We start from the raw sequence: 230,686 nt of genomic DNA on the forward strand, positions 1-230,686 counted from the left end.
CTTCTCTTTCCGGGCTGTAACCGCCCGCCAACACGACTATTTTCATTCTTGTCTTCCTTCTGTTCATGCACATTTGTTTTATATATACCATTATATACAGCACTATTTATCATTTCCATCAATATAATGCTTTTTTTATTGCAAATTATGTTGTATTATAAAAGGCAGCATACAGGAGGAATAAGATTGACATGGACAACTACGAAAAGCGGGGATATTTAAACAGTGATTTCCGGCTGTTTCATCTGACTGATACAAAAAAGCAGGATTTTGAATACCATTATCATGATTTTGATAAAATCATCATATTCATCCGGGGATCCGTGACTTACCGGATAGAAGGATGTGCCTATAAGCTGAAGCCTTATGACATCATATTGGTCCGCCATAATGATATTCATAAGCCTGACATCGACCCCTCGGTGCCTTATGAAAGGATCATCGTCTATCTTTCCCCCGGCTTCTTACTTGCTTACCGGTCAGACAGCTATGATTTGAGTACCTGCTTCCAGAAATCGAAAGAGCTTCGTTCCCACGTCCTGCGGATTCATTCCATGGAAAAGAGCGACTTATACCGCATATTGGCGAATCTGGAGTATGCCTGTACCCATGACGGATATGCAAGGGATTTGTACTGTCAGGTGGTTTTTCTGGAATTCATGATCCAGTTAAACAGGGCATCTCTGGCCAACCGGGTACAATACCTGCCCCCTTCCACCGGTGACCGGCGGATTTTAAGCATTATGGACTACATCAACAATCACTTAACGGAGGAGATAACCGTAGATACAATTGCAGAGGCCTGTTATATCAGCCGCTATCACCTGATGCATGTATTTAAAGGAGAAACCGGCTACACTCTGTTTGATTATATCACGGAAAAACGTCTGACTTTGGCAAGGGACCTTTTAAGAGCAGGAATGCCGGTTACCGAAGCATGTTTTGCCAGCGGTTTTAAAAACTACTCAACGTTTTTCAGAGCCTATAAAAAACACTATCACGTTTCTCCATCAGAAGCTGTAAAAGAACGTGTAAATATATAAGTTTTTCTTAAGCTTCCTCTGCCTTTGTTGAAATGGTCAGGGCGTCATGCTATTCTAAGGATATCACATCATTCTTAGAAATATGCTGATAAAAGGAGGGGTTCCATGAGAATAAGAAAATGGGGATTTATTCCGTCTCTTCTGTTCGTTCTCTGCTTAAGTGCATGCTCAAGCAAGTCCGCAGCAACGGCCCAGAACGCCGCATCAGATTATGGAGTTGCTATGCCTGCAGAGATAAATGACTCGGTTAGCGCAGACAGCCGGTATGAAAATGAGACGGGGGAAAAGCCAGAGACATCACTGGCAAGCGAAACCGGAGGCAGCCAGATGCTTCCGGCCGGAAGAAAGCTTATACGGAACATATCCATGAACGTGGAAACAAATGAGTTTGAAACACTTCTTTCAAACCTTCAGACCAAAATCACACAGCTTGGCGGGTATGTGGAACAGTCCGACATGTCAGGCAGCAGCCAGGATCGCATGGGAAATCCGGATCCAAGATTTGCCAATATGACCGTCCGGGTTCCTGTAAACCAAATCGACAGCTTTATTGAATCAGTAGAAACAAACGGAAATGTCACGAATAAATCTGAATCAACCCAGGATGTCACGCTACAGTACAGCGATCTGGAAAGCAGAAAGAAATCTCTGGAAATAGAGCAGGAAAAGCTATGGGAATTCCTTGAAAAAGCAGAATCAATTGATACTGTCATCACCCTTCAGCAGAGGCTTTCCGAGATACGCTATCAGCTGGAATCCATGGAATCCCAGCTCAGACTTTATGACAATCAGGTGGATTACAGTACGGTTTCCTTAAGTATCAGGGAGGTCACCACATTTACTCCCATTGCCCCGGAATCAGCCGGAACCCGCATAAGCAATGGATTTACAAGCAATCTTAAGCTTTTTAAGAACGTCGTGTTAAACCTTACGATCGGTATCATTACTACTATCCCATTCTGGTTCCCCATTGCAGCCGTTGCCTCTGCCATTATCTTCTTCCGCCGGCGCAAAAAGAAAAAACTCCCTGCCATCGCTCTTACCAAGGAGGAAAAAGAACCTTCCGGCACACCAAAAGTTTGACTTTATATCTTACCAAATAAAAAAGCTCCCGGATTTTTCCAGGAGCTTTTTTCAATTGTCATTCATGTCATCCATGTCTTCCATTGTTCTTCCACGAACAGAAAGCGAATAAAATCCCTGTCATTCCAAAATAAAACCAGGTGGAGGGATTGCTGAACCAGGTCGTGAAAAAGGAAAGGATCATATACATGGCAAATTGGGCATAGAACAGATAGCCGATGGGATTGCGGATACGCTTTACCATCCTCATCAGGAAAAATGCAACTCCGCCAAGAATACATCCAAAAAGCAGAACACCCACAATGCCGAAATCATAAAAGGAATCATAAAACAAGGTAACCGTAGTCAATTCCTCTTTTGTCACATAGATGGGAAAATCCACAAGAGCCGGGACAAGGAATTTAAGCCCTGTAAGCGCCCATAAGGGAAAGAGCATCCGAAGACCAAAGGTATGGGACGGAAGCCACTCCACCAGACAGTTAAAATTGTCGTAGTTGTTTGCAATGTACATATAAGGCTGGGTGATAAATATGGGCATCTGACTGTTTTTCATCTGGAATATGTCATTTAAGTAGGAGACATCATGGCCTCTTGCAATGGTCAGGATCACATAAATGGGGATCATGCCGATCGCCAGGCCCGCCCCATAAACGATCTTCAGCCTGTGCTCCATCGCAATATAGGTGAGAACTGCCAATCCCACAGAAAGGATCAGCTGGAACCTGGACACGCATAAAATCGGAATCAAACATGCGATGACATCCATAAGTATAGCCAGAATTAGCCTTAAGCCGTTCCTCCCTTGTTCTATGCAAAAATAAAGGACCGACAGCGCAGGCACCAGCACGCAGGATACAGTGAAATAGTGAATTCCTGTTATGTGGAACGTAGAGTAAGCATGAGGCACTCCTTTCACAAAGAAGGGTATGAACCCCAGCACCGCCGCCTCAACGATAAAACCGGCAAGGGATACAAAGGTGACAAAAACCATAGATAGAAACAGAGGCCTTTCATAGCCTTTAAAGCTGAACCAGCTGGAACGCTGCCCTCCTGATTCTCCCTGAAGCTTTGCAAAAAACTCAAAGGTGACCCAAAAACCCAGGAATGCTACCAGAAAGCAGAGCCACGTAATAATATTCCAGTCAAAAGAAAGCTCTGAGAGCTTTAAACAGGCGATGCCTTCTCCTCCTACCCAGAACAGAGAAAACAACCCCCTTAAATGAATGATATTCTCGGTTCGGCGGTAATCCCGCCAATACAGGAAAAGAGCTGCCAGTATTAAAATAATACCAGACAGCCAGTAGAAACCTGCTCTTGCAAACAAAAAAGACGCTCCATAGCTGATCAGATAAACACTCATCACAAAATATCCCCTTTTGCAAATAATAGAAACGCCGTCTTATATGGAAAAAAGGCAGCCGCCGCCAGGCGACAGCCGCACTTCCCCTTTGGTCGTCCATTATATATGGCTAATGAACTCTCTCATATAATCTTCTACCTCTTTTACAGTGGAATAGGACATTGCCTTATCTGCCACTGCCTGCAGATCCTTTATGCTGTAGCCGGTGATCAGCTTTCTGGCGTTTAAGATAGCCGACGCACTCATACTGAACTCATTTAAGCCAAATGCCAGAAGCAGGGGGATGATCATGGGATCGCTGGCGGCCTCCCCGCACATCCCGACCATAATCCCTTCTCTGCGTCCGCATTCAATAACATGGCGGATGCTTCTTAAAACTGCAGGATTTAACGGAGAATACAGATAGGATACCTTATCATTTCCCCTGTCCACAGACATGGTGTACTGGGTCAGGTCATTGGTTCCGATGCTGAAGAAATCAACTTCCTTGGCAAACGCATCCGCCATCAAAGAAGCGGCAGCCGTCTCCACCATGATTCCCACCTGAATATCCTGTTTATAGACAATTCCCTTTTCGTCAAATTCTTTCTTAAGCTCTTCAACAAGTGCCTTTGCTTCTCTGAACTCTTCCAGACAGGTCACCATGGGAACCATGATGCGGATGTTGCCATATGCGCTGGCTCTTAAAAGGGCCCGCAGCTGAGGCTTGTACACATCTTCCTTACGGTCCAGGCAGAAGCGGATCGCCCTGTAACCCAAAAATGGATTTTCGTCCTTTTCAAGGCCCATATATGGGATTTCCTTATCTCCACCGATATCCAGCGTCCGGATAATCACAGGCTTGCCGTTCATAGCAACCGCAACCTTCCGGTAAGCTTCAAACTGCTCATCCTCTGTTGGCATTGAGGTACGGTCCATAAACAAAAATTCCGTACGGAACAGTCCGATTCCTTCCCCATCATAATGAAGAACCTTTTCCACATCCTCAGGCTTACCGATATTGGCTACCAATTCTATGGTCGTTCCATCCTTTGTCACGGTAGGCTTCCCGATGTATTGCTCCAGTTCCTTCTTTTCCTTTAAAAAGGCTTCTCTTTTTACGGCATACTCCGTTTTTAACGAATCTTCCGGATTTACGATGACAATTCCCTGAGAACCATCCAGTATCATATCATCTCCATCAGATACCTGGCTTAAAAATCCATCAATGGCAACCACTGCAGGTATTTCCAGGGCTCTGGCGAGAATCGCGCTGTGGGATGTCTTTCCTCCCAGTTCTGTGACAATACCTACTACCTTTTCCGGATTGATCCCGGCTGTCATGGAAGGGGTTAAATCTCTTGCAACGATTACGCTTCCTTCCGGCAGGGCGGAAATATCCACAGAGCTTACTCCCATAAGTATCTTCTGCACACGGGTTTTGATATCATGCATGTCTGTTGCTCTCTGCTGCATGAGTTCATCTCCCATAGCTGCAAACATATCGGCATAGGTATTGCATACCGTTTCAACCGCATATTCGCTGTTAACACTCTCCCCTGTTATGGAATTTTCGATCTCACCTGTCAGCATCGGATCAGAAAGGAGCAATAAATGACCATTTAAAATCTCCGCTTCCTTTTCTCCCACTTTTGTTGCCAGATCCTGTGCCAGAAGACCGGTCTCTTCCATAGCCTGTTTAACTGCCGCCTGAAAGCGGGCCTTTTCAGCCTCCGGATCTGTTATTGCCACTTTCCTGATCTTAAGTTCTGCTTCTTCCACGTTAACGGCCTTCCCAATACCGATTCCCGCAGATGCACTTGTTCCTTTAAACATAATTAGCCTCCTTATTAATTACTAGATCTTTTATCTATTCGCCAAGACCTTCTTCAACAGCCTTGACCATGGTTGCCAGAGCTTCCTCCTCATCTGCTCCCTCACAGACAAAAGTAATCTCATCCCCGCTTTTTACGCAGGCACCCAATACGCTAAGCACGCTTTTCGCATTGGCGGTGGTGTTCTTAAATCGAAAACTCACCGAAGAATTAAAGTTCATGGCTTCCTTACAAAGAATCCCTGCCGGCCTTAGGTGCAGACCCGTAGGATTCTTTATAACAACTTTAGCACTAACCATACTGAAATCCCTCCCTCCATTCCTTCATCAAACATTATCATTGTGACTCAGGCACTTCCGCAGAAGTGGCTGTTGTACTTTCATCCGTTCCGGGGCCAGGATTCTTATGGGCTACCGTCACATTGAAAGGTGTATAACCAACCACTTCAAATCCTCCTGAAACCTCAAATGTCACCATTCCGGGATGAGGGCCAGCCTCCTGGTCCGTTACGTCAAGAACTGCATTCAAGCTCTCTTCCGTCAAGGCATCCAAATCTGCTTTGAGCCCTTTTACCGTAACATCAGAAGTTTCTTTATCAAAACTGTAATCGTAATCAGCTTCTGCACCCTTCTTATCCAGATTCTTCAGTTTTAAAGTGAATACCCTGGTAGTCAAAGGTTCTACCTTCAGTTTCACGGTTACATTCTTATATTCCTCCCCTGCAATAGAGGTATTCGGCGGCAGATACTGGCTTAAATCCAGCTGAACCACCTTATCAGAGGTGGCACCGTCAATATTCAGCTTATCCGAAGAAACAGATATGCTGGTCAAAGAGGCAAGAAGGGAATTCGTACCTACCACCGGCACAGATTTAATGTTGGATTCCAATCCCGTATACCGGTATCCTTTTGCCACATCCCCTGAAACCTCAAAGTTGATCGTAAGATTTTTTGCCTTTAGCACGGATACCGTATATTCGATTTCATGCCTGTTGACAGTTACCTTATCTTCCAGTTCCTGCATCTTGTTGCCGTTGGCATCATAAAAGACAGGATTAGCCACTCCCTTTACATCTGCATTGGCATTATCCACATCGATTTCGATTCCCATATGGTTGATCTGTCCGATCTGGGATTCAGGACCTTCCACTGTCACATAATCCGGTGAAAGGGTGATCATTCCCAGTTCATACCCGTCCTCCTGAATTCCTTTGGTCTGAACCTGAAGATCAAACTTCTTGCGCTGAAGCTCTTCCGTTCTGATTCGGATCACCATCGGCTTAGCCGTGATGGTGTCGCTCTTTACAAGGTTTTCTTTATCTTTATTAATTTCCACAGTGATTGGAATGGCTCCAGTCACGTTATAGTCCTTTAAATCAACATAGGCATGAAAGTCCGAAGCCCTCACCAGGGAACGGTCTCTTGTTCTCACCTGATAACTGACTGTTACCGCATCCTTTCCCACAATTTCATAGGTCAAATTGGCAGACTCCAGCACGTCCTCATTGCGCACCTCGACCGTAACCATCTGGGAATCGTCAATGATGGGATTGGAAATGTTGACAACAGCCATCCATACTGCAAAGGCAAGCACCAGAGACGAGAGCTTCAGCCCAAGATTATTTAACAGCTTTTCCTTCATTCTTACGCCTTCCCTTCAAAATCCTGAATCTGCTTCCTTCCTCTTCCGCCTGTTTTACACCTGCTAGGACAGACCGGAGCATATCCGCATCCGCAATCTTCCTAAGGCCGCCTTCTAAAGCCACCGTCACACGCCCGGTTTCTTCCGATACCACAATGGTAATGCTGTCGCTAACTTCGCTGACACCTACTGCGGCCCTGTGTCTTGTACCTAAATCCTTGCTGATGCTCATATTATCGGACAGAGGAAGGTAACAGGTAGCCGCTGCAACACGGTTTCCGCGGATTACCACCGCCCCGTCGTGAAGAGGTGTATTATGCTCAAAGATGTTAATAATAAGCTGGCTGCTTACAACTCCTCCCACTTCTATTCCAGTTCGTTCGATCTCCTTTAAAGAGTCCCCTCTTTCGATTACCATGAGTGCCCCGGTCTTGACCCTCGCCATTTCAAAAGTAGCTTTTACCACCTCGTTTATGGTTTTATCCGTAAAACCGGAATTATCCCTGCCGTCATCAAAGGTGAGAATCCCTGTAAAGGGATTCTTACTTCCTAACTGCTCCAGAGCCTTCCGAAGCTCTGGCTGAAAGATCACAATCGCCATGGTAACAGCCGGCGTAGCAATTTTATTGAGAATCCAAAAAATATTATCCAGCCGGAATACATATGCAAAGAGATAAAAAAGAAGGATCACAATAATTCCTTTTAATAATGTCCATGCTCTTGTATTCATGATCCAGGTCAGCAGTTCATACAGCAGAACGGCTATGATAATAATTTCAACTAAGTTTGTTTTTGATATTCTGGGCAGGAACGATACCCAGGAGTACATTCCGTCTAAAAAATCTGCTATTTTCTCCACCTCCCTTTCTTTTCCTTATCACTGCCCATGCTTTTTGGGCAGAACCCACCACGCGTTACCGGGTGTAAAGGTATGCCCGTAGGGCGCTTCCTACCTCTGCGGCCTTTGGAGCTTTCTGGCATTGATTTTCTGAACTTTCACGTCAGGTGCGCTGACTGTCAGCTTTGGAACTGCCTTGACGTAATAATAATAATCATCATCTTCAAATTGTACGTATTCTGTCCTGGAGTAATCCACTGCAAAGACAAAAAATGTATAAATTCCTGCAATTACAATGGAAAACAAGATTCCCACCAGGAGCCCGATAACCGATACCGATACATCTGCAACGATATCTCCGACAAAAATCACGCCGAGCTGTGCAATGGTACCTGCCACAATGGCAATGATCCAGGAATAATCCATGGATAAATTGCGGGTAACCGCCACCACCACAAGAGAAAGGGCAAACGCTATAACCATCACAAGCATCAGCTTATTAGACAGCAGGACCTTCATGAGCTGCATGAATTTAACGATTTCATCCACCGACATATCGTTGGTCAGCACTCCTGCGTTCTGTTTCACATATAAAAGCGTATAATAAATAAATACACCGCAGCTTACCGGTATCACAGATATGGCACTCCCTGAAAGTCCTACGATCAAAGGGATCGCATAAGGGATCTTTAACAGGAAAAATACCGGGGTCAGCACCAGCAGATAACTGTCACCCGGCTGGAATCCGTAATAAAGAAGTCCTGCCACCACAATAAAAACAGCCATGACCAGAGTGATCTCAAGGGAAATTCCCGACAGATGGGCAAGCATAAAGCATGCCGCCAGAAAGGAGATGGCTCCATAGGGCAAAAAAGAGCATACCAGTGCCAATACTAATGGAATGTATGGCTCCGTTAGCTTTGTCATAAAGCCAATATTCTTATTCATCAGAGAAAACGCCAGGAGGCTGAACAGAAACTTGATTACAGGCGTTATATAAATCTCAAACCTGGCATAAAACTCTTTCAATCGTTCTTTAAATACAAGAAGGCTCATCATGATGTCCGTCCTCCCTTAGTTCGTTTTAAAGGTCTGGTGTTTCCCTCATACCGCTTGTCCAGCCTTTTTAATTTTGCCAGATATACCTTTGTACCACGGCTGGCATATTCGTATCGCTTCATATATACAGCAGCACTGATTCCAAGGTAAATGATCAGTCCAACGAGATAAACCAGTCCAATTCGCATTCCGGCTGCCGTCAGGCCCTTCAGTTCCATGGTATTCATCAACTGTTCCATATCATATAATTCCCATAAAACCAGACATAAAACAAAGCTCAGGGTATAGCTGAAAAAAGAACGGAACAGCTTACTGCTGATGTAATCACTTTTAAAGTACCGGTTGATGGGAAATATCCTTTTTCCTTCGTGTTTTTCAAACATTGCAAGGCTGGTCATGATCTTTATTTTTTCTTCACTAAGCATATAGTTCCCTCACTAAACCATAAGATATCACCCTATTATATCATAGAACCGTTTACTTTGCGAGCCGTTTAAGGAATTTTTATTATTTTATATCATTCCTGGTTTTTCATGAATGATTCCGGCGGAGTCAGAAACCTGCGGGTCACATCTGTTATGAATGAAAGAGCGCAGCGGATGTGCTGCGCTCTTTTATTCATACCTCAGGGCGTCAATAGGATCTGCCTTTGCCGCCTTGGAAGCAGGATAAATACCAAAAAATAAGCCTACCAAAGCCGAAAATCCCACAGCTACCAGGATGACCGTCGGCTTTATGACCACCTTCATGCCAAACAGCGCTCCTCCAGCCAGCACAAGCCCCCCGCCAACCGCTACTCCCAGGATTCCGCCCAGAGCGGAAAGTATTGCGGATTCCGTCAAAAACTGGATCAAAACATCCCTTGTTTTTGCACCTAAGGCCTTACGAATCCCTATTTCCCGGGTCCGTTCCGTAACGGATACCAGCATGATGTTCATGATTCCGATCCCTCCAACTAACAGGGAGATGGCTGCGATTCCACCTACAGCAGCAGATAAGCCCCCCATTATAGTGTCCGCACTTCCCATTTCACTGGACACAGAATAGAAGGTGACATCCTCCTTGTTCCGGTTCTTGGTCTTTGCCAGATAGGAAGTAATCATTTCAGAAAACACATTCATATCAGTTCCTTCTTTTGCATAGAGACGCAGACCGTAAATGTTATCATTGGGCCAGGTCAATAAGGAATCCGGTACATATCCGGCCCTGGTAGCGTTGGTTCCCGCCATCATCGCCTCAAAGGGATTTAAGTCCTCTCTGTAGACTCCGACTACATTATAATCGTCCGTATTGCCATAAATGGTGGTGCGGAAAGTCTTTCCCACTGCATTTTCCGTGCCAAAAAGCTCTTTTGCTCCCTTTGCCTCCAGTACAACATTGTTCTTTCTTCCTTTAACATCGGCTTCGTTTAGATTACGGCCATAGATAATATTGATCTTCTGGACCTGAGGGTAATTGGAAAAAATACCTTCAAACTGGTACTTGACTTTATTGCGGCCAACAACGGCTTCTGCATTTGTTCTGGCATTGCTGTCAATGTAACTGATTTCATCTCCGAACACTTCTTCCAGCCGGTCCATTTCATCAAGAGTAAAGTAATCGCTATCCCTCATATCCCCGCCGTCCTTTGGCCAGACGTAGACATAGGCAAGGGTTACTCCCGCATTCTTATAGAGATCAGATACCATAAACCGCATGGTATCACCAATGGACACAATGGCAATGACAGACCCAATGCCTATAATGATTCCAAGCATGGTCAGAAAGGACCGCATCTTGTTGGCCTTAATGGCATGAATTGCCATACTCATATTTTCCAGCAGCATGATGTTCTCCCCTCCTATTCATATCTTAACGCTTCAATGGGATCCTTTTTCGCTGCCTTGGAAGCCGGATAAAGACCAAAGAAAATACCCACAAGGGCCGAGAAACCAACAGCCATAACCACCACAGAGGGCCTGACGACCACCGCCATCTGAAAGGCGGCTCCTCCTGCTTTAACGAGTCCTACTCCAAGAAAGATGCCGATAATCCCTCCACAGGCCGACATAAAAGCAGATTCCGTTAAAAACTGGATCATAATGTCTCTTGTCTTTGCGCCCAGGGCCTTTCGGATCCCGATCTCCCTCGTCCGCTCTGTGACAGAAACCATCATAATATTCATAATTCCGATTCCGCCTACCAGCAAAGAGATGGCAGCAATTCCACCTACCGCTGCCGCCATGGCGGAAAGACCGGTATCCACGCTCCCCATTTGCTCTACCACTGACATGGTCCGGATCTCTGATTCCGGACGGCCCTTTAATTTTGCCACGTACCGGGTGAGTTCTGCAAGGAATGCTTTCACATCCACTCCATCCCGGACATAAAAATTTAAGTCCTGAAAGTAATCATTGGATTTTGTGAGAATCGTATATGGCAGAAATCCTGACTGCGTCTGCCCGTTTCCCATAAGCATGGCCATCATGGGAGAAATATCCTTATGATAGACCCCCACAACCATGTATTCCTGAGTGTCCTTATTTATGGTCATGCGGAAGGTTCTTCCCACACAATCGGCCGTACCGAACAGCTGCACTGCCCCCTTATCCTCCAGAACCACGTGATTTGCCGCTCCTTTTATGTCAGCCGTATTGAGGGCTCTGCCGTAAATAATATCCAGCGGCTGAACATCGGAATAATTGGAGTCAATTCCCTGGAACTGATACTTTACCTTCCTGCGCCCATTGACGGCCTCAGCCTCGGTGCTGGCATCGCTGTCAATATACTGAATTTTATCCTGGTAAACGTCCCTGACCCGGTCCATCTCATCCCTGGTAAAATAATCCGACATGCGGAAATCTGTTACATCCCAGGATACCATGATAACGGCCCGGTTAAAGCCCACATCCTTATAGGCATCGGAAAATAAGTTTCTCATACTGTCACCCACAGATACAATTGCAATTACTGCTCCAATACCAATGATGATACCCAGCATGGTCAAAAAGGACCTCATCTTATTGGATCGTATGGCGTGAAGCGCCATACTCATATTTTCTATCAGCATGGCGCCCCCTCTTTCTCTGTTTTAGCAGCCTCCTTCTGTCCCTGGCCTTGAGGGACATTTGGTAAATCGCTGACCAGCTTCCCATCCCGAAACCGTATGATACGCCCTGCAAATGCAGCAATATTCTCTTCATGGGTTACCAGAACCACAGTTGCGCCTTCCCGGTGAAGCTGGGAGAACAGCTCCATGATCTCCACGGAGGAAGCGGTATCCAGGTTGCCCGTAGGCTCATCAGCCATAATGAGAGGCGGCTCATTGGCCAAAGCCCTGGCAATGGCTACCCTCTGCCGCTGTCCGCCGGATAGCTCATTGGGCATATGCTCGTATCTTTTTCCAAGGCCCACCCGTTCCAAAAGCATTAAGGCACGTTCTTCCCTTGTCTTTTTGGAAATATGGGCATAAGTCATGGGAAGCTCCACATTCTTTAACGCAGAAGTCCTTGCAATTAAGTTAAAGGACTGGAATACAAATCCTATCTTGCGGTTTCTGATCGCCGATAAGTCATCAGCAGAAAGTTCTGCCGTATCAATGCCGTCAAGATAATAATGTCCCATGGTGGGCCGGTCCAGGCATCCTAAAATATTCATAAGCGTTGATTTTCCCGAGCCTGACTGCCCCATGATGGCAACAAATTCTCCTCGCTTAATGGTTAAGTTCACCCGCTTTAAACCAAGTACTTTAATGGATCCGGTATCATAAACCTTCACCACATCCACCAGCTTTATCAGATCTTCCCGAACATTTTCTGTTACGCAGGCGGGAAGCTTATCTTTCTTTTTCCACATACTGCCTCCCCCTTACTGAACCGGCGGAATTACGGTTACTGTCATTCCTTCTGTAATCATGGAGGACGGTGCATCGATTATCTGCAACCCTTCTGTTAAGGCCCCTTCTTCCTCTGGAATGACTTCCGCCTGGATGTCACTCTCCACCCCGGTTTTCACCGGAATGAATGATACGATGTTATCCTTCACACAAGCGATCGCTATGCTGCCATCCGGCTGCTGGACAACAGCGGAAATCGGGACAACCCATACATTTTCTGCCTTTCGAAGCTCTATCTTTGCCTTGGCAGTAATGCCTGCGATCAACCGGGTATTTTGATCAATGATCCGTATGGTGGTCGGGATGACTCTCTCCGTGGAACCATTCCCCTTCTCCTCGCCGGTTGGTGAAATGGCGGTTACCTCACCTCTTGCGGTTTCACCGCTTAAAATATCGGCGCTGATTTCCACCGGCTGCCCGATGGCTACCTTTCCGATGGAATACTCGCTGACATTGATCTTCATCTCCAGTACATCCAGGTTGTTGATAATGAACATGGGTTTGTCATCGTCGGTTTTATCCGCAAAACGGCCTACCTTGCAGTTTACTCTTACTACGGTTCCTGCAATAGGGCTGGTAACTTTGGTATTGGTAAGCGCTTCCTTCTTCTGTCCCAGTTCAAAGGCCTCTTTCTCGATCTGCAGGGCGTAGGACTCGTTTGCCACAGGTTTTCCGTTCTTTAACGTGTATGTACTTATTTCCCTCTGCGCATCATTCATAGTATTAGAAGCAGTTTCAAGCTCCACCTGGGAAGCGCTTCCTCCCTGGTATAGAGCCAGTGTCCGGTTATAATTGGCCTTGGCTGTCTCTAAATCCTGTTTTGCTTTTGCATATCCGTTCTCTGCTTCCAGCTGCTTATCCTGATAGGTGCTGACAGCCAGATCATAGGCGTTCTGGGCAATGTCCACTTCCTTTTTTGCATCCTTGTCATCGAGCAATGCCAGAACCTGCCCTTTTTCTACCCTGTCCCCTTCCTTTACCGGAAGCTCCAGGATCTCCGCATGAAGATTGGATACTACTTCCACGCTGTCCGTTCCCTGGACGGGGCCGCTGACTGACAGCATATCAACCACCTCTCCCTTGGCCAGAGGTGAAACAGTTACCGGTAATGCTCCGCCGCCGCTCCCTGCAAGAACTTTAAAGGCAATAAAAAAAGCCCCAATGGCCGCTGCTCCAATGGTTATGATCTTTCTCTTTTTGCTCCATTTTTTTCTTGAGCCCTTCTTTTTCTTCTTTTTGCCGTTATTTTCCTCTTCCATAAGGTTTTCTAACTCTTTATCAAAGACTTCATCAGACATTTGCTCCATTTCTGCTGCTTCGTCTGTTTCTTCCACTTTGCTCTTAAATCTGTCCATGCCCGTTTCCCTCCTGTGCTTGACACTTCTTTTTTCTTTATTATAGCGGGCTGATATAACTTTTTTAAGTATAAAATTCTTATTATTTTCTAAACTTTTCCATTTTCCGGAACTTCTTCCGGGATAGAAGTGAGAAGCAAAGAGGAAACAAGGATAGTTATCCACCAATTTTCAGACAAACAGTGAAATAAAAAAATAACAAATTGGTTTTTACCCTCACATGCTAATATTTTCTGAATATATTTATACAAATGACAGAAATGGAACCTATCGAATGAACGAGCATTATCCATTTGTAAATCCTCCCCTTCCATATGCTTACGATGCGCTGGAGCCGTGCATCGACGCACTGACCATGTGTCTCCATCATGACAGGCACTTACAAACCTATGTGAACAACCTTAACAAAGCCCTTAAAGACTGTCCGGACCTGCATAGCTGGTCACTGGAAAGGCTGCTCTGCAATGTAGACTGTCTGAAAAAAGATATTCGGCAATCCATACGGAATAACGGAGGCGGCGTTTTCAATCATATCTTTTATTTTAACGGCATGTCAAACTCTGAAACACGCTGTCAGGCCGGAAAGCTCTATGATGCAATTGTGGCTGAATTCGGGTGTGTAGAGGCCTTTTTTTATGAGTTTAAGGAAAAGGCACTGTCTGTTTTTGGTTCCGGATATGCATGGCTGACTGTAGACCAAAACTGCAAACTTCAAATCATAACCACAGCAAATCAGGATACTCCTATTGTCCAAAACCTTTGTCCGGTACTTACCATAGACGTTTGGGAACATGCCTATTATTTAATGCATTACAATGACAGGGAAGCATACATTCAAAACTGGTTCCATGTGGTGGACTGGGAGTGTGCCAATATGCATTACATGGAATGCCTGGATTGCTTTGGCTGCAAGAAATGCTGGAACTAAAGTTCCATACCTCTCTCTTCTCAGCGGAGGACGGAACCTGTTTCCAATAAAAAACACCGCCTTGTGTATGCTTGGTAAAATAATAGCCAGGCATGCACAAGGCGGTATCCACGTATGCTGATCTAACGGTGATTCACAATCCGCTTCGCTCCCTTGTAGTTAAAATTTAATTATCTCGGGCTTATCCGTAACCGATGCGATCGTTGCAGTGGCTTCTTTTAAATAAAAGACCTCGGTATTGCCATCATCTGCTGCGTACATCCTTTTTAACATAGGATAGGTGTCTAACATATGCTGCCTCGCTTCATTCCGGTCATCCTCAACAGCCACAGCTTCGATACGAATCCACTTATCACCGGCTATTCCGCAGATTTCAATTTTCGGATTCGTATGTATCTGTTTTGAAACATTTTTGATCTTGCCGGTTTGAATATAGAGTCTGTCTTCAAAAATGTCCACTGTTCCAAATGGACGGACCCTTGGCTGGTCGCCATCCATGGTTGCAATATAATATGTTTCACACTTTTTTAAAAATTCATAAACTTCTTTCACTCGATTATCCTCCATGTTCGTAGGGATTGACTGCTGTTTTTCTTTGCTATATAATAGTACGACAGTAAGATATGCTTTACAAGTAGGCATATGATTATGACATAGTCATAAAAATATGACTATTAGAAAAGGAGCGGATGTTTGATGTCTGATAAATTTGATGCAAACAAATTGTGTCCCGTAAATGTAACGCAGAATTTATTGATGGGCAAATGGAAATTAACAATTTTATGGATTGTCAGCCGCAAAACCAGGCGGTTTGGTGAGCTGCAAAGGCTTATCCCCGATGTGTCCCGCGGGGTCCTGGTACAACAGCTGAAAGAATTGGAACGGGATAATCTCATTCATAGAGAAGTATATAAAGAAGTGCCACCAAAAGTAGAGTATTCCATAACGAGCATTGGAGAAAGCTTTATTCCCATAATGACTCAGATTATGGAGTGGGGTGCATCATACATAAATAAAACGACCACTTGTAATGTTGATATCTGCATCGCCAATAACTTTCCCTGTTCTAAATGTCATGAAATGTTAAATCTTGAGAAGGAAGCCATTGAGGATTTATAATATATTTGTCTGTAAACTGGCACCGCCTTATACATGTCTGCTTAACTGGCCAGACATATACAAGGCGGTGTTTTTCTTATATTCTTACCTGATTCAAGCTTACTTTACAGTCAGCACATGAACCTTCTTGCCGTCTTCCAGGGGACTGCTGCTCTGCATTACCACTTCATCCCCCTCGGACAATCCCTGGGATACCTCATAATAAGCGTTCTTTTTCTTTCCCTCTGTGACCGCCGTCTTTACCACGGTTCCACTTGAAACCTTATAAACGAAAGACCCGGAATCATCAGACTGGATGCACTTCGCCGGAATGTATACAGAAGTGTTTTCCTTATTATCGGATACCCTTAGATCCGCCGTCATGCCAATATAGCTGACCTTGCTTGCCTCTTCCAACTGTACGGTCACCGTAAACATCCCTGTGGAAGCATTGCTGACTGCGGAAATCTCGGAGATAGTTCCCTGGCAGCTCTCACCCAAAGACTGAAGGCTGACATTCATGGGCATTCCTGTTTTCAGCTGGTCAATGTCCATATCGGCCACCTGGATCTTCACCTTCTTGCCGCTGTCATCAATAACCGCCATGGCCTTAACCTGCGGGGAAACCATTTGACCAACTTCCACAAAAACATCTGTTATCATACCGGATATAGGTGATGTAACCATGCAGTCATCGTATTTTTTCTGCACGATATCCAGCGAAGCCCTGGCGCTGTCCATCTGGGCCTTTGTGACCTCATAATTGCCTGTCTGCCCATTTCTTGCCGCCTGAAGCTGTACGGATGCCGAATCCATCTGGGCCTTGGCACCTTCATATTCTGCCTGGGAAATAGCTCCGCCGGAATACAAGGCTTCCATCCGGCTAAAATTATCTCTGGCTGTTTGAAAGGCAATTTCCGCCGGCCTTACGCTTGTATTTTGCTGGCTTGCCTTCTCTGCATTTTTAAAAGCGGCTTCTGCTGCCTGATAGCCTGCCTTTGCCTGTTCCAGCTGAAGCCCTGCATCCTGATTATCTACCTGGAACAAAACGTCTCCTGCATTTATATGATCCCCTTGCTTTACCGGGATCTCTAAAATTTTTCCGTTGCTGTTTGGCATTACATCAACACTGCTGAGCGCTTCCACGGTTCCCTGCCAGACCATGGAGGACAAATCTTTACCTGATTTCGCTACCGCTACTGTTACCTCAGTCTGTTTACTCTCTCCCGCACATCCGGTAAGAAGGCCCACCAGCATTGCCGTTGCCATAAAACCTGTGATCAATTTTCTCATCTTTTCCGACCTCCTGTAAGCCCTTTTCATTTCAGATGTATTTTAACAGATGCATTCATCCCAAAAACAAGGGGAAGATCTTCTTCGTTTTCAATCGTCACCTTAATTGGTATCAGCTGCGTCACTTTTGTATATTCCCCGCTGGTATTAAAGCTCATATTACCGGAAAAATAGGTTTGCGTGGCAGGGTCGATCTCCGTCACCTGTCCCTTAAAGGTTTTTCCGGGATATGCATCGATTTTCACATCCACCCGCTGACCTAAGTGGACCTTCATAATATCTGTTTCTTCTACATTTACCCCTATGTAAAGATTCGAGGTATCGGCTACCTGCGCCAGTTCTGAACCCAGGGCCACCGTCTGATTCACGGCTCCGTCATTTTTTACTACAGTTCCTGTAATGGGGGAACTAATGTAAGGAAGGACCTCCTGCCGTCCCATCACCTGATCCTGCTCTACCAGGTCCCCATTTTCCACATCCCAAGATAAAAGCTTTCCACTTGCTACCGCTTTTATGGAATACAGCTTTGCCGTTACTTTTGCATTATCGGTTTTAAAGTAAGAGACACTGGAATCATAGATATAATATCCGACCCCGCATCCGGCAAGCACCAGTATGATCAGCAGGGGAGCTATGATCTTTTTTAGTTTTCCTGTTCCTGTCTTTATTTCCTGATCCTCAATATTAATATGTTTATTTTCCTGCATATTTTTACTCTCCATTCTATTATTGATCTGCAAACTGACTGTGGTACAGATCTGCATAAAATCCTTTCTTTTCCAACAACGATTCATGATTACCCTGTTCTATGATATCGCCATCCTTCATTACCAGAATTAAGTCTGCATCCCGAATGGTGGAAAGGCGGTGGGCGATTACAAAGCTGGTTCTGCCATGCATCAGTTTGCCCATGGCCTTTTGGATCAAGACTTCTGTTCTTGTATCTATGGAACTGGTTGCTTCATCCAGTATCAAGATCTTTGGATCCGCTAAAATCGTCCTGGCAATCGTCAAAAGCTGCTTTTGACCCTGGGACAGGTTGCTGGATTCCTCGTTGATCACCATGTGATAGCCTCCCGGCAATGACCGGATGAATTCGTCACAGTGAGCCGCTTTTGCCGCCTCTATGACCTCTTCATCTGTCTTATCAAAATTTCCATACCGGATATTATCCATAACGGTTGCATTGTACAGCCATGTTTCCTGGAGCACCATACCGAACATGGAACGTAAATCCCCTCTTGTAAAATCCAAGGTGTCATGACCGTCGATCAAAATATGACCGGAATTTAATTCATAAAATCTCATCAGCAATTTCACTACTGTTGTTTTACCCGCTCCTGTGGGACCTACGATGGCAACCATCTGGCCGGCTTCTATGGCGGAAGAGAAATCGTGGATAATCATTGTATTGGGCGAATAGCCAAAACAAACATTTTTAAATTCCACATTTCCCTGGATCTCCTGCAGCTGGATCGGCGCCTCGTTTTCCGGCACCTCATCCTGCTCATCTAAAAACTCAAATACACGCTCGGCTGCTGCTGCTGTGGATTGCAGTGTGTTGGATACGTTTGCAATCTGGGAAATGGGCTGCATAAAGGACCTCATGTATTGGATAAATGCCTGAACGTCTCCAATCTCGATCACCTTTTCTACCGTTAAATAACCGCCTAATAAACAGACACCGACATAGCCTAAGTTGCTGACAAAGGTCATTATGGGCATCATCATGCCTGATAAAAACTGGGATTTCCAGGCTGACCCATATAATTTGTTGTTAATGGTCCGGAATTTTTCTATTGCTTCCTGCTCTCCGTTAAATATCTGAACCACATTATGGCCGCTGTAGATTTCTTCAATATGGCCGTTTAAGTATCCAAGGCTCTCCTGCTGCTTCTGGAAATATTTCTGGGATTTCTTAACCACACCCATAATCAGGCCCATGGAAACGAATAAGACCAAAACAGCCACCAGGGTCATCCGGATGCTGATGGATATCATCATGATCACGATCCCCACCAGTGTGGTCACTGAGGTGATGATCTGGGTCAAACTCTGATTCAATGTCTGGCTCACCGTATCCACATCATTGGTGATCCTTGACAAAATCTCACCATGAGTTCTTGTATCATAATAATTAAGGGGTAGGCGGTTCATTTTCTCAGAAATATTTTTCCTGAGCTCATAAGTGACCTTCATGCTGATGCCGGACATGATATAGCTCTGCAAGTAAGAAAATGCAGCTGATACCAGATAAAGCACCACCAAAAGCAGCAGACGGTTTCGGATATACCGGAAATCCGTCAATAATCCGGTCCCCATTGCCCAGGCAATCAGGCCTTCAAACAGCTTTGTCGTAGCCTTTCCTAAAATCTTTGGTCCTGCAATGGAAAATACGGAGGAACAGCTGGCAAACAGAATCACAACATATACGGAGGTTTTATATGGTTTCAGATAATCGACCAGGTGCAGCATGGTTCCTTTAAAGTCCTTTGCACTCTCTGGTTTGCCATGCATACCGCCTCCTGGACCCATGGGGGAACTGGATGGTTTTTTCTCTGTCATTTCAATTCCTCCTCGCTAAGCTGTGACAATGCAATCTCCCGGTAAACCTCACAGGTTTTCATCAATTCCCGGTGAGTTCCTTTTCCGGCAACCCTGCCATGCTCCAAAACAATGATCTGGTCTGCATTCATGATCGTGCTGATGCGCTGTGCCACCAGGAAGATCGTGCTGTCACCGGTTTTTTCACGAAGTGCCGCCCGAAGCTTTGCATCTGTTTTAAAATCCAGAGCGGAAAAGCTGTCATCAAACACATTAACAGGCGCTCTTTTTACAAGGGCACGGGCAATGGAAAGACGCTGCTTTTGTCCGCCTGATACATTTCCTCCTCCCTGGGCAATGGTTGACTCTAAGCCCTCCGACTTGGAATGGATAAATTCTGTTGCCTGAGCTGTATCCGCCGCCTCTTCTATCTGTTCCCTGGTGGCCTTCCGGTCTCCATACATCAGGTTGCTTTCAATTGTCCCTGAAAATAAGATCCCTTTTTGGGGAACAAATCCGATTGTTTCCCGTAATTCATGAATGGGCCAATCCTTGATATTTATTCCATCAATCAGGATTTCCCCTGACGTCACATCGTAAAATCTGGGAAGTAAGTTCACCAGAGTGCTTTTTCCGCTTCCCGTAGCCCCGATAAATGCCGTGGTACGTCCCGGCATCGCCGTAAACGTAATGTTATGTAACACATCCTCATCTGCATCCGGATACCGGAACGAAACATCCCGGTAATCCACAACCCCCTTGGGAGCCTTTGGAATTTCAGCTGCATCCTTAGGATCTGCTATGGAGGGCTCCGTCCGGAGCACTTCAACAACACGCCTGATGGAAACGATCGCTCTTGGTATCATAATGAACATCATGGTCATCATCAAGAATGCCATGATGATCTGCATAACGTACTGCATATAGGCCATCATATCTCCCACCTCCATACGGAAGGAGGATACTGCCTTTGACCCTACCCATATGATCAGAAGATTGGTCAGATTCATAATCAGCATCATGGCCGGCATCATACCAGAGGTAACTCTATTGACAAACAAATTTGTCTCAGTCAGCCTTGCATTCACCTTCTCAAACCGTTTTTCTTCAAATCGCTGGGTGTTAAATGCCCTGATTACCAGCGTTCCTTCCAGGCTTTCTCTTACTACCAGGTTTAATCGGTCAATGAGCTTCTGAACAAATTGAAAACTTGGCATAACAACTGCAAGCATACTGAAAACCACTACTAACAATAACGCCACGGAAAGTGCAATAATCCATGACATTGACTTATTCTTGTCCAGTGCATGGATCACGCCTCCAACTCCCATGATCGGAGCGTAAAATACAATCCGGATCACCATAACGATCAACTGCTGGATCTGGGTGATATCGTTTGTTGTTCTTGTGATCAGGGAAGAGGTGGAGTACTTCTCCAGCTCTGTATTGGAAAAGCTCTCTATCTTCGTGAAAATGTCCTGGCGCATATCCCGGCTGACACCAGCCGCTATTCTGGCGGCGATGAAACCCACTAAAATCGTACAGCAGGCACTAATAAGGGCAATGCCTAACATTTGAAATCCCACTTTCAGAATGTAAGAGGTGTTGCCCGTTGTTATTCCTTTATTTACAATATCAGACATGAAATCAGGAAGCGATAAGTCACAAGTCGCCTGACTATATAACAGTGCTACAGACACTGCTAAAAATAAAACATATGGCTTAAAATACCGAAAAAATATTTTCATATTTATTCCCTCCTTTCCTTTCATCTCTAATACTTTTTTTCAAACATTTTGTAGATCTGTCTATTTTTTCTAAATCTGTCTTTAACCTCTGCAATCTACCTAATTCCTCACATATCTTTTTCTTTCATCATTAAATCCACTTCTTTCTCCATTAGTTCTGTAAACTTTTTCCATAATTCAATTAATTTACAGGCGTCCTCTTCCCCCATACCAATAATTACCCGCTCCAGGAGGTCACTCATACCTCCCGAACACTTCTTCCATAGTTTTTCTCCATCTTCCGTTAAGGAAACACAGATGTTCCTGCGGCTTTTGGAATCTATTTCCCTGTATATCAAGCCCCTTTCCTCCAGTGAATTCAGCATCCGGGATGTTGCCGATAATGCAATATTCATCCTCTTGGCCAAATCAGATACATGAATCCCCTTCTTTTCCGGATGTTCATTCATACCGGTCCATATTTGATGAAGTGCAAAGAATTCGCTGCGTGTGACGCCTTCCGGAATACAGTTTCTATGGAGGCTTTGCTTTCTTCCCATCATCACAGCCAATTCTGTTTTAAATTTCTTTATGTAATCTTCCTGTCCATCCTTCACGATAAAACCCCCTATTTTTTTCACTTAACAATGTTAATAATTTTCAATGTTTATCATTCTACATCCGTTTAAACGACGTGTCAATTATTTTTTCGTTAAAATTCGATACAGGAATTGTATAATAGGTGCACGGAAAAATCATTTCATAAAGGTATCCAAACAGAAAAACCATGGAGCAACCTGATCTGGATAAGGTTGCTCCATGGTTCTTAACGTCCGTTTAAATTACCTGTTATTTCCATGGCGTACTATCTAATTTTACAGGCGATGCTGTATTCGCCATCTCCTTCATTAGGGATTCCACTGTGCGTGCATGGAAAGTTCCCGGTATCTTTCTTGTAATCAAATGCTGTGTCTTTCCCTTATTTTTCTGACTTAATTAGGCAGGTTATTTAATAAAAAATTCCTCAGATTTTTATATGCCAGTTCTTCGTCTGCGCCGGTCATCTCCACCTTTATGATATCACCGAATTTAATATTCATCTCCATAATTGCCATCACATCAGAAGCATCGGCAATTTTTCCATCAAGAAAAATCATAATCTTACTTTTATATTTTTGGCTCTCCATTGCAAGCTTTACCGCCGGCCTGGCATGAATACCAGATTGCCCCTTTACCGTATAATCAAATGTTTTCATGTTATCACCCTGCACCCCAATGCATATTCAGCAAACTACCTACCCCTGTTTCTTCTGCACCGCCAGCTTAGCCAAAGCTTCCACGATATATACTGCCGGCAGCTGGGAGGTTATATCCACCTTCATCTTCTTATAGACCGTCCGTTCCCTCTGGATATAATAAGAGATGTTGTAATCAGAAATTTTGGCCAATGTACTGTTTTTACTGTTGGTAATCGATACTACCGTACTGTTGCACTGCTTAATGATCTCTGAATTTTCAATGAGTATGTCCGTTTCCCCCTCCACGGAAAGAATGATAATAATGCTTTCCTTAGGAAACTCCAGATTAATAGGAAACATGGGATTATTTATCCCCGTGGCAAATATTCCGATATTGCAGAAATACCGGCTGGCATACTCTGCAATAATTCCTGAATTGCCTATTCCAAGAAAAATGATCTGCTTCTTTTCTGCGATAATATTGGCGATAGACTTAAGCTGTTCATGAAAAGATTCCGTCTCGATCCTTTGGAAAAAATCTAAAATAGAGCTGGAATCAAATCCCTGCCGAATTGTCTTTGTACTCTCCTTCTCCATCTTATATCTGATCTTAAACTCGGAAAATCCATTGCAGTTTACTTTCCTGCAGAACCGGGTAATGGTCGTGGTGGAAACATGGGCTTCGTTGGCAAATTCCCGAATGGTCATATATGGAATCTTCTCACTGTTTTTCAATATGAAATTATAAACCTCATAATCAAGTTCGCTAAACTGGTTCAGTACCTGATTGGAAAACATCATCATATTACGCTACCGCCTTTTATATTTATTAAGTCAAGCAGATATTCGCAATCCGCGCCCTTACTTGATCCGGTTAAAATCTGATATTCCAATGACTGCTGTAAGTTGTCTTTTTTATATTATCATAAAAGGGTTGTATTTTCAATGAACAGGATATCTTTAACCACCAAAAGAAGTCATTGCAGCTAATTTAGCATGCAATGACTCCTTACACAGCAGGAAGTAATAAAAATTATGGAAAACTTAACTGTTCCTGGCTTCCAAACGATCAATCGTTTCTTTGAACTGAGGTAAATGCTCCTTATGAGCGACTAATAATTCATCTAATACCGTCTTAGCAATTTTGCCGCTTGGAACCAGAGGATTTATGGTAAATGCCTGCTGGGCAGTTCCGTAGTCACCGGTTACGGCTGCTTTAATGGTAGTTAACTCCATGTCTTTCATTAACTGCAGCAGTCCTCTGCAGGAAGGTTCAAAGGAACCCCAGGAGATCGGAACCGGGCCGCCTGATGTTATGATGCTGCTTACTTCCACTACCACGTCATCGGGCAGATCTGAAATAGCTCCATTATTTCTTGTGCTGACTACCATATGGGTACGCTTATCATTAAAGATGGAATTAATTAATTCGCAGGCAGCATCAGAATAGAACGCTCCGCCCCTCTTTTCTAACTGAGGCGGTTTAATGCTCAGATTCGGATCCTTATATAGTTCAAACAATTCGGCCTCCGTACGTTTTACCAGTTCGGCGCGGGTCTCACCCTTTGCAAAGGCGTCCAATTCTTCCTTCAGCATATCGTCGGTAATATAATAATACCTGTGGTACATACAGGGAATAATTCCAAGATTTAAAATCTGTTCCTGTAAAAACGAGATATTGGGGATATTTTGCACTCCCGAATTTGCGCTTGTAAAGCTTTTCAGCGCATTTTTCATATTCTCAACACTGGTATAAGCCGTTTCAAGAACCTCATTGGTCCTTTCCCCGCCGGCTTTGTCCCATACCCTATGCCAGTGAAAATGATTCAGGCCTCCAAAACGAAAGAACAGATCCTCCTCGTTCTCTTTTAAAGCTCCTGCTGCGATCTTTCTGCAAAGAATGGGAACATTACATAGACCTACCACCTTATTCCAGCTGCCATACCGCATAACAGCTTCTGTAACCATGCCGGATGGATTTGTAAAATTAACAAGCCATGCATCGGGACACAACTCTTTCATGTCCTCTACAATATCTAAAATAACCGGAATGGTACGGAACGCTTTGAACATGCCTCCGGCGCCATTGGTTTCCTGGCCCAGAATTCCGTGGGATAATGGGATTCTTTCATCTTTAATACGTGCATCCAACAAGCCTACACGAAACTGAGTCGTGACAAAATCAGCATCCTTAAGAGCTTCCCGACGGTCTAATGTCAGGTGAATCTCCCAGTCAAGCCCCGCTGCCTTCACCATACGCTTTGCCAAATTTCCGACAATCTCAAGCTTTTCTTTTCCTGCTTCAATATCAACCAGCCAGATTTCTTTTATGGGAAGATCGTCTTTTCTCTTTATAAACCCTTCCATTAATTCAGGAGTGTAACTGGAACCGCCTCCAATGGTTACAATTTTAATTTTCTTGTTCATATAAAGCCCTCCTTTTTATATAAAAATTATAATACAAAAAAGAGGGGAAGAAAACAGAGGCAGCCAATCCAGTAACATAACAAACCGTTTAGGTACATGTTTCCTGTAAAAGACACCTTGTATTTTTTCTGCAGGAATTACATCATATGGGGGAAAATCATATGATTAATTTCCATTTGCTTCCGCGGCCATCTTATCCACAAAAGCCTTGATTTCTTCATCCTTGCATCCCTCATAAAAGCAATCCAGGAATCTTGGAATCATGCATTCCTTTACCATCTGGGGATCCAGGGATTTAAGAGCCTCCAGAAGTGGTTTTGCCACCTGTTTTTTCACTTCAAAAAGAAGATTGGCATTCCTGTTTTGCGCCTCTTTCCTGGCTTCCGGGTATCCCATTCCCTTTGGGGAACCAAATGCCCTGGTGAAAATATTATTTAAGTTAAGCTCCGCTCCCCAGCCAAAGCCCTTGGCAAAAGGAAGGGACAGGGCATTTCCGTTATTGATCTGCAAAAACAGATAGGCATCCGTTGGCTCTATGCAGTAGCCGCATACAACTCCCGGATACATATTTAAGGACATCAATGCCCCCTGTCCTGTGCCGCATCCGGTGACTACAAAATCAACCGCTCCTGAGTTTAAAAGAAGGGCCGCCTGGATGCCTAAATGCAAATACGTAAGCCTGGGATTTTCCTTGGTGTATGCCTCAGGCACGTCCTGGTCTGAGAGGGGTTTTTCCATAGCTGCATTATATACCTGATTCCCCATTGGTTCTGCGACTGCTTTTAACTCCTTTAATATAATCCCGTTCTTTGGCGACTGACTGAATTCATTTAATAATGCAATTTTCATTTGTTTCCATTCCTCTCCGTCTGTTTATTTTTCTAAACCTGTTTTCCAATGGCCCTGTCCGCATCTCTTCTCATCCTTAAATAATCTTCTTTAGACATGGGAATGTCCATGGATTTTGCGGTATCCTCGATCTGGGACAGCTTCCTGGCTCCGCAAAGCACGTTGATCTTAGGGGAAACCATGGAATTCCACTTGATGCACAGATTCGCAAGGCTGCACCTGTACTTATCCGTTAAGTCCTTCCAGCCTGCCAGCATCTCATTTGCTGTCCTGATATTCTCCTGCTTCCACCAGGTTTTTCCTTCCCGGACTTCCCCCTTTCCTGGTACATAATCATCCGGGGCTTTCCCGGCGAGAAGTCCCTGTTCAATGGGGGAATAGGTCTGAAGGGTGATCCCATTCGCTTCGCAGAAAGGCAGGAGGTCTGTTTCCGCTTTCCTGTCCAGGATGCTTAATTTTTCCTGGATCACATCCAGCTCCCCTGCAGCAACATAGTCCTTAAGTACCTTCAAATCTACGTTGGAAGCACCGATGGCCCGGATCTTTCCCTCTTCCTTCATTCTCAAAAGTTCTCCCATGGTCTCTGCCACAGGTACCTTCCCATAGGTTTTGCATTGCCAGTGCGTGTAATATACATCAATATAATCCGTTCCCAGGGCTTTTAAGCTCAGTTCCAAATCCCTCCGTATGGCTTTGGGGGATAGATCCCTGCTCACGGTATTGCCTTCTTTTGTAAAATGCACCTCTCCACCATGGTCATACCATTGGAGTCCGCATTTGGTAGAAAGGATGACACGGCTGCGGTCCGTCTGTTTTAACGCCTGCCCAATGACTTCCTCACTGTGTCCAAAGCCGTAAACCCTGGCAGTATCAATCCAGTGGATCCCCAGATCCAGTCCTCTTAAGATGGTTTTCACCGACATTTCATCGTCATTGGTCCCCCACCATTCTCCACCTCCGATTGCCCAGCAGCCCAGGGCAAGGGCATTGGCCCTGATTCCTGATTTTCCTATCTCTCTCATTTCCATAACCAAACCTCCATGTTTTACCTTTATGAAAATGCGTCCAATAAATCTTCATAAGTAGACGCAGCCTGCAGTTTTCCCATGATGGTCTCATTACCAAGCTTACCCGCCAGTTCCGCAATCAGGCGAAGATGGTCTTTGGCTCCTTCGCTGTCGGAGGGCACTGCAAACAGGAAGAAAAGATCCGCAGGCTCCTCGTCGTAAGACTCCCATTCCACCATCTGCTCCGTTCTGCCCACTGCAATCCCTACCTTATCCACAAAATCGGATTTACCGTGGGGAATGGCCACATGTCCTCCGATCCCTGTGATTCCTTCCTCTTCCCTTAAATATACATCCTTAATGTAGCCTTCCAGATCCTCCACGTATCCCGCCTTCTTTAAGAGGCCTGCCAGATGGCGGATCACCTCATCCTTATTACCTGCTTTCATCTTTAAATCAATGACTCTCTTATCCAGAATCTCTTTTACTGCCATCTTGTTTCTCCCCTTACTTGATAAAATACTGATAGACTTCCAGAGATGACTCCAGCCGTTTCATTGCCTCCATGTTGTCGTCATTCTCTGTAAGCAGCAGAAAATCTTTATAAAACTGCTTTGTCCTTTTTATCTCAAATTTTGACGTCATTTTTGTTGCAAGAAGGAATATGGTATCAACCATATCCTCATGCCATTTGACCGGTTTATCTAATATAGCCACCACGATGCGGGCTTCATTCACCTCTGCTATGTTTCCATGGGGAATGGCGATGCCTCTGCCAATACTAGTCGTTGTAGCCCTTTCCCTGTCAAAGACACTTTCCAGATAATTCTGAGTCACATCTCCTTTTTCTTCCAGCCTCTTCACCATCATGGTGATCAGCTGGTCCTTATCCCTGACCTCGGGCCTTACCAGGATTAAATCGACCTCAAACAACTGGTGGCATAAGCTGTTAAACTGGAAATCCGGTTTATTCCTTAGCCTGGAAACCTGGGCGGCCTTGCGCCGTATGATCTCAATTTCCGTTTCGCTTATGCGGTCTTCCACGGTAACCACCCTGGAATCATCCAAAACCAGGCCGGATCCATTGATAATGATATCCGTTTCCGGATGAAGAGACAATTTAAAATCATGGCGGCTGACCGCCTGTACGTCCGTGATCTCCGGAATGCTGTATTTAATCATCTCAATGGAAAGCTGGCAGGCAGCCATGCCCCTCTGGCTCACCAGCAGAGCGGTCAGGGGTCTCCCCTTTTTTCTGCGGATTATGGCAGCCTGGATATAAAGTGCAATTCCTGCCAGTTCATCCTCTGTCACCTGTACATCGTAATACTCCTCAAACAAGCTGCTGGTTGACCAGGCAGCCAGAAAGGTCTGCTTGTATTCGTTCTTAACATACTTGCTTATGCTGTCTCCCGCAACCGTGGAATACTTCATCCGGAATATGGCCGACCTCATATGGATCAACAGGCCTTCATACAGCATCTGGTCCCCGGAAAGGTCTGCTTCCAGCAGGTCACCAATGGTTTCGATCACCAGTTTTACAAAGTGCTCCAGATTCTTATCATACTGCATGGCATAATCTTCGTCACTGACATCGGTAAAAGTTTTCAGTTTTTTAGCCGAAAGCAGCAGCACCGCCAGAAGAACGGTATCATCCTCTGTTAAATCAACCTGATATTCTCTTCCGATCCTCTGGTAAATGGATTCAGCAAAGGAATATTCATTGTAACGCTGGATATTTTCTTCCTGCATATTGCTGGAGAGAAGTCCATCGTCAAGACCTTTTCGGGAAACGGAGAGGCAGGTCATGATCCATACCATTTTAAAGGAATGGTCGGCCAGCTCGATTCGCCATGCGTTTTCCGCTTCCACGATCATACGCCGAATGCGGGCCGCATCCACTCCCGGTGCATAAGTTCCAAAGAGCGCCTCCATGATTTCCGGCAGCAAATCCAGCATATAGTCCTTGATTGCAATCCGGAAGCTATACTCCTTTCCGGTCAGACATATACCCTTATTCCGTACGGCCGTTATTTTTATATTCCGTTCCTCAAACCATGACCTTATATCTTTCAGCAGATTGCTGACGGTAGGAGGGCTTAAATAGAGGCTGTCTGCCAGCTGCTGAAGAGTCACGACTTCTCCAGGCTTCATTTTGAGAAGCTTGCCCATAAGCTGTATATTCCGGTTATCCAAATCCCCGGCAGGGTCTTCTCCCTGCTCCAGGCGGCTTTCCAGGATCTTCCTCTGCCTGCCGTCAAGTTCCAGCCATATCCCGGTTCCCTGCCTTTTTTCTATTTTCCCAAGCCCTTCCGCCTCCAGCCATTCATCAAGCTGCTTCATACGGGTCCTCACCGTTTTTTCAGATAATCCCACATTATCGGCAAGCTGCAGTATGGTGTAAGTTTCTCCGCCTATCAGGCACTGCAATATTTTATTGTTATATAATGCGATCTTATCTTCCTTCAAGTAAACACCCCTATCCTTTAGGAATTACTCATTTCCTGCCTGTTTTGCTGCTCCATATATATATCTTCCGCTGGAACCGATCACCTTCATATAATCCTTTACAAACTGTTTGATCCCTGCTTCCGCCGCCATGCAAAGATGCATATAATCGATCTCCGGATTCTGCCCGATCTCCTTAAGCATGGCCTTCTTTCCTGCTTCAAAGGCATCGGTGCATACATTGATCTTATTAATGCCTCCGGCTACTGCCTTTCTTAAATTTTCTTCTCCGGAACCGGAGCCTCCGTGAAGTACCAATGGCATGTTTAACGTCTCTTTTAACAGATGAAGCCGTTCAAAATCCAGCTTCGGTATCTTTCCCTTGGGATAAGCCCCATGAGCTGTGCCAATTGCCACAGCCAGAGCATCGATGCCTGTCTTTTCCACAAAATCCATTGCAAGGTCAGGATCGGTATACAAATCCGTATCCGCATCGTCCTCATGGTCCGCCTGGCCCACATGTCCCAGCTCTCCTTCTACGGAACAGCCCATGCCATGAGCAAGAGCAGTGATGATTGCCGTGCGCTTAACATTCTCCTCATAAGGCAGGGAGGAACCATCGTACATAACATTGGTAAATCCACGGTTGATGCAGTCCGCAATGGTGTAAAAATCAGAACCATGGTCAAGGTTTAAGGCAACCGGTACATGGACCCTTGCCGCCAGCTCCTTTATCACCGGAAGCATTTCTTCCGCATGGGCATGATTTTTCATCTGCCCAGGTCCAAACTGCATGATAATGGGAGAATGCTCCTCTTCCGCTGCCATAATTCCCGCCCTGGCCATCTCTATGTTAATGCTGTTCATCGCCATAACACCGTAGTAATTTTTATTTGCATCATCAAGGATGGCTTTCATTGATACTAACATGCTTTCCTCTTCCTTTCCATATTATCCTCAGTCTTACTGGATATTAATATCCAGATCAAAGTCAAGTTCTTCCTCTTCCTTTTCCACCTGTTCGTCCAAAGGTCGCTTAAGAACTGCATAGATTACTCCCGTCACCAAAGACCCGATAACCAGGGCAATCAAAAACCACATGGGATTCTTCATCATGGGAACTACGAAAATACCTCCATGACCCGCTACTGACTCACAGCCCATGCCTACTGCAATGGCACCGGCCACAGCAGAACCGATCATGCTGCTTGGGATTACTCTTGCAGGATCTGCTGCCGCAAAGGGAAGAACACCTTCCGTAATAAAGCAAAGGCCCATGGGAAGCGCCGTTTTAGCAGTTTCCAGTTCCACTTTTGAGAATCTGTTTTTCCTTAATAAGGTTGCAATAAATATTCCGATAGGAGGGGTCATACCTCCGATGATCTTGGCAGCCATAGGTCCGTTAATCCCATCTGTTCCCAGAGCGTTAGCAGCCATGGAAGCGGTCTTGTTAATGGGGCCGCCCATATCAAATCCCATACAGGCACCGATTACCCCGCCGATCACAGCCTTTGCTCCTCCGTTTAAGGAGATGATCCACTGCTGGAATACATTCATTATAAAGGAAAGTGGAATTGAGAACACGCAGAGGAAAATCATGCCGCATACCACGGTCGATATCACCGGTATGAACATAACCGGCATCAGCCCTACGCACCATTTTGGTAGCTTCCAGGTCTTCATCCAGTTTACAAAGTAACCGATGATAAAGGCCATGAGCAGTCCCCCCAGGAACCCTGCCTTGGATTGGGACGAACAGTAGCCGATTACAATACCAGGTACGATTCCAGGCCGCCCCGCTATCGAATAGGCCACACCGGCCGTCATCACAGCTACCGCAAAATCCATTGCTACGGAACCCAACTTATTTACTCCCCACCAAAAGCCTAACCAGGAAAAGGGATTTAAATTTGTAAACGGTGTTGCCCCTGCCTCTACGGCATTGCCGATGTCATATCCGCCAAACCCCTTTGCCAGTGCACAGAGGATTCCCCCGCATACAACAATAGGGATCATATAAGAAATTCCAGTCATAACATGTTTCTTAATATCAAGTTTTTGCCTTGCCATTGTATTCCCCTCTTTCTCCATATTCTTTTCTTTTCTGCGTTTCAGCTACTTCCCCATTTTTTCGTGAATCTTTGATATTACCCCTTTGGGAGATTTCATTACCATACTGATTGGAATCTCCACGACCGGTTTTCCTGCAAAACGGTCTTTGTTTACCCGGATATCCGCAGAAATCAAAATCACATCCGCTTCCCGGATATCGTCTGGGGTAAGCTCATCTTCCACGCCAATGGAGCCCTGAGTCTCTACCTTGATATAGTCTCCCAGTTCCCTTGCTGCATTTTCCAGCTTTTCCTTGGCAATGTACGTATGGGCGATTCCCGCCGTACATGCCGTAATGGCTAAAATCTTCATACACTTCCTCCTCGCTTTCTTTAGGTTATATTTACTTTAACACTTAAATGGCATCAATGGTAAATGAAAAGCGGCATAATGTTACGGTAAATTTTTGTTTGTTTCAAATGGGTATGATACAAAAACACCCTGCAGGCTTTGAACTATCTGCAGGGCGTTTCCCTTTTTATCCGTTATGCGTTCATTCAGAAAACCATGCCTCCAACCAGCATGACAGCAGGTATGGTAACCAATGATAAAACCGTGGTAACAGCCAGTAATTTTGAGGCATACTGGCTGTTTTTGTTATACTGCAAAGCAAACATGGTCCCCGTGGCTCCGCTGGGACAGGCTGAGGCTACTAAAATCGTGACAGCAATGGCAGAATCCACCCTGACTGCCATGAGCAGCACCAAGGTAATGAGAGGAATTGCAAGAAGCTTTGCTGCGCTGATCACATAAGTCCTGGGACTTTTTAAACAGGAAAGCAGCCCGCTTTCCGCCAGATTCATACCGGAGATCAACATTGCAACCGGCGTGTTCATGGCTCCGATCATTGATAAGGGATTTCCCACTACTTCCGGCAGATGAAGCCCTGTTACAAAAAAAAGAATCCCTATTACAATTGCCACGGTAGAAGAATTGATAAAACTTTTTAAGGTAGTCATCAAACTTCCGGTTTTTCCCTTCATCAGCAGGATTCCATGGGACCAGATCATGATATTAAATGCGGTAATATAAGCGGTCATAAAGAATACGCCTTTTGCTCCCAGCAATCCATTGATAATGGGAATGCCGATAAAACCACAGTTGGAATAGATCATAGAAAATTTTTCCACTGCCATATCCGGGTTTTCTTTGGAACGGATTAGAAGTCTGGAAAGAAGGATCGATAAAAAAATGCTGGCAACGGATAATCCCAAGGTAAGTATCAGTCCAATTAACAGATCTCCGTCAAACTCCATCTGATAGGAAACAATGATCATGCAGGGGGTAATCACATTAAGCAGGATGGAAGACATCCGTTTACTTGTTCCGTTGTCGGCAATTCCTGTTTTAAATGTGACTGCTCCGATCACCATGATAAGGAACATTTCCATGATTTTATTAATTGTAATATGTGCCAAATTCATTTATTTATGTTTGCACGGTATCCGGCAATTCTCCTTTTATTTTATCTGGATGCTGCAGGTTCTCATTCATTCTGTTCTAACAGCACCAGGCTTAACTGCAATTGAAAGCAGTAATTAGCATCAACAATTTCCCTGCCGAGAATTTCTTCGCATTTTTTGATCCGGTATTTAATGGTATTCCTGTGAAGGAACATATGATTGGCAGTCTCTGTAACGCTGCATCTGCAGTCCAGATACGTCTTAAGTGTCCTCCTGAGCTCCAATGTCATCTCATCTTCAGGATTCGTCAGGCCCTTTAAATGGTATAGGCAGTATCCTTTGATCTGTTCACTGGACACCATTTTAAACAGTTCATTGGCATCGGTTGACTTGAAATATTTTATATAAGGAATATTCTCCTTCTCTTCCCCGTACTGGTAGCTTTCCAAAGCCGTAATATAGGAATTTCCGATGGTTTCCAGCTCCATCACACCATTTCCAAAGGAGAACGTGACAGAGACCTGCAAAAAATGCTGCAAAGATTCGTGGTATTCCTCAAGAACCTTCTCCAGCTCCCTGTAATTTCCCTGTATCAGCAAGATATACTGGTAAGTCAGGGTCTCCGGAAAAATGATGATATCCCCATGGAATTTCTCCTGCAGCTTTCTGCTAAGCCAGTCATAGATTAAGATGTACCGTTCCTCCCTATAAGATAAGTTAAGGAAATCAAACTCTCTTCCTCCAAACGGCTCCAGGGTCGCCAGGATTATCTTATAGCCGGCTGCCGGCTTTAGCCCATATTTTTCCCCTACCGTGTATAGCTGGGCAGAGGACCACCGTTCTTTCTTATATTTATTTACAAGAATATGTAAAATCGCTTCTTTTTGCTTTAATGGATTGCATCTAACATACAGGTTTTTATATAGAAAGATACCAAACACCAGTACCAACTGCTCGATCACCATGCCGGATAAGGTATCTTCCTTTTCCGCGCCGCCATAGATGTAAAGATAATAAGGATTTTTCCCCACCGTTTGAATCGGGTAGATAAAGACCTTTTCCTTTATCTTTGGCACATAAACGAAATTCTCAAAAATGTCCGTTCTTCTTTCATAAAGTGACAGGTCATAGAACAGATTTTGTGCCGCCTTTAAGTATTCCTTTTGACACGTATGGGTCGTAGCCTCTACTTCACCAAAGGGATTTAATAATGCGGCCGGCCTCTTAATGACAAGCCCCAGGTTGTTCATCATAACATTCATGGAAGCACCCTGAAGAAGCAAAGCAGAGAATTTCTTCTGCGTGTTTAAGACAAAGGTCAATTCTGCGTTCTGATTATCCCAGATATAAGCTAATAACTGCTGAAAGACCTCACCCAATGTCATGTGATAAGGAATCTGAATCAGCGGAAATTCCAGCTGGTCTGCAAGGTCTGTGACCTCCGGCTCCAGATGATCGATAAAACGTCCCAGCTTAATAGCAAGTCCGGCACAGGGCAGGCGGTCCAGACTGAGAATAAACTCACACAATCCAGACTGGTTTTCCTTAAACGCCATCCCGGTAGTGATCAATAACGTATTCTCCGGTAAATAAGACGCAACATCCGGCGTTTCCGTGGACTCAACCGTGAAAATCTCTCTGCTTAAATCCGCCTTTTTATTCAGCACCTTTAGATTTTGAAATATTGGTTCTTCCAGTAATTTCCCAATGGTCATATTATGCCCCTCTTTTTACATTCGGAATCGTTTATCAACACTCACCGTTCGCCGAATGTGCTAGCACATTCTTCTCACCTGCGCTCATTATACTATGTCCCTGCCAGCCTGGCAATCCGGCATTTATGAATAAATCCTCTGATCATTGATTTCCGTTTAAAATCCCGTAATCCAGCTCCTTTTCATCCTTTGCTATCATCATGGCAACCAAGGCGTCAATATCCACATTCAATATGGTGCGGAACATCCCGGAAAACCAGTCGATGCTGGATAAGAAAGCAATGCTTTCCAGCGGAAGCCCAAGTGCGGGAACTACCGTAGCCAATGCTACAAGACCGCCTCCTGGTACCGCCACCGTTCCTAAGCAGGCTAAAGTAGATAAAACAATCACGCGGACCAACTGGGGCATAGGGAGAGGAATTCCATAAATCTGGGAAACAGTTATGCATGCCAGAGCGAGAAACATGGATAAACCATTGCTGTTCAAGGTCATACCCAGGGGATTAACAATCCCTGATACCTTTTTGCTGACTCCCAGCTTCCTCTCACTGTCCTCCATTTTTATGGGAAGGGTAACGGCGGAAGAGGTTGTGGTAAATGCTACAATGGTCATATTGTAAAGCTTTCTACCAACATTCAAAGGATTGGTCTTACAGTAAAAGGATACAAATGCGATCATAACCCCCAGATACAGTAGAGAACCGCACCCGAATATGAAGAGAAACCTAATCAATGGCAGAATGACCTTAATACCAGTTGTTCCTGCAGTATATGCTAACAGGGCACCGATCCCCAAAGGAGCCAGATTTATGACTTTATGTACAATTCCCAATATCACTTCATTAAATTCCTTTATGACACCCATAAGCAGGCCCCTCTCCTTATTTATACGGAAAGCCCCCAGTGACGCACCGAATAATACGGAGAATATGATCACCTGGATCATATTGGAGTTTGACATGGATTGAACGATATTGCTGGGTAAAAAATCCAGAATAATGTTGTAAAGTCCCTTGTCTGATGCCTGAACAATCTGGTCGGAGACTGGGAGGAAAAGCCCTTTTCCAGGCAAAAAAAGCTGGCCCAAAACAGCTCCTGCCGCTGCCGCCACCACAGTGGTCAGCAGAAACCAGAACAGCATCTTTGCCCCAAATCTCCCTAATTCTTTTGGATCCAGTTTAGCCACCGATTCTATGACCGCCCCCATGATCATTACCACGACAGACATTTGAATGAGCCGCAGAAAGATATCTCCTATCAGCTTAATATCTTTCACCTTGTCTCCAAAACAGATTCCAAGCAGCAGCCCCACAGTCATCCCGATCATAATCTGCACTGTCATTGATAATTTCACTTTTTTCATTTATGGACCTCCCATTCTATTTTTTACCCTGCCTTTGATAAAATAAGCCCCTGCTGCCATGCCTAACATCATATCGCAGCCAGAGGTAGAACCTATCAGCCTTATCCTGCCTATGCTCATCTTCATATGAGTAGAATCCTTCTGAATCATGGCGTCCAACAACTCCGTCATAACGATATTAAAATACCCGTTCAATGCACAATGTAAATAATGCCCGCTGATATCCGTTGTATATTGACGGTCTATGAGTGACTTTAAGCCCTGTAGAAAGGGCATTTCCAATATTGGGTAAATTCTGTCCATATAAAGAAGCCCCATAAGATAGTCATCACCTGACGGTGTCAACCCCCTCCCTCTTCCGATCCATCTTTTTATCGTTTTCTCAGCCTCTTCTTTTGGTTTGGAAAATGCCTGATATAATTCCTCCACTTCTTTTTTCTCTGCCGTTAAAAAGGAGCCCATGGATTCCCCGAATCCAGTAGGAAGATTCCAATCAATGAGCCTCTCAAACATGGAAAGCCCTTCAAGTTCTATGGAATAATCCCTTTTCTGAATATAGCTGCAGTATATCCGGGTATTTTTTAAGCAAAGACGGATGGAATCTGAATATAGGGTCCTTTCCTTCTCATTCCACCGGAAACAGCTGGAGGAGGCTGCCTGTTCCAGGAATACAGGCAGATCCTCCTTATCTAATAAAATACCATATGGGACCAGGGCTTCGTTTTTATTTCCAATAAAGCAGAGGAACGGAGGAAGCGCCAGATTGCATCCGCTCTCAAATTGGCTGTGGATTCTATAAACTTTGTCTTCTTTTAATGCTGCAAGCAGCTCTGATGCTGCCAGCTTTCCTGATAAGCTTCTCATAACCTTACCCTTTATATCCCAGTTTTTTTGCATAAGCCCTCACCGCTTTTTGAAAGCATTCAATAGGCGGATGAACTGTTCCCGCTCCTATCTGCCCCACTCCTGCTTCCTTATGGGCGATTCCCGTATTGATTACAGGAGTGATCCCTGTTTCTACTACCTTTCTCGCATCAATGCCTAAGCAGGTTCCCTGAAAATTCCATGTGGGGATGGAAAAATTAGGATTCTGGCCGATGACGATTTCCAGCATTTCATTGCTGATGCGAAGGGCATCCTGAAAGCCGCCTGTTCCTACGAACCTGGTAACAGCAGGTGCTGCAATCATGGCCATTCCGCCTACGCCAAAGGTTTCCGTGATAGCGCTGTCTCCAATATCCGGACTGGCATCCTCTCCGGAATATCCTGTAAAATATAGACCCTGGGGAGTATTTACAGGAGCCGTAAACCACTCATCCTTCATGCCGCTGATCCTGATCCCAAAGTTTTCTCCATTTCTGCACATTGCTGTCACAATGGTACCTTCTGTGATCCTGCGTGCCCCATCCATTACCGCCTTAGCCGCTGCCATCATGATATTCAGGAAGAACTGGTCCGTATCAGCCAGAAACTGAATAACTTCTTTCTTCTTCTCCTCTTCTATGGAAAGACCTGATATGACTGGGGACATCTCTTTTAAGAATAGAAGGGAAGCTGCAATGTTCCTTTGATGGAATTCATCTCCCATGGCTATGGCCTTTGCGATCATGGGATTCATAGCAAGCCCTTTCTCAAACCCCTTAAGCGCCATAGAAAGCACCGGCCCCAGTACATCTCTCATCCAGCCTAATCTTAGAATCACTTCTCTGGAATATGCTCCAAACCTGAGAACCTTGCCAATTCCTTCATTCATGGAACAATAGGCCCTGTTCCCATCCGTGGTATTTTCTACTACAAATACTGGCATGTTAGCAGAAGTAATGCCTCCCATAGGTCCTACTGCATCCACATGGTGACAGGGAATAAAACCCACCTCTCCCTGGCTTAAAAGCTTCACTGCTTCCTCCTTGGTAGCCGCCCATTTTTCAAACAGGGCGGCACCTATACAGGAGCCTTTCATAGGGCTGGTCATATTTTCCCACCGGATAGGCGGTCCTGCATGGAGAAGTACCTTTCCCTGATTTAATTCTTTCATTACTGTTTTAGCCGGTACCACATCCAATAAAACCGGTGAAGCAAGGATTATTTTCTGGATGACCGCCTGATTTGCATCGTCGATTGTATTGTACAACATAAGAACCTCCTTATATCCACATAAGTCTTTTTGCCGATTCCTACAGCCCGGAAAACTTGTAACCTCTTAAATACTGCAGGGCTTTGATCATCTCTAAATCCCCTCCTGCAGGCGGCGTCCATTGATACTGCACGACCTTACATGAGAATTCTTCCAGTACATCGGCAAAACCTTTCAGTCCGATATTGATGACTCTGGGTTTTTGCCCAAGCAATTCCATAACCTTTTCGGATACGGTATGATCCTTATCTGCCTTCATCTTCTCCCTGGGAAGAATCGTTTTTTCCTTCTCCACGTATGGTTGGCCGATCAGAGAGAGAGCCGTTTCCACCGTTCTTTTATTGCTGGTACAAAGTATGACACCGATATCTTCCAGTTTTTTTCTCTGCAGATCATAATTCTGCATATCCCCTCTGGTTCCACAAATCGTAGCTACAAAATAAACCTTTCGCCCCTGCTTTTTCACCTGCTCCATCATATCCAGGATCCCCGGAACAAGAGCTCCGGCCATGTCCTCATGAGAACCATATCCCAGTACCAGATCGAACAGAATGACACCTGTCTGCTCTTCCTCCAGGGCCTGCTTCATGCATGAGATCCTGTTTGTGGGATCGATCATGGGATGCGGTTTTCCCATGGTATAGATGTCATCTCCCAGATCTATGATGGTATAGCCCTGTGTATTAAGCAGATAACCTTCCTGTTTTCCTCCTGCTCCGGTAATGCCAATGGTATCCTTTATAAGCATTACAGCCTCTGCTGCCAAAGTTCCTCCGGAATAATAACCTTTTATGGTTTTATTGTCTTCCTTTTTAAATCCTTTCTGTACCTCCGGTTTCCATGTATCCTTTGTGATTTCTACGTTTCTTACTAAGGAAACTGCGATCCTGGCTGCTTCATCCAGGGTGCAGGCATGGTAGAAATTCTCCTCATGGATCTCCGGCTTCTCCCCAAGGAACAGGGTCACCACAGGCTTTTCATAATCCCAAAGCCTGTTTACAATCACATCTCTTACTTCCTTTGCCGGAGGTTTTGACAGGATGACCACCACCTCTACCTGGGGATCCTTTTCCATGGCGTCAATGGCATCAAGCATGGTGATTCCGCCTACTTCCCCCGATAAATCCCGGCCGCCTGTGCCGATGGCATTTGCCACTCCTTCTCCAAGATGATCAATGATGGTGGTAACTTCCTGGATTCCTGTACCGGATGCGCCGATGACTCCGATCTTCCCCATCCTGACATGGTTGGTAAAGGCGATTGGTACCCCCTTAATAATACCGGTTCCGCAATCCGGTCCCATGACCAGAAGGCCTTTTTCATGAGCCTTTTGTTTCAGATATATTTCATCCTTTTTTGATACATTGTCGCTGAAAATAAATACATTTAAATTCTCATCAAGTGCCCTGTCGGCCTCAGCCGCCGCATACATGCCTGGTATGGACAGGACTGCCAGATTGGCATCCGGCATTCTTTTAATCGCCTGTTCCCAGGAGGATACGATGTGTTTATCTTCATTTCCGGAGGAACTTTCGGACTGGTCGTTTAGAAATTTCTCCACTTCTTTTAAAACCTGCCCGATGAGCTCCTCTGATTCCACATCTGCCACAATCGCCATATCATTGGACTGGGCTTCCATCAAATCTGGAGTCTCCAGACCGCTTGCCTTAAATAAGTCCTTGTTAGCGGGGGTTGCCATCATAATCGATACTTTATGTATTCCCGGCATGGAGGAAATTTTATTTGTCAGTAACATAAGAACCACGGAATCCTGATAACTTCCTTTACGAATTATCGTTTTAATCATGTTACGATTCTCCTTTTAACTATAATCATTGCGTGTTCTTACTCAGCAAATTTGTTCTTGTGGTCGTAGCGGTTGTAATGGATATCTTCACTGATCAGGTATTGATAGATATCATCTACGATTTCTATCCCAGCCTTATCATAACCGGCCTTTCTCAAAAGTCCCCGTTCTCCCGGATAACAAACCTTATCAAAACCTTCTGCCGGTTTGATAGCGGCCAGTTCCTCCATGGTAGTGGTTATGTTTTCTTTAAATCTATCCAGCCCTACAAATTTATCTGGATCCAGTACGATATGCAGCTGACCCAGATCTCTGCCCTTTGATAAGTCTTCGTACATGCTGCTTACGTGTTTTCCAAAAGGCAGGCCCAAAAGGATGCCTGACAGTACATCCACCATCATCATAAGTCCGTATCCTTTCGCTCCTGCAATAGGGACAAGGGCATTTACTAACGTGGAATCGGTTGTGGGGTTGCCGCTTATATCCACTGCCCAGGTGCTTGGAATGGGTTCCTTCTTAGACCTGGCATACAGTACCTTTCCCCAGGCCTGAACCGTAGTCGCCATATCAAATATTATATTTCTGCCATCAGCTCCCGGAGCTCCAAAGGCAATGGGGTTGGTTCCATAGTAAGGCTCTGACCCTCCGTAAGGAACAGCCATTGGGTCTGACTGGCACATGGAGATGGAAACCAGATTTTCTTCAGCGGCCATTTCCACATAATATCCCAGGCTGCCGCTGTGGGAAATATGCTTGGCACCAACCACTGCAACCCCTGTTTCCTTCGCCATTTTAATGGCTTCTTTCATGGAAAGCACTGCCGCTGCATAGCCTGAGCCATTGTCTCCATGGAATATTCCGCTTGCCGGGCCTGTTTTCTCGAATTTAAATTCCGGCTGGATGGTGATACCGCCTTTTGCTATCCGCTCCGAATAATACTCTACTCTGACAGCTCCATGGGAATGGATCCCCCTTGCATCAGACCATGTAAGAATATCTGCGGTAATATCCGAATGTTCCTTGGTAAGCCCTGCCTTTTGAAGCTTATTACTGATTAATTCATGTAATTGTCCTTCCGTTAATCTCATAAGATATGCAACCTTTCTTCGGTTATATTTTTTTTATAGTTCTGCATCCCTGTTACAGTCTTTTGAATACACATAGGCAAATTCTTCATTTCGCCCTACTCCATAAGCAGCCTGCAGGCTATAAGCACCCATAAACAGATAGTCACCCTTTTTCACGGGAATCCAGTGATTATCCAGGTTGTACATTCCGTCCCCTGAATAGATATAAGCGCCATGCTCCTGGATATGGGTTTCAATATAGCCATGGCAGGCCCCCGGCTTAAAGCTTAAGATATGAAAATTCATATCAAATCCAATGTCAGCTGCTGACGGCAGAAAGTCCTTAACTCCTACATCTTCCATTCCCTCATAAGGAGTAAACGGCACATCTTCAATATTTCCGCAGACCGTATAGGCCTGGTGTCCCTCGATCCTATGATAGCGCCTCTTATATAAAAATGCCCTTGCCTGGGTATCTCCCACATTTTCAAAGCTTACCTTATTTCCCTCAGGAGAATAAATGTAACCGCCTTCTGTCAATTCTTCTTCCTTATCTTCATTTTTCACCTTTACCCTGCCTTCCAGAATATAGAAGAATACTTCGATCCCTTCTCCACCAAATCCCTTTGGATGGCCCCCGCCCTGTTCCATGGTTACCAGATAATCTACGAAGGAAGCTCCCAGTTTGGGGGATGATAAAATGGTAACTGCGCATTGTTCAAATCCCGGTATCACATTCTTTACCAGGCCATCCGGTTCTATTAATGCGAAATTCCCCCTTTTTACGATGGAACGGCTGGATAAAATGCCTTCCCGGTACCCTGTTATGTGATTTAGATAGCTCATGATAATTTCTCCTTTATTTTGTGATTATTTTGCTTTACTGAAAAATGTCCTTGCGTTAAATATTAGGAATAGTATGGTTCCCAAAATCAGCAGCAATGCTCCGATATAAAAGCCAGCAGTACCTGATCCGGTTTTATCTATAATAAATCCTGTTACCGCCGGTGCGATAATGGATGAGGACATTCCGAAAAAATTGAACAGTCCCAAAGTGGTTGCCATATTCTTTTTATTGGCTCTGTCTGACACATAGGATATGAGGACAGGGTCAACGGCCATCTTACCCAGGAACCCATACAGCAGTAAAATGATGGTCAGGGATAACGCATTAGGCATTGACATGGATAATGCCACTAACACGAAAGCAGAAAGCTCTAAGCTAACGATGATCAGTGCTTTTTTTCCTCTGAGCTTATCAGACAGTCCTGCAAAAAACAGCGCTCCTGGTACGGCCGTAACCGATATCATGGAAACCACAAGGCCGATCATTCCGCCGGTGATCCCCCGCTCTGACTCCAGGAACTTGGGGAGCCAGGTTACAATCAGATAATAGGCATAGCAGGTGGAAAAATACAGTATGTAGCAGGAAATCATGTTAAGTGAAAGTAAAGAAGCTTTTTCCTCTGATCCTGATTCTGAACCTGAATCTTCAGTCTTTCCTATCCTTTCTTTTTGTATGTCTAGGTGCCTTCCCCTGTCCTTGATCGCAATGGCAAACCAGATAACTAAAAGTACGATAAGGCTGCCTGAGATCGTCACCATTGTCTGCCAGGGCAGATGCAGGGTCTTAACAATAAAACTGGAACCTGTCATTCCAAGGATCAGTCCCAGGGCAGAACCGCTGTTGACAATTGCTGTAGCAATCCCCTTTTTCTCAGGCGGCACGTGTTCTGCTGTTAAGGAAAATGCAGCACCATAATATGTTCCGCAGCCTATGCCCGCGCAAACGCTGCCAATGTAAATCGTATTAAGGGATCTTGACATGGCAATGCTGAAGGCTCCTATAGCAAAGAGGAGAAAGCCTGGTATGAGAACCTTTTTCTGTCCGAATCTGTCTACTAAGAACCCGGATGGTATCTGTAACGACGTATATCCAAAGAAATAACAGCTTGCTATGAGTCCCAAAGCTGTGTTAGAGTGCTGCCCCACTGTCCCCTGAATTTCCGAATAGATGGGTGACAGCATGGATCGGTAGATCCAGATGACTACCCAGCCTAAACAAAAGGTAAATACGATTGTCTTCCAATAATCCTTTGGCAATTGTTTTGCTAAACTTTGTTCTCCCATAATGCCCCTCACTCTTCCTATTGATATGATAATTCATATAGAGATGACGTTAATGCCTCTATTCCCTGCTTTAAATCCGATAGCTCCGTCCATTCCGCCGGATTATGGCTGATTCCCTTAATGCTTGGGACAAAAAGCATGCCGGTAGGAATCCTGGGCGCTATGATCTGGGAATCATGGCCTGCACCGCTGTGCATCATCCGGTAATTCAAGCTTTTTTCCCTGCAAACCTTTTCTATGAGCCGGATCATTTCATCATTCATTGGAACAGGCGGTTCATCCATCCATAAGTCTATGTCTATTTCCACCCCATGCTTTTTTGCGATCTGCTTCATATTTTCTTCCAGCCCGGTAGTCATGTTTTTTAAAAGAGCCTGATCCGTATGGCGGCAGTCCATGGTAAACAAAGCTTCTCCCGGAACCACGTTTACGGTATTTGGTTTTACTTCTACTTTTCCAAAGGTTAAGACCAACGGATCCCCTATGGCTCTTGCCTTATGTAAGGAATCATAGACTATTTCAGAAAATACCTGGATTACATCCTTTCTGTATTTCATGAGAGTTGTACCGGCATGGTTAGCTTCGCCTTTTAAGGTGATGTTATATCTCCTCTGCCCTGCGATTCCGGTGATCACTCCTACGGATTTTCCTTCCATCTCAAGGGTATTTCCCTGCTCGATATGTAGCTCTATAAATGCTTTTACATCTTTTATGGAAGCGCCAGGCTCCTTTTTAAAATCAAACCCGCACTCATGCATGGCATCCACGAATTTGATTCCTTCTGAATCTGTGAGGTTCTCGACCTCTTCTTTTTTCGCCAGGCCAAATAAGTTTTTGCTTCCCCAGAAAACATAGGGGAATCTGCTTCCCTCCTCTTCTGCCATGGAAATGACCTCCAGATTCTTCTTCGGCCTTCCATGGTTTTCAAGAAGGTTCTTAACAGCTAAGTATCCTCCAAAGATTCCAAGCTGACCGTCTAAGTTCCCTCCATTCATTACCGTATCCACATGGGAGCCTGTTGCAATGGTACCGGATTCCGGCTCTGTTCCAATAATCCTTCCATATAAATTCCCCACTTCGTCAAATCTGGTTTCCATGCCTATTTGTTCAAATTTTTCTTTTAAAGCCAACTGTGCCTCCAGCCAGCTCCTGGAATATAGGAGCCTGGTCATTCCCCCTGTTTGGTTTTTCCCATAAGAGGACATCCAGTCCAATGCTTCCCTGATCTCATTGACGGAAATATCCATTTGTGCAACCTCCTGAATCTTTTTTCTACCGATTCGAATCCATGGTTTAATTTTAAAGAAATTCTTTTAACAATACATCATCCAAACCAGATAATCCGTTTTCGATTTTTTGTATGATTCGCACAATGATTTTCCAATTATTAGGCATTTTTTTAACAATGTTGTTAATTAATTTTCAATCCCGCCGTTTGCTCTGGCAATTTATATACTTAAATATGGTGGATATACGGTTTATAGCTTATATGCCTTATCAATGATTAAGAATATCATCTCACGCAGGGTGGAGCTTTAACGGAAATGGGATGGGGCGGGATAAAAGGACCGGTATAAATGATGCTGTATGCGCTTCACTTTCTTCATGAGTTTTGGCATAAAAAAAGACGCTCATTTCTAAACGCCTGGTTAATATAAAAGAAAGTATTTTTTATGGTCCTTAGGAAGTATTAATGTTCCTGCTTTGACGGCTCCTTCTTACCAATATCGCTATTTCCTTACTTATTGACAAAAGGATGTTCTAATGATACCCTTTATGCATTGCATAAATAAGGGTTAACATGACTCAAGGAATTATTAAAATCATTCACAGACTGATTTTCCCTGCCGCAATTAATACTTTGAAAGGATTTTATGAGTATACATGAACACTACAAGAGATCTGATCAACGGCAATGAAACAAAGGCCATGATTAATTTTGCTATCCCCATGATCATAGGAAATATATTTCAACAATTATATAATGTTGCAGATACGGTGATTGTGGGAAAGTTTATTGGTGCCAATGCCCTTGCTGCGGTAGGCAGTTCTTTTTCCGTTATGGTTTTATTGACCTCTATCATCATTGGCTTCTGCATGGGAAGCAGTGTGGTGTTTTCCCTGATTTATGGTGCAAAGGAAATTGATAAACTAAAAAACTGCTTTTTTACAGCTTTTGTTTTCATTGGAATCGTCACAGTTATTATCAATGTGTGCTCCATCATTTTTATTGATGAGATTTTAACCTTTATTAATATTCCTGAGGAAATTTTCATAGATGCAAAAATTTACCTTCAGATTATTTTTTATGGGATTAGCTTTACCTATATTTATAATTACTTCAGTGCTGCGATGCGGAGCATCGGCAATTCGGTAGTGCCGCTTATCTTTCTAATTCTATCTGCTGTAATTAATATCGTGCTGGATATCATATTCGTTGTTCCACTTCAGATGGGGATTGCCGGTGCTGCCTATGCCACAATCATTGCACAAGGATTTTCTGCCATTGGCATTGCTCTTTTCTGCATGCTGTGCGTTCCTCTGATCCGACTTAAAAGGGAGCATTTGTATTTTAATAAGAGTATTATTAAAAAAATTTCAAATTTCTCCATACTCTCCAGCATCCAGTATTCGGTTATGAACTTTGGAATTTTGCTGATACAGGGTTTGGTAAACAGCTTCGGTGTTTCTGCAATGGCAGCTTTTGCGGCAGTCGTTAAAATAGAAAGCTTTGCTTATATGCCGGTGCAGGATTTTGGCAATGCCTTTTCTACCTTTATCGCCCAAAATATGGGGGCTGGAAAGCAAACGCGTATTTACACCGGAATACGCTCCGCTGTTAAAATAATAACCATTTACTGCGCTATCATTTCTGCCTTAATATTATTGTCTGCAAAGCCTTTGATGTATATCTTTATTAATAAAAGTGAAACAGAAATATTAAGGATTGGAGTTCAATACCTCACCATTGTAGCTGGCTTTTATTGCCTGATCGGGTATTTGTTTATGTTTTACGGCCTGTTCCGGGGGATCGGAAAGCCAGGGGTATCCATTGTACTTACTGTTGTAAGCCTTGGTACCAGAGTTATCCTGGCTTATATACTATCCGCTGTGAATTGGATCGGAATGGTTGGGATATGGTGGGCGATTCCTATCGGGTGGGCTCTGGCAGATGTGATCGGTGTTATTTTAATCAGGCATTATTATGTAAACAACCGCTAGACCGGTTACTATCGGCTAAATAGATGAAATCTCTAGTCAGCACCCCATTTTTCTGCCCGGATAACACAGCTTTCATCTTCTCTGTGAGAGTTAGGATATAGCTATCGGAAGCCAATTGGAACAATTAGTATTGTTCGCATGAATGAAGAAATTGATATGGTACATATTGGCTATTGTATCGGGAGAAAATGGTGGCATAAAGGGATAACCACTGAGGCGTTTAAGGGGATTATTCCATTTTTATTTGAAAAAGTTGAGGTTAAACGTATTGAATCCCAATATGATCCAAGAAACCCAAATTCAGGGAAGGTAATGTTAAAATGTGGATTAACGTTTGAGGGAACATTGCGCAATGCTGACATTAATAATCAGGGAATTTGTGACGCTTCTATGTATGCACTTTTAAAAGAAGATTATTATAATTTAAAATAATATACCTTACAAATTATTTTGTACTTTATACATTAGAAAAAAGAGAGCAGACACGGTAAAGCATTTGTTTCCCGTCTGTGGTATATTGTTTTAGAGAGAGGAATCTATATGCACGCATGGGAAGCCATACAAAAGACTCTGAACCACATCGAAGAGCATCTCGGTGAAGAAATCCAAATCGAAGAACTGGCAGAAACTGCCGTACTTTCACTGTTTTATTATCAGAGATTATTCACACGATTGGTAAAAACATCGGTTCGGGATTATATTAAATTACGCCGATTGGCAAAGTCTCTCACGATGCTGCGTGATAAAGAAAACCGCATTATTGACATTGCAATGGAATTCGGTTTTGGCAGTCACGTAACTTTTACGCGAGCTTTTAAAGAAACCTATGGGATTACACCTTCACAGTACCGGGATAAACCGATTGGCTTACAGAATTTTGACAAACCCGATTTATCGCTTGGTTATATTGTGGTTGATGAGGGTGTACCGCTGATCAGTGATGGATTGGTTTTGGAAATGAACCGTAAATTTCTTGAAGAGCCAATTAACTTTCTTGGTGTAACAGGATATTATCCATTCAGATATGGTAAAATGTTCGGAGAAAGAACGGGTGTTGACATGGTTGGTGAGATTTGGGACAGGTTTTTTAGGGTTCTTCCGAATATCACACATATCTCAGAGGGGCGCTGGGTTGGTGTTTCTTATCACGGCGATGCACCAAACGGTTATTCGAGTTATTTTGTTGGTGCAGAAGTAAATAATGGCAAAAAAAACCTGGATTTACAAATTGGCAACTCCCCATACGAGAATATGTCGTCTGTGGCTTTGAATCAGAAAATCATGAACAGATGATAATTGGTCTGGGTAAGGCAATGAAATACACTCGGTTTTGGCTTAAAAAGCACAATCTGATTGCCGATGGATTTTTCCCTGAGATGTACTATAAAAGTGCGTCCGACATCTCTTATGTAGAACTGTGGATTCCTTTTAGGATTCGAGAAAAATAAATAATAAATGCTGGAGGAAAAGCAAATGAGCAATTACGAGGAAGGATTAAAATTAATCGAAGAAAAGTTCGGAAACGGCAAAGACAATATTATTTCTCTTGCAACGATTGCGCGGGAGCCGGGCGATAACGGAATGCCCCGCCCGGTTGTCCGTAGTGTGGACGCCTATTATGAAGACGGCACATTTTATGTTGTAACACACGGAAAATCAAACAAAATGCAGCAAATCTCGCAAAATTCGGAGGTTTCGGTTGCGGGTTGTTTAGAGATGTTCACCGCTAATGGAGTAGGTGAAAACCTCGGTTGGGTACTTGATCCAAAAAATGCTGAAATAAGGACCAAACTCCGTACAGCTTTTTCTGAATGGTACGATATGGCAAATAATGAAAAGGATGAAAACTGTTGCTTTTTAGCAATCCGTCTCACTAAGGGAACTTTAAACATTAATCATTGGGAAAAACTATACCATATGGATTTTGTGAATAAGACTGATATGGAAAATGGGGGCATTTTTTAATCAATGAAACATTTCAAACGATCCGCACGGCAGTTTTAAATTTGTCACGGACAATGTGTCATACCTAATAAACATTTGTATATTAGCATTAATAAAGTTAAATGCTGATAGAGTTATATTCCATGTTTCCAGTACTTAATTAATGCGATCCTATGAGATTTCATCTAAGCAACGCATTATCTAAATAATATTAATCTACTTACAAAGAAGCAAGACATATGCCTTGCTTCTTTGTTTTGTATAAATGGTCACCTTATTCATTCTGTAAGCAACATTGAAGCAATGAATAGGATACAGCCTATTGCCTTCATCGACGAAATCATTTCAATTGTACCGTCAACCGCACCAAACACAGGCTCCAGGATAAAGATAATTGCCACATGAGAGGGTGTAGTATATTTTTGAATGTACGTTTGTCCTACAAATGCTAATGCTGTGCCCGCAATGCCAGTGATGAGAATAGTTATAACTACAATAGTATTTATTTTAAAGGAAAAATCTCCGCCTCCAATGAAACACATAATAAAATAAATTATTGCAGCAATATTAACCTGCAAACAACCTAATGTAATCGGGTCTTCATCTCTAGCAAAAATATAACTCCACACCGCCTGAGATAAAGAGTTTATTTTTGTTCTAAACTACAAATTTATAGTAATTATTTTATATTAATGGATAAATGTAAAACTAGATTATTTGTAATCAGCTTACTCTGATGTAATCAAAATCCCCACTTAGGGCTCTCTTTGAACCGCTTTTTGTGGTATAATTCTTCTATAACAAGTTAATGTATAATAATCATGGAAGTGTCGCTATGATCGCAACAATTGAAGCAGACATGATACGGGGCATATCTGATAGGCGAGTATTGCAGTAACGCAATGCCTGTCGCATTGAGGACGCCTATTGATGGCCGCATTAAAACAGATGACTAATAGGGGTATTTTATATGGAATTTGGCGAGAAATTACAACAATTACGAAAAGGAAAAGAATGGACGCAGGAACAGCTTGCAGAAGAATTATTTGTGTCAAGAACGGCTATATCAAAATGGGAAAGTGGTAAGGGATACCCGAATATCGATTCGCTCAAAAATATATCAAAACTTTACTCGGTATCTATTGATGAGTTGTTGTCAGGTGAGGAGTTGATTTCCCTTGCAGCAAATGAGAACCGCACTAATATAAATAAGATTTTCAATCTGGTTTATGGTACTTTAGATATTATGACAATCTCCTTTTATTTCCTTCCGCTTTATATACGACAGGACAGTAACCTGATTCGGACAGTGAGTTTGTTTTCAAACCCAGACGTAAGCTTGATTACATGGATAATTTATCTTGTTTCGCCTATTCTATTGGTAATGATGGGTATCGCACAAATAATTGCTCAACATATTTTGAATGAAAGGTGGTATAGCATTAGCAGAACCGGCTCTATTCTGTTACAGGCTTTTTGCATTCTTATTTATGTTGCAACTCGTCAACCCTATGCAACTTCTCTCCTTTTCTTGTTTTTTATGGTTAAGGTGGTTCTTTTGATAAAGAGCAGCTGAATAAAGCAAATTGTTCTGAAAAGCCTTGTAAAAAACCCTTCGACACGAAAAGTGTCGGAGGGTTTTTGCCGTTGTGACGATTCGTTTCTTGAATATTTCCATACTCGACCACACAATGATGATGTGGCTGGCATACACAAACATACCAATATTACAGAAAGGATTTTACAAATGGAATTTATTATTAAAACAAACAGATTAATAAAACCATACGGAACACGGCTTGATTTAAATAGTTTATCGCTCTATGTTCCGAAAGGAGGAAGATATGATGAAAAATAAAAAGTATTTTATTCTTGCCGGAATTCAATTCTTATTATTCATACTATTTACAATGGCTGTTTTTACATTTGACGTCAGCCCTATAGGTCCGGAGCAGTCCAATGTTGGATTTTCTACCTTAAATGGCTTTATGTTCAAACTGCTTGGGGAAAACTTGCTTTGGTACCACATCACTGACTGGATTGGTGTTGCAGCTATCCTTGTTGCTATGGGTTTTGCTATATTAGGGTTAGTGCAACTAATAAAAAGAAAAAGTATCAAGTGCGTAGACAGCGATATTATATTAATTGGGGTATTTTATATCATCGTGATATTTTCATATGTATTGTTTGAAATATTTATTGTTAATTACAGACCGATTATTTTGGTATATGCATTAGAAGCGTCCTATCCATCTTCCCATACGATGATTGTACTATGTATCATGTCTACCGCTATTATGCAATTCCATTCCCGGATACGAAATAAATCAATTAGAATTTCGGCGGAGGTCATATCTGTAGCTATCATCGCCGTAACGGTGATTGGACGTTTTATATCAGGGGCACATTGGTTCACCGATATTGTAGGAGGTTTATTATTGGGTTCTGCACTTATTACTATATATTACGCTGCAATTAGACAGGTATCAAAGAACGAATAGATATTGGAACACCAATATTATCAAATTGCTGCCCAGTATACTAACGGCGGTTTTGAAAAAATCAAAACCGTCGTTTTCTATTTCTAAAAAATAGATCAGAGGTTCTATATGCTAGATAAATTAAGCTTACCTGTAATCGGAAAAATACAAAAAAGGCATGACAGTTCCGTATCACGCCTTTGCATTGGCCGCTAAAAGCATTTTACCACTATTCCTACTTTTAAAAAACCTTCTCTTAACCTCTTTACAAATTCCAGAGCCTTCCCTCCATCTCCATGAACACATACAGAATCCGCATCAATGGAAATCGTGCTTCCGTCAATGGCTTCCACCACCCCTTCTTTCGCCATTCGGATCACCCGCTTTAAAGCCAGTTCCTCATCTTCAATCACCGCACCTTTCCGGCTTCTTGGAACCAGGTTTCCATCTCTATCATAGGCCCTGTCTGCAAATACCTCACTGGCAGCAGACACTCCTGTATCCTTTGCCGCCCGAAGCATCTCACTATGGCTGAGAGCCAGGAGAACCAGGCTGCCATCCACTTCTTTTATCGCCTGGCAGATAGCTTTTGCCAGCTCATAATCCTTTGCCGCCATGTTGTACAAGGCCCCATGGGGCTTTACATGGCAGAGTCTGATTCCGGCTCCTCTGCAGAAAGCGTTCAGTGCCCCGATCTGATACATCACACTGGTTTTTACTTCTCTGGGAGTAAGGCTCATATTTCTTCTTCCAAATCCTGCCAGATCGGGGAACCCCGGATGGGCCCCTGCCCTCACTCCATACTTTTTACACAAAGCCACCGTCTGTTCCATTACCACAGGATCTCCCCCATGAAAGCCACAGGCAATGTTTGCCGATGTAACATAGGGCAGCACCTCTTCATCCAGTCCTATTTTATAAGCGCCGAAGCTTTCCCCCAGATCGCAATTCAAGTCAATAACCGGCATATTTTCACCTCTAATTCTTTAATTCTGCATTTTTTAAATCCGTAATAAACATGTGTCCCGGAGCGTGAGTAATTACAAAGGGAGGCCTGCTGTTCATGACCACTGCCTGGGGAGTTACCCCGCATGGCCAGAAAACAGGTACCTCTCCATCATATATAGTAACCGGATCTCCAAAATCCGGTTTGCGGATATCTTTTATTCCAAGAGCTTCCGGATAACCAATGTGAACAGGTGCCCCATGCACCTTTGGCATGGAAGCTGTAATAGCAACCGCAATGGATACCTGGTGATGAGGAATGGGTCTCATGCTTACCACCATGTTACCTGAGAATATTCCTGCGGGCGTGCAGGGAATGTTCGTATGGAACATAGGAACATTAACCCCCTCTTCAATCTGTCTCACCGGTATCCCGGCCTCCAAAAGTGCTGTTTCAAAAGAAAAACTGCAGCCAATAAGAAAGCTTACCAGCTTTCCCCTGGTTCTTTGATACTCCTCAAATAATTTTGATACATCCGTGTATTCACCGGTGCACTCGCCGTTTTCATATACCCGGTATCTGGGAATATCCCTTGGGATATCACTTCCTTCTGCTGTCAGCGGAAAACTCCTGCTCCCTGCATCCGATACTTCCAGAAGCGGGCAGGCCTTGGGATTTCTCTGGCAGAACAAAAGAAAATCCCAGGCCAGCTCTTTGGGAAGAATCACCAGGTTTCCCTGGGCATAACCGCCGCACATACCGGTGGTAGGGCCTTGGATCACCCCTTCCCGGATCAGCCGGCGAACTTCTTTTGGCTCGCTTTTTCTGTACTCTGTTCCCATGTTCTTTCCTTCTTTCCTGTCTTATGGCCTTTTTACCGGTAAATGACATTCCTAAGCCGTTCCTTAAAACTCATCAGCTTTTCTTCTTCCTTCCGGCAGATTGCCACAGCCTCACCTGGAGTTACATACTGAAACGCCACCCATTCTCCCGGCTTTAACTGAGCCAGTGCAGGGATATCCGTGCTGATCACTGTAGCGATTTTTGCGTATCCCCCAGTGGTCTGATGATCTGCCATCAAAACCATAGGAAGTCGGTCAGATGAAATCTGAACCGAGCCTTCTACGATCCCATCAGATATGATATCTGCCCCATTCTTTATTTCTATGGGTTCTCCCTCCAGTTTGCAGGCCATGCGGTCGCAGTCCATGCTTAACCGGAAGGGGTTCCGGATCAGGGTATTAAGTCCCAGTTCCGTAAAGGCATCTTCCTGGGGGCCCATTACGGCACGCAGAAGAACTATACGGTCGCTTCCATAAAAACGGTAAGGCGTTGACGAATGACGCAGCCATCGTTCATTCTCTCCCACGGCTGCCAGCTTCTCATTTCCCTTTAATTTCTTTATTGTTTTCTTAAACTGCCTGAGATTTTTATCAGACTCCAGGTGATCCCCCTCAAGGAGTGCCCTTCCCTCAAAGCCTCCTATGCGGCATTTTAAATTGGTGGAACGGCTTCCCATGACAGGAGGAACCTCTACTCCTCCATAGACCGCCATGTAAGTCCGAAGGCCTGAGACCGCAAGCTCCATGGTCAAAATATCTCCTGTCCGTACCAGAATCGGGGAGAACATGGGAACCGGGAATCCATTGATACAGGGTTTCATATCCCCGCCCGTAAGGGATATGATCTCGTCAGAGGTAAAACGGAGCTCACCGCCCTTTATCGTAAATTCGATGACTGCCGCTGTTTCCGGATCTTCCAGATTCCCGGCAAGGAGATTGGCAAGCTTCATGGAATACTTGTCACAGGCTCCGCTTTCCTGGATGCCCTGGCTTAAAAATCCTCTTCTCCCTTTATCCTGAACCGTGGACAAGGCTCCATGACGCAAGATTTCAAATCCCATCCCGTCACCCCTTTTCCTGTTTTCTTTTTATTTCTTTATATTCTTCCTGACTGATGGGTACAAAACGAATAGAATCACCGGCCTTATAAAGAGGTTTTCCCACCTGCTCCGGAGAAAAAAGACGATAAGGCGTACGTCCGATCAACTGCCAGCCTCCCGGAGAATCCATGGGATAGATTCCTGTCTGCTCTCCTCCGATGCCTACGCTCCCCGCCGGGATTCTGGTTCTGGGCGAGCTTAACCGGGGAGTGAAAATGCGTTCATCCATTCCTCCAAGATAGGGAAAGCCCGGAAGAAATCCCAGCATATAAATGCGGTAATCCCTGCTGCTGTGAATCCGGATCACCTCTTCCTCCGTGATCTTTCCATGTTCCGCTACAAACGAAAGATCCGGCCCGAAGCTGCCTCCGTAGCAGACGGGAATCTCCACCAGCCTTCCTCTTATCCCGCTTCTGCCATCCAATGATTCTGCCAGCCGCGACAGAACCTTTAATACCTCGTCATAATCTGTTTTCAGAGGGTCATAACAAACAAGAACAGAACAAAAGGCAGGTACAGTCTCATGGATCCCTTCCACCGAAAGCTCATGGATCCTCCGGTTTAATTCCATTGCCTTCGCATTTACCTCCTCACTGATGGAATCCCCCAATTCCACCAAGGCACCGCAATCACCAACCGGCTTTATTTGAATCATGGCTTATCTCCTTTTTCAAAAAACCCTTTTTTCAGTACAGAGCAAAACCAACGATCGGAATTATGGGAATATCGGACCGCATAAGCCGTACACTGGCGCATCAGGCTGACAATTCCTGTATTCAGCCGGGTACTGAATCCATCGATTCCAGGTATCAGAGAACCGGTCATATCAATAAGACCGGTTCTTGATGCCGCTCTCATCAGTTCCGCTTCCATTTCTTCCCGGTGAAGAATTTCCATATCCCGCTTTAAGTACGCAATTGCCGCGATCAAGCCGTAGCAGCCCCAGTCAGAACAGGTTGCCGTTATCACATGGTCCGCCTGGCTGGCAGCCAGAATTCCGCCTCCGCAACCGCACACACATTCCCCGGAAGCCGTGAAAGGTATGTATTTTTTAATATGATCTGCTATGGCTCCCATGCCGATCTCATTGCCAAGATCTCCGATGGCAATGTTTAAGACTCCCTTTTTCCGCAGCATTTCCCATAGTACATCTGTCTTGGCTTCCAGCTCTGTTACATTGTCTCCGGCGGAATTGTGATATACACCATTTTCATTGGAGCCAGGGGCCTCCACAGAGATAACCGCTCCGGGAAGCCCTTCTTTTATCAGCCATTCCGCTTCGATTTCTGCCCTTGCCAGATTCTTTGTAAAGGCCACCACTCCCATGCTGAGAGGAAGTTCCCTTACGGTACCTATATCCTGGTAAATATGGAGACCTACCACGCAGGCACATTTCACTACGGACTTCACACAGTCCTCAGGGCAGATGATAACAGGCTTTGCCCCAAAAGCCATGACCAGGGCTCTTGCCAGCAGCATGGAACTGACCATTCCATCCATCTCCGGCTTTTTATGAGGCAGAAGCACAAATCCTGTCAATATATAAACCAGATCATTTTCTTTCACCGTTTCACACAGCTTTTCCGCTGCTCTCATGGTAAGAGGCTCCCCCATCTGCTCCCGGCTCCCGGCATAAAGAATCCGGCATACCCCATAGCCCCTGGGGTCTAAATTCATCAGAGCATCCAGGTTTTCTCCAACATTTCTCTTTTCCAGTCCGCCTCTGTCCATCATCCACTCCTAATCAAATATACTATCTCTGCCTGTATACTCTAAGTATTCTTCCAAAACAGCATCCTGAATCTTCTTTAACGTAACCGGATCCTTCCCACCTACGGGCTTTCCGTCAATAACGTCTGCATGAAGGCAGAAATTGGAGGAAGAGGTCACGATGACCTCATCGGCCTCCATAAGCTCTTCCATGGTAAATGCCCGCTCCAATACCTGGATTCCAAGCCTGTAGCAGGCCTGGATCATATGAGTCTTTGCAATCCCCCGAAGGATCAGGTTATTATTGGGATGGGATAGGAAGGTTCCGTTCTTTAAAATGGAGACATTGCTGTGGGCGCACTCCGTCACCATATCTCCCCTGTGTAAAACAGCTTCCATTGCTCCAGCTTTTAAAGCCTCCTGAGAGGCCAGCACGGACGGGAGAAGATTTAATGTCTTAATATTGCAGTAAAAAAACCTGGTATCTTCCATTGTTATCAGTCGGATGGGAACATCAGGGTTTTTTAGTTTATTAGGTCTTATCATGACCCACAGCTTTCCAAGCATTGCCTCGTCATAAGCATGATCCCTGGGAGCTGTTCCTCTTGACACCTGCCAGTACACAAAATGGGTATTCCCCTCCACCATGGAAAGAAGTTTGGTCAGAAGCTCTCCAAGTTCCTTCTTATCCATGGGAATCTTAATATCCAGGGCTTTGGCACTGGAATAAAAACGGTCCAGATGATCTTCCAGAAGATATACTTTGTGATTCCCTCCAACGGTAGCATCATAAACTCCATCTCCAAAAAAATGAACCCGGTCCTGAAAGGGAACCATCAATTCCTCAGGGGCCCCGATCCTTCCATCATAATAAGCAAGCTCTTTCATAATATCTCCTTTTCCCTGGAACAAATCCCAAATTTTAACTCCACGAATTTCTTAATTAATTCCACGCAATGATCCAGCCCCAGACTTTCCGTATTCAGGCAAAGGTCATAATTTTCAGGGTTCTTCCACTGCCTTCCGGTATGGTACATATAATAGGAATTCCTGTATTTATCCAGTCTGTCTATATACTTTGCAGCCTCCTGTCCGGATATTCCCTGCCGCTCCATCTCTCTTTTTAAGCGGAATTCATAGGGAGCATCCAGAAACACAGATACTACATTGTGCTCATCCTTTAAGACAAAATCCGCAGCCCGGCCGATGCAGACATAGGATTCATGATGAAGAAGCTCCTGCAAAACCTTTGCCTGATAATTAAAAAGGTTCTGATCCGATATAAAATTGCCGCTTTCCTTGGGAATGACTTCGCCGCTGTAGACTCTTCTTGAGGCACGGTATAAAAAAGTTTTTTTCATGTTTTCATCTGCATTTGCAAATATCGCCTCATTGATTCCGCTGTCTTCTGATGCCAGACGCAAAAGCTTTCTGTCATACACATCGATCCCGTAATCAGCCGCCAGTTTTTTACCGATGTAGCTTCCGCCTCCGCTTCCGCAGGTTCGGGTGATGGCAATGGCAAAATACTTCTTCTCATCCATAATCGTATCCTCCTATTGTCCAAGATATGCCTTCTTTACCCTGTCATCCTTTAGCAGTTCTCCGGCATCACCTTCCATGGTAATCTTCCCTGTCTCCATAACATAGGCTCTGTTTGATATGGATAAGGCCATTTTTGCATTCTGTTCCACAAGCAGAATGGTGATTCCTTTATTGTTCACTTCTCTGATAATAGAAAAGATTTCCTTTACCAGCAATGGAGAAAGTCCCATAGACGGTTCATCCATCAGGATCATCCTGGGTTTTGCCATAAGGGCCCGGCCTACGGCAAGCATCTGCTGTTCACCGCCGGACAAGGTTCCTGCCAGCTGTTTTTTCCGTTCTTTTAAACGGGAAAAACGTTCAAATACATCTGCCATATTGACCGCCATGTCTTTTCCATCGGTAAATGCCCCCATTTCCAGATTCTCCTCTACAGTCATCTGAGGGAATATATGACGTCCTTCCGGTACATGTGCCAGTTTTAAATTGATGATCTTGCTGGGTTCTGTTTTTAACAAATCGGCTCCGTTAAAGAATATCTCTCCCTTATCAGCTTTTTTTAATCCTGAAATAGTCCTTAAAATAGTGGTTTTTCCTGCTCCATTGGCCCCGATAAGGGAAACGATTTCTCCATCATGAACTTCCAGGGATACCCCATGAATGGCTTCAATGGCACCGTAAGATACTGCCAGATCCTTTACCTTAAGCATCTTTCTCTACCTCCTCATCGTCTTTTCCCAGATAGGCTTCAATCACCTTTGGATGATTGGCAATCTCCTCCGGAGTCCCGGATGCAATGGAAGTACCGAAATCAAGGACAGAAATCCGTTCGCAGATTTTCATGACCAGGCTCATGTCATGCTCGATCAGAAGCACGGAAATCTTAAATTCATCGCGGATATAGTTGATAATCTCCAGGAGTTCTTCCGTTTCTGTCGGGTTCATCCCTGCCGCAGGCTCGTCAAGAAGGAGGAGTTTCATATCCGTAGCCAGGGCTCTGGCTATCTCCAGACGCCTCTGCTCTCCATAAGGAAGATTACCTGCTTCATAATCTTCTTTTCCACTTAGATGCACGATTTTAAGCAGCTGCCCTGCTCTTTTTGTCAGTTCCTTTTCCTGCTTCCAGTAAGCCGGTGTACGAAAAACGGCATGGAACAGATTGTAGGAAAGCTTGGCGCTCATGGCTGCTTTTACATTATCGATTACGGTCATTTTCTTAAATAACCGGATATTCTGGAATGTTCTTGCAATTCCTGCTTCAACAATCTGATGGGTCCTTTTCCCATTCATGAACTGGCCATTTAAGTAAAAGGATCCTTCTGTCGGTCTATAAACACCGGTGATCAGATTGAACACTGTGGTTTTTCCAGCGCCGTTTGGACCGATCAGCCCTACTAACTCCGATTCTCCGATTTCCATATTAAAGCTGTCCACCGCTTTTAATCCGCCGAACTGGATTCCCAGGTTCTGCGCTTTTAATACCGGCGTGACTTCTTCTGTTCCCGTCATATTTATACACCTCCTTCTGTTTTTTTCCGTTTCTTTTCACAACCGCCTTTTCTGCCTGTCAGCCGTTCATATACACGAATGAGAGAAAATTCCCAAGCTCCAAAGATACCGCCCGGTTTGAATATCATGACCAGTACCAGTACTACAGAGTATGCCAGCATACGGTACTGGGAGAACTGGCGCATCATCTCCGGAAGAGAAGAAAGAAAAGCCGCACCGATTATGGACCCGGTTATGGAGCCGATCCCTCCGATAATCACCTCTGAGAGAAGCTCTGCAGAGTACATAAAGTTAAAGTTGGTGGGAATCATGGCTGTCATGTAATGGGCATATACACCTCCGCCGATTCCTGCAAAGAAAGCGGCTACGGAAAAGGTAAGCACTTTATAATAAGTAACATTGATTCCCGAAGCAGATGCTGCTATGTAATCTTCCCGAATGGCTTTCACCGTTCTGCCAAAGCGGCTGCGTACGTACATGTACATCATGGTGATACAGATTACCATGATCCAGAAGCTCCAGTAGAAGTTGGATAGCTTTATAATACCACTCATGGTTTTTCCGCCGCCTGTTATCGAAAGATTGCAAAAGAGAACCCGGATAATCTCTGCAAAAGCAATGGTCACAATGGCAAGATAATCTCCTCTTAAGCGTAAAGCCGGAATTCCAACCATGACTCCGGTCATGCCGGCTGCAATCCCTCCTGCAAGTAGAGCAACCAGGAATAATGCGATATCAGGCAGCCCTTTTCCGGCAAGTCCATTGGATACAATGGCAGAGGCATATGCTCCCACTGATACAAAACCCGCATGGCCTAGGGAAAACTCACCCATGCATCCCACCACCAGATTTAAGGAAGCCACCATAATGATCGTATAGCAGGCGGTAGTACTGATTCCCTTGATATACTGAGTGGACCTGCCAAAAGCATTGTTTTCAAAAAGCAGGACAAACAAGAAAAAAACTGCCAGAACACCCAAGAAATTAAGAAAATAAGAAATTTTAAACCTCTTTTCCATGGTCCACCCCCTTAAACTTTCTCTCCAGCATTCTTACCAAGAATGCCGGACGGTTTCACCAGAAGAATCACAATTAGAATGGCATAGGTAATTGCTTCATACCAGCCCGGGGCAAACAGCTTTACATAAATTTCAATGAGGCCAACAAGAATTCCTCCGAGCATGGCTCCTGGAATGACTCCGATTCCACCGAGGACAGCAGCAATAAAGGCCTTAAGCCCCATCATGGAACCCATATCATTGGTGACGCGTGGATATTTGGTACAATACATAAGAGCTGCAACTGCTGCCAGCGCGGAGCCGATGGCAAAGGTCATGGTGATCACCTTATTGACATTGATTCCCGCAAGAATGGAAGCATCCCGGTCCTGGGGCACTGCCCGCATGGCTTTCCCCATCTTGGTGTTCTTAATAAATATCTGTAGGCCCGCCATCATGACCACCCCGATACCGATGGTCAGGATAACATTCAGAGGAAGGACCACTCCAAACACATTTACAGAGGGTAAATCAAATATTTTCTGGACATTATGAGGCTTTGCACCAAAGAGAACCATGGCCAGGTTTTCAAGAAACAGACTCATGGCAAGTGCTGTAATAAGAGCTGACATGGAGCCGGCCCTGCGGACCGGCTTATAGGCTATCACCTCAACCATGACTCCCACCGCAGCACATATGACCACGGCAAGGAAGACGGAAATCCAAGCAGGCATTCCTGCATGGATCATGAAAGGAATGGTATAAAATAAGGTATAGGCCCCAATCATGATAAAATCGCCGTGAGCAAAGTTGATCATTCGGATGATTCCATATACCATGGTATAACCAAGTGCAATCAAAGCATAGATAGCGCCCTGATTCAGTCCGTTTATCAGGCTTTGAAAGAATAATGAAAATGTCATAGGATCTTCCTCCCTATCATTTTTCAGACCTTCTTGTTAGATTTATGCCGCTATTCTTTTGTTCCTTCCGGTGAAAGAGTCATAAGCCATTTCACCTTGCCGCCTTCAAAAGTATTGATCGCTACGGATTTCTCCGGGTCACCGTTTTCATCCATGGTAAAGGTTCCTCCTACTCCTGTAAAAGTCATTCCCGTCATCCCATTTACCAGGGAAACCGTATCTGATGCACCGCTGTTTTTGGCAGCTTCCACCAGCATGTAAATGGCATCATAGTAAAGAGCCGCACAGGCATTTAAGCTTTCCGTTCCGTACTTTTCCGTATATTTGGATACAAAATTGACTACAGCCGGAGCGGTATCTTCGGAAGAATAGTGGTTGGTAAAATAGCAGTTCTCAAATTTATCTTCAAAACCTGCCGTATCGGCTCCATCCCAGCCATCACCACCCATAATGGCTCCGTCAAAGCCTGCATCCCTTGCCGCACCTACCAAAAGGGGAACCGTATCAAGGAATGCGGGATAAAACAGGAAATCTGCTCCTTTTGCCACTACCTGGGAGGTCTGGGACGAAAAGTCTGTATCCTTTGTAGTGCATTCTCCCACATATACCACTTCAATTCCGTTTGCCTCGGCATTCTCTATAAATGCATCTTTTAAGCCGTTGGAATAATCATCATCCTTGGCATAAATAACGGCGGCTTTGGTCCAGCCTTTTTCCTTCGCAAACTGGGAAGCCATTTTGCCCTGATACGGGTCAATAAAACAATTCCTGAAAATGGTGGGGCCTTTTAAAGTTACGTCTTTATTAGTAGCCCCTGTAGCAAGAAGGAGCATATTATCTTTGGAAGCCTGTTCGGCAACGGGAAGGGTAACAGAGGAAAAAAAGCTTCCTACGATGGCACTGGGGCCTTCTTTCATCAGACTGTTGTAAGCATTAATTGCCTGCTTGGCATCACCGCCGTCATCTACTATTTTTCCGCCATTTACAATTTCAACCTTAAAACCGGAATCTCCGTAGTTGATTTCTTCAACTGCCATGGCAATGGCGTTCTGTGCACCTTCCCCATAAACAGCAGACCCTCCTGTGACAGGACCATACACGCCGATCTTAATGGTCTTCCCGTCTTCTCCTTCCGGAGCAGACGCTGCTTCCTTGGAAGACGTTGAACTTGCAGCGGCTGTACTGCCTCCTGCAGCACTCTGCTGTGCAGATGAACCACAGCCGGCAAGGAGCGCCGCCGTCATTGCTGTAATAAGAGTTACCGGTAATAATCTTTTTTTCATAATCGCTTCCTCCTCAATCTATTATCATAAAAGACGAAAATAAAGACGGAATAAGGAGGCTTCCCTAAAAATGCAGGGAAAACCTCCTTGTTCTCCTTAAGAGACTTATTTGCTTTATGGATTTGTATCACATACATTGCAAAATTTCCATAAGCAAAAAGGAGCCGCAACCGTACTGAGTACGCTTGAGACTCCTTTGTTCTCTCGTCTAATATGTTGGTAGGATTATAGCATCTGCATTTTTAAAATTCAAGTGATTTTGTCAGCTTTGTGTTTTTGATGGTCTAGACTTAATTTTCTTAATTATTCAGCCTGTTTCTATGAGCTCATCCATCACTGGATACTGAAAAATCTGGAATTTATCATAAGCTATATCTAATAAAACATTTTATTTTTAATAGTTCCAGCATGTCCTTCATATCATCCAGTCATAAATATCTTATTTTATCACAGCCGATACCAATTCAGTCATATAAGTTTATACCATACTCTTAAAAGCTGCATTCAGCATATCTTCTTCAGATATTAATGACTGTCGATAAACTGATTTAACAGCTTTGTAAATCTTGTAAGTACAGGATCTTGTAAGTACAGGATCTTGTAAGTACAGGAGCATCTGAAGTAGAAAAGGCTAAGGCATTATCTATCACTTTTTCATGCTTTTCTCTGGTCGTTATCTGAGTCAATCCTTTTTATCTAATATAGTTTATACTTTAAAACGAACAATATAAACTCCTTCTTACCTCTATTATATTAAGCTACGTTTGAAGTAAATTATCTACAATTATTTATGTTTTGAGTAATTTATTTCCTAATGATAGCTAATTAAAGTTTTGATTATTTTTGAAAAATGTAGTACTCCTGTTTTTGCCATATAAGATATAATACAATGTCTCAAAGCTAACAAACCTCAATTAGATCATCAGCCATTAAATGAAGCAATAACACGGAAGTACTGAAATTAACATGTTTGTACAAGTAGACATATTTTATATGTATAAAGAATGAAACTTCTTTATGATGTTTTAATTGATAAGCAAATAATTATAGAGGGTGAATTTATATGACTGATAATCAATGCTGTAAATGTCGTTGTTCTTGTGGGCATACCGGACCCAGATGTTGTCCAGGACCGACTGGGCCGACTGGACCTACTGGACCCACTGGGCCGACTGGGCCTAGAGGCTTACAGGGACTACAAGGTCCTACTGGACCTACTGGACCCACTGGACCTAGAGGCTTACAAGGACCACAAGGTCCTACTGGACCCACTGGGCCTAGAGGCTTACAAGGACCACAAGGTCCTACTGGACCTACTGGACCTACCGGACTTACCGGTGCAACCGGACCTACCGGTGCAACCGGACCTACCGGACTTACCGGTGTAACCGGACCTACCGGGCCTACCGGGCCTACTGGACTTACCGGTGCTACCGGACCTACCGGACCTACTGGACCCACTGGACTTACCGGTGCTACCGGACCTACTGGACCTACCGGACTTACCGGTGCAACCGGACCTACCGGTGCTACCGGACCTACCGGACTTACCGGTGTAACCGGACCTACCGGGCCTACCGGACCTACTGGACTTACCGGTGCTACCGGACCTACCGGTACAACCGGACCTACTGGACCCACTGGACTTACCGGTGCTACCGGACCTACCGGACCTACTGGACCTACCGGACCTACCGGACTTACCGGTGCTACCGGACCTACCGGACTTACCGGTGCTACCGGACCTACCGGACCTACTGGACTTACCGGTGCTACCGGACCTACCGGTGCAACCGGGCCTACCGGACTTACCGGTGCAACCGGGCCTACCGGACCTACTGGACTTACCGGTGCTACCGGACCTACCGGACCTACTGGACTTACCGGTGCTACCGGACCTACCGGACCTGCCGGACCTACCGGACCTACTGGACTTACTGGTGCGACTGGGCCTACTGGGCCAACTGGACCTATCGGACTTGCTGGTGCGACCGGGCCTACCGGACCTACTGGTGCGACCGGACCTACTGGACTTACTGGTGCGACCGGGCCTACTGGGCCGACCGGACCTACTGGACCTACTGGACCTACTGGAGCCACTGGCGCAACCGGTGTTCAAGGACCGACCGGGCCGACTGGTGCCCAAGGAACTATCGGACCTACTGGACCTCAAGGGCCAGAGGGACCTCAGGGGCCACAGGGGATTGAGGGATCGGTTGGACCGACCGGGCCGACTGGTTCTACCGGAGCCCAGGGACCGACTGGGCCTACCGGTGCTCAAGGGCCTACCGGGCCTACTGGACCTACTGGTGCCCAAGGAACTATTGGACCGACTGGACCTCAGGGACCAGAAGGACCTCAGGGGCCACAGGGGATTGAGGGACCGGTTGGACCTACCGGACCCACCGGACCTGCTGGACCTACCGGGCCTACCGGGCCTACCGGACCAACTGGGCCTACCGGCCCCATCCTACAGCCATTTGTAAATGCAAATATAATCCAGCAAACAGTACCTGGTATGCGGGGTATTGTTACGTTTGGAGCAACTACAGCTATGGGAATTGATTTTATTAATAGCAATACGTTTGTCATTACAAGAGCTGGTCTTTATGCATTGGTGTGCTCATTGAACTTTGCGGTAGGGACGCCGGCAAATACCTATTTTGGGGTATTACTGAATAATAACCCGACGGAGGGTGTTGCGCCGGTTTCAAACGCGGACACCGTAGGGGAGATAACGATTTCAAGGGTCAACTTCTATAATGTTGGCGATATCGTCCAGATAGCATCTGGTAACATCGTAACGAGCACGACACTGGAAGAATCGCCTGGAGTTGTTGGCAGCGCTGGCCACTTAATTTTCTTTCGATTTGCGGATGGAGCACAGTAAAAAATTAAAGAAAGAATATTCCACAATTGGTGTTGAGAGTAACATCGGATTAGCCATTAATTGACTAGCCGACCTCTCACACCACCGTGCGTACCATTGGTATACCATGGAGTTTTCATAGATTTACAGATAATAGTCAGTCATGTGCATAAAGCCTTGGGTGGCTATTATTTTATTCTTAAGCACATAATTAGGCTTTCTTAATTACTGCCTCCACTGCCCAGGCAAATGATTACATGCAGTCCTTCATGGTCCTCCCTGCACCGCACAGCCCTTCAAAATCCTTGGTAAAGACGCTTACCGCCATTGTTACAGAATCATTTTTAATCAACCCCTCTATGACATCCGGAGAAATCGTGGACGCACCAACCCCATACTGGCAAAGCTCAAGGACCTGTTGGGAATTCTTGAAGCTGGCTGCCAGTACTTCTGTCTTTAACCCATTTTTCTTGAAAATATCGTGGATGTCCTTGGCCGTCCTCACGCCATTTGCTCCAAGGTTATCGATCCGGTTCACATACGGTGCCGCATAGTCTGCCCCGGCTTTTCCTGCTAAAAATGCCTGCATTTGCGTGTAAATGGCCGTGGCTGTTACATTGGCACCTTCCTTTTTCAGGGCTTTCATGGCTTTTAATCCTTCTTTTGTGGCAGGGATCTTCACATAAGTATTCCTTCCAAGCTCCTTTTGGATCCTGTGAGCCTCTTCAACCATTCCCTCCGCATCTTCTGCAACCACCTGCACATGAAGCTCCGCTTCCGGCCCAATAAATTCACGGATTTCCCTCAGAGTCTCAAAGGGCTGTTTTCCGTTTTTCGCCAGAATGCTGGGATTGGTCGTAACACCATCTACTGCAAATGTGTCGTATACCTCTTTAATCTTCTCAATGTTTGCATCATCAATAATAAATTTCATGCCTCTGCTCCTCTCCTTTTCATGCTTCTAAAATGATATGGTTTACCCCGTTAGATCTGGCGATTTCTGCAAACCGCTCCATGTCCTGACGGGAGTAGGGTTCTGGGTTATCTTTAAAGCAATAGGTTTTGTCAACCAAATGGTACTTAGCCTCCCCCAGGGGGTTGTAATTTAGAATTTCATATGACACTTTCTTGGATAACGCTGATATAAACCGGCTGATTCCTGCTATGTTATCATCCTTAGTGGTAAGCCCCGGAATCATTGGGGTACGGATGATAACATGGTCTCTATTCTCAGATTCCAGCAAAAGACGTATGTGTTTTTTGATCCGCTCATTGGTCACACCGGTATACTTTTTATGGGCTTCCGGTTCAAAAATCTTAAAATCCGCATAAATCAGGTCCAGCCATGGGAGTACAGCTTCCAGTGTTTCTGTTGGTACATGGAGAGCCGTCTCAATCGCCGTGTGGATGTTCCTTTTCTTCATCTCCTTTAAAAAGGAGAGGACAAACTCCGGCTGGAGTAGCGGTTCTCCCCCTGAGAGGGTAACACCGCCGCCGTATTTATAAAAAGGGGCATCCCTAAGTACCTCTTCCACAGCTTCTTCCACGGTCAGCCTGGCGCTGTCCCATAGAATCGCCCCGGAAGGGCATTCCTCTATGATCCGGTCCCAGTCCTCTGTTTTTGTAATATCAAGCCTGATTCCTTTTTCTGTCATGAGAATACCGCTGTTTTCAGAAAGACTGCAACAGATCTGGCAACCAATGCATTTGTTCGGGAAGTACAATGGCCTTACCGTCCTGCTGATCCCTTCCGGATTATGACACCATACGCAGGACAGTGGACAGCCCTTTAAAAATACGGTTGAGCGGATTCCCCCGCCGTCATGGGTGGAAAAACGGCGGATATCAAAGACAATTCCTTTTACCGTCCTCTCCTCCAAATTGATTCCCTCCATATGTTTTATGTTTCCCATCAGATATCCGCATAGCTGGTTCTGGCGATGATCTCATTCTGAAGCTCATCGGCAAGCTCCGTAAAATAAGCGGTATATCCGGCTACCCGGATGGTAAGGCTTCGATACTGTTCCGGATTTTTCTTTGCCGCAATCAAATCTTCCTTCCGGACCACATTGAATTGGATATGAGGAATCTCCAGATCCACAAAGGCCCGCAATAACAGGGCAAACTTATTGATCCCCTGCTCTGTCCGGAAAAATTCCGGCAAAAACTTCATGTTAAGAAGCCCCCCGTTTGTAGTCAGGTTTTTATCCAGTTTTGATACGGACTTCAGCACTGCCGTGGGTCCCGTGGTATCCCGTCCATATACAGGGGACATTCCGCCATCAGCCAGGGGCTGTCTTGCATATCTTCCATCCGGCGAAGCCCCTACATTCTCTCCCATGGGAACATGAGCAGAAACCGTATACATGCCGGTATGGTATTTTCCGCCTCTGTAATTGGTATATCGGGACAGGCGATTTTTGAAATATTCCGCCCACTTGGCTCCCATCTGGTCTACCCAGTCCACATCATTGCCATATTTGGGCACTTTATTTAAAAGCATGGTACGCAGCACTTCTTTTCCTTCAAAATCATTTTTAAGCGCTTCCAGCAGCTCTCCGGCCTCTACTTTATGTTTATCAAATACAAGTAGCTTTATGGCAGCCAGACTGTCTGCTAGATTAGCAACCTGAATCATCTGAATTCCAGAGAAGTTGTAACGTGCTCCTCCTGCAGTTACATCCATTCCCTTTTTCATGCATTCATCAATGACAGAGGACAGAAATGGGGAGGGCAGCAAGTCTATATGAGCTTTTTCCACCTCTTCACAAGCCTTTACCATTACATCCATGTATTCATCTAAGTATCTTTGAAATACGGCTTCCAGTTCTTCAAAGGTTCCATAGGTGGTTAAGTCCCCATAGTCGGGGGCTAACTGTTCCCCGGTCAGAAGACATTTCCCTCCCGTCAAAGTCAGTTCCAGAGCCTTGTTAAAGTTAAACATGGCGGCATCGCTCCAACCCAGATTGTTTCCCTGGGTAGTTAGCTCCACACAGCCTACAATGGCATAATCCCTGGCATCCTTTGAGGCCACCCCCAGTTTTTCCATGGACGGAATCACCGCCTTATCATTGAAAAACTGAGGCATACCGCTTCCCATTGAAACCACCCTGACCGCCTGTTTTAAAAGAGCATCTCCCGTATGCTCATGGAGCCTTACGGAAAGATTCGGCTGGGGAAGCCCTAAGTGTTCCTGGGCCTTTAGCAGAAGAAACGAGAGATCATTGACGAAATCATTTCCCTCAGCATCCTGACCGCCTATGGCAATATTAAATCCAATGGGAAAGCCTGCAAAAAACTTGGCGCTGTTAGCATTACGCATATATACGATCTCATTGAATTTCAGCCATAGGCACTCGATGATCTCCAATGCTCCCTGTTCATTAAGACGCCCTTGCTTTCTGTCCCGGTCAAAATATTCCCAGAGGTATTCATCCATCCTTCCCGGCGAGAAGGAAGAGGCATTGGATTCCATATGAAGGATCACAAAAAGGAACCATAAGGACTGAACCGCCTCTTGGAAGGTTTCCGGCGGCTGTTCGGAAACCTTTTTGCAGATGCGTGCTACTTCTTCCATGCTGCAGCGCCCGTCTCTATCCTCTTCCCCTTGTGCCATGTCCAGCAAAAGCTTTTGATATCGCTGCATGAAATGAATAGATCCGCTCATTACGATCGACACGCTTTCAAAAAATTCTCTTTGCTGCCCTCCTGCGATCCTTAAACGGTCATCCGCATCCTGTTTGATTCCTGCCGGACCTTTATGCAGCCATTCCTTACAGTTTGGGCATATATGGCCCTGGGCATGGTCTTTCTGGTTGATTTTCACCACCTTTGCAATATGATCGATTTCTTTTCCGTAACGTTCCCGCAGCACATCTTCTAAGGACTTCCCCCTCCAGTAAGGCATGATATTCTCACGGAAATATGTAATGTCTTCCTGTCTGACTTCAAATCTGTCCTGGGGTCTGACCGGCAGGGTCTCAAATTCCCGGTCCACCCAGGTACTTCCGCTTTCCGGAAAGACAACTCCATACCGTACCCCGGCCGTCCGGTTTCCTACAATCAGCTCTTCCGGCTCGGCGTGGATTTCCATCTGCTTTAATGCAGCCTTTAACGACAATGCCCGCTGGATGATTCTCGGTTTTTCTTCATTTGCCTTGTAGGTATCCGTGATGATCTTTGCCTGCTCAATCGATGCATATCTTGGCTCAGAAAGCATCTTATTTTTCAGGATACTTATACGGTCTGTCATTATCAGATTCTCCATGTACTTTTTCCTTATATTTATTTTTTTTTATTCTTCTTTATTATTTTTTCTGATTTCAGTATATTCCCCTATACTGTCTTTGTCAATGACATCATGATTATCTTTTATTACTTTTTATTTTTTAGAACATACACGAATATGTAAAATTTTAGATCTTCCGAATGCCCTTGCAAATGGAGGAACTGATTTTTACCTGGATAACATAAAAAACACGCCTTCCCCCCTACGCCAGAACGGAAAAGCATGTTTTTAATCTGATCTTTTATCTTTATAGCCACTCAATAGTAAGCTCTTTTAATTTTTCTTCTATTTCGGAAGGGGGCTTCCGTTCCATGACAGCGCCGGTAAAACTATCAATTCTCGCATATTTATAAGTGCCGTCGGTATTAAATTTCCTGGTCTCCAGCATCATATAAGCGTTTTTGCTCACTTCCAGCACTGTGCTTTTTGTAAGCCCGTCTTCCACCATATAAGTCGAAACGTTATTTTCAAACACATCAACTCCAACGGCTCCAAGGAATGCGATGTCAAACCGGAAGTCTGAGATCTGCTTATTGGTAAAGCTTCCTGCAAACCCATCTTTTCCTATGCTGAATACCCCTCCGATAAAAATGAACCTGGCAGTGGTAGGAACCATGAATTCCAGCATGATATCCACCATATTGGTAACAACCGTAATATTTAAGGAAGATTTTGTAATGAGCTTCGCCAGTTCCAGATTTGCAGTTGAAATATCCAGGAATACCATATCTCCGTCCTTAATCAGTTCCATAGCTTTAGCGGCAATCTTTTGCTTGGCCTCAATGTTCTTGTCTTTTCTTTGGGACACGTTCAAGTCATGAACATTGACCCTTTTTTTCATAGCTCCGCCATATGTCTTTTTTAAAAGTCCCTTTCTCTCAAGAAACGTCAGATCTTTCCGTATGCTGTCTTCCGTTACCTGATACTTCTCGCTGAGTTCTTTTACGCGCACGGAACCATTTTTGTTAACAAGAGCCACAATTTGATTCTGCCTTTCTTCTGCAAACATACAACCGCCTCCGCTTATTACTTTTTCCTATTATATCATATTTCTTATTGATGTGCATTAGGATTTTTCTGATTTGTCTGTCTTGGAAAAAATCCGGCGTTTGAAGCTGGCTCGTCTTTGACATATAAATGAGCCGTGTCCCCCATTCCCTTGCATCGGAAATAAGCCTCCCCCTCTATCCTCTCTTCCGTCTCCAGTGTGGTGACCGATGAGGGTGCCAGAAAAATGCCATGCCACAATAGTGGAGCCGGGATTCCCAGCAAATGGGACAGCATAACGCAGATCACACCAAAATGGCAAAACAGGACGATGGTACCATCACTCCCCGGAACCGCCCGGTACATTCCGCCTTCCCTCAGATACCCATGTTTCTTTAATATTTCATCAAGCCCGGCAGCTACTTTTTCATATTCTTCTTTTACAGGCCCTGTTTTCATCCTTTCATTTTCAAACCATAAATCTCTGTCATAAAGTTCCTTCTGGTTTGTCCAGTAGCCGGGCATAAAATCCCAGGGTATGGTCTTAGTCTCACCGGCCCCGTTATCAACCGGCGCATGAAATTCTCTGAGCCAGGGCAATATCTCTGCCTCAGCATGTAATGACTGCAATGTTGCTTTTGCAGTATCCTTGGCTCTTCCTAGAGGTGAGCAATAAAAAGCGGAAACTGAAAGCTTGCTGATCCTTTCGGAAAGCAAATCTGCCTCTTTCCAGCCTTTTTCTGTAAGAGAGTCAATGGAATAGTCTGGTTCTCCGTGCCTTATTAAAATTAGCTTCATACCTGTCCTCTTTTCTGTACTGATGATAGTCCTTTTTATCATAGCATTTTTTATAAACATACACAATAAAACCTCAAATCCCATATCAACAGAAGATTTAATTGAAATAGCAAAATGGCGATACTGCAATCTACAGTATCGCCATCTTGCTATATTTTTTTGCTCTAACGAATACCGCTTACCATATCACTGATAACAGCGGCATCAAGACCCTCCTCTTCAAAACCAACGGAAACGGAATAAGTATACTCGCTGTCCGCCCATGTTGCCACGCTGACTTTGCCATGATTTCCTCTGGTGGAAATCCGCAAGCTGCAGACAGCAACAGTTTTGTTTTCGCTATATTCATTATAGTCGCCACTGATATCATCATTGCCCTTTGCTTTACGGATAAGAATTTCTTTTTCGCCGTTCTCATAGAAAACTTGAATCATCTTTTTTCCAATGATTTCAATCATGTTTTGGGAATAGCCTTCCGGCATTTTTTCAGGAAGAGCTAATTTAAAACCGGCTTGCTTTTCAGCTTCCTGAAGAGAATTACATTCGCTAAAAGGGTTTGGCATTCCAATCGCAATGCCTGTTTCTTCATCAGAATCCTTATTGCTGATTACCATAATACCTGGAGCTTTTTGACCGACAGCTTGCTGTTTAGAGTCCTCCATAGCAAAAGCAGAACCGGCGTCAGCTACAATGGATAGTGCCATAACAGCACAAAGTGTGGGTGCTATAAATTTTTTCATAATCGTTTCTTCCTTTCATTTTGGGATTTGATATAAAACCACTTTTGTGGTTCTTACCCGTATACAAATGAGAAAAGGAAAATGTTGCAAGGAAAAAATTGGACTTTGGGGATAACAACAGCAAGGCAATAAGTAAATAAGGCAGATGCGATTGGCTTTATAGACCATCGTATCTGCCAGTATAGTTACACCTTAGATTAACTAAGTTATAATAGGAGAACAGAAAGCTCTTTTTATAACTTACTTTATACTCTGTATTGTATCCAGCATTTCCTGTTGGGAAACTGGTTCAATGTATTGCACAGAGTAAGAATATCCACCATTTTGCCAGACAGCAAGTAGATACTGTCCATCACTTCCTTTAATCGTAACATCGTAACCATTTATCACATGGCTTTCTAGGCTTGTAAAATCGCCATAGTATCCGCTAACGTCCTCATCACCAGTCGCAATTCTAAAAATAACTGTGTTGTCTGATCCAGCGTACTCTATCTCTGCAAGCTTACCCCAGTAAGAAGTGTATTTTACGGACTCAATTTCAAAGGGCAGTTCATGGATCTCCTTTACCGTAAAACCTACGGCATCAGTTAGCTCCGCAACTGAATGATACGACACAATATCAGGGACTATCTGTACCGGAGGTTCACTTGGTAAATTAATGGTATTGTGGACAATTACAGAACCAACAATCAAAACCGCAAAGCATGCCGCTATGGACAGATACTTTTTGTACTGTGGGAAAGGGAGCGTCTTTTTAGAAGTTTTTTCGAGATCAAGTTTGCTGATGTTATTTAGAATTCTATCTCGCATCTCATTGGTAACTTCGATGTTTTTCATAGCTTTATCATACCTATTCTTCAAAGTCATACACCTCCTTCAGCACATCTTTTAGCTTCTTTCTTGCCCTTAGCAGCAAGGAGCGGACAGTTGCGTCATTTTTTGATAATAGCGAAGCAATTTGTGCCGTAGAATATCCCTCATGATAGTAAAGGTGGACAACCTCACTGTACTTGGCTGGCAGCTGTTTTACAGCATCCCATACAAAAGCCAGGTCCTCGGTTTCGGCAACCGCCAGCGTTTCGCTTAATTCATCTGTCCTTCGGATCCTGTTATAGGTTATTATCTTATTTTTGCTGATATTAATTGCAACACGCAAAAACCATGCTTTTTCATGCTCTGTTGATTCAAACTTGGGCTGAGTTCTAAGGAACTGTATCAAGGCATCCTGCAATACATCCTCTGCATCGCTCATATTGTGGAGATAAGAGTAGGCAAGGCGCAGAACACTGTTCCCATAGGACTCCATCAAGCGCCCGGCCTGCTGGTTAATCTGTGCGGAACGCAAAGTCTCCTGCATCGGGATCACCTTTTTATTGCTTTCCATTTTTACCGCAGAAAGCATCAGACAAATTAGTCTGTATACGAACTCTTTAAGAAAGGATAGATATTCCCCGAGTCCGTTTTGTAATATGTACATATGAACCATACTGTCACCTCCCTTGATAACGAAATGGGGATACTGCAATTATGCAGTATCCGATTTCTGTGGTTCTGAGTCGTATACAAACGGGAAGAGAGTTATGTTGCAAAAGTTTAAAAATAATCTGCTTGCGAGTTTACAACTCCTACTGCCAGTTTAACGATTCCACGATCTGATCCACAAGACCGCAGCAGCGAAGCGTTCTTTCAGCGGTCATAACCGGACTCTCCGACAGGCCCTGTCTGATGCATGCTTCCGCATGTGCTGCCTCATATTTCATTTCAAAATCAACCGTTCTCTCAATCAGCTCGACACACTTGCCGCTATGTATTTCGCAGCGGTCCGCCTTCCAATATTCATTGGTTTTTATAAATCCCTTTTCAAAATAAAAAACAGCAAAACTTTCTGCAGGTCCCCGCATGGAAATACGGCTGCTGATCAGAACATCATCCATCTTTATATTAAGGCTGACAGAATCCTGGACTCCTGTTTTTCCCCTGGTCCCCAGTGCCTGCACGATTACATCGGCAGGCTCCAGCAGATAATCAAGGTATTCAAAGGTATAGGAAGCGCTGCCGTAAACAACTCCTCCCTGATCCTTTTCATGCATCCATGAAGCCTTTGGGCTTTGAAAGGAGGCACTCATATTCACTTGATGGAGTTTTCCTAACATTCCTGAATCAATATATGTTTTAATCAAATCGGTGACAGGAAGAAAAAGGCTTTTTTGCATCTCCATCACAAACAGCCCTTTTTCCTTTGCCAACTGAAAGATTTCTTTTGCCTGCAGTCTTGTCAGCGTAAACGGTTTCTCACAGAGTACGTGCTTTCCATAACTTAAAGCTTGTATCATTTCATGAAAATGTTCCCGGTTTATTGTGGTGATATACACAGCCGTAATCTCCGGGTCCTGATAAAGTTCTTCATAAGAGCCATACGCTTTTTCGATATTGTTCTCCTGGCAGAACGCCCTGGCTCTGTCAAGTGACCTTGACGCCGCCGCAGTTACGGATCCTCCATTGGCTCTCACTGCACCAATAAATCGTTTCCCAATGGCAGCTGTTGATATAATTCCATAATTTATTTTCATAGCAACCCCCTCTAAATTCATTAATTTCTTTCACCTTCCATTATTATAGTACAATAATAATCATTTGCCTATTTCTGGATGTAATTTGCTTGCTGAATATTTAATACGGCAGCCAGACAATCAAATAAGGCTTGTTTTAAGACTTGTTTCCTTCTGAATGAAATTAGAGATTCAACTTATGATAAGAGACTTAAAGAATGTATCAGGATATCACATGTTCCGCATTTTCTTCAGAAATAATCTGACCGCCTTTGCTTCATCTTCCGGAACGCTTCCGCCCCTTCCGATCCGGTCGCAAAGCCCAAGCAGTGCAACCTCACCGATATCTGTCTCCCGCTTCAAGCCATCAACATCACCGAACGGAAGCCCGTCTGTCACATACAGAATGTGCATATGATACCGAACCAGTTTTGCGACTTCCCCGATCCATTTATCATCTACGGAAAAACAAGACAAAAAATCCTCCGTGAGATGTTCTCCCTCAGCATCATGATTATATGCAGTGATTTTATCTTTTCGGATTTTCGTCACCGCCGGTTTGCCGATATCATGAAGCAGTGCCGCCCACATAAAGGTCCGGGCATCTTTACTTTTCGCCTTCTCTTCCGCCGCCTGATCCACTACCATCATCGTATGATTCCATACGCTCCCTTCCGGATGAAACCGTTTTGACTGCGGGGTTTCTTTCATCTTGCCAAGCATGGAAAACGGGTAATTCAAAAACCACGGTTCCCTGCTGATTTGTTCCAGATATTCCGATGGACGTTCGTCATGAAGCAAATGATTATCCATCTGCCGGAACAGTTCTTCCATATTATTATTTTCTTCTGCCATAAAATTCACCTTTCTGTTTTATGAATATCACGGTACACACGGTATCTATTATTTCAAATATTTATTGAAATAAACAAAAATTTTTTATCAGCAGAAGATGTCATTGCAGACCGAAAAACAGGCTGCTGGCAACAAAAGGTCTGTATGCTCCTCACTCAAAACGTCCTGTCCATTTACTTTTGCAAGGTTGTGATCAAAGAAAGAAAAAGCGAATCGGTATGAAGGAAAATCAAAGGGGCAGCCCTTTATATAGAGCCGCCCCCATTTTATAAGTCTAATAAACCATCTTCAGATAAACTTCATTCATCTTCTTTCTCATCTTTAGGAATTCCTCATTGTACCTGCTGGGATGGATCCTGTTTGTCAGAAGAACAAAACCCTTTCTGCCCTTCAAATCCATCAAAACAGAGGTTCCTGTAAAGCCGGTATGATAAAGTGTATCCCTTCCATACTCCTTGCTCCAGCCCAGAGTTCGTTCAAACTTTATAGTGCTGCAAAGTTTTTCAAACATCTCTTCTCCAAATAAAAGCCGGGAATGTTCCAGATAAGCCTTTACAAATTTCACTATATCTTCCAATGTAGAAAACAAACCGGCGCTGCCGCACTGCCCCAGCAGATGGGCCTTTGAGTCATGAACTTCTCCGCAGATACAGCCTCTTAGCTCCGTGCATTCCGTCGGAATGCAGCGCTCCCTGCTGCCCTGAACCAAATAGGTGGTATCCTTCATACCAAGGGGAGTAAAAATATGCTCCCGGAAGGTCTCCTCAAGAGTAGTTTCATCCAAATTCTCAATGATCTTTCCCAGCAGGATAAAACCCACATCCGAATACAGGAAGCCGTCTCCGGCTTCTCTTTCCCTTTGTGTGGTATAGAGATATTCCAGAAGATTTTCCCGGCTCCAGCTTTCTTTGTTTCGAATCTCAGCAGGAAGGCCGCTTGAATGAAGCAGCAGGTGTTCCACCGTGACATCCCCATAGGAAAAAAGGCCCAGGATCTCTTTTACCGGAGTAGAAAGGCTTATCACTCCTTTTTCCACCAGCTGAAGGATCCGGGTGGTAGTCCCAATCACTTTAGTCAGCGAAGCAAGGTCATAATACATACCTGCTTCCACGTTCCGGTCACAATAGGGAACCACCGCACCCTGCTTTCCGGCGTACATTAAGCGGATCCCCTGATCACTGACAAAGCCCCAGCTGGCTCCCCAGATCACCTGGTCCCGAACAAGCTGCTCTGCCATTTCATCTAAAACCGTCTCATTATCATTCCAGGCTCTTATCATTTGACTATACTCCGTTTTTCACAGCCGCTATAGCTTTCCTCACCTGACCGCCGGATTCTAAAAGGGCTTCCCTGGCCTGATCTTTTCCGCAGCCGCATTCGATCATCACGATGGCAGCAGCCACATCCTTATCTGCCTCATAAAGCACGTTAAGAGCCTGCTCCTCTTTCGCACCCGTCAGATCCATGATCATCTTAACCGCCCGCTTCACAAGCTTTTCATTGGTGGGCTGTACATGAACCATATAGTTCCGGTATACCTTTCCAAGCCTTATCATGGCTCCGGTGGAAAGCATATTAACTACCATTTTCTGAGCGGTTCCTGCCTTCATCCTGGTGGATCCGTTAATTACCTCTGGTCCCACTACCGGGGCAATGGTTATATCCGCGATCTTTGCCATGGCGCTGTCCTGATTGCAGGTAACGGAAATGGTAAAGGCACCTGTCTGTTTTCCGAACTCCAGGGCCGCCTTTGTATAAGGAGTCCTTCCGCTGGCAGCTATACCGATCACGCAATCATCGGCCGTAAGCTTCACCCGTTTTAAGTCCTCCACTGCCAGTTCTTCCGAGTCTTCTGCCCCCTCCACCGCTGTATACATGGCCTCATCACCGCCTGCAAGAAGGCCAAAGGCCCGTGTCGGCGATACGCTGTAAGTGGGGGTCAGTTCCACCGCATCCAGTGTACCCATCCGGCCTGACGATCCTGCACCGCAATAAATGATCCGTCCGCCTTTTTTGAAACGCTCCACAATTGACTCCACTGCTTCCGCGATTTGGGGAAGCACCTTTTCTATGGCTTCTGCTACTTTTTTATCTTCATTATTTATTAATGTAACGATTTCCAATGATTCCAGTCTGTCAATGTTCCGGGTAGCTTCATTGATTGATTCCGTTGTAAGCTTTTCTATATTGCACATAAAACTCCTCTATTTTTTTATTTTCAGACCTGCTACCATCTTTCTGGTTTTGATCAGCTCTACCTCATAATGCTCTAAGTTCTCCTGGATCACTCCCATATAAAGAAGATCCGCCATCATGATGGAGGTATGAAGAGAGGTAAATGCCCCGATCCGCATAACCTTTTCATTGTCCGGCACATGGAGGCATATATCTGCAATATCCTGTAGGGGAGAATCTCTTCTGCGGGTAACCGCTATGATCGATGCTCCCTGTTTTTCTGCAATCCCACAGGCATAAAGAACTTCCTGGGACTGCCCGCTGTAGGAAAATGCGATCACCACATCCCGTTTATCAATGTAGTTGAAAAATTCCACCATCATATTGATATCCTGATAAAAATTCGCATTGAGGTCTGCCCGCTTCAGTTTATGGAACAGATCATAAGCAGGCAGCGAGGAACTTCCGATCCCCACCAGATAAATGCGCCGGGCTTTCTTTATTTTGTTGATAGCTTTTTTTAATGCATCTTTATTCAGCTGATAGAAAAAATCCTGAAATGCCGCATCCACCAGGGCATCCATTTTCCGGCACAGCGTATCTAAATCATCTTCCTTGGAAATAATGGGGTCTACCATATCTTCCTTATCATTTTGGGCATCGGTTGCTGCAAGTGCCAGCTTAAAACCTTCCAACCCATCAAAACCAAGTTTTTGAACATAACGGATCACAGAGGCGGATGATACTCCGCTTTTTCCTGCAATATCCACTGCCGTCATCCCAAGACAGTTTTTGGTATCTGACAATACAAAATCTGAGAGTTTCTTTTCTGCTTTACTCATTTTATTGTATTGTTCTCTTATCTTTAACCGAACTGATTCCATTCCGCCTCCTCCTGCATCCGATTTATTTTACAGCATGTTTAATATCGACTGATCCGACTCATTGGGCAGCATCTGAGCCGTTACATTCACTCCCAGCTGTATCATTTCCCGGATATCCTTTTCATCGTCTTCCGTCAGATTCACTGATTTTTTAATGGGTCTGCTTCCTTCTCTTTTTGCCACATTTCCAATGTTAAAAGCCTTGATCGGGACTTCAGAGCGGATCAGTGCTGCCATATCCGTCACGTTCTTTGTTATCAGGAATACCTTATCCTCTTCGTAGGCCTTTTCTGCAAATTTTTCAGCAGCCCGTTTTAAAGACAGGATGGAAAGTTTTACTCCTGCCGGTTTTGCCATCTTAAGGCCCGCAATGATCAGTTCATCCTTTACCGCTTCATCGTTAACCACAATGATCCGGGACGCTCCTACCGTATTGGTCCAAACCATAGCCACCTGACCATGAATCAGTCTCTCATCTACTCTCGCATGAACAATTGCCATGAATCTTTCTCCTTATCTTCTTCCTATTCTTCCAGTTCACATGTATCATCCGATATATGAAAATACATCATATGCTGTTTCCCCATCTCCAGGGAGGCATTCAGAAGCTCTCGGATATCCGAAATCATTCCCCTGGACATGTAGGCATGAAGGACCAGAGGAAGGTTGATGCCTCCGATTACCTCCATATTTTCATGGATACCGGACATTTTAAGTCTGGAAGCCATATTAAAGGGGGAACCTCCCGTCAGATCCGCAAGCACTGCCACCGCTTCACAGTCTTTAAGCCTCCGGATCGCTGACTTCAGGCGTTCTGTCAGAAGTTCCGTGGAATCCTCCGCTTTAAAATCAACAGCTTCATAATATTCCGTCTCTCCAGCCAGCAGCTTTAACCCGCTGGTTAAACCAGAGGCAAATTCACCATGGCCGGTTACTATGATTCCAATCATACCATTATTTCCTTTCCTGTTTCAACTTCCTTTTTACTAAAATAAACCAGCCACAAAGGTCAGCATGGATTGCAGATTGCCAAGTACCATGCCCAAACCGATGAGAATAAAAATTAATTTTGTAGAATTCACCTTTTTCTTCCCAAGGAGCCAGTATGAAAATACTACGATACCAAGAGGAAGCAGGGAGGGCATGATTTTATCCAGCATATCCTGGAGGGCAAAGGTTACCTCTCCCATGGTAAACTGCAGATCCGTACGGTATTTGATTACAGAAGGGATCAGTGCCCCTACCACAGTCAGTCCCAGGATGCTTGCCGCCTCAGTAATTGGAGAAATTTTATCTGCAAATCCGGTAGCAAGCTTTCGTCCGGACTGATAACCGATGGTGGTAAATTTATATCGTATCCATAACACCCCGGCACATGCAATAAGAGGTATGATAAGTCCAATGGGATTCCCCTGCATGGCTATATAAGATGCAATGGAGAACACAATGGCCCGGTAAATGGCGATGAACAATGTATCACCGACTCCTGCAAACGGTCCCATAAGTCCGGTCTTTAAACCGGTAATTGCCTCCTCCGCCTCAATTCCCAGTTCTTCCTCCAGCGCCATATCGGCACCGACGATCAGATGAGACATTGCCGGAGTGGTGTTAAAATAACCCAGATGCATCTTCAGTGCGCGTTTCATCTTCTCAGGATCTTTGGAGTACAGCCGCTTTAAAACCGGCATGATGACATAGGCATATCCAAGGCCCTGCATCTTTTCGTAATTCCAGCCAAACTGTAAAGTAAACAGATTACGAAGATATACTTTATTGATATCGCTTTTTTCCAATTTCACGCTTCCTGTCTGGTTTTTGTCAGCCATCGATTTCTACCTCCTCATCATCCAAAGTCTGCACTGCCACCCGCTCTCGTACTCTTGAAAGATGAAGAGCAGCCAGAGCCAGGCCGATCAATGCGGCAGCCATAACGGTAAACGTAGCGCCTCCAAAGGCAATCAGCACGAATCCGATGATAAAATACGGATAGTATTTTTTAATGGGCAGATAACGCATCAGTATGGCCATACCCATTGCAGGAAGAATGGCGCCTGCTGTTTTAAGTCCTGTCATAAACCAGGCCGGGATAATTGCATTTACTCCATTTACCACTGCCTCTCCAAAAATCAGTCCCAATGCGACCGGAATCACTCTGGAAAGGACCCAGGGCAGCAGTCCCAGTAAATTTGCCCGCTCCACTCCTTTGTAATCCGCATTTTCCGCACAGCGGTCTGCGTAATGCTGAAAGAATGAGTTGGTCATCCTTCCAAGAATGTCCATCTGAGTTAACAGCAATCCGATGGGAATGGCAAGACCGATTCCGTATTCTGCCCCCTGTCCGGAAATAATAGCATAAGCGGTACCCATAATCGCTCCTGATAAATAATCCGGAACCGTGGCACCTCCATAAGTAGCAACTCCCAATGTCATGAGCTGTAATGTCGCACCAACGACCAGACCTGTTGGCAAATCCCCCAATAATGCCCCGGTAATCACAGCCGCGAACAAAGGGGTATACAATCCGCATTGAATGGAAATCTGATCAACTACAGCAATCACGGTATACAGAATCAATCCAATAACAACCAACAAAGAAACTCCCTGCATGTTTTACCTCCTTTTCATGCCTCATGCCTTTTCACTCCATAGGCAATGTGTATGTTTTTTTATAGTATAAGCGCTTATATTTAGTATTATAGCATGTATGTAATCATTTTACAATATATTAATTTAATTAGTTTTAAATGTAATTATATTACATTATTAGATAAAGCAATTTGCTGTTTAAAGGTATAAAAGGGCTTATTCAGGCATCCCTTCCGGAGCAGGATAAAACAAAATGTTTATGGGCATCACCATGTAGGAAGTCAAAAAAGTATCGGTCGTCTGGACCGATACTTTTAAACTTTGTTTAACTTTCATAATGAAATAAAATGACTTTTTAATGTATCTAACCGATCTAGAATTAAATTTTTCAAGCCGGCTGGATTGATCGAGATAATCCGTTTACCGTAAATAGTGAAATAATCGGCGATAAACGGTTCTTCCCCTTTCTTATAAAAACCTCTTATATAATATTTCCCATTTTCCTGTTGCAGCTCCATTGATGGATAATGCTCTTTATAGAATATATCCACGCCTTTGGCGGTAACACCAACCTCAAAGTCAATGGAATCATGATCCCGAAACATTTCTTTCGGTGAAATAAGAAATTCAGAAAGCGGCTTTGCTATATATTTATCGCTAGGCTGTACAAAATAAATTTTATCACAGCGGAACACTTGCGGCTTTTTCGTCTGGAAATTGTACGCCGTTGCATACCACTGACCATAGGCAGAGGTAATATCAAAGAACTGAACATAATACTGCTTCTTAAGTTCTCCCTTTGTATAGTGGACTTCACAGACGTTTTCATCAACCGCCATGTGCAGGATATCCTGCAGGCAGTTACATACATTCTTGCTTTTGTAACTCCCTAAGCGAAAAATCAATTCCATCTTCCGTAAATTCTTTATTCGTTCTTCTGATATACATCCTTCAAACTTTTGCTTTAGCTTTTGGACGTTCAAATGAAAAGGCGTGGATTGATAGGCGTTAAGCGTTTGCATGGCAAAATACAGCGCCTGAACCTCGTCAACCGTAAAAACAATTGGGGATAATAATCGATTGGGAAGGATGCCATAACATCCGTTCCGCCCAGTCTTAGAATATATCGGCATGCCGATTTCTTCTAAGGACTGAATGTCCCGAAGCGCTGTACTTTTGGAAATAGAATATCTGTCCATTATGCTTTTGAGACTGAAAAACTTTTTATCATTTAAGTATATCATCATATCATTCAGCCGCTCTGATTTTTTCATGGATTTATCCTCTTTCTGATTAAATGGTTTCACTAAATGAAACCATTATACATTATACTGCAAACATAGCAATAAATAAAGCAAAGGAGAATTAATTATGAATGCAAAACAAGAATTCACCCGACTGATCCACACACAAACCGAGATTGCTCTGGCTACATGTACTGACGGTCAGCCCAATGTGAGGATTGTAAATTTCTGTTTTGACGAAGCCGCCAAAGTAATGCTCTTTACCACATTTGGAGATAATGAGAAAGTGAAGGAATTGGAACATAATAATAAGGCAGCCTTTACAACCATTCCCCACACAGGCAATGAGCATATTAAGGCGAAAGGCACAGTAAAAAAAAGCAGCAGCACTGTATTTGACGCAGCGGAACATTTCATTAAAAAAATACCCGGCTACAAAGATATGATAGAACAAGCCGGAGATTACCTGATTCTCTATGAAATTTCCTTTGAATCAGCCGTTGTTACCTTGGATTTTGAAAACATAGAAACATACGATTTAGCTGACTGATTATGAGCATCATAATATCGTTTAGAAAGAATGGCACAGCGCAAAGGCTGTACCATTCTTTCTATATTATAATAGCCTGATAATTTCCCTGATCTTACAATTCTTCTCCGTTGGTTTCTATCACCTTTTTATACCAATGGAAAGAATCCTTTCTGGATCTGTTTAACGTTCCATTTCCTTCATCATCCTGATCCACATAGATGAAGCCATAGCGTTTCGTCATTTCCGATGTTCCGCAGCTGATTAAATCAATGCAGCCCCAGGTCGTATAACCCATTAAATTCACGCCGTCTGTTACTGCCTCCTTCATCTGCTTTACGTGCTCGCGAATATAGTCGATCCGGTAATCATCATGAATGCTTCCATCCGCCTCCACCTTGTCCCTTGCTCCCAGTCCATTTTCAACCAGGAACAGTGGCTTTTTATAACGGTCGTACATTTTGTTCAGTGTTATACGCAGCCCGATGGGGTCAATGGGCCACCCCCATTCTGTCAGCTTTAAGTAAGGATTCTTGATCGGGCTGTCCAGTTTTCCAGCAAGTTCATTTGCATCCGGCCTGTCCTCGGTAACGTGGGTCATGTAATAGCTGAACGCGATGAAATCCACCGTATAATCCCTGATGATTTGAAAATCTTCCGGTTCTGTTTCCAGTTTTATGTTCTTTTCATTGAAATACCGTGACATGTAGGAAGGATATTCTCCTCTTGCCTGTACCTCCGGATAAAAGAGGTTGATCTGATCAGCCTTTAAAGCCTGCAGCTGGTCCTCCGGCTTGCAGGTTTTTGCATAGGACTCAATCCGGTTGATCATACAGCCGATTTTTGCATCAGGCATGATTTCTCTTCCCGCCTTCACCGCCAGGGAACTGGCCACAAACTGGTAATGAGATGCCTGGTATGCCGCCTCTTCTAAGTGATCTACTTTGTCGGGGAAGCTGCCTGCCCCGGTGTACAGGCTGTTTAAGTTCATATTCATTTCGTTAAATGTGATCCAGTATTTCACGTCATTCTTGTATCGTTTGAAACATGCGGATGCAAACCGGACAAAACAATCAATCAGCTCCCGGCCCTGCCAGCCGTTATATTTTTCTGACAATACTATGGGCATTTCATAATGGGACAATGTAATAAGGGGCTCTATGTGATACTTTTTCAGCTCAGCGATCACCTTATCGTAAAAAGCAAATCCGGCTTCATTCGGCTCGGTTTCCAAACCCGTAGGAAAAATTCTCACCCAGGAAATGGAGAACCGGAACACCTTAAATCCCATTTCCGCAAACAATGCTATATCCTCCGCATAATGATGGTAGAAATCGATTCCCCAGCGCTTGGGAAATTTATATTTTTCCTCATTGGCCCGGTACTCATCCAGTTCCTTTGAGGTGACATTGAAAGTAAAATTATTTACTTCTCCTGTTGCATAGGGATCTTTATAGGCTGCATAGTCCGATGTGGACATTCCTTTACCAGCCTCTTTATAGGCTCCCTCGATCTGATTGGCAGCGGTTGCCCCGCCCCATAAAAAACCTTCTGGAAATCCGTAGTTTGCATTCTGTTTCATCATTATTCTCCTTTTTTGAATCGTATTTGAATTGATAGGAACTGCTTGTCTTATATTGGAATGTTACTGGAATACGATAAGGACCTCACTGGTTCCCGCCTGTGCCAGATCCATAGGGATATCCAGCACATTCACATATTCGTCTGAGTTTGTTACAATTATAGGAGTGATGGGATTTAAATGGTTCTCCTTAACGAAATCTAAGTCCACCTTCATCAAAGGCTCTCCCTTCTCTACCCACTGATCTTCTTTTACGAGGACTTCAAAGCCCTTTCCCTGGAGATTCACCGTATCAATCCCGATATGGATTACTACGTTAACCCCCCGGTCAGAGATCAGACCGATGGCATGCTTTGTAGGTGCAATCATTTTTACCTGTCCCTGAAAGGGTGCTTTCACTATCCCTTCTTCCGGTATGATTGCGATCCCTTTGCCAAGGATACCTTCCGCAAACATTTTATCAGGAACCTGAGCAAGTCCTACCGCCTTTCCAGTCATGGGTGCAGCAACCGGTATTTTTACCATCTGCCCTTCATGATCCTGGGAGATTTTATCAACCCCCTTTGCCTTATCCTCTGCCTTTTCCTTTCCTTCCAGAGGAAGAATCATCGTTATGATAAAAGCAGTAAAAAATGAAGCAGCAACACCGATACATGCCCAGATAAAGTTGTTTAACTCCCCTTCTTTCAAATAAGTAGGCAAAGCGGTAATTCCCGGAATGCTGAACGCATAAGCCTTAACATGAAAAATTCCGTAAATAGCTCCGCCCACCGCCCCTCCTGTCAATGCGGCATAGAAGGGTTTTTTATACTTTAAGTTCACCCCATATATGGCAGGTTCCGTGATGCCAAACAGAGCGGAAAGCGCACTGGAAAATGCTATGGTTTTCATCTTCTTATCTTTTATTTTAAATGCAGCCCCAAGAACAGCGCCGCACTGGCCCATATTGCTTACAATACTCATGGGAAGCAGTAAAATATCGTAGCCAACGCCGCCCAGCCCGTCAAAGGTGGACGGAAAAAATGCATAATGCATGCCGGTTATTACAATGACCGACATAAGCCCTCCCATCAGTAATCCGGCCACAGGACCAGCTACCCCAAACAGGGATATGAAAAAGGCTGCCACATATTTGCCCACATAACTTCCCAGAGGAGCGATGAATACAAGAACCACAGGGGCTGTAATCAGAAGGGAAGCTACTGGCGTCACAATCATTTTTAAAAAACTCGGTACATAACGGTCTATAAATTTATAAACGATACTCAGTAAAAGGACACCCAAAATAATTGGGATTACCGTGGAATTGTAATCCATCACGGGAATATTCAGAAAAACGAATTTCACCGTACTGATCCCCTGCCCGCTTAAATTAACAAATGCAGGATACATGATGACTCCGGCAAGAGTCGCAGACAAATGTTCATTCACTCCGAATTTCTTTCCCGCTGAAAAAGCAACCAGAAATGGAAGGAAGTAATAGGTGGCATTGGAGATCATATCTAATACAAAATAATTGTCTGATTCCGGATTCAGCATTTTAAGAAATATCAGCAATGCCAGGATCCCTTTTATAATTCCGGCTCCTGTTATTGCAGGTAAAATGGGATTGAAAATACCTGAGATCACACCGAACAGGGCGTTGATCGGATTTCCCCTTTTTTTAACCTTCTTCGTCTTTTCTTCCGAAGAAACAATAAGATCACCAAGTTCTTTCTTAACCCCTTCAAATACCTTTAATACTTCATTGCCGATGATCACCTGAAACTGGTCCCCCTGAAACTGGGCTCCTAAGACACCGTTTAAAGCCTGTATGGCCTTCACATCCGCCTTTTCCCTGTCCTTTAAGTGAAAACGCAGTCTGGTAATGCAGTTCCAGGCCTGGGTGATATTATCCTTTCCACCACAATACTGGATAATTTCCTGAGCTAACTTTAAATGTTCCATACACAAAGTCTCCTGTTCGTTTTATTTTTGGTAGTCAATCGGATATTCGCAATCCGCTTCGCTACATGCTCATAACCTCATCTGCTATCGCAGCTTGCCAAAAGGGGCTTGCCCCTGATACAAGTAAGTCCCCACACTCCACTTATACCTTACCGGTATTGAAATGTAAGGCTTACTTGATGAGGTTAAAATAAACCCTAGTTCGCAGACAATGCCTAATTGAATAGTAACACTCTTGTTTTAATTATTTGTTTGTTGCATTTGTTATTCTTTCGATATGAAGCAGTAAATAAATGATTTCATCGTTGGAAACGTCCCAGGCATAGGCATCAAACAGATATTTTGCAATCTTAACGGCGCATTGGTAGCTTTTTTTATAACGGATTTTTACCGTTTCCAATAAATCTTCGTCGTTTAATCCTATGGTGTCTTTCATATGAGTTTCCTGCCGTATGATAAAATACCGCAGATGCACGATAAACCTGGAGTAGTATAAGGAATTTTCATCCAATAACAATTGAAAATGGTAGCTGACAATATCCAGGATCCGGCTGATAATCTCTGTAATCTTTAAGGTATCACTCATATCCTGACTTTCAAATTGTGCATTTACAAAATGAAGTGCTATAAAGGATGCCTCCTGAGGCGGCAACTTTACCTTAAGACGTTCCTCAATCAATTTCACCCCCTTTCCTCCGATTTCATACTCCCTTGGATAAAGGTGGGGGACTTCCCATTGCAGCGGATTGTCCACATTCTGATTTTTCTTCGCCCGCTCAATAGCAAAATACAGATGATCGGCAAGTATGATCATGATAGAGGCATGAAGCTGTTTTTCCAATATCCTGGAGCCATACTGTATGATTTCTTCCGTAACGGAAACAATGTCTTCCGACAGGTTCTGAACCATGGAAGCCAGCCGTTTATTGCTGTCATTAATAAAAAGCTTACTGACAGAAGATTCTGAAACCATATCTCCCCTCTTCCGATTGAAACCGATCCCGGTTCCAAACAGCACGACTTCGTTATGATTCTCGTCGTAGGCAAGAACAATGTTATTATTCAGTGATTTAACATACTCGAACATAAAACACCTCCTTTTTTGTTAAATTCATTTCTTTTTAAGCTTTTTAAGTAACAATCATAAAAATAGGAAAAAAAAATCACCAAACACCAATATCCACTATTATGCGGACATTTGCATTTGATGATGCCTGATCGAGTCAGTAACACTTACTATTAACTTGTCTTTAATATAGCATTATTCCGTCATATTGTCAAGAGAATGATTCTAAGGTTTAAATAAACTCCACAAAACGTTATTCGGCAAATGATTGGACCTGCAGTATTATTGCAGTTTTACCGAAATCTTCCTGTTAAACAGCCCTCCTGTAAAATATGCCCTTGCATAGCAGCCAATAAATCCCGCTTTCTGGATTTACTTGGAAGATCCAACAAGCAATCCAATACATATACATTGAACTGATAAAGGTGAGACCAGTTGAACGGCGGTTTTGGCCCCCGGTATCTGTTTCTTCCGTATCCACGTCCCTGAGTCGCTCCATTAAGTTCTTCAATACGGGGTCCATGAGGGATATTTGGGGGGATTGTCTCCATGACGGGAATATTCCAAATGACCCAATGATTATATGCGGGAATGGGGTGTCCCATATCATCCATTATGATAGCCACGGACTTGGCGTTTTCATTGATGGATGACAGATGCAGCTCTGGAGAAATATCCGCTCCGCGTCCTGTGTATTGAATCGGTATTATGGCTTTGTTCTTGAAAGCCGGACTGGTTACTGTTAGTTGGTTTTTCATAATATCATCCTTTTCTAAGTGAAACTCAGGGAATCCATGTGCTGTTTTTGCCTTAGGTACGGCAGCGTAGCTGATCCATGCCTTTCCTTAAGCTCATAATTAAGTCCATTTATCCATATATTATACAAACCTTCCTTTTATGAGGCTCCCATGCAGATAATCTCTAAAAAAACGCTGACGGATATCATGCGATACAATGGGATCACCGTGTTTACCTATGCGATCCATTATCCCCAGTTTACCTCCTCATGCAGTTCCACCGCAGCACAGAGTATTAATAGATTCTACGAATTCCGGTCGAGACAGTCTGAGATCTACTGCCGAACCGTGCTGTATCCTCAGGCTGTAGATCAGGCAAGGTACGTACAAAAAAATCAGTTTCCATTTAATAGCTATCAATTTTTATCAGTTTTTCAGACCACATATAACAAGAACTGCATCACCAGCCTTTATACCGATCAATATATGTATCTCGGTGGAGCCCATGGAAATACAACCCGGGATTCCCAAACCTGGGACTTTAATACCGGAAAACAGCTGAGCCTCGAGGACTTTTTCCCTAACAATCCCCAATTTACAGAATATATTTTTAAAGGGATACAACAGCAGATAGAAGAACAGATGAAAACGGCCCCCTCGCAATATTTTGATGACTATGCATCTCTTCTGCGGGGTAACTTTAACATCAATGGATTCTTTATTAAGCCATCGGGGATTGTCATCTACTATCAGCAGTATGATATCGCTCCCTACGTTAGAGGAATCCCGGAATTTGTCTTTCCATTTCAAGAAGGCTCACCCAATGCCTGACCTTTCCAGCCAATGATATACATAGTGTACGTCTTCACAAAGTGTTCACAATTCTATCAAAGTTTTATCATATTTCCCCGGTATATTAATAATTGCAAAGGGCAAAACCTTTTAAATTAAACTTTTTTTCATACTTAGCCGGCAGGATCCCCCCATCTTGCCGGCTCCCTCCATATCTGGCCTGTCCTGAACCTCCACCATCAGCCTGGGGAGGTTATTCACAGTATATTCAGCCGTATTCACGCTTCCTCATCAAATGCCTCTAAAGCTATAGGCAAGGACTTAACAATTCCATTCCCAACAGCGGGTAATCCCACCAGAATACTGCCGATAATTTCTTCTCTTGTTGCTCCTTTGGATTTTGCCATCTTAACATGGAACGGCAATCCGCTTTCAAGACCTACGGCAGCCATCACCGCAAGATAGGCAAGTTCTTTCGTCTTTTTATCCAGTGCGCTTGCACCGTCCAATGTTTGTACCATTTCCATCCAAGCCTCTTGTACCTCAGGAGCTTCTTTTGCAAATGCCTGGAATGCCGGGCTAACCTTCATATCATCACCTCTCCCTTTCTAACTATTGAAATATCCCTTCCATGCCGGAAGCTTTCTCATGCTGCTTTCAGCCATTTGGGCCGCAGCCTTTTCATCGAACCCCTGTGTCTTGATGATAAAGTTAGTCATACCTGCCTTCTTTTCTTCAAACGACTGCATGGAGCCGTCAGGCCGGGCGCAGTGTACGCAATAATCTTTCGTTGTGTCACCGCAGGCAAATTCAGAAGCATCTGTCATTGGCATACCGCAAGCTATACAAACTTTCATTATAATTCCTCCTTTTATTTTCTAATCAATTTTAAAAAAGTTTCCGTAAGTTCTGAGCCATACCGCTCTAATATTGGCGTATCCGGCGAAAACAAGTCTTTGTTTAACAAATAATAATGAATAAGACCCATCCATGTATTAAATAACAGATGAACAGGGATGTCCTTACACGTATTGTTTTCCCGCTCTAATACCTTGTTAAAATGGTAGGCAACAATGGATTGAATATTTGAAAATGTTAACTTTGCCTCCTCCGGCAATAAACTCCTTTCAGCAATCAATCGGATATAAAACTTTTCATGTCTGGCTAAAATATCTAAATGAGCTTTCAGCAACTCCTCAATAGTATCTTTTGTTTCTGCCAGACGGTGTATCTCCGATCCTAAAGCATCACCGAAATTCTGTATCAGACAGCAAAGCAGTTCATCCAGTGATGAGAAATGGACGAATATTGTGCCGTGAGATACGCCCGTTTCCTTAGCAATAACAGCCGTTGTAGCTGAGAAGCCTTGTTCGGAATAAATCTGATATGCTGTTTCCAGTATCTTTTTTCGAGTATTTTCTTTTTGCAATTGCCTTTTTGATTTCAAACAATGACCTCCAGCTCAGTGAGTGTGTACTCATTATATTTTATTTTGTATTGAGTGTCAAGATATAATTGAATATTTTTTTCAGATATAAGAACAAGCAGAATATTCTATAGAAACTATTTTATTCTCTGCTTACCAAGGAATTAATAAAGAAGTGCGGTTGCCTTCACCGATACACAACAATTATTTACTTCAGCAGCAATTATCGTACTTTTTTGCTTCATATCCATTTAATATGGTGTTTGCATGACTTTTTAATTATATATACAATTTCTTATATTATTATTTAGTTATACAAAATGATCTATAATCATTTATTCAGTACTTTTAAAAAGTTCGGAGAGCAATTTAATGCTGATCCTTAAACTGTAAAGGAACATTCAAAGCCAGATGGTTAAAGCCGCATTCAGATTACTGGAGGTGATAAAATTTTATGTATCTGCTATGGAAGAGTAAAAGAATCCCTGGATTCTTGCCTTCTGGGCATAGAGCCCTGCTTCAGAGGACGCAGTGTCCTGACCTCTTCCGCCGAAGACAATACCTCTACAAATTCTCAAATGGTTCCAGCACTTTATCAATCTCTTCCATTGCTGTGTACTTCATCCTTGCCGACGACAGACGACAGATCCTCTTTTCAATTTTTTTCTTTCAAATATTCCTCAAGGCAGAGGTTTTGATCTTGCATATCGGTGGCAGCTTTAATTCCTACATAGCGATAATGCCACGGCTCATTGCTGACACCAGTGATTTCTATTTTATCCGGCGGATAGCGGAGGATAAATCCATAACGGAAACCGTTTTTTTTCAGCCATTTATAAACTTCACCTCCGCTTGATTTAACCCCATCTGCATTGATATCCACTGCAATTCCCAATTGATGTTCGCTTGTACCGGGAACGGCGACCCACGTTTCCGCTTCGGCTTTTGCCTTGGAAGCGGAATATCCTTCCGCTTTATATGCGGCAATTTTTTCTTCCATCAGGCTTTGTTGTTTCTCAGCCGTTCGGTATCCTGAAACGACCACGGGATATACACCGTCAGCCCTTGCTGCATCAAACATGTTCTGAAGTGACGGGTATATCCGTGTATCAACAGTTTGTCCATTCGATAATTCGGTCAAATCCACGTCGTAATCCTCTGGAATCGCATTCCAGCGATTGACTAAAATCAGGCTCCACAAAGTCTCATCGGTATCATTTTTTTCAATGACGTCTGAACTGATGTCGAGACTGCCCGTCCCAACGGATAAAATGGGTTCAGGCGAAACTTCCTTCAAGTTTAAACCATTGATGCAGTACCAAAGCAGGCCGATGACTGCTGCCATTGAGATCAGCTGCAATATCATATGGTTCTTTCTCATGCGTGAATGTTGTTTCAATGCTCTTTTCCTTTCATAGCCGCTATAATTATTATTGCAATTTACCATCATAATTAAGTTCTTTCCTTTCAATGAATCAGATGCAAGAAGCTCCTGCTGGTAAATATCTTACCAAACAGGAGCTTCCTGTATTTTAATATGGAGTTGTTTAATTCCTAAGAAAAGCCTAAGATCCGATTGATATCTTACTAATTCGGAACCGGAAGAGATACCGTAAAGGCCGTGATACCGTCTTTGCTGTCCGCCATTATCGTTCCCTCGTGCATAGTTATGATTTCCTTTGCAATAGCCAATCCCAAACCAGCTCCACCCGTATTCGAGGCACGCGCTTTGTCCAGTCGGTAAAATTTCTCGAAAATAGAGGATAACTCTTCCGCAGGGATTGTGGTTCCCTGATTTCGAAACGTAATCACCACCTGATGATTCCTTACACCGGCGGAAATGGAAATTTCCGAATTGGGATTGCTGTACGCCACCGCGTTTTTCAGAATGTTATTGAACACACGCGCCAACTGTGTGGGATCTCCATAAGCGGTCAGGTTTTCATCCGCATGGACCGCAATGGAATTTCCCTTAGGAGTGAGAACCGGATAAAATTCGTCCGCCATTTGAATCAGCATATAGTATAAATCAACTACTTGTTTTTCAAGCTTGATCTGCTGCGAGTTATAGCGGGTGATCTCAAAGAACTCATTTACCAGATTTTCCAGCCGGTATGCTTTCTCCAATGTAATATGGACATATTTTGCCCTCTGCTCCAACGGCATGTCCTGGGCCTCGTCCAACAGGCTTAGATAACCAATCACGGAAGTGAGCGGTGTCCGTATATCGTGGGCCAGATACATGATGAGGTCGCTTTTCCTCTGCTCTGCTTCCTGTGCACGGTCCGCACGGTCAGACAAAGTTTTGCGGACAGTGTTCAGCTTCTCCTCAATGGCGGCCATTTCAGGAACGAGTTGAATGAACTCATCCTGTTCAGATACAAGAGCATCAATCCCACGATTGATTATATCAAAATAGCGGGTGAACCGCTGGAGAAAAATGAACAGCAACAAGAAAAATACGATAAGCGCAGCACCGAGGAAAAATAGTCCAAAGTTATAGCGGAACACATAGTGATAGGTGGTAAATGCTTCTTCCTGCGTCATGTGTAAGACCCTTTGGAAAAATTTTACCAGCAGGTTGCCTACTTTGCCTTTCCAAACCATCATATAGATGACTACAATCACTGAAAATGATATAACAGCCATAATAATCAGCTGCCAAAGCATCTTTTGCCTGAATTTTCTGTATCCAGATGCTTCCTGCAAATTATAGTTCAATTTTATACCCCACTCCCCAGATTGTCTTAATATATTGCGGATTCTCCACAGTATCCCCCATTTTTTCCCGTAAATGGCGGATATGGACGGTAATGGTGTTATTGCTTTTCGTATAATACTCGTCTTTCCAGATTTCGCGGAAAAGTTCTTCCGCGCTGACCACTTTTCCTTTACGTTCTAAAAGAATACGAAGAATGTAAAACTCGGTGGGCGTAAGGTCCAGTGGTTTTTCATTCAAAAGGCATTCATGGGTACTGCTGTTCAATACCAAGCCGGAATGCACGATAATACTATCTTCGGTTGTATTTGCCTGAGCTGAATTATACTTTTTATAGCGCCGAAGCTGAGCCTTTACCCGCGCTACCAGCTCCAACGGACGAAATGGTTTTGTAATATAATCATCGGCTCCCAGGGTAAGCCCGGTAATCTTATCAATCTCCTGGTCCTTGGCTGTCAGCATGATGATAGGGTAGGCATGCATCTCCCTAATCTTCTGGCAGAGTGCAAAACCGCTCATATCCGGCAGCATGATGTCCAAAATAGCAATATCAAGCTCTGTAGTCTCAATGCAAGCAAGAGCCTCTTTTGCAGTATAAAACTTAAATACCGAATAATTTTCATTTTGTAAATAGAGTTCTACCAAATCTGTAATCTCGTGCTCGTCATCTACGACAAGTATTTTTTCCTGCATAGATTTTAATTCCTTTCCCTGTACGTCAGTTATGTATGATTTTACCATTTTGTATGGGGTTTATTTTGATTTTTTCCATGATAAATCATTAATAATTTCTTAAGACTATCGTTTGGGATTGGTCTTAGGCGCATACGAACGTATTATTCCCATGTACATAGTGTATCATGCCTTTTATTGCCAAAATTATCATCGGTTTCGAAAGTCTCTGGTGAACTTGGTGCCAAAAGGCAGAGCCGGATGAAACGCTATAAAAACGTCTCATCCAGCTCTGCCTTTTTAATCATCATTTTTACTCAGGCCCAATCTTTATTCTCTTATTCGAAGCAATCCAGGCACTCCCTAAACAAGTGTTATTTACCGGATATCATAGACACTTCTCAGACGCAGTCCCTTAAGCGAACCGCTGATAATGCTCACCCGCTTTTCTCCTGCCTCCATATCAAAATAATTATCGGTAAGAATCAGATCCTCATTCTCATTGAGAATCTCAACCGATTTGGCATATGCCTCTGCCGTAATGATGATGTCTGCCCCCTCCATGCGACATGAAAGCTCTGGTTGTTCGTAGCGGTAGAATTTGGGCATGGTAAAAATGGCTGTTCCCTCAGAAATCACCACATCGTCCTGTTCACAGGCAAAGTGTACATGATCCTCATAAAGACTTGCCTCCGAACAATCTACCTTATCCAGCCATATGGTGCTCATAGCAGAGACCTTCCTTTCAACGATCATTTCTTTTCCAATTATTTCTGATTTGGCATTGCGCAGAGAATACCGCACTTTCACCAGCTGCTCATTCAGCGTCTCATTGGCCACATTTAAGCGAAAGCTTTTCTTTAATGGATAAGGACGTGTATTAATATTGGGATTCTGGGAAAGCTGCCCCTCCTCTTCACAAGAAATCATTATCGGAGCAAAAAACCTTTTCTCATAATAATGAAGCGCTTTCCAGCGTCCGAAATAATCTATGGATGACCAGGAAGTCACCGGCCAGCAATCATTTAACTGCCATACAATAGCTCCCATACAACGTCCCCGGTGACGCCGCCAATGTTCCACCGCATACTTCATGGCTTCTCCCTGCATTAACTGGGATGCATAAACCAATGTTTTTAAATCAGTTGGATATAAAAAGGTCTGAGACATGTAGTTCATCATCTTGGCATAGCCCATATTGCTTCTTTGGTGGCGCTCCATCACATAAGAGAACAAATTCCGGTCCTCCTCGCTGGTAAAGCTTTCAATGGTCTTATACGCCGGCATTGCTTCAAAGCCAAATTCCGAAGCATAGCGAAACATCTGTTTGCGGTATTCCGTAAAAGGCTTGAAACCGTGCCATACCGCCCAGTAATGTGCATCTCCCCGATCAGGGTCATTGGGAAAATCATAACCGCCTCCTGAGGAAGGGCTTGAAGGCCAGTAGAAGGTATCCGGATCTTCGCGCTTAATGATTTTAGGAATGATATATTCAAATATCTTGATGTAATCTGCGCGCAGAGACACAGTTTCCTCAAAGCTTCCATACTCTCCTGCAAGGATCAGTTCTTCCAGCTCATTATTTCCGCTCCAGAGCCCCAGGCAGGCGTGATGGCGCAGCCTTCTCACATTTTGAACCAGTTCTTTTGTAATATTCTCCTCAAATTCCGGAGTCAGCAGATATGTGGAGCAGCAGAACATGCCATCCTGCCAAATGATCAGTCCCATTTCATCACAAAGATCAAAAAAGTAATCATCCGGATAATAACCGCCGCCCCATACCCGGACTGCATTGTAGTTGGCCCGTATACACTGGGTCAGCAATTTCTTTGTTGTCTCCCTGTTTACCCGGGGAACCAGACAGTCTTCGGGTATATAATCCGCCCCCATGGCAAAAACCTTAACTCCATTTACTTCATGGGCGAAGCTCTCCCCCCACTTATCCTTCTCAACCGCCATAGTCATGGTGCGAAGACCTATACGAGTGCTATACACATCCTGGAGTTCTCCTCCAATATAAAACTCAACCTCCACCTGGTAAAGAGGCTGATCCCCAAGACCGTTGGGCCACCAAAGTTTGGGATTTTCAATTTCTATGTTATCCGGGCTGTTCTCATAGATATTCAGCCTGCCCTCAGGGTCGGTAATCCTTACTATCGTCTCTATCTTTTCTGCGTCTCCGGTCATCGCTTCATTGATTTCATGCTCGGTAAACAGTTTAAAGGTAACCCGCCCATCCATATGCTGCTGGCGGATATGAACATTGGATAGACGCCCCTTTTCCACCACCACAATAGATGCTTCCTTATAAATCCCCATGTCTGGCAGGCGGGGCGCCCAGTCCCATCCGGACATGCAGCTGGATTTTCTCAGATAGGGAAATCCGTCCAAAGTATCGGTGTTGCAGGGGATTCTTCCATTTTTTGCAATTTGCTCATTCATGTAATGAATGGGGGATTCAAAATCCACCCGCAGATGGTTCATTCCCTTTTTCAATGCGTGATTCACAGGAAACTCAAAGGTATAGAACATATTGTCGGTATATCCTACATGGATATCATTTAAGTAAACGTTAGAGATGGTGTCTACCCGGTCGAAATGTAAAAAGTACTGCTTTCTCTCGTCGATTTCTTCTATAAATGAAAAGTCATTCCGATAGGTATAATCCTTTTCCGACAAGCTTGTCAGAAGGGTTGCATTATCCCGGTAAAAGGGATCATCCATACGCTTATGGTTCAGCAAATCGTAATAGAGGGAAAAAGGAATCTGCGTATTTAATGTCTCTCCTTCATAATCCAGTCTCCACCCATGATTCAATAATATTTTATTCATCTAAACTGCCTCCCCATCCTTATAGGCACCAGGCTTTGATTTTGAAAGGACTCGTTCATGTTTTCTTCCTCACTTATCCAGATTCACTCTGTATGTCTTAACCTCAAAGGGCTTGATGGTAAAGGTAAAGCCAGCCTCTGTTTTCTCTACCTCACCTTCAACCGGTTCCTCCATGAGATTGCACTCGGTCACCATCAGCAACCTGTTATCCATGCCGAAGGTAAGCGTTGCCGTAGATTTTGTGTTTTCGCTTTCGTACAGCCGGATAATGATTCCATTTTTATCTTCCGCCATTTTCACTGTCTCCACAATCACATTTTTCCGGTCTGTCCATAAAAAGCTGTCCTGTTCCTTTGGTGCTCCAGCAAGTACAACGTGAGATGGATAATTCAGTTTATAGCCCTCCCTAATGGTATCTCCGTCGTAAAGGCTTCCCTCATGGGGATAGAGTGAGTAGGTAAAGAAATGCTCCTCCTGATCGGTGGTCTTATTCGGCTCAATACCGGATTTAATCAGCGTCAGGGATACACAGCCATTCTTTACCGAATGTCCATATTTACAGTCATTTAATACGCTGACGCCATAATGGCCTTCTGATAAATCCACCCACTTATGTCCGCAGCTTTCAAATCGCGCCTTATCCCAGCTTGTGTTTTGATGCACCTTGCGCTTCAGATTTCCAAACTGAATGTCAAATGCCGCTTCATCTGAATGAATATCCAGAGAGAACTCTGCCTTCAGCAGACACTGGCTGTCCTTCCAGTCCACATAAGTATCAAAGTCTATACGCTTTGCATGTCTGTAAAAGCTTATTTTTTGTACAATCATTGAATTGCTTATTTTTCTCTTTATCTTAAGCACCGCGCTTACCGGACCGTTGGTCATCCATTCAAACTCATCCGCCTCATCAGCAATCCAGCTTTTTTCCGTATGGAATATGTCAATATCCCAGTTATCATAATAGATAGGCTTATCTTCAAACATCCGGAACTGATTTGCGCGCCTGCCCTCCTGGACCAGCTCACGCCCGGCAGCTTTGTCATAAATGGAGGTAAACATTCCCGCCTGATCCATCTCCACCCGGTAAAATGGCGTTTCAAAATGGGAACCATCACCGGAAATCCGAGCGGTAACGTCCCCGCTTTTTTCCGGCTCATTCGTATAGGTGTTATACCCTTTTGAGCTAAGACGCTCCAGATATACGAAGTTAGTACTTTCTCCTTCCTGAATGGGATAAGTATGTCCCCCTGCATCCTTAAGGCTTCCTGTCACCTCTTTGGGCAGACTTACTATATCACTACGTTCAAAGGACAGCGTATTAAACACGGTTATTTTACCTTTTTGCCTGCACAAAGAATCAAGGCTTTGCTGAATCAACTGACCACCAATTTGCTTAATTTCCTCATACTCTTTCCGGGTTACTTCGTACACTTCCTTAATGGAAGTTCCCGGTAAAATATCATGGAACTGATTTAGGAGTATTGTCATCCACAACTGATCCAGCGCTTCAGACGGATAGTTCCCCTCCTTCAGAGCGCATAAGGTCAGGAAAAATTCAGCATCCATCATCATCACTTCACTTTTGCGGTTAGCCCGCTTATTTCGTGCCATGGAGGTGTAGGTTCCCCGATGATACTCAAAATAAAGTTCTCCTTCCCAGGTCTCCAGACGGCAGTTATCTTTTACCCGCTCATACAGCTCATCAAAGTACTGTCTGGTAAATTTCTGTTCCACTTTGGGAATTCCTTTGATTCCTTTTTCCATGCGCTTAGAGGTTTCTAACATTTCCCTTGTGGGGCCTCCTCCTCCGTCTCCGTAGCCATAAGAAATTAGAATATCATGATTGAATTCCTTATTTTGATAACGTTTCCACCCACCCATAATGGCATCAGGATGCAAAATTCCATTGTAGGTAGTAAAAAAATCGTCTTCATTCTGGCCCACACCGAGGGTTGTAATGAGGTGGGTGAATACCTCGCTTCCGTCAATTCCTCTCCACATAAAGGTATCATTGGGAACCTTATCCACCTGATTCCAGGAAAGCTTCGTGGTCATAAAATAATCAATACCGCTCTTCTTCATAATCTGAGGCAGGGAACCGGAATACCCAAACACATCCGGCAGCCACAGTTCCCGGCATTCAATGCCGAACTCTTCCCGAAAGAAACGCTTCCCGTACAGAAACTGACGGACCAGAGATTCGCCGGAGGTCAGATTTGTGTCGGCTTCCACCCACATGCCGCCCTCCACTTCCCAGCGCCCCTCCCTGACTTTGGCTTTCACCTTTTCATACAAATCCGGATACCGCTCTTTTAAAAACGCATAAAGCTGAGGCTGGCTGGACATAAATTTATAGTTTGGATATTCGTCCATTAATTTAAGTACCGTAGAAAAACTCCTTGCCACCTTTTCTCTGGTCTGCTCCACCGTCCACCACCAGGCAACGTCTATATGGGTATGTCCGATGCAACTTGCAATCACATCATGATAACCGGACATCTTAACATACAGAGCCTGTTCAATATAATTGACTGCCTTGTGTACAGAAGTATAAAATTCCGCGGAATAAGGCGTCCTTAAATCCAGCAGGTTGATGGAGTTGTTTAAAACCGTCTCAAGGTCGAGCCGTATTTTGTCATCCTTGTCCATCCGGGTAAACGCCTGCAACGGGACTAAAAGATCAAAATACAACTGTTCAATTAACAAATCAACCTGCTGCATCTCAAGAAACAGGTTAAATTCCGAATGAAGTGTCCCTGTATACGCCTGCAAATCAAAGATGTAGTTATCCCCCCGAATGGCATGATCGATAAGATGAACCACCCGGTGATTCATATCCAGCCCTTGGATTGCTGTTTTATTCAGAAACAACAAAAACTGAGGGTTTTTCCCATCATCCCACTCGTCAACCTGGGTTTTTACCCCCAGCCGAAGAGTCTTTCCTTCCTGTTCATCTTCCACCCGATAATTCGCCCTGAACCAATAATGGGCGTCGGGGCCATACCATTTCATTTTCTGCTGGTCAAATTTCTCCCATGGCTGCACACTTGCTTCTGCATCCTCCGGGTAGAAAAATCTCCCTTTTTTATATTCAATCTCTTTGATAGGCTCTTTTTTTACAATTGCCAGCTCTTTCAGCTGATTGCAAATAACCTCAATCCGTTTATCAATAAACCACATAATGTCTCCCTGCGTCTTCGCTCACTCTCAGCTTTATCATTTTACAAAAGGGGCATATTCCACATGCCCCTTTCATCTCTTTATTTTGCAGCATTAACCTGTGCCTGGGCTGTAGCAAGAATCTTTTCATATCCTGCTTTATTCAGCTCCTCCCTCATGGTCTTTACCAATTCACGGGGTTCCCTGGCACCCGTCCAGAGTTCAGCCTTATATTTCTCATATACTGCCGTACAATTTGCAATTTCTGTTTTTACCTCACTGGTATCCATATCAAATCCAAGCATAACCGAAGGAGCCGCGTCACTATTTAATTCCTTTACCTCATCCCACTGGTTAAATTCATCACTAACCAGCTGACCCACAATAAAGAAGGTTCCCTGAGTATACCCGGCCATGCCCCAATTTGAATTCAGTTTGTTAATCTTTTCACCTTCATAGACAAAGTTTTCACCTTCCACACCATAGAAGAACCAGTTTCTTACCTTTGGATCTGTGTTCACAAGATTAAGAAGCTGCAGCGCTTTCTCCGGATGTTCACAACCTGCAGAAATGCCGTTTAATGAACCTCTAACAGTGGTGTTGGACACAACGGTTTCGCCAAATTTGACTGCCACACAGTCATCAATACCATTCTGAGGACCCCATATGTTCTTTGCAGCGCCGCTCCAGCCCTGAGCAGTAAAAAATGTTCTGTATTTGTTTGCATCATCCGCATTTGGCGCATCACCATTGATGATGCCTTCTATGTACATCTTGTGGATAATATCCAGGTCTTTCAGCACCGCTTCATCTTCCAGCGGATTTACCACCGTCCTGGTCTCATCATTGTACTTTACACCCAAAGGCACAAGGCCTGCACCTATCTGATCGAAGAAGTTGGTAGCAAGGAATTCTGCTCCGTTCTTGGACATATAATAGGGGGCTGAACCCTCACCTGTCTTAACCGCCTTTAAGGCTTCATACAGCTTTTCATAATCTGTTACATGTTCAAAATCAATCTTATATTTATCTGCAATGGCTTTATCCCAGATAAAATACTGGGAAGACGAGCTGTCTTTGTAGGTTGGCACTGCATAAACCCTGCCGCCAATGGAGGTGGCCTTCCAGTAATCCTCCGGCACCATTTGATACAGGTCAGGAGTCTTTTCCTTCAGCAAATCTGTAATATCCAGAAATGCTCCGGTATTTACCTCTGAATTATAACGATTCATATCCGTAAAAAGAATATCATACTTTTCGCCCGAGTTGACGATTACGCTTCGCCGTTTATCCCAGTCACCCCAAGGAACAATCTCCATCTCAACATTTACACCGATTTTTTCTTCCAGGTAAGGATTCAACTGTTGAAGCCAAGAGTCATAATTTTCCGGCATTCCATTTCCAACCTGAATCCATTTAATCGTTACTACTTCGCCATCAGCAGTTTCTTCTTTCGCTTCCGTTACTTTTGTCTCTTTGCCACTCATTACCGCACTGTTTCCTCCGCATCCGGCCAGCATGGATATCCCCAAAACCGATACTGTAAAAAGCCCCAATATTTTTTTCTTTTTCATAATACCTCTCCCTTCTTTTTTTGAATAAATTCTATCCTTTCACTGCCCCAACCGTAAGTCCTGAAATAAAATATCTCTGGAAAAACGGATAGGTGCAGGCAATTGGTACAATAATTATAATCGCCATCGCCATTCTCGCCCCTTCTTTAGGCATGTTATTCATATACTGCTGTAAAGTCACACCTAACGAAGGGTTCTTTGCCATCATCTCCATATTTCTCTGAATATGATCCAGTAAAGATTGGATGGAAAATAATTTGGTATCTGTTATGTACAGGGAAGACTGAAACCAGTCATTCCAATAGGCGAAAGACAAAAACAATGCAATGGTGGCAACAATGGGCTTGGACAGCGGGAATGCAATCCGTGCAAAGATGGTGAAATGACTGGCTCCGTCTATCTGGGCGGATTCTACAATGGATTCCGGAATATTCAGCTTAAAAAATGTTTTACAGATAATTACATGAAACGAACTGACACACAGGGGCAGAATAAGCGCCCACAGTGTATTTTTCAGATGTAGAAACTGGGTGTTGATTACATAAGAGGAAATCATACCACCATTAAAAATCATGGGAATGAATACCACCATGGTAAAAAATGAGTTAAATTTAAATTTTCGGATTGACAGAACATAGCCCATAAGAGTGGTCAGAATAACCCCAAAAGCTGTTCCTGCCACCGTTACTGCTGCCGATATGCCCAGTGCCCTCATGATCATCTTTCCTTCCTTCCACAAAAAGAGGTAGGATTCCAACGAAAACTCTTGAGGCCAGAAGCGGTATCCGTTCAATTTTATAGACTGCTCAGATGAGATAGAAATAATAAACACAAAAACAACCGGGATAATACAAATCAACGCAAACAGAATGAACAGGACGTTAAAGCTGATGTTGATTGCGGGTGATATGCGGTTAAGTGTTGAGCTGTCGGCCATATCCATATTTTTTACTGCTCGTTTTCTCATTTCAGTTTTCCTTTCTAAATGATTGAACTTTCGTTATCAATCTTTTTCACAATCGCATTTGCCACCAGAATGGTAATACAACATGCCACCGACTGGAAGAAGGATGCCGCCGATGTCATCCCGATTGGAGTCGCTGACTTCAATGCATTAAACACATAGGTGTCAATGGTGGCAACCGAATTGAAAATCGAGCCCTTAGCCCCCTGTGACAACTGGTAAAAAAGTCCGAAATCAGAATAGAAAATCTTGCCAACATTCAAAATGAACATCATAATAATTACATTTTTCAGGCTGGGAAGCGTAATATATCTGGTCTGCTGCCATTTGCCCGCGCCATCAATCACCGCCGCTTCATAGAGCGTTTGGTCAATTCCCGAGATACTGGACAAATAAATAACCATGTTATATCCTGTACTCTTCCACAAATACATAATAACCAGAATAAATGGCCATACATTTTTATTCATGTACCACTGATTTGCCGTCTTTCCTACATCTCGCATCATATTATTCATCAGACCGTTGTCATAATTTAAAAACGCATCCAGAAAATATGCTGCAACAACCCACGACATAAAATAAGGGAAAAACATCAGCGTCTGATAGACTTTGGATCTTTTTCTGCTATGGAGCATATTCATCATAATGGCAAGTATCACTGCAAGTGCAGTGCCCATAACAATAAAAATAAGATTGTAAACAATCGTGTTTCTTAATATCACATACAAATCATTGGATTTAATCAGAAACTCAAAGTTCTTAAAGCCCGCCCATTCGCTATGGATAACATTGTAGATGAAACCTTTCCCAGGCTGAATTTTATAATCCTTAAAAGCGATAATAAGTCCAAACATGGGCATAAAGCAAAATAAAATATACCAAATGGTTGTGGGCACCGCCATCAGGGTAAGTTCCCAGTCACCTTTTGTAGCCTTTCTCTTTTTTGCCTTTGTGTAACTATCTAATGTTTTCAACCCTATCCCTCTTTTCAATTCTTTCCTCACCGTCCAAATTCAGATTTTTCACTGAATTCCGATAGATAATTTCGCCTTCAATCCGTCTTGTCTCGGGTTTCTTATTAGGTCTCTCAATGGTTTCGATTATCTGCCTGACAGATACTTTTCCGATTAATGAAGCATTCACTGCTACGGTAGTAAGCTGGGGATCCGTCAGCTTGGCATAAATATCATCATCAAAACTGCCTATGGAAATATCATCCGGCACTGTATACCCATGATTATTCAGAGTTCGTGTCAGCCGAAAGGCGGTTTCATCACAGTTACAGATAAAAGCAGTGGGCATCTCTTTTGGCAGCTCTATATCAACAGCTTTTCCCTCCAGACTCCGGTCAGGAATAACCCAATCGTCTCTTAACTGCATGTTTTTTTCCAGCATAGCCCGCAAAAATCCAAGATAACGGTCGGTAATACTTGTAGTGGAATTAATGGTTCCTACAAATCCAATCTTTCTGTGACCCATCCGGATAAGATACCGGGTCATGTCGTACATACTGTAAATATTCTCGGACACCACCGAATCCGAACGGTGCGTCCGGTCATAAATATCCACGTAAACCTTGGGAATATCAATTTCCTTAACCTGTTCACGTACCTCTTGATCTAAAAGACCCAAAACGAGAATCCCCTTAAAAAGATTCTCTTTCTTCATCATAGAAATATCATCGCAAATAGTCGCAGGGCTGGGTGTGAGCATCATGGCGGAATAGTTATAGCGGCCAAGCTCCCTGACAATTTTCTCATACATGCGCATATAAATAGCCCCGCCGCCACCTTCTGAGATAAAGCGGCTATTCATAATGATGCCAATCTTTTTTCGTTCAGTTTCCTCTTGGACCGGCATAATATAACCCTGTCTGGCAGCAGCCTCTTTAATCTTATTCTTTAATTCCTCGCCCACTCCTTCTTTATCATTCAGAGCTTTAGATACCGTTACCTTACTGATTTTCAGTTCATCTGCAATATTTTGCATGGAAACCTTACGTTTTTTCATCATCTTCTTCTCCAAAACCTTAACTTTAGTTAACTTTAACCAATTGTAACTTAACATATTTTTGTATAATTTGTCAATTATATTTTTGTTTTTAATATATTTTTGTATTATTTAGATAATTTCATAATTGTATTTTGGTAAATTTTTCCTTCGCTTTTCTTCATCTTAAAATATTAACTTTTACTGTAAGGTTACAATATGTGCATACCCATATGCCAATCAGCCTCTGCTTTACACCACTCCTCTTTTGCTTCATCATAGCAGCCAGCCTGAATGTGTTCTTTGACAGTCCTGCATGCAGTGATGGCAGCTGATAAAGCATACATACAAAAAAGAGACAATTTCACCCTCCAAAATGTTCTGTAATCCATTCATGTTCAAAATGCAACGGCACATCGGAAGACTTTTCACAAGACCTTCTCCATGTGCCGCCGCAGGTAAATTGTTAATTCTTATACAATCTCACATCATCAATATGTACCGAGGTCCCGCCGCTGGAGGAACAATAGAATCCAACATCAATGGTACCATTTGTGACCAAAACATTGCTTGCCTCTATTTTGTGCCACCCGCTCCCCGGCTTTGGCATATCCACGTAAACCGCATTGCCACCGTAGTTTGTGATCTCCATGCGCCCGACGCCCGGAGAAGTATTTAACACCTTCACAAACGCTTCCACCCGGTAGCTTCCGTTTTCCACGTTAAGCCCCTGATGAATACTCTGCTCATAAGCAGCCGCATGGTAAAAATACGCCCGTTTGTCGCCTTCCACCGGAGATTCCGGTGGATTCGTGCCGGAACCGGAATCAATGCCGTAAGCTAATACCTGGCCGTTTGGATGCCACTCCGTCCAATTTGAATGAAAGGTAGTGGAACGCTCAAAATCTCCATTGTCCAAAAGATTTTCCGGATAAGTACCGGAAGCGGCGGCAGACAAGGTCAATTTGTCAAGGTTGACGTTGCCGGAATTGCCTGCATCATAACGAAGGGATATCCGGTTTCTTCCCTTTGAAAGCGCCACATTTGTGCTCACGGTCTTCCAGATGTTCCAGTTTCCGCCTGAAGCGGGAAATTGAAGGTTGCCTGCATAGCTTCCATTTACGTATAAATTTAAATCTTTCGTGCTTTGATTTCCGTTGCTGTAGCGGAAATCTGCGGTATAGGCTCCGCCTTGTTCCATATCGACCTCAAAGGCTACTTCCGCATTCTGTGAAACCATGGAATCCACAAAGCCGCTGCCGCTGTAGAACCAATGATCCTGGTTTGACTTAGCAGCCCCGTAAAGCGGGGAGTTTTCTGCTTCTATTACCATCCGTTCCGGTTCGAAAGGAACTGCCAGATAGTCAATATTTACAAAGCCTGTATCCCCTGCCTTCGGATCATATTTGAACGTGATGCTGTTACTGCCTGCGGTAAGAGGAAGGAGTATCTTCACATCTCCCCAGGAATCCCAGCTTCCGCTAGAAGCTATATCCGCCTGGCCGCAGTATGCGCCGTTGACGTATGCAGATAAGGTTTTTGCGGCCTTCGCGCCGTTGGAACAACGCAGGGTCACCTCATAATCTCCCGGATTTGCTGTTTTGGCATAAAAAGTCACTGCCGCCTGCTCCGTTTCCATACCGTTCACAAAACCGGTACCGGAAAATCCTGTATGATCCCTGCCCACCTGTGGCTGGCCTGCCACCGTTTTACCGGAAAGAGAGGCGTATTCCGCTTCGTACTTTTGATCGGAATGTGTGACAGCCGGATTACCTGATAATACCAGTGTATCAGCATTTGACAAACCCGCCTGGGTTTTTATATAAGTAACTTCCCCGTAAATGTCCCTGGAGTTTGCAAATCCCCCGCCATTTGCGGCTATAAGGGCATTTAAATCGGCGTATTCCTGTAACTGGGCGGCATTTTTTGTCACCTGTCCGGCGGCGCTGCCATGAACAGCCAGGTAATAGTAATCCACACCGTTTTTGTAGCTTCCGGATTTGGCCGATATACCGACGTTCACCTGGCCGGAACCTTTCTGACCGGATATGGTCTGAGAGAAATATGTTCCGTTTTCGTAGTCATAGGTAATTCCGTCATCGTCATAATACTGAAACTCGGTCTTCTGGGATGAAGGGAATATGTCTACGAAAATTCGTTCCGTTTCCTTCTGCCCTATGTAGTCCTCTACATCCTGTGAAGGGATAATGGCCCCTTCCTTTATAAAGAGCGGCAGGTCGGACCAGGACTGGGTATCCAGACTGTAGGGAATATATTGTCCCCCCATATATGCAGTCCCCCTGTTGTAGTCAATCCAGTTTCCCTCCGGGAGGTAAATCCACTTGCAGGACTGTCCGCGTTCTGTAACCGGAGCCGTAAGGAGCCAGTCTCCCAGCATCCATGCGTCGGAGTAATCCTTTACTTTATCATCCTGGGGATAATCAAACAGCAGGGGACGCACCAGACCCAGACCGCTTTCGTAAGCCTCTCTTTCATAGGTATAGAAATAAGGCAGCAGGGAGTAGCGCAAGTGAATGGCTGCTTTTACATTTTCCTCTGCCGTATAGCCATAATACCAGGGCTGGCGCTGTTGGTTTAAGTTGCCGTGCACCCGGAACACAGGCACAACGGATTCAAATTGAAGCCAGCGGGTGTAAAGCTCTGGACTTGGATTTTCAATGTTTCCGGAATTTTGATTAAAGCCGCCTCCGTCGGACCCCCATTTCGGCTGTCCGTTGTTTACGGTAGAAAGCAGGGCGGCCTTCTGTTCATTTAAACCGGCGGCCCAGGAAACCCGCTCCCCCTTGTAAAACTGAGTGGCAACGTCTCCTGACCATATACTGGTGGCAAAGCGCTGGGTACCTGGATAGTAGTTTCTTCCCGTCTGCCACACACGGGTATTATTCCTGGCATAGTCCCGCTGTCCCTCATAAATAGACTGGGCAAGGTGCAAGGTATTATAGTTCCCGAACCAGTACTCAGCCCCATTAGAGGAAACCTTATCTGTTTCATCATTCCACCAGCCCACGATACCCTTTGTAAATGCATCAATGGAATGGTTCCACCACCAGGCCCGCTCTCCGGATTTGTAAGGGTCAATGCTGCGTACCGTGACAGGATAGAAATAATCCACATATTCATTGTGGCCCGGATAGAAATATCCGTTATTTGCTGCATCCTGTCCCTGTGCGGTAGTTGTACCGCCGGAAATCTTTGTTACAATCCGGGGCTTGGTAATCCCGATCATTTTCACGCCCTTTGCGTCCATGGTGTTTTTTAAGGCACCGCTTCCTGCAGAGGGGAAATTCCCCGTATTCCACTTAAATTCCCCATAGTTGTCCTGTCCATAAAGCTTCCAGTCGTAGTCAAAAGCATAGCTGTCCAAGGGAATGTTTTTTGCCCGGTAGGTATCAATCATTTCCATCAGTTCCTGTTCGTTGATTCCCCACTCAAAATTGGAAAAGCCCTGTGCCCACTTGGGAAGCATGGGAGAGGTTCCGGTGATTTTGGAATAGCCTTTCATAATCTCTTTTGGCTCTCCCAGTAAAATAAAATATTCCACATTGTCTTTTTCATACCTGCGGCCTTCCACCGGAGTTCCCCCATAGTAAAATTCCATTTTCTTATCCCTGGAATTGGTATAAGGGTAGCCGCCGTCTGAATCCACCAGCAAACCATAGCCTGCAGTGGACCAGAGGAAGGGACCGCCTGAATTGCCCTGCTGGCCTGCCCTGGCCGCCTGTGTATTGTCATTGCGAAGCAGATTGCCGTTTTCATCAAAACAGTCAAAGCTGTGGATTCCGTACAGGTTCGTGGAATCCTGGCGGACAAAGCGAACGCCATCGTGGTTAACTCCACCGCTTTGAGGTTCCCAAAACAAGGTCGTGCCATCGGCTTTCTTCACCGTCATCCGGCAGGGCTTTTTGTTAATTTCAACCTGCATTTCGTCTGTCTTTATGGTTATGGGATCAGAAGCCGTATTAATGACGGCGGTACTTGCATCCCATTTCAGACCTGGATCGATCATGGGGGTCCGCTCACTGGATACAACTCCATCAGGCTGGTAATTCACCCGCAGAATGTCCTCGTCACAAACTTCCAGCGTTAATTTATCCGAAGGAGAGGAACCGCTGTCCACAGTGAGGACCAGTGTGGTTCCATTGACCTGCGTACCAATTACGTCACCTAAAGCAGATACTGCCGCCCTGGCCGGGACCGGCACAAAGGCCGGCCACAGAGCGGTGAACAATAAGGTAAATACTAAACTTAATGATAGAAAACGTTTTCTTTGTTTCATACTGCTCCCCCTTATTTAACCAGAATACAGTCCAGATTGATACCGGCGAAATCCCCGTTTTCATAGGAAATCCGGACAGTATTTCTGCCGCTGTTTAAGTTAACAGGAATGTCTGCGGTATTCCAGTCACCCCACCCGGAAGTTACCGGCAGGGCCAAAGCGCTGATGCTTCCCCCATTGACCTTTACGGATCGCTGTCCGGCAGTCACTCCGGCAGAGTAACGGACTGACAGGGAAGCCTTGCGTTTTTCTTTCGAATACACCTCAAATTCTACCCAGTCGCCCTTATCCGCAAACTGGTCCACAAAGCCTTCCCCGTAATAGCCGCTGTAATCCGTGTTGGTGGAAACCTGATTAAGGGATGCATGTTCGGCTTCGTAAGGAGCTTTGTTCACGCCATTTAATTCGATCTTCTTAGCCGGACCGGACGGGGTTTTGATATAGGTCAGTTTTTCATTTTCGTTGTAGTAGAATGCACTTTGTGCCTTTCTAAAGCTATCCAGAGTTTTCACTTCCTGTAATGTCTGACCGTCTGCTTTTACACCGCCGGGTCTGGTTCCAAAGACCTGCGTGGTGATTGGAATCTGGCAGTCAGGCAGATGAACGGTTACAGTACCTGCAGCAAAATTCTCGGTTGCCCGGACTGTCATGGTGCTCCGGTCACTGTGAGACAAGGTATAGGTACTTTCCCCTTCAGGATAGACACGGAACGTGAGGTTTTCGTATTTCTCCACATCATTGCCTATGGATCCGCCGATCTCATAATTTTTGTTTAAGTTAAGGGGCAGAATACTGCCAGACTTTACGTAAACAGGGATAGAGTTCATATCTGTATAATAGTCTTTCGCCATGCCGCCTGCGGTAAGGGCGTTGTGCCAGAAATCGATCCATTCCCCTTCGGGCAGGTATACGCTCTTTACTGTCTGTCCCTCCTGGACAACAGGGGCCACCAAAAGACTGCGCCCAAACATATACTGTTCTTCCAAGTCATAAGTATTGGAATCCTCCGGATTATCTAAGAACATGGCCCTCATCATGGGCGTTCCGCCCTGTGCACTGGTTTGTGCCTCGCTGAAAATATAGGGCAGCAAGTTCATGCGGGTATTGGTGTATTTGCGGAACATGGGTACGATGCTGCTGTCACCTGTACGGCTTTGAACATTCCATGGGGAGCGTTCCTCACTGGGAGAAGGGTTAGCCTTCTCGGAGTGGAACTGCATGATCGGGGCAAAAGCAGCCATTTGGGTACTGCGCTTATAAAGCTCGGCAGAGGGGAAATTCCCCGTAAAACCGGCCAAATCCCAGCTCCAGTAAGGTACACCTGATATACCGGCGCTTAAACCGGCACTGAGAGCATCCCGGAAAGCGGAAAAGCTGGAGGTCTGATCTCCTGCCCAAAAGGCTCCGGTGGTCTGAACGCCTGCGGTCCCCGACCGGCTGAAGGTAATTCCTTCCCCTGTCTTTTTCTTCACAAAGTCGTTATAACCCTTTATGTAGGCGTTAGGGTATGCATTACGCATGGAAAGGTCCGTACTGCCGTTATGGAAGGAAGTGTCTTTACGCCAAACCATTTCCCCGCCGTCTGTTTTTACACCGTCTATCTTAATGTCATCAAAAAGGTAGGAGCGCTTGTTCATCCACCAATCAACTGCCTCGGGATTGGTGAAATCCAACAGCAGACTGTTTCCGAACCACCCTGATTCGGGTATGCGGTAGGGCCCATTATGTCCGTCGGAAACGGCATATCCCTTCTGGAGCATATAGGCTTCGTCATTGTCCTTTTGTGCATAGGAGTAAGGCGTGTATTTTAAAACAGGTATCTGCCACAGCACCAGTTTTATGCCATTTTCATGAAGAGTATCTGACATGGCCTTTGGATCGGGCCATTTAGAGCCGTAGGTAAAATCCGAATTGCGGAAAGCGGACGAGCCTGAAACGGGCGTATAGGTGGCTTCATTCCAGACATAAAAGGTGTTTTCGTCGCTCCACTGTTCCAGGACTAAAACCGTAGCCGGTATGTCGTTGTTTTTAGACTGGTTCATGGCTTCCAGCGCTTCTGATTGGGTATCCCATTCATTGGCTGACATCCAAAGTCCGAAGGCCCACTTGGGCAGTTCCTGGGGCAGACCGGAAATTGTGTTGTATTTGCCCACCACTTTCGCAGCCGTACTTGCGCTGATCAGGTAGTAATCCAAAAGGGGCGAATCCACATGTTCCGTGTCAGCTTCAAATACATACCGGTCTTTATCGGATGCTGCCATATCGAACCTGGAATAACAGGTGGTATTTAAGTAAATTCCGTAACCTTTGCTGGTAACGAAAAAGGGAACCGACAAATAGGTTTTGCTGCCCTGGTTCTGGTATTGGTTGTAAATGTAGGTTTCAACCACCTCTCCCCGTTTCTCAGCACCATTATAGTGCTCTCCGAAACCATAGAAGTGCTCATCCGAAGGGGAGAAATACCCGTCCCGGAACTGCCCGATCACGTCCTTTCCATCGGTCAGCCAGGACATCTCTTTGCCCATTCCTCCGTTCGAAGTTAAAACCCTTTTGTGTTCGTAGCTGTACACCTCTAAGGCATATGGGTTCTTTGTGACGGTAACCCGCAGTTTTCCGGTATCTATCTCCACCTTTTGGGCATTTTCCGTCACGGTATAGCCGGTAATCCCGGAAGCAAATTTCCCATTTCCTTTTGGTGAAAGCTGGAAACGCACTGTTTCCTCGTCCGTAAAGCTAAGTGCCAGCTTTGGAGAGAAATTCCCCGTATCCGCTGTCACATCAAAAAGGACGGTTCCATTTTTATAGTTATTTAAAGATACGGACTTTACTTTTTCCCAGTCGGCCACGTGAAAGGTAAAGGGACCGATGGCTTTGGCGTTCGTGCCATTTACATCCCCGTGTACCGTATACTCCACAGTATCTCCTTTTGCAAAGGAGCCCAGATCCGCCTCCCAATAAGAATTGTTCCCGCTGTTATAGGACCAGCCTGCGCCTACGTCCGCTTTCCTGACACCGTTTACGGTGTAGGAAATCCAAACCGTCTGGCCGGATTCCACAGGCCAGGTGGTGCTGTGTATCCGCACAGACTGACCTGCTATTGGATTTCTGGGTGAACGCTCGGTAGGTTCTATTTCATAAATATCATTTAATCCATAAGGATTGTGCCACGTTCCTTCAAGCGCAAAGGCTGGTGAAACGTTGAGCAAAATACAGCATATGCTCAGTAAAATGGCCATTAGCTTCTTTCTCATATGTCCCCTCCATTTTTCATAAGTATTATTTCCTTGTGAAATGGTTTCTTTTTGTTAAACTAGTTCAGTCGCCAGACCAAAAGTTCTCCCGCCCGGCATTCTTTGTACAAACGGCATGGACCCGCTGTTTGTTCTCCTGTCCAATAATCGCTCCAATTTCCTTTTGGCAGATATACCTGCCGTCCTATCACTCCTTCCTCTAAAACCGGAGCCACTAGAAGCTGCGAACCGAACATATACTCGTCGTCCACTGCGCATGCTTCCTTATCCTCCGGCCAGTCAGTCACCAATGCGGCCATCAGTGGGCGGCCCGTATTTGCGCTTACGCTTGCTTCCTTAAGAATATAAGGCAGCAGCCTCTCCCTTTCTTTTGTAAATTTCCGGCAAATGTCAATGATTTCCGGTCTGCCTGTCACCTTAGCCATGTTCCATGGACTTCTGTCGTTGATTTCTTCTTCTGAAGCCGCCAGAAGCTCAGAAAACTGGCCGGAAGCCGGCTCCGAGTGCCACTGCATGACCGGTGCAAAGCAGGCCAGGCAGAAGGATCGCAGATACAATTCGGCGGAAGGCATTTTTCCGGCAAAGCCCGCCAGGTCAAAGCCCCAGAAGGGCAGCCCCGACAATCCGGCATTTAAACCTGCCGTCACCACATGGCGCAGTTCTTCCCAAGTGGACTGCTGATCCCCGGCCCAGTGCATAGGCGTGGTCTGAGCTCCCGTATATCCGGCCCTTGAAAAAAGCATCCGGTCTTCTTTTATAAAGTCCGTATAAGCTCTGGTGTAAACCATGGCATACCCATTTTTCATCTGGGCACCGGTCCGTCCGTCAAAAAAGCGGGCGCCGTCGTCGTATACAAACTCACCGCCGTCGGTCTTAAAGCCGTCCACTCCCATATCAAGCAGATATTGCCGTTTCCCAAACCACCAGTCACAGGCAGCCGGGTTGGTGAAGTCCGGTATCATGGAACCTCCGAACCAGCGCCCCTCCGGAATCAGATAGGGGGATCCGTCGGCATTGGTAACGACATAGCCCTTTTGCACCGCTTCTGCGCAGTCCGCCTCATGTTCCGGACAGACGCGCCAAGGCTCCAGCTTTTTCAAAACCGGTATCTGCCAGAGAATAAGGCGGATTCCTTTTTCGTGAAGATCCCGGATCATCCCTTCCGGATTGGGAAAACGTTCCTTGTCAAAGCGGTAAAAGGTAGCTTCATCGCTCCAGGCTTCGATTACCACCACAGCAGGCTTCATCCCCTGCCTGACAGCTTCCTCCACCACTTCTTCCACCACCGCCTGACTATCCCATCGGTTGGCAGACATCCAAAGGCCAAAGGCCCAGTCCGGCGGCACTCTGGGCCGGCCCGTAAGCGCTGTAAACTCTTTAAGAACTTCCAGGGGCTTTCCCGTAAATGTCCGCACATCGTATTGGTCCGGAAGCGTAAAGACGATCCCATCAGCGGTCTTTTCCGTGAATACGGTAAACTTCTCCATTGTGTCCACATAAAGGCCCCCTCCCCCGTCTGTCAATGCAAAGGGAATGGGCAAATAGGTGGAAGCCCCCTGATTGGTAAAGGTTTCGTATACATGGTTTTCGCGGACCAGCCCCTCCTGATTCAATGCGTCAAACCGTTCTCCAAATCCGTAAACAGCCTGACCTGCAAGTAGACATTTCATCCTTTCACACCTCCTACCTGTAATCCTGCTGCAAAATACTTCTGTGCAAAAGCATATACCACCAGGATCGGGAGCATGGAAACCAGCGCTCCCGCCATAAGTAAGTTGTATTCACTTTTGTACTGCCCGTTTAAGGAGCTTAGAATAATGGGCAGGGTAAACTTTGTCTTTGTGGTCAGCATGACCAGCGGCAGTAAATAGTCATTCCATGCGTCCATAAAGCAGATAATTGCCAAAGTGGCAAGGCTGGACTTGCACATGGGACATATGATCCGTACAAAGACAGTAAAGATTTCCGCGCCGTCAATGGCGGGCGCTTCCATATAGACATTAGGAATCGTCATCATACGCTGTCGCAGCATAAACACCGCAAACACCTTGAACATACTGGGCAGCACCAAAGCTCCCAGACTATCCACCAGCTTCAGTTCTCCCATAAGTAAGTAAAGGGGGATGAACAGCACCTGGGAAGGAATCATCATGGTGGCCAGGTAAACCAAAAAAATAACGTTTTTCCCCCTAAAATCCAGTTTCGCAAAGGCAAAAGCGGCCATAGCGGAACTGATGATCGTCACGGCTACGGAACTGACAGAGACCACAAGAGAATTAAGCATGGAAACGGTCATTCCCTCTTTGCGGAACAAATCTGAGAAATTCTTAAGGGTCGGGTTTTTGGGTATCCACTGTATGGGCAGAGCCATGATTGCTCCGTAGTTCTTGAAAGAAGTGGACAGCATCCAGAAAAACGGAAGCAAGGTTACGGCCGACAGCAAAACAGCCGTCAAATGGTATAAAACTCCGGATGCCGCTTTACGACTCATAGTACACCCACTTTCTTTGCAGCACGTTTTGCAGTACGGTAAAACCAAAAATAATGACAAACAACACCCAGGACCAGGCCGCCGCATAACCCATTCGGCCAAATTTAAAGGCGTATTTGTAAATCCGCTCCACCATGACCATGGTGGCTCCATTGGGTCCTGCGTCGCCGTTCTTGGTCATGACCATGATCTGCGGAAAAAGCTGAAAGGCATTGATCAGGGACAGCATAATGACGTAGAACAAAATCGGGGACAGCAGGGGCAGAGTGATGCTTTTAAACTTTTGAAAATATCCCGCCCCGTCAATCTCGGCGGCCTCGTAGTACTCTGGATTTATGGCCAAAAGGCCGCTAAGCAGAATCATTCCGTAAAATCCCATGTCCTTCCATACACTGGCCAGGACGATGGAGGGCATTGCCCAGCTCTCGCTCTGGAGCCACAAAGGCCCCTTAATACCGATGGCTGACAAGGCATTGTTGATCGGCCCGTACTCCGGACTTAACATCCATTTCCAGATCAAGGCACCCGCCACCCAGCTGGTCAGCACCGGTATGTAATAAAGCATCCGGTAAATACCGGCCATGCGGCTCTTCCTCTGAATAATCAGGGCGACCATGAAAGAAAACAGCAGTACAAGCGGAAGGTAAAGCAGAATAAAATAGGCGTTATGCCTCAATACCATCCAAAATTCAGGATCTTTGACAAGTTGGGAATAATTAGAAAAACCCACGAACTTGTCACCGACAAATTGAAAAAAACCGTGGAACAGCCTTACCCTGCTTAACCCCGACCAATCGGTGAGACTAAGCAGCAGCGAGGCAAAAATAGGAATCAGATTAAACAGCACAAGTCCGGCCATACTTGGCAAAAGAAAGATAAAGGCTCTTATCCCCTGTTTTTTATACATAGCAGTTCCCTCCTGTCAGGCTCGATAAATGTCAGTCTCATTTGATTTTCTGTTCCAGTTCTGCCTGACATGCATCCAGCGCGTCTTTAGCGGTAACGTTACCGGAAATAGCGTTGTTTAAGTGCTTGGTGATGATCTCCTGCATTTCAGACTGCTGTTTCACCACCGGCGGCGTTACAAGATAATCCAGGGATTTAAATACCGCTTCCCGGTTCTCCGGCGGGGTGACCTTTCGATAGGAATCAAGAACATCCTGATAGATAACAGGCGGAAGTTCCCAGCTTGAATCCACCCTGATTTGTGCGGCTTCCTTGCTTCCTGCCAGAAAAGCAGCCAAAGCGGCGGCAGCTTCAGGATTAGGGGTTTCTTTGTTTACCACATAGGCATTTGAGAAAAAGTGTGTGGCTTTTACGGTATTCCCAGGCTCCACCGCCACGTCCCAGTCAAAATCGCAGTTATCGGTAAAGTCACTGAAGGCCCAGATTCCGGTTATAATCATGCCCAGACGTCCGGATTTAAACAAATCCCAGTCGCCCATGCCCCCCATTTGTGCGTCCGAAGGCATGACATTGCTGTCCGTCACCCAACCGGACATAATTTCCAGGGTTTCCACATTCTGCGGCAAATTAATCGTAAACTTCCTGCCATCTTCGCTCAACAAGCTTCCGCCGTTCTGCTTCACCCCTTTGTAAAATTCATGGAAACTTACGGGACGGTATAAACCATAGGTGTCTCCGGAGAGAGCACGGATCTTCTTTGCGGCTTCTAACATTTCCGTCCAGGTCCAGTCGTCGGTGGGATAGGCGGCTCCTGCCTTGTCAAATAAATCCTTGTTATATACAAGCACTACGTTGGAGAAGGAATTGGGAATTCCAAATTGTTTCCCCTCGTACTGGAAGGCTTCCAAAGCCGTCTGGTTAAAGCCTGATGTATCCCCTATCAAAGAGCCGATGTCCAAAAGAACATCTTCCGACGCATAGGCCACGAAATTCTCAAAATTCAGTTCAAATACGTCTGCCGCACTGCCGCCGACGATTTTAGACTGTAACTGAGTGAAATAATCATCATAGCCAAAGCTTTGCAGTTCCACCTTGATGTCTGGGTACTGCTCATTGAATTTTGCAATCATTTCTTTCAGTGCCCCCTCAGACGCACCGCTGCCCGAAAACTGGTCCAGACGGATTGTGACTGCTTCTCCGGCCTTGGGTTTTTCTGCAGTTTTGGAACTGCAGCCTGAAAGTAAAACTGCGGTACATACCATTGCACTTACGGCCCATTTACATTTTTTTGCTAACTTCATCATAATAAACTGTCTCCTTAATAGAAAGAATGGGTGTTGCTTTTTTTCGTAAAAGGATCAGCGCACTGATCCCCTTTCTACCAAAGTTAATGGAAATACCTTGTTCTGTAGTGTGTGGTTCTCATTTATCAGAAGTTTCACCGCTTCCGCCCCCTTTGCCGCCACATCCTGATGTATGGTGGTAAGAGGCGGATCACAGGTTTTGGAAAGCAGCGAATCATCAAAACCTATGACCGAAATGTCCTTTGGAACCTTTACGCCCCTCCCGCGCAGTCCCATACATAAGCCCACCGCCAGAATGTCTGCAGAAACAAACACTCCGTCGGGCCGTTCGTCCATTCCAGCCAGATATTCCCCCATTTCACAGCCGTATTCAAAGGACACCTCCCCCGACAATAGCAAGGATTTCACCGGGCTCACCCCGTACTCTCCCAGAGCCTTTTCATACCCCTTATGACGCAGAAAATTCACGCCCCTGTCATTGACATGCCCGGTCACGTGGGCAATTCTTCTAAGCCCCTTTTCCAACAGGTACTTAGTCGCCATATACCCGCCCTGCATATCGTCCACGCCGACCCTGTGAAAGCCGGAAACTTCGCAGTAACTGTCCACCAGTACCACTGGGATGTTTAAGGTTTTTAACTGACGGCATTCCTCGTCGTCATTCATTCCCACCACGATCACGCCGTCCAGTCCCCGGGTTCTGGCCACTTCCGCGTAAGTCTGGCCGGAATCGGCACCGGAAATCATGATGTGATAACCGCTTTTTCTGGCAGTATACTCCGCCGCCGACATGAAATCACCATAAAAGGGATTAGAGAACATTAATTCTTTTCCTGATTCCGTCTGTGGTATCAGAACTCCTAATAAATTGCTTTTGTTGTTTACCAGGGTGCGGGCTGCCAGGTTGGGAATGTATCCCAGTTCCTTTATGGCGTCATTCACCCGCTTAATTGTTTCAGGGCTTAAGCTTTGCGAGGGCGTATTATTGATTACATAAGACACCGTGGCTATAGAAACCCCCGCTTTTTCAGCCACATCCTTTAAACCAGGCCGCTTCATAAAATCACCTTCCTTCTGATCATTTTTTATTCCTCTTCTGCTTCTATCTTTCCGCCTTTTTCGTCAATAACTGCCAGGTACCACTTTCCTTTTATATAAAAGTGAAACGATAAACGTTCCCAGTCCTTCGGAAGTCTGGGAGATAGCTGCGGCCTGCCGCCGGTTCCCAGTGCCAGACCTGCGAAACCAAAAACAACCGCCTGCCAGGTGGCGCCTGCCGCTGCCAAATGAATGCCTTCCCGTCCCGTATTCTTCATCCGGTTCTCCAGATCCAGAAACAGGCTTTTGTCAAAATATTCATAAGCTTTCTGCTCCAGGCCCAGTTTCGCCGCCGCCCATGCATGAATCCCAAAGCTTAAGCTGGAATCATGAAGTGTAAGCGGTTCATAAAAATCCCAGATAGCTTTTTGTTCCCGATCGGTAAAACAGTCTGGCTTTAAGACCATGAGCAGTACCAGATCTGCCTGTTTTAACACCTGATACCTTTGGAGCCAGTCAAAATCGTACTGATGATAGGCTGCGCTTCCATCTCCGGCCTTTTGTCCGGGAAAAGCTTCCAGCCGGAGGAAATTGTCGTCCTGTATGTACAAGTCTCTGTCAGAATCGTACTCAATCCGGCTTTTTTCTATGATGTCCCGCCACTTTTTCATTTCCGGAATGCTTGCTTCCGCTTCCTTCCTCCGGACTGCCTGCAAAGCCAGCCGTAGATTATGGCGGGCCAAAAGTACCGTATAGGCGTTGTTTCCCGAAACGCCGCAGTATTCGTCGGGTCCCTTAACAAAGAGCAGGTTATATGTGTCCTTTCTCTTGTCATAGGAAAACCTTCCGGCCCAATACCTGGCGGTTTCCACATACAGCTGTGCTGAACGGCTATCCAGGGTTTCATCTCCTGAAACCTTTAAGTAGTTTTCAACCGCATAGGCTACGTCTGCGGTAATGTGAATCTCACAGCGCCCGATGTCCCAGCTTTGGCATTGTTCTATGCCTCCTATGGCACACATCCAGGGATACCTTGCTCCTGGCAGATTCAGCGCTTTTGCGTTCTTCTTTGCATCCGGCAGAGTGTTTAACCGGAACAGGATCAGATTTCTTGCAGCCTGTGGGTCCGTATACAGGTAAAACGGAAGCAGGAAAATGTCCGTATCCCAAAAGCAGCAGCCTTTGTACCGTCCATGGGTCAAGCCCCTTGCGCCAATGCTGACCGTCGGGTCCTCCCATGGGCAATTCTGAATGAGCTGGAATAAGTTATATCGCAGGGCGGACTGAAGGGAACTATCGTTTCCTTTTTGGGTGATTTGTATATCGGCTTGGTTCCAGCGGGTTTTCCAGGCCGCTTCACTGTCTTTTAACAGTTCTGCAAACGAACGTTTTATAACGTGGGGACGCAAGTCATGCCCGCCGTGAGGGAATGTTTCCGGATCCGTTAAAACTGCTTCCGTATAGATGATCTTTTCGATCCTCACCATTTCCCCTTCTACCAGAGGAATGTTCAGTTCTTTCGCCGGACAGTCAGGCACCGAAGCGTCCTTTGCCGTACCCCGGTTCTGAATCATGCGGGCGGTCATGGCTACGTGCAAACGGCTGGAAGCTTTGCTGTCAGCCTTCAAAAAACAGTAGTCTTCTGCCGTTTCCGTTTCTGAAACGGTGAGCAAAGACACGGTATCCAAGTTATCCTTGGTCTGGTCGTCATCCACTGGGAGGTTTACGGTTTTCCCGTCAATGCCCATGAAAACAGCTGCATTCCCGCTGTAGTTTAAGGCCGTTAATTCCAGTGAAAGGGCCGATAAGTGTTTATTGTCCATGCTGATAAAGCGGGAAATATCAATTTGTGTTTCTCTTCCTTCCTTATCTTTCCACACCGACTTCCTCTCAAAAAGGCCGTTTCGCATATCCAGGGATTGGGAGAAGGTCCGGTACTCCCCTTTCCCCAGGGAAAGCTGGAAATGAAACAGATCCGGTAAGTTCACCATATCCGTAACACCGGGGCTGATATACTCAAACCCCCCTGCCAGATAGCTGCAGCGCTCATGAGCCTTTGCCCCGTCCAAGAAAAACGCACAGCGGGAACCCAGATAGCCGTTTGCCTGGCTGAATATGCTTTCCAAAAATGTTGGATCTTCTTTGCCCTCACACCGAATCATCCATGGTTCATACTGGATCATTTTCCGCACCTCCCTCATTCATCCCTTCCATCAAACAATAGGACAAAAATCCTGCACAGGTCGCAAACGCGGCTCCTGTGCTACATTCGCCTGTCATTTCATCTACGCTTTCACAGGCGATTCCATTATCCATGGAAGCCCTGCGTAGAAAGTCTAAAGACGCTTCCTTTCTGCCGCTGATCAGTCCGTTGGCGACGCTCAGTATCCAGGGATGAGGCGCATGGGGGCAGCCAATGTCAGAAAAAGGCTTTCCTGCAAAAGAATATGGATAATCCGGACTTCTTATCATCTCAACAGTATTTTGCCAAACAGAATCATCCTTGCCGCAAAAACCTAAATAGGGCAACAGCTCCAGGCTGCCCGGCGGTTCATCGTATACATCCCAGTTCCCAGCCTCATCTACGGACCAGGCAAAAATCGTTTTACCCTGATACACCTTTACACAATGGGTTCTAATGGCATCAAACAAGCTCAAAACTTCCTCTTCCAGCCACTTAAGCGTTTCAGTAGGCCACAAATTATGATACAGTTTCCCCAAATCCCGCAGGCACCGCCAAGTTAAAACATTGTTATACGTACCATAAGGATAAACCCGCATGTCGTCCGTGGGCTGTAAAAAAGTTTCATACAAATGAAGGGCCTTGCTTCGCTTGGACTGTAGTATCGAAAGGATTTTCTTTACTCCTTTCTCAATATGGCTTTCCTGTAAAAGGTCAGTCTCTCCCGTGTCATTGACGTAACGGCTAAGAGCCATTAAGGGGGCGCACAGTTCATCCAGTTCAAATCCCGGTTCCAGCACTGTCCCGTCTATGTAACGGCTGTGAATGCCAATTTGTTTGATTTGACGGGTAAATACGTAATCCAGAAGTTCCTTTGCATACTGCGGATCCGCCTTTAGAATGGAAGGAAAACTCCAAAGCAGGCTGTCCCTGTCCCAATAGGCTGCGCTGACGTAATACCTGGGGCTTCTGGAGGTGACCATGACCACTTCCTCCGTATCCATGGTCATACCCGTTGCATAAAAGAAGTTAAAAAACAAGTTCCGGTTTAACAGGGAATCCACTGACCGTATGCCTACGGTTTTCTGACGCTTTGACAGCCAGCACAGGGTTTCCTCATAAACCGCGTCAAAACTCTGCCGCAAAAGCTCCTTAGCCGCCGTGGCCGCAGCCACCTCTTCAAAGCCCACGCCCCAGAAAATGTCCAGTACCACGGATTCTCCGGATTTTAACAAGCAATCATGGGTCCCTATGTAGCGTATTTCCTCCCCCTGTTCAAATTCCCATTTAACCGGCAATGCCGTCATAGGTGCAAATGCCATAACCGGCATTCCAATGGACAAATCAAAGACCGGGCCGTCATTCCAGCCGGAATGGTAAACCTTTCTCTCTCCCGTAACCGTCTTATCCTCGTTGACGCTGTGAGTCACTTTTCCCCACGCCCCGCTGAAACCACAGGATAGCTCCCGTTCTTTGCCGGAATGATTCACAACGGTCAACCGTATGGCAAAGGCCTTCTGGCCTATAGGAGCCAGAAAAACACCTTCTGTACGAATACCGTCCTTCACCGACTCAAACCTGGGAATCCAGTCCCGTTCCCGCTTCCATTCCAAATCACAGAGCAGATCCCCTTCCTCCGCCTGCACAAAAGGCCGTATGAGGGGTTCGCTTTCGCCACCCCAAAAAGCCAGCATCCCTTTATAGCCCATATGCAGCACCGTAAAGCTTTCTATCGAAGCCGTAGTCTGGTTCAATGTCGGCAGGCTGACAAATTCGTTCCCCGTGGGCATATAGCAATCTTGCATAAAAACACCTCCCCAATTTTTACTGAAACGTTTAAGTAGTCAGTATAAAATTATTGATATTGTATTGGTAATTATATACTCTGTTCTCTTTTTTTGTCAATATGTTTTAATAAAAATTTCCTAGTTTCAAATGATGTTTTGTGCTTATAGCTGATGGACAATAGCCCTCCCATTTATGCAATCTAAAAATGGGAGGGCTTTCTGCCTAAATCCGGAACATTTCCAGATCCTCTGCCTGATACTTTTCCCTGATCTGCCTTAATTTTATTTTCAAACAGGCCAGCTCCGCTAATCTAAAAACTCAATGCTCCCTCCGGCTGGTTCTGCGCATAATTCCCGCCCAGATATCCTCTTGGCAGCATAGGCTGTCTCTCAAATCCGGATTTCATCTCATAAAACCCTTTTGTTTCCCCGCTTTCAATGATTCCCGTAAGAATTTCCAAAGCATGAAATGCCATATCGCCATTTGTCCTGGGCACGCGCCCTTTTCTTAAGGCCCAGGCCATCTCTGCAACTCCAAGCCCTCTGTCATCGCCATCGTATCCATGGGTATGCGGGAATACGATAGGTTCTGCCCGGCCTTTTAAGATAACCTTCACATCGCCGCCAAAAAAGTTGGGATCCTCCAGGAATATGATACCTTCCGTGCCGTAGAATGACACATAAGGTTTTTCCGTGCGGATGCTTCTGGAATTAAAGTGGAGCGTTCCCATACAGCCGCTTTTAAAACGCAGGTTACCCATAAGGTATGTCTCTGATTCCTGGGAATAAGTCTCCCCAAAATTATCATTCTTTACAAAGTAATGCTTCTGCTCCGGCATGGAAACACCGGACATTCCGCACACTTCCATTACTTCTCCCAGCACGTTAATCATGGCTGTGGTATAATAAATTCCCACATCAATCCCGATTCCGCCTCCTGATTTAGCGGTGTAGGGAAATTTCTCAGCCAAAAGGCGGGCATCCCGTTGAAGGACTGCCACGCTGGAAGTCACGGTTCCAATCATGCCCGATTCCACCAGATACCTGGCAGTCTGCACAGCCGCCCCCAGAAATGTGTCCGGTGCGCTGCAAAGCAGCTTTCCCTTCACAGCGGCCAGGGCTGTCAGCTCTTTTGCCTGGGTAATGTCAGCAGACAGCACCTTTTCCGTATACACATGCTTCCCATGCTCCAGAAGATTCTTTATCACCTGGTAGTGAGCAGCAGGATTGGTCAGATTCACCACGATTTCAATTTCCGTATCCCCCAGAATTTCTTCCATTGTCATAGCGCGAATACCGTAAGCAGCCGCTGTTTCTTCTGCCAACTGACGGTTTAAATCGCAGCATCCTACCAATTCCAGGATTTCAAAGGTCTTTGCCATATTTTCAATATAGATCCGGCTAATGGCTCCGCACCCGATTACCGCTGTCTTTACTTTCTTTATTCCTTTCATGCGAAAGCCTCCCTATACCGCATTCTGCTCAATTACATTTGAATACCAGTGTCCGCTTTCCTTAATAATTCTTTCCTGGGTATTGAAGTCCACGAATACGATTCCGAAACGGCTGCTATATCCGAATGACCACTCAAAATTGTCATACAAAGACCACTGAAAATATCCCTGAACATTAACTCCCTGGGAAATGGCCTCCCAAAGTGCTGTTAAATGCCTGTGGAGATAATCCTTCCTTGCGCCGTCTTCTACTTTTCCTTCCATGGAAACCACATCCGGGAAGGAAGTGCCATTTTCCGTTATGTAGATCTTGTCAATTCCATACTCATTCTTCATCCGTAAAAGCATCGTTACCAGGCCTTGCTCTGTTACCGGCCAGTTCCTGTCATTGACGGGAACGTATTTGGGATTCTCTATCTTAAACCCAAGAGGCCATACGCTGTCATCCGCCTTCACATGAAAGTCATTGTAATAATTCAGGCCGATGAAATCCAGCTTCTGTCCAATGAGCTTCATGTGCTCCTCTTTAAATTCCGGAAGTCTTACACCTTTGGAACGGTAAAACTCCAACATTTCCTGTGGATATCTGCCGTACACAATAGGCTCAGCAAACCAGCGGTTTAAATACCCATCTGCCCTGGCTGCTGCCTGTATATCCTCTGGCTTACCCGTAAGAGGAAGCCTTCCCATCAGGTTTAAGGTAATTCCAATTTCCCCGTCACAGCCTTTTTTACGGAAATAATCCACTGCAAGACCGTGTGCTACATAAAGATAGTATGACACCTGCACTGCTGTCGAAAAATCCCGGATACCGGGAGCCTGACGCCCCTCGGAATTGCCTAGAAACGCAGCGCAATAAGGTTCATTTAATGTGATCCATTTCTTCACCTTGCCATGAAATGCATCTATAACAACCTTTGCGTATTCCAAAAAATATTCCGGCATCTGGGGATTGGCCCATCCGCCTATATCCTGCAGGGCCTGAGGAAGATCCCAGTGGTATAACGTGATATACGGTTCGATTCCCGCATCCAGAAGTTCATCAATAAGACGGCTGTAAAATTCAAGCCCCTTTTCATTGACTTCCCCATATCCCTTTGGAAAAATCCTGGACCAGGCAATGGAGAACCGGTAAGCCTTGATTCCCATACGCTTCATCAGAGCTACATCCTCTTTGTATCTGTGATAATGGTCACATGCTATTTTTCCATCATCTCCATTTAAAACATTACCGGGAACCTGGCAATACCTGTCCCATATCGTTTCTCCTCTTCCGTCTTCATCCCAAGCGCCTTCAATCTGGTATGACGCAGTAGCCGCCCCCCATGCAAAGCCTTCCGGAAACTGTCTCTGTCCCATGATTCCGCCCTCCTTCTTATTCGTCACGCTCTAGCAGTTCTACTACTACTTTCAGGCTGTCCAGTGCATCCATGAATGCATATCTTCCATTTCCTCTCCTGTACTCACCTTTTTGCAGCAGTTCCATTCCCCAATCCTCACAGGCGCTGATGGTCTTTTTCATACCTTTTACATGAAAGGATATATGATGGATTCCTTCACCAAACTGTTCTAAATGCTCCTTCCAGATGCTTGGCTCTTCATTTGGCTGGATCAGTTCCATCTGTAAATCTCCGAAATAGAAGAATGTCATGTAGCACTTTGCCTTTGGTGCCGGCTCTCCTCTGTATTCCGTCTTTGTAATCTCAAATTCACCGCTATTTACGGTTTCAGGTTCCTCTACCCCGAAAAAGCGTGCAAACTCCTTTTTTGTCTTCTCAATATCATTTACCAGAAATCCAATCTGTGCCAGTCTCATGTCCTCAATTGGTTTGTCCATATTATTCTCATCCTTTCAATTTACGCATTTTCAATTGTTTTTAATTTCTCTATCGCTTCCATCAAACCTTTTATGTAAGCAGTATCCGCATAGCGCACCTTGTGGCCCCAGTCTCTGTCACCTTCAATGCCAGGCACGTGGTCACTGACGATAAAGCCGTCAAATCCTGAATGCATCAGTGCATACACCACCTGGAAGGGATCGAAATTCCCTTCTCCCAGGAAACATTCCTGGAATTTAGGCACCGTACCTTGTACATCCCTCATGTGGGTATAAATCAGCTTTTTCCTTGGCCCGAAATATTCAATGGCATCAAAAATGTTCTTTGCCCCGTCTTTCATCTGGGAAAAGGTTCCGATACAGAACAGCAATCCCCAATTCGGGCTGTCGATCATGGCTTCCGCCCGTTTATAGCTATCCACATCAATAAACATCCTTGCAATTCCAGACAGGCTTTCGATCGGCGGGTCGTCCGGGTGAAGCGCCATGGTCACATGGTATTCCTCCGCCACCGGTATGACTCGTTTCATAAAATATTCAAAATTCTCCCACAGCGTTTCCACGTCAGGCATCTTCACATCTCTTCTCTGGCCAAAATCCGCCATATCATCAATGCCCTGCTTCTGTTTTTCTAAGTCAAAGGCCTGCACAGAAGCACCATATCTTCCTACGGGAGCGTGATTTTCCGTTCTCCAGACAAAGGATGGTGAAAAGTGATACCCCAACACGGGGATCCTGACACGGCCCAGGCTGCGGATGGATTCACAGACATTTTCAATCTGCTTATCTCTTCCCTCCAGACCCAGCATCGCTTTGTCATAAAAAGAAATTGGCATGTTTTCCATTGCTTCCACGATAACACCGTACCGGTCGCACCGTTCTTTAAAACGAGCCAAATCATCGTACTTCCAGTACTCATCCGCAGGCAGATCATAAGGGAGGTTGAACTGTACCCTGTCAATCCCCATCTGCCTTGCGTTGGTCAGGATCTCCTGATCCACGCTCCGAATCTGTCCATATGCTAATCTCATCATTATCTATCAGCTCCATATCCGGTCCAGAGAGGTCTCCTGGTTCCATTCATCGGTAGATACCCATACATCTTTGTCCTTCATAGGCCCATGCTCCCGGATCAGTTCCTCGTTTAGGGACTCAATTCCAAGACCAGGTGCATCCGTCACTGCCGTAAAGCCCTCCTGCACAATAGGCTTCACCGGTCCTATGATCAAATCCTGCCACCACTCAGAATCAAAAGCGTCATGCTCCTGCACAAAGAAATTCTCACTGGCAGTAGCCATATGGGCACCAGCCAAGGCTGATATGGGGCTTTCACACATATGGAGTGCCATAGATACCCCATACCTGGCCGCCATATCACCCAATTTCTTGGTTTCCAGGATTCCTCCGGAAGTCAGGAGGTCCGGATGCACCACATCCAAGGCACCTGCCTCAAAAAGAGGTTCAAAGGTCTCTGTCAGGTACATATCCTCTCCCGTTGCAAGGGGAGAAGTCGTCGAGTGCTTTAGTTCCTTGTATTGATCCGTCAGATACCATGGGAGCATATCCTCCAGCCATGCCAGGTTATATTTTTCAAGCCTTCTTGCAATCTTGATCATATCCGGAAGGGGAAAATGCCCGAAATGGTCAATCGCCAGTGGTACTTTTGTACCAATTACGTCCCTCACCCTTCCAATGTATTCATCCAGATGCGCCAGCCCTTGTTCGGTCACATGCATATTGGTAAAGGGGTGAGAAATCCGGTTAAAATCATACAATGCCGCATTGGCTGCAGATACCTCGGCTCTTGTTCCGGTTCTTGAAACCCGGCGTACTTCTTCCTCCACAGTCCGCAGCTCATTGACCCAGTCTAAGGGGCCGGAATAATTCCCCTCCTGTGCCATAAGGAGCTCCACACTAAGAATCTTTACTGCCGTAAATCCCTGATCCATATATCCTTTTAAGATTTGTCCCACTTTCTCTGGCTCCATTAAGATGCCGGTGGCCCTGCCTTCCTCAATATGGGTATCTGCATAGAGCCTGACCTTATCCCGGAACCTTCCTCCCAAAAGCTGATACACCGGAACCCCGTACGCCTTACCAGCCAGATCCCAGAGGGCCAGTTCAATGGCACAAACGCCTGCAGACTGTCTGGACTGACCACCGAATTGCTTGATTTTTCTAAAAATACGATCTACATCACAGGGATTTTCGCCAATGATCCTGCTCTTTAACTGTTTTAAATAAGTGGCGCTGGCGCCGTCACGCATTTCCCCATATCCGCTGATTCCCTGGTTGGTGTCGATTCTCACCAGATAACAGCCCCAGGGAGGAAGATCCACCTTGGTGAATTTTACATCCGTGATCCGTAACATAGACGGATTGGAGCTTTGCCTTACAAAATTCAAACACTCTTCATAATTTATATCTGTCCGACCGCTCTTATGTTCCATCGTCAACCTCCTGTCCATTCCAACTCTAATCAACTATTTCCTATTCATTACTGCTCAGCCAGCTGCTGTTAACCTTTTACCGCACCGTCTGCCATACCCTTGACAAAATACCTGTTGCATGAAAGGAAAATAAGGAGTACCGGAAAAGCTACAATGGCCGATGCAGCCATCGTGGAACCCCAGTCTACCGCAAACTCTCCTGCAAACATGTGGATAGCAATGGGAAGTGTTCTTGTCTTAGTCGATGTGCTTAAGTTCAGTGCAAAAAGGAATTCTTCCCATGCATGGATGTAGGTGTAAATAGCCACGGAAATCAATCCTGGTTTCGCAATAGGCAAAACCACCCGAAACAGCGCCCCGATTCCCGTACAACCATCAATTTTGGCTGCTTCCTCCAGTTCCTTTGGCACTGTCTCAAAAAAAGAACTGAGCATGATAACACCCATAGGAATCGTCAGTGCCAGATCTGCCAGGATCAGTGAAAAATGAGTATCCAAAAGCCCTGTTTTTGCAACCAGGAAATACAAGGGGATGATGATTACCACACTGGGTATCATCTGTCCGAACAGAAGGGCAATCTTAAGCACTCCATGTCCCCTAAACTTATATCTGCTTAAGCCGTAACCTGCCAGGATGGAAATAAGCAATGTAATTACAACCACACTGACCGTAATAATGATGCTGTTGACAAAAGCATCAAACATCTTGGAATTAGTAAGTACATTAATATAATTGCCCAATGTAGGTGTGTCTGGGATGATCTGAGGAGGGATATCGTACTGCTCCGTAGGAAGCTTGATGGATGTGGACAGCATCCAGATTGCCGGGAACACGGCTGCCAGAATCACAAGAAATAAGATTGCGTAGGTGCAAATCTGCCAGACAATATTCGTTCTTGTTACAGATTTTTTCAGTTTCACCATGTTAGTTCCCCTCCTTTTCTCTTGTAAGATAGAGATATACAAGACTTACGAACATAGATAATGCAAACAAGACCGCGCTGGCTGCACTGGCTATTCCGAAATCATAATCCATGAATGCCCGTTTATAAATGTACATGGCCATTACTTCTGTCTTATGAGCCGGTCCGCCCTCTGTCATTGCATAAATAAAGGTAAATGCATTCAGGGTCCAGATGATCATTAACAAGATCGTTGAATAGCAGGTTGCCGCAATCGATGGCCAGGTCACATTTTTAAAGATGCCTAATACATTTGCTCCATCAATAACCGCAGCCTCTTTTAAATCCTTGGATACACTCTGAAGGGATGCCTCGATCATCAGCAGGATGAAGGGGAACATCTTCCATGTGTTGACTGCAATGACAGACCACAAGGCGATCTTGGGATTGGACAGCCATGTCTGGTTCTTTTCAATGATTCCCAGAGAGCTGAAAATGAAGTTGATAATACCATAATCAGCATTGTACATCCACTTCCATACAGCGGAACCGATGATGCTGGGTGTTACCCATGGGATCATTAACAGGATACGAATAAGAGTCTTCCCTTTTACAAATGGCTGGTGAAGGATCAAAGCCATGATAAAGCCCAGACCAAACTGGAAGAAAACACTTCCAAACGTCCATACTAACGTATTTGTGATAGAACCAAGGAACACCTTATCCTCAAACAACTTTTTGTACTGGGAAATGCCGCAGAAAACAGGAGCTTCCAGGAACAGGGTGTTGTTAAAGAACCCCATGACCAACGTATAAAGCAACGGATATATCATGACTACTGCAACGGTAATCACAGCAGGAAGTACATATCCGGCTCCTGAACGTTTGATTTTTCTAAGCATACTTTCATTTTACCTTTCTCTTTTAAAAGGCAGGCCCCGCCTGTAAACGGAGCCTGCCTGCCCCACTTCGGATTACTTTAACAGTTTCGTTGTTGCCTGATCTAACAGTCCGCTGGCTTCCTCGGCAGACATATCCTCAGAAAGCATCAGCTGAAGGTTATCCATGATAGCCTGGCGGATACCTACAATGTTCTCAACTGCCGGAAGTGCATTCGCATACTGCAAAGCGTCAGCATTTGGCTTGATGATTTCTTCCGGATAGTCCGTGTAACGGGCCGCTACTTCTGCCGTACCCGTGAAAGTATTTGTATAGATAGCCGCAATATCAGGCCTGCTAAGGAATTTCACAAATTCCCACGCCGCTTCTTTCTCCTTGCTGGACTCTGCAACCGCTACAGACCAGCCTCCTAAAATGGTGTTCCTCTCTGCACCGTTTGCAGTTGGAACCATGGTGCATGCAAAATTTAAATCCGGATTTGCTTTCACAATTTCTGCCAAGTCATAGATGCCGCTTAAGTACATAGCAATTTTGCCGCTGGCAAACAGGGTACGGTTTGCAATGTTGTCATTCTCCAGTAAGGATGCAGGTGCATAAGCTGCCAGATCCTTATAAAGCTGTGCCGTCTGAATCGCCACATCACTTCCAAGCGCAGATGCAGTATTGTCAGCATTTAAAATATCACCACCGGAAGAACGGAGCATGGTTATGTACTGGAAAGAGAAATTCGAGTAATTTGTTCCGCAAAGACCATAACCATACACATCACCGTTCGTACATGCAGCCGCTGCCCCTTTCACCTCATCCCAGGTAGCAGGAGGTGTTTGATATCCTGCTGCCGACAGGATGTCCTTGTTATAGAACATGACATATGTTTCACTGCGGAATGGAAGGCCATAGAGTTTTCCGTTCACAGTGGAGGCATCGTTAGCACCTTTGACGAACTGATTCACATCCAGGGAATCCTTTGCCACGTATTCATCAAGTGGTGCAAGCAAACCTGCATTACCGAACGTGGTAACCCAGTCCAGCGCGCAGGACAGGACATCTGGTGCCGTGCCATTTTTAAGTGCCAGCATGTATTTATCATTTGCAAGATCTGCCTGGAACTCTGCTTCAATCTTAATATCAGGGTGTTCCTTGTTCCATATAGCCTCTACCTCCGGCCAAACAGCCTCCTGCCAGTTGCCATCCCAAAATTTAATGGTAACCGGTTTTCCTGAAGCCTCTGTTTTTTGATCAGACTGGGGAGCCGTCTCAGATTTTTGTTCTCCCTTTGCTGAAGAGCATCCGACCATAAGACCTAATGCCATTGTTGCTGCCATAGTCATACTTAATGTTCTCTTTACTACCTTTTTCATGTTTTTCCTCCTTGCTCTTTTTACCCTTTTTCTAAAATGTTAACGTTTTCATTTTATTACAACTACATACTAGCAAATAGTTGTGCATTTTGCAAGCTTTTTTTTAATTTATATATTATTTTTAATCGATTTTGATCATTTTAATTTTATAAACGTTTTCATTTTTAGCCATTTTCCTGCCTTGAAAGTGATTTTCAGATATGATATAATGAAAAAAGTACAAATATTTTCATAAGAAGGGATTAAAAATGAAAACCATAAAAGATGTAGCAGCTTACTCTGGCGTATCTTTAACCACTGTATCCCGAGTAGTTAATGGCTCTGATAAAGTCTCTCCCAAAACCAAAGCCAAGGTTGACCAGGCCATAAAGGAACTGGGATATTTTCCTAATAATGCAGCCCGCTCACTGGTAAAGAAGCATACAGATTCCATTGCTATCCTGCTGCGTAATATACATGATCCTTTTTTCACCGATCTTATTCGTGGCATTGAGGACGCCTCCGCTCTCCTTGGGCGTAACGTCATATTTTGCAGTCCGGGAAGAGATGAGAAAGTCAGGGACCGCTATATCGAATACCTGACAAACGGTATTTCAGACGCCATCATCTTATACGGTTCACTTTTTTCAGACAAAGCAATGATTGAGCATCTGCAAGAAGTGGGATTTCCCTTTCTGTTGATTGAAAATAACTTTCAGATGATGCCGGTTAACCAGTTCCTTATTGATAATGTAACCGGAGCAAAGGATGCGGTGAATTATTTAATCAGACATAATCATAAGCGAATCGCCCATGTGATGGGCAACCCAAATAAAAAAGTCATCCTGGAGCGTTTCAGCGGCTACATGGAGACCATGCAGGACAACGGTCTGCTGATCCAGGATTATTATATCCAGAATACCCTTAATGACTCCTCACTCTCCCTGCCCAATTTCAGGGAAATGATGGCCCATCCAGAAGGCGAACGGCCCACCGCTATTTTCTGCAGCAATGACAAGATTGCCATGCAGGTAATCAACGAGCTGCAGCAGTCTGGCTTTAAGGTGCCTGAAGATGTTTCTGTCGTAGGTTTTGACAATCTGATTACATACGGCTTTTCCTACCGGGGACCGCGGATCACCAGCATTCAACAGCCTTTGTATCAGATTGGGTATGACAGCATCCTGTCCATAGATGGGATGCTTCAGGGCAGTATCACAACTCCTATTAACAAATTTTATCAGACTACTTTGGAGGAACATGAGACAGTGTGCTTTTGCCCGGAATAATGATATTATTCAGCCAACACCAGGGCATGCATTTTCATCTAGTTTCTGAATTATTGGATTCAAACTCCAGTGTTTTCAACATGCCCTTGGGTTGCCAGAAATTTATTGCTTATTAATCCAACTATATTTTGGTATCAATACCATTTTCAATTGCTAATTTACATTGGCAGTATCTTATATTTCGATCCTACTGGCTGGATTGCTTAATCTACAAGTATCCTGCGTTTTTCCTTCCTGATGCTTATGCCCTTTTCCTCACCCTTCTGTATGTCATCAATTAAGGAACACATGGATTGGTAAACAGACAGGTTATCCATTGCTTTATCCCATCCGCCTCCACTCCGGTGTCTGGCATAGGCAGTTAAGGCTTGGGCCGGTACTGCTCCTGGCTGGCTTAAGCACAGATACGCAAATGACCGGTCCTCAGGTTGACTGTTCCCACTTTCCAGAACAGTTCTGGCAAAATATCTGGTAACTGCAAGAGCCATACTTCCTCCTCCCAGACCTCCCCAGCTCCCATAAATCAGATTGATGGTATCATACTCGGTTATCATGTCTGAAAAGCCTTTGTACTGACTCCTTAACTGCGCCCCTTTCCTTAAATGAAAACGGCAGAGTTCAAATTCATCTTCGTCTTTTGCTTCATTTTGATCCAGTAAAAGCATTGTACGGTACGCGATATAATCAGGAGAAGACCGGTCAATCTCTGCTTTTATTTTCAAAATACTCTCAGGAGCAATTGGCACAAAAGATCAATAAAAGTAAATCGCTGATAAGCAAATACGAAAACAATCAAAAATTGCCTACCTTAGAGACATTAATTGATTTATCTATTTTTGATGTAAGCCTGGATTTTCTGGCAGGAAAAGAAAAAGGGAAAACAATTATGGTCAATAACTTAACTGCCAGTCAGATCGATATCATAAATGCATTAATGAAGGAGTTTCATAGCAGTAAACCCAAATATGTAACCAGAGGACTGACTACAAGGCAGCTTGATATTTTCAACGGACTTATCATCGAATTTACAAAAATTGAATGACGCAGCGAAAAAGTCTCCCAACCCTTTCACTGCGTCATTCATCGTCTTCACAAACCAATATTCCAAGAATACAAAGTATCATCTCAAACCCACTGCTATTCCATGGGAACCCGCATCCACGCATCATAAATATGATTTTTATACACCTTATCTTCACCAATCACCGGAAGATTGCACACACAGTTGCCTTCTTTGGACTCCTGCAAATGCCCCCGTTTCAAATACTCCTCTGAAATCAGCAGCGTTTTTCTCTCATCCACAAACAACTCCGGATGCATCAGATATACTGCCGCTGTCACATCCCAGTTATAAAATCCACCGATTCCATAGTCCTCCTCATTATACCCAAACCAATAATCCGTCTTCTCCCGAATGTATGCAGCGGCCCTGTTGTCCAAGCTGAATAAACGTTCCTTATATTCCTCCCTTGTAAACAGCACCTTCAGGCAATGATTCCCTGTGATCACTGAGACATTTCTACCTTTCGTAAGCACCGTCCACGTGGCAAATGGATCGCAGGAGAAATTCAGCTCATTCATCACCTTTTTCTCAAACACAAGCGGGCTTGTAATTCCTCCCATTACCACAATATCCTTTACTTTCTCAAAAAAATGATTGTCCCTTTCATAAGCCCCCCGGAGATTTGTAAGGGAACCGGTTGCAAGAATTGATAAAGATCCTGCATACTTATCCGCCATCTCTGCAAGGTAATCTGCCGCCTCACTTTTGTATGCTCCACATCTTTCCCCACCCATTTTCACCGGAATATCCTCACGTCCCAGGTCCTTTAACATGGTTCGGCAGGTGTTGTATACAATATCCAGCCGGTTATTCCCATAAGTTGCAGTGATTCCATGTACCATCGCTTCCGGGCAGCCAAGAAGATACATGAGCGCAAGTCCGTCATCCACATCACAGTCCTTCACCCCAAACGTATTGTCACAGTCAAATACTACATGCTTCATCTGATTTTACGCTCCCTTCCGAAACCAAGTCACTCCGTTTTCCTCGATATAAATACCGGCCCGGTCTCCTTCTACCAGTCCCAGCTTCTCCAGCTCCTGACTAATGACCTGACTTAATATGATACCTTCCGGAACTTCTATCTTCACTTCCGCCATCTCTCCCATAAATGAGATTCCGGTAATTGTATAGGCTCCTTCTCTTACAAGCTTTACGGAAAATGGCCGGATCATCGCCTCATAATTCCCGTCTTCCAGCTCTGCACTCATCTCAAACAGTCTGCTGCTGAACCTGTGGTTTTCCATTCTTCCCTTCACATAGTTCACCCTGCCGAAATATTCCGCCACTGCCTTTGAAACCGGATGACGGAACATATTCCTTGGCGTGTCGTACTGTAAAATCCGTCCCTCACTCATGAGCGCAATCCTGTCAGACATCTGCATCGCTTCTCTTTTCTCATGGGTCACAAGAATCGTGGTAATCTTCCGCTCACGGTGAAGCTTCTTCACAAGATTTCCCATCTCCAGCCTTAAGCACTCATCCAGTCCTGAAAACGGTTCATCCAAAAGCAGCACTCTTGGATTTGCAGCAAGGGCTCTTGCCAGCGCAACTCTCTGCATCTGTCCCCCGGACATTTCTTTTATTTTCCGTTTCTCAAATCCCGTAAGCTGTACTTCCTCCAGCAGCTTTTTCACCGTTTTCTTCCGAACATCTTTCGGCACTTTTTGAAGCTCCATGGGAAATGCAATGTTTTGTTCCACAGTCAAGTGGGGAAATAGTCTTAAATCCTGAAATACGATGACCGTCCCTCTTTTCTCAGGCGGAATCCCAACAACCGATGCATTCTGGATCCGTATATCACCCTGTTGGATTTCCAGAAGTCCCGCTATGCATTTCAAAAGTGTTGTCTTCCCACACCCGGATGCACCAAGAAGCGAGAGGAATTCCCCTTCCCGTATATTAAGGCTGATCCCATGAAGAATCTCTTTTTTCTGCAGTACTACTTTTAAATTTTCAACCATAAGGCTCATTGTTTATCTCACCCTTTTCTCTAGTCATCTTATTCCGATGTATAAAATTCTCCGCCTCCATGTTTCATAAAACGGCATGCCGCCCATTCAAACACTCCAAACACGAGCAATGTCACGCCTAGAAACAGGGTACTGTAAATACAGGCAATGTTTCTATTTCCGCTTTGCAGATAAGGAACCATAAGGATCGTAAAGGTTTTTACATTTCCCCCTCCTATCATCAGCGTGAGAAAATACTGACTGAAGGAAACGATATAGGACATGCTCACCGCCGAAAGAATCACAGGCATTAACATCGGCAGAGACGTTTTGTAAAAGGCTTGAAAAGGAGAGGCTCCCAGGACTCTGGCCTGTTCTTCCAGCCTGCTGCCAACAGCCGCCGTCCCATCCATGATGAGGCGCACCGCATAAGGGAGTGAACAGATCAGATGAGCAATGATGACTCCTGTAATCCTGTTGTTTAAGCCCATTTTAATAAACGTAATCTGTATCCCCATTGCAAATACGGTGGCAGGAACCATAAATGGAAGGATCGTAAAAAAATACACCATCTGTTTTCCAGGGAATCGGTAAAACAGTATAGCTCTCGCCGTCATAATGCCGATCACCGCAGATAAGGCTGCTACAACCGAGGAAATAAAAATGCTTGACCAGAGGATTTTTAAAAGCTCCTTTTTTCTTCCTGCTATCTCTAAAACCGCTCTCCCTGAAAACACCTGAGGCACCAGATCCGGCCATGTCCACCGCTCCGTGAAAATCCATAGAAACAGAGTGGCAGCCGGAATAAGAATGGCAGCCAGCATAATGAACCGTGTCATACTTATAAATATTGACTTTCTTTTTTTCTTCATGGTCTATTGTTCTTCCGTTAAACATTTCACATTTTTCCGAATCATCAAAAAATATAACAGAGCACTGATAAGGGAGATTATAATAATAATTCCATTTAAAGCCATGGCATAAGGCCGGTGTCTTAAATCCGGATGAATATACTCATGATACGCAAGAACCGGCAATGCTTTGGGAACCGTGGCCCCAAGCAAAAGGGGAAGCTCATATGCACCCAGGGAGAATACAAAAATAATCAAAAATCCGCTTATAATTGTATTTCTGCACAAGGGCAGCGTCACCCTCCAGAACACCGTCCACGTTTTCGCTCCAAGGTTCGTCGCCGCTTCTCCAAGACTTCCGTTTATATTAGCCATCAGTGCGATGATGAAATAAATAATAAAGGGAATTTCCTTCCACAGATATGCCATGATGATTCCTAACCCGTGAGAATCATAGATAAGCATTGGAAACTGTTGCTGTTCCTGTATCATGCCAAGCGCATAGGCAGCCCTGGCCAGGATTCCATTCCTGGAAAAAATATTGATAATAAAAAGCGCCGCAACCACATGAGGCACGATGATCGGAAGCTGGATGATACGCATAACTGCTCCCTGAGTTTTCTTTCCCATGATGCATACGCCGCAAAAAAATACTCCGCCTGCCGTTGCAAGAGCCGATGAAAGCAGTGCAATCCTAAGGCTGTACAGCACCGATCTCATCATATCCGGCCGTGACAGAACCTCCTTATAATAAAAAAGCGTTGGCTTCTTTAACCCAAAAGCTGGAATTACCCCTAAGCTTTGGGTAATTCCAGTTACTAATCCAATCATAAACAAAATGGTAAGCAATATTTGGGGAGCCAAAAGCAAGTATGGCATCAGCTTATCTTTCATTATTTTCCTGCCACTTCTTCTGTCCATATTTCTTCAATAATGGGAACCAGCTCAGCCGGCATTTCCGGAAGACGTTTTGATAACAGCTCATCCTGGGGAATCGTTCCCTTTCCAAGCTCCACCTCATCAAATGATGCTTTCTGTTCCTTTGAAAGCTTTGAATTGTCAAGAACCGGGATGACCTTCAATGTATCATAACGGTCTGCCTGGATTTCCGGAGACAGCATTTCATTGATTGCCACCATTGCTCCTGTCTTATTCCCGGAATTTGCTGCAATGGCCATAAAGTTGGTATTTCCGATGGTCCCTTTCTCAAACTGGAACGACTGTGTTGTCTGTGTAAATGCTCCGTCCGCGATCTTGACAGCAGTTCCGTAGGCATCATATGTCATGCTCAGCACAACCTCTCCGTCTGAAAACATATTGTCCAGGGTCGTTGAGGAATCCGGGAAAGTTTTTCCTTCATTCCATAAGTACGGATTCAGCTCCCTTAAGTATGTCATTGCAGGTTCCACAGCAGTTTTTACCGTTTCCTTATCCCCTTTCATATCCAGAAACTGTTCGTATCCGCAGATCTCATAGATCATATTTCTGACAAACGCACTTCCTGTAAAATCCGGAAGCGCCGGATAAGTCACCTTTCCAGGATACTTCCGGACAAACTCCTTAAAGTCTTCAGCGCTTTTGGGCATGTCCGGAGTTACAGCCGTATCCGCAATCATAACGATCTGCGCTTTTCCATAAGGAGCTTCAAATCCCTCAATGGGGTACGCAAAATCAAGCGTTACATCTTCGGACGTTGCATCTACATAATCCTGAAAATTGGGAAGTTTATCCACGAAAGGCCCATAGAGCATATTGTTTTCTTTTGCAGAACGGAAATTTTCTCCATTGATCCAGATCATGTCAATGCTTCCGTCCTTTTCGCCTGCCTGGATTTCTCCTGACAATTGGCTTAACACCTGATCAATATCCATTGGAACACGTTCCATGGTAATGTCATACTTTTCCTTCATTACCGGTGCGAAGGTATTGTCCAGCCATTCATTCAGCTTCTCATCTCCGCCCCATCCATAAAATGTAACGGTAGTGCCCTTTGCTTCCTCCTTCATTCTGACGAAGGACAGCTCCTCTGTTTCTATAGCCGTTTTTTTCTCTACTTTTTGTCCTTCATTGTTCCCGCAGGCTGTCATGGAAAAAGCTATAACAACCGTCAGAAGCGCTGCCGTAATTCTTTTTTTCATATCTTTTCTCCGTCTTTCACTGCTTTACTGCAGGCTTTTTATTTTACAAATGCCGCCTGAACGTCACCGTCTTTTGCCCCGTTTTCAATGATAAACAGATTCTTTTCATCAAAGCCGGCATCCTTTAACACGGAAATCGCTGTCTTTGCGCATTTATTTCCGCTATAGCATAAGAAATATACCGGTTCTTCCTTATCAAGCTTTTCTGCTGCCAGTTCATACATTGCCGTCTGTGCATCGGCACTTTCAAAATCTTTTAAATTAACCTGAAGAGAATTTTCCAAATGGCCTCCTGCATATGTATCATTATCACGAACATCAACGATCTGGGCATCTTTCTTTGCAATCACATCTGCTGCTTTTGCATACTGCCAGTCTATACTTTCTTCCGCACGGTTTGATGTCAGCGCACCTTTTTCTTTTGCCAGGGCTTTTGCTCCCCCTTCAACTGTATAGATAAGACCTGCATCGATTCCGGCTTCTTCTAACACCTGCGTAGACTTCTGGGCTCCTCTTTGCCCGCTGTTGCAGATAATATAGATTTTCTCTCCATCCTTTAAATTTTCTTCCGCATATGCTTTCATCTGATCAGCCAGGGATTCGTCTTCCAGCGGGAAAATGGGACACCATTCTGAATTGGCAACTCTTCCCGCCCCGTAATTTGACCACTCTCTTACATCAAGGACATGTGTTTTTCCATCAGCCGCTGCTTTTACTGCATCCCCGGCAGATACAAACTGGTATTCTTCTTTCCCTGTTTTTTCCGCTACTGATGTACTTTCTGCTGCCGCTGTACTCTCTGCTCCCAAAGTGCTTTCTGCTGCTGTACTTTCCACTGCTGTTGTTTCTTTCTTCTCTGCTCCATTACCAGAGCTGCATCCCGCAATCATGGATACCGTCATTGCTGACACTAAAACAGCTGATAAAAACTTCTTTTTCATTGTATTTCCTCCTTGGTTTTCCGGTGCTAGTATATTTTTTCAGCACCGTGATATGGTGATTATAAAGGCTTTTCCACTTCATTTAAGCAGAATCGCCATAGTTACCGATTATTTCATTTCATATATTATAGGTGTTTTCTAACAGCCAACAAATCCTGCTATTTTATCCAGGAATCCATGGCTTAAATACGCCTCCAGTTTACGGGCTGTTGACTCATTGATTATTTCTTTGTCCGGCTGATTATATTCCACCCAGGCCATTGCACACCAGGTGATCCCCCTCAGGCATGTAATGGGAATATACGCCCAGGTCCGTTCTTTCAGACCGTCAATATTAAATCTCCCTGCTGCCTTTTTAATATACGAATCTGCAAACTTCTCCATCTGTTCACTTTCCAGAATCACATCTGTCTTCCAGAAGGTTGTGGTTGGTGCAAGAAAGTGCCCAAGGTCCTGTGCCGGATCACCGTAAATCGGCTTTTCCCAGTCAATCAGGTAATTCCCTTTTCCTTCTCCGTTAATAAGAAAATTTGTAGAATTCAGCTCCGTGTTAATGCAGCACCGGTACGCTGGTCTTGGAAGGCTGTCTGCCCTTCCCCAGCCACGGTCCAGCATCCTGCGTATTTTTCTTTTCTTTCCTTCGTCTCCAAGAGCAGACTCTTCATACGTCCGGAACATCTCCTCGCATTCTTCCAGAATTGCTTTTAAAGGATTATCCGGTGCCACCAGCGGCGTCTCCCTTCCAACAGAAATGCTGTGTATATCAGCCAGACAATCTGCCGCATAAAGCAGTTCTTTTTCATAATCCAAGGCATGTCCGGGAAGATACTCCATTACCATTACTCCAAAGGGAAGCTTCTCCTTCGTTCCATCCACATATAAGGGGCTTGGTGTGCGTCCCGAATCCTTTAACAGCTCCAATGCATGAAATTCATACCCAATCTGATCTTCAAGATGCATCTGGCTTCCAATGTTTACCCTCAGAATTAGCTTCTTCCCAGTCACCGGGTGAAGAAACAGGTAGTTTCTGTTATACTCACCCTGAGCCAGCATCCGGTATTCTTCTGTAACCTCCTCCAAAAGCCCCAGCGATTCCCGGTATCCCTTCCATTTAATGTATTCACCTAATCCCTGTACCTGATCCATATCTCCACCCCCTATCTGATATCCCGGTACATATCCGAGATTCTTTCTATGGAAACTCCGTCCCGGTACATCTTTCGAAGCCGGTTCATTTTCCACATGAGCTTCAGCTTAGGTACAGTCCCTTTTGGAAAGCGCCTGTCTGATGTATAAATTCTTCTCCCTGTCATCCCAAGCTTCACCCGTTTTTCTTTTAATGTAAGTGAGAACTGGTAGTCTTCCATGATAGGAATCTGAGGAAACATTCCGACTTCAAAAAATAACTCCCGGTCCACAAAAATCCCCTGATCTCCAAACATGATCTTCCGGTCCTTAACTCTGTGGTTGGAAATCACTCTGCATGTGAACATGAAAAAATTGTGGGAGTGAAATGCTATCCCAAAACAGCCTGCCTGATGATCCCTCATCACCCGCCTGATTTCCGCCAGTGGCTTTGGCGGAAGCTCACTGTCACAATGGAGGAAAAACAGGATGTCTCCGCAGCTTGCCTTCGCTCCTGCGTTCATCTGCCTTCCCCTGCCTTTTTCACTGTGCAGCACGGTATATCCGGGATCTATTAATTCCAATGTACGGTCTGAGCTTCCCCCATCCACGAACAATATTTCACATGTTCCCTGCAGTTCCCTTAACTGCTCCTGAAACATTACAACTCTTTTTTCTTCATTATATATAGGGATAATGATAGAGATCGGAGCGATTCCAGCCGCATACCGCCCAGTTTCCGTCTGCTTCAGCTCTTTCCTTACGCGCATCCGTTTCCGATACTCTTTTAAATCCGATGGAGTGTCCATATCCCAAAGCTTTTTCGAATAGCCTACCGTAATTCCGGCCTGGGAAAGAGCCTTTATGGTTTCCTCTAAGACAGCTCCATGTCCATACCGGTCAAGACCAAAGGCTTCCCTCCGGGCTTTCTTCATACCCACGAGATAATATCCTCCGTCATGGGTCTTCCCGAACACCACCTCCTGGGTTTTAAGCACTTCAAATGCCTGCATTAGATCACCGGACCGCAGCTCCGGCACATCGGTTCCAATCAGAATGCATTCTTCATACCCCATAGCAAATACTTCTTCAAATGCCCGGAACATCCGTTCCCCCAGATGATCCCCCCGCTGTGGTAAGTAACCATACTGAATTCCCAATACTTCTTTTAGATACCTTTTTTGTTTATCTTCATCCGGAGTGTAACAGACAAAAATATTTGCCTTACACTTTTCGCATTCTTTTATAATGTCTTTTAAAAAACAAATATGAAGTTTTGCACATTGCTGCGGACTTAGCAGGGGCATCATCCTGGTCTTCGTCCTTCCCGGTATTGGTGCTCTTGTAAATATGATAATTGCCTGTTTCATTTATAAAATCTTTCCTAAAATTTCTATTGTATCTTCCACTACCTTGGGGCAGAACTGAAGAAGCAGCCCCTTCTCCATCACCTCTGTCAGTTCTTCCTTCCTGGAAATATCATGCCCCAGTAAATCACGGCAGATACAGGAAGGATATCGCTCCCCAAACAGTCTCTTAAATTCCCCGGTTTTCTGCATCATTACCTGCTTCTGCCCGGGATCTCCCTCTTCACTGTGTCCGTATTTCATTCCAAGCACCATCAGAGCCCCCGTAACAGCGCCGCATGTTTCCCCGCACTGCATACCTCCCCCAAAGCAGGCGGAAACCTTCCTAAGCAGTACCTTATCTGTTTCTAATTCTCCCGCAAACGCCCCTGCAACTACCTGAGAACAGTCAATTCCCTGGAGGAATAGTTCCTGGATTTCTTTAAAGGTAATATTCTGTCTTTCATAAATGCCCATTCTTACTTCTCCCCTTTTTGCTTTTGTTTTTCCACGTATATTCTTCTTCCCATCACAATTAAAGCTGACAATGCAAACAAGATCATAAGCCCTGTTACAAATAATTTTGCGCCACCTGTCAGCATTCCTCCCACATAGGAATACACAATGGTCGCCGGAAGCTGACCAATTCCAGTTGCAAGAAAGAAGGAACCAAAGGGCATGGAAGTAAGTCCCGCCCCATAACTTATAAGGTCAAAGGATACAAAGGGCAAGAGACGGCAGACCAGAACCGTACTTTTTCCATACTTTTCAAAGAACGCATCCACCTGTTTTAATCCCGCCTTGCTTGTAAACTTTTCTGCCGCATCTCTACCCAGAACTCTTGCAATATAAAAGCACAGCGCAGCTCCCGCCATGGCACTTGTCCATGAAAGGATCGCTCCCTGCCACCAACCGAACAGATTGGCATTTGCAAAGGTAATGAGAAAGGCTGGCAGAGGAGCCGCTATTGACTGAAATATCATAAGCCCAAAGGATATTACGGCCGCATACGCCCCCCAGGACTCTATAAAATCTTTCATCACACCAAAATCGCCGCTAGCAAACATTTTAAATACCTGATTTATGGTTTCTTTTACTGATGGTATCCCATAATAACTAGCTATCGCGACCCCAATTCCTGATATCAACACGAATTTCTTAATCCATTTACTATTTTTAACCATTATTTTTCTCTCCGGTATTTCGTTATGATTCGGTTTACCACAGACCTGCCTGTGTCCGGCCCCTCGTTTCTCTCTAATATTTCTAAAAGAATATGCTTTGTATCCCTGTATCCCTTTCTCACAAAATTCCCCGAACAGGAAGCGCAGTAAGTATAAATGGTCTTCTCATACTCCTGTCCGATGCTGCATACCATCTGTCTTGCCAGATCCTTTTCTTTGCTCCCGGCGCAGCCTCCAAGCCCGCAGCACTGCACATGAGAAATCAGATCCGGTTCTTCCTTTAAGAATGTACGAATGAAGCCCAACAACTCCTGATTTTCCCTGTCCGGGCATGGGGGAAATATAGTGAGCCTTCCCTCAATCATCTTCCCGATTCCAAACTCCCGAAGTTTTTCATATATACTCACTACGTTTACGTTCAGACGGGGTCTTAAATAAGCGTAACAGTTTGGACAAAGGGTAATTACTTCCTCTACACCGTTTTCTCTTAGCTTTCTCTCCACTCTTCCAATAATCTCTTTTTCCCGTTTCTCCATTCCCAGTTCTGCAATGGGCTTTCCGCAGCAGTCAAATACTGTCCCTGCATCCGCTATTTCCCGAAACAGTTCCATCAGGTACCTGGTCGTCTTGGGATAATAGGCCGGGAAATTACAGCCCGGAAAAAGGACGCTCTTTTTCGCCCCAAGACCGTAGTTCTGAAATAAATAGTTCTGTTTTTCCCTTACAAGCATTCCGTAGCCTTTTTCACGAAGCTGCCCATCATTCCTGCGAACCTGCTTCTTTCGCATCCCTAAAACGACTTCTCTTCCGTCGATTCCCTTGGGACAGACTTCAGAACACCTGCCGCATAAAAAGCAGTGATAAGAAAGCTCCTCCAGCTTTTCTTTATCACCGATATCTATGTTATATTTCTCCAGAAAGAGACAGTGCTGCCGGCAGATATGGCAATGAACGCATGCATCCGGATCCATGATTCTCGGCTTATCTTCCATCTTGCTCCTCCTGTATGTATCTCCTCTTTAAGAATACCCCCATTCCCAGCACCCCAATTGCCAATACCGCCGCGATCCCCATATACAGCAGCCGGTTTTCTTTGTCCGCAAGCCCGGCCGTTCCAACTGTGTACATTGCGGTACCCGGAAGCATGAAAACCAGAGAACCGATCATATATGTGCTGAATTTAATATCTGTAATACCGTAGGCAAAGTTTTGAAGGTTATAAGGAAATACTGGCACAAGCCTTGTAATGATGAGGACAAACAACTGGTTTTTTCCCGAATTGTCAAACAACCATTTATTCAGATATTTGTTCTTTACAACCATAGGTCTGACAGTGTCTTTCAAAAAGAACCTGCCTGCCGAAAATGCAAGAACCGCCCCGATTGTGGTAGCCGCGGAACAACATACCGTACCCAGAACGGGGCCAAATAACAGACCGGCAAATATTGCAAATGTGACACCTGGAAGTGCCAGAAAGGCACAGCCTGCAATGGTGAGCAGCATATAGATTGCAATGGCATAGGGGAGATTAACCTCTACCGCCTGTTTTAGAAAACCCAGATTATCCATATTACTGATATAGGAAGACCACCCAAATACATGATTAAAGCTAAGAATCATAACGATGATTCCTGCAAATACCCACACTTTTTTATTATTCATCCTTTTTCTTTCTCCGCATCACATGTACCGCTCCTGTTTTTATGATTTGCAACAGCGCCGCTGCTCCAAGCATCAGGCTGATAAAATAGTACGCTCTCATCGTCTTTGTGGAGCCGATATAAGTAAAAATTCCATACACCGCTGTGAGCATAACCATGGCAACATGCATTGCAGTCTCCAGTCTTCCCTTTTGTCCGCGCCGGATAACCAAAGCTGCCAAAAGCAGAAGTGTCAATGCTGTTAAAGCTGAAATAGCAGTGTATTTCAATGTCTCTATCGGAAACGAGCTCTCCCAGCCTTGACTTTTATAAATCACATATCTTGCCATCCCCATTTTTTTACGGGTAAAATATTGGATGATGTATGCACCCGCTAAAAATAGAATTTCTGCAAAGGTCATAATAAAATATCCAAACTTTTTCATTTTGCATCTTCCCATGTTAAAATAAGCGCTGCCGCTTCCGCGTCCAGCGCTCATATACTTATTGTTATTTTGCTGCTTTGTCCTTGGAAAGATTTCCTACCGTGGTATATTCACATTTACCGCTTCCAGGATCTCCCACCTGAACTGGCAGGCTGTCATCCATCTGCCACTGATACCAGCCTCCGTCATAAAGCTTTGCGTTGGTATAGCCGTTTTCGTAGCAGATCAAAAATGGGATTGTGGCTCTCCAGCCCGTTCCACAGTAAAATGCCAGTTCATTGTCAAGAGAGGCTCCTGTTTCTTTTAAATATCCTTCCAGCACATCTATACCGACGGTCGTACCATCTGCCTTATTATAAGAACCATCGTCCGTATCATGTCCCCAAATCGCGCCTTTGGGTTCTCCTGCCTTATCGATATATCCATATCCACTGGTTTCCCCAGAGAATTCTGCCTTGCTCCTGATACTCACTAATTTGAAATTGTTGTCACTTTCAAGTTTTTCTTTAACATTATCAATGGAAATAACATATTCCGGATGGGCAGGTACTGTTGTTCCAAATCCCTGGTCTGTTGCTTTCGGCTTATTGCTGCCTTTTTCCGTGCTATATCCGGCTTTTGTCCAGGCCTCGAACCCGCCATCTAAGCATTTTACATTTTCTACTCCTGCCCAGAGCAGAGTAAATGCGACTCTGTCATCTGCAGAATTTATTCCATCAGCTCCATAGCAGATGACTGTTGTATCTTTTGTAATACCGTAATCAGCCATCAGCTTTTCAATTTCCTCCGGTGTGCGGATGTTCCAATATTCTTCTGATTCTATATAATCCGTATTCATATGATAAGCGCCCTTGATATGTCCTTCTGTGTATGCAGGATTATCTGCTTCCTCACCCCACGCACATTCCAGAATCACATAATCCGATGACTCTTCCTGATTCCCGTCAATTACGCTCTGCACCCAGTCCGGTGATACGTACACCTTTTTTTTATCCACCGGATTAGCGTTTACATCAATTTTTTCTTCCTTCTCTGCCTTCTTTTCGCCGTCAGCAGGTTTACTTTCAGACTTTGCTGCACATCCTGCTGTCAGTGATACTGCCATGGAAAGACACAGCAATGCACCCAGTACCCTTTTTTTCATAATACTTCTTCTCCCAATATGTATAATTTTTTGCTATATTAATTATAAGTAGGTACTGCTTTTGAGTCCAATTGATTTAATCGATAAGTAACCGGTTATTTATAGATTACATCTATATATCTTTTTTATCTGTATTACCACGAATCAGAATCTTTTCATAGAATAAACGTTCAAGCTGCTGTAATTAGAAGTCCATCATAAATATATTATAAGAGTTAATTTTTATCTATGGAGCATCGATCATATTTACTGCCCAAAAAAAAGACCATTGCAAATCACTTTGCAACAGCCCTTTATTCGTTGGGTCATAAAATCAATGCGGATTTTCATCTTCCCAATTATCCAGAATCTGCCGGATTTTTTCTCCGCATCGTTTTCCTTTACAGCTGCCATTGCCAGTATTCGTCATACTCCATACCTTTTCAACGGTGTCTGCACCTTCTGAAATTGCCTTTTTTATTGTTTGCTTAGAAACTCCCTTGCAGATACATACCTTTGTTAATTTGTCAATTATTTCCTGATTGTCCATTGTTTGCTTTTTCCTTCCTAACTAATTCCCAAACGTCTCTCTATGTAATATTGATTATTAATAATAAGCCACATTTGGGCATCGAATCTCATAACAGTCCAAAGAGATAAACCTTGTAGATTATATTCTCCTGCCAGCGCTGCCCGTGCATCAAAGCTTCTCGCATCTTTAAACCATATTACATGCATAATTTCACTACTGTCCTTATAATAGAAATAAGGTGATTGTGCTGCTTCATTAAATTGTATTGGTATATTATTTTCCGCTGCAATCAGTACTGCATTTTCAGTGGTTATTACAGTGGCTTCCGTGGCGCCGGGAACATAGGGAAGTGTCCAATCATAACCAAGTGTGGTGATACCTAGAAAAATTAATTCAGAAGGAATAATACTAACCGCATAATCTAACAAGCCTCTCAAAAAATCAACCGGAAAGATTGAGCTTGGATAGCTGTAAGACCTTGCCCAGTCATAAGATGAAAATATAATACCATCCACATATTCAGCAAATTTTGAATAGTCTAATTTTTCAAAACTGGCATATGGGACTTCACTATCCGTAACCGGTGTTGTGGTGATCACGATCCTGACACCTTCTGAATGAAATATCTCTGAAGCTTTTTTCAAATATTCTGCAATATTATTTATATTGTCTAAGGTGATGTCTTCGACATATATGTTGATACCATAATAACCTTTTGATTTTACTATTTGGAGAGCATTATTAATAAGGCTATCCTGTATAGAAGGATTATTTAAAATTTCATAGTTCACTTCACGGCTGGCTATTCCCTCTCCCGAAATCGTGGAAACAAACAGCATGGGTGCAACACCATATGATTTCGCCAGCTGGATAAGTTCCGTGTCGTCAGCAGTTGCGATGATCTCTCCTAAACTTGTAGCTCTATAATTGAAAATAGTCAAATACGTTAAAAAAGGAAGAGTTTTTATTAAAACAGATTTATCTATATAGGAAAAGATATAACCACTGGTGGCAATTGTTTTTGATTTATTCGTTTGATATTTTATAACAATCGTTTCACCGGAGTACAAATATTCTCTATCAGAGAGATAGGGATTGTTTCTTAATAATTCCATTGTTGAAACACCATGCTGCTCTGCAATACTTTCTAAAGTATCACCAGCCTGGACGGTATAAATTGTTTCAGGTTGAACAATCACAATCGTTTGACCTACTGCTAAATTGTCTGGGTTAATAATTCCGTTTTCCAATATTAGTCTGTCTATAGGGATTTTGTAATACTCTGATATTGTAAAGATGGTTTCACCAGGTTGGACAACGTGTATGATCATAGCTATCCTCAAATGATCTTATTAATTCTATTATATGCCAACCCTACCTGTTCATAACAATATGTTACAAACAATTACATGATTTTTTGATAATCAAAATCAATACCGGTTCTGAACAGTCCTGCTTCTGTTCCGGCAACCTTCTGGATTCCGAAACCACATAGTGTGGATCTGTCCGTCTATCCATACGCCGGCATAGATCCTCGCTGTGATTGCCAGCATGACATTTTCCGTTGCACTTTCGTGGTCCTCGAAAATTGAATGGTTATTTTTGAATAATAAAGAGCCTGTTCATACCTTTCTGCCAAGTATATTGGAATTCTAAATAAGCAATAATCTCACCAAATTTTGATAACTGTTTCTTCCAATATTCTGTAGTGACCTGTCGAAGATGAAGAATCCCATCTTCTTCATATAGATTTCCCCCTTTTTTCTGATAGCCAAACGAATCAAGTTCTTCTTTAGAATAATAAGGGTTCATCTTGATAAACCAGCAGCCGTCATGTTTCAAGAGACTGTTTAACTTAAGCATTGTTTCAGTGGAGACATCTTTAGGCATTATATCCAAAACATTTGATAAAATAATTCCGTCAAACTCCTCTTTCTCAAACTGATCTAAGAATTTCTCTCCTCCAATAAAAAAATGGGTTCTTCTATAATGACTCAGCTTGGCTGTTTCTTTTGCAAATCTAATACCTGTTTCCGCCTTATCTACTCCAACAATCTGATGATCCGGTTGATACTGCAGGTATTGAAATGAAACATCACCAGTTCCGCATCCAAAGTCCAATACTCGTTTTGTTCTGCCGGCAAACAGTTTCAACGCCTCGTCAAACATTGGTTCAACCTTTAGTTCTATCTCTCTTAGATCCAATGGCTGATATTCTTCAAAAATCTTGTTCCACATATCAGTCTCACGTTCATAGGCTTTCATATCTAATACCTCTTTTACTTACTTCATTTGAACCTGCTAAATATTGAATTCTGATTATAATTTAATGAAATCAATCTGTCAATTATAAATATTTACTTACCACATATTTTGTAAGCCAAACTCCATAAGCTGATAAATAGAATTTAAATATCCACTATCTACTTTCAGAATAACCGGCTTACTTCGACCTTTGCCCACCCATGCTCGTCTAATTGGCCAGTTTCAATATGATGTCTTTCTTCACGCCGTTTACTACCTCATAGGTGTGGGCAAGCACTGGTTCTTGGTGAGCCGGCGCTTCTTAGTATCTCGAGGCATTTTATCAGTACTACCCAATCCATGTTGTTTATTCATATTCATATAGAATCCTTCCATAGTTGTATAGTCTCAATTATATCATATTTCCGTTTGCCGCTCAAAGAAATAGTATTGAATTGCCTTCATCAACTTTTCAGCTCCTTTTTACGAATTTGTTCCTAAGCCTCCTTAATCATAAACCCATGATCATAAGTTTCTTTGCTCATTTTAATTTACCTCCTGCAATTTTTCATAAAGCTGCTGCTTGCCAGTGTCATGTGCTAGTGCTGTTATAATGCCTCTGTTATGCACGAGAACGGCTATGGGGACGTTTTAATAGTGGGCAGGGTTATTTTTAGACACTAAAATAAGCCCTCTATCAATCACATTTCTATAACTGATAAAGGACTTATGCTAATGTCCAAATATTTAATTATTCTGATATCATACCAAGACTGTCATTGCTATTCCTATTTCTCCAATGACTTCATCGTCGGGAAGATTAAAACATGAAAAACATATGTCTGCATATATCTTCATATCTTAATTTTCAAAACCAACGCACTTATACGTCAATTTATAACTCTTCATACATCTTCGTACAAGCATGTTCACATTGGTACAAAATTGGTAAAGAATTGGTACATGGTTCCTATTCGTCATCATTCTTTAACCCAGCCACTTCATTCCGCATCAGTTTATCTTCCAAACTACTAAATTCTTTCTTTTTCAATGCAGTTGTTACATCAGCGTATATATTTAAAGTAGTCTGGACATCTTTATGTCCCAAAGCATCCTGAATAAACTTCAGATTAACATTGTTCTCTATAAGGCGTGTCGTAAATGTATGGCGAAGTGAATGACAGCTGAATCTTGGCAGCAAAACAGGATTTATTCTTAGCCAACTACTATCAGCCAAAGTTTATTGTCGATCAAATTTTATAATCCTCAAGCTTTATTCTCTCTCGAAGATCAGATCGCATTAAAGTTGCAACGCTTTTATGTGAAGACATTTACAAAAAAATCGTAAGCACATAGTTGGTTCTCTCCAGGCTTTGTTGAAATGACAACCTATAAGCTGTTTTTGACTTAACAGTAACAAACATTTTATCAAATCAACCAATCTTGAGAAAATCTTACAACTATTTTTAAAATTACATGAAATAAGCTCCTAACTTTAAATATCTTTCTTACAATATATATTTATTAAATCTGCAAAGTCTTATGCACCATACTACATCGTTTTTTATCATGCGCTAGTCCAATGCAAATAACTTCCCCCTTTAATCCTGTATAATATTGGTTCTCAATAATCTGCTCTAACGCCTCCTCTTTCAGACGTTCCAGATCTTCCCCTTGCTTAAATTCAATAATTACATGGCTGCGAGCATTCATTAATGCTTCCAGGGTGATATCGCTTCTTCCATATCCAGCCTCTATATTACTTGTTACTTTATAAGCTCCTCTAAGTGCAATGCACATCCCTAAAAACAGCATATGATATGCATTTTCCTTTGCATCCATATAACTGGTACAGGATATTACAATATCCTGATACAATTCAAAAAACCGTTTCATATCTTTATTAATCAGACAAGAAAGCATTTGTTGCAAGTCCAGTCCGTCAACACCTGATATTTCTGCGATCAATACTTGAAATTCTGACATCACTTCATCATTAGGTATTTTCACCACCGCCGTATTGGAATCAATCCGTTTCAAGGCTGTCAGATAGCCAGAGTTTACCAGAAGGCCCCACAAACTATAATTACTATCTCTTTCTATATATGAAGTTTCCAATGTAAGCCATACAGAAATTTCTTTCCCAGATGCCAATTTATCAAAGTCATCCCAAAATCGCTTATCTGCTGTCCGTAGTGCTTGTTTCACCAAAAAGTTAGAGGACGTATTAATCCAATAGTTATCCAAAGAACCTATATCAGCGTAATTTAAAACAGACCATGGATTATATATTTCTATGCCTCCAAAGCGGTAACCATAATACTTAATTTGTACATTTTCGTCCAATACCAGATCATAATCAGTTAAAAGTTTTTCTGTCTCCGGAGCAGTAAGTCCAAAATAAGAGGCATATTGTTTGTGCATCACCGTATACACTCTGGCATTGTTAAACTGTGAAAATATACTTTCCTTAGCAACTCGCTGTACCCCCGTGATAAGAGCCTGACCCAGTGCAGAATTTCCCTTCATCGCACTTCCATAAAGATTAGCGAAAAAAGGTCCCAGCTGGTCATGATATCCGTATTCGTAGCTACTCATAATTGGCTGATCATATTCATCTATCAGAAGGATTGGACGAATATGATAAAAATCATAAACAACCCTGGTTAAATCCAGCAACACACTTGATAGATAGATATGAGTAGATTTCTGATCCATTAACAAATCGTAGGATTCATAAAATTTCTTTGCACTAAAAGAATTTTTGTTTAGTTTATCTCTGAATTTTTCTTCATAGTAACCATATTGCTCCTGCATGGCCAGTTTTAATTGAGCAGTCAATTCTTCTACTGAGGTACCTTTAGAATTCTTAAATGTAAAATAAATAACAGGTCTTGAGTTAATCTGGTCCGCATATTCCGTATCCATAATTGCCAAGCCATCAAAAATATCCCTGCTCTCTGTTTCAATATCAAAAAACTCCTTGAGCATTGTCATATTTAATGTCTTTCCGAATCTCCTGGGACGGGCGATCAATGCCACTTCATCCTTCATCTCAATAAAATCCTTTATCATTAAGGTTTTATCCACGTAATAAGAGCCATTTTCACGTAATTTTCGGAAATCATCATTTCCTATCGGTAAGATTCTTTTTACCCCCATGCCTTCTATCCTTTCTAAAATATTTGCAGTACATCTTATCCTAATAATATCATATTCCTATCAGTCTTACCAGTCCAGGTTCCATTGTTATACCGATTATACTATTTCATCAGTTCGTAGTGCTCACGTCAAATTATAATTAGCAGGATATTTTTCATTTAATACCTTATTATAATATACAATTCTCCACGTGAACACTTACAATAATTGTAATGGTATATTAATGTTGTAACACTCCTGCCTAATGAGTTAGAATATTCATTAGAAAAGGAGTAACACAATGACACAGTTTTCAGATGCTACACGCAAAAAAATCGTAAAGCAGCATATCCAATGAAGGACTCTTGCAAGTCTTGCTGCAGAATATGGCGTATCCAAAGCCTCAATTTCGAATTGGGTACGTGCATACCGTGAAGAATGACAAACAGATGATGATGCCAAATCCCAGTTAGAATTAATGGAAGAAGTTCGAAAGCTTCGCCAGGAAAAGACTGAACTTGAAAAGGAAAACAACTTCTTAAAAAAAGCAGCGGCATTCTTCGCTAAGGAAAAAGCACCTTTATTACATTCCTCGTCGTAAAAAGCCGAACTATAAAAAAGGAACTCCTAATAAGCTTCTTCCTAATATTCTGAATCAGAATTTCGTCGTCAATGAGCCAAATCGCGTCTGGTGCACAGACTTTTCATATCTTTATCTTACAAACGGAAATGTCCGCTACAACTGCACAATCATAGACCTTTATGACAGAAGCGTTGTTGCGAGTGAAAATGGTAAATTCATAACCAGCGATTTTGCGCTAAGTACGCTTGATAAGGCTATCCATGCTCAGCACTGCGATGCTTCACAACTGATCCTTCACTCAGATAAGGGGGTTCAATTCACATCTACTGATTTCACGAGTTTCTGTGAGTTGCGGGGTATTACGCAAAGTATGAGTCGTGCCGGAACCCCATATGATAATGCTCCGATGGAACGTTATTACAATACTTTGAAAGCTGAGCTGATTTATCAGTACAACTTTCGGACGGATAAGGATCTTGATGATGCAGTTAATAAGTTTGTGTACTAACGGACAATATCCCGATGTACTTTTTATTGTAATTCTTACTATTTATTTCTAATCAGAACCCGGATTTACTAAAAAAGCCACTTGTGGTCACGATGACCACAAGTGACCTAACCACTACTTTTCATCAATTCCCTTTAGTCTTTGAAGCCATCTCAGCATTGCTCCACTCTTCAAAAAGCCAAGAAAAGCACCTTCACAGAATCGGTCAGCTCGTAATGCACCAACTAATAATGCCATAACAGCTCTTCCATCAAGCCCTCTTACATCTGCTTTCTCCATTGACTCTGTTCCCCACTCAAGCCCATTCTGTTCTAGTATTTCACCATACTTAGTTAATTCCATCTCAGAATGTGAATCTACAAAGTCATAAATAGCCCGTTCTAAATCAATAACCGTCCTTTCGTAACCCACAAAAGGCATCTGTATTGGATCATCTTCTGTACCCTTATGCTCTGTATCAACATGCCATTTACCGTATTCTGAACGATCTAATTTAGTAATATACTCAGTTAATGCTTCATACATTCTTTTCACCTCACACCATCTTAGGTCACTTGTGGTCATCGTGACCACAAGCTATTACATTAAGTCATCTCCATACCGCTAAATGCTCTTTTAAGCATCATTTGACCATGATATCCCCCTGACATATCATGACATCCTACAACCAAAGAGTAGTTTTTTTCCATGATGTCAAAAATATTATTCATTTCAAATGCATCATGTTTTTCGAAGTTAAGTAAATTGAATATGAACTTTTAATCAGATAACTCGAATACTAGCATCTTACCATCCATATTCCAGTCAATCTTACCTGTTTGAATATCTTTAAATCCCATTGGATCTGTAGAATAATCACGCTTTACAAAGTAAAGCCGCCATTCTCCGTTGTATTTCTTAGCATCTGGATCTCTCAGAAAATCTAAAAAATCAAACTTTATTCCTTGTGTCTCAGGTATCGATAAAAACTTAGCGTATAATGCCTTTACAATTTGAAGCTTCGTCTGCTCTTGAAAACCCTTTATCTTCTTTGGATTACCATCTTCATCAAAGAATTTTTTATATGCCTCGTCATATTTGCCAAAAAACGTATTACATTTCCGACATAATGTACGTGCAGTTCTTCCTTTTGGATACAAATCTTCCGCTAGACTATTATCAAAGTATTCTTCCGCTGTACTTTGCAAATTCTCTCCATTCCTAATCGCATTTCCAATCTTTCTATTTAATTCTTTGTTTTCACCCATGAAATCATCTGCGAGCTTAATAAAATCTAACTGAATAATATCATCATTTCCAACACTATGAGCAGGATAATGCTCTTCACTCATATCCAGATCATCGAAAAACTGCTCGCACAGTCTACATTGTACTTTCTGTTCACTCAAGCTTATTTCCCCCTTTAACTAGTACTACAATGATGAACTAAAAGTCCTTTCACTAATCTTTATTTGTTCTACAAAGTCATTATAATTTGCGCAGTCACTCGGTATTTTTAAGCCATGCTTAGTAATACTAATGTCTTCTCTGGCTAATACATTCTTTTCGTATGTAGAACCCGAATTGAGCATCAAAAGAAAATCACCAGACTCCTTTGCATCTGGATATAGGTAATATGCCTTCTTTGCATCGAATCTGAACATATATGCTAGCACCTGAAGATAATCCTTATTTCCTATATTATCTATTGGCTTATACTTAGCATCTGCAATGATTCTGTTTTCTGAATCTCTTCCGATAAAATCCGGATAGATCAAACCAATTCCACCAGCAAATAAGCGTTGAGCACCTGCTCCAGCTTTATTCATTGGATGATAGAAGATATCTCCAATAAGCGTATTAACATACTCTTCCCAAAGCCAAGCTCCATCAAAGAGAATGCCATATACTTTTCGATTAACGAATCCAAACTGATGCTTCTGATTCTGTAAGATTAAAATACATAATCTTTGAAGATCTCTATACTCATGATAATATGCATGCCTAAGCGTTTTCTTTTTATTTGCTTCAATAATTGATCTTATATCGGCAACATGATATTCCGGTGTCGAGTCTACTATCAGTTTAACCTCATCTTTTGCTGTATTAAGCAGCTTATAACCATAAGGTTTGCACTTTATAAACTCGATTGTATGACGAATGAGCTCCATCAAATAATTATCAAATGAATATTCTCTCTGACTATAAGCTATATTCCCCACAAACGGAATATTCTTTTTAATATGCCTTGCCACATCGATTGTTCCTCTTACATTCCCATCATTATATTCATTACGGATATAAGTCTTATATGCTCCTTTGCGCGCAGCACTCTTGAGGTAATGTGGGAAGAGGAATAACAGCAAGTTAAACATTCTGTCGTCCTGATTAGCATTAGTATTTAAGTTAATAAAGTTGGGAAAATCCAGCACTTTTTCTAATAGATACTGAAAGAAATAATCATTCTCACCCAAGCTAAATCTGGACTCGATTACGAGACGTTCATCACCTGAGCCAAGGAATCCCATGACATTTCCAGAGCAATACATATCATTATAGCTTTGAAGAATCATCTGATCCTTTGTTATATCCTCTGCTTCTTTAATTATATCAGGAAATACAAAAATGCCCTCTCGCTCAAGCTGTTCTAATGTTTTATCTGCAACTCGATCTACTACGGATTTAACTTCAAAGAACTCTTCTTTTAATTTATATTGATTATCCTTAATTTTCAGTTGCTTCATCTGCATCACCTTCACCTAAAGCTTGATATCCATATGCTCTGGCAAATCTCTTCATGATGCCCTCTTCGTCGTATAATCCACGAACATAATCTTGTAATAACGGATGCAGGTAGTCAGTCCAAAGATCATCAAAGCTTAATGTCTTTAATTTAAGGAAATATGAAGCACCAATCTGATAGTTCTCATTCAAGTCATCTACCTTAAGAATCTCTGCATTCAGCTTATCCATTCTATTAACAGCATCATTCTTAAGTTCTTCATTCTCTAATGATTCCAGCATGTCCTGCGTATCATCTGCTTTGATTTCAATAAATCTAAATCTTCTACGCATTGCGAAGTCAAAGCTATCCACAGATCTATCAATATCGTTCATTGTTCCAATAATATATACATTCTCTGGGATATAGAACTTCTCATCAGGATTTGCATGCATATTTGAATACTGTGTAGCAACCTCACCTGATTTACCACGATAACCAGGATCGATTGAGAAGAATAATTCTCCAAAAATCTTTGAAATCTCACCACGGTTAATCTCATCGATAATGAAGATATATTTTTTCAACTCTTCCGGTGCAACAGAAGCTTTTATCCCATCTGATCCAGCCTCTTTAATTGCCTTAAAAAGTGCAAAGTCATATGAATAAGACTGAGTTGCAAACTGCTTTCCAAAAAAGTTTGTGATATCACTGACCTTATTAAACTCCATGCCTGATTCTAGCATCTTACGAACTTCAGCAATATTCAAACTAAGCTTGTCAGCTGTTTCATTACCTGGAATTGAAATGTAAATATGTTTATCATCTACATTTGTAATAGAGAACTTACTTCCCTTAATTGTCTGATACTCATTGTCTCCATATTCAATATTGGCAAAGAAATTAGCCATAATGGTTTTTGCAGAAACCTCTTGTTCTCTGATTTCTTTTGACTTCTGAGAATCCTCAAAGTTGCTTCTTGCTTTATCAACAAAGCTCTTAAAGATACCATCTTGTAATTCAAATCCCATGCTTCCATCTTCATTCATCTTTGGACGAAGACCTTCCACAAAATCCGAATAGTCATAGCTTGGATGAAATTGAACAAATTCAACCTGTCTTCTCTGTTCGTCAGTTAAATCAGCATACTGATTGGTGTACCCATTACTAATAATATCTGCAGCAATTTGCTTGGCAAGATAAGACTTTCCTGTACCAGGAGCTCCTCTGAAGATGATATTCTTCGATTCTAATAACAGTTTAGAATAAGGATTCTTACACTCTTGTGAAGATTTTTTCTCTTCTGCTTCTACAGCCTTTGCTACAGTATTTTCAGTCTTGGTCTTATCTCTATAAACCAAAATGAACTTATCTCCTGTATTTCCGAATCGTTTTAAGCACTCCTGAACAAAGATAAGTGTTGAAAATACATTCCAAGAGTAGATAATAAACTTAGGACCATTTTCTCTCCAGTATGTTAAAAACTCCATAGAATTTTTGTACTGTTTATACGCTTCTTCACTTGGGAATATTCCACGAACATAATCCTGGTTAGGATTATACTTACATACAGGGAACTCCTTTTTATCTAAATCAGACAAAGACACAATCTGCTTTTCATAAATCTGGAAAGCCAATCTTGGTAAAGACTGATTTGATATTCTATTTTCACTTTTATTTCTTTTTCTTCGAATAGTCTCTTTATTTGCGGATATAAAATAAGCATCTATTGGCTCATAGTTATCTCCCAAGCCAAGATCATCAATAATAAATCTATTATCTGTTGAAACAATAGACTCAGCTGTGATCGTAAGCTCAAACTTCTCCTGTTTAATTTCAATTTTATATCCACGTGCCTCAAAGTATCCCTTTGCTTCAACTGCATTATATCCGTCAGTTGCTATTTCTACTCCGTTTTCAATATGATCTGCCACTGCAATTACATATTTTGGAGGATACTTTTTTCCGTCTTCTGTTACGAACACATACTGTGTACTTTTATTTTTGTCAGGTACACCATTCTCATCAATGAACTTAAGTGCCTCAATTATATTTTTCTCATCAAATTTTGGAATAGCCATTGTTTTTCCTCCTTTACATTTATTACCAGCTTCTATTCTATTTGTTTTTATGTCCCATTATCCATTATCTATCCTCCGATTAGACAACAATATACCTATTTTTGATTATATTCGTCTTAGCGAATACTTTCAATAAAAATAAAATGCGTCCTAGATATTTAATATATTTAATATCGATATTTAATCTAAGACACTAGTTTTATAACCTACTCTAATTTAACTCCTGCAGGAACTGCATCGTTAAGCATAACAAGGTTTAATCTTTCCTCGCCATTGCAATGCTAAGCTCTAATAAACCAACAAATCCAGCGGTAATCACCTTCAAAAAGATTCTTACCACAGTAGCTCCAACCTTATCACACAAAGCCCAAAGCAGACCTGCATACATTATCGTGCTTGCAATGTTTACTGCAAAAGGAACATAAGGAATCAATGTTAATGCCATATACGCAATAACAAAAACAATTCCCACACCGATTTTAATACCTCCAGAGAACTTATCCATAAACTGACCTGTAATAACAGCAGCATAGATAATAACTGGTATTAAATTGATAAAGGCCACCTTCATATTTGCTTTAAAAACGGCTGTGGTTTACCGGGAAACAAAGCATTAATAATATCCTTCGCTGTTACCTTGCGCTTTTCCTTTTTGCAAAATTCTAAGATCTCTTATTTGCGTCAAATATATATTCTACTTATTTACGAATTTATTTTGTAAACCTCAGCTAAAATCTGTTTTTCTGTATTTGTTCTATTTTTTCTATCTGTAGCAGTTGGTGCCGGATTCCAAATCAGAGCCTTATTCTTAACTGCATATGACACTTCTGCAAAATTAATTTTATCATATCCATTATCATTACCATCTTGGTGATTATCTACATTAATTTCAATCCACCAGAATTCATTAAACAATTTGTTCATGTATCGATATTTATAGCAAATCTTATCCGTATAACTCTTTGATTTATATATTACTACATCCTTATGAAGAACAGATCTTTTATCCACATCACAAGAAGGTTCATACATCAACTTCACAATTCCACAGATCTCTTCTAAAATATCATCGCTACTCCCAACTTCAATACAAACCCAATCATCAGCTCCGATATAACCATAAAAAGCCCATAAATGTTTTTGATCTTCATCAACATAATCAAATAATTTATGTTTTCTTATTGTTTTCTGAATGCTTTTTATTTGATTCCTATCAGTAATACTCCCAAATCGACAAATCTCAGCGTAACTCTGTTTACTGTCTTTCAATAGCTTACCTACATTAATTGTAGAACATATTTTTTTAACTTCACTAAGTGTAATTGATTCACTCACTTAAAACGCCTCAATTCTTATGTATTTTATGCTTCCATATTTTTCAGTAAAAGCTACTATTCTATCTTGTGAATCTTCTCTTGAATAGAAATATATGTATCTTTTAACGTCATCATTTAACTGCATCAGCTTCTTAGAATCCTTTTTTATTTTTTGGTTATTGAAGGCTGTTACTGTTGCAAAACACTCTGCAACAACTTTCTTGTCTGTAGATACAATATCAAAGCCAGTTAATGCACCCATATTAAGCTCAAAGGCTTTGTCCTCGTATCTACTCATAAGATCTTCAACAGCCTTTAGTACCACAAGATCTGAATACGCCTGGTTAAGCATTTCAATAAAGTTAATTGGCTCACCACTTAATGGATCAAAAGATGTTTTATCAAATTTAAGATTTGCAAGGGCATCTTTTGCTTCATTTTCAGCAAGAATAGCTACAATTTGATCCTTTGTTTTTTTAATGTTTGATTCAATAATTTCAATTAATTTTCTTGCTTGATGTTTATCTGAAAGAATCATATTTTATTTCCTTTTTTATGTCCATGTTGTCCAATGTTTCATATGATAATCAATGTTTATAAGTTTTCCATTTCTGACAATTGCAGTTTTAATTTAATGTTGATTTTCAAGAATTTTTTCTCTTTTTACCACCAGCAATATATTATAAAAGGGCCAGGGATCTAGGTCTCCATTTGTGTTTAAAACGTCGACAAATTTACCTTTTCTTTAGCTTTTTTCAATCATATCAATTAGCTGATATTGAATGCTGCGTTCTAAAATATCTCTCTAACTTCTTTGTTTCATTACATTTTTTTAGTTCCAAAAACTTGTATATCTATCAAAGATTCCCTTTTCTTTGTATACCATTCCGACCACCCAACCCATCTGCCCGACTCCCAGGAGGGTAGAGATAACATTAATCAAAGACTATATAATAGTTTTTGTATATTCTTCAAACAACAAATTAATTTGTTCAATCGCACGATAAAGTTCATTATCAATTGCACCATTGACATATTTGCTGCAAGCTTCCGGTTTTTCGACTAATACCCATTAGGCAATCCTTTCAGGATAATTATACAAAGAATGTTCTCCAGCTTTCACGGTCTTCCTTCATGCCTTCGGCCGCGCCAATAATTTCACGACATCCATCCTCGTTGACTCCAATGGCAACAAGGATAGAGACGTTTTGTATTTCGCCGTCCCAGCTACGCTTTAAGTAAACACCATCTATAAAGACATACGGATAAGAACCGGTAAGTTTGCGGCTTCTCCACGTTTCAATATGTTCATAGGCCTTTTTATTTAGATTGCTTATAGTTCCAGGTGAAATCTTGGTTCCCCATAACGCCTCGGTAATGTCTTCAACGCGGCGGACAGAAACACCCGCGGGGTACATTTCAATGAGGGCTTCTTCCACAGAGCATTCTCTGCGGCAATATCGCTCAATAATGGCAGTTTCAAACGGAACGCCTTTTAACTTTGGCATCTTCAATTTGACCTCACCGGCAGTGGTTGAAATTTCTGCTGTTATGTCCGGAACGATACCCTTTGTGATCACCGGAAGGTTCGTATTTTTCAGCATTAACGAGTTCATCTGCTTCATGATCCAGCAAGGCGTTGAGAGTATTTGGTTGTGGTGACTTAATTTTACCAAACGACTATAGACCATGTCTATTTTTATTAAAAAAAATTTGCGAAATTAATTATACGTCATCGTAATACCCAGTATTTAATGACGCAAGCATTATTAACCTGGGCAATGGTTACCGCCCTTAACTTGTTGAAGGCTCTGCCTCTCAACTCCGTCAAAGGTTGCACCTCTGCACACAAAAAAATAACCAGAATATTACTCTGGTTATTTTACACTCACTATCTTTCAGCACATATTTTATTCCACGCACTCTTATGCTCATAATTAACATCTTCATCAATAGACAATAAATCCGTATATGAATTTATAAACTCATTTGTTGATTCTAGTAAACGTAAATAATATTTTAATGTACCATAAACACCATTTACTATTATTTCGCATCCATTTGTTTTCATAAAATCATCTTTCATTCTCTGTATTTCATCTATATCGCTAGGTAATGTCTCTGCCGTAGATAAAATAAAATACCTTTCAACTGATTCTGCTCTAACTTTTTGCATTGTTTCACTTACATGTGACTTATTAATTGGAATTTCAAATTTTATTTCTACAGCTTCAATCGGTCTCCCATCTTTCCAGATATCAATGTCACCTACAGTACCACTTTTTCTATTTGCAGTCTTCATTCTCTCCAACGGTTTTAACTCAAAATCAGAATATCTTCCAACGTCCTTCATTAGACATTGGTACATTGCATACAATGCAACTTGAGGGAGTCTAGGAGCATTTTTCTGATAAGGACTCTTAAAATGTTCATGCAATAATTGCATCACTTGGTCTATGCTTAAGTTTTTTGGCTTCGTTAGTGGTATTTTCCCTTTGTTCCTCTCCTCAATCATTTTCTCTAAAATTAAGATAACAATTTTTTCTAAACGTTCATTACTGTCTGCATTCTGTATTAGATTAGCAGTTATGATTAAATCAGGTCCTGCTTTTTTGGGAACTGTTTTAAGAACTGAATCCGGCAAAAATGGACCAGCAAATGACAATGTCTGACTAAGCCAATGCGACTCTACATTATATGGTAATCCGTGTTCAAGTAAAAAAGGAACTGTTACTTTTGTATCTACCCCCCTTGCTGAAAAGCCGTTTTCATATTCGGACTTATGATTTCTAATATCCTGCTCTGGATGAAGAATTTTATAGATTGCAAGCGTAAGTGCCGCTCCTCTTGATGCATGTTTTATGTTTGCTAACTCAATAATTGTTTTTGCATCCTCATCACCAATATAGGTTATTAAGTCTGTCTGATTATCTTTTTTAAATTCATTCTCAGCTTCATCATAACATTTTGAAAGAATATTATTTAGCAACTCTTTCTCTTGTTGTTCCGAAACGTCTGAAGCAATTTCTTTCTTTTCTGAATTGTCACACATAGTTTATGCCTCCCTCACACTTTTTTTATTAAATAAAACTCTTTCTGATAACATTGGAAATGGATAAGTACAAATAATTTCATCTGTTCGTATTGTAGGATGTGTTTTTGCGGTTCGTACATCAAAACGTAGATTTCTCATTTTCTCAACAAATTTGTCTATATCTTCGATTGATAATCCCATTTTTTCCGATACATCTGCTCTTGATATATATAAACCACAGTTATCCGAGTCGCCGAAAAAATTAATTTCTTTTATTAATGTTTCATTATCTGGTATCTCTTGGAATAATGTAGAAACTTTAACTGTATCTCCACGATTTGCATAATGACCATAAATATCAATTAATGAATAGAACTGACTCATGTCTACTAACTCTTTTTGAATTACATCCCACACATCAAATATATTACATATATCTCCTATTTTAAATGTCAATTGAAGAGTATCAACTTTTAACAAGTATTTACGAAGACCTCTAATACATATTGTTCCCTTTAGTAAATTTTTACCATTACACATTGTCATATCAATATCAATATTCTCGTTTTGGCATTTTGATTGGATTTTATATACAGATTGATATTTTTCCGTCTGCTTTATACTTGGTTTCTTTTTTAGTGTCTCCTTCGCAAATTTTGATATATATCCAATATAATAACTATTATCGAAACCAAAGTACGCACCAATTATTTTATCAGCATTTATTGAACCAAATCTTTTAATTATTTCGTTTTCTGCAACTTGTTTATAATAATTACTTGTTTCTCTTTGACGTTTTCTGAATGTTGATTTAAATCCAACATCTCGAGTCTTATATGTTAGATTATCAGTAGGACGCAGTAATTGTTCCCGAACTGATACTGCAATTACCTCAGCAAGCTTTGGTGGGACTGAATTACCAATCTGTGCTATGACTTGTGTATTTGTTCCTGTTAATTCATAATCATCAGGAAAACTTTGAATCCTTTTTAATTCATGTATTGAAAAATGCCTATTATCCCAATGAAATGGTCCTGTAAATTTGCCTGGCTGTGCTTTTAATGTTCTACTAGGTTTATTCCTATCTGCCTTATACAAAAAATCATGAAATTTGGATCTCCAAGCAAAATATGGTTCTGGATACCCCATTTCCTTTGTAAAAAAGGAATAATTTAATCCTTCTGGTACAAGTGGTAAAAGATGACCGTACATGCCACCTAAATCCTCACTCCCACTTGCTTCGTCTTTTAGATCCTTTATTGCATCGAAAATTGAAACTAATTGTTTACCTGATGAAGAATCTGGTCCATTAGTTGGCTCTGGAAACGAATAATCTCCGTCAAGTCTTCCTACAAGAATCAATCTCTCTCTGTGTTGCGGAACTCCGTAATCGGCTGCATCTAAAATTTCTGCTTCTATTAAATACCCTATTTCAGAAAAAGAAGCTACTATCTCATTCCATGCTTCTCCATTATTTGCACCCTTTAATCCATAAACATTTTCAAACACAAATACTTTTGGCTTAAGAATCCTTAATACATTACAATAACTTTCAAATAACATTCCTCTTTCATCTTGCATTCCCGGAACGCCACCTGCTCTTCTCCCAGCTGCTGAAAAAGGTTGACATGGTGGTCCTCCAATAACACATTCAATTCCCATATTAACAAATTCGTTTGCATCAAATTGTCTTATATCCTGACAATATATTTTTGCATTTGGATTAAAATATCTCTTCATATTTCGATTTGCAATCATAGTATCACAATACTGTTTTTCTATCTCTACGCAACCAACAATATCATATCCCGCCTTATGAAAACCTATATCTAAGCCACCCGCACCTGAGAACAAACTCAATGTACGAATTGTATGCTTGTCTTTCATTCTCTTACCTCACATTCACTTTTCTTCTTCAACAAAATCTAATAAATCATCGACTTTACAACCAAACAGTCTACATGCTCTTTCAATGCAATCAAGTGAAACCGACTCATTTTTTCCCATATGTGCTAAAGCATTAGAACTTATTCCTGCTTCTCTCATGAAATCAGTTTTTTTCATTTTTTTATCTATGAGGAGTTTCCATAATTTGTCATAATTTACACTCATTCTTCTTCTCCTTATCCTTAATCTAACGACATAGAAATTATATCAGAATACCTCTATTTTCTCAATGAAATTCAAAAAAAAATCTAGATTTGAGAATCTCAAATTTAGAACGCAAATTAATCATCATAGTTTTTCTTTTGAAATAGAGTTGCATTCTGTGGTTCAAGTGCTTTTGTCGGCTTTTCTTAATTGGAGGCAAAAAGTCATGACAATAAGCTGCAATACCGTATCGGACAAGACTTACACTCGTTGGAACGTGTGCCCGCCGGGCACACGCAGATATGGGCAGATCCAATACAAATCGGCTCTGCCCTTTCATAACTATTAACTTATCTTATATCAGTTTGTTTTGTTTACTCAAAACTTGAAACAGTCTCAAGCTGGAAGCTACATTCATAGCCCTCCAGCTCAGTAATTATCATAGAAGATCTGCATTTACAAACTTTTCATCACACACTCTTAAAATCCAGAATTTCAAACACACATATCAGCTTGTTTTTGAATATCTGGAAGCTTTTTATAATACCAAGCAGATTCACAGTCACTGCAATTATATGCCACTAGACGATTATGAGAAACTTTATCAAAAGAGTCTGAAAGATGGAATCTTGCTTGCTGATTAATATGAGGATTCGATTCTCATTTTAACTTGTGCTAAATCTTGACATAGGACCATAAACACTGTTAATTGGCTTGAAGATCCCCAGCACATAACAAGAAATGCAATTAAACACACCTATTTAATCAAAAATATTTTCAGAATTACATTTTATCTGTTGCATCATATTTTCACGACGAATCAGTGAAATATCTTGAATAATACTTTCAAGTTCGTTTTGTAAATTATTTACCGAACTAATCATTCCCGTAAATGGAGCATCTGTCTCTAATAATATTTTATCAGCAGGAATATTGCGAATTGTTTGTTGACCTGACTTTGTTTTCGCCATTTTTTGATTAATGGAAAAATAAGCATCATTCTCAACTGCTCTTTTTCTCTGTATTGCTGTTCCAGTAAACCAATGCAATATACATATACAGTTTTTAAATGTACCTTCTTCTTCAAGAATGTTGATCACTTCATTTGTAGCATTAACACTGTGAATAGATATAACTTTTTCTCCCTGTTTTGCACATGTTTGAGCTATTTTTCGAAAAAAATAAAGTTGTTGTTTTTTCGATCTAATATTGTCTTTATTGAAATCAAGTCCAACTTCACCAACATATCTTGTCTTTTTTAATTCTTGTAAAAACAAATCAATTTCATACTCTCTTTGTTCCACAAGCTGAGGGTGAAACCCTAGTCCAACCCTAATATTATTAATTCCAGAAACAAATTCTAATTCTCTACTATAAGCCAATGGTGTTGTACCAACAGCAATTATTCCAACATCCACTCCACGAAATTGTTTTATTAAAGACTGCATATTTTCCATCAAATCCAAATGAAAATGTGTGTCAACTAGCAATTATTCTTTCCTCCATTATCCTGAATCCATTGTTCTACTTCCATAAGGCCTCGGTAATACATATCCGATAGCTCTGTAAGATATTTCTCATCATTTTTTAGTGGACCTGACTTATGAATTAATATTTTTTTAGCATTTGGTGTTTGTGTTACTTTACGAATTGCGTATTGAAAAGAACGCAACTGTTCACCCACTAATTCTCGATTGTTCTCAATATTTTTAATTTCAGAATATAAGTACTCCGATGGATCATAAGCTCCAAACGCATGATACATTGCAGCCCTTCTAATAATGCACGGTAAGCAGTGCCCACAATGCTGAGAATGTCCACCCCTAATACTAGCATTATTAACTGACGAACAGGAAAACGATTCACCCATTGCAACCTTGAGTATGTCTTTATTTAAACATTCCGCTGCCATCTCACCCTTTGTTTTATTCCAGTATGGATTTGTGATAGAAATACCAAACATATCCTGACTAATTTCATTCCATAACTTAAGATAAAAAGGATGTGTCGTCTTTGTACTATGTGAACCAACACGAGTGGAGTCTAGTGGTACATTTAATGCTATTAATCCGTTCTCTGGCATAAACAATCTTGTACAATTTTTTGTTCCACTCATTGCAAACATTGCTATTGCAATAAATAGAAAAGATCTACTTCGCTGATTTTTATCTTGATCCGCTTCTGGTAATTCAATATCTCCAAGACTAGTCCATAAATATGCATTTTCATGGCACACATCTGGATACTCGTGATCCAAAATTTTTAACAAATTCGTTTGCCAACTTCTTACCCTTGATTCTCCAGCATGACTTACCAGAAGTGTTGGTTGCTTTTGCTCCATATAATTTATAGAAGCTATGAGGCTATCCATACCTCCGGAAAATAATGATGCTGTTTCATATTTTTCTGTACGTATACTCCGTTTCTCTTTTTGAACAAACTCTGATCCTCTTTTACTGAATTCTATTGTCCATATATCTCCTGTTAAAAATCTAAGCATTCGTTCTAAAATTTCTTTATGTTTTTCCCAACGATTATCATAAACTGGTATAGACAAGATAATTTCCCTTGTCCACGAATCCTGTGATTGTTTAATCCTAGATATTTTCATATCTGCAATATATACCATTAATCCAAAGATAATTGCATCATATCCAGTTTCTGAAGGATATATATTCTGCCTCTTAAGTTCATTAATGGTTGTTTGAAGACCATATCGAAAATTCCCAGCAGTTGTCAACATTGGCAGTTGTGCTTGAACTGTACTTTTTTCCGAAATTATTTTATATTTTGGCAGTTTTAGCTCTTTGTTAAACGAAGCTATCAAATGATATCTGTACATACTTAATCCTCCTGACTTTCTAATATTTCATATGTCCTCTGATAAATCGAATCTGTAATTTCCTGCGCTTTATCACCTGTGGAATCCGGTCGGAATAGGCATGGTCTTTCCGGTAAGTGAATATTCAAAACTATCACTCAAATCAGATAAATAATCCTCTTCTCCGTCATATTGATCTGACATGCGGTATACAGCTTTAAACTGATAGGATCCATCCCCATCAAAACTTTCAAGAAGTTTCAAATTTGTTGCATATCCGACATTAGCATTTCTTTGTCCAATCTTTTCACCATTCTTATAAATAACCAGAAAAAGTCCCTTTACATTTTGCTGTTGTTCAGGTTCTAATTCATCCCACGTTGCCACTCCTGGCTGATCAGATACCCAATGCGGATTAGTGACAGGTATAAATTTAGGAGTTTCTTCCAATAGACCTGCATAAATATCGCTTTTAGCATATGCAGCAGATTGTATATCCTGCAAGGTCTTATTATCTAACACATTTTCTTCTGGCGCTGTCGTTTCCGTCTCTGTTTCTTTTGTTTTTGCTTCTTCCGATCCAGTATCACTTATTGCATTTTCTTGGTCTCCTGGAGCTTCTTCCGTGCCACTTTCGGATGTGGTTATATCAGGTGAAGCTGTGCTTTCTGTTGCTACCGGGATTCCATTCTCCTTAAAGCTCTCAGATTTATCAGCAAATGAAGTAAACCCTATGAAGGAACATAACACTACAGTACCGCAAACTGTTCCAACCAACATTTTATAATTTTTTCTCATCTTTTGTCTCCTTTATAACATGCCTATTTTAACAACGCAAAAATTTACGCCTACTCTTATTTATGGTGGAATCCCCCTCTCGCAAACTCCAAATACCACTTCAGTTAGCTTACCCTTTCCCATATAGTCACCTCGTCTTAATTATTGTTATTTTTGTTTTCTACCTTTTTCTATTTCTGATTTTGAATTTATGTTTTCACCAGCCTCCAAACCCGCTATAAAAATCCTCACTTTTACCACCTGTTCCGCTGGCATTTCCTTAATCTTTTCTATTACTATATCTTTTTCTGTAGGTTCCATATTTTCCTCCTCTTAATTAATTCGATCTAAATTGAATTAAGTTTATCATGATTGAATTTAGATGTCAACAACACACATTTGACTATATTTAATAGTCACAAACAAATTTCTATTTAATTCTAATCATAAAAATACCCAACGTCTCTATACTAAAAAGCCTTACTGTTTTAGTATAGAGACGTTGGGTGACAGTGTCTGTCATATAAAGTTTTTTACCATTTATTTTAAAACAAAATCTTGATCTGATATCATTGCACTGCTGAAATCCGAAAAATTCGCATGTTGCAATGCAAATCCTGTCTGATTTGCAAACTTAATGATAGTATAAATAGCCTGGTCATAACTCCTACCGGACTCAAGATTATATTCAAAATCGCACAAAAATTGCTGCATCACTTGCCTTTGTTTTTGCTCATAATATTGCAGATACCCATTCATCAGTACATGGAAATCTTCCATTAATTTTGTAGACTCATCAAGTAAATTGGCAATGCGAATATATTCAGCGGCATTTAATTTTGCATTATTTATAATCTCTCTAGTACATATAACCACATAACTGGCAACAGAATATATAGACATTGTTATAAATGGATTTACAGACCCAACCACTGTGGTTATAGCCTTTGTAAAATATATTGTCGTCGTTGCTTTGACAGTCGTATTCTGCAGCTCTTCTTTAAGCTGCTCTGATGATATCTCGCCTTTTCCATAAGCAAATATTGCGGCGCCTCCATCAACGATACTACCCGCAATCACCGTTGCTACACTGGAATCAGATATAAGCGCAACCTTTGCTTTCACACCTGTAATATGTAAAAGAGAACTAATTAACCCCGTTGTACCACCTCTTGACGCACCTTTTACTGTATTGATTCCAATATCTTTTAAAGCTTCATCTAATTTCTTCCGTCCGTTAAGTACAGCATACATATTCTGTACACCAGATACTAGACCGGTAGTAATTGCTGCCGCTTCTGCCCCATATGCGACCGTTGTACCTATTTCCTGTATATATTGTCGGGTTTCAAAACGATTTGCATACTTTTTTACTGCGTCCTGAGATACTTTACCATCTTTGCCCATTAAGCTCTTGATTTCTTCTGAGGTGGTTCCTCCCGATGATATACCAGAGTCAGGGTCGCTCAACCCTTTATACTGTAAATTATTACATGCGTCTGTATATGCATTTTGGGAAATTTCACCTTTTGCCAGCATAGTATCCAACTGCTTCTTTATATTATTTACTTGATCACTGGGGGCTATTCGTTGCATTTGGATATACTTTTCATTAGTAAAATTAAGGGCAGCTTTATGCGATTCGTTATTATATTTTGCCTGTCCCCTTCCAATTATCTTTTGATTTTTTTGTAATCTGAAGTCATCCGGCGCAGTATTTTCTCCGAATCCTCCCATAACACCAGAAGCATCAGTTAGGGGGGTTCTGTCAAATGCCTGTGCGCCAGTATTTGCCATATTCCTCTCCAGTTTCGCTACTTCGATATATTCAAACAGATTTCCCTTTGACTGCTCAAACCCAACATTTGCTACTCTTCCCGCTTTCCATTTAAATAATTCCATGCCACTAATCGCCTTTTCAGTTCCAGTCTGCACATTTCCGGCCATTTCATTGGCAACTACAGCACTCGCCTGATTTATTATGTCATTTTCAAACTTCTCTTTCTTTTTTCTATACATATATAACTCCTTCCGGCTCAAATCAAAGTACCAGGAAAAAACCGCTACCAATCCAAAGACCCACTGCCATCAGAACCTTAACCCATGTTTTCTGTTTTCTGAATAATAAAGGACAAAATAAGGCTGATACCACGAGAAATGCAACGCCCACTGGTATGGATACTGTAAAAGTGCCAATTGCGGCCAACACAAACAAAATGCTCATACTCCATAAAACCATCAGTTTAATAAAATGCAAAAGCCTCTTTGTTAAGCTGAGTACCGCTCCTGTCTCATTCTTTCCTGTGCTTACAGATCTTGTTATAGTGGTGGCATTAACAGAATCATTTTCCTGTTTGTACGGAATCATTTTCTGCAAAGAAACATCTTCTGGGATTTGCTCCAGCCTTTGTTGCTCAATCGAGATCTTGTTAACAGATTCATTCGCCCCAGTCAGTACCGTCTCAGCATTTAAATCCAGGTCACCCTGCTGTGTCAAAATTGGTGCCGACAAGACTGAATATAGTACCTGAGCCATAAGCCATGATATATGTAATACTTGTTGCTGACGCATACTCAATTTTCTAAAATCAATTTTGACTTTCAGGCAAAAAAATCTTTTAATACGATTTCCTAAATAGGTCTCCTGTACAACATAAGCTTGATGTTGGACTTCCTTTAATTGGCTCAGCACCGGTGCATACATACTCCTGAATTCGCATATAAATCCTTCGTGATTACTTGCTATCGCTGAAACACTGGTCATAAAATCTGTCATGATATTTATCTTTTCTGCTGCATTCTTCGCTTCTGAATGTGTTTTTTGTGCATTAGCCAAATTTTCTTCTGACTTAGCCGCCATAATAAACCCGGCTACTGCCAAAACCGGTCCCGCAACAATTCCTCCTAGCACCATAGAACCTCCGGCCATCCCTAAGCCTCCAGCTGCCAGAGAGCCTCCGCCAAACCAAGCCATCGTAGCATTTGTCGCCGCAATACCGGACAGTGAAGCAATTGCTGTTCCAGTAGACGCAGAGGCGAACATCATAGCACCGCCGTAAGATGCAATACCTGCAAGTGCGCCTGCTCCCAGAGAACCAATACCTGCTCTCATAACCTCTGATGCCTTTAAAGAAGCTGTTTTCATGTTCTTAAGACTTTGAGGATTCGCTATCTGCATCTTAAGTTTCTCATTTAATTCCACATTTCCTTGCAAAGAAACGTTTTTAAATGTTTTAAAAAGCTGAATAAAAGAACCTATTTCACCTGACCAAGCTTCCAGTTTTACACGTCCAAGAGAATCCAGGTTTCCTGTCGTTTCTATACGCTGATAATCTAATCGCTCTTTTGCTTCATCATAAATCCTCTGTGCTTCATTTACTAAATCTTTCGCTTTCGAATTATTCGAAATTGCTTCTCCTCCTTTAATAATTCCAGCGGCTCCAGCAGCAACTGCTAGTCCGGCTAATATAAATGGTACTGGCATTTAATTTTCCTCCTTAAGTATTTTACAGGCATCGTAGTTTAACGACAAATATTCCTCATACGTCATTTCATTCTGAAAGAATATATATGTGTCTTTGATATTACACAAAATAGGTCTCTTTTCATATATCTTACATAAATGCGTCCTGCAATCATAATAAATACAAGTTCCCGTACCATCATCCAAGTCCGCATAAAGCAACGATTTTTTCAGATTTCTACAACATTTTCCACATTTATCACAGACAAACTCGTTCATCCATATAATCTCCCTATACTTTATCTCATTATAGCCTGAATTCTATTTATATCGTGAGATCATTCCCGTTAATGTTGTTATTATTTGCTCTCTCATGCTCACAGGCTTAAGAAGCTCAACCGCCTCCCCTTGACTTAAAAGCCACATCACTACACCTTTCCCGTATACCTCTGCTTCAATGGTGTACTCTCCATCAACTTGTTTTATAATTTGTGCGGTAGGCAGTCGGTCAAGAACTGCTTCCGGCGATTTTCCCATATATTTAAACTGAATCTTAATCAATTCTCCCGGATACATGAACTGTACCCGTTTGCGGAATTCTCCTTCTTGAAACCTGTCACTATACGGTATCTTAAATTTCACATCCATAATTTGATAAAATTGAATCCGGTCAATACGAAACACTGCCGGATATTGATGTATCTGCTGAATAATGCCACTTTCTTCATCTAATCTGACAATATTGGCAATCAGATAAAAATAATATTCGGAAAACATAATAGCCAATGGTTCTATCATTCGTTCCACTAAACCATTATCTTCCGCCTGTTTACGATATGAAATTTTCATTAAACTACTGCTTTTGATTGCTGTACCAATATTCCAGATTTTGTCTTGAATAAAAGATATACTGGATAATTCTACATAATGAAATTGTTCGTTTGCTATTAAAGCCTCGACCATCTTCCTATTTTTGTATGATACACACTTTGCAACTACCTTATCCAGTATTGATACAATCTCTTTCTTAGTAAATGCCCTGCTCTCTAAAAGAATCATAGTGATTGCAAGAATTTCACCATTATTTAGAAATTTATCTTCATTACCTGTCATTAAAAAACCCTTTTGGGATCGGATATATTCCACTCCTCTGACATCTGCTATCCCCAAAGTTGCCTGTTCAGCTAAAAACGCTCGAATATCGTCAATGTCCCTCTGGATTGAGCGTTCGTCTACCTCATACTTATCGGCTTCATCTCGTTTATTAATGATCTTGCCCTGGCATAATCTTACATAAATTCCCAGTATTCTATGATTTTTAGTTTTTTTTTACTGTTGACCATTCTTGCTCCTATATTCTTTTTAAAAAATTATACTACTTTTTCATGACATTTTTTGTCATGGTGGTAGAAAAAACAGAATAAGTTATGCCCATATCTTAGCATTCTTTTAATATATTAACAAGAATATTCCTTTCATAACTAACATCATTTTACCATGATTCGGTTTATTTGTTATAATTATTTTCTTGACTGAATTTAGTTGCTGTGTTAACATTCTGTATAAAGGCGGTGATCAATTTGAATTTAAGCGAACGAATCAAACTGATACTAGAAGAAAACCAGTTAAAGCAAAAAGAACTGGCTAAGGAACTGGGGGTTACTGAGAGTTATATTTCTGCAATCATAAACAGTAGAAACTACAACATATCTCAAGCCCTCGCTACGTTGATTGAAGAGAAATATGGCTATAGCACTTCCTGGATCTTAGAAGGAACAGAACCCAAATTAAAGGTCATAGGAAAAAATAGGACCTTATCTGACATTCATAAAAAGGCAATCCTGCAAATAGAAAAGTTGACACCAGAGCAAATTAAGGCTGTGTTGGCCTTCGTAAAATCTCTGGAAGAAGTAGAAAACGATTTAAAGGGCAGACAGTAAATAGCAGGTACATGATTATGATATATAACTATTGTTATTAAGATTGGCAATTAGTAAATTATGAAACTGCAGAAAAAAAGGGGGGGACATATAAGCAATACTCCAATTAGGCGATTTACCAATATCTTAATTGTTTCGCTCTCTAAAAAACGATTATTGATAAATTGTAAATAATTCTTTATTGGAGGATTTGCTTTATGACAAAATGAATTCTAAAGAAAAAAAGAATTTGGTATTGAAAGAGGTTGTAAAACCTTTATTGAAAAAAGCTGGGTATCGTAGTTCTGGAAAAGTCTATTACTCTCAACGAGGAGACTGTTGCCTTGCCCTTTGCATAAAAGGATCACATTGGAATTCAGTGGTTACAGGTTACAGCTTCTATTTTGAAATTATGGCCTTTGAAGGAGCGGTGACAGAGGACATAAAAAAGGGATATTGGATCACACAAATTATGGAGTACACTCTGCTACCGGATTGGGGATATCTTCATCCATACCGTGACCGCATTGGTTACAAGATTGATGGATTCAAAAACTACCAGCCTCAGGACATGCAGCTTGAAGACATTAAATCACGGATACAGGACGATATGGAGCGTTATATCATCCCAGAACTGGCTCAGGTTGAAAATTTTTCCGACTGGGAACGCAAACAGAAGGAATGGATTCAGCGAGGCAGTTCAGAAAGGATTCGTTTACTTCGTTATTTTACGATGGCTCATTCCCTTGCTGCTACCTCAGGAAACCTTCCCCATTTCCTCGGTGCTCGGCGACAGTTGGAACTTCCAATTGAAACAATTCGGAATAATTCGGTTCTGTACCACCAGATACAAGAAACCTCCCCATGGCCAGAAAAGGACGACTGGAACTTTATTATTTCCGTTCTGGACGCAGAAGAAACAGCTTTAGCTCAAGTGACAGAAGAACAGCTTAATTCTCAAATAGACTGTGAATCTTGGTTTTGTTAATATATTTAGTAACATTAAGTGACTAGTATACAGTCTATACCAACTCAGTATACAAGGTTAGGAGAAAAGAAAAATCGTAGAATTTTAAGGTCCTACGATAAATCTTAAAAACAGGAAAAAGCTTTACTGATACACGCCATAAATAAGCTATCCTTTTCCAAATCTATATACAAGTGGTATTACTGCTCAGCTATGAACCGGTACAACTGTTGAGGCACTCACCAGTGCCATCTAAATAATATATAATTGATCTTTGTCATAATTACCCATTGAAACTATCTGACTTAATACCTCATAAAAGAAACCTAAGCAGACTTTCTCCGCTCCGTAGCGCCTTCATGGCGCCTACGCTTCGGCTGCTTAGATTTCCTTTATGATTTAACAAACGACTCATTCTACTTCTTATAGACATTCCACTTAGCGTTTGGCATGATTTCTTTTGCAGCATTACCGAGATCATAATAATTTCCTCGACGATCATAAAATCTATTTCCGTCCACATAGCTAATTGTGTTAATTATAAAATGCACATGAAGATAATATTTGCTATAATCACTCCCCTGATGAACACCATATATTACTTGAAATCTCTGCCCTATGTAATTAGCAAACCGTTCTGCAAAGATATAAGCCAACGTCGGATTCATAATATCTTTGCATTCAAATCCTACTACAATATGAACCACCTGCTGACCATCCAATTTGTTATATGCCGTTTTTACAGCTCGAAACGAATCTGCTAAATACTTTATATTACTGTCTATTTCATTTACACCCAATACTTTATCAGTTTGGCATTGTCTTAAGGATGGATACCATAATAAGCCTACTGCTCCGGAATACTGATAATATTCAGAACCAAATACATAATTAATTGTATCATAAATTGCATCTTCATTCTGATAATCTTGGTTTACTATGATAATATTCGCCATGATGAACGTACCTCCTCTTTTAATTTCATGACATCTTCATCTTCTGGATAATTTTCTCCTAGGTGATTTATACATGTAGATATCTTACTTATTGCACATATTAGCTCTTTTTGATTTAATACAACATTATTATCCTTTAAGTCATTTTCAATCAGAGTATTTAAATATTCTGATTGCGTCATATTTAATTTCTCCAGTTTCTCCTTCAGATTTATATATCTATCTTGGGGACAGCGTATAGTTATCTTCTTTGTTATTTCCATTTTTTCCTCCTGTTACTTTAAATTATTACATTCATTGGTTACATATCAATTATTCATAATTCTATTACTTTTGTATCTCTGGGATACATACTCTGGCAAGCAAAGGAAAACTGTCGGACAGTCTATTATCTTTGCTTACAAATATGTTATGCCGTATTTAAAATAAAATAGCAGTATCTAAAATCATGTAACCTTTATTAGCATTTTTACATATTAGAATACGAACATCTTATATAATAATTATCAAATAAACTTGAAAGGAAAAAAATAATGCTTAATGACTATGGAGATATCCTAACACTAAACGAGCTTTGTGAAGTTTTAAAAATCAGTGAGAATGTTGCATATCGGCTAATTAGAGAAAAATCCATATCTGCTTTTAAAGTTGGCCGAATTTACAAGATTCCCAAAAAAGCTGTGGAATCTTATATTTTGGTGGCAGCAAATATGAAGTAGTGTAATCAATCTATATTTTCACCATAATAAAACCCTGGTAGAATTGTATCCTCTACCAGGGTTTCATTTCTTTGTGAATTTTTAAGTTCAGCTTATTCACTGCATTTCTATCTTTGCACCTCTTTATTCTACATCAAAAAGATAACCCCTATATGACAAAAAAAATAATGCAAGAGCTATTATACTAAACAATGTCGTATAATAACTCTTGCATTTACTAAGTTACATTAATTCTGTTCTAGTTGGTACAAAATTGGTACAAAAGTACAAATAACCAAATAACCCTCTTGCTTAAAAGCCTTGATTTTACTAGCTTTCCGCAATCTATTACTTCTCAAGTGACTTCATCGTCGGGAACAGCAACACATCCCTGATCGCATAAGAATCCGTAAGCAGCATAACAAACCTGTCAATACCAATCCCAATTCCGCCAGTAGGAGGCATACCAATCATGAGTGCATTTACAAAATCATCATCCATGGAGTTAGCTTCATCATCTCCCGCTGCAAGAAGTGCCTCCTGAGCCTTAAAACGCTCGATCTGATCCAGAGGATCATTTAACTCAGAGTAAGCATTTGCCATCTCACGCTTTGTAATGAACAGCTCAAAACGCTCCGTATAATCGGGATCATCAGGTTTTTTCTTGGTAAGAGGAGAAATCTCTACCGGATGGTCCATAATAAAGGTCGGCTGTACCAGATGCTCTTCAACAAATTCCTCAAAAAGCATGCTTAAGATATCGCCCTTCTTATGGTGTGCCCCATACTCCACATGATACTGGTCTGCGAGAGCCTTTGCTTCCTCATCCGTATGAATGGTGGTAAAATCAATATCCTTGTATTTCTTTAAAGCATCTACCATGGTAATGCGTTCAAATGGCTTTGATAAGTCAATTTCCACACCATCATAGTTCACCACAGCAGTTCCAAGAACCTTAAGGGCAACTGACCGGAATAAATCCTCTACCAGATCCATCATGCCGTGGTAATCGGTATAAGCCTGATATAATTCCATTAAAGTAAACTCTGGGTTATGGCGGGTATCCACGCCTTCATTACGGAAAACGCGTCCGATTTCATAAACTCTTTCCAAACCGCCTACGATCAGTCTCTTTAAGTAAAGCTCCAGAGAAATACGCAGCTTTACATCCTCATCAAGAGCATTGTAGTGAGTTTCAAACGGTCTTGCCGCAGCGCCGCCTGCATTCGCAACCAGCATAGGTGTCTCCACTTCCATGAAGCCCTGGGCATCTAAATGGTCACGGATGGACTTGATGATTTGGGAACGTTTTACAAACGTATCCCTTACTTCAGGGTTCATGATCAGATCCACATATCTCTGTCTATAACGAATGTCCGTATTGGTCAGACCGTGGAACTTCTCCGGAAGAATCTGAAGACTCTTGGTAAGCAGAAGAACGCTCTCAGCATGGATGGAAACTTCTCCCGTCTTTGTTGTAAACGCACTTCCCTTAATGCCTACGATATCACCGATATCCAGCTTCTTGAATTCCTTGTATTCCTCTTCTCCGATACTGTCTCTGGCCACATAGGACTGAATATTGCCCTTTAAATCCTGTACATTACAGAAGGAAGCTTTCCCCATCACGCGCTTTGACATGAGACGTCCTGCGATGGATACTTCCTTTCCTTCCCATACCTCATAATGTTCCTTGATTTCACTGCTGTGTACGTTAACATCGTACTTTGTAACTTTAAACGGATCCTTTCCCGATTCCTGAAGCTCTGCCAGCTTTTCCCGGCGAACCTTCAGTAAATGGTTTAAGTCCTCTTCCATATTCTGATTCTGGTTTTGATTCTGCTGTTCTGCCACCTATTTGCACTCCTTTGTGAACTATGTTAAGGAAGTTCGATTCGCCAGACGGCTCATCGAACGGCTAATTTATTAAGACACTCTCTGAATTTCCAGAACCTTATACTGAATTACTCCGGACTGTGTCTCTACGTCTACTACATCTCCTACTTTCTTGCCGATCAGCGCATGACCTACCGGAGATTCGTTGGAAATTTTATTCTGAAGGCTGTTTGCCTCTGTGGAACCCACGATTTTGAATTCCATCTCTTCGTCCTCATCCACATCGTAGACTTTTACCTTGCAGCCAATGTTAATCTTATCTAAATCAATCTCATCCTCAACCACTACCTCTGCATTTTTAAGGAGCTTCTCCAGCTCTTCAATACGCAGCTCTATGTCTCTTTGTTCATCCTTAGCGGCATCATATTCAGCGTTTTCGGATAAGTCGCCTTGTTCTCTGGCTTCCTTGATCTTCTGGGCGACCTCTTTTCTTTTTACTACCTTTAAATTCTGAAGCTCATCCTCGTATCTTTTAAGGCCTTCGTAGGTTAAAATATTTTTCTTGTCTACCATGGTTTTTGATTCCTCCTGGTTTCATACTCGCTCATTCGCATTCCAAATATTATAGCGTAAACATCTAAAAATGTCAAGAATGTAACTATTCCTGATTCTATTTCTCTGATCAGATTTTTCCGATCCTTTCTTCCGCAAATCGCCTTAATTCGTCCATGGTTCCCACCTGGTTGATATCATTTCTTAGCTTTGCAGAATGAGGGAGTCCGGCTGTATACCATGCCATATGCCCACGCATTTCACGCATGGCCACCACCTCTCCTTTGTGCTCCATCTCCAGGGTACCATGACAGATGATCATCTTAGCAATCTCTTCCCTGGTAGGCCCCGGTAGCAGCTCCCCTGTCTCCAGATAATGAAGGGTTCTTTTAAATATCCAGGGATTTCCCTTGGCTCCTCTGGCAATCATCACCCCGTCACAGCCGGTTTCCTCCAGAAGAGCCTTTGCATCCTCCGGTTTAAATACGTCGCCGTTTCCAATGACCGGAATTGATACAGCTTCCTTTACCTTCCTTATAATATCCCAATCCGCTGTTCCTGAATAATACTGCTCCCTGGTCCTGCCATGAACAGCAACTGCCGCCACTCCGCAGCTTTCCGCCATTTTAGCAAATTCTACGGCATTGCATTCCTCTTCTGTAAAGCCTTTTCTGAATTTTACGGTCACAGGCTTTTTAACGGTCTTTACCATAGCGGTTAAAATACGCTCTGCAAGCCTGATATCCTTCATTAGCGCCGACCCCTCGCCGTTATTAACAATTTTGGGCATGGGACATCCCATGTTCACATCAATGAATGCATAGGGTCCTTCTTCCACTTTAGCCGCAATATCCGCCATGATATCCGGATCAGAACCAAAAAGCTGGAGGCTGACAGGGCCTTCCCCATCGGCCACCTTAAGCAGCTCATTTGTATTTCTGTTCTTATATAAAATTGCCTTGGCGCTGACCATCTCCGTAACCGCCATACCGCAGCCCTGCTCCCTGCAGAGAAAACGAAATGGCAGGTCCGTAACTCCTGCCATCGGTGCCAGTATCAGGTTGTTGTCCAACGTCAAATTTCCAATTCTAAGCTTCACGTATCTATTTCTCCGCCTTCCAATTCTTCTCCCAGATAAAACACCCGGTAATACATTTCCAAAGATTCCAGAAGTTCCCTTTTTTCTTTCCGGTACTGCTTGATCTTCAGCACGCTTCCGATCTCATCAAACAGATAATCCCCCTCCTCTGCTGTCACCTTAAATTCCAGGGTGCCATCCTCATCGTATTCCATGATAAGGATTCCACCTACATCTTCGGTATAAAGCACGCACATAATTTGAAGATCCTGCTTGATGCTTTCGGGGAGGCTCACAAACTGCTGGTTAAAATAATATTTCTGCTCATAGGAATTGGCGCCGCAAAGCACCACATTATCTCCATCATGCTCCATCGTATCTGCCACCGCTCTTTCCTTATTAATGCGCATTTCCAATATTTACTGAGATTATATTTTAGCATACACGGAAAGAAATGACAATAGGCTAAAAATCTGTGGTACACCGCTTGATCAGCCGGCATGGAATCCGGTTATTCCTGTTAACTTCCGTTTCTTCTCCCAGAAGGATTTTCATCATATTATCGACGGAGATGTTGCATAATTCTTCGACCCTGTTATCAATGGAAGAAAGCTCTGGATCGCTGCAGATCGACAGGGCTGAATTATTAAATCCGGTAATGCACAAATTTTCAGGTACCTTTAATAGCTTTGCATTGGCATACTTAATCGCTCCTACGGCAAGACCGTCATCTGTGGCTACCACGCTGTCAAATCGTAAATCACGGCGCTCCAGAAGGATATCCCTTACCGTATGGATCCGGTTCTTTACATAAAGCTTTAAATCTCCCAGCACAGGAAGCCCGTGGGCTTTTAAAGCAGATTCATAGCCCGCCAGCTTCTGATTTGCACTGTAAGAATGGGAGTCACAGAGAAACAGGATTCTGCGCCGTCCTGTCTCAATCATCTGGCTGGTCACATCGTAGGTTGCCTGATAATCATCTCCATAAGCGCAATAAATATTCTCGCCATCCAGATATCCGTTGATCAAAAATACCGGAACCTGCTTTGCTGCATCGCGGACATACTGCGTATGTTTATCCGATTCCCCTGTTCCTGCATAAGTAGAACCGACCATGAGAAGCGCATCAATCCGCTTCGCAAGAAGAAGGCTGACATATTTTTCTTTCACGGACTGTTCAAATCCGCTGCAGCACAAAATACAGTCGTAACCATGCTCGTGCATGCGGCTCTCTAAATGGGCTACCGCTGTAGCCATATAAGCATCTGATACATCCGGACATAAAATTCCAATGGTCTTCATGGAATCAAGCCCAAGGCCCCTGGCAAATACATTGGGAGTATAGCCATGTTCTTCCATAATCGTCCTGACTTTTTGTTTTGTTTTCTCACTCACACGGGGGCTGTCGTTCACCACCCGGGATACGGTAGCGATGGAAACTCCTGCAAGTTCTGCAATGTCATAAATGTTCATCCTGGTAGTCCCTTTTACTCATCAAAATTTCCATACACAAAGCAAGCGTAAGCGCTTACACTTTTCTCGCTTCATTATACAGGATAAATTTCTGTAAAGCAACAGTTATTGCTGATTTTATTTCTTAAAAAAATCAGTTTTTTTCTTAAATTGTTCCCATAAATAAAAAGAAAAATCTCTTTTTTTCTTTCCCTATTGACGTCTGCACCAAAATAGTGTATGTTTTATGTAAGTACTTACATTACATGTACCGATTGATTCTGGTACCAAGAAAGGAAAGGAAGCTTATGCAGGATTTCATCAAAATTCATTCCGGAGATAATGTTGCAGTTGCATTAAAGCCGCTTTCTTCCGGCACTGCCGCAGAGATAGGCGGAAATACCGTTACACTCCTGGAAGATATACCACAGGGTCATAAATTTGCCCTTGCCGATATACCTGCCGGCTCATCCGTCATCAAATACGGCTGTGCCATTGGCATGGCAAAGGAACATATTAAGACAGGGGCCTGGATTCACACGCATAATTTAAAAACAGGTTTGGGGGATTTACTTACTTATACGTATGAGAAACAGGAAACTGCTGTTGTCCCCACAGAAGAACGTTTCTTTCAAGGCTACCGCAGGCCAGACGGAAAAGTGGGTGTGCGCAATGAAATCTGGATCATACCCACTGTTGGCTGTGTCAATAACATAGCCACTGCACTGGAGCGTATGGCTAAGAAATACGTAGGCGGCTCCATTGACGAAATTGCCGCATTCCCTCATCCTTACGGTTGTTCCCAGATGGGTGACGACCAGGAATATACACGAACCATTCTGGCTGATTTAATCAACCATCCCAACGCCGGGGGCGTTCTGGTCCTGGGACTTGGCTGCGAAAACAGCAGCGTTGCCGAACTGAAATCCTATATCGGCGATTACGACGAGAACAGGGTAAAATTCCTGGTAACTCAGGAGTCTGAGGATGAAATGGCAGATGCCATGGACCTCATCGGACAGCTGGCTGAATACGCAGGTACGTTCCACAGAGAGCCTGTAAGCTGCAGCGAACTCATCATTGGTATGAAATGCGGCGGTTCCGACGGTTTATCCGGAATCACAGCCAATCCCACGGTAGGAGCATTCTCCGATATGCTGGTTTCCAAAGGCGGGACTACCATTCTGACGGAGGTTCCTGAGATGTTCGGAGCGGAAACACTTCTTATGAACCGCTGTCAGAATGAAGAGACCTTTGATAAAACCGTGGATCTGATCAATGATTTCAAAAACTATTTCACCAGTCATAACCAGACCATTTACGAAAATCCTTCCCCAGGCAACAAAAAGGGCGGTATCTCTACCCTGGAGGACAAATCCTTAGGCTGCGTCCAGAAATCCGGCAGCGCTCCGGTCGTAGATGTATTAAAATACGGGGAACCGGTACGCGATAAGGGCTTAAATCTCTTAAGTGCTCCTGGTAACGACTTAGTCGCCTCCACGGCACTTGCCGCTTCCGGTGCCCACATCGTCCTGTTCACCACAGGCCGCGGTACTCCATTTGCCTGCCCGGTACCGACCATGAAGATTTCAACCAACACTGCCTTAAGCACAAAGAAAAGTAACTGGATTGATTTTAACTGTGGCGTACTGGTCGAGGGTTCGGATATGGATACCCTTAAAAATGAATTCTTTGATTTTGTCATGGAGGTAGCTTCCGGCAAAAAGGTGAAATCCGAAGAAGCAGGTTTCCATGACATGGCTATCTTTAAGCAGGGCGTGACCTTATAATTCAACTACTATGCCATTCTGTTCCCCTATATGAATGCAGAATGCGGATTGAGATATGCAAAGAAGAAAAAAGGAGATAAATTCAATGGAAAAGTTATGTTATGAAACACTGGAAAAGCTTGGGTATGACGGATATCTTTTAAAGGAAGCCCCGGAACGGGTTCTGCAGTTCGGCGAAGGTAATTTCTTAAGGGCATTTGTGGATTATTTTATCGATGTCCTGAATGAAAAAACCGGATTTAACTCCAAGGTTGTTTTATGCCAGCCCATTGCACCAGGTCTTGCGGATATGATCAACGAACAGGAGGGACTTTATACCCTTTTCCTCCGCGGTTTTGAAAACGGGCAGAAGGTAAATGCAAAACGGGTGATCTCCTGTGTAAGCAGATGCTTAAATCCTTATGCAGATTATGAGTCCGTATTGGCCTGTGCGGATAATCCTGACCTGCGTTACATTGCCTGCAATACCACTGAAGCAGGTATTACCTACGATCCTTCCTGCCAGTTTACAGATGTTCCGGCTGAAAGCTACCCTGGAAAACTGACCCAGTTCCTTTACAGAAGATTTGAAACGTTCGGAAAGGAAGCCGGAAAGGGCTTTGTTATCCTCTCCTGCGAGCTGATCGATAACAACGGAAAAGAGCTGGAGAAATGTGTTCTAAAATACGCCGAGCAATGGAACCTGGGCAATGAATTCATTCATTGGATCAAAGAGGAGAACATCTTCTGCTCCACTCTGGTAGACCGTATCGTAACCGGATATCCGAGAAATGAAGCTGCTGCCATTTGTGAAGAACTAGGCTATCAGGATAACATCATCGATACCGGTGAAGTCTTCGGCTTCTGGGTCATCGAAGGACCGGACAGCTTAAAGAAAGAACTGCCTTTTGAAGAAGCAGGCCTCCCTGTTATCATCTGTAACGACCACAAGCCATATAAGCAGAGAAAGGTCCGCATTTTAAACGGTGCGCACACATCCTTTGTATTAGGCGCTTACCTTGCCGGACAGGATATCGTCCGTGACTGCATGAATGACGAAGTGATCTGCGGCTTTATGAATAAGACCATCTATGATGAGATCATTCCTACCCTGACCCTTCCGAAGGAGGAATTAATGAGTTTTGCCTCCTCTGTTACGGAGCGTTTCAAAAACCCATTTATTGATCATGCCCTGTTATCCATTTCCTTAAATACCACCTCCAAATGGAAAGCCAGGGTTATGCCCTCTCTTAAGAGCTACGTGGCCAAAACAGGTACACTTCCTAAATGCATAACAGCCTCCTTCGCTTTCTACATTGCATTCTACAACGGAATGAACCTTACGGTCGACGGCCTTGTTGCAGCACGTCCTGCAGGTGATGAATACACCATCAAGGATGATAAGCCGGTTCTTCAGTTCTTCTTTGATCATAAGGATGACGATGCGGCTTCCCTTGTTCATGCGGTTTGCACCAATGATGACTTCTGGGATGAGGATTTAAGTGAAATTCCTGGATTTGAAGAAGCCGTGGCTGGTTATTTTACAGGTATTAAAGAAAAAGGCGCATATGAAGTTATGAAGGAATGTTTAAACTGACCGGAATAACGAGTACCCATTCATAAAACATAAAGACTTGAGGATACAGACACCGGTGTCACCTTGATTGGTGATACCGGTGTTTTAATATGCATGTAAATGGAACACCCCCTTATTCTCCGGATGCAAGTTACAAGCTAAGGAAGTTGTCATTATGCCTCTATTACATTGCTTGCCGTTTTGCGCAGGCCGCATTAGGAAGCATAGAACTTTACCACCTTATTATATTCCTTCATGATACTATGCAAAACATCTGCATGTTTAAAATCGCTGTGATACAGAATGTTGATCTCCCGGATCATGCTAAGATTTTCTATAGGCAATGCAGTTATTTTCCCTTTCTTTAGTTCGTCCAGACATACGCTTCGAGAAAGTATGGAAACTCCTATATCCCGCCTAATAAGATCTTTAATCGTTGCAATATTGTCGACTTCTAAAATGACATTAAAATCATCAAGTGACATGTTATTACTTTCTAAGTGGGCAGTAAACAGGTTTCTAGTCCCCGATGAGGGTCTTCGAAGTATCAATGGCTCCTTCATTAATTCATTTATGGTTACCATGCTCTTTTTTGCCAGTAGATTATTGTTTGATACAACCAGCATCAGGGAATCTGTGTCCAGCAGAAGCGAGTTAATGCTGTCATCTTGAACTTTTCCCTCTACAACAGCTAAATCCACCTCATAATTTTTCAGCATATCATAAAGATTATTTATAGAGTCAGAAATAATTGTTATGCTTGCACCAGGATTTTTGGAGCTGTACTTTCCTAACACTTCTGCCACTGCATTACTTTCCGCAGTATGGGTAATTCCAACCGTAAGCCGTCTGACATGTCGCTGCTCATCCAAAATATTTTGCTCCATCCTCTGATATAGGGCTATGCTTCGCCGGGCATACTGAATGACTATATTTCCTTCATTTGTAGGCTTTATATCATTTCCAACGCGATTGAAAATTTTAATATTCAATTCTTTTTCCAATTGCTTTATGTGTTGAGTAACCGCTGGCTGCGTCAAAGAAAGATGTTCTGCCGCACGTGTGTAACTGTTAAATTCGACCACTGCTAATAACGTATAAAGTTTCGTATCAATCATCTTATCCACCTCCAATCATAATGATTACTTATGGCATACTAAATAATTATAAATATACATTATGCAATTTATGATTATAATAGTAGCATAAATCAAGAAAGGAGGCAAGAATAATGAGGCAAAGGCTATTATTTGTATGGCACGTCCTTATTTTTAATGTAATTAAACCATTTCCATATTCTTCATGCTATTTTAACAATCACTTTCGGTCACCAACACAAAATAATCTTTTTAGTTGTCTGGTTACATCATCATATTGGACTTTAACGTGCGTGTTTTTAACCGCATTTGAAAATATAGGATTATAGAGGAGGATTTATCAATGGAGTATCTTTTTAGTCATTTAAATGACACAACAATTATTCTTTTATCTTTATCAGTTATATTGCTGGCTGGATTTCTGCTTACGCGTATTACAAAGCTGGCGAAACTGCCTAATGTTACTGGTTATATTATTGCCGGAGTTGTGATAGGGCCTTATGTTTTGAACTTGATTCCACATGAAATGGTTGAACATATGGGGTTTATCAGTGACATTGCATTAGCCTTCATCGCATTTGGTGTTGGGCGTTTTTTTAAAAAAGAGGCTTTTAAAGAAACTGGATTTGGAGTTATCGTGATTACTTTAATGGAATCTTTATTGGCTGGAATATTAGTAACGTTATCCATGCACTACATATTCCATTTAAGCTGGAGCTTTTGTCTGCTCTTGGGAGCGATTGCAACGGCTACAGCCCCGGCGAGCACTATGATTACAATCCGGCAATATCATGCACGTGGAAATTTTGTAAATATTTTATTACAGGTAGCTGCACTCGATGATGCTGTGTGTCTTATCGCTTTCAGCTTAGCCTCTGCTTTTGTTAATACGGAAGCCGGAGCACGTGTTTCTGCTTTTGAAATCATATTGCCCATCATTTATAATATTGGTGCATTGGTAATCGGTTTTATAAGCGGAGCTTTATTAAGCAGGCTGATGACTCCGGGACGGAGTGAGGATAACAGGCTGATATTAACAATTTCACTTCTTCTTGGAATTGCGGGTCTATGCGCCTCCGTAGATATTTCACCTCTACTTTCCTGTATGCTTTTTGGCACAACTTATATCAATATGACGAAAGACAAAGACTTATATAAGCAGGTTGAACGGTTTACTCCGCCTATTTTGTCTATGTTCTTTGTTGTATCAGGAATGAGTTTGAATATTCGCTCGTTTGGAACTCTGGGGATAATTGGGGCAACTTATTTTGTAATACGGATTGCAGGAAAATACCTTGGTGCTTTTGGAGGTTGTATGATAGCTAAGACAACAGCAGCAGTACGAAACTATTTAGGGTTAGCCTTGATCCCACAAGCCGGTGTTGCCATTGGCCTTGCTTTCATGGGGAAAAGAGTTTTGCCCGATCGTATGGGAAATATGTTGCTTACGATCATATTATCCTCTTCGGTTTTGTATGAGTTAATTGGACCAGTCTGTGCTAAAATCGCTCTAATTCATTCTGGATCTATAATAAAAGATAAAGTTGAAACTTGTAACGACAAAATTGAGCCAACAACCGATAGAACACAAGAAGGTCAAAATGTTATAAACTGGACGTAGTTATGCAAAATAATACGTTCATTTAATCAGCTGAGCATGCAAAACGGTGAGGACAAAAGCCTCACCGTTCACATCTGCTGAATTTTAAGTTATCTTCTTAACAACCATAATTCTCAAGAAATTCCCTTGACCATTCCGCATTATCCGGTCTGCTGTCCTCAATGGTCATCTGGATATACGGCTTTTCCTTTTTCACAAAGTCCAGAATCACATCGTATTTCATAACTCCTGTTCCCGGAGCACCGGATATGATCCGTCCGTCTTCCACTACAAAGTCTTTCATATGAAGAACATCTGTATAGCCGCCTAAATCCTCAATGGCTTCCCTTATTACCTGGTCGTAATTGCTGCTGTTTTCCACTGACAAAAGATTTACCGGATCCAGGATAATTCTTAAATTAGGCGAACCAATGGCTTTAAGCACCTTTAGTGCCTGTTTGGAATTGTATACAATATGGCTCCACACAGGTTCGATTGCCAGAATCACACCGAATTTTTCCGCACACTCCACAACCGGACGCAGATTGGTGATAAATGTCTGAAGGGCTTCCTCTGTGTGGCAGGCCGGTTCATAGCAATATTCCTTATTCGGTGCGCCGGTTTCGGTTCCGACAACGCTGCAGCCTAATATAGAAGCAAAACGCAGATGGGCGAAGTAACGCTCCTGGATTTTTTTGATTTCTTCCTGATCTGGATGGGCCAGATTTAAATAGCAGCCCAGAACTGCAATATCCACATCATGTTCTGCAAACTTTTTACGCAAATATGAAGCATAGCCTGGCGTCAGCGCGGAATTCTCCACGGAATGCTCTTGCACCGTTTTTGCCAGGGCCAAATGGGCACAGGTAAATCCCTGCTCATGGGCAATCTCCACCCGTTCCTCCAGGGTCCCAGGTGTGACATCATGTAACCGGATTCCGATCTGCATAATAAACTCCTCCTTTATCTCACTTCGTAATGATTGATGCTGCTTAACACAAAAGCTTCCCCTTCCTGGCCGGAAATTTTAACATGATCAAAGATAAGGGTGTCTACGTTACTGATGAGAAATCCTTTTTTCCTGCATTCTCCTACTCCGGACAGCATGGCGGGGACTCCTGTCTTTGCCTCGCCTGCAAAGGAAATATCAACATTTTTAAATTCAATGCGCTCAATTTTTCTCTCCGGCAGTCCATAGAGAAAGGAAGCCGCCACATGGCAGTTTTCCGCCTTGATGTTGGTAAAATACAGCTTTTTGATCTCAGGGGTCCGTTCATCAACAGGAAGGGCCTCTCTGCATTGTATATAATCAGATTTCCCATCGGGATCGCAGAAATAAAAGCTATTTACAACAAATGGTGTCCTGACATGATCCATGTGTATGTGGTCAAAATAAATTTCAGAAAGCACAGAGTCCTTTCCCCGGCCTCTTCTGGTCTTGATCCGAAGGCCTCTGTCCGTATTGGAAAACAGGCAGCGCTCTACCCGGATATTCTTAACGCCTGCACCCACTTCGCTTCCCACAGTCACCGCTCCATGGCCATCTTCCATCAGGCACTGGCGGATCACGATGTTTTCAGAAGGTGTTTGATACCTGCGGCCCATGTAGATTTTTCCAGACTTGATTGCAATGCAGTCATCACCTAAAGAAAAGTGAAGACCCAGTATTTCCACGTCCTTGCAGGATTCCGGGTCCAGTCCATCGGTATTGGGAGAATCTGCCGGATTATGAATATCCAGATTGAGGAATTTTAAGTCCTGGCTGAAATATGGATGAAGCACCCAGGCAGGGCTGTTCTTTAAGAAAAAGCCCTGAAGGGTCACATTTTTACACCTTTCTAAAAATACCGTACGCGGACGGAATGCCACCTTCATCTGGCGGACATTCTCCCACCAGTTATCAAAGGAAGCCTGACCATTGATGAGGCCACTGCCATAGACCACTACATCTTCTACATCGATTCCGGTTATGATTCCTGCAAACATCGGGAGAGGATTTCCTTCCCAGGTACCAAGATTGTAATCCCCTTTTTCATCATAGCTCTCGATCATTCCAGGAAATCTCGGATATTTATACCGGTCCGTATCTGCCAGTAGTTCCGCTCCCTCAGCCAGCTCAAGCCTTAAATGGCTCTTTAGAAACAGGCTGGTAATACGATATCTTCCTTTGGGGATCAATACCCGGCTGTCTTTCGGACAAGCCATGATAGCCGCCTGGATAAAGGATGTATCATCCTGGATTCCATCGCCCCTGGCTCCCATATCCTTTACATTTAATGTTACAAATTCATAGTCGGTATGGAAGCTGGCTTCTGCCATTTCCCCATTTCTTTCCAGAGAAATATTATAATCCATATCAGGTTTTAAGTCAAACAGCGTAAAGACAACTCGTTTCGTTTCACCAAAAACATTACCGTTTACCAGAATCTTACCCGGTGTTTCAAATTCATAAATCTGTTCCGTCACAGTCTCAAGGGTAACGGACCGTGCCGTTTTAAAAACAACTTTTAATTCCATTCTGACTTCACCTCAACTTTTCCTATGTCGATCGAATATTCGCAATCCGCGGCCCTACTTGATGATGTTAAAAAGGGCGCGGCAATTACCTACCACGCCCGTGCTTTTCATTATCCTTTCACGCCTCCTGCTGCGATACCGTCAATAAAGGCATCCTGGGCACAGAAGAATACAATCAGGGAAGGGATGATGGAGATTAAAGACATCGCCAGAATCCGGTTCCACTGGAATCCTACATCACCGTCCATGGACATGCGCAAATAAATGGAATTCGTATATTTGGGCATATCGGAAACGTAAATTAATGGTCCCATAAAGTCGTTGGACGTCCACATAAACTGAAACAGTGCAACGGATACCAGTGATGGCTTTAACATGGGAACAATCACATACCATAAGGTCTTAATGGAACTGCAGCCATCAATTTTGGCAGCTTCCTCCAGTTCCTTTGGCACACCTCTTAAAAACTGTATCAGCATGAATAAGAAATAGGTATCTCCTGCAAACAGGGAGGGAATCACTAACGGTAAATAGGAGTTGGTCCAGCCCCATTTATTGAACATGATATACTGGGGCGCATTCAGCACTACCTGAGGCAGAAACAGGGTGGAAATCATAAGTGAGAACAGGATTCCCTTTCCCTTAAATTCAAACCGGCCGAAACCATAAGCCGTGATCGTGGCTGATACAACGGTGAAAAGAACCTTTGGCACAACAATCTTGTATGTATTGAGCATGGATTTGATCAGATTGATCTTTCCGCCGTAATCTACAAATGCATTTGCATAACCATCGGTCACAGGCTTTTTGGGCCAGAACCATGCACTGGTAAAAATCTCCGAGTTTGTCTTAAAAGTAGCACCCACCATCCAGATCAGGGGGTATACCATAATAAATCCGACAAGTATCAGTAATGCATAACGGATCGCTGCACTGATCTTTCTCTTAGTCTCTTTCGTCATGTCAATTACCTCCCGTCCTCATCTGAATAATAAACCCACTTCTTCTGGCTTACAAACGCTACTATTGTAAAGGTCATAACAATGAGGAACAGGATCCAGGCCTGTGCACTTGCCATACCCATCTTATGCCGTAAGAATGCATTGTTATAAATCAGGATTGAGATCAAAGTAGTCGCTCCGTTAGGTCCGCCCTTTGTTACAAGGAATGGCCCGTTAAATTCCTGGAACGCCTGGCATAACTGCGTGATCAGGTTGTAGAAAATAACCGGTGTAATTAAGGGAACTGTAATTTTAAAGAACTGTGTCCACTTTCCTGCCCCGTCAATGGAAGCAGCTTCGTATAAATCTTCAGAAACACCCTTTAAGGCAGCAAGGAAGATTACCATGGCAGAACCAAACTGCCAGACCCTTAAAAGTACAATCACGGTCAGGGCACCGCCCCCGCTTGCCATCCAGTTGATTTTTTCAACACCAAATACGCCAAGAACGGTATTAATCAGTCCGTCTGTATTGAATACGGCTCTCCACAGAATTGCAATGGCAATGGATCCGCCCAGGATAGACGGAACATAATATGCAGTCCGGAAGAAATTAACTCCCTTTAATTTAAAGTTCAGGATATATGCAATGAACAATGCGAACATCAGCTTTAAGGGAACGTCGAAAATTGCATATTTAAATGTAACATAAAACGCTTTTTTAATGTCGGAATCTGTGAAAATCTTATTATAGTTCATCATGCCTGTCTTCGAGATGCCGTTAAACAAATCATAGTTTGTAAAGCTATAGTATAGGGAAGAGGCGAACGGATAAACTTTGAAAAGAATAAATCCGACCAGCCATGGTAAGATGAAAAAAAATCCTGCATTGTCTGCCAGAACCTTACGGATACCTTTTGACTTCATACTTTATTCCTCCTGTTTTTTTAATATAGTATGTTGCGCTTTAAGCATTTCCTGTAGGCCTGCGCATGTATCTTTATCGTTACTTTCGATCGTTTTCCAAATTAATTCTCCGAAATCACCGTATTTCTCTCTTTGAAGCACGCCCATATTGCATGCTCTCAAGATGGAATAACCGATTTCCAGGGCTTCAGAAGAATCCGGGAGTTCCTTTATTTTTTTCCTGACTGCGGTTTTAAACAAATCCCTTAATTCCCTATAAAATTCATAGATTTCTTCTGACATCTGCCCAATTGTTTCTATAAGAGCTACCAGGTCACTTCCTGCAAGTCTTTCTTCCCTATGGAACAAAGCTGCAATCTCATTATAATGTTCTTTTCTTTTATACCTTGTCTCGTATGCTGTTACAAAGGGCATAAAATCTAAGGTCCATTCATTCTGTCCGATGATTGACTCAATCATCTGTCTGTATTTCTCATTCCCTGTATGATCCAAAGCAAAAAAGCAGGCCAGGCCATCCTGTATCGGCAGACCATCTGCCAATCCTTCCGGAGCTTCCAGCCCGCTTAGATAAGTCATTACAACATCCTTATAGACCTCTTCGCCGGTAGCTTCATACATTTGTATTGCCCCTGTCAGCTGGTATGGTTTTATTCTCTTATTTCTGCATTCCATATCTTTTGTCTGCCCTTTTCTTTATGGGAGCCGCCATAAAATTATGGCGGCTCGTATGAAATATGTATCACCTATTCAAACTGTACGAAATCGTTATTAACTCTCAAGAGTCTCTGTAATGCCCTTAATCAATTCAATTGCTGCCTGCTTAGAATCAATTTCCCCTGTGCTTAACTTACCAAATACTTTATAGTAAACGCCATCTGGGTTTGCTTTTAAATCGTTGTGCTCAAATTTGCTGTCTAAGTTGAACTTGCTGTAATTCATAACCTTTGTATTAGCTTCAATGGTCAGAGGATCGCCAAGTTTGTTCGCCTCAAGAATCTTTAAGCCCTCTGTAGAGCAAGGAATCCCTCTCTCTGTGGATACGATCTTAACGCCTTCCTCATCATTTAACAAATAGTTGATCAGCATTGCTGCTTCCTTTGGATGTTTGGAATTACCTGCAATTGCATATGCCATGGAAATCTTTGTAAAGCCTCCGTTGTTATCACCCATCTTAACGAACTCACCGACTACGAACTTTTGGCCAGGCTTGTTTACGCTGCCTTCAAGTGCTGACATGAATTTAGAAGCGGAGGAATCCCACTCAAAGATACCTGCATACTTGCCATCAATCCATTTTGCGTTCTTGTCAAGAGAGTCAGCCATATCACCCTGAATGGTTGCCAATGTCGGAATGACATGCTTTGTTTCCAGTTCAGTAATGAAATCCATTCCGTCCTTAACTTCATCTTCCGTATAGTTGACCGCTCCGCCTTCAACCCAGTTTTTACCATACTTGGATTCCAGATAATAAACCATTAAAATCATACGGTCATATTCACCAAGAGCTAAAGGATACATATCCGGATCTTTTGCTTTAAATGCTGCACCTGCTGCATACAGGGAATCCAGATCAGTAGGAATGTCACAGCCTACTTCTTCAAATGCAGTCTGATTCCAATAAAAGACACGTCCTGTTAATGAAATCGGTACCGCCATTAACTTATTATCAACCTTACAGAGATCAAGGCTTTCCGGTGTAAACTGTTTTAAGTCAAGAACATCAGAGTAATCTTCCAGATTAGCAAAAGCTGTTCCGCCCTGGCTATAGGATTCGATCCAGTTCCAGTTGATCTGCATAACATCAGCAGCATTTCCGCCTAATATATTTAAAGACTGCTTCTCTTCCCAGCCGGTCCATGCACCATACTCAGGAGTCACCTTGATGTTTGGATATTTCGCTTCAAATGCCTTTATCGCTTCTTCTGTTGCAGCATGTCTGCTATCGCCGCCCCACCAGGAAAACCTAAGCTCTACCGGCTCTCCTGAAGTAGTTGATGCCGCTGTTGTCGCTTCATCTGCCGCAGCAGCAGTTGTATCTGCCGCTGTAGAAGCTGCTGTCTCACTTGTGCTCTTTCCCCCGCCGCAGGCGCTTAAGGACACTGCCATAACAGTTGCTAACCCCATCGCAGCCCACTGTTTGATTTTTTTCATAGTTTTCTTCTCCTTTTTCTTACCCTCATAATTGAGTTCTTCAAAGCCCTGTGTAAGTGGTTTCACTTTTTCTACATTTTCTGACATATTTGCGTAAGCGCTTACACTTTGCTTTTTCCTTATTATAACATCCATCTACTTATATTTCATTTCAAATCCCGCACAAAACATTGCAAATATTGACATCCTATGGTATAATTTTAGTATCATTAGCTAAGGAATTTATGGTTTATGAAAGTACTTACCTCTTTTTCTGATGGAATTGATCAATGCATTGCCTCCCGGTACTTCTCTATTGTACATCATTATAACGAACCGGGAGTTTTAAGCATGCACAGCCACCACTGCCACGAATTTCACTTTTCCCTAAGCGGAGGCAGCACATTTCTGATCGATAATAAAAATTACTTAATCGAACCAGGAAGCCTGTTCATGATCAGCCAATACGAAAAGCACCAGCTGCTTCAGATGGATACCACCAGCCCTCAGGAACGGTTTGTTATATTCATAGATCCCTCCTACCTGGAGAACATCTCCACGCCGCAGACGGATCTGACCTACTGCTTTACCCACAGACCTGAGAGGTTTTCCCACCGTATTGTCTTAAACCATGGACAGCAGCGGCATTTCACATATCTTTTTAATAAACTGGCCGTGGAAGAGGGATTCGGCCAGGATGTGAAGGAACGTTCTACCTTTGCCGAGCTTATGGTTTTCATGACAAAATTGGCTGCAGAGGCTTTTCTTGGAGAGGGATCGGCAAATCAAAAACAGTATTTCAGCAGTAAAGTGACCGACATCATAACCTATATCCATCACAACATCGATTCCCCGTTGAGCATCGGTGATATTGCGGCTCATTTTTATTTAAGTACCTCATACCTTTGCAGGCTGTTCAAGAAAAGCACCGGTACCACCATCAATTCCTACATAATCTCCCGCCGCATCCAACTGGCACAGAACCTTCTGTCAGGCGGCTACAGCGTCAATGAGGTTTACAGCATGTGCGGGTTTAACGACTACAGTAATTTTTTTAAAGCATTTACAAAAAAAGTGGGGATTTCACCGAAGAAATATTCACAGAATAGTTTAAGATAATATAGTTTGGGGATTGGAGCCCGGTAATCCGGGCCCCAATCCCCATTTGCATTCCTGTTTTTATTGATTATATACCCAGCCGGTTCTTCTCATCTCCGTATAGGCAAGAAGGAAGGGTCCTACCCCTTTGGCATCATCTTTAACAATGGGCTCGGACATGTAATAATCATAAGTTCCGTTTCTCCTCTCATTGCCCCCAAGTCCGGCCACCAGGCAGATTCCTCCCAGGCTTATATCCCCCTCTTCCAGATGAAGATAGGTTTCGCAGATTCCCTGGAATGCCCTTTTGCCATATCCGGCATAGGACTCCGGAAGATAACCTAAACGGACTCCCTTTAAAATAGCATAGGAAAAAATGGCACTTCCGCTGGTTTCCAGATAATTCCGGTCCATGCCGCCTAAGTTTACCACCTGATACCACATGCCGCTTTCATCCTGGTACTTTAACATGGAGTCTATCAGGTCACGGAAGGCTGCCTCCATCTCCTTTAAGCTTTCCTTATCCGAAGGATCAGACTTGTCCATGGTATCTAAAAGGGCCATGGTGTACCAGCCTAACGCTCTCAGCCAGAAATTCTGGGACAGCCCGGTCACCTTATCACACCAGAACATCTCTCTGGAAGAATCATACGCATGGTAGTAAAGGCCGGTTTCCGTGTCCCTCATGATCTTCATCACATTGGCAAACTGGAGGTAAATATCGCCGCAGTTTTCCTTTTGATTAAACCGGGTCTCATATTCCATATAAAATGGCTGACACATGTACAGACCGTCAAGCCAAACCTGGTTGGGATAAATATTCTTATGCCAGAAGTTCCCCTCTTTTGTCCTCGGCATCTTTCCGATCTGGCTGTAAACCAGATCAATGGCCTTTCTGTATTTTTCCTTTCCCGTCAGGTCGTAAAGCTCGAACAGAGTTTTTCCCGCATTGACATTGTCAATGTTCCGTTCTTCTACATCATATCCGTCAATGGTCCCGTCTACTCTCACCCTGTAATCGATAAATGTGTCCGCAAAATCCAGATATTTTAAATCTCCGGTAATGGCGTACATTTCTAAAATGGATTTGATCATACAGCCATCTATGTAATTCCATCCTGCCTTCTCCCCATGAAGCAGCTTCTCAATGTTCCATACCGGACGGTCCGGTGTGCTCTTTTCCATCAGATCATTGATATACCTTTCAATTGAATCCATGTTCTTCACCTTGCTTTCTGTCCCTTTTGTCCCCTTAAGCGACCATGGTCATTTTAGTATAAGCATAACCGGAAAAAACCGGCTTGTCAAATTCCAATAAAAAACAGACTATAAAAAAATGGCGGGAAACAGCCGGGAATATATTAAAAATCCCGTTTGTTCTCGCCAATCTCATTATCTTTTATTTCATTAAAAACCCAGTGCCTCATCCACAAAGATGATTTCGCACTTCATGCCCATAGGAGCCCGGTCGATCACCGCCGTTATGCGGCAGATCCGTTCAGGGCTGTTGCAGTCATAGCACTTGTCTCCTTTTTGGGCGCAAGGTGTCTTTGCATGGATTCTTTGGGCATTTTGCGGAGCAGCCACATTCCTGCTTCGGTAAATGGCATCCTCTAAGTTGGGGGTAATTTTATTCTTGCCCACAACATAATAGCATGTCTGAGGTCCAAAAGCGGTCATAGCGACCCGGTTTCCGGTTCCGTCAATGTTAACGATCTGCCCGGTCTCCGATACGGCATTGGCGCTGGTTATATAGATATTGGCACAGTTAGCCAGGTGCCGCACCTCTCTGGAAGGTACCTTATTGTGCCATACCACCGCATTGTTCTTAAGCAGCGCTTCATATAATCCCATTTCCAAAAGGGTCACGCTTCCACCAAATCCAATGGTCTGGTTCTTTAAGGCATCCACCAGATACTCACGTGCTTCTTCTTTTGTAGAAAAAAGCTGTGTGGAAAACCCGTGTTTTTCAAAATTTTGCCTGATCACCGTATATTCCATATCTGCCTCCAGATGAATCTGATTCAATTATCTCACAAGCATCTTACTGATCTGATACTGGTCTTCCGGGATGTCCTTTGTCATGCTAAGGGCTTCCTGAATATCGAAATCCTGGAATTCTCCATGCTTATAGCCTACGACACGGTTGCTCTTTCCCTCACATAGAAGCTCTACTGCCCTTGCGCCCATAATGGAAGCATAGACACGGTCCTTGCAGGTAGGCGCGCCGCCTCGCTGCATATGGCCCAGGATGGTAGCTCTGGTCTCAATGCCTGTGGCCGCTTCGATTCTCTTTGCCATAGAGGAAGAATGTCCGATGCCCTCTGCATTGATGATGATATGATGCTTTTTGCCCCGCTTTCTGTTCTCAATGATACGGTTAATGAGGGCCTGTTCATCGCCGTCATAACGCTCCGGCAAGAGAATGTCCTCTGCGCCGTTTGCAAACCCGCACCAAAGGGCAATATAGCCTGCATTACGTCCCATTACCTCGATGATGCTGCAGCGCTCATGGGAAGTGGATGTATCACGTACCTTATCAATGGCCTCCATAGCTGTGTTGACAGCCGTATCAAAGCCAATGGTGTAATCCGTACAGGCAATATCCAAGTCAATGGTTCCAGGAAGTCCAATGGTATTGATCCCAAGCGCGGAAAGCTTCCCGGCTCCCCGGAATGAACCGTCTCCTCCGATGACCACAATGCCGTCGATATTATGTTTTCTGCAGATCTCAGCGCCCTTTTTCTGCCCTTCGGCAGTTGTGAACTCCTGACATCTGGCTGTATATAAAACGGTTCCTCCGCGGTGAATAATATCGGATACACTGGTGCTGTTCATATCAACAATTTCTTCCTGCAGAAGGCCTGCGTATCCCCTCATGATTCCCTTTACTTCCAATCCTTTATGGATTGCAGTCCTGACAATTGCGCGGATTGCAGCGTTCATACCTGGTGCATCACCGCCGCTGGTTAATACGCCGATGGTTTTCACTTGTTTTGCCATAGTAGCTTCCTCCTGATTCACGGATATCTGTTATTGTAAGTTTTTCATTGCATACATGTTGTATTCTAATTCATTTTCCCAATCTTTTCAAGTTTTTTTTCTACGAGCTTGACATTTTTTTCACCAAGTTTTTTAACCAGAGCATCCAGGAGTCCATCTCCCGCGTTCACGTTCCGGTTAGCCGGCAGAACCTTTCTGGCCCGCTCTTTTTCCAGATAGATGATGACTGAATCATCGCCCTCTGATTCCTTTAGGTCATTTAAGATATCCCGTTCTAGCACCATATAGGATTCCTTATCAGGGAATTTCAGCCACAGTTCCTTTGGCAGAGCTGAAAATGGAGTTACCCGCTCACAAATCAGTTTTCCCACCGGATCCTCGCCAACGGATACCCTGCCTTGTATGAAGACCTTGGAATCTTCCACAAATAGCTCCCTCTTGCTCTCATAATCCTTGGGGAACACGATTACTTCCACGGATCCTGCCAGATCCTCCAGGATGAGGAATGCCATCATTTTGTTGTTTCTAGTAGTTTTTACGGTCTTTCCTGTAATCATACCTCCAATGGTCACATAGGAACCGTCAGAAACACCGGCATCTCCGGTTTCTTCGTCCACAACAAAATCGATGGTGGTTGCGGTAATATTATTTCTCCAGGTGGTTTCGTAAGCTTCCATGGGATGACCGCTTAAATAAATTCCAAGGGTTTCCTTCTCAAATGCCAGAAGATCTTCTTTTATAAATTCTCCCACATCAGGGAACGTAACCTGAAAATGGCTCTTTTCTTCCTCCCCTGCAATATCAAACAGGGTCATCTGGCCTTCCATGGTATTTTTCCGTTCCTTGGCTTTATGCTCCAAAAGCTCCGGTGCAATCAAAAGCTTCTGCTTTCTTGTACCAGGAAGGGTATCCAAAGCTCCGGATTTTATGAAATTTTCCAGGGTCCTTTTGTTGACCTCCTTATTGCTCATCCGGTCAATAAAATCTTCCATATCGTGAAATATTCCATTTTGTTCCCGTTCCGTCACGATCTGCTCTACCACGGACTTTCCTACGCTCTTAATGGCCGACAAGCCGTAGCGGATGGATCCTCCGGAAACGGAAAACCCGCTTTCTCCCTCGTTAATATCCGGTGGAAGAATAAAGATTCCCATCTGTCTGCAGCTTAAAATATATTCGGATACTTTTGTTACGTTATCCATGACCGAAGTAAGAAGAGCTGCCATGAATTCCTGGGGATAATAATATTTTAAAAAGGCGGTCTGATAAGATACCACCGCATAAGCTGCCGCATGGGACTTATTAAAGGCGTATTTGGCAAAATCGATCATCTCGTCATAGATTTGATTTGCTGTCTTTTCATCGATTCCATTGGAGATACACCCAGATACTTCCTCTTCTGGATTCCCATAAACAAAATTCTGCCGTTCCTTTTCCATGACAGAAGTCTTCTTCTTTGACATGGCTCTTCGCACTAAGTCGCTGCGGCCCATGGTATATCCGGCAAGGTCCCTTACGATCTGCATTACCTGCTCCTGGTATACGATACAGCCATAAGTAGGACCTAGGATGGGCTCTAACTGGGTGCATTCATAGGTTATGGAGCTTAGGTCGTTCTTCCCCTTTAAATACTTTGGAATAAAGTCCATGGGACCGGGGCGGTAAAGGGATATTCCGGCAATAATATCTTCCAGGCTTCCTGGTTTCAGTTCCTTCATAAAGCTCTTCATACCGGAACTTTCCAGCTGGAACACTCCATCGTCCTTTCCGGTACCAATGGAATCCAGCACTGCCTTGTCATTATAATTGATCCGGTCCATATCAATGGATAATTGCCTGTTTTTCTCTATGCCCTTTACCGCATTCTGAATAACGGTCAGAGTACGCAGCCCAAGGAAGTCCATTTTTAAAAGCCCCAGTTCTTCCAGAGTGGTCATGGTAAACTGCGTGGTTATGGTTCCGTCAGCTGCTCTGGAAAGAGGAACATATTCATCCACAGAAGTCCGGCTGATCACGACTCCGGCAGCATGCATGGACGTATGCCTCGGCAGGCCTTCCAAACGCATGGACATGTCAATGAGGTATTTGACCTCAGGATCTTCCTCATATGCATTTCTTAAGTCAGGGCTTTGCTTTAAAGCCTTTTCAAGGGTCATGCCAAGGTCTCCCGGGATCATTTTTGCTATGGTGTCGCAACGGGCATAGGGCATGTCCAGAACCCTGCCCACATCCCTCACCACCCCCTTGGCCGCCAGGGTACCAAAGGTCACGATCTGAACCACCTGGTCCTTTCCATACTTCCGAACCACATAATCAATAACTTCCTGACGCCGTTCAAAGCAGAAATCCACGTCAATATCAGGCATGGAAATTCGCTCCGGATTCAAGAAACGCTCAAACAGAAGGTTATAGCGGATAGGATCGATGTTAGTGATCCCCAGACAGTAGGACACGATGCTTCCTGCTGCGGATCCCCGTCCCGGCCCCACGATAATATCCTGGGACCTGGCGTAATGAATGAAATCCCATACGATCAGGAAATAATCCACGTACCCCATGGTATGAATGACATCAAGCTCATAATCAAGCCTTTCCTTTAATTCCCCTTCATCCTGAGGATAATGGCGCTCAAAGCCTTCCAGGCATAGCTTGTTTAAATAGGACCAGGAATCATACCCTTCCGGCACGTCATACTTTGGCAGTTTGGTTACGCCGAACTCAATCTCAACGTTACAGCGCTCTGCAATCTTGTAAGTGTTGTCAATGGCTTCTCCTGCATAGGAGAAGAGCGTACGCATCTCCTCTTCGGATTTGCAGTAATACTGGCCCCCCTCGTAGCGCATGCGGTTCTCATCCGCCACCTTTTTTCCGGTCTGAATGCACAGCAGGATATCATGAGGTGTGGCATCCTCTGCATAGGTATAGTGGATATCATTGGTGGCCACCAAATCGATCCCCGTTTCCTGGCTCATCCGAAGAAGGTTCTGGTTTACCGTATTCTGAGCCGGTATCCCATGATCCTGAAGCTCCAGAAAGAAATTTCCCTTCCCGAATATCTCCTGATAGCGAAGGGCAGCTTCCATTCCCTTCTCATACTGTCCGCGGCTGACCAGCCTCTGTACCTCTCCTGCCAGACAGGCACTTAATGCAATGATCCCTTCACTGTATTGCTTTAAAATCTCATAATCCACTCTTGGTTTATAGTAAAATCCATCTACAAAGCCTTTTGAGACAATCTTCATTAAATTCTGGTAGCCCTGGTTATTCTCCGCCAATAAGACCAGATGATAGTAACGGTCCTCACCGCCTACGGTTTCCCTGTCAAACCTTGATCCGGAGGTTACATATACCTCACACCCGATGATGGGCTTAATCCCCGCCTCTCTGGCCGCCCTGTAAAAATCAATGACGCCATACATCACCCCATGATCAGTGATGGCCATGCTGTCCATTCCAAGCTCCTTTGCCCTGGCCACAAGCTCTTTTATCTTACAGGAGCCGTCCAACAGACTGTATTCCGTATGGACGTGTAAATGTGTAAATGCCATTTGTGCCTCCCTTCTTCTTTCCTATGTATGCATAAGGCCGCAGTGCCGCCTGCGAATCCTGCTCATTGCTCTATGAAACAGTATACCATAAAGAAACATGCCGGAAAACCTTTTGTACCAGATTTCTTCGTTTCATACGTTAAGAGGCGGAGCCTCCATTATCAGAGCCTCCGCCTGGAACATACCGTATTCTTTAAATATTACTCGTGATTGCTTAAGTATTTTTCGATTTCGGCAATCGCCTGCTCCTCATCCGTACCATCCGCAGTGATCGTAATCTGTTCTCCCGCTGCAAGTCCCAGAGTCATCATGCCCATAATACTCTTTGCATTTACTCTCTTGGATTCGATTTCAACATAAATGTTGCTTTCATACTGGCTTGCAACCTGAACCAGCATAGCAACTGGTCTTGCCTCTAAGCCTGATGCAAGTTCAACGGTGACTGTTTTTCTTACCATAATTATCCTCCTCAATCCTATGAACGGATTATTCCATTCCGCTGCTAATGCCTGTCCCGCGCAGCCGCCCTGCCAGGTCGCCAAGCTTTCTAAGTCGGTGGTTCACTCCTGATTTGCCTACAGGAGGGTCCAGAGCTTCTCCAAGCTCTTTTAATGTTGCTTCCGGCCTCTCCAACCGTTCCCTGGCAATTTCGCTTAAATTGTCCGGAAGATTATCAAGTCCGATTGTATCTCTGATATATGTTATATCTTCTATCTGCTTTACCGCAGCTGATACCGTTTTATTAATATTGGCAGTCTCGCAGTTGACCTGTCGGTTCACACTGTTGCGCATGTCCTTTAAGATCCTGATGTTCTCCAGTTCCATTAAGGCCACCGGAGCTTCCATTACATTCAGAATATCTACGATCTGGTTTCCTTCTTTTATATAAACCACAAAATAGCGTTTCCTCTTTACGATCTTTGCCTCAAGGTCAAAGGTCGCAATAATGGACTTTAGCTGCTGTGCTTTTTCTTCTGTTGCACATACGATTTCAAAATGGTAGAATTTCTCAGGGTCACTTATGGATCCGGAAGAGAGAAATGCACCACGGATAAATGCCCTCCTGCAGCAGGACTGCTGGATGACAACATTCCTTACAAGATTTAAGTTTTCCCCTATTTCTCCGTTTTCATCAAGAAGTTTTGTGGCGTGTAAAACACGGATCGCTTCCTCATGCTCCCGGACTGTCACCGTATAGGTACGGTTTTTATTTAAATAAGCATTTCTTCTAATGGACACATCAGTACTTATATTAAATGTTTTTTTCAATAATGTAAAGTACTTTCTTGCAACTGCCACATTTTCTGTATTAATTTTAATCGTATAGCGGTCGTCTTCCGATATGATTATTTTTCCGCAAAGGCTTATGATCGCAGCCATCTCAGCAATCTGGCAATGCCTTGCCGGACTGATCTGTCTGGAAAGCTCTTCTTTTAACTTGGAAGAAAATGACATGGCTAGACCATCCTTTTCCGTATATTATCCTTATCGATGTCCCGGTGTTCGATCTTAATCCCAAATTCTTCCCTGGATTTAAACCTGTCATAAACAGACCTGGCAATGGTAACCGACCGGTGCTTGCCGCCTGTGCATCCGATGGCAATTACCAGCTGGTTCTTTCCTTCCAGTACATAGTTGGGAATCAGAAATTCCAGCATATCGTTAAGCTTGTCTAAAAACAGGGCAGCGGTCCCATGCTGCATCACATAGTCCCGCACTTCTTTTTCTTCTCCGGTTTTGGGCCGCAGCTCTTCTGCATAGTATGGATTTGGCAAAAACCTTACATCAAATACCAGATCCGCATCCGACGGAATCCCATACTTGAATCCAAAAGAAAGGATCGTGATATATAAATTCCGGTAGGATTCCCGGTTCACAAATATTTTTTCCAGCTCCTGCCTGAGTTCCTTTGTTAGAAGCCGGCTGGTATCAATGATAAAATCCGCTTCTTCCTTTAAAAATCCCAGCTTTACCCGTTCTTTTTCAATCCCGCTGTCGATCCTTCCGCCAGCCGCCAGGGGATGGGCTCTCCTGGTTTCCTTATAGCGCTTAATCAGTGTTTCGTCACCTGCATCAAGGAAGAGAATTTCAAAGGGTACCCGTTTTCTTGACCAATCATCAAAAATCCTGTTTAAAACCGATAAATCCTCTCCACTGCGGATATCAATCCCCATAGCTGCGTTCCGGATCCCTCCCTGATTGCTCAGGGTCAGCTCTGCGAACGTTTCGATCAGGGGTATGGGAAGATTATCCACGCAATAAAATCCCATATCCTCCAGCATCTTAAGCGCCTGGGTCTTTCCTGCGCCTGACATGCCTGTTACAATGACTAGCCTCACGTTGTTCTCCTTTGCACCGTTAAAACTTCCCCAGTGTCTTTACCTCCATCTCAAGAGCTACCCCGGAATTTTTTAATACCCTTTTTTTCACCTCTTCACACAGGTTTCTGATATCAGCCGCAGTTGCGCCGTCTTTGTTAATGACAAATCCGCAATGCTTCTCTGAAACTTGGGCGCCGCCCAGGGAAAAACCTCTTAATCCGGCCTCCTCTATGAGTTTGCCTGCAAAATGCCCTTCCGGTCTCTTAAAGGTGCTTCCCGCACTTGGATATTCCAAAGGTTGTTTTTCCTTTCTCCTGCGGGCCAGTTCATCCATCCGGTTTTTAATTGAAACCTCATCTCCATCCCTTAACCGGATCTTGGCTTCCAACACAATATACTGCTTTGGTATAATACAGCTGGCTCGGTATCCTAAAGAAAGCTGGTCAGCATGCAGCTCCCTTACTTCTCCCTCCGGCGTCAATACTTTAACAGACCGGAGAACCTCCTTCATCTCCGAACCATAGGCTCCGGCGTTCATCACCACAGCGCCCCCCAGGGTGCCCGGTATCCCGGCTGCAAATTCAAAACCGGTTAGAGTCGCCCTGTATGCTTCCAGTGCAATCCGGGCAAGTGGTGCCCCGGCTCCAGCTTTTAAAATCCCCGTCTCCTTATCCACCTGGCAGTGGTTAAAGCAGTCCATGGAAATGACCACTCCATCAAAGCCTTCATCTCCAACCAGAAGATTGCTTCCATTGCCAAGTATGAAAAAAGGCACCTCTTCCCGACGGCAAAGAGCCATAACAGCAGCAAGCTCTTTCTCATCCGCCGGAATAACAAAGCAGGCGGCAGGCCCCCCCACCCGGAATGAGGTATGCTTTCGCATCTCTTCCCCAACTTTTATATGGTCTTTATCAGCTGCACCAAGAAGTTTTTCATAAAATCCAGTCATCAGACACCTCAATCATCCTGTTTTCTTGAAAGGTTTGCCTGAACGCGGTTATATAATTCCTGAGCCGCGTTGTACCCCATCTTCTTTTGTCTGTAATTGACGGCAGCAGATTCAACTATAATGGCCAGATTACGTCCCGGACGCACCGGAATGGAATGGCATACCACCCGGTTTCCAAGGAATTCCGTATACTGGTCCTCGATTCCCATTCTGTCGTATTCCTTATCTCTATCCCAGTCTTCCAGTTTGATCACCATATCAATGGCCTGGGTATCCTTTACACTTTCCACGCCGAACAGCGTCTTGACATCGATGATACCAATGCCCCTTAATTCAATAAAATGCCTGGTTATCTCCGGGGCGGTACCAATGAGTGTCTCATCGCTTACCTTGCGGATCTCCACCACATCATCGGTTACCAGACGATGGCCTCGTTTGATCAGTTCCAGAGCTGCCTCGCTTTTCCCAATGCCGCTTTCTCCCATGATCAGCACACCTTCGCCGAATACATCAACCAAAACTCCGTGAATGCTGATACAGGGCGCAAGCTTTACTTTAAGCCAGCGGATGATCTCCGCCATAAGATCGGAAGTGGTTTTATCTGATACAAGGCATGGCACGCCGTAATGGTTACAAAACGCCAGCATATCTTCATCCGGACTCTGGCTCCGGCTGTATACCAGACACGGAATCTGGCTGGACAAAAGCTTGTCGTACATCTCAAGCTTTCTGTCATGTTCCATCTGATGAATGTATTCCTGTTCTACATATCCGATGATCTGCACCCGCTCGTTGTCAAAATGGTCGTAAAATCCGGCTAACTGTAAAGCCGGACGATTGACATCCGGATGGCTGATCACAATCTTTTCCGCGTCAATCTCCGGAGTCATGTTCCGGAAATTCATCTTCTTTATCAAATCAGTAATAGCTACTCCATGCATGGCGCTCCTCTTTTCCATCTGTTTTTTTCATACTAACACAGATTTGGTCATTTGAAAAGCTATATGTGGAAGAACTCGTAAACGCTTTTCGCTGCCAGAGCATTCATACCCGGTACTTCGGAAAGCTCCTCCACGGTCGCTTCCTTTATGGCTTCCAGCCCTTTAAACCGGCGCATAAGCGCCTTTCTCCTGTTGGGGCCGATGCCAGGGATATCGTCAAGAATGGATTTCACCTGTCCCTTGCTTCTTAAACTTCTATGGTATTCGATAGCAAACCGGTGGGCTTCATCCTGGATCCTGGTGACCAGCTTAAATCCTTCGGAATGCCTGTCAATGGGTATCTCTACGTTATTATAGTAAAGCCCTCTTGTCCTGTGATTGTCATCCTTTACCATACCGCAGACAGGAATGGAAATATCCAGTTCCTTTAAAACCTCCAGGGCAATGTTTACCTGCCCCCGTCCTCCGTCCATCATAATTAAGTCCGGGAAACGGGTAAAGCTCCCAAGCTCCTCATCCACGCCCTTTTCTTTTAAGCTTTCCGCTTCCTTAAGGCCATGGGAAAATCTTCTTGTGAGCACCTCATTCATGGAGGCGTAATCATTGGCCCCCTTGACCCATTTGATCTTAAACTTCCTGTAATCATTTCTCTTTGGTCTTCCATTTTCATAGACAATCATGGAGCCTACAGACTCAAAGCCGCTTATATTGGAAATATCAAATGCCTCGATCCGCTTAATGCCGGAAAGCCCGAGCCAGCCGCCCACCTCATTCATGGCGCCGATGGTGCGAAGCTCTTCCCGCTTTATCTTTTCCTTATCCTGAGAAAGAACCAGTGCGGCATTTTTCTCCGCCAGTTCCACCAGGCGTTCCTTCTGGCCTTTCCGGGGAACTACGATTCTGACCTTCTGGCCGCGTTTTGCAGAAAGCCATTCTTCTATGACGCTTTCATCCTCAAGATCAGTCTGCACCCACAGCTCTTTTGGAACAAAAGGAGTTCCTGCATAAAACTGTTTGACAAAACTGGTCAGAATCTGCCTGTTATCCTCTGCCGTTGCGATGCTTACATGGAAATGCTCCCGGCCGATGAGCCTGCCTTCCCGGACAAAGAATACCTGAACCACGGCATCCTTTTCATCCTTTGCCATGGCAATGATGTCCCGGTCTTCCATGCCGCTGTCCGTAATCTTCTGCTTCTGGGAAATCTGCTTTACACTGTTTAACAGATCCCGGTACTCAATGGCCTTTTCATAATCCATTTCTTCCGATGCCGCCTGCATCTTCTCTTCCAGCATCTTAATCACTGGCCCATATTTTCCGCCTAAAAAGTCCAGGGCACGGTTTATGGATTTCCAGTAATCTTCCTTGCTGATATAATCCTGGCACGGGGCCGAACACTGCTTGATATGGTAATTTAAGCAGGGACGTTCCTTCCCGATGTCTCTTGGCAGATTCCGGTTGCAGGTTCTTATCTGATAAAGCTTATGGATCAGCTCAATGGTATCCTTTACCGCTCCGGCGCTTGTATACGGTCCGAAATATTTGCTTTTATCTTTTTTCATATCCCTTGAAAATAAGATCCTGGGATAGTCCTCGTAAACCGTTACCTTGATATAGGGATAGGTCTTATCATCCTTTAACATGGTATTGTAACGGGGACGATGTTCCTTAATGAGATTGCATTCCAGCACAAGGGCTTCCAGCTCAGAGTCTGTTATAATGTATTCAAACCGGGCGATCCTCGACACCATTTGTTCGATTTTTGCCGTTTTATTTCTGCTGCTCTGAAAGTACTGTCTGACCCTGTTTTTTAAGCTGATGGCTTTTCCCACATAGATGATTTCGTCCCGCTTGTCGTGCATGATATACACGCCAGGCTGGGACGGCAGTTTTTTTAATTCTTCTTCTATATTAAATGACCTGTGGTCCACTGAAACAAATCACCTCAATCTTGATCCCTCGTATTTATTCTGCAGCTCCAGATACCTTTTCACTGCATAATATTTCTCCTCAGGTTCTGAATCCGGCCTTCCGATCTCCATAATCTCGCAGATCGCCAGAAGCTCTTCCGCAGAAAACCGGTCCTTCCGATTCTCAAGAACCTCCAACTTCTCATGATACGTCCCCGCATCAAGAAATGCAAGGAGATTTTTATTTTCGTGATGGCAATGATCCGGTGGTAAACTCTCCTGACTTTGGAGACCAGCTTCCGCCACAGGCTGTTCAGAACAGATGTCCACCCGTTCAAACCTGTATTTCTGCTTTACCTCCGGATATTTTTCATGATCCACCTCACTGATAAACATGGACAATGGACGGGCATATGTTCCAAAGGATCCATATAGCGCCTGATACACAACCAACTCTTCTCCTGTTTCGGAATGAACCGCAACGGTTATCACCTGGTACATCTTGTCTTTAAAGTGCCGGTAGAAATCTCCTGGTCTGGGTGTTCTGTCCATGGCTTTCCTCACTTCCTAATCTCTTACGCCGCCTGTGGTCACAATGACAACATCTGGCTTGGATCTGGTTTTCTTTTTATTTTCCTTCTTCGTCTCCTGTTCCGTCTCTGCTGCTGTGCTTCCTTCCAGGCTCTTTTCTGCCATCTCTTCTTTGCCTGCCGTTTGTACCTCAGTTGGTACTTCCGTTGGTACCTTGGTTGATACTTCCATTGGTACCTCAGTTTGTACTTCCGTTGATCCCTCAGATGGTGCGGAAGAGGTCACTTCCGTTTCTCTTATTCTGGCAAGCTTCTCTGCCTCTTCTTTCGCCGCCTCCCGGCTTAAGAAGGCATCCCAGGTATACCGGTTGGATGCGCTCCAGAGAATCCACTCATCATAGCCTGCATCATAGACCGCCTGGATCTGGGCCCTTATTTCCTTAGCCCCGTAAGTAATGTGGTGTTCCAGATAGGTAGCCGTAAAATCCTGGAGCCAGGGGCGTACAATGGCCTGTTGCTTCCCGGCCACTCTGGCAGATTCCAGATCCTGCCTGGACAGCTTTAAAGCGGCTCGTATGGTACGGTATGGCTCCATATCCGGATGATCGATTCCAAAGTTACCGTCACCGTAATGGGAAGGATAGATCATGGGACAAATATAATCCAGGTGGCATGCCATCTCCTGATAGATCTGCCCCACTGCCTCCGCGTCCACTTTGCTCCCGATGATGGTGCCAAACACATCTGCCGAAACAAAAACATTGCGGGAAGACAGCTTGTCATATGCATACTGGATAAATTCCGTAATAATATCCGTTTTGGAACGGCCCCTGGTATCCTTTTCGTCAAATACCACCTGCTTCATGGAGCTGTCCGTAGAAAACCGGATGTAGTCAAACTGGACTTCATCAAATCCGGCCTTGGAAGCTTCGGTTCCCACCTCCACCAGATAATCCCATACCTCTGTCCGGTAAGGATTCACCCAGGCCAGTCCCTTATTATCCCGGTGTAAACTTCCGTCCTTGTTCTTAAGTGCCCACTCCGGCTTTTTTTCGGCCAGATAAGGATCCCTGAACGCCACCACCCGGGCAATGGTATAAAGCCCCCTGGCCTTTAACTGGGCCATGAGACTGTCAATATCTTTGATGTACTTTTCTGTGGCACCGATCTCATTAACCGTAGGTGCATCTGCCATTGCAAAGGTAATCCGTCCGTCATCATTCTTCACATCAATGACAACCGTATTAATCTCAGTCCCCTGGATCTTGTCCAATATTGCCTGGAGCCCTTCCGAGCCGGCCATATAGCTGGAAATATAGATTCCCTTTACCTTTACCGGCTTCTTTCCCGGTATTGCGGAAACTTCAACAGGAAGCTTCCCAGCCTCTGCCTCTGTGCTCTGCTCGGATTCCTCTGTACTCTGCTGAGATTCTTCTGTTTTGTTGTCTTTCTCTGTGGGTTCGGAAATTCCTTTGTATCTGCTGCATCCGGAGGTCACCAACGAGAATGCAATCACTGCCAAAAGCCATCTTTTCATAATACTCCTGTTCACTTTCTTTATGGTTTCAGGTGTTGAATGTAATAAATATTTAACATTTTACCACAATTTGTAAAATTTTCCAATAAAAATTACATTTTCCGGATGCAGCCTTATTCTTTTAGCCTCTTATTTCATAAGCTATGTACTCTTTATCCAAATCATTCCCCACTTTTTCTTTGTATGATCTGCCTTTGTTTTCAGCCGTTCTGACTGCTCTCCCGGCAGAAACAGGAAAGCTCATGGTCATTGACCACGCCAACTGCCTGAAGATAGGAATAGATGGTAACAGAACCTACAAAGGCCATTCCCCTCTTCTTTAAATCTTTTGAAACCCGGTCAGACAACTCCGTTTTTACTTGAAAGTCATCATCCTGATTGATGATGACTTCCTTGTTTGTGAATCCCCATAGATACTCGGAAAAAGAACCGAACTCCCGCTGGATCTCCAGAAAGGCACCGGAATTTTTTACTGCAGCTTCTATTTTTTTCCTGTTCCTTATTATGCCCGTATTCTCCATTAAGCTATTTATTTTTTTCTCACCATAGCATGCCACCTTATCCACATCAAAGCCATCAAAGGCTTCCCGGAAGGATTCTCTCTTTCTCAGTATGGTGATCCAGGAAAGCCCTGCCTGAAAGGTTTCCAAAAGGAACATCTCATAAAGCTTTTTATCATCATAAACTGGAACTCCCCACTCTTCGTCGTGATATTTCATATAAACCGGCGAGGATTCATCCACCCAAAAGCATCGTCTTTTCTCCATTTATCTTGCAAGCACCTCCGCTCCTTCTTCCGTAATCAAAACAGTATATTCCCACTGTGCAGACAGACTTCCATCCTTTGTATAAATGGTCCAGCCGTCATGGTCATCCTGTACTACATCAGCTTTTCCGGCATTCACCATTGGCTCAATGGTAAATATCATCCCTGGTACAAGAAGCATGTCGGTTCCTCTTGTGCCGATGTGGCTGACCCATGGCTCCTCATGGAAATCCACACCCACGCCGTGTCCGCCGATTTCCCGCACGACCGTAAAGCCATTGGCATAGATATGTTCCGAAATAGCTGCTCCGATATCTCCCAGATGGCCCCATGCCCTGGTCTCCTTCACAGCCAGATCCACACTCTCCTTTGTGACACGGACAAGTCTCAAGGCCTCATCGGATACGTTGCCGATGCAGAACATTCTGGAGGCATCGGCATAGAAACCGTCAACAATGGTAGTCACATCCACATTGACAATATCCCCATCCTTTAAGATCCGGTTAGAATCCGGGATTCCGTGGCATACTACCTCATTGATGGATATGCACACACTTTTGGGATACCCCTCGAAATTAAGGGTTGCGGGGATTCCTCCCATTCTGATAGTATTCTCGTGTACCAGTGTATTGATTTCTTCCGTACTGATGCCTGGCCTTATCATCTCATCCACCAGATCAAGAATCCTGTTGTTTACAATTCCTGCACGGCGGACTCCTTCAATCTGAGCCGGCGTTTTTATCATATAGTGCTCTGGAACCTCATCTCCCATGACCGCATAGTTTTCAAGCTTCTGGTCAAAGGGAAGATGACAGTTTTTGTATTTTTTTCCGCTACCGCACCAGCATGCATCATTTCTTCCTATTTTAAACATTTTCATCCTCCTTCTTACTACAACGTTTTAACACGTTTGGGGCCGGTTGTAAAGGGTTTCAGGAAAAAGAAGGGGACAGTAAAAAATCCGTGGTAATTTCATAATTTATATGATACAATTTATAAGTACTATGGTCAAAAAGTTCGTGTATGCGTTATGGTTCAACCATGCCATTCTTAATTTGGCGGATAAAACATATTTCCGAAAGGTATATGTATTTGCCGCCAAATTATTTATGTTGGGCGTCTGCCCTCTGGAAATAATTACACAATTGTTTCTGCATGACTGAACTGTAAGCACACATCATGGAGGGACAAATGAAATTCGGATTTGATAACAATAAGTATTTAACCATGCAGTCAGAACACATCAGGGAACGGATCAGCCAGTTTGGCGACAAGCTTTATCTGGAATTCGGCGGCAAGCTGTTTGATGATTATCACGCTTCCAGGGTGCTCCCGGGGTTTGAACCTGACAGCAAGCTCCGCATGCTGATGCAGCTGTCAGACCAGGCAGAAATCGTGATCGCTATCAACGCTGCGGATATTGAGAAAAATAAAATCCGCCATGATCTGGGCATCACTTATGATGTGGATGTCTTACGACTGATCCAGTCCTTTACGGATAAAGGGCTTTATGTGGGAAGCGTTGTTATCACACAGTATTCTGGCCAGAAGGCCGCTGACTTATTTAAAAGTAAGTTGGAGAAAATGGGGATTAAAGTATACCGTCACTATATCATTGACGGTTATCCAAGCAATGTTTCTCTGATTGTCAGCGACGAAGGATATGGCAGGAATGATTATATAGAAACAACAAAGCCCCTTGTTATTATTACTGCACCAGGACCTGGAAGCGGAAAGATGGCAACCTGCTTATCACAGCTTTACCACGAGAACAAGCGGGGGATCAAGGCTGGGTATGCGAAATTCGAGACATTCCCCATCTGGAATATCTCCTTAAAGCATCCGGTAAACTTAGCCTACGAGGCCGCTACCGCAGACTTAAACGATGTAAATATGATCGATCCTTTTCATCTGGAAGCCTATGGAAAGACCACCGTTAATTACAACCGTGATGTAGAGATCTTTCCGGTACTATGTGCTATCTTTGAAGGAATCTACGGAGAGTGCCCTTATAAATCCCCCACTGACATGGGCGTAAATATGGTCGGCTTCTGCATGGTGGATGATGAAGTGTGCAGGGAAGCTTCCATGCAGGAAATCATAAGGCGTTATTACCAGGCCCTTTCCCGTTTGGCAAGGGATATAGGTTCCAAAGAAGAGGTCTATAAAATCGAGCTTCTTATGAAGCAGGCAAAAATAACCGCTGACATGAGAAAGGTTGTGAATGCCGCTAACAAGCTGGCCGAAATAAAAGGCTCTCCGGCTGCTGCACTTGAATTAGAGGACGGAACCATTGTTACAGGAAAGACTACCAACTTATTAGGTGCATCTGCCGCTCTCTTATTAAATACGGTCAAGGTTTTAGGAGATATACCTCATGACATCCATCTGATTTCTCCATCTGCCATTGAACCGATTCAGAAATTAAAGATCAACTATCTGGGCAGCAAAAATCCCAGACTTCATACGGATGAGGTTTTAATTGCGTTGTCCGCCAGTGCTGCAACCGATCCCAATGCTCAGATTGCCCTGGAACAGCTTCCGAAATTAAAGGGGTGTGATGCCCATACTTCGGTACTGCTTTCCGACGTGGATGTTAAGGTATTTAAGAAATTGGGTGTAAATCTGACCTGCGAACCCATTTATGAAGAGAAGAAAATCTATCACTAATTAGGCCTGTGCTCAAGGAGTTACTGCTCTATTTAACTTATGAGGCAAAATAACTGCGTACGAAAAAGCAAGGATTCTATTTCCTTGCTTTTTCTATGTAAGCTTAACTATTTTTATTGTTTATATTTTATACTTTTTATATTGTTTAAAATTTCATTTTTTCTTATGCATAATAAACATACGTTCTATGGTTTCTTTTACTTCGTTAATTCCAAAATCCTGTACTTCTTTTGTGTCGCATTCAATCATTGGTGCTCTCTTTATATTAAATTTTAACCACTCAAGTCTTCCGAAATTACATTCATAAACAGTTTCCCAATCAATATTGGTATCTAATGTTGTATTCTTAATATACTTCCCTAGACTACTCTACCATAGCATGCAATCATGAATTTACTAATACATTTTACGATTATCTTTGCATTTTACTGCATTTTCATCAAACAGCGATTGACTTAAAGTTAACGTTAAGGTTTATAATTAACATAAGCATTGCCCATGAGCATATCAAAATACGTTAGGAGACAGAGCAGCCTGAATTTGGAGTTGCCTTATGACTCCCCATATCTGAAAGGAGGAATCTATATGCAATACAACAATTTGCCCGGAACAAGTATTAAAGTTGCCTCACTAAGTCTAGGCACGATGATGTTTGGCGCTCAGACCAGCGAGGCTGACAGTCTCGCCATTATGGATTATGCCTGCGGTCAAGGGATAAACTTTTGGGACACTGCCAATGTGTACAATCAGGGCGAAAGCGAACGCATCGTCGGCAAGGCCTTAAAAGGACGGCGCGATAAAATTATTCTCGCCACGAAAGTAAATGGGCAGATGGGTGAAAACCCGAATGACAGGGGCCTTTCTCGCCGAAATATTGTCTCCGCTGTGGAGGCAAGCTTAAATCGCTTAAATACGGATTATGTTGACCTCTATTATATGCACGCTCCAGACTACGAAACAAAAATTGAGGAAACGCTTGAGACAATGTCCGGCCTTGTTAAGGCTGGAAAGGTCCGCTATATCGGTGTCAGTAATTTCGCCGCCTGGCAGATTGCAGATATGATGGCTATCTGTGATAAACGGGGATACATCGCACCGGTCATCACTCAAAATGTATATAACCTCATTACGCGCGGCGTAGAGACGGAGCTCATTCCATTTTTGCAGGCCCATGAACTGGGAATGGCAGTATACAACCCTATCGCAGGCGGACTTCTGGCCGGAAAACATAAGCCGGGCACCCCAGCAGAGAATACCCGTTTTTCAAACAGTGAAGCCTATTATAAACGCTACTGGTCTGAAGAGAATTTTGCTGCTATAGAAAAGCTGACAGAAATTGCTTCAGAGAATGGTATGGGTATTCTTGAACTCTCTATGAAATGGTGCGCAAGCCGCGCCAAAGTCACCAGCGTGATCAGTGGTGTCAGTAAGCTTTCACAGTTGGAACAGAATATTGCTGCACTGGAAGGAGCAGCGCTTCATGATGACGTGCTGCAGGCTTGTGATGCGGTTTGGCATTCTCTGGCGGGTACACGTTTTGGATACAATCGATAATAATTTTAGGGACCGAAAGATTAAAGCAAAGTAACATATTTTAATCATTTATAGAAAGAGGATTTTATATGAAAAAAATAGTAATAACCGGAACTGCGGGCCTTCTTGGCCCCTATGTAGTTAAGCACTTTTTAGAGCAGGGATATGAGGTTTTGAGTGTAGACAAAGTAAAGCCGGCCGAGTCTTTAACACGTCATATGACAGCAGACTTAACCAATCTGGGCGAATGTTATGGAATCTTAGAGGGCGCACATGCTGTGATCCATCTTGCCGCGATCCCTACAGCATACATTTTCCCCAATGAGGTGACATTTCGAAATAATGTGATGGCTACTTATAATATTCTCGAAGCAGCGGCAGGATTAGGAATCACAAAAGCTGTTATTGCCTCCAGCGAATGTACTTATGGGATCTGCAACTCACGCCAGGGTCTGACACCTGTTTATGTTCCCGTAGATGAAGAACATCCTGCACTTCCTGAAGATAGCTATGGCCTCGGAAAAGTAGTCGGGGAAACAATTGCTGATGCAATTAACCGCCGCTGCGGAATGCAGATTGTCTCCTTCCGGATCGGCAATATTATAAGCAAAGAGAAATATATGAACTTCCCCGGTTTTATACATAATTCTGAGAAACGCAAACAACTTATGTGGAATTATATTGACGCTCGTGATATCGCTGTGGCATGCCAGCTTGCTATCGAAAAAGATGGACTCGGTTCTATCGTAATGAATCTTGCCGCTGATGATAACTGTATGGACATCAAAAGCTGTGATCTGATGAAAGCCGAATATCCAAACGTGACTGACATTCGTACTCCAATTGATGAATATCAGACTTTATACTCCAATGAAAAAGCCAAAAAAATCCTGGGTTGGAAGCCTGTTCATTTCTGGAGAGAAAATGTACCTCAAGAATAATACGTAACAGATGACAAGGAATAGTATGATCGTATTATATTTTTATTAAACAAAGCTTGCAAATACTAATCTCTATAGTATTTGCAAGCTTTCAGACTCATAACCAATCATTCCAAGCTGTTAAGAAATTTGGAATTTGACAGCATCGTATTTTGCTTTATTCAGAATCTCATTTTAATTACAAATAAAAAATAAAAGGTGACAGGTAATCCAATAATTGTAGATAATATTGTGATCGTAGTACGTACTTTTTTCTCATCTCTTAACAGGAGTAATATAAACTTATAGCCCAAAATGCCAATTCCTCCACCCAAACAATTTAAAATCACATCATCTATGTCTGATATCCCAATGCCAAAAAGCCCCTGAATGATCTCAACAAATACACTTACTAAAAATATAAACAGCAAATTGGTCATTACTCCTTTATCTTTTTTAAATAAAGGCAAATATATACCAAATGGAACAAAAATTGCTACATTACCAACCACATTACCAAAAGCGAATCTTTTTAGATTCTCGGAACCACCAGATATATATTCCATTATACTATGAAAAGGAATGAGATTGATTGACCTGCCTATAGTCCTTTGACCATTAAATAGCTCCAAAAGCGAAACTCTTGATAAGAACAGTATTTTAATTAGCAAAAGTATATAACAAATGAAAACACCATATAAAAAGACTGTTTCAATTCGCTCTCGTTTATTCATAATACCTCCATTTTCATTTCATCCAACTCTGCTTACTCCCTTACATGCTATTTATTGAGATCCGCAGTTTAAGTTACTATTGCGCTCATTATCTATGTCGTTGCTTCCTGAATAAATTTGTCAATCAAATCATAAATCCACGATTTTAACGGAGAAAAATCGAATTTCCATTCTGATGCGAGTCTGGTATTTAAGCTGTAATCCGGCGCTCCATTGTAAGGACCGTTATCCCCCGCTTTCGATAAAACTGTCCGTCTGCCGGTCTTTTCTTCAACATATGCAATTATCTCTCGAAGAGATATTGTTCCCGTATTGCTGCCGTTGAATGCACCTGTACATTCTTGCTCTGCCAGGAAAGCCAGAAACCGGCCCGCTTCATCTGAACTGACAAATTCCATCTGTGCGTCAATATTGTCAATAAACATGGGAATTTCTTTAACAACATGTTCGATATAGAAATACAATCGCTTTGTATAATCATCGGTACCAATGACAAAAGGAAACCTGACGGCTGCGCTGTTCTGTAAAGGATAAGCCTGAAATAAAGCGCACTCTGCGAGTCGTTTCACCTCATCATATGGATAGTCCGCTCTATCGCACCATTTTAGTGGCTTCTCAAAAGGATTGAAGTCGCTTTCCATTGTGTTGACATGGAGATCATCATATACAGACATGGAGGAGGTCATTACATAGCGTTTGCATTTTATAGAGTCCAGCGCATATTTTACGTCATTGGAGCAATAGGCAATATTATCGCATACCACATCATAAGTCATGTTGCTAAATACTTCGGCCATGCTTTTTGCAGAATTGCGCTCAACAACCAATCTGCGTACGCTGTTCCCATAAGTATCTTTTGTTATTCCTCTTGTTGCAATCGTGACATTATGTCCTTTTTTAATGAGTTCTTCAACCATATGTATGCCAAAGTATTTTGTCCCGCCCAAAACTAAAATTTCCATTCTGCTCTCCGATCCGCCATATTTTATAAATAGTCTGTACTTCAGATTCCGTTTTATAAAGTATACCATACATCGGTATAGAAATATAGCGGCGAATATTCTTGAGCATTTATTCGTTGTTACGCTTGTAAATTGACTTGAACGCGGCCTGGTCTATCCTTTGGGCAATGTGGCTTTGCTTTTTATTGCGGTTAACCATGTTTACAGCATATCGGCTTTTGTAACAGCCTCCATGACCGTGAGGTCTTTCATATACATTTGACGTCCTCCGGCAACGCGAAGGTAACTATTTTCTGTTTCTGGCCGCTGATTGTGAACCGGCAGCTGACTAGGCTGGTCCCGTTATTGATCTGCTCTCCGTCATTCGTACATGGAAATTATATTGTTCTCAATTTGAATTTATAAGGATTACAAAGAAATGGTTGACAAATTGATACCAGGGACATATACTAGAACAGGTTAATGAATAATTAGACCGTTTCGGTAGGTGAGGCTACCGCAGGGATACGGGTTGCTGCCGCAAAATAGTGGAAACACTATGAGAAGGTGAACAGTCCATGTCGAAAACAAGGCATGGAATAATGCAATTACATTGCCCTGCGAAGCTAAAGCTTGAACGATGGCGGGAAACGCTTTACATAATACAGTCAAGCGTTTTTATAGGGATGTTATCCCCTGTCGTCGTTTTACTATGACGGCAGGGGATTTTTATATTTGGAGGTGAGGACATGGACGACGGAAGTAGTAAGCGTATAAACGATGGACAGAATGATACCGCTTGTGACATAAGTGCGCTTTTTTTGTTTGCTCATGCCCAAAACCGGTGCTTTAGGCAAAGGCTTTTATAGGCCATAACTCCTATTGCCGCTTTGCGTGTTGTCCATCGTTTGGTTTTAAAAAACAGACGATGGTTTTTTTATGCCCTTTTTTAATAAAAAAACTCTCCCCATTGGGGTTTATATAAATACTACTAAAACAAGCGAGGTGAACGAAATGGAAACCGGAAGTAAATACGGCCCTGATCCTGACGGGCGAAACCGAAGGCTTGAGCCGGAATGGAACCCTTTTTCCATTTCGGCGGCCTGAATATAGACGAGGCTCATCAGTATATGGGCTGTGCTTCCTCACATCTTACAAAAATAAAATGGAGGTACAGACCAATGCAAAAAGTAAAAAACAATTTAGAAACCTTAAAAGTAACCCAGGACATGGTGCGCCGTGACGAGATCGCGACCAGGATAAAATCTGCCGCCGCTGCTAAAACGGATGCACTGTTTAACAATCTGAACACGACGCCGGAAGGACTCAGTGAGGATCTTGTGGGGGCTTCCCGTGAACAGTACGGCGACAATAAAGTTACCCACGGAAAAAAAGTATCCCTGCCAAAACGCATCACCGAGGCATTCATCAATCCTTTTACCGCCATCCTAATCGGGCTGACGGCGGTGTCGGCGTTTACCGACATCATTCTCGCAGAACCGGGAGAAGCAGATCCGCTGACTGTTGTGATTATCATGACAATGGTGATGATTTCCGGAATTCTGCGCTTCGTGCAGGAAACAAGAAGCGGCAACGCCGCTGATAAGCTTTTAAAAATGATCAAGACGACCACAAACGTCCGGCGGATGGAAACTGGCAACGCGGAAATACCGCTGGAAGAAGTCGTTGTGGGCGATATTGTCCATCTGGCTGCGGGAGACATGATTCCCGCCGACATGCGGATTATCCAAGCCAAAGATTTGTTTGTCAGCCAGTCGGCACTGACTGGGGAAAGTGTGGCAGTAGAGAAAATTCCAGGGGCCGTGAGTGTGGAACACGATACATTGGCAGAGTACCCGAACCTGGCCTTTATGGGATCAAACGTCATCAGCGGCAGCGCGGCAGGCGTGGTTGTTGCGACGGGTGACGACACGATATTCGGAGATATGGCAAAGAACGTCAGTGATAAACCTGTGCAGACCAACTTTGAAAAAGGCGTTAACTCTGTATCATGGCTGCTCATCCGGTTCATGATGGTCATGGTTCCCATCGTGCTGTTTATCAACGGATTCACCAAGGGCGATTGGATGGAGGCAACCCTGTTTGCCCTGTCAGTGGCGGTAGGCCTGACACCGGAAATGCTGCCGATGATCGTCACCACCTGCCTAGCCAAAGGCGCAGTGGCTATGTCTAAGGAAAAGACAATCATCAAGAACTTAAATTCAATCCAGAATCTTGGTTCCATCGATATACTGTGTACTGACAAGACAGGAACCCTGACCCAGGATAAAGTGGCACTGCAATACCACTTGAATATCCACGGGGAGGAAGATACACGCGTATTGCGCCATGCCTTTTTAAACAGCTATTACCAGACAGGACTGAAAAATCTTATGGATGTCGCCGTCATTGAACGCACCCTGGAAGAGCAGAAAACGGTAGCGGAGCTTCGCGGCCTTACCGATCAGTTTACCAAGGTTGATGAAATCCCCTTTGACTTTGAGCGTCGCCGTATGAGCGTAGTGGTAAAAAATGGCAAGACACAGATGATCACCAAGGGAGCGGTGGAGGAAATGCTGTCGGTTTGCAGCTTTGCTGAGTATGAAGGACAAGTGCTGCCGCTGACTGACGACATCAAGGCATATATTCTTAAAAAGGTAAATGATTTAAACGAGGATGGAATGCGGGTTATCGCCGTTGCGCAAAAGACCAATCCCTCTCCCGTAGGCACGTTTTCCGTGGCTGACGAATCGGATATGGTGCTGATGGGATATCTTGCTTTCCTTGATCCGCCAAAGGAATCTACGGCTGAAGCACTTGCCGCCTTAAAAGAGCATGGCGTGGATGTGAAAATTCTGACTGGCGATAACGACAAGGTGACTCGCTGCGTTTGCCGGCAGGTAGGCCTCTCCGTTGACCGTATCTTATTGGGCTCTGATCTTGACAACATGTCCGATGAAGAACTTGGAAGCGCCGCCGAAAGAGTAAGCGTTTTTGCCAAGCTGTCTCCGCAGCAGAAGGCCCGTGTCATTACAATCTTACGGAATAACGGGCATAGCGTTGGCTATATGGGAGACGGTATCAACGACGCGGCAGCAATGAAGGCTTCCGACGTGGGCATTTCCGTTGACACAGCGGTAGACATCGCCAAAGAGTCCGCTGATGTCATTCTTCTGGAAAAAGACTTAATGGTATTGGAGAAGGGCATCATCGAGGGCCGCAAGACTTACGCCAACATGATCAAATATATCAAGATGACGGCAAGCTCCAACTTCGGCAATATGTTTTCAGTACTGGCAGCCAGTGCTTTCCTGCCCTTCATTCCCATGCTGCCCATCCATCTGATTCTGTTGAATCTGATTTACGATTTAAGCTGTACGGCAATTCCGTGGGATAATGTAGATAAAGAGTACCTTGCTGTACCGAGGAAATGGGACGCTTCTTCCATCGGAAAATTTATGATATGGATCGGACCGACCAGCTCGGTGTTTGACATCACCACCTACCTGCTGATGTATTTCATCATCTGCCCTGCCATGACCGGCGGACTTATGTTCCACCAGCTTACTGACCCGGCTATGCAGGCATACTTTATCGCACTGTTCCAGGCAGGCTGGTTTGTAGAATCCATGTGGAGCCAGACTCTTGTCATTCATATGATTAGAACGCCTAAGATTCCTTTTATCCAGAGCCATGCTTCCCTGTCGGTGACACTGCTCACCTTCACAGGCATTGCAGCCCTGACCATCATTCCCTTTACCAAACTTGGAGCATCCATCGGCCTTGCCGCCCTGCCGCCTGTATATTTTGCATGGCTGGCGCTGACCATTTTCCTGTATATGGTGCTCGCTACGGTATTCAAGAAGATTTTTATCAGAAGGTATGGTGAGTTATTATAAGAAGTTTTATTATGATCCATGCAAAAGCCTGCAGGTATTATCACACAATTGTGATAATACCTGCAGGCTTTTAAAATCGATTTCTAACACAGTGATTGGGACTTTCATTCTATACAAGGCATTTCATTCTCCGGAGTTACGGCATTCTGTATCTTCCCAATGACTCACCTTCCCATCACTTTCTGGCCTTGACTTTTGTTTCTCCTCCTCCGCCGTACCATGCCGGCTCATATATTCCAGAAAACTATCATAATTTAAGGACCTGCTGTAATAAAAGCCCTGATAACACTCACAGCCAAGTTCATGAAGCATTTCGACCTGTTCCTTGGTTTCCACACCTTCCGCCACAGCCTTGACATGGAGCTGCTCGCAAAGAGAAAGAATTGATTTTATAATCTGCCGGCGCTGTTCGTCGCTGGTTATCAATCCTACCAGGGAAGCATCTAATTTTATGACATTAGCGTAAAAATCACATATGTAAAGAAGCGAACTGTGACCCATGCCGAAATCATCAATAGAAAGATTAAGTCCCATCGCCGTAATCTGCCCTAATTTATTGCATATAGCGTCAGTCGCATCTATTGTAGCGTTTTCGGTAAGTTCCAGCTCCATATACTGAGGCTCGATGCCTAACTGACTGATGCAATCCTGCACAGATCGAACCAAGGATCCATCCTCTTTCAGCTGCCGCGGACTTAGATTTACGGAAAGAGGTACTTTAAATCCCTGTTCATGCCAGCGTTTCATATCGCTGAATGAATGGTTCATAATCCATTGCCCCAGCTCATTCGTCAAATTAGCCTCATCGCAAATATTTAATATAACGATAGGGGAAACATAACCATATACGGGATGATTCCATCGCAGAAGAGCTTCTGCTCCCACGATCTGGCCTTTATAGTTTACTTTCGGCTGATATTCCATATGAAGAGTTTGTGTCTGGCTCTTAAAGCCTTCCCGGATCTCTGCCGCCAAAGCGCGGGCAAGAGAACCTGTTTCATCGTGACGGTTAAGTATGGTTTTAACCTGCCGTTCCTGAATATATTTAATTTCATTTGCCAGTCCCCTAAACACTTCGATGCGGGCGGACTGCTGGTGCTTTTCCTGCATTCTGACGAAAGGAATATAAATCAGCACAGCCAACACCAGATTAACGGCTTGCATCACGGCCCCGACAACGGATCCCGTACTGAGATAACCGGACAGGAAAATGGGAGTGGTCCATTTTACCGCCTGCGTAACCGGAGGAACCCAGCCAACGCTTACGGATATCCAGGCGTTAAGGCACAAAAAAACAGGCGCTAACACAAATGGGGCCAAAAAATACGGATTGAATATAATGGGCAAACCAAATATCATGATTTCATTGATATTAAATAAACCGGGCAGTACCGAAATCTTTGCCAAACGGGTTTCGCCGCTGTTCTTCCCAACCAGCAAGAGGGCTATCAACAGTCCAAAGGTTGCTCCTGCACCTCCTAAATAAACATAGGTATCAAAAAATTCTTTATTAAAAATAGCCTCACCCATTGCTGACGAAACTGACGAAGCAGCGACAGGCACGGCATCCATAATTACATTTCCTCCATGTATGCCAAAAAACCATAAGATGTGAGTGATGAGAATAACAATTACTGCGGAAAAGAAATTTTCTCCCGACAGCCACATGTCATTGATCTTATGTAAAATCTGGTTATTGCCTAATCCTATTAAATTAAGCATCACTTTTCCCATACTAAAGGTAAAAACAGTGAGCAAAGCAGGAAATACCGACCGAAAGGCTTCCCGGGTCATGGTACTTCCATGATAATTAATAAGATTTTTAGACCGTATGCATACCTGCAGTTTATAGAAAAAGCAGTACAAATCGCATGCAAGAAATGATATGATAATAGCTTCAAACATACCGGAAGAGCCAGCATTTGCTGTGCTTATAACAATACCATCTGAATTCTTCATCCATATAATGAAAGCGATCAGTGCTACTGCCTGTAAGACAGTTGTACTGACCTCCCCGGACTTAATGAACTCTTTTTCGCTCGCAATCGCTTGGCTGACGGTAATCACTGTAATAATCGCCATAATTTGAAGAGTACCTTCATATATAAGTAAACCAATTTCCCACCAGCCTTCTCCAAAAATATATGACATAAAAGACTGGTACGCCGGGATGGGCAGATTTAGCATCGCCAGCACAATGGAACCGATTAGAACAAACGGCATTAGGTACAGCAATCCTCTGCGGAGTACGCGGATCATCTGCTTATTTGCCAGCTTAGATATAAGTATATCAAATTCCTGCATTATTGTTATGATTACCTCCTCTCGGTAAGTCCATGATTTTAATTATAAAATTTTTAATGAATTAATTGTTGCTAATTGTAATCAATTTATGAAATTTTGTTCTCAATTTAATTTTCTCTGCCAACTAACGATTTTAATTTACGGGCATAAAAAGAAGAAATCCTGATCTCCACCTCTGTTCCCTTTCCCTGCAGGCTCTTATAGGTCAGGCCGTACCCGGGACCGTAAAGAATCTCCAGGCGTCGATGGGTATTGAATACGGCAATGTTTGTCCCAATTTTACTGGTTCCCTTGCCGGAGAGAATGCCGGAAAGCTTTCCGGTATCCATTCCCACCCCGTCATCAGAAATCAGTATAACGGCTGTGTTTTCTTCCATCCAGCCGGTAATGACAATGGTTCCTCCTTTTGGTACCTTTTCCAAAAGCCCATGAAGGATAGAATTTTCCACCACTGGCTGAAAGGTCAGCTTTGGAATTGGCAAGTCCATCATATGATCTGGTATATCCACCACAAAGTCAATGATCTGATGGTAACGCATATTTTGAAGCCGGACATAGGTTTTCACATGTTCCAGCTCATCGGCAATGGTGCTTAAGATTCCCTTATGGCTCAAAGTCAGTTTGTAAAAACGGGAAAGGTCCACGACCGCCTCCGAAACCTCTTCTGTCCGGCCCTGCTGTGCCAGCCAGTTGATCATGTCCATGGTGTTGTATAGAAAATGGGGGTTGATCTGGGCCTGAAGAGAATTAAACTCAGCGGCTCGTAAGTCCTCTGCCGCTTTTGCCTGTTCCCCGATGAGCCTGTTCATCATTCTGGTCATATAATTGTAGGTGTCGATCAAGCCCCCGATCTCATCATGGTAAAGAGATGCAGGCAGAGGGGTGGGAGGCTCTGTACGCACCTTTGCCATTTGCCCAATGACAGAGGAAATCCGGTTGGTAATGGAATGGGACAACCGGTTTGCAATTAAAAATGAAGTCAATATGCAAAGTAAATATATAAAGAAAAAGCCGATCATAAGGAGAAAGCTTTTTTGAATGATGGCTTTGGTTGGAATGACAGCCACCATAAACCAGTCCGCTTTCCTGATATAATAAAAACCGGCATAAACATCTTGATCCAGAATATTCTTTAGGATAAAATTATTGGACGACATAAAGAAATCCCGGACCTTGTCATAGCTGAAATGGTAGATTCCCGCCAGCCCGTCATCAGAGGTGGCAACGGTGCTGTCCCGGTCGTTGATGATATAGGCCACGCTGGTATCCTCTGTTAGATTGTTCTTTAAAAGTCTTGTAAACGGTGCTTTGGAGTAATAGATGGCCGTATAGCAGGTGTGGTACTCACTGTTATACAAAATGGTGGTTTTGGTAATATAGGCCATATCTCCTGATCCCCTTACCTCTATGGGGCTTAAATAGAATTCAGGACAAAAGAGAGAATTTAAAGACCGGTCTCCCTGGAAAATTCCGTGCCAGTAAGACCCTCTGGCCTCTCTCATAGGGCGGAAGATCCGGCCGGAAGATTCATTATGAAAGATTTCCTGAAATTCAGGAATATCAAGATAAATAAGAATATTTGTAATATATTCGCCGTCAATGATGGCTTCTGCTGTCTCGTAAAAATCTGCAGCCTCAGAGGAATCATCAATCCAGTTGGAAGGCTGGTATCCGTTCAGACGGAACAGCTTTTTATAATAAGGATGGGCTTCCAGGCTCTTCTGTGCCTCCAGACACGTTTCGATCAGCTGATCAATCTGCGGCATAGTCATAGCAGAGGCGGTTTGTTCCGTCCGGATAGTATCCGCCAAAACCATGTCATAAAGCTTTCCATGGAAAAAAAAGAACATGACCAGCATGGGTATGGTGGTGATGACCAGATGGGTGATGGTAAACTTTGTCTGAAGCATCATGTTGTTATAAAAGAACTTTACTCTTTGTATCAGATTTTTCATTTCAACATTTTCTCCCGGTAATCAGACGGCGATAGGCCAGTCATTTTTTTAAAGCTCTTGCTGAAATAATTTCCGTTGCTGTATCCTACCTTGTTTGAAATATCGGCAATCTGATAACGGGAATCAGCCAGAAGCTCTTTGGCTTTTTTCATCCGGAAATCCGTAAGGTATTGGTTAATGGTTTGTCCTGTTTCATTTTTAAAATACGTGCACACATAAGAAGCGGACAGGTAAACCTGGCCGCCGATATCCCGTACCGAAAGAGCTTCATTGTGATAATGATTATGGATATACTCTTTAATTAGGAAAATAGTGGTATCTTCCGACATATGTGACCGGGCTGCTTCAAAAAGCAGTTCGGTTTTTTGCGCCAGCTTTTGGTGCAGCTCCCGAAAGCTAAAGCAGCTTTCAAGAAGCTTCATGGCATTTTCCGGCTCCATGACCGGTGCCAGCCTAAGTGTCTGACGGCAGTCCTCCAAAACCATAAAAAGCTTATAATAAAGATCCTTTGCTTCATGGGAAGAAACCTCTCTCCTCTGGTAAAAATCCTCATAAAGGTGCAGAAGCAGTTCCCTTCCTTTTTTTTGGTCCTTATTTAATACAGCCTCCGATAAAAGGGTGATATAAGCATCCTCGGCGGACTTATTTCTGCCCTGTTTATCCGTATGTACCGTCTGTTTCTCTTCAGGGGTAAATAATGTTCCCGGATCAAAGAAAAAGCTGCTCTGCATGAGAGATACCGCAGACGCATAGGAATCATAGGCCCTTGCAATGCCTGTATAAGTTTCTCCTCTGCTGATATAGAAGGTAAAGGCAGAATCAAAACAATTCTTTAAGAAAAAGCCGGTCCTTTTTAAGGCTCCATGGGAAGGCAGCTCAGGGGAGAGAATATGGAACACATGGTACTGGATATATTTTGACACATAGTAAACCTGCATATGGGAATGGGAAAGAAATACTTCCAGATCCGTCAGTACCTGATCCATAAGACTCTGGTCTGTCTGGCTCTGTTCCAGCTTGACAACAAAAGAGGTGAAGCCTGCATGGGAGGTGAGCTTAAGGCCCAGCTCTTTTGCAAGGGCTGCGACGGTTTCCTTATTGTCCTTGTAAGGTTGGGTAAGGGCTGCGGCAAAGGAAGAGGCGGTTCCCCTGGAATAAAACAGCTCATTTTTTACAGTCCTCATATTCTGACGGACACAGTTGTAGGCTTCCTGGATTGAGTTTTTCACCTCTGCAGGATCCAGGGGCTTTTCCACATAGTTGATAGCCTTTAAGCGAATAGCCGCTTTTAAATATTCTTTATCCGAATAACCGCTCATAAAGATAAAGGCCGATTGAGGAAGCAGCTTTTCCAGCCGTTCCACCATCTCAATTCCATCCATTCTGGGCATCCTTACATCGCATAAAACGATTTCAGGCTTCACTTCCTTTGCTATGCGAAGCCCGCTTATGCCGTCCTCTGCCTGGAACAGCTGAAAGATGCCCAAAGACTCCCAGTCAATGGAATCAATCAACCCGGTACGTGTGAGCTCTTCATCATCAACGATCAGCAATTTCATAACAATCTCCTTCCTGCATGTTATCCATTATTATTCTAGCAAAATAACCAAAAAACACAATACAAAAGCCCTGATATTGCCATTATCAACGAAAAACTCAAAAATATATTACCCGTTATCAAAAGATTATGCTGTTTCTTCCATATCCCACTGATGGTAAAATGATCCCAGCTTAAGAAGGGAGGAAGCAGCCGTGTCCGAATATGTTCTGGAATTAAAGGGCGTTACAAAAATATTTCCCGGCGTAAAGGCCTTAGACCAGGTTCATTTCAGTCTGAAAAAGGGCGAGGTTCATGCACTGATGGGGGAAAACGGAGCGGGAAAATCCACATTTATCAAAGTGATAACAGGAGTTCACAGGGCAGACGAAGGAGAAATCTTTCTGGACGGGAATCATACAGAATTTAAAGGGCCAAAGGATGCCCAGACAGCAGGAATCGCTGCTGTTTACCAACATCCTACCTCCTACCCGGACCTTACGGTGACGGAGAATATATTTATGGGCCATGAGATCGTAAAAAACCGTATGATCCAGTGGAAGCGGATGAATCAGGAGGCGGATAAGCTGTTAATGGAACTGAATGCAGATTTTAAAGCCTCCGCCGAAATGGGAAGCTTAAGTGTTGCCCAACAGCAGATGGTGGAAATCGCAAAGGCACTATCCACCCAGGCCAGAATCATCATTCTTGATGAACCCACAGCTGCTCTTACAAAAAACGAATCCGAAGACTTGTACCGGATCGTGGATCAGTTAAAGGCCGCCGGTGTTTCTATTATCTTTATCTCCCACCGGTTTGAGGATATGTACCGGCTGGCGGATCGGGTAACCATTTTCCGGGATTCCCGGTACATCGGTACCTATGAATCGGGGGGAATCACCAATGGCGAGCTTATAAAGGCCATGGTAGGCCGCGAGATCAGGGACCTTTACCCAAAACCGGAGGTAAAGACCGGCCCGGAGGTTCTTAAGGTGGAAAACATGTCAAGGACCGGATACTTTAAAGACATAAGCTTTGCACTTCACCAAGGGGAGATTCTGGGACTTACGGGACTTGTAGGGGCAGGGAGAACAGAGGTGGCAGAAAGCATCTGCGGCATTACAATGCCGGATTCCGGAAATATTTATATTGAGGGAAGGCACGTCTCCATAAAACACCCGTCTGATGCCATGAAAGAAGGGCTTGTCCTTCTTCCGGAGGACCGACAGAGAGCAGGTCTTATCCTCACCTGGGGCCTGTGGCGCAATGTGACCCTGCCCATCATGGGAAAATATGCGAAATGCGGCATTACAAATGAAAAAATGGAATATGAAACCGCAAAACAGCTTTTGGAAGAAGTGGATACAAAGGCAGTTTCCATCTTTGATCCTGCCAGCTCCTTATCCGGAGGAAACCAGCAGAAAGTGGTGGTGGCAAAGGCTTTAAGCCAGGAGATGAAAGTCGTCATTATGGATGAACCCACCAAGGGCGTGGATGTAGGAGCAAAGGCCGAGATCTATCAGATTATGGGGGATCTAGCGAAGAAAGGATACGGAATCCTTCTCATATCCTCGGAAATGCCGGAAATTTTGGGTATGAGTGACCGCATCCTGGTCATGTGCAATGGCAGGCTGTCCGGTGAGCTAAACCGCGGGGAAGCGACTCAGGAGGCCATTCTCCAGCATGCCATGGAAAGGAGTTCCCAATAATGGACAAAAAACTGCTTAAGAAAATCACTGGCTCCAGAGAAGCCAGCCTGCTCCTTGTTCTGGTGATCCTCTGCATGGTGATCCAGATGTTCAGCCCATCATTTCTGACAGCAAAATCTATTCTGGATATGCTGAAAAACAATGCGGTCATCATGATTATGGCCCTGGGAATGCTTTGCGTCCTTCTGGTGGGAGGAATCGACATTTCCATTACCTCCACCCTGGCTCTTTCCGGAATGACCGTAGGAATGCTTCTTAAATATAACATCATTCATAATACACTCCTTCTGTTTCTCATCGCCATTTTAGTAGGCGCTTTATGCGGAGCCATCATTGGTTTTGTGGTCGCAAGAGGAAAGGTGCTTCCCATTATCGCCACCATGGGATTCATGTACATATACAGGGGACTTGCCTATTTGATTGCCAAAAGCCAGTGGGCCAGTGCAGAAAATCTGGGAGGCTTTAAGAATTTTGCGTTGGAAAAGGAACTGGGGCTTGGTATATTAAATAATGTTATTGTCATTGTCCTGGTGTGCTATATCATCTTCTTTGCTGTCATGAAATGGACCAGAACAGGGAGAAAGATTTATGCAGTGGGCAGCAACCCGGAAGCTGCTGCCGTATCCGGCATCAATACCAAGAGGATCAAGCTGTTCGTCTATACCCTTATGGGAATGCTGGCCGGTTTATGCGGTGCCCTTGCTGTTGCGGTCTATTCCTCCGCCCAGCCTAACATGCTTTACGGAAAGGAAATGGATGTGATCGCGGCCTGTGTCATCGGAGGTGTGAGCATGTCAGGAGGCCGGGGATCGGTGGCAGGCGCTTTGTTAGGCTCCCTGATTCTGGCAGTCATTGCCAAGGCCCTTCCTCTCGTAGGGATCGATTCCATCGTACAGAATACGGTTAAGGGCTGTATTATTCTGGCTGTCATCATTTTCAACGTAGTAGCGCAGCGCATGATACAAAAGGAAAACTTAAAAGGAAGGGAGATGTAATTCATGGCTGGAAAATCGGGAAGAACAATATCTGCACAAGCAGAGCAAAGCTGGAAAAAAAGCCTTCTCAGCTGGGAAGGGATGCTGGCATTTCTGTTTTTTGCTGTAAACCTGTTATGCATGATCATCTCTCCAAGCTATAAGCTTACCAATGTGCTGCGGGAAATGCCAAAATATTTGACTGAGGTGTTTCTACTGCTTCCCATGGTTTATGTTCTCATTTTAGGGGAGATCGACTTATCAGTGGGCGCCATAGTCTGCTTATCGGCAACCACCGCCTGCCTGGCGGGAAATGCAGGCATTCCATTTCCGGTTGTCATTTTGACCGGCATTCTTGTTGGAACCGCCTGCGGGCTTTTTAACGGGATTGCAGTCACCCTGTTTACAGAGCTGCCATCCATGATCGTCACACTGGCTACGATGATCATATTTCGTGGGATTGCTGAAATTGCGCTGGGAAGCGGAGGCTCCGTATCCTTAAAGCATAATGAAGGCTTTCGGGCACTGGCAGGGAAAATCGGGCCCATACCTTATATCTTTTTTGCAGTCCTGTTTGCGGCAGTTATTTTCATTTTTATTGTAAGCAGGACCTCTTTTGGGCGAAGGCTCTATGCCATTGGAAGCAACCGGACCACTTCATTTTATTCCGGCATCCATGTACAGAAAATACGTCTGGCAGTCTATTCTGTTACCGGAATGATGGCAGGCATCAGCGCCATGTTTCTGGTTTCGGTTCTCTACGGTGCAAATACCACTACGGGAACAGGCTTTGAACTGGATGCCATTGCCATGGCTGTGTTCGGAGGGATTTCCACGGCAGGCGGAAAGGGAAAATTAACCGGAGCCATGATATCAGCATTTATCATTATCTGTCTCCGGATCGGCTTAGGCCAGATAAACATGAATCCCCAGGTCATTCTGGTGATTCTTGGTACCCTGTTAATTCTGGCAGTTATGATACCGGAACTATTAAAGAACGGAAAACAGAAGCATGCGTGATACGTAACACCAGAAGGTGTTCAGTATAAAAACTAAGAAATGGAAAAGGGAGGTAATTGTAATATGAGAAAACAATTGGTTTATGCAATCCTGTGTACCGCAGCGATTTCAGGAATCCTTGCAGGCTGCAGCAGTAAAAGCAGTACGACGGAAAGTACGGCGTCCCCACAGATAACTGAGGCTGCACCCAAGGATGGGACGGGAACCGGGGGAGCCTCCGGAAAAACCTTTGCCATCGTTACAAAGGCAGCAGGCAATCCGTATAATGAAAAAATGGCACAGGGCTTTCAGAAGGTCATCGAAGCGGAGGGTGGAACCTGTATTATCAAACATCCGGAATCCGCTACGGCAGACGCACAGGTATCCGTGATCCAGTCCCTGATCTCCCAGGGCGTAGATGCTCTCTGCATTGCGGGAAATGATGAAAATGCTCTGCAGGCAGCCCTGGAGGATGCCATGACAGCAGGAATCAAGGTTTCCTGTCTGGATTCCAAGGTGAACAAGGACAGCCGTCAAACCTTTGTCAATCAGGCCGGAACCGCGGAAATCGGCCAGGCCTTAATGGATGCCGTCTATGATATCTCAGGCGGTGAGGGGGACTGGGCCATTCTTTCTGCTACTTCCCAGGCTACCAACCAGAATGCCTGGATCGAAGCCATGAAAGAGGTCATGAAGGAAAACAAGTATTCAAAGCTAAATCTGGTTGAGGTTGCCTATGGAGATGACGAACCCCAGAAATCCACAGACCAGACTCAGGCACTTTTAACCAAATACCCTGATTTAAAGGTTATCTGCGCACCAACTACCGTTGGAATCAATGCAGCAGCAAAGGTACTTCAGGATGAGAAATCCAAAGTCAAGCTGACAGGCCTTGGACTCCCTTCTGAAATGGCAGAATACATCGGCAATGATGACGCTCACTCCTGTCCTTATATGTACTTATGGAATCCTATTGACGTAGGTTCCTTAGGGGCTTATACTTCCATCGCCCTGGTAGACGGCTCTATCACAGGGAAAGCAGGCGACACGTTTGCTGCAGGGGAAATGGGTGATTACAAGGTGATCGGGGCATCGGATGGCGGAACGGAGATTATCCTTGGGCCTCCATTTAAATTCGACAGCTCCAATATTGACGAGTGGAAATCCGTTTATTAATAAAAAGGGGAAAGAAGTGGCTGCCGTACCACTCTGGTACTCTCATATAAAATCTTCCGGCATGGAAAAGGCCGCAGTTTAAAACTGCGGCCTTTGCTATGCTGACAGGCGCCTTTCCCCTAGATAAGGTTCCTCAAGGTTTTAAGCTGCTTTCTTTTGAATGCTTATGATAATCGTTGCAAAAACTACAAGTACACAACCTGCAGCTTGATACTTACTGATTGAATCTTTTAATATAGTGACAGAAAACAATGTTGAACTAATTGGAATAATACCCGCAAATGCCGCAATGGTATAACCGTTACACCTTTTTGCTCCTGCAAACATAAACGCAAAGGCGACGATTGTAACAATACTGCCATACC

At 43.4% G+C, this 230,686-nt stretch carries 202 protein-coding genes, 3 pseudogenes and 1 riboswitch (2 of these 206 only partly in view); of the genes and pseudogenes, 31 read left to right on the top strand and 174 right to left on the bottom strand.

Translation table 11 applies throughout. The features are described 5' to 3' along the window. Positions 1-46 carry the start of a D-alanine--D-alanine ligase family protein gene (locus tag H171_RS12755; protein ID WP_100305489.1) on the bottom strand. The gene continues 977 nt to the left of window position 1, outside the view, so the window shows 46 of its 1,023 coding nt (coding positions 1-46); its start codon is at positions 44-46; the stop codon falls past the left edge of the window. A 145-nt stretch (positions 47-191) separates the two neighbouring features. Between H171_RS12755 and H171_RS12760 the strand changes: the two genes are divergently transcribed. Together H171_RS12760 and H171_RS12765 are read left to right on the top strand one after the other, a co-directional pair. Then, positions 192-1,043 (top strand): helix-turn-helix domain-containing protein, encoded by an 852-nt coding sequence (locus H171_RS12760; RefSeq protein WP_100305490.1) that lies wholly within the window; start codon positions 192-194, stop codon positions 1,041-1,043. Between the two features lie 105 nt (positions 1,044-1,148). Beyond that, positions 1,149-2,126, top strand: coding sequence for a DUF4349 domain-containing protein (locus H171_RS12765; RefSeq protein ID WP_100305491.1), 978 nt, complete (start codon positions 1,149-1,151; stop codon positions 2,124-2,126). Positions 2,127-2,193: 67 nt separating this feature from the next. Here H171_RS12765 and H171_RS12770 read toward each other — a convergent pair whose 3' ends face one another. The 11 genes from H171_RS12770 to H171_RS12820 all read right to left on the bottom strand — a co-directional run bounded on the left by H171_RS12770 (position 2,194) and on the right by H171_RS12820 (position 14,067). Then, positions 2,194-3,486, bottom strand: a complete 1,293-nt coding sequence (locus H171_RS12770; protein WP_100305492.1) for an O-antigen polymerase — start codon at positions 3,484-3,486, stop codon at positions 2,194-2,196. Positions 3,487-3,585: 99 nt separating this feature from the next. After that, a complete protein-coding gene (gene ptsP / locus H171_RS12775) occupies positions 3,586-5,301 on the bottom strand; it encodes a phosphoenolpyruvate--protein phosphotransferase (RefSeq protein ID WP_100305493.1) in 1,716 nt (571 codons plus the stop codon). A gap of 34 nt (positions 5,302-5,335) precedes the next feature. Next, a complete protein-coding gene (locus tag H171_RS12780) occupies positions 5,336-5,599 on the bottom strand; it encodes an HPr family phosphocarrier protein (RefSeq protein ID WP_025232049.1) in 264 nt (87 codons plus the stop codon). Between the two features lie 37 nt (positions 5,600-5,636). Further along, complete coding sequence (locus tag H171_RS12785) at positions 5,637-6,941, bottom strand: CdaR family protein (RefSeq protein ID WP_100305494.1); 1,305 nt, start codon at positions 6,939-6,941, stop codon at positions 5,637-5,639. Then, positions 6,919-7,791 carry a diadenylate cyclase CdaA gene (gene cdaA / locus H171_RS12790; protein WP_100307515.1) on the bottom strand — a complete coding sequence of 291 codons (873 nt, stop codon included), beginning with the start codon at positions 7,789-7,791 and terminating at the stop codon, positions 6,919-6,921. Before cdaA ends, H171_RS12785 begins: the two co-directional genes overlap by 23 nt. A 99-nt stretch (positions 7,792-7,890) precedes the next feature. Next, positions 7,891-8,838, bottom strand: coding sequence for an ABC transporter permease (locus H171_RS12795; protein ID WP_100305495.1), 948 nt, complete (start codon positions 8,836-8,838; stop codon positions 7,891-7,893). Beyond that, positions 8,835-9,263, bottom strand: a complete 429-nt coding sequence (locus tag H171_RS12800) for a hypothetical protein (protein WP_100305496.1) — start codon at positions 9,261-9,263, stop codon at positions 8,835-8,837. The genes H171_RS12795 and H171_RS12800 overlap by 4 nt, the downstream gene beginning before the upstream one ends. Before the next feature lie 189 nt (positions 9,264-9,452). Continuing rightward, positions 9,453-10,664 carry an ABC transporter permease gene (locus H171_RS12805; RefSeq protein WP_100305497.1) on the bottom strand — a complete coding sequence of 404 codons (1,212 nt, stop codon included), beginning with the start codon at positions 10,662-10,664 and terminating at the stop codon, positions 9,453-9,455. A 14-nt stretch (positions 10,665-10,678) separates the two neighbouring features. After that, a complete protein-coding gene (locus H171_RS12810) occupies positions 10,679-11,887 on the bottom strand; it encodes an ABC transporter permease (protein ID WP_100305498.1) in 1,209 nt (402 codons plus the stop codon). Further along, entirely contained in the window at positions 11,881-12,672 is a 792-nt protein-coding gene (locus tag H171_RS12815; protein ID WP_100305499.1) for an ABC transporter ATP-binding protein, read from the bottom strand. Before H171_RS12815 ends, H171_RS12810 begins: the two co-directional genes overlap by 7 nt. A 12-nt stretch (positions 12,673-12,684) precedes the next feature. Continuing rightward, positions 12,685-14,067, bottom strand: a complete 1,383-nt coding sequence (locus H171_RS12820) for an efflux RND transporter periplasmic adaptor subunit (RefSeq protein ID WP_100305500.1) — start codon at positions 14,065-14,067, stop codon at positions 12,685-12,687. A gap of 274 nt (positions 14,068-14,341) precedes the next feature. Here H171_RS12820 and H171_RS12830 point away from each other — a divergent pair, with 274 nt between their 5' ends. Beyond that, the gene (locus H171_RS12830; RefSeq protein ID WP_100305502.1) at positions 14,342-14,995 is read left to right on the top strand and encodes a superoxide dismutase; all 654 of its coding nucleotides are present in this window, start codon (positions 14,342-14,344) and stop codon (positions 14,993-14,995) included. A gap of 159 nt (positions 14,996-15,154) precedes the next feature. Here H171_RS12830 and H171_RS12835 read toward each other — a convergent pair whose 3' ends face one another. Next, a complete protein-coding gene (locus H171_RS12835; RefSeq protein WP_408645636.1) occupies positions 15,155-15,562 on the bottom strand; it encodes a pyridoxamine 5'-phosphate oxidase family protein in 408 nt (135 codons plus the stop codon). A 129-nt stretch (positions 15,563-15,691) separates the two neighbouring features. On the opposite strand from H171_RS12835, the gene H171_RS12840 reads away from it, so the two are divergent. Next, positions 15,692-16,114, top strand: a complete 423-nt coding sequence (locus tag H171_RS12840) for a winged helix-turn-helix transcriptional regulator (RefSeq protein ID WP_100305504.1) — start codon at positions 15,692-15,694, stop codon at positions 16,112-16,114. Between the two features lie 99 nt (positions 16,115-16,213). On the opposite strand, the gene H171_RS12845 is transcribed toward H171_RS12840, so the two are convergent. The 25 genes from H171_RS12845 to allC all read right to left on the bottom strand — a co-directional run bounded on the left by H171_RS12845 (position 16,214) and on the right by allC (position 44,604). Then, on the bottom strand, positions 16,214-17,386 hold the full coding sequence (locus tag H171_RS12845; protein WP_100305505.1) for an efflux RND transporter periplasmic adaptor subunit: 1,173 nt from the start codon (positions 17,384-17,386) through the stop codon (positions 16,214-16,216). A gap of 26 nt (positions 17,387-17,412) precedes the next feature. Continuing rightward, positions 17,413-18,093, bottom strand: coding sequence for an efflux RND transporter periplasmic adaptor subunit (locus H171_RS12850; protein ID WP_100305506.1), 681 nt, complete (start codon positions 18,091-18,093; stop codon positions 17,413-17,415). A 19-nt stretch (positions 18,094-18,112) separates the two neighbouring features. Continuing rightward, positions 18,113-19,951 carry an ABC transporter ATP-binding protein gene (locus tag H171_RS12855; RefSeq protein WP_100305507.1) on the bottom strand — a complete coding sequence of 613 codons (1,839 nt, stop codon included), beginning with the start codon at positions 19,949-19,951 and terminating at the stop codon, positions 18,113-18,115. Then, positions 19,948-21,678 (bottom strand): ABC transporter ATP-binding protein, encoded by a 1,731-nt coding sequence (locus H171_RS12860; RefSeq protein ID WP_100305508.1) that lies wholly within the window; start codon positions 21,676-21,678, stop codon positions 19,948-19,950. The genes H171_RS12855 and H171_RS12860 overlap by 4 nt, the downstream gene beginning before the upstream one ends. Positions 21,679-21,785: 107 nt before the next feature. Continuing rightward, positions 21,786-22,274 (bottom strand): MarR family winged helix-turn-helix transcriptional regulator, encoded by a 489-nt coding sequence (locus H171_RS12865; protein WP_100305509.1) that lies wholly within the window; start codon positions 22,272-22,274, stop codon positions 21,786-21,788. Positions 22,275-22,649: 375 nt separating this feature from the next. Further along, complete coding sequence (locus H171_RS12870; protein ID WP_100305510.1) at positions 22,650-22,913, bottom strand: HPr family phosphocarrier protein; 264 nt, start codon at positions 22,911-22,913, stop codon at positions 22,650-22,652. Positions 22,914-22,952: 39 nt separating this feature from the next. After that, positions 22,953-23,699: a MurR/RpiR family transcriptional regulator gene (locus H171_RS12875; RefSeq protein WP_100305511.1), complete on the bottom strand. Its 747-nt coding sequence runs from the start codon at positions 23,697-23,699 to the stop codon at positions 22,953-22,955. Between the two features lie 240 nt (positions 23,700-23,939). Beyond that, the gene (locus H171_RS12880; RefSeq protein WP_100305512.1) at positions 23,940-25,322 is read right to left on the bottom strand and encodes a 6-phospho-beta-glucosidase; all 1,383 of its coding nucleotides are present in this window, start codon (positions 25,320-25,322) and stop codon (positions 23,940-23,942) included. Positions 25,323-25,487: 165 nt separating this feature from the next. After that, positions 25,488-26,171 (bottom strand): RpiB/LacA/LacB family sugar-phosphate isomerase, encoded by a 684-nt coding sequence (locus H171_RS12885; RefSeq protein WP_100305513.1) that lies wholly within the window; start codon positions 26,169-26,171, stop codon positions 25,488-25,490. Between the two features lie 32 nt (positions 26,172-26,203). Beyond that, positions 26,204-27,199 carry an aldo/keto reductase gene (locus tag H171_RS12890; protein WP_100305514.1) on the bottom strand — a complete coding sequence of 332 codons (996 nt, stop codon included), beginning with the start codon at positions 27,197-27,199 and terminating at the stop codon, positions 26,204-26,206. Between the two features lie 23 nt (positions 27,200-27,222). Next, positions 27,223-27,672 (bottom strand): PTS sugar transporter subunit IIA, encoded by a 450-nt coding sequence (locus H171_RS12895; RefSeq protein WP_100305515.1) that lies wholly within the window; start codon positions 27,670-27,672, stop codon positions 27,223-27,225. A 13-nt stretch (positions 27,673-27,685) separates the two neighbouring features. Continuing rightward, positions 27,686-29,647 (bottom strand): BglG family transcription antiterminator, encoded by a 1,962-nt coding sequence (locus tag H171_RS12900; RefSeq protein ID WP_100305516.1) that lies wholly within the window; start codon positions 29,645-29,647, stop codon positions 27,686-27,688. Positions 29,648-29,671: 24 nt separating this feature from the next. Further along, on the bottom strand, positions 29,672-30,556 hold the full coding sequence (locus H171_RS12905; protein ID WP_100305517.1) for a class II fructose-bisphosphate aldolase: 885 nt from the start codon (positions 30,554-30,556) through the stop codon (positions 29,672-29,674). A 33-nt stretch (positions 30,557-30,589) separates the two neighbouring features. After that, positions 30,590-31,696, bottom strand: a complete 1,107-nt coding sequence (locus H171_RS12910; protein ID WP_025232017.1) for a PTS fructose transporter subunit IIC — start codon at positions 31,694-31,696, stop codon at positions 30,590-30,592. Between the two features lie 45 nt (positions 31,697-31,741). Further along, a complete protein-coding gene (locus H171_RS12915) occupies positions 31,742-32,050 on the bottom strand; it encodes a PTS fructose transporter subunit IIB (RefSeq protein ID WP_100305518.1) in 309 nt (102 codons plus the stop codon). A gap of 185 nt (positions 32,051-32,235) precedes the next feature. Next, positions 32,236-33,162 carry an AEC family transporter gene (locus H171_RS12920; RefSeq protein WP_100305519.1) on the bottom strand — a complete coding sequence of 309 codons (927 nt, stop codon included), beginning with the start codon at positions 33,160-33,162 and terminating at the stop codon, positions 32,236-32,238. Between the two features lie 62 nt (positions 33,163-33,224). Further along, a complete protein-coding gene (locus H171_RS12925; protein WP_100305520.1) occupies positions 33,225-34,856 on the bottom strand; it encodes a PucR family transcriptional regulator in 1,632 nt (543 codons plus the stop codon). A gap of 142 nt (positions 34,857-34,998) precedes the next feature. Next, positions 34,999-36,219 carry a dicarboxylate/amino acid:cation symporter gene (locus H171_RS12930; RefSeq protein WP_100305521.1) on the bottom strand — a complete coding sequence of 407 codons (1,221 nt, stop codon included), beginning with the start codon at positions 36,217-36,219 and terminating at the stop codon, positions 34,999-35,001. Further along, a complete protein-coding gene (locus H171_RS12935; protein ID WP_100305522.1) occupies positions 36,220-37,116 on the bottom strand; it encodes a DUF2877 domain-containing protein in 897 nt (298 codons plus the stop codon). Continuing rightward, entirely contained in the window at positions 37,088-38,353 is a 1,266-nt protein-coding gene (locus H171_RS12940) for a YlbE family protein (protein WP_100305523.1), read from the bottom strand. The genes H171_RS12935 and H171_RS12940 overlap by 29 nt, the downstream gene beginning before the upstream one ends. A 40-nt stretch (positions 38,354-38,393) precedes the next feature. Next, positions 38,394-40,160 (bottom strand): acyl-CoA synthetase FdrA, encoded by a 1,767-nt coding sequence (gene fdrA / locus H171_RS12945; RefSeq protein ID WP_100305524.1) that lies wholly within the window; start codon positions 40,158-40,160, stop codon positions 38,394-38,396. Between the two features lie 38 nt (positions 40,161-40,198). Continuing rightward, complete coding sequence (gene allD / locus H171_RS12950; protein WP_100305525.1) at positions 40,199-41,248, bottom strand: ureidoglycolate dehydrogenase; 1,050 nt, start codon at positions 41,246-41,248, stop codon at positions 40,199-40,201. A gap of 33 nt (positions 41,249-41,281) precedes the next feature. Continuing rightward, positions 41,282-42,073, bottom strand: coding sequence for a (S)-ureidoglycine aminohydrolase (gene allE / locus H171_RS12955; protein ID WP_100305526.1), 792 nt, complete (start codon positions 42,071-42,073; stop codon positions 41,282-41,284). A 24-nt stretch (positions 42,074-42,097) separates the two neighbouring features. Next, the gene (locus H171_RS12960; RefSeq protein ID WP_100305527.1) at positions 42,098-43,357 is read right to left on the bottom strand and encodes an MFS transporter; all 1,260 of its coding nucleotides are present in this window, start codon (positions 43,355-43,357) and stop codon (positions 42,098-42,100) included. A 17-nt stretch (positions 43,358-43,374) separates the two neighbouring features. After that, on the bottom strand, positions 43,375-44,604 hold the full coding sequence (gene allC / locus H171_RS12965; protein WP_100305528.1) for an allantoate deiminase: 1,230 nt from the start codon (positions 44,602-44,604) through the stop codon (positions 43,375-43,377). Between the two features lie 637 nt (positions 44,605-45,241). Between allC and H171_RS12970 the strand changes: the two genes are divergently transcribed. From H171_RS12970 to H171_RS12985, 4 genes are all read left to right on the top strand, one after another. Then, positions 45,242-46,579 (top strand): MATE family efflux transporter, encoded by a 1,338-nt coding sequence (locus tag H171_RS12970; RefSeq protein WP_100305529.1) that lies wholly within the window; start codon positions 45,242-45,244, stop codon positions 46,577-46,579. 123 nt (positions 46,580-46,702) lie between these two features. Further along, positions 46,703-47,011 (top strand): GNAT family N-acetyltransferase, encoded by a 309-nt coding sequence (locus tag H171_RS12975; protein ID WP_330404289.1) that lies wholly within the window; start codon positions 46,703-46,705, stop codon positions 47,009-47,011. Positions 47,012-47,119: 108 nt separating this feature from the next. Beyond that, positions 47,120-47,872: a helix-turn-helix domain-containing protein gene (locus H171_RS12980; RefSeq protein WP_207655193.1), complete on the top strand. Its 753-nt coding sequence runs from the start codon at positions 47,120-47,122 to the stop codon at positions 47,870-47,872. Positions 47,873-48,052: 180 nt separating this feature from the next. Continuing rightward, the gene (locus H171_RS12985) at positions 48,053-48,544 is read left to right on the top strand and encodes a pyridoxamine 5-phosphate oxidase (protein ID WP_100305530.1); all 492 of its coding nucleotides are present in this window, start codon (positions 48,053-48,055) and stop codon (positions 48,542-48,544) included. A 257-nt stretch (positions 48,545-48,801) separates the two neighbouring features. Here the strand turns inward: H171_RS12985 and H171_RS25045 are convergent, their stop codons facing one another. Then, a complete protein-coding gene (locus H171_RS25045) occupies positions 48,802-49,152 on the bottom strand; it encodes an EamA family transporter (RefSeq protein ID WP_242976951.1) in 351 nt (116 codons plus the stop codon). A gap of 341 nt (positions 49,153-49,493) precedes the next feature. On the opposite strand from H171_RS25045, the gene H171_RS12995 reads away from it, so the two are divergent. Both H171_RS12995 and H171_RS13000 read left to right on the top strand, forming a co-directional pair. Continuing rightward, complete coding sequence (locus H171_RS12995; RefSeq protein WP_100305532.1) at positions 49,494-50,099, top strand: helix-turn-helix domain-containing protein; 606 nt, start codon at positions 49,494-49,496, stop codon at positions 50,097-50,099. 268 nt (positions 50,100-50,367) lie between these two features. After that, a complete protein-coding gene (locus H171_RS13000) occupies positions 50,368-51,024 on the top strand; it encodes a phosphatase PAP2 family protein (protein WP_207655194.1) in 657 nt (218 codons plus the stop codon). 191 nt (positions 51,025-51,215) lie between these two features. Here H171_RS13000 and H171_RS13005 read toward each other — a convergent pair whose 3' ends face one another. Genes H171_RS13005 through H171_RS13060 form a run of 12 tightly spaced genes read right to left on the bottom strand, consistent with a single transcriptional unit; the run spans position 51,216 to position 61,859 of the window. Then, positions 51,216-51,971: a 5-oxoprolinase subunit PxpA gene (locus H171_RS13005; RefSeq protein WP_100305534.1), complete on the bottom strand. Its 756-nt coding sequence runs from the start codon at positions 51,969-51,971 to the stop codon at positions 51,216-51,218. Between the two features lie 10 nt (positions 51,972-51,981). After that, positions 51,982-52,791, bottom strand: coding sequence for a putative hydro-lyase (locus H171_RS13010; RefSeq protein ID WP_100305535.1), 810 nt, complete (start codon positions 52,789-52,791; stop codon positions 51,982-51,984). A gap of 32 nt (positions 52,792-52,823) precedes the next feature. Next, positions 52,824-53,852: a 5-oxoprolinase subunit C family protein gene (locus H171_RS13015; RefSeq protein ID WP_100305536.1), complete on the bottom strand. Its 1,029-nt coding sequence runs from the start codon at positions 53,850-53,852 to the stop codon at positions 52,824-52,826. A gap of 4 nt (positions 53,853-53,856) precedes the next feature. Further along, entirely contained in the window at positions 53,857-54,546 is a 690-nt protein-coding gene (gene pxpB, locus H171_RS13020) for a 5-oxoprolinase subunit PxpB (protein ID WP_100305537.1), read from the bottom strand. Continuing rightward, positions 54,543-55,625: a DUF4392 domain-containing protein gene (locus H171_RS13025; RefSeq protein ID WP_330404241.1), complete on the bottom strand. Its 1,083-nt coding sequence runs from the start codon at positions 55,623-55,625 to the stop codon at positions 54,543-54,545. Before H171_RS13025 ends, pxpB begins: the two co-directional genes overlap by 4 nt. A 6-nt stretch (positions 55,626-55,631) precedes the next feature. Next, positions 55,632-56,489 (bottom strand): aminotransferase class IV, encoded by an 858-nt coding sequence (locus H171_RS13030; protein ID WP_100305539.1) that lies wholly within the window; start codon positions 56,487-56,489, stop codon positions 55,632-55,634. Continuing rightward, the gene (locus H171_RS13035; RefSeq protein ID WP_100305540.1) at positions 56,486-57,145 is read right to left on the bottom strand and encodes a cytidylate kinase-like family protein; all 660 of its coding nucleotides are present in this window, start codon (positions 57,143-57,145) and stop codon (positions 56,486-56,488) included. The genes H171_RS13030 and H171_RS13035 overlap by 4 nt, the downstream gene beginning before the upstream one ends. Before the next feature lie 12 nt (positions 57,146-57,157). Then, positions 57,158-57,856: an ABC transporter ATP-binding protein gene (locus H171_RS13040; RefSeq protein ID WP_100305541.1), complete on the bottom strand. Its 699-nt coding sequence runs from the start codon at positions 57,854-57,856 to the stop codon at positions 57,158-57,160. Then, positions 57,849-58,655: an ABC transporter ATP-binding protein gene (locus H171_RS13045; RefSeq protein ID WP_100305542.1), complete on the bottom strand. Its 807-nt coding sequence runs from the start codon at positions 58,653-58,655 to the stop codon at positions 57,849-57,851. Before H171_RS13045 ends, H171_RS13040 begins: the two co-directional genes overlap by 8 nt. Before the next feature lie 2 nt (positions 58,656-58,657). Then, positions 58,658-59,674 (bottom strand): branched-chain amino acid ABC transporter permease, encoded by a 1,017-nt coding sequence (locus H171_RS13050; protein ID WP_100305543.1) that lies wholly within the window; start codon positions 59,672-59,674, stop codon positions 58,658-58,660. Between the two features lie 11 nt (positions 59,675-59,685). Then, positions 59,686-60,576 carry a branched-chain amino acid ABC transporter permease gene (locus H171_RS13055; RefSeq protein WP_100305544.1) on the bottom strand — a complete coding sequence of 297 codons (891 nt, stop codon included), beginning with the start codon at positions 60,574-60,576 and terminating at the stop codon, positions 59,686-59,688. A gap of 50 nt (positions 60,577-60,626) precedes the next feature. Continuing rightward, positions 60,627-61,859, bottom strand: coding sequence for an ABC transporter substrate-binding protein (locus H171_RS13060; RefSeq protein ID WP_100305545.1), 1,233 nt, complete (start codon positions 61,857-61,859; stop codon positions 60,627-60,629). Positions 61,860-62,922: 1,063 nt separating this feature from the next. On the opposite strand from H171_RS13060, the gene H171_RS24895 reads away from it, so the two are divergent. Beyond that, positions 62,923-64,749 (top strand): collagen-like domain-containing protein, encoded by a 1,827-nt coding sequence (locus H171_RS24895; RefSeq protein ID WP_100305546.1) that lies wholly within the window; start codon positions 62,923-62,925, stop codon positions 64,747-64,749. Between the two features lie 232 nt (positions 64,750-64,981). On the opposite strand, the gene H171_RS13070 is transcribed toward H171_RS24895, so the two are convergent. The 18 genes from H171_RS13070 to H171_RS13155 all read right to left on the bottom strand — a co-directional run bounded on the left by H171_RS13070 (position 64,982) and on the right by H171_RS13155 (position 81,864). After that, positions 64,982-65,662, bottom strand: coding sequence for a fructose-6-phosphate aldolase (locus H171_RS13070; RefSeq protein ID WP_100305547.1), 681 nt, complete (start codon positions 65,660-65,662; stop codon positions 64,982-64,984). Between the two features lie 19 nt (positions 65,663-65,681). Further along, positions 65,682-66,641 (bottom strand): glycyl-radical enzyme activating protein, encoded by a 960-nt coding sequence (locus H171_RS13075; RefSeq protein ID WP_242976953.1) that lies wholly within the window; start codon positions 66,639-66,641, stop codon positions 65,682-65,684. Further along, a complete protein-coding gene (locus tag H171_RS13080) occupies positions 66,641-68,995 on the bottom strand; it encodes a glycyl radical protein (RefSeq protein WP_100305548.1) in 2,355 nt (784 codons plus the stop codon). The genes H171_RS13075 and H171_RS13080 overlap by 1 nt, the downstream gene beginning before the upstream one ends. Positions 68,996-69,263: 268 nt before the next feature. Continuing rightward, a complete protein-coding gene (locus tag H171_RS13085; RefSeq protein ID WP_100305549.1) occupies positions 69,264-70,025 on the bottom strand; it encodes a DeoR/GlpR family DNA-binding transcription regulator in 762 nt (253 codons plus the stop codon). Positions 70,026-70,069: 44 nt separating this feature from the next. Continuing rightward, the gene (locus H171_RS13090) at positions 70,070-70,801 is read right to left on the bottom strand and encodes a histidine phosphatase family protein (RefSeq protein ID WP_100307517.1); all 732 of its coding nucleotides are present in this window, start codon (positions 70,799-70,801) and stop codon (positions 70,070-70,072) included. A 164-nt stretch (positions 70,802-70,965) separates the two neighbouring features. Beyond that, on the bottom strand, positions 70,966-71,541 hold the full coding sequence (locus H171_RS13095) for a DUF4367 domain-containing protein (RefSeq protein ID WP_100305550.1): 576 nt from the start codon (positions 71,539-71,541) through the stop codon (positions 70,966-70,968). Between the two features lie 240 nt (positions 71,542-71,781). Further along, positions 71,782-72,402, bottom strand: a complete 621-nt coding sequence (locus H171_RS13100) for a hypothetical protein (protein WP_157803158.1) — start codon at positions 72,400-72,402, stop codon at positions 71,782-71,784. Continuing rightward, positions 72,392-73,027, bottom strand: a complete 636-nt coding sequence (locus H171_RS13105; protein WP_242976955.1) for an RNA polymerase sigma factor — start codon at positions 73,025-73,027, stop codon at positions 72,392-72,394. The genes H171_RS13100 and H171_RS13105 overlap by 11 nt, the downstream gene beginning before the upstream one ends. Before the next feature lie 139 nt (positions 73,028-73,166). Continuing rightward, entirely contained in the window at positions 73,167-74,111 is a 945-nt protein-coding gene (locus H171_RS13110; RefSeq protein ID WP_100305552.1) for a Gfo/Idh/MocA family protein, read from the bottom strand. Positions 74,112-74,321: 210 nt separating this feature from the next. Beyond that, entirely contained in the window at positions 74,322-74,945 is a 624-nt protein-coding gene (locus tag H171_RS13115) for an HD domain-containing protein (protein ID WP_100305553.1), read from the bottom strand. Positions 74,946-75,219: 274 nt separating this feature from the next. Continuing rightward, positions 75,220-76,224: a serine hydrolase domain-containing protein gene (locus tag H171_RS13120; RefSeq protein WP_100305554.1), complete on the bottom strand. Its 1,005-nt coding sequence runs from the start codon at positions 76,222-76,224 to the stop codon at positions 75,220-75,222. A gap of 4 nt (positions 76,225-76,228) precedes the next feature. Then, on the bottom strand, positions 76,229-77,140 hold the full coding sequence (gene murQ / locus H171_RS13125) for an N-acetylmuramic acid 6-phosphate etherase (protein WP_100305555.1): 912 nt from the start codon (positions 77,138-77,140) through the stop codon (positions 76,229-76,231). 9 nt (positions 77,141-77,149) lie between these two features. After that, a complete protein-coding gene (locus H171_RS13130; protein WP_100305556.1) occupies positions 77,150-78,004 on the bottom strand; it encodes a MurR/RpiR family transcriptional regulator in 855 nt (284 codons plus the stop codon). A gap of 27 nt (positions 78,005-78,031) precedes the next feature. Continuing rightward, positions 78,032-78,505, bottom strand: a complete 474-nt coding sequence (locus tag H171_RS13135) for a PTS system mannose/fructose/N-acetylgalactosamine-transporter subunit IIB (protein ID WP_100305557.1) — start codon at positions 78,503-78,505, stop codon at positions 78,032-78,034. Between the two features lie 23 nt (positions 78,506-78,528). Beyond that, positions 78,529-78,954 carry a PTS sugar transporter subunit IIA gene (locus H171_RS13140; protein ID WP_100305558.1) on the bottom strand — a complete coding sequence of 142 codons (426 nt, stop codon included), beginning with the start codon at positions 78,952-78,954 and terminating at the stop codon, positions 78,529-78,531. Between the two features lie 36 nt (positions 78,955-78,990). Continuing rightward, positions 78,991-79,830, bottom strand: coding sequence for a PTS system mannose/fructose/sorbose family transporter subunit IID (locus H171_RS13145; RefSeq protein ID WP_100305559.1), 840 nt, complete (start codon positions 79,828-79,830; stop codon positions 78,991-78,993). Then, a complete protein-coding gene (locus H171_RS13150) occupies positions 79,823-80,611 on the bottom strand; it encodes a PTS mannose/fructose/sorbose/N-acetylgalactosamine transporter subunit IIC (RefSeq protein ID WP_025231935.1) in 789 nt (262 codons plus the stop codon). Before H171_RS13150 ends, H171_RS13145 begins: the two co-directional genes overlap by 8 nt. A 311-nt stretch (positions 80,612-80,922) precedes the next feature. Next, positions 80,923-81,864, bottom strand: coding sequence for a helix-turn-helix transcriptional regulator (locus H171_RS13155; protein ID WP_100305560.1), 942 nt, complete (start codon positions 81,862-81,864; stop codon positions 80,923-80,925). 97 nt (positions 81,865-81,961) lie between these two features. On the opposite strand from H171_RS13155, the gene H171_RS13160 reads away from it, so the two are divergent. Further along, positions 81,962-82,384, top strand: a complete 423-nt coding sequence (locus H171_RS13160; RefSeq protein WP_100305561.1) for a pyridoxamine 5'-phosphate oxidase family protein — start codon at positions 81,962-81,964, stop codon at positions 82,382-82,384. Between the two features lie 94 nt (positions 82,385-82,478). Here H171_RS13160 and H171_RS13165 read toward each other — a convergent pair whose 3' ends face one another. The 4 genes from H171_RS13165 to H171_RS13180 all read right to left on the bottom strand — a co-directional run bounded on the left by H171_RS13165 (position 82,479) and on the right by H171_RS13180 (position 87,716). Further along, on the bottom strand, positions 82,479-83,945 hold the full coding sequence (locus tag H171_RS13165; protein WP_207655234.1) for a glycoside hydrolase family 1 protein: 1,467 nt from the start codon (positions 83,943-83,945) through the stop codon (positions 82,479-82,481). A gap of 63 nt (positions 83,946-84,008) precedes the next feature. Beyond that, a complete protein-coding gene (locus H171_RS13170; RefSeq protein ID WP_100305563.1) occupies positions 84,009-85,892 on the bottom strand; it encodes a beta-glucoside-specific PTS transporter subunit IIABC in 1,884 nt (627 codons plus the stop codon). Positions 85,893-86,136: 244 nt separating this feature from the next. Continuing rightward, complete coding sequence (gene licT, locus H171_RS13175) at positions 86,137-86,979, bottom strand: BglG family transcription antiterminator LicT (RefSeq protein ID WP_100305564.1); 843 nt, start codon at positions 86,977-86,979, stop codon at positions 86,137-86,139. 272 nt (positions 86,980-87,251) lie between these two features. Beyond that, a complete protein-coding gene (locus tag H171_RS13180) occupies positions 87,252-87,716 on the bottom strand; it encodes a YbhB/YbcL family Raf kinase inhibitor-like protein (RefSeq protein WP_100305565.1) in 465 nt (154 codons plus the stop codon). A 150-nt stretch (positions 87,717-87,866) separates the two neighbouring features. Here H171_RS13180 and H171_RS13185 point away from each other — a divergent pair, with 150 nt between their 5' ends. Then, positions 87,867-88,526 carry a DUF3298 and DUF4163 domain-containing protein gene (locus H171_RS13185; RefSeq protein ID WP_100305566.1) on the top strand — a complete coding sequence of 220 codons (660 nt, stop codon included), beginning with the start codon at positions 87,867-87,869 and terminating at the stop codon, positions 88,524-88,526. A 239-nt stretch (positions 88,527-88,765) separates the two neighbouring features. Here H171_RS13185 and H171_RS13190 read toward each other — a convergent pair whose 3' ends face one another. The 29 genes from H171_RS13190 to H171_RS13330 form a co-directional block, all read right to left on the bottom strand. Then, positions 88,766-89,077, bottom strand: coding sequence for a carboxymuconolactone decarboxylase family protein (locus H171_RS13190; RefSeq protein WP_100305567.1), 312 nt, complete (start codon positions 89,075-89,077; stop codon positions 88,766-88,768). Positions 89,078-89,095: 18 nt separating this feature from the next. After that, positions 89,096-89,344: a zinc ribbon domain-containing protein gene (locus tag H171_RS13195; protein ID WP_100305568.1), complete on the bottom strand. Its 249-nt coding sequence runs from the start codon at positions 89,342-89,344 to the stop codon at positions 89,096-89,098. A 14-nt stretch (positions 89,345-89,358) separates the two neighbouring features. Further along, positions 89,359-89,934, bottom strand: coding sequence for a TetR/AcrR family transcriptional regulator (locus tag H171_RS13200; protein ID WP_100305569.1), 576 nt, complete (start codon positions 89,932-89,934; stop codon positions 89,359-89,361). 634 nt (positions 89,935-90,568) lie between these two features. Further along, entirely contained in the window at positions 90,569-91,258 is a 690-nt protein-coding gene (locus tag H171_RS13205; RefSeq protein ID WP_408645638.1) for a M15 family metallopeptidase, read from the bottom strand. Between the two features lie 242 nt (positions 91,259-91,500). After that, positions 91,501-92,583: a sensor histidine kinase gene (locus tag H171_RS13210; protein WP_408645666.1), complete on the bottom strand. Its 1,083-nt coding sequence runs from the start codon at positions 92,581-92,583 to the stop codon at positions 91,501-91,503. 40 nt (positions 92,584-92,623) lie between these two features. Continuing rightward, complete coding sequence (gene vanR / locus H171_RS13215; protein ID WP_100305571.1) at positions 92,624-93,325, bottom strand: VanR-ABDEGLN family response regulator transcription factor; 702 nt, start codon at positions 93,323-93,325, stop codon at positions 92,624-92,626. 357 nt (positions 93,326-93,682) lie between these two features. Beyond that, positions 93,683-96,136 carry a glycoside hydrolase family 2 protein gene (locus tag H171_RS13220; protein ID WP_100305572.1) on the bottom strand — a complete coding sequence of 818 codons (2,454 nt, stop codon included), beginning with the start codon at positions 96,134-96,136 and terminating at the stop codon, positions 93,683-93,685. A gap of 69 nt (positions 96,137-96,205) precedes the next feature. Continuing rightward, positions 96,206-99,316 (bottom strand): alpha-mannosidase, encoded by a 3,111-nt coding sequence (locus tag H171_RS13225; protein ID WP_100305573.1) that lies wholly within the window; start codon positions 99,314-99,316, stop codon positions 96,206-96,208. 80 nt (positions 99,317-99,396) lie between these two features. Then, positions 99,397-100,869: an ABC transporter substrate-binding protein gene (locus H171_RS13230; protein WP_100305574.1), complete on the bottom strand. Its 1,473-nt coding sequence runs from the start codon at positions 100,867-100,869 to the stop codon at positions 99,397-99,399. Between the two features lie 31 nt (positions 100,870-100,900). Beyond that, positions 100,901-101,836 carry a carbohydrate ABC transporter permease gene (locus H171_RS13235; RefSeq protein WP_100305575.1) on the bottom strand — a complete coding sequence of 312 codons (936 nt, stop codon included), beginning with the start codon at positions 101,834-101,836 and terminating at the stop codon, positions 100,901-100,903. Between the two features lie 14 nt (positions 101,837-101,850). Next, positions 101,851-102,738 (bottom strand): ABC transporter permease, encoded by an 888-nt coding sequence (locus tag H171_RS13240; protein ID WP_100307520.1) that lies wholly within the window; start codon positions 102,736-102,738, stop codon positions 101,851-101,853. Between the two features lie 55 nt (positions 102,739-102,793). Continuing rightward, positions 102,794-103,849, bottom strand: coding sequence for a LacI family DNA-binding transcriptional regulator (locus tag H171_RS13245; RefSeq protein WP_100305576.1), 1,056 nt, complete (start codon positions 103,847-103,849; stop codon positions 102,794-102,796). Positions 103,850-104,291: 442 nt separating this feature from the next. Continuing rightward, the gene (locus H171_RS13250) at positions 104,292-108,122 is read right to left on the bottom strand and encodes a TIM-barrel domain-containing protein (protein ID WP_100305577.1); all 3,831 of its coding nucleotides are present in this window, start codon (positions 108,120-108,122) and stop codon (positions 104,292-104,294) included. Between the two features lie 11 nt (positions 108,123-108,133). After that, positions 108,134-111,373, bottom strand: a complete 3,240-nt coding sequence (locus H171_RS13255; protein ID WP_242976957.1) for a TIM-barrel domain-containing protein — start codon at positions 111,371-111,373, stop codon at positions 108,134-108,136. A 59-nt stretch (positions 111,374-111,432) separates the two neighbouring features. Next, entirely contained in the window at positions 111,433-113,043 is a 1,611-nt protein-coding gene (locus tag H171_RS13260; protein ID WP_100305578.1) for a glycoside hydrolase family 31 protein, read from the bottom strand. After that, entirely contained in the window at positions 113,040-113,864 is an 825-nt protein-coding gene (locus tag H171_RS13265) for a carbohydrate ABC transporter permease (protein ID WP_166433620.1), read from the bottom strand. The genes H171_RS13260 and H171_RS13265 overlap by 4 nt, the downstream gene beginning before the upstream one ends. Beyond that, positions 113,854-114,771, bottom strand: coding sequence for a carbohydrate ABC transporter permease (locus H171_RS13270; RefSeq protein WP_100305579.1), 918 nt, complete (start codon positions 114,769-114,771; stop codon positions 113,854-113,856). The genes H171_RS13265 and H171_RS13270 overlap by 11 nt, the downstream gene beginning before the upstream one ends. A 37-nt stretch (positions 114,772-114,808) precedes the next feature. After that, positions 114,809-116,074, bottom strand: a complete 1,266-nt coding sequence (locus H171_RS13275) for an ABC transporter substrate-binding protein (protein WP_100305580.1) — start codon at positions 116,072-116,074, stop codon at positions 114,809-114,811. A 54-nt stretch (positions 116,075-116,128) separates the two neighbouring features. After that, complete coding sequence (locus tag H171_RS13280; RefSeq protein WP_100305581.1) at positions 116,129-117,133, bottom strand: LacI family DNA-binding transcriptional regulator; 1,005 nt, start codon at positions 117,131-117,133, stop codon at positions 116,129-116,131. A 26-nt stretch (positions 117,134-117,159) separates the two neighbouring features. Further along, positions 117,160-119,295 (bottom strand): glycoside hydrolase family 65 protein, encoded by a 2,136-nt coding sequence (locus H171_RS13285; protein ID WP_166433621.1) that lies wholly within the window; start codon positions 119,293-119,295, stop codon positions 117,160-117,162. Beyond that, the gene (locus H171_RS13290; protein ID WP_100305583.1) at positions 119,282-121,099 is read right to left on the bottom strand and encodes a glycoside hydrolase family 125 protein; all 1,818 of its coding nucleotides are present in this window, start codon (positions 121,097-121,099) and stop codon (positions 119,282-119,284) included. The genes H171_RS13285 and H171_RS13290 overlap by 14 nt, the downstream gene beginning before the upstream one ends. Positions 121,100-121,392: 293 nt before the next feature. Further along, complete coding sequence (locus tag H171_RS13295) at positions 121,393-122,535, bottom strand: Gfo/Idh/MocA family protein (RefSeq protein WP_100305584.1); 1,143 nt, start codon at positions 122,533-122,535, stop codon at positions 121,393-121,395. A gap of 12 nt (positions 122,536-122,547) precedes the next feature. Next, positions 122,548-123,894 carry a GH1 family beta-glucosidase gene (locus H171_RS13300; RefSeq protein ID WP_100305585.1) on the bottom strand — a complete coding sequence of 449 codons (1,347 nt, stop codon included), beginning with the start codon at positions 123,892-123,894 and terminating at the stop codon, positions 122,548-122,550. 16 nt (positions 123,895-123,910) lie between these two features. Next, positions 123,911-124,372: a VOC family protein gene (locus H171_RS13305; protein ID WP_100305586.1), complete on the bottom strand. Its 462-nt coding sequence runs from the start codon at positions 124,370-124,372 to the stop codon at positions 123,911-123,913. Between the two features lie 20 nt (positions 124,373-124,392). Next, on the bottom strand, positions 124,393-125,406 hold the full coding sequence (locus H171_RS13310) for a mannonate dehydratase (protein ID WP_242976959.1): 1,014 nt from the start codon (positions 125,404-125,406) through the stop codon (positions 124,393-124,395). A gap of 6 nt (positions 125,407-125,412) precedes the next feature. Beyond that, positions 125,413-126,822 carry a mandelate racemase/muconate lactonizing enzyme family protein gene (locus tag H171_RS13315; protein ID WP_100305587.1) on the bottom strand — a complete coding sequence of 470 codons (1,410 nt, stop codon included), beginning with the start codon at positions 126,820-126,822 and terminating at the stop codon, positions 125,413-125,415. Between the two features lie 68 nt (positions 126,823-126,890). Next, entirely contained in the window at positions 126,891-127,745 is an 855-nt protein-coding gene (locus H171_RS13320; RefSeq protein ID WP_100305588.1) for a carbohydrate ABC transporter permease, read from the bottom strand. Position 127,746: 1 nt separating this feature from the next. Next, positions 127,747-128,625 (bottom strand): carbohydrate ABC transporter permease, encoded by an 879-nt coding sequence (locus H171_RS13325; protein WP_100305589.1) that lies wholly within the window; start codon positions 128,623-128,625, stop codon positions 127,747-127,749. A gap of 72 nt (positions 128,626-128,697) precedes the next feature. Beyond that, entirely contained in the window at positions 128,698-129,984 is a 1,287-nt protein-coding gene (locus H171_RS13330; protein WP_100305590.1) for an ABC transporter substrate-binding protein, read from the bottom strand. Positions 129,985-130,232: 248 nt separating this feature from the next. On the opposite strand from H171_RS13330, the gene H171_RS13335 reads away from it, so the two are divergent. After that, positions 130,233-131,252, top strand: a complete 1,020-nt coding sequence (locus H171_RS13335; protein ID WP_100305591.1) for a LacI family DNA-binding transcriptional regulator — start codon at positions 130,233-130,235, stop codon at positions 131,250-131,252. Positions 131,253-131,455: 203 nt separating this feature from the next. On the opposite strand, the gene H171_RS13340 is transcribed toward H171_RS13335, so the two are convergent. Beyond that, the gene (locus tag H171_RS13340; RefSeq protein ID WP_157803159.1) at positions 131,456-131,974 is read right to left on the bottom strand and encodes a hypothetical protein; all 519 of its coding nucleotides are present in this window, start codon (positions 131,972-131,974) and stop codon (positions 131,456-131,458) included. A gap of 17 nt (positions 131,975-131,991) precedes the next feature. On the opposite strand from H171_RS13340, the gene H171_RS24175 reads away from it, so the two are divergent. Continuing rightward, positions 131,992-132,294: a helix-turn-helix domain-containing protein gene (locus H171_RS24175; RefSeq protein ID WP_157803160.1), complete on the top strand. Its 303-nt coding sequence runs from the start codon at positions 131,992-131,994 to the stop codon at positions 132,292-132,294. Positions 132,295-132,389: 95 nt separating this feature from the next. Here the strand turns inward: H171_RS24175 and H171_RS13350 are convergent, their stop codons facing one another. The 19 genes from H171_RS13350 to H171_RS13440 form a co-directional block, all read right to left on the bottom strand. Continuing rightward, positions 132,390-133,259: a nucleoside hydrolase gene (locus H171_RS13350; protein WP_100305594.1), complete on the bottom strand. Its 870-nt coding sequence runs from the start codon at positions 133,257-133,259 to the stop codon at positions 132,390-132,392. Between the two features lie 6 nt (positions 133,260-133,265). Then, entirely contained in the window at positions 133,266-134,288 is a 1,023-nt protein-coding gene (locus tag H171_RS13355; RefSeq protein ID WP_100305595.1) for an ABC transporter ATP-binding protein, read from the bottom strand. A gap of 29 nt (positions 134,289-134,317) precedes the next feature. Next, positions 134,318-135,139, bottom strand: a complete 822-nt coding sequence (locus H171_RS13360) for an ABC transporter permease (protein ID WP_100305596.1) — start codon at positions 135,137-135,139, stop codon at positions 134,318-134,320. Positions 135,140-135,142: 3 nt separating this feature from the next. Next, the gene (locus H171_RS13365; RefSeq protein ID WP_100305597.1) at positions 135,143-136,012 is read right to left on the bottom strand and encodes an ABC transporter permease; all 870 of its coding nucleotides are present in this window, start codon (positions 136,010-136,012) and stop codon (positions 135,143-135,145) included. After that, entirely contained in the window at positions 136,012-137,256 is a 1,245-nt protein-coding gene (locus H171_RS13370) for an ABC transporter substrate-binding protein (RefSeq protein ID WP_100305598.1), read from the bottom strand. Before H171_RS13370 ends, H171_RS13365 begins: the two co-directional genes overlap by 1 nt. A gap of 38 nt (positions 137,257-137,294) precedes the next feature. After that, complete coding sequence (locus tag H171_RS13375) at positions 137,295-138,197, bottom strand: rhodanese-like domain-containing protein (RefSeq protein WP_100305599.1); 903 nt, start codon at positions 138,195-138,197, stop codon at positions 137,295-137,297. A 138-nt stretch (positions 138,198-138,335) separates the two neighbouring features. After that, the gene (locus tag H171_RS13380) at positions 138,336-139,343 is read right to left on the bottom strand and encodes an aminoglycoside phosphotransferase family protein (protein ID WP_100305600.1); all 1,008 of its coding nucleotides are present in this window, start codon (positions 139,341-139,343) and stop codon (positions 138,336-138,338) included. 11 nt (positions 139,344-139,354) lie between these two features. After that, entirely contained in the window at positions 139,355-140,692 is a 1,338-nt protein-coding gene (locus H171_RS13385; protein ID WP_100305601.1) for a TIGR04283 family arsenosugar biosynthesis glycosyltransferase, read from the bottom strand. Further along, complete coding sequence (locus H171_RS13390) at positions 140,693-141,121, bottom strand: C-GCAxxG-C-C family protein (protein WP_100307524.1); 429 nt, start codon at positions 141,119-141,121, stop codon at positions 140,693-140,695. 26 nt (positions 141,122-141,147) lie between these two features. Next, complete coding sequence (locus H171_RS13395) at positions 141,148-141,852, bottom strand: TVP38/TMEM64 family protein (protein WP_100305602.1); 705 nt, start codon at positions 141,850-141,852, stop codon at positions 141,148-141,150. Further along, positions 141,852-142,844 carry a (Fe-S)-binding protein gene (locus tag H171_RS13400; protein ID WP_100305603.1) on the bottom strand — a complete coding sequence of 331 codons (993 nt, stop codon included), beginning with the start codon at positions 142,842-142,844 and terminating at the stop codon, positions 141,852-141,854. The genes H171_RS13395 and H171_RS13400 overlap by 1 nt, the downstream gene beginning before the upstream one ends. Then, positions 142,834-143,514 carry a TVP38/TMEM64 family protein gene (locus tag H171_RS13405; RefSeq protein WP_100305604.1) on the bottom strand — a complete coding sequence of 227 codons (681 nt, stop codon included), beginning with the start codon at positions 143,512-143,514 and terminating at the stop codon, positions 142,834-142,836. The genes H171_RS13400 and H171_RS13405 overlap by 11 nt, the downstream gene beginning before the upstream one ends. Beyond that, positions 143,507-143,938 (bottom strand): hypothetical protein, encoded by a 432-nt coding sequence (locus H171_RS13410; protein ID WP_100305605.1) that lies wholly within the window; start codon positions 143,936-143,938, stop codon positions 143,507-143,509. Before H171_RS13410 ends, H171_RS13405 begins: the two co-directional genes overlap by 8 nt. A gap of 64 nt (positions 143,939-144,002) precedes the next feature. Then, positions 144,003-145,082 carry a sulfurtransferase gene (locus H171_RS13415; protein WP_100305606.1) on the bottom strand — a complete coding sequence of 360 codons (1,080 nt, stop codon included), beginning with the start codon at positions 145,080-145,082 and terminating at the stop codon, positions 144,003-144,005. A gap of 313 nt (positions 145,083-145,395) precedes the next feature. Continuing rightward, positions 145,396-145,611 (bottom strand): (2Fe-2S)-binding protein, encoded by a 216-nt coding sequence (locus tag H171_RS13420; RefSeq protein WP_100305607.1) that lies wholly within the window; start codon positions 145,609-145,611, stop codon positions 145,396-145,398. Between the two features lie 17 nt (positions 145,612-145,628). Next, positions 145,629-146,924, bottom strand: coding sequence for a LysM peptidoglycan-binding domain-containing protein (locus tag H171_RS13425; protein WP_100305608.1), 1,296 nt, complete (start codon positions 146,922-146,924; stop codon positions 145,629-145,631). Positions 146,925-147,189: 265 nt separating this feature from the next. Further along, positions 147,190-147,858 carry a class I SAM-dependent methyltransferase gene (locus H171_RS13430; protein WP_100305609.1) on the bottom strand — a complete coding sequence of 223 codons (669 nt, stop codon included), beginning with the start codon at positions 147,856-147,858 and terminating at the stop codon, positions 147,190-147,192. A gap of 949 nt (positions 147,859-148,807) precedes the next feature. Then, positions 148,808-149,074, bottom strand: coding sequence for a tyrosine-type recombinase/integrase (locus H171_RS13435; RefSeq protein WP_054789666.1), 267 nt, complete (start codon positions 149,072-149,074; stop codon positions 148,808-148,810). 287 nt (positions 149,075-149,361) lie between these two features. Next, positions 149,362-150,999 carry an AAA family ATPase gene (locus H171_RS13440; RefSeq protein WP_100305610.1) on the bottom strand — a complete coding sequence of 546 codons (1,638 nt, stop codon included), beginning with the start codon at positions 150,997-150,999 and terminating at the stop codon, positions 149,362-149,364. 545 nt (positions 151,000-151,544) lie between these two features. Between H171_RS13440 and H171_RS25050 the strand changes: the two are divergent. Then, a pseudogene (locus H171_RS25050) lies at positions 151,545-152,069 on the top strand (IS3 family transposase); the annotation flags it as partial. Between the two features lie 114 nt (positions 152,070-152,183). Here H171_RS25050 and H171_RS13450 read toward each other — a convergent pair. The 18 genes and pseudogenes from H171_RS13450 to H171_RS13540 form a co-directional block, all read right to left on the bottom strand. Then, entirely contained in the window at positions 152,184-152,594 is a 411-nt protein-coding gene (locus H171_RS13450; protein ID WP_100305612.1) for a DUF6508 domain-containing protein, read from the bottom strand. Positions 152,595-152,827: 233 nt separating this feature from the next. Then, on the bottom strand, positions 152,828-153,457 hold the full coding sequence (locus H171_RS13455; RefSeq protein ID WP_242976961.1) for a hypothetical protein: 630 nt from the start codon (positions 153,455-153,457) through the stop codon (positions 152,828-152,830). A gap of 24 nt (positions 153,458-153,481) precedes the next feature. Then, positions 153,482-154,792, bottom strand: a complete 1,311-nt coding sequence (locus tag H171_RS13460; protein WP_100307525.1) for a 5-methylcytosine restriction system specificity protein McrC — start codon at positions 154,790-154,792, stop codon at positions 153,482-153,484. Further along, positions 154,773-156,851 (bottom strand): McrB family protein, encoded by a 2,079-nt coding sequence (locus H171_RS13465; protein ID WP_100305613.1) that lies wholly within the window; start codon positions 156,849-156,851, stop codon positions 154,773-154,775. The genes H171_RS13460 and H171_RS13465 overlap by 20 nt, the downstream gene beginning before the upstream one ends. Before the next feature lie 256 nt (positions 156,852-157,107). After that, entirely contained in the window at positions 157,108-157,416 is a 309-nt protein-coding gene (locus tag H171_RS13470) for a hypothetical protein (RefSeq protein ID WP_147297046.1), read from the bottom strand. A 137-nt stretch (positions 157,417-157,553) separates the two neighbouring features. Then, a complete protein-coding gene (locus H171_RS13475; RefSeq protein WP_100305614.1) occupies positions 157,554-158,186 on the bottom strand; it encodes a hypothetical protein in 633 nt (210 codons plus the stop codon). Then, complete coding sequence (locus H171_RS13480; RefSeq protein ID WP_100305615.1) at positions 158,187-158,705, bottom strand: hypothetical protein; 519 nt, start codon at positions 158,703-158,705, stop codon at positions 158,187-158,189. It lies immediately after the preceding gene. 565 nt (positions 158,706-159,270) lie between these two features. Continuing rightward, a pseudogene (locus H171_RS13485) lies at positions 159,271-159,820 on the bottom strand (IS256 family transposase); the annotation flags it as partial. 238 nt (positions 159,821-160,058) lie between these two features. Continuing rightward, complete coding sequence (locus H171_RS13490) at positions 160,059-161,219, bottom strand: hypothetical protein (protein ID WP_100041390.1); 1,161 nt, start codon at positions 161,217-161,219, stop codon at positions 160,059-160,061. A gap of 3 nt (positions 161,220-161,222) precedes the next feature. After that, a complete protein-coding gene (locus tag H171_RS13495) occupies positions 161,223-163,088 on the bottom strand; it encodes a DNA cytosine methyltransferase (RefSeq protein ID WP_100305616.1) in 1,866 nt (621 codons plus the stop codon). 15 nt (positions 163,089-163,103) lie between these two features. Beyond that, complete coding sequence (locus tag H171_RS13500; protein ID WP_054789654.1) at positions 163,104-163,313, bottom strand: helix-turn-helix domain-containing protein; 210 nt, start codon at positions 163,311-163,313, stop codon at positions 163,104-163,106. A 740-nt stretch (positions 163,314-164,053) separates the two neighbouring features. Beyond that, positions 164,054-164,782 (bottom strand): Qat anti-phage system TatD family nuclease QatD, encoded by a 729-nt coding sequence (qatD, locus tag H171_RS13510; RefSeq protein WP_100305617.1) that lies wholly within the window; start codon positions 164,780-164,782, stop codon positions 164,054-164,056. Continuing rightward, positions 164,776-166,134 carry a Qat anti-phage system QueC-like protein QatC gene (gene qatC / locus H171_RS13515; protein ID WP_100305618.1) on the bottom strand — a complete coding sequence of 453 codons (1,359 nt, stop codon included), beginning with the start codon at positions 166,132-166,134 and terminating at the stop codon, positions 164,776-164,778. The genes qatD and qatC overlap by 7 nt, the downstream gene beginning before the upstream one ends. A 72-nt stretch (positions 166,135-166,206) precedes the next feature. Further along, a complete protein-coding gene (locus tag H171_RS13520; RefSeq protein WP_100305619.1) occupies positions 166,207-166,911 on the bottom strand; it encodes a hypothetical protein in 705 nt (234 codons plus the stop codon). Between the two features lie 147 nt (positions 166,912-167,058). Continuing rightward, positions 167,059-167,211: a hypothetical protein gene (locus tag H171_RS24180; protein ID WP_157803161.1), complete on the bottom strand. Its 153-nt coding sequence runs from the start codon at positions 167,209-167,211 to the stop codon at positions 167,059-167,061. A gap of 219 nt (positions 167,212-167,430) precedes the next feature. Then, positions 167,431-168,909, bottom strand: coding sequence for a hypothetical protein (locus tag H171_RS13525; RefSeq protein WP_100305620.1), 1,479 nt, complete (start codon positions 168,907-168,909; stop codon positions 167,431-167,433). Between the two features lie 22 nt (positions 168,910-168,931). After that, a complete protein-coding gene (locus H171_RS13530) occupies positions 168,932-170,374 on the bottom strand; it encodes a hypothetical protein (RefSeq protein WP_100305621.1) in 1,443 nt (480 codons plus the stop codon). A gap of 300 nt (positions 170,375-170,674) precedes the next feature. After that, the gene (locus tag H171_RS13540) at positions 170,675-171,466 is read right to left on the bottom strand and encodes a helix-turn-helix transcriptional regulator (RefSeq protein WP_242976962.1); all 792 of its coding nucleotides are present in this window, start codon (positions 171,464-171,466) and stop codon (positions 170,675-170,677) included. A gap of 467 nt (positions 171,467-171,933) precedes the next feature. Here H171_RS13540 and H171_RS13545 point away from each other — a divergent pair, with 467 nt between their 5' ends. Both H171_RS13545 and H171_RS13550 read left to right on the top strand, forming a co-directional pair. After that, entirely contained in the window at positions 171,934-172,293 is a 360-nt protein-coding gene (locus H171_RS13545) for a helix-turn-helix transcriptional regulator (protein ID WP_100305624.1), read from the top strand. A gap of 190 nt (positions 172,294-172,483) precedes the next feature. After that, positions 172,484-173,260 carry a DUF4304 domain-containing protein gene (locus H171_RS13550; RefSeq protein ID WP_157803162.1) on the top strand — a complete coding sequence of 259 codons (777 nt, stop codon included), beginning with the start codon at positions 172,484-172,486 and terminating at the stop codon, positions 173,258-173,260. A gap of 395 nt (positions 173,261-173,655) precedes the next feature. Here the strand turns inward: H171_RS13550 and H171_RS13555 are convergent, their stop codons facing one another. After that, positions 173,656-174,195 (bottom strand): relaxase/mobilization nuclease domain-containing protein, encoded by a 540-nt coding sequence (locus tag H171_RS13555; protein WP_100305626.1) that lies wholly within the window; start codon positions 174,193-174,195, stop codon positions 173,656-173,658. Beyond that, positions 174,177-174,458, bottom strand: a complete 282-nt coding sequence (locus H171_RS13560) for a hypothetical protein (protein ID WP_100305627.1) — start codon at positions 174,456-174,458, stop codon at positions 174,177-174,179. Before H171_RS13560 ends, H171_RS13555 begins: the two co-directional genes overlap by 19 nt. A gap of 270 nt (positions 174,459-174,728) precedes the next feature. On the opposite strand from H171_RS13560, the gene H171_RS13565 reads away from it, so the two are divergent. Further along, positions 174,729-174,914 (top strand): helix-turn-helix domain-containing protein, encoded by a 186-nt coding sequence (locus H171_RS13565; protein ID WP_100305628.1) that lies wholly within the window; start codon positions 174,729-174,731, stop codon positions 174,912-174,914. Between the two features lie 336 nt (positions 174,915-175,250). Here H171_RS13565 and lysS read toward each other — a convergent pair. The 5 genes and pseudogenes from lysS to H171_RS13590 form a co-directional block, all read right to left on the bottom strand. Further along, positions 175,251-176,711 (bottom strand): annotated as a pseudogene (gene lysS, locus H171_RS13570) (lysine--tRNA ligase); the annotation flags it as partial. A gap of 108 nt (positions 176,712-176,819) precedes the next feature. Beyond that, positions 176,820-177,302: a transcription elongation factor GreA gene (gene greA / locus H171_RS13575; RefSeq protein WP_024291264.1), complete on the bottom strand. Its 483-nt coding sequence runs from the start codon at positions 177,300-177,302 to the stop codon at positions 176,820-176,822. A 109-nt stretch (positions 177,303-177,411) separates the two neighbouring features. Then, entirely contained in the window at positions 177,412-178,380 is a 969-nt protein-coding gene (gene dusB, locus H171_RS13580; protein ID WP_100305629.1) for a tRNA dihydrouridine synthase DusB, read from the bottom strand. After that, positions 178,377-178,733 (bottom strand): DUF6145 family protein, encoded by a 357-nt coding sequence (locus H171_RS13585; protein WP_100307527.1) that lies wholly within the window; start codon positions 178,731-178,733, stop codon positions 178,377-178,379. The genes dusB and H171_RS13585 overlap by 4 nt, the downstream gene beginning before the upstream one ends. 91 nt (positions 178,734-178,824) lie before the next feature. Next, entirely contained in the window at positions 178,825-179,832 is a 1,008-nt protein-coding gene (locus H171_RS13590; RefSeq protein ID WP_100305630.1) for a LacI family DNA-binding transcriptional regulator, read from the bottom strand. Positions 179,833-180,119: 287 nt separating this feature from the next. Here H171_RS13590 and H171_RS13595 point away from each other — a divergent pair, with 287 nt between their 5' ends. Next, positions 180,120-181,601: a UxaA family hydrolase gene (locus H171_RS13595; protein ID WP_100305631.1), complete on the top strand. Its 1,482-nt coding sequence runs from the start codon at positions 180,120-180,122 to the stop codon at positions 181,599-181,601. Positions 181,602-181,686: 85 nt separating this feature from the next. Continuing rightward, positions 181,687-183,177, top strand: coding sequence for a tagaturonate reductase (locus tag H171_RS13600; protein WP_100305632.1), 1,491 nt, complete (start codon positions 181,687-181,689; stop codon positions 183,175-183,177). Positions 183,178-183,371: 194 nt separating this feature from the next. Here the strand turns inward: H171_RS13600 and H171_RS13605 are convergent, their stop codons facing one another. Continuing rightward, positions 183,372-184,274, bottom strand: a complete 903-nt coding sequence (locus H171_RS13605) for a LysR family transcriptional regulator (RefSeq protein ID WP_100305633.1) — start codon at positions 184,272-184,274, stop codon at positions 183,372-183,374. A 322-nt stretch (positions 184,275-184,596) separates the two neighbouring features. On the opposite strand from H171_RS13605, the gene H171_RS13610 reads away from it, so the two are divergent. Next, a complete protein-coding gene (locus H171_RS13610) occupies positions 184,597-185,874 on the top strand; it encodes a cation:proton antiporter (protein WP_100305634.1) in 1,278 nt (425 codons plus the stop codon). 97 nt (positions 185,875-185,971) lie between these two features. Here the strand turns inward: H171_RS13610 and H171_RS13615 are convergent, their stop codons facing one another. From H171_RS13615 to H171_RS13640, 6 genes are all read right to left on the bottom strand, one after another. Continuing rightward, complete coding sequence (locus tag H171_RS13615; protein WP_100305635.1) at positions 185,972-186,802, bottom strand: sugar phosphate isomerase/epimerase family protein; 831 nt, start codon at positions 186,800-186,802, stop codon at positions 185,972-185,974. A gap of 14 nt (positions 186,803-186,816) precedes the next feature. Beyond that, positions 186,817-188,370, bottom strand: coding sequence for a glycoside hydrolase family 28 protein (locus tag H171_RS13620; RefSeq protein WP_100305636.1), 1,554 nt, complete (start codon positions 188,368-188,370; stop codon positions 186,817-186,819). Between the two features lie 110 nt (positions 188,371-188,480). Beyond that, on the bottom strand, positions 188,481-189,332 hold the full coding sequence (locus tag H171_RS13625) for a carbohydrate ABC transporter permease (RefSeq protein WP_100305637.1): 852 nt from the start codon (positions 189,330-189,332) through the stop codon (positions 188,481-188,483). Positions 189,333-189,337: 5 nt separating this feature from the next. Then, complete coding sequence (locus H171_RS13630; protein ID WP_100305638.1) at positions 189,338-190,237, bottom strand: carbohydrate ABC transporter permease; 900 nt, start codon at positions 190,235-190,237, stop codon at positions 189,338-189,340. A gap of 3 nt (positions 190,238-190,240) precedes the next feature. Next, positions 190,241-190,909 (bottom strand): glycoside hydrolase family 88 protein, encoded by a 669-nt coding sequence (locus H171_RS13635; RefSeq protein WP_100305639.1) that lies wholly within the window; start codon positions 190,907-190,909, stop codon positions 190,241-190,243. 96 nt (positions 190,910-191,005) lie between these two features. Next, positions 191,006-192,388: an ABC transporter substrate-binding protein gene (locus tag H171_RS13640; protein WP_100307528.1), complete on the bottom strand. Its 1,383-nt coding sequence runs from the start codon at positions 192,386-192,388 to the stop codon at positions 191,006-191,008. 231 nt (positions 192,389-192,619) lie between these two features. On the opposite strand from H171_RS13640, the gene H171_RS13645 reads away from it, so the two are divergent. Further along, positions 192,620-193,486, top strand: a complete 867-nt coding sequence (locus tag H171_RS13645; RefSeq protein ID WP_100305640.1) for a helix-turn-helix domain-containing protein — start codon at positions 192,620-192,622, stop codon at positions 193,484-193,486. Between the two features lie 60 nt (positions 193,487-193,546). On the opposite strand, the gene H171_RS13650 is transcribed toward H171_RS13645, so the two are convergent. The 14 genes from H171_RS13650 to H171_RS13715 form a co-directional block, all read right to left on the bottom strand. Next, a complete protein-coding gene (locus tag H171_RS13650) occupies positions 193,547-194,683 on the bottom strand; it encodes a glycoside hydrolase family 88/105 protein (protein ID WP_100305641.1) in 1,137 nt (378 codons plus the stop codon). A 189-nt stretch (positions 194,684-194,872) separates the two neighbouring features. Further along, positions 194,873-195,466: a lactate utilization protein gene (locus tag H171_RS13655; protein ID WP_100305642.1), complete on the bottom strand. Its 594-nt coding sequence runs from the start codon at positions 195,464-195,466 to the stop codon at positions 194,873-194,875. A gap of 27 nt (positions 195,467-195,493) precedes the next feature. Continuing rightward, the gene (gene pfkA, locus H171_RS13660; protein WP_025231836.1) at positions 195,494-196,468 is read right to left on the bottom strand and encodes a 6-phosphofructokinase; all 975 of its coding nucleotides are present in this window, start codon (positions 196,466-196,468) and stop codon (positions 195,494-195,496) included. 65 nt (positions 196,469-196,533) lie between these two features. Continuing rightward, positions 196,534-200,016: a DNA polymerase III subunit alpha gene (locus H171_RS13665; RefSeq protein ID WP_100305643.1), complete on the bottom strand. Its 3,483-nt coding sequence runs from the start codon at positions 200,014-200,016 to the stop codon at positions 196,534-196,536. Between the two features lie 200 nt (positions 200,017-200,216). Beyond that, entirely contained in the window at positions 200,217-200,474 is a 258-nt protein-coding gene (locus H171_RS13670) for an HPr family phosphocarrier protein (RefSeq protein WP_024291282.1), read from the bottom strand. A gap of 28 nt (positions 200,475-200,502) precedes the next feature. Then, the gene (whiA, locus tag H171_RS13675) at positions 200,503-201,471 is read right to left on the bottom strand and encodes a DNA-binding protein WhiA (protein WP_100305644.1); all 969 of its coding nucleotides are present in this window, start codon (positions 201,469-201,471) and stop codon (positions 200,503-200,505) included. Positions 201,472-201,473: 2 nt separating this feature from the next. Continuing rightward, entirely contained in the window at positions 201,474-202,355 is an 882-nt protein-coding gene (rapZ, locus tag H171_RS13680) for an RNase adapter RapZ (RefSeq protein WP_100305645.1), read from the bottom strand. Between the two features lie 19 nt (positions 202,356-202,374). Then, positions 202,375-203,286, bottom strand: coding sequence for a UDP-N-acetylmuramate dehydrogenase (gene murB, locus H171_RS13685; RefSeq protein WP_100305646.1), 912 nt, complete (start codon positions 203,284-203,286; stop codon positions 202,375-202,377). Between the two features lie 8 nt (positions 203,287-203,294). Then, positions 203,295-204,227: an HPr(Ser) kinase/phosphatase gene (gene hprK / locus H171_RS13690; RefSeq protein ID WP_025231831.1), complete on the bottom strand. Its 933-nt coding sequence runs from the start codon at positions 204,225-204,227 to the stop codon at positions 203,295-203,297. A 59-nt stretch (positions 204,228-204,286) separates the two neighbouring features. Beyond that, positions 204,287-206,158 (bottom strand): excinuclease ABC subunit UvrC, encoded by a 1,872-nt coding sequence (uvrC, locus tag H171_RS13695; RefSeq protein WP_100305647.1) that lies wholly within the window; start codon positions 206,156-206,158, stop codon positions 204,287-204,289. Between the two features lie 9 nt (positions 206,159-206,167). Next, on the bottom strand, positions 206,168-206,689 hold the full coding sequence (locus H171_RS13700) for a DUF1653 domain-containing protein (protein ID WP_100305648.1): 522 nt from the start codon (positions 206,687-206,689) through the stop codon (positions 206,168-206,170). A 15-nt stretch (positions 206,690-206,704) separates the two neighbouring features. After that, positions 206,705-208,204 carry a putative glycoside hydrolase gene (locus tag H171_RS13705; protein WP_100305649.1) on the bottom strand — a complete coding sequence of 500 codons (1,500 nt, stop codon included), beginning with the start codon at positions 208,202-208,204 and terminating at the stop codon, positions 206,705-206,707. A gap of 200 nt (positions 208,205-208,404) precedes the next feature. Then, positions 208,405-208,971 carry a DNA-3-methyladenine glycosylase I gene (locus H171_RS13710; RefSeq protein WP_100305650.1) on the bottom strand — a complete coding sequence of 189 codons (567 nt, stop codon included), beginning with the start codon at positions 208,969-208,971 and terminating at the stop codon, positions 208,405-208,407. Next, positions 208,972-209,844: a methionyl aminopeptidase gene (locus H171_RS13715; protein ID WP_100305651.1), complete on the bottom strand. Its 873-nt coding sequence runs from the start codon at positions 209,842-209,844 to the stop codon at positions 208,972-208,974. Between the two features lie 317 nt (positions 209,845-210,161). On the opposite strand from H171_RS13715, the gene H171_RS13725 reads away from it, so the two are divergent. From H171_RS13725 to H171_RS13735, 3 genes are all read left to right on the top strand, one after another. Beyond that, a complete protein-coding gene (locus H171_RS13725) occupies positions 210,162-211,640 on the top strand; it encodes a DUF1846 domain-containing protein (protein WP_100305652.1) in 1,479 nt (492 codons plus the stop codon). Between the two features lie 585 nt (positions 211,641-212,225). Continuing rightward, a complete protein-coding gene (locus H171_RS13730; RefSeq protein WP_100305653.1) occupies positions 212,226-213,194 on the top strand; it encodes an aldo/keto reductase in 969 nt (322 codons plus the stop codon). 68 nt (positions 213,195-213,262) lie between these two features. Then, on the top strand, positions 213,263-214,114 hold the full coding sequence (locus H171_RS13735; RefSeq protein WP_100305654.1) for an NAD-dependent epimerase/dehydratase family protein: 852 nt from the start codon (positions 213,263-213,265) through the stop codon (positions 214,112-214,114). Positions 214,115-214,275: 161 nt separating this feature from the next. Here the strand turns inward: H171_RS13735 and H171_RS13740 are convergent, their stop codons facing one another. Beyond that, positions 214,276-214,827, bottom strand: coding sequence for a VanZ family protein (locus H171_RS13740; RefSeq protein WP_100305655.1), 552 nt, complete (start codon positions 214,825-214,827; stop codon positions 214,276-214,278). 92 nt (positions 214,828-214,919) lie between these two features. After that, positions 214,920-215,789, bottom strand: a complete 870-nt coding sequence (locus tag H171_RS13745) for a Rossmann-fold NAD(P)-binding domain-containing protein (RefSeq protein WP_157803163.1) — start codon at positions 215,787-215,789, stop codon at positions 214,920-214,922. Between the two features lie 472 nt (positions 215,790-216,261). Further along, a riboswitch (M-box (ykoK) riboswitch) is annotated at positions 216,262-216,425 on the top strand. A 524-nt stretch (positions 216,426-216,949) separates the two neighbouring features. On the opposite strand from H171_RS13745, the gene mgtA reads away from it, so the two are divergent. Beyond that, positions 216,950-219,667, top strand: a complete 2,718-nt coding sequence (mgtA, locus tag H171_RS13750) for a magnesium-translocating P-type ATPase (RefSeq protein WP_100305657.1) — start codon at positions 216,950-216,952, stop codon at positions 219,665-219,667. 123 nt (positions 219,668-219,790) lie between these two features. Here the strand turns inward: mgtA and H171_RS13755 are convergent, their stop codons facing one another. The 3 genes from H171_RS13755 to H171_RS13765 all read right to left on the bottom strand — a co-directional run bounded on the left by H171_RS13755 (position 219,791) and on the right by H171_RS13765 (position 225,485). Beyond that, the gene (locus H171_RS13755) at positions 219,791-221,971 is read right to left on the bottom strand and encodes an EAL domain-containing protein (RefSeq protein ID WP_100305658.1); all 2,181 of its coding nucleotides are present in this window, start codon (positions 221,969-221,971) and stop codon (positions 219,791-219,793) included. 107 nt (positions 221,972-222,078) lie between these two features. Further along, positions 222,079-223,926, bottom strand: coding sequence for a sensor histidine kinase (locus tag H171_RS13760; RefSeq protein ID WP_100305659.1), 1,848 nt, complete (start codon positions 223,924-223,926; stop codon positions 222,079-222,081). Further along, positions 223,923-225,485: a response regulator transcription factor gene (locus tag H171_RS13765; RefSeq protein WP_100305660.1), complete on the bottom strand. Its 1,563-nt coding sequence runs from the start codon at positions 225,483-225,485 to the stop codon at positions 223,923-223,925. The genes H171_RS13760 and H171_RS13765 overlap by 4 nt, the downstream gene beginning before the upstream one ends. 193 nt (positions 225,486-225,678) lie before the next feature. Between H171_RS13765 and H171_RS13770 the strand changes: the two genes are divergently transcribed. From H171_RS13770 to H171_RS13785, 4 genes are all read left to right on the top strand, one after another. Continuing rightward, positions 225,679-227,172: a sugar ABC transporter ATP-binding protein gene (locus tag H171_RS13770; protein WP_100305661.1), complete on the top strand. Its 1,494-nt coding sequence runs from the start codon at positions 225,679-225,681 to the stop codon at positions 227,170-227,172. Further along, positions 227,172-228,167 carry an ABC transporter permease gene (locus tag H171_RS13775; protein ID WP_100305662.1) on the top strand — a complete coding sequence of 332 codons (996 nt, stop codon included), beginning with the start codon at positions 227,172-227,174 and terminating at the stop codon, positions 228,165-228,167. Before H171_RS13770 ends, H171_RS13775 begins: the two co-directional genes overlap by 1 nt. A gap of 3 nt (positions 228,168-228,170) precedes the next feature. Further along, the gene (locus tag H171_RS13780) at positions 228,171-229,166 is read left to right on the top strand and encodes an ABC transporter permease (RefSeq protein ID WP_100305663.1); all 996 of its coding nucleotides are present in this window, start codon (positions 228,171-228,173) and stop codon (positions 229,164-229,166) included. Between the two features lie 63 nt (positions 229,167-229,229). Then, positions 229,230-230,321 carry a rhamnose ABC transporter substrate-binding protein gene (locus H171_RS13785; protein ID WP_100305664.1) on the top strand — a complete coding sequence of 364 codons (1,092 nt, stop codon included), beginning with the start codon at positions 229,230-229,232 and terminating at the stop codon, positions 230,319-230,321. Positions 230,322-230,462: 141 nt separating this feature from the next. Here H171_RS13785 and H171_RS13790 read toward each other — a convergent pair whose 3' ends face one another. Then, positions 230,463-230,686 carry the final stretch of a DMT family transporter gene (locus tag H171_RS13790; protein ID WP_100305665.1) on the bottom strand. 691 nt of this gene lie beyond the right edge of the window, so 224 of the gene's 915 nt are visible here — the last part of the coding sequence; its start codon lies beyond the right edge, outside the window; it ends in the stop codon at positions 230,463-230,465.

Source organism: [Clostridium] celerecrescens 18A, assembly GCF_002797975.1.
GTDB lineage: Bacteria > Bacillota > Clostridia > Lachnospirales > Lachnospiraceae > Lacrimispora > Lacrimispora celerecrescens.

What these genes read in the sequence shown, in the direction of transcription:
- H171_RS13525 (WP_100305620.1), bottom strand. Translation starts at nt 168,909, where the DNA reads ATGTATAGAAAAAAGAAAGAGAAGTTTGAAAATGACATAATAAATCAG.
- H171_RS12910 (WP_025232017.1), bottom strand. Translation starts at nt 31,696, where the DNA reads ATGGCAAGGCAAAAACTTGATATTAAGAAACATGTTATGACTGGAATT.
- H171_RS12760 (WP_100305490.1), top strand. Translation starts at nt 192, where the DNA reads ATGGACAACTACGAAAAGCGGGGATATTTAAACAGTGATTTCCGGCTG.
- H171_RS13585 (WP_100307527.1), bottom strand. Translation starts at nt 178,733, where the DNA reads ATGGAGCATGATGGAGATAATGTGGTGCTTTGCGGCGCCAATTCCTAT.
- H171_RS13040 (WP_100305541.1), bottom strand. Translation starts at nt 57,856, where the DNA reads ATGCTTAAGGTAAAGGATCTGGCAGTATCTTACGGTGCCATTGAAGCC.
- H171_RS12860 (WP_100305508.1), bottom strand. Translation starts at nt 21,678, where the DNA reads ATGAAAATATTTTTTCGGTATTTTAAGCCATATGTTTTATTTTTAGCA.
- H171_RS12805 (WP_100305497.1), bottom strand. Translation starts at nt 10,664, where the DNA reads ATGCTGCTGGAAAATATGAGTATGGCAATTCATGCCATTAAGGCCAAC.
- H171_RS12920 (WP_100305519.1), bottom strand. Translation starts at nt 33,162, where the DNA reads ATGAATTTGGCACATATTACAATTAATAAAATCATGGAAATGTTCCTT.
- H171_RS12785 (WP_100305494.1), bottom strand. Translation starts at nt 6,941, where the DNA reads ATGAAGGAAAAGCTGTTAAATAATCTTGGGCTGAAGCTCTCGTCTCTG.
- H171_RS13235 (WP_100305575.1), bottom strand. Translation starts at nt 101,836, where the DNA reads ATGAGAAAACGAGCAGTAAAAAATATGGATATGGCCGACAGCTCAACA.
- H171_RS13130 (WP_100305556.1), bottom strand. Translation starts at nt 78,004, where the DNA reads ATGGAATCAGTTCGGTTAAAGATAAGAGAACAATACAATAAAATGAGT.
- H171_RS12810 (WP_100305498.1), bottom strand. Translation starts at nt 11,887, where the DNA reads ATGCTGATAGAAAATATGAGTATGGCGCTTCACGCCATACGATCCAAT.
- H171_RS12765 (WP_100305491.1), top strand. Translation starts at nt 1,149, where the DNA reads ATGAGAATAAGAAAATGGGGATTTATTCCGTCTCTTCTGTTCGTTCTC.
- H171_RS13600 (WP_100305632.1), top strand. Translation starts at nt 181,687, where the DNA reads ATGGAAAAGTTATGTTATGAAACACTGGAAAAGCTTGGGTATGACGGA.
- H171_RS13705 (WP_100305649.1), bottom strand. Translation starts at nt 208,204, where the DNA reads ATGAAAAGATGGCTTTTGGCAGTGATTGCATTCTCGTTGGTGACCTCC.
- allC (WP_100305528.1), bottom strand. Translation starts at nt 44,604, where the DNA reads ATGGATATTTCCGTCAATGAGATCAGGGAAGCATTGGACTGGATGTCC.
- H171_RS13755 (WP_100305658.1), bottom strand. Translation starts at nt 221,971, where the DNA reads ATGCAGGAATTTGATATACTTATATCTAAGCTGGCAAATAAGCAGATG.
- H171_RS13465 (WP_100305613.1), bottom strand. Translation starts at nt 156,851, where the DNA reads ATGGCTATTCCAAAATTTGATGAGAAAAATATAATTGAGGCACTTAAG.
- allD (WP_100305525.1), bottom strand. Translation starts at nt 41,248, where the DNA reads ATGAGATTAACGGAAGGACAATTACATGAATTAATCAGTAATAAGCTT.
- H171_RS13735 (WP_100305654.1), top strand. Translation starts at nt 213,263, where the DNA reads ATGAAAAAAATAGTAATAACCGGAACTGCGGGCCTTCTTGGCCCCTAT.
- pxpB (WP_100305537.1), bottom strand. Translation starts at nt 54,546, where the DNA reads ATGATTCAAATAAAGCCGGTTGGTGATTGCGGTGCCTTGGTGGAATTG.
- H171_RS13615 (WP_100305635.1), bottom strand. Translation starts at nt 186,802, where the DNA reads ATGCAGATCGGAATCCGGTTACATGATGTCACACCTGGGACCCTGGAG.
- H171_RS13005 (WP_100305534.1), bottom strand. Translation starts at nt 51,971, where the DNA reads ATGCCGGTTATTGACTTGAATTGCGATCTGGGGGAAAGCTTCGGCGCT.
- H171_RS13620 (WP_100305636.1), bottom strand. Translation starts at nt 188,370, where the DNA reads ATGGAATTAAAAGTTGTTTTTAAAACGGCACGGTCCGTTACCCTTGAG.
- H171_RS13365 (WP_100305597.1), bottom strand. Translation starts at nt 136,012, where the DNA reads ATGAAAGATAAGCTGATGCCATACTTGCTTTTGGCTCCCCAAATATTG.
- H171_RS12885 (WP_100305513.1), bottom strand. Translation starts at nt 26,171, where the DNA reads ATGAAAATTGCATTATTAAATGAATTCAGTCAGTCGCCAAAGAACGGG.
- H171_RS12845 (WP_100305505.1), bottom strand. Translation starts at nt 17,386, where the DNA reads ATGAGAAAATTGATCACAGGTTTTATGGCAACGGCAATGCTGGTGGGC.
- H171_RS12835 (WP_408645636.1), bottom strand. Translation starts at nt 15,562, where the DNA reads ATGGAGGATAATCGAGTGAAAGAAGTTTATGAATTTTTAAAAAAGTGT.
- H171_RS13195 (WP_100305568.1), bottom strand. Translation starts at nt 89,344, where the DNA reads ATGAAAGTTTGTATAGCTTGCGGTATGCCAATGACAGATGCTTCTGAA.
- H171_RS13060 (WP_100305545.1), bottom strand. Translation starts at nt 61,859, where the DNA reads ATGAAAAAAAGATTATTACCGGTAACTCTTATTACAGCAATGACGGCG.
- H171_RS13160 (WP_100305561.1), top strand. Translation starts at nt 81,962, where the DNA reads ATGAATGCAAAACAAGAATTCACCCGACTGATCCACACACAAACCGAG.
- H171_RS13250 (WP_100305577.1), bottom strand. Translation starts at nt 108,122, where the DNA reads ATGAAACAAAGAAAACGTTTTCTATCATTAAGTTTAGTATTTACCTTA.
- H171_RS13400 (WP_100305603.1), bottom strand. Translation starts at nt 142,844, where the DNA reads ATGGAAGATAAGCCGAGAATCATGGATCCGGATGCATGCGTTCATTGC.
- H171_RS13015 (WP_100305536.1), bottom strand. Translation starts at nt 53,852, where the DNA reads ATGGGATTTGAAATCTTGCGTCATGGAGCCTTGTCCACGGTTCAGGAT.
- H171_RS12850 (WP_100305506.1), bottom strand. Translation starts at nt 18,093, where the DNA reads ATGCAGGAAAATAAACATATTAATATTGAGGATCAGGAAATAAAGACA.
- H171_RS12940 (WP_100305523.1), bottom strand. Translation starts at nt 38,353, where the DNA reads ATGTTGTACAATACAATCGACGATGCAAATCAGGCGGTCATCCAGAAA.
- H171_RS13035 (WP_100305540.1), bottom strand. Translation starts at nt 57,145, where the DNA reads ATGGATGAGAAGAAGTATTTTGCCATTGCCATCACCCGAACCTGCGGA.
- H171_RS13300 (WP_100305585.1), bottom strand. Translation starts at nt 123,894, where the DNA reads ATGGGACAGAGACAGTTTCCGGAAGGCTTTGCATGGGGGGCGGCTACT.
- H171_RS13075 (WP_242976953.1), bottom strand. Translation starts at nt 66,641, where the DNA reads ATGGGAAACATAAAACATATGGAGGGAATCAATTTGGAGGAGAGGACG.
- H171_RS13310 (WP_242976959.1), bottom strand. Translation starts at nt 125,406, where the DNA reads ATGATGAGATTAGCATATGGACAGATTCGGAGCGTGGATCAGGAGATC.
- H171_RS13070 (WP_100305547.1), bottom strand. Translation starts at nt 65,662, where the DNA reads ATGAAATTTATTATTGATGATGCAAACATTGAGAAGATTAAAGAGGTA.
- H171_RS13385 (WP_100305601.1), bottom strand. Translation starts at nt 140,692, where the DNA reads ATGAAACAGGCAATTATCATATTTACAAGAGCACCAATACCGGGAAGG.
- H171_RS12890 (WP_100305514.1), bottom strand. Translation starts at nt 27,199, where the DNA reads ATGGAAATGAGAGAGATAGGAAAATCAGGAATCAGGGCCAATGCCCTT.
- H171_RS12820 (WP_100305500.1), bottom strand. Translation starts at nt 14,067, where the DNA reads ATGGACAGATTTAAGAGCAAAGTGGAAGAAACAGACGAAGCAGCAGAA.
- H171_RS12840 (WP_100305504.1), top strand. Translation starts at nt 15,692, where the DNA reads ATGTCTGATAAATTTGATGCAAACAAATTGTGTCCCGTAAATGTAACG.
- H171_RS12800 (WP_100305496.1), bottom strand. Translation starts at nt 9,263, where the DNA reads ATGCTTAGTGAAGAAAAAATAAAGATCATGACCAGCCTTGCAATGTTT.
- H171_RS13590 (WP_100305630.1), bottom strand. Translation starts at nt 179,832, where the DNA reads ATGAACATTTATGACATTGCAGAACTTGCAGGAGTTTCCATCGCTACC.
- H171_RS13245 (WP_100305576.1), bottom strand. Translation starts at nt 103,849, where the DNA reads ATGATGAAAAAACGTAAGGTTTCCATGCAAAATATTGCAGATGAACTG.
- H171_RS13380 (WP_100305600.1), bottom strand. Translation starts at nt 139,343, where the DNA reads ATGGATCAGGTACAGGGATTAGGTGAATACATTAAATGGAAGGGATAC.
- H171_RS13785 (WP_100305664.1), top strand. Translation starts at nt 229,230, where the DNA reads ATGAGAAAACAATTGGTTTATGCAATCCTGTGTACCGCAGCGATTTCA.
- H171_RS13110 (WP_100305552.1), bottom strand. Translation starts at nt 74,111, where the DNA reads ATGAAAATAAATTATGGAATTATATCAACAGCTGCCATTGGGAAACGA.
- H171_RS13180 (WP_100305565.1), bottom strand. Translation starts at nt 87,716, where the DNA reads ATGAAAAACCAACTAACAGTAACCAGTCCGGCTTTCAAGAACAAAGCC.
- H171_RS12875 (WP_100305511.1), bottom strand. Translation starts at nt 23,699, where the DNA reads ATGATGATGTTTTCCAATCAGGTACTGAACCAGTTTAGCGAACTTGAT.
- allE (WP_100305526.1), bottom strand. Translation starts at nt 42,073, where the DNA reads ATGAGCTATCTAAATCACATAACAGGGTACCGGGAAGGCATTTTATCC.
- H171_RS13355 (WP_100305595.1), bottom strand. Translation starts at nt 134,288, where the DNA reads ATGAGCCTTATGGTTGAAAATTTAAAAGTAGTACTGCAGAAAAAAGAG.
- H171_RS13335 (WP_100305591.1), top strand. Translation starts at nt 130,233, where the DNA reads ATGAAAACCATAAAAGATGTAGCAGCTTACTCTGGCGTATCTTTAACC.
- H171_RS13725 (WP_100305652.1), top strand. Translation starts at nt 210,162, where the DNA reads ATGAAATTCGGATTTGATAACAATAAGTATTTAACCATGCAGTCAGAA.
- H171_RS13520 (WP_100305619.1), bottom strand. Translation starts at nt 166,911, where the DNA reads ATGAGAAAAAATTATAAAATGTTGGTTGGAACAGTTTGCGGTACTGTA.
- H171_RS13150 (WP_025231935.1), bottom strand. Translation starts at nt 80,611, where the DNA reads ATGCAGGGAGTTTCTTTGTTGGTTGTTATTGGATTGATTCTGTATACC.
- H171_RS13155 (WP_100305560.1), bottom strand. Translation starts at nt 81,864, where the DNA reads ATGAAAAAATCAGAGCGGCTGAATGATATGATGATATACTTAAATGAT.
- H171_RS13170 (WP_100305563.1), bottom strand. Translation starts at nt 85,892, where the DNA reads ATGGAACATTTAAAGTTAGCTCAGGAAATTATCCAGTATTGTGGTGGA.
- H171_RS13055 (WP_100305544.1), bottom strand. Translation starts at nt 60,576, where the DNA reads ATGACATTTTCATTATTCTTTCAAAGCCTGATAAACGGACTGAATCAG.
- H171_RS13605 (WP_100305633.1), bottom strand. Translation starts at nt 184,274, where the DNA reads ATGATTGATACGAAACTTTATACGTTATTAGCAGTGGTCGAATTTAAC.
- H171_RS13640 (WP_100307528.1), bottom strand. Translation starts at nt 192,388, where the DNA reads ATGAAAAAAATCAAACAGTGGGCTGCGATGGGGTTAGCAACTGTTATG.
- H171_RS13715 (WP_100305651.1), bottom strand. Translation starts at nt 209,844, where the DNA reads ATGTTTAAAATAGGAAGAAATGATGCATGCTGGTGCGGTAGCGGAAAA.
- H171_RS13655 (WP_100305642.1), bottom strand. Translation starts at nt 195,466, where the DNA reads ATGGAATATACGGTGATCAGGCAAAATTTTGAAAAACACGGGTTTTCC.
- H171_RS13370 (WP_100305598.1), bottom strand. Translation starts at nt 137,256, where the DNA reads ATGAAAAAAAGAATTACGGCAGCGCTTCTGACGGTTGTTATAGCTTTT.
- H171_RS12870 (WP_100305510.1), bottom strand. Translation starts at nt 22,913, where the DNA reads ATGAAAACATTTGATTATACGGTAAAGGGGCAATCTGGTATTCATGCC.
- H171_RS13440 (WP_100305610.1), bottom strand. Translation starts at nt 150,999, where the DNA reads ATGGGGGTAAAAAGAATCTTACCGATAGGAAATGATGATTTCCGAAAA.
- H171_RS12915 (WP_100305518.1), bottom strand. Translation starts at nt 32,050, where the DNA reads ATGAAGATTTTAGCCATTACGGCATGTACGGCGGGAATCGCCCATACG.
- H171_RS12930 (WP_100305521.1), bottom strand. Translation starts at nt 36,219, where the DNA reads ATGAAAAAAGTGAAATTATCAATGACAGTGCAGATTATGATCGGGATG.
- H171_RS13560 (WP_100305627.1), bottom strand. Translation starts at nt 174,458, where the DNA reads ATGGAAATAACAAAGAAGATAACTATACGCTGTCCCCAAGATAGATAT.
- H171_RS13375 (WP_100305599.1), bottom strand. Translation starts at nt 138,197, where the DNA reads ATGAAAAAGAAGTTTTTATCAGCTGTTTTAGTGTCAGCAATGACGGTA.
- H171_RS13530 (WP_100305621.1), bottom strand. Translation starts at nt 170,374, where the DNA reads ATGCCAGTACCATTTATATTAGCCGGACTAGCAGTTGCTGCTGGAGCC.
- greA (WP_024291264.1), bottom strand. Translation starts at nt 177,302, where the DNA reads ATGGTAGACAAGAAAAATATTTTAACCTACGAAGGCCTTAAAAGATAC.
- H171_RS12830 (WP_100305502.1), top strand. Translation starts at nt 14,342, where the DNA reads ATGAACGAGCATTATCCATTTGTAAATCCTCCCCTTCCATATGCTTAC.
- H171_RS13330 (WP_100305590.1), bottom strand. Translation starts at nt 129,984, where the DNA reads ATGAAAAAGGTAGTAAAGAGAACATTAAGTATGACTATGGCAGCAACA.
- H171_RS12905 (WP_100305517.1), bottom strand. Translation starts at nt 30,556, where the DNA reads ATGTTAGTATCAATGAAAGCCATCCTTGATGATGCAAATAAAAATTAC.
- ptsP (WP_100305493.1), bottom strand. Translation starts at nt 5,301, where the DNA reads ATGTTTAAAGGAACAAGTGCATCTGCGGGAATCGGTATTGGGAAGGCC.
- H171_RS13555 (WP_100305626.1), bottom strand. Translation starts at nt 174,195, where the DNA reads ATGGCGAATATTATCATAGTAAACCAAGATTATCAGAATGAAGATGCA.
- H171_RS13120 (WP_100305554.1), bottom strand. Translation starts at nt 76,224, where the DNA reads ATGATAAGAGCCTGGAATGATAATGAGACGGTTTTAGATGAAATGGCA.
- H171_RS12880 (WP_100305512.1), bottom strand. Translation starts at nt 25,322, where the DNA reads ATGAACAAGAAAATTAAAATTGTAACCATTGGAGGCGGTTCCAGTTAC.
- H171_RS13135 (WP_100305557.1), bottom strand. Translation starts at nt 78,505, where the DNA reads ATGGCAATTGTTCATGCGAGAGTAGATGAGAGACTGATTCATGGTCAG.
- H171_RS12960 (WP_100305527.1), bottom strand. Translation starts at nt 43,357, where the DNA reads ATGGGAGAACAAAGTTTAGCAAAACAATTGCCAAAGGATTATTGGAAG.
- H171_RS13225 (WP_100305573.1), bottom strand. Translation starts at nt 99,316, where the DNA reads ATGTGGTTTATTGATAAACGGATTGAGGTTATTTGCAATCAGCTGAAA.
- H171_RS13140 (WP_100305558.1), bottom strand. Translation starts at nt 78,954, where the DNA reads ATGATTGGAATCATAGTAACCGGCCATGGTGAATTTGCCTCTGGTTTA.
- H171_RS13025 (WP_330404241.1), bottom strand. Translation starts at nt 55,625, where the DNA reads ATGATGGACAGAGGCGGACTGGAAAAGAGAAATGTTGGAGAAAACCTG.
- H171_RS13260 (WP_100305578.1), bottom strand. Translation starts at nt 113,043, where the DNA reads ATGAAATGTCTACTTGCAGGTCAGGCTGTTTACGGATTTGGAGAACGG.
- H171_RS13495 (WP_100305616.1), bottom strand. Translation starts at nt 163,088, where the DNA reads ATGAAAGACAAGCATACAATTCGTACATTGAGTTTGTTCTCAGGTGCG.
- mgtA (WP_100305657.1), top strand. Translation starts at nt 216,950, where the DNA reads ATGCAAAAAGTAAAAAACAATTTAGAAACCTTAAAAGTAACCCAGGAC.
- H171_RS13315 (WP_100305587.1), bottom strand. Translation starts at nt 126,822, where the DNA reads ATGGAACATAAGAGCGGTCGGACAGATATAAATTATGAAGAGTGTTTG.
- H171_RS12980 (WP_207655193.1), top strand. Translation starts at nt 47,120, where the DNA reads ATGCACGCATGGGAAGCCATACAAAAGACTCTGAACCACATCGAAGAG.
- H171_RS13165 (WP_207655234.1), bottom strand. Translation starts at nt 83,945, where the DNA reads ATGAAACAGAATGCAAACTACGGATTTCCAGAAGGTTTTTTATGGGGC.
- licT (WP_100305564.1), bottom strand. Translation starts at nt 86,979, where the DNA reads ATGTTCGAGTATGTTAAATCACTGAATAATAACATTGTTCTTGCCTAC.
- H171_RS13270 (WP_100305579.1), bottom strand. Translation starts at nt 114,771, where the DNA reads ATGTATAAAAAACAGGGGATAAGAGCCTTTATCTTTCTTTTGCCAAGT.
- H171_RS12935 (WP_100305522.1), bottom strand. Translation starts at nt 37,116, where the DNA reads ATGCAAAAAAACTGGGATATAAAGGGTAAGGTTATGAGAAGCTTATCA.
- H171_RS13450 (WP_100305612.1), bottom strand. Translation starts at nt 152,594, where the DNA reads ATGTATGAAGCATTAACTGAGTATATTACTAAATTAGATCGTTCAGAA.
- H171_RS12770 (WP_100305492.1), bottom strand. Translation starts at nt 3,486, where the DNA reads ATGAGTGTTTATCTGATCAGCTATGGAGCGTCTTTTTTGTTTGCAAGA.
- H171_RS13480 (WP_100305615.1), bottom strand. Translation starts at nt 158,705, where the DNA reads ATGATTCTTTCAGATAAACATCAAGCAAGAAAATTAATTGAAATTATT.
- H171_RS13230 (WP_100305574.1), bottom strand. Translation starts at nt 100,869, where the DNA reads ATGAAAAAGAAAAAAATATTGGGGCTTTTTACAGTATCGGTTTTGGGG.
- H171_RS13275 (WP_100305580.1), bottom strand. Translation starts at nt 116,074, where the DNA reads ATGATGAAGTTAGCAAAAAAATGTAAATGGGCCGTAAGTGCAATGGTA.
- H171_RS13190 (WP_100305567.1), bottom strand. Translation starts at nt 89,077, where the DNA reads ATGAAGGTTAGCCCGGCATTCCAGGCATTTGCAAAAGAAGCTCCTGAG.
- H171_RS13220 (WP_100305572.1), bottom strand. Translation starts at nt 96,136, where the DNA reads ATGAATAAAATATTATTGAATCATGGGTGGAGACTGGATTATGAAGGA.
- H171_RS13030 (WP_100305539.1), bottom strand. Translation starts at nt 56,489, where the DNA reads ATGAAAGAGCTTGCTTATTATGATGGAAGGATCGGGGCCCCTGAGGAA.
- H171_RS13500 (WP_054789654.1), bottom strand. Translation starts at nt 163,313, where the DNA reads ATGAGTGTAAATTATGACAAATTATGGAAACTCCTCATAGATAAAAAA.
- H171_RS13775 (WP_100305662.1), top strand. Translation starts at nt 227,172, where the DNA reads ATGGACAAAAAACTGCTTAAGAAAATCACTGGCTCCAGAGAAGCCAGC.
- H171_RS12795 (WP_100305495.1), bottom strand. Translation starts at nt 8,838, where the DNA reads ATGATGAGCCTTCTTGTATTTAAAGAACGATTGAAAGAGTTTTATGCC.
- H171_RS12855 (WP_100305507.1), bottom strand. Translation starts at nt 19,951, where the DNA reads ATGACAGAGAAAAAACCATCCAGTTCCCCCATGGGTCCAGGAGGCGGT.
- H171_RS13050 (WP_100305543.1), bottom strand. Translation starts at nt 59,674, where the DNA reads ATGGAAAAGAGGTTTAAAATTTCTTATTTTCTTAATTTCTTGGGTGTT.
- H171_RS13290 (WP_100305583.1), bottom strand. Translation starts at nt 121,099, where the DNA reads ATGCAAGATTGCTATATGCCCACGGGGAACGAATTTGTCAGCCTGCCG.
- H171_RS13670 (WP_024291282.1), bottom strand. Translation starts at nt 200,474, where the DNA reads ATGGTAAGAAAAACAGTCACCGTTGAACTTGCATCAGGCTTAGAGGCA.
- H171_RS13240 (WP_100307520.1), bottom strand. Translation starts at nt 102,738, where the DNA reads ATGGCGGTGCCCACAACCATTTGGTATATTTTATTTTGCTTTATGCCC.
- H171_RS13185 (WP_100305566.1), top strand. Translation starts at nt 87,867, where the DNA reads ATGCAGATAATCTCTAAAAAAACGCTGACGGATATCATGCGATACAAT.
- H171_RS12995 (WP_100305532.1), top strand. Translation starts at nt 49,494, where the DNA reads ATGGAATTTGGCGAGAAATTACAACAATTACGAAAAGGAAAAGAATGG.
- H171_RS12815 (WP_100305499.1), bottom strand. Translation starts at nt 12,672, where the DNA reads ATGTGGAAAAAGAAAGATAAGCTTCCCGCCTGCGTAACAGAAAATGTT.
- H171_RS13700 (WP_100305648.1), bottom strand. Translation starts at nt 206,689, where the DNA reads ATGGACAGAACACCCAGACCAGGAGATTTCTACCGGCACTTTAAAGAC.
- vanR (WP_100305571.1), bottom strand. Translation starts at nt 93,325, where the DNA reads ATGCAGGAAAAAATACTTGTCGTAGATGACGAGCACGAGATTACAGAT.
- H171_RS13010 (WP_100305535.1), bottom strand. Translation starts at nt 52,791, where the DNA reads ATGGGAACAGAGTACAGAAAAAGCGAGCCAAAAGAAGTTCGCCGGCTG.
- H171_RS13490 (WP_100041390.1), bottom strand. Translation starts at nt 161,219, where the DNA reads ATGTGTGACAATTCAGAAAAGAAAGAAATTGCTTCAGACGTTTCGGAA.
- H171_RS13000 (WP_207655194.1), top strand. Translation starts at nt 50,368, where the DNA reads ATGATGAAAAATAAAAAGTATTTTATTCTTGCCGGAATTCAATTCTTA.
- H171_RS13540 (WP_242976962.1), bottom strand. Translation starts at nt 171,466, where the DNA reads ATGACAGGTAATGAAGATAAATTTCTAAATAATGGTGAAATTCTTGCA.
- H171_RS13425 (WP_100305608.1), bottom strand. Translation starts at nt 146,924, where the DNA reads ATGATCATACACGTTGTCCAACCTGGTGAAACCATCTTTACAATATCA.
- H171_RS13205 (WP_408645638.1), bottom strand. Translation starts at nt 91,258, where the DNA reads ATGGCAGCAGTCATCGGCCTGCTTTGGTACTGCATCAATGGTTTAAAC.
- H171_RS13635 (WP_100305639.1), bottom strand. Translation starts at nt 190,909, where the DNA reads ATGGAATGCAGAAATAAGAGAATAAAACCATACCAGCTGACAGGGGCA.
- H171_RS12985 (WP_100305530.1), top strand. Translation starts at nt 48,053, where the DNA reads ATGAGCAATTACGAGGAAGGATTAAAATTAATCGAAGAAAAGTTCGGA.
- H171_RS13325 (WP_100305589.1), bottom strand. Translation starts at nt 128,625, where the DNA reads ATGCTTAGAAAAATCAAACGTTCAGGAGCCGGATATGTACTTCCTGCT.
- H171_RS13145 (WP_100305559.1), bottom strand. Translation starts at nt 79,830, where the DNA reads ATGGCTGACAAAAACCAGACAGGAAGCGTGAAATTGGAAAAAAGCGAT.
- H171_RS13405 (WP_100305604.1), bottom strand. Translation starts at nt 143,514, where the DNA reads ATGAATAATAAAAAAGTGTGGGTATTTGCAGGAATCATCGTTATGATT.
- H171_RS24895 (WP_100305546.1), top strand. Translation starts at nt 62,923, where the DNA reads ATGACTGATAATCAATGCTGTAAATGTCGTTGTTCTTGTGGGCATACC.
- H171_RS13630 (WP_100305638.1), bottom strand. Translation starts at nt 190,237, where the DNA reads ATGAAGTCAAAAGGTATCCGTAAGGTTCTGGCAGACAATGCAGGATTT.
- H171_RS13780 (WP_100305663.1), top strand. Translation starts at nt 228,171, where the DNA reads ATGGCTGGAAAATCGGGAAGAACAATATCTGCACAAGCAGAGCAAAGC.
- H171_RS13255 (WP_242976957.1), bottom strand. Translation starts at nt 111,373, where the DNA reads ATGAGAAAGAAGCTAATGGCCATTTTACTGAGCATATGCTGTATTTTG.
- H171_RS13360 (WP_100305596.1), bottom strand. Translation starts at nt 135,139, where the DNA reads ATGAAGAAAAAAAGAAAGTCAATATTTATAAGTATGACACGGTTCATT.
- H171_RS13105 (WP_242976955.1), bottom strand. Translation starts at nt 73,027, where the DNA reads ATGGTTCATATGTACATATTACAAAACGGACTCGGGGAATATCTATCC.
- H171_RS13395 (WP_100305602.1), bottom strand. Translation starts at nt 141,852, where the DNA reads ATGGTTAAAAATAGTAAATGGATTAAGAAATTCGTGTTGATATCAGGA.
- H171_RS13650 (WP_100305641.1), bottom strand. Translation starts at nt 194,683, where the DNA reads ATGGATTCAATTGAAAGGTATATCAATGATCTGATGGAAAAGAGCACA.
- H171_RS13565 (WP_100305628.1), top strand. Translation starts at nt 174,729, where the DNA reads ATGCTTAATGACTATGGAGATATCCTAACACTAAACGAGCTTTGTGAA.
- H171_RS13760 (WP_100305659.1), bottom strand. Translation starts at nt 223,926, where the DNA reads ATGAAAAATCTGATACAAAGAGTAAAGTTCTTTTATAACAACATGATG.
- H171_RS13350 (WP_100305594.1), bottom strand. Translation starts at nt 133,259, where the DNA reads ATGAAGCATGTAGTATTTGACTGTGACAATACGTTTGGGGTGAAGGAC.
- H171_RS13085 (WP_100305549.1), bottom strand. Translation starts at nt 70,025, where the DNA reads ATGTTTGCAGAAGAAAGGCAGAATCAAATTGTGGCTCTTGTTAACAAA.
- H171_RS13305 (WP_100305586.1), bottom strand. Translation starts at nt 124,372, where the DNA reads ATGGACAAACCAATTGAGGACATGAGACTGGCACAGATTGGATTTCTG.
- H171_RS13045 (WP_100305542.1), bottom strand. Translation starts at nt 58,655, where the DNA reads ATGACGGGAACAGAAGAAGTCACGCCGGTATTAAAAGCGCAGAACCTG.
- H171_RS13625 (WP_100305637.1), bottom strand. Translation starts at nt 189,332, where the DNA reads ATGACGAAAGAGACTAAGAGAAAGATCAGTGCAGCGATCCGTTATGCA.
- fdrA (WP_100305524.1), bottom strand. Translation starts at nt 40,160, where the DNA reads ATGATTAAAACGATAATTCGTAAAGGAAGTTATCAGGATTCCGTGGTT.
- H171_RS13765 (WP_100305660.1), bottom strand. Translation starts at nt 225,485, where the DNA reads ATGAAATTGCTGATCGTTGATGATGAAGAGCTCACACGTACCGGGTTG.
- H171_RS13265 (WP_166433620.1), bottom strand. Translation starts at nt 113,864, where the DNA reads ATGAGTCGTAAAGCGGCATCCGGAGTTTTATACCATTTGACGGCTGTT.
- H171_RS13090 (WP_100307517.1), bottom strand. Translation starts at nt 70,801, where the DNA reads ATGAAGCTAATTTTAATAAGGCACGGAGAACCAGACTATTCCATTGAC.
- whiA (WP_100305644.1), bottom strand. Translation starts at nt 201,471, where the DNA reads ATGTCATTTTCTTCCAAGTTAAAAGAAGAGCTTTCCAGACAGATCAGT.
- H171_RS13710 (WP_100305650.1), bottom strand. Translation starts at nt 208,971, where the DNA reads ATGGAGAAAAGACGATGCTTTTGGGTGGATGAATCCTCGCCGGTTTAT.
- H171_RS13740 (WP_100305655.1), bottom strand. Translation starts at nt 214,827, where the DNA reads ATGAATAAACGAGAGCGAATTGAAACAGTCTTTTTATATGGTGTTTTC.
- H171_RS13420 (WP_100305607.1), bottom strand. Translation starts at nt 145,611, where the DNA reads ATGGACAATCAGGAAATAATTGACAAATTAACAAAGGTATGTATCTGC.
- H171_RS12895 (WP_100305515.1), bottom strand. Translation starts at nt 27,672, where the DNA reads ATGGCAGTAAAAGAGATTCTGGATAAGAGAGTCATTGATTTAAAGATG.
- murQ (WP_100305555.1), bottom strand. Translation starts at nt 77,140, where the DNA reads ATGTGCAATATAGAAAAGCTTACAACGGAATCAATCAATGAAGCTACC.
- H171_RS13610 (WP_100305634.1), top strand. Translation starts at nt 184,597, where the DNA reads ATGGAGTATCTTTTTAGTCATTTAAATGACACAACAATTATTCTTTTA.
- H171_RS12925 (WP_100305520.1), bottom strand. Translation starts at nt 34,856, where the DNA reads ATGACCATTGGGAAATTACTGGAAGAACCAATATTTCAAAATCTAAAG.
- H171_RS13410 (WP_100305605.1), bottom strand. Translation starts at nt 143,938, where the DNA reads ATGAAAAAGTTTGGATATTTTATTATGACCTTTGCAGAAATTCTATTT.
- H171_RS13665 (WP_100305643.1), bottom strand. Translation starts at nt 200,016, where the DNA reads ATGGCATTTACACATTTACACGTCCATACGGAATACAGTCTGTTGGAC.
- H171_RS13645 (WP_100305640.1), top strand. Translation starts at nt 192,620, where the DNA reads ATGAAAGTACTTACCTCTTTTTCTGATGGAATTGATCAATGCATTGCC.
- H171_RS12970 (WP_100305529.1), top strand. Translation starts at nt 45,242, where the DNA reads ATGAACACTACAAGAGATCTGATCAACGGCAATGAAACAAAGGCCATG.
- H171_RS24180 (WP_157803161.1), bottom strand. Translation starts at nt 167,211, where the DNA reads ATGGAACCTACAGAAAAAGATATAGTAATAGAAAAGATTAAGGAAATG.
- H171_RS13320 (WP_100305588.1), bottom strand. Translation starts at nt 127,745, where the DNA reads ATGGTGAAACTGAAAAAATCTGTAACAAGAACGAATATTGTCTGGCAG.
- H171_RS13745 (WP_157803163.1), bottom strand. Translation starts at nt 215,789, where the DNA reads ATGGAAATTTTAGTTTTGGGCGGGACAAAATACTTTGGCATACATATG.
- H171_RS13430 (WP_100305609.1), bottom strand. Translation starts at nt 147,858, where the DNA reads ATGAAAGCCTATGAACGTGAGACTGATATGTGGAACAAGATTTTTGAA.
- H171_RS13285 (WP_166433621.1), bottom strand. Translation starts at nt 119,295, where the DNA reads ATGATCCAGTATGAACCATGGATGATTCGGTGTGAGGGCAAAGAAGAT.
- H171_RS13080 (WP_100305548.1), bottom strand. Translation starts at nt 68,995, where the DNA reads ATGGAGAATCTGATAATGACAGACCGTATAAGTATCCTGAAAAATAAG.
- H171_RS12780 (WP_025232049.1), bottom strand. Translation starts at nt 5,599, where the DNA reads ATGGTTAGTGCTAAAGTTGTTATAAAGAATCCTACGGGTCTGCACCTA.
- pfkA (WP_025231836.1), bottom strand. Translation starts at nt 196,468, where the DNA reads ATGGCAAAACAAGTGAAAACCATCGGCGTATTAACCAGCGGCGGTGAT.
- H171_RS13730 (WP_100305653.1), top strand. Translation starts at nt 212,226, where the DNA reads ATGCAATACAACAATTTGCCCGGAACAAGTATTAAAGTTGCCTCACTA.
- H171_RS13595 (WP_100305631.1), top strand. Translation starts at nt 180,120, where the DNA reads ATGCAGGATTTCATCAAAATTCATTCCGGAGATAATGTTGCAGTTGCA.
- hprK (WP_025231831.1), bottom strand. Translation starts at nt 204,227, where the DNA reads ATGCATGGAGTAGCTATTACTGATTTGATAAAGAAGATGAATTTCCGG.
- H171_RS13280 (WP_100305581.1), bottom strand. Translation starts at nt 117,133, where the DNA reads ATGAAGCGGCCTGGTTTAAAGGATGTGGCTGAAAAAGCGGGGGTTTCT.
- qatC (WP_100305618.1), bottom strand. Translation starts at nt 166,134, where the DNA reads ATGTACAGATATCATTTGATAGCTTCGTTTAACAAAGAGCTAAAACTG.
- murB (WP_100305646.1), bottom strand. Translation starts at nt 203,286, where the DNA reads ATGACTGGATTTTATGAAAAACTTCTTGGTGCAGCTGATAAAGACCAT.
- H171_RS13460 (WP_100307525.1), bottom strand. Translation starts at nt 154,792, where the DNA reads ATGAAGCAACTGAAAATTAAGGATAATCAATATAAATTAAAAGAAGAG.
- H171_RS13210 (WP_408645666.1), bottom strand. Translation starts at nt 92,583, where the DNA reads ATGCTTTGGCAGCTGATTATTATGGCTGTTATATCATTTTCAGTGATT.
- H171_RS13295 (WP_100305584.1), bottom strand. Translation starts at nt 122,535, where the DNA reads ATGAAAGGAATAAAGAAAGTAAAGACAGCGGTAATCGGGTGCGGAGCC.
- H171_RS13115 (WP_100305553.1), bottom strand. Translation starts at nt 74,945, where the DNA reads ATGGCAGAAGAAAATAATAATATGGAAGAACTGTTCCGGCAGATGGAT.
- H171_RS13095 (WP_100305550.1), bottom strand. Translation starts at nt 71,541, where the DNA reads ATGAAAAAATTTATAGCACCCACACTTTGTGCTGTTATGGCACTATCC.
- H171_RS13415 (WP_100305606.1), bottom strand. Translation starts at nt 145,082, where the DNA reads ATGAAAAAAAGGGTACTGGGTGCATTGCTGTGTCTTTCCATGGCAGTA.